Origin of the sequence: Labilibaculum euxinicum, assembly GCF_963678175.1 — a bacterium.
Classification (GTDB): domain Bacteria; phylum Bacteroidota; class Bacteroidia; order Bacteroidales; family Marinifilaceae; genus Labilibaculum; species Labilibaculum euxinus.
Map to the genome: position 1 here is coordinate 3,229,600 of NZ_OY782756.1, position 230,686 is coordinate 3,460,285.

The window sequence follows — 230,686 nt, forward strand, 5'->3', positions numbered from 1 at the left end:
CAGACCATTACCCGATCCTAGTAAAATAATTAACATGAAAATACCCCAGGATACACTGAAACCGGTAAGAATAGTTCGGAGTTTGTTTTTTCGAATGGTTTCAAAAATTTCCTGCCACTTATCCAGATCAAACATGATTTCTAATTTAGAATTTCACAATACTTAAGCATAGACTCGCGAAGCATGCTATACGTTACAATTGTGATGTCCTGAAATTTTGGTGGTATTTAATAACGGAAGGTTTTCTTACTTGCAAGTTATAGAAAGATTTGAAAAAAATCAAAAAAAATAGTAACCCAAGCTATATATTGCGAATTGGCAGATAGGATTCTATAGCGGATACAGTATTCTTTTAATCTTATTTAACGTTCCTTAGCAGCTCTTAACCATGCATTGCCTTATCTTTGTGATGTAGACAAAAGGAAATAAAAATAAGTAGTTTTATCATAGATTGAGATTAAGGTTAAAATTTAGTTTTAAAAGGATCAGTTGGTTGCTGATCCTTTTTTTGTGACAAAATTCCTTTTATCTAAGCCAGATATTCAGAAAACAGTTCGTCGAAAACTTCTCCTTTCGAGAGACGGCCCTTTACCAGACATATTGTATATACTTTCCCCTTTGCACAAAGTTTGTTGTCAGATAAACGATAGATATCTTCATTAAAGACCAACTTCACTCCTTCCCGTTCAATGTTTAAGCGTACTTCGAATTCGTCGCCGCTGGTTAGTGAAGTTTTGTAGTCAATCTCAATTCTCGAAACCATAGCATCTGTTCCCTGTTCATGCAATGCTTTAAAATTAGTTCCTATGGATTCTAAAAACTCATGTCGTGCATGTTCCAAGTAATTCTGATAAACAGAGTTGTTTACAACTCCCTGAATGTCACACTCGTAATCGCGGACTTTAAACTTTAGATTGTATATGTAATTCACCATTAAATTGTTTTTTATTGAAAGGCTAAATCTAGTAATATTTGAAGAAACCGCAATTAAAATAACTGTTTCAACTTCTCATTACAAGTAGGAATGTATAAAAAAAAGAACTGCTGAGCGGGAATCTCAGCAGTTCAAGATTGTAAAGCATATCAATTTATTACTTTACGATTAATTTTTTTGTCCAGCTTTTACCGTCAGCATCTATCTGTACCATATATATTCCGGTACTCAAACTACTCACATCAATTTCTTTTGATCCATCGGTATTGAATGTTCGAATTACATTTCCTGTAAGGCCAACAATCTTTATTTTCATTGTGCTTGAAATGCCGTTTAGTTCTATTTTAAAAGAATCAGTGGTTGGGTTTGGATAGAGGCTGATTGTTACATTGTCAGCAATAGCCCGTTCTCTTTCACTCCTGCTATCCTGTACTTGTACTCCATAATCTTCTATTTCGCCATAGCTTGCATTTCCACAAGCCAAGGGTGTTGCATTATAGGTAACACGAATCCTCATTCGTGTTGTTCCCAAACTTGCATCATCTGGAACCGAAACGGCACCTACTGCCTGGCCTAGTCCACCGCTAATACTAAAACTTAATGCATATTCTTCTTCCGAATCTTCAAAGTCACCATCCCGGTTCCAATCGAACCATGCTGTCACATAATTGTTTGCATCCGGACGACCAATATTAACAGTTACAGCATAAGTCCCGCCTGGCTCAACAGATGCCAATTGCGATGTGTAATCGGAATATTGATTACAGACTGAACTATTATTGATTGTTTCAAATATCACACCCGAAATATATTCATATGAACTGCATCCGTTTGTTGTTGCTTCGCAGTAATCTTGCTGAATTGGAGTACTTACTGTAATCAGATCAGTGACTGTTTTTGTATCTGTACTACCTGTTTTAGACGCAGTTAATGAAACAGAATAGGTTCCCTCTGTATCGTAGCTTACAGTTGGGTTTTGAGAGCTGCTTACAGTTGGAGTTCCTCCTGTAAAAGACCAGTTCCAGGCTGTTGGATTGTTTGATGACAAATCAGTAAAATTAATGCTTTCTCCTTCATAAATGGAGGTTTTGTTTGCCGTAAAATTGGCAATTACATCAGTATCTCCCGATCCTGAAATATTTATGCTTGCCACATAAGGCATTTTATTATAGGCACTTACTGTAATTTTTACTGTTCCGTTTGCAGGTAAGGGACTGAAAGAGACTGTTGCCGTTCCATTGCTGATTTTTGCTGTCCCTAAAATTTCGCCGTTTAAGGTCAAGGAAACCCATGCGTCTTCGGTTGCACAAGTAACTGCTAATTGATTGCTGTTGGGAGCAATGGTGCCTGCATGACTTACTTGCAGACTGCCGGGAGTTTTGGTTCTAACCTGTAAAGATGGATCTCCGAATATGGTCCATGTATCCAACATGGTTTCTCCACCCGATCCGTAAACATCAACCATTTTAAACATTCCATTCAAAGCCAAACCGGCAAAGGTTCTACGAATATTGTTGGCGTAACTCTCCACTAAAATATCATTCATCTCAGTTTGGGCTATCATAGGCGGCACCCACGATTGATTGATGGTAGAAGCACAAATTGCCATAGCTCCTGCAGGCACACCATTGTTTGTGGCTCTTAACCATGCTTCGGCAAAGCAGGTGATTGATTTAAAGTTTCCATTCACACAAGCCACATCGAAAATAAAGGGAAGCTTGTTATTGTTGGTCAGGCTATTTACATTGGTGCTTGTGTATACCATACTCGCAAAACTGGTATTGGAACCATGACCTACATAATTGATTAAACTTTTGCCGGAATTCAGCAAACTGGTCAATTGGCTTGCACTTCCTCCATCCTGATAGCAGCGGGAGATACTATATCCGTACCCTTCCAATTTGTTTTCGATGGTATTCATGTGTTCAGCATCAGAAGGATTGGAACCTTCGTTGGATGCAATTCCTACTCCTGAAGACAGCCATGTGTCGGCTGTTGTTACATCTCTTTCGTAATGAATGGTTCTATCAACCTGAGTTGTTACCTGAGCTGCATTTTCGGCAGAAAACCGACCAACAAAGATGTCGATATAGTGATCATTACCAACGATAAAACCATAGTTGTTGTCAGAATCGCCGGCACTGGTATATGATGTAGGAACCTGCGGAGCATCGCCTACCAATAAAAGATAGGTCAATCCATGAGTGTTGTAGTAGTTGCTTACATAGGTTTTAATTGCCGAAGCATTACCAATTGTACTTACAGCAATCATTTCAACTGATATTCCTTTTTGTTTTTTCCAAGCCACAAAATCAGCCATCTCGTCCATGAAATCATCATAACAGATAATCAACATGTTTCCCGGAGCATCATTAAGAGCCGTGTATTTGGTGCTGTTACTGGTATAATTTAAAAAATGGTTTTGATATACTTTTTCGAAACCATTATCTGCAGTAGTTGATTTTGTACCTGACATTGCATTTTTTGTTGATATTCTTCCGCTTGGACTCACCTTCATCTCAATGTGAGTATAAATCCTGAGCTTTTTTTGAATAGGATTGTAAGCGATTGGCTGAACAACAACTGCCTGGCCACGAACGCTTCGTAATATATACGGTTCATTCACCGAAGCTAATACTGATGGATAAAATGCATCAGTCTGATAAATTTCTCCGTATTGATAGGGAATTGTTTTAGGATCGATATCTCTGGTAAGATTCCCTTTTGAAGGGACAATCTTAATATCGGTCAGTTCTATAAACTCTGAAGAAACGATCTCGACCTGCATATCGGCACTGGCAGGAATCATTATGGACCGGGCGAAACGAGGCAGTGCCGGATTTCCTTTTTCAAGAATATCACCCATACCATTTGCTTCAACCTTATAGGCATTTTCTGCTTCAATCCATTTAAGATCGTAAGAGTTCAACGTGAAATCAAGCACATAATCGTTGCCAACTGATGATTTCAGTGTCACCTCGTTTTTGTCGCTTCGATTATTCGGATCGATCTTAATGTGTTCCCGCTTTTGAGCTAAAGCGTTAAATGTTGAAACCAGGGTAAGAGCAATGGCACATACCCAAAAAGAGTAAAATTTTGTTTTCATAAGTAAATTTTTAAATAGTTATCACTTGATAATAGATTGAATAAATTTTGAATGAATATTTAGTCTTAATACTCACTATTTTCAAAATAACAAATCAATTACCACCCCTTTATTCCCCATAAAGCCAAAAGGTAACCCAAAAAAGCAATAAACTTTATTAGTTATTATCTCTCATCAGCATTTGTATATTCATCAAAGTACTATATTCATTAGCATTGAACTATATTAAATATATTTTTTTTTGATATAAAAATATATGCCTTATAATACAAATGATTGATTCAATTTGCAAAACACAACTACCCTATTATTTAAAATATATATAAGATAAATATCTTACACAGTTATGTTTGTTTTCTATTATCAGTAAGCAATACCAAATACATTTTGAATTGAACTTACTTTATTTCAGCTTCTGTATTGCAATTTCAAAAGGGCATACAAGCGTTTTTGTAATCCATATAAATTAAAATTTAGCATATTAATATTATATAGTTTGTTCATAATGTAATTATAATGTACATTCAAAAGATATTTTAGAAATAAAAACCAATACTTTATTAAGATGATTGAATATTATTTGCACTTAAATGCATTAACAGATGCTCCGGACGACTGCATTGCCAAACCTTCGCCAATTGGTGTGTTAACCCGCGAAGATTTAATTAAAGAATGTTGTGCCGAAGGCACTGGAATTACCCCATACGAAGCTGAAAGTATGTTTAAGCGTATTGAAACTGTGGTAACAGAGAATTTGGAAAAAGGCTATTCCATCAATACGCCGTTACTAAATATTTCACCAAGTATTACCGGAGTGTTCACTAATTGGGATGACAGCTTTGATGGATCCCGTCACAAACTGCGTTTTAAATCATCACCGGGCGTATTGTTAAAAGCAGTTGCTGATTCGAGCAAACTTCACAAAATTGACCGTAAAAAGAGCATCATCGACATCTATAGCTTTACGGATCATTCCATTGGTCAGGAAACAAACAGTCTTCTGCCTAATGGTGTGGGTGAATTAAAGGGAAAACGATTAAAAATGGATACTTCGGACGAAAATCAAGGAATATTCCTGTTTGCTGAAGATGGCACAGAATATCGGGTTGCGGTATATGTAACCAACACCGACAGCACTCAAATTTTTCAAATTCCTGAATTAACTGCCGGCAATTACGAATTACAAGTAAGATGTATTGCCAAGAACAACAAAAAGCTTACTATTGGGTATTACGACAAAACTCTTAGCGTAAAATAGTACATAGAAAGCCGGTTGATCCGGCTTTTATTTTGCTTATTAAACTCCCCTGTATCACCCGGATAATTTCCCTTGCACTGCTCCAAATTTTTCCCTTGTGTTACGCAATACTCTTCCCTTGTACTACTCCAAAGCTTTCCCTTGCACCAGACAGTACCTTTCCCTTGTGCAAGGGAAAGACCTTCCCTATAGGTAGGGAAATTCTTATTTCATTGTAAGGGATGCATCAACACAAAAGCCCCGACAGGTTTTAAAAACTGCCGGGGCTAAAATAATATAAAGTATTACAATGCTATCAGGTTTGCAAATTGCCGAAAAGCAATAAGCTTTTAAAAGAATTGATACCCTCACTTAGAGTGAGAGTACCAAAAGTTATATTTTACCACTCCTGCTTTTGATCTACGTAATCGCTGAAACTGTCAATTCCTAAATCTTCTATTGATTTTTTACAGAATGAATAGATAAAGGCTGAAGCCAAACGCGCGTTGGTGATTAATGGTATGTTTAAGTCGATGGCAGTTCTTCTGATCAGATAATCGTTATTCAACTCCGATTTGCTTAAGTTTTTGGGGATGTTAATCACCAAATCAACTTTGCGTTCTTTTATCAAATTCTGAGCTGTTATTTCAACATCTTCATCGGGCCAACCTACACTTTCGATGGTAATTCCGTTCTCTTCCAGGAATTTTGCGGTACCTCTTGTTCCATACAATTTGTGTCCTTTCTCTTCAAGCATCTTCGCACTTTTTAAAAGTTCCACTTTCGAGCGAATAGGACCACTGCTGATTAGAATTGCACTCTTCGGTATGCGGTAACCAACTGATAACATTGCTTTTAATATTGCATCGTAGTAATCAGCTCCTATACAGCCAACTTCACCGGTTGATGACATATCTACACCCAAAACCGGATCTGCTTTCGACAATCTTGAAAAGGAAAACTGAGAGGCTTTTATCCCAATATGCTCCAATTCGAACATCGAAGGTAAATTGTTTGGAATAGGAACATCTAACATTGCCTGAGTGGCAGTTTCGATAAAATTAAAGTTCATTACCTTCGAAACAAAAGGAAAACTTCTACTTGCACGCAGGTTGCACTCGATAACCTTAATGTCATTATCCTTTGCCAGTAACTGCATATTAAAAGGTCCGGTAATGTTCAGCGATTTTGCAATTTTACCAGCAATTTTACGAATTCTGCGAATGGTTTCGAAATACAGTTTTTGCGGTGGAAATACCAAAGTAGCATCTCCCGAATGCACTCCGGCAAACTCAACATGTTCCGAAATGGCATCAATAATAATTTCACCATTTTTGGCTACTCCGTCAAACTCGATCTCTTTTGCTTCCTGAATAAATTCACTAACAACAACCGGATACTGTTTCGATACCTGCGCAGCTAAATCCAGAAAATGGCCTAATTCATCCTTGTTCGAAACCACATTCATTGCAGCACCGGAAAGCACATAACTTGGTCTGATTAATACAGGAAAACCTACTTCATCAATAAAGTCATTAATCGCTTCCTTGCTGGTTAATTCATTCCATCTAGGCTGATCAATTTTCAATTCATCAAGCATAGCTGAAAATGTCTGGCGGTTTTCGGCTCTGTCAATCGATTCAGGAGATGTTCCCAAGACTTTTACACCTGCCTTGTGCAAACGCATTGATAGGTTCTGAGGAATCTGCCCTCCAACCGATACAATTACACCGCGGGGTGATTCCAAATCGATAATATCCAATACTCTTTCGAAAGAAAGTTCATCAAAGTACAAACGATCACACACATCGTAATCGGTACTTACCGTTTCCGGATTGTAATTGATCATTACTGATCGTAATCCTTCTTTGTTTACCGCGTTCAGCGCATTCACACTACACCAGTCAAACTCTACCGATGATCCAATTCTGTATGCACCTGAACCCAGCACAATAACGGATTGATTATCGTCTGCATAAGTAATGTCATTTTCATCACCACTGTAAGTCAAATAAACGTAGTTGGTTTGTGCAGGGTACTCTGCTGCAAGTGTGTCAATTTGTTTAACAACCGGAACAATTCCTTTTGCTTTACGGTGTTTCCTCACTTCTAAAAGCTCCGATTCCATATCAGTTCTCTCTGGTTTCAAAACAAAGCGTGCTAACTGGAAATCGGAAAAACCGTATACTTTTGCTGCTTTCAGTAAAGTGTCAGGTAATTCCTGTAAGTTATTGTATTTCTGAAGATCCCATTTCAATTTTGTGATGTGTTCCAGTTTGCTTAGGAACCATTTATCAATTTTGGTAAGATCATGTATTTTGTCAATGGAATATCCTTTTTCAAAAGCTTGTGCGATAGAGAAAATACGCATATCAGTTGGATGAGTTAATTCCTGATCAACATCGTCGAACTTCGAATGAACATTCCCAACAAATCCGTGCATTCCCTGTCCAATCATACGCAAACCTTTTTGAACGGCTTCCTCGAAATTACGACCAACGGCCATTACTTCCCCTACACTCTTCATGCTGGAACCAATCTCTTTGGTTACGCCTTCAAACTTATTTAAATCCCAACGTGGAATTTTACAAACTACGTAATCTAATGCAGGTTCGAAACAAGCTGTTGTTGTTTTTGTTACAGCATTTTTAAGTTCGTGCAAGGCATAACCCAAACCAAGTTTAGCAGCAACAAAGGCCAAAGGATAACCGGTAGCTTTCGAAGCCAATGCAGATGATCTTGATAAACGGGCATTTACTTCAATTACACGGTAATCTTCCGAATTAGGATCAAGAGCATACTGAACGTTACATTCTCCCACAACGCCAAAGTGACGAATAATTTTAATAGCTAATGATCTTAGTTTGTGGTACTCCGAATTGGTCAGCGTTTGCGATGGTGCAATAACGATACTCTCACCTGTATGAATTCCCAGCGGATCGAAATTTTCCATATTACAAACTGTAATACAGTTGTCATACGCATCCCTAACCACTTCATATTCTACTTCTTTCCATCCTTTTAGTGATTCCTCAACCAATATCTGACTTGAATAGGACAAAGCATTTTCAGCCAACTTCTCCAATTCAGCCATATTCGAACAGAATCCACTTCCTTGTCCACCTAAAGTAAAGGCTGCGCGAACTATAATCGGAAAACCTAGTTTTTCTGCCGCTTTTAATGCTTCAGGAATGGATTCAACGGCGAAAGACTGTGGGGTTTTCACATCGATTCCTCGAAGCTCGTTGGCAAATATCTCTCTGTCTTCAGTTTTAATAATGGTCTCGATTGGAGTCCCTAAAACCTGAAGATTGTATTTCTTTAGCAATCCGGCATTGAAAAGCTGAATACCACAGTTTAATGCAGTTTGTCCTCCAAAAGCTAAAAGGATTCCATCAGGCTTTTCTTTTAAGATAACCTGTTCTACAAAATAAGGTGTAACCGGCAAAAAATAAATTTGATCGGCAATTCCTTTTGAAGTTTGTACGGTTGCAATATTGGGATTGATAAGTACAGTATGAATACCTTCTTCCTTCATTGCTTTTAATGCCTGTGATCCAGAATAGTCAAACTCCCCTGCTTCACCAATTTTAAGTGCTCCGGAACCTAATACCAGTACTTTCTTTATGTTGTCTTTTATCATTTTTCTTAAGCTGAGAGCCATTAGCTTATCGCTTTTGGCTGTTAATTGATAATTGTTTTTCTTTAAAAATACCCTCCTCTGTTCTTCGGACATCTCCCCTGAAAGGGAGAATAAGAATAATGAGGCTTTTTTTCAACTTTAAACTTTCTCTTTTTAACTTTTACCTTTATGATCTTCCATCATTTTAATGAAATCATCGAACAGAAATTCGGTATCTGTAGGGCCACTGGAAGCTTCGGGGTGAAACTGAGATGCAAAAAATGGTTTGTTTGTGTGCTTTAATCCTTCGCATGTGCCATCATTGGCATTAACAAACAATGGTTCCCACTCTTTTGGTAAGGTATCCATATTAATGGCGTACCCGTGATTTTGAGAGGTAATAAAACAACGCTTGCTTCCTTTTAAAACAACCGGCTGATTGTGACTACGGTGTCCGTACTTCAGCTTATAAGTATCAGCGCCAGCAGCAAGAGCCATTAATTGTGTTCCCAGACAAATACCCATAATTGGTGTATCCTGACCGAAAACTGTTTTTAGATTAGCGATTGCTTTTGTATTTTGTTTTGGATCACCAGGACCATTGGATATGAATAATCCATCGTATTCCTCCTTGGTGAAGTCGTAATCGTGTGGAACTCTGATTACTGTGGTATCTCTTTTTAATAAACAACGGATAATGTTGTTTTTCACACCACAATCCAACAATACTACTTTGTGTTTTCCATTTCCGTAAACAATTTTTTCCGGTGTGCTTACCTGAGCTACAAGATTCTCCAGATTTGGATCTTTCCATTCAGGTTCTTTGCCCTCAAATACAATTTTGGCAAGCATACTGCCTTGCTCGCGAAGCTTTTTGGTTAATGCACGGGTATCAACACCATAAATTCCTGGTATTTTGTGTTGTTTCATCCAGTCTCCAAGGCTTAAACTCGCATTCCAATGACTGAATTCCTCGGTATAATCGGACACAATAAATGCAGACACCTGAATTTTTTCCGACTCATAAAAACGAAACAAATCATCTTCCTGCAATGTTCCCGGCACTCCATAATTTCCAATCAGTGGAAATGTACTAACCAGAATTTGTCCGCGGTACGAAGGATCGGTTAAACTCTCCGGATATCCGGTCATTGCAGTATTAAACACCATTTCTCCGGAAATGGATTCCTGATAACCAAATGATGTACCGATATATTCCGATCCATCCTGTAAAATTAATTTAGCTTTTGTCTCTCCTGACATAAAAGTTCTATAAAATGGTTAAATATAAATTTCTTTTAAACTGGTCTAAATTCTATTCAATAAGTTCATGTAAGCCTCTTTGGTTTTGTTAAAATTAAAACCAATGAAAATATCATTCATCTTATCAACAATTTTATCATTGCATAAATTCCCAATACTGCCTTCGTGAACATGATTCACTTTACCTTCGTATTTGAAAGTACCTTCTTCCACGATTTGTCCTATCTTTTTATAAGCATCCCGGAAAGGAACACCGTTAAGCACCATCTGGTTCACTTCTTCCACTGTAAACATGTACTTATAACGTTCATCCTTTAAAACATCTTTATTGATTTTCACTTCGGAAAGCATGATTCGTGTCATTTCCAGACAAGCAATCATTTTATCGAAAGCAGGCATAAAAAATTCCTTTGTAAGCTGATAGTCTCTATGATATCCGGAAGGAAGGTTTGACGTTACTGCCTGAATTTGTGCCGGCAACATCTGCAATGCATTTGCATGAGCCCGAATCAACTCAAAAACATCAGGATTCTTTTTATGAGGCATGATACTGCTTCCTGTTGTTAATTCATCAGGAAAACTTAAAAAGTTAAAATTCTGACAGTTATACAAACAGGCATCCATAGCTAATTTTCCAATTGTCATGGCCATGTTTGCCAAGGCTGAAAGAACGGTAAATTCCATTTTTCCACGCCCCATTTGTGCATAAACTACATTGTAACTTAAATCTCTAAATCCTAGTAAGTCAGTAGTCATTTGCCGGTTTAACGGAAAAGAAGATCCGTAACCGGCTCCTGATCCTAACGGATTCTGATTAACCACTTTATAAGCAGCCTGCAACACCATCATATCATCTGATAAGCTTTCGGCATAGGCTCCAAACCACAAGCCAAATGAGGATGGCATAGCTACTTGCAGGTGAGTGTAACCAGGAATTAAGACATCCTTATTCTCATTACTCTTTGCAATCAACTCATCAAAAAGCAATCTTCCTTCCCGAACAATTTCTTCCAGTTTATTTCTTGTAAAAAGCTTTAAATCTAAAAGAACCTGATCGTTTCTTGATCGGCCGCTATGAATCTTTTTTCCAATATCACCTAAAGCTAAAGTCAATTGATATTCAATTTGAGAATGAACATCCTCTGTTCCATCATCAATCACAAAATCATTGTTTTTTATCGAGGAATAAATTTTCCGTAATTCTTCCTGAATCAATTTCAATTCTGTTTTTTCCAATAATCCGATGGATTCGAGCATTTCAATGTGTGCAAGCGATCCCAGCACATCAAACGCTGCAAGTTGCAAATCCAATTCCCGGTCCATTCCAACAGTGAATTGTTCAATTTTTTTATCAACTTTTACGCCTTTATCCCAAAGTTTCATAGTAATTCTCTTTAAAGTTAGGTGTTCGTGTTTAATCCGTTTTTTACTTCTTGTTAACTTAGCTGAGGTTATATTTTCAAACCGTTCAACAAGTTATAATATTTTTCAATTCCTTTTTCAATTTCGTCAATGTAGATGAACTCATCAGCGGTATGAGATCTGGCAGAATCTCCGGGCCCCAATTTTAAAGTTGGAAATCCCTTCATAATAGCCTGATCGGATGTGGTTGGAGAACCGTAATATTTCATACCTAAGTTCAATCCTGTCTGAATTAACGGGTGCTCCAATGGTATTCCTGAAGAATTCATTCTAAAGGATCGGGCTGTAACATTACTTTCCAACTTTTCTTTGATGATTGCAAATGCCTTTTCGTTAGAATAATGCTCATTCGTGCGAACATCAACTACAAATTTGCAGGATGATGGAATTACATTGTGCTGTTTCCCTGCATTGATCTGTGTTACTGTCATTTTTACTGCTCCCAGTATCTCAGATTCCAAAGCAAATTTATAAGAATGAAGCCATTCTATATCTCTCATTGCAATAGTTATTGAGTTAACACCCTCGTTACGGGCCGCATGTCCGGGAACACCAATTGCATCGCAATCCAGCACCATCAAGCCTTTTTCGGCAATGGCCATTTCCATCAATGTTGGTTCGCCAACAATTCCAACATCAATTCGTCCTATTTCTTCCTGCACCAGCTCAAAACCTCCGGTTCCTGATATTTCCTCTTCTGCAGATGCTACAAAAACACGGTTATAAGCCTGATTTGTTCCCTCTAATGCCAGAAAGCTTGCGAAAAGAGAAACCAGACAGCCACCCGCATCATTGCTCCCCAGTCCGTACAATTTGCCGTCGGACACCTCCGGATTGAAAGGATCTTTGGTATACTTTTCAGAAGGTTTTACGGTGTCTAAATGAGAATTTAGTAGCAAAACCGGCTTTTTATCATCAAAATCCTTATTGAAAGCCCATACATTATTTCCTTTACGGTGTACCTGATATCCAAAATCAGTTAGTTTCTGCTCCATTACATCTGCAACTTGATTTTCTTCTTTGCTGTATGATTGAATAGAAATCAATTGCTTAAGTGTGGTCAAGGCTATTTCAGTATACTTTTTTAAATCCATATGCATAAGCTAAGAATTAATAATTTGTGTTCCTGAGGAATGATTTGTCTCCATCGAAACAAAATTCCCGATTACCACCTCTTCCACTCCTTTTGATAAGGCATAAAATGCATTTTGTGTTTTGGGCAGCATTCCTGTATTTATCTTGCCCAATTTCACCATTTCGGAGCATTTTACGTTAGAAAGAACAGGCATTACACTGCTGTCATCCTCCGCATTCATCAATACACCAAGTTTTTCGAAACTATAAATCAATTTCACCTTATAGAAACGACTTAAAGCAACGGCTACTTCTGTTGCCACTGTATCGGCATTGGTGTTGAATAATTGCCCCTTGCCATCATGAGTAATCGGAGCAATAACCAAAACCGAATTGCATTCAATCTGCTTGCATAAAGCCAGGGTATTCACTGCTGTAACATCACCAACAAAACCAAAATCGACCTTTGTATTGCTTCTTTTCTCAGCTCTTATAAGATCCAAATCGGCACCACACATCCCCATTGCATTTACTCCACGAGCTTGTAACGCAGCAACAATGTTCTTATTAATTAGTCCGGCATAAACCATAGTAACCAACTTCAGGTTTTCGGCATCAGTTATGCGTCTTCCATCCACCATTTTGGTTTGAACTCCAAGTTTGCCTGCTAAATCGGATGCTAGTTTTCCACCTCCGTGAACCAATACAATCTTGCCGTTTAAATTTGAAAATGCATCGAGAAAATCATTTAGTTTTTCGGTATCGTCAATTACGTTACCACCAATTTTTACAACAGTTAAATCTATCATGTCAATACAATTTGGGTTAGTTTTTGAAATGCTTGAATGAATTGATCCACCTCTTTTTTGGTAATTGAAAGTGGTGGCAGTAAACGAAGCGTTGTACTACCTGATGATCCTGTAAAAATTCCATATTCCTCAAGAAGTTGTTTCCTGATTTTAGGCATATCCTCAAGATCAATACCAATCATTAATCCTCTCCCCCTTATTGCTTTTATTGCTTTATTATTTTTTAATTCAGAGATCAGATACTCTCCTAATCTGTTTGCATTATCGATTAACTGTTCTTCTTCGATAGCCTCTAAAACAGCCATTCCTGCAGCACATGCCAAATGATTTCCCCCAAAGGTTGTTCCTAACATTCCGCTCCATGCTTTTATTGCAGGTGAGATAATTACTCCGGCAATTGGAAATCCATTGCCCATTCCTTTCGCAGTAGTTATAATATCTGCCTTAATACCAGCATGCTGATGTGCGAAAAATTTCCCTGTTCTTCCATAGCCTGACTGAATCTCATCCAAAATAAGCATTGCTTTGTGAGTTTTACACAAACTTTCGACAGATTTTAAGAATTCAACCGATGGTTCAACAACACCGTTCACACCTTGTATTCCTTCAATAATCACTGCTGCAATGTCATTTTTCCCAAGAGCCTTTTCAAGTGCAGGGATGTCATTCATCTCTATAAAAACAACATCGTGTTTTGCATTAAATTCTGATGATAATGCGGGATTATCTGTTATTGCTAAAACACCACTGCTTCTTCCGTGAAAAGCTCCTTTAATTGCAACAATTTTCGATTTACCTGTGTGAAAAGATGCCACTTTCAAAGCATTTTCATTGGCTTCGGCTCCTGAGTTACACAAGAACAGATTGTAATCATCGTATCCTGAAAGTGTCCCCAATTTATTAGCCAATTTCTCCTGCATATCATTTCTTACTGCATTCGAATAAAAGCCTAAACAATGAAGTTGGTGCTCCATTCTGAAAATATAGTGTGGATGACTGTGACCAATTGAAATCACACCATGTCCACCATAAAAATCTAAATATTTATTTCCTTTATCGTCAGATATGCTTGATCCTTTCCCATTAACCAGGTTTATATCGTAACAATTATATACGTTAAATAATTCCATTTCTTTCTTTTTTAAAATCCAACCGGCTTTAAGCCCAGTCCTAATATTTCGGGCATTCCAAATAATAAATTCATATTCTGAACTGCCTGACCAGAAGCCCCTTTCAATAAATTATCAATCACTGAAATAATCATCAGTTTACTACCGTGCTTTTCAAGATACAACACACATTTGTTTGTATTTACAACCTGCTTTACATCGGGCGATATATTTGATATTGAAACGAATGGATGATTTTTATAATATGTTTTGTACTTCTCAACGGCCTCTTCAGCAGACCAATCACAATCGGTATAGATTGTGGCCATTATTCCTCGGCTAAAGTTTCCTCTAACGGGAATAAAATTGATTTCTTTATCGAAATTGGGTTGAAGTTGCAAAACCGTTTCTGTTATCTCAGCCAAATGCTGATGAGTAAATGCTTTGTATACGGAAACATTGTTGTTTTTCCAGCTAAAATGTGAAGTTGATGTTGGATTCTGTCCTGCACCAGTTGATCCTGTTATTGCAGTAACATGAACCTCCTCCTTCAATTTACTTTCATTAGCTAAAGGCAATAATCCCAATTCAATACACGTAGCAAAACATCCCGGATTGGCTATTTTATCAGCATTTGCAATTTTGGCTTTATTAATTTCGGGCAATCCGTAAACAAAACCTTTTTCATTTGCTTTTGGTCTGAAATCAGTACTTAAATCGATAATTTTGACCGTCTCAGGTAAATTATTCTCTTTCAAAAACAATTTGGTTTTCCCATGTCCCGAACAGATAAATAAAACATCAATTGCCTTATAATCCGCTTCGGAAAATGACAAATCAGTATCTCCTAACAAATCCCTATGGACATCCGATACCGGATGTCCCATATGGCTTGTACTTTGCACGAAACTGATATTTGCCTGTGGATGCCAAATTAAAATCCTCAACAATTCTCCCGCCGTATATCCTGCTCCACCTATAATTCCTACATTCACCATAACTACTGTTTATTTACGGTGTAATAGATCTTCAATGAATTAGCCAGAATATTGGTAAATCCTTTTGCATCATCTGCTGTCCATCCTTTACTGCTTTCGCCGTACTGACCAAATAAATCAGTCATTAAGTCGTTAGGTGAAGTAATACCTTCTACAAAGAAATATTTTGGATTTAAATTTAAAATAACTGTTCCTGTTACCTTTTTTTGAGTGTCAAGAAGAAAAGTCTCCATGTTTCTCATTACCGGCTCTAAGTACTGAGCTTCGTGCAACAACATTCCATAAAAATTGGCAATTTGCTCTTTCCAATGCATTTGCCATTTGGTAAGCGTGTGTTTTTCAAGAGTTTGATGAGCCTTAATAATCATTAAAGGCGCAGCAGCTTCAAATGCAACCCTTCCTTTTGTTCCAATAATTGTGTCGCCAATGTGCATGTCTCTTCCAATGCCAAATTGAGAACCAATTGCTTCAATTTTTTTAATTGCATCCAAAGGATGTTGTACTTTTTCTCCATTCACACTAACCAATTCTCCCTTTTCGAATCCTATGGTCAGTTTCTCCGATTCGGTTTTAACAACCTGTTTTGGATAGGCATCTTCAGGAAGAGGTTGATCTGAAGTAAGTGTTTCTTTTCCACCGATACTTGTACCCCAGATTCCTGCATTAATGGAATATTTCATTTTTTCGAAATTGGCCGAAATGCCATTTTCTTTCAAATAATTAATTTCTGTTTCCCTGCTTAATTGCATATCTCTGGTTGGAGTAATGATTTCGGCATTGGGAGCCATTATTTTAAAAATAAGATCAAATCTTATCTGATCGTTACCAGCTCCGGTACTACCGTGAGCGATATAATCAGCATCAATGGAATGGGCATATTGAGCAATTGCCATGGCTTGAAATGCTCTTTCAGAGCTTACAGACAATGGATATGTATTGTTTTTTAAAACATTTCCCATTATCATGTATTTAATGCATTTATCGTAGTATTCTTCGGTAATATCAAGTGAGGCATGCTGAACAACTCCCAGTTGTTTTGTCCTGTTCTCTATTTCAGCTAATTCTTCATTGCTGAAACCACCTGTATTCCCCAATACTGTGTACACATCCATGTTTAACTCCTTAGACAAATAAAGTGCACAGTATGTTGTATCTAAACCTCCGCTATATGCTAATACTACTTTTTTCTTAGTTGATGTCATTATATTGTTATTTGTAGATTTTCAAAATCTTGTTGATAAATTGATTAAATTGCTTTCCTTTCAGAATAATTACTTTTTATCCTTTTTATTGGGATCAAACAGCATACCTGTACACAAACACATTTTCCGATTGGTTCGCTGCAATATGTCGTAATTCACACAACCACTGCATCCTTTCCAAAATGTATCATCTGTAGTCAGCTCCGAAAAGGTAACTGGTCTGTATCCTAATTCTGAATTGATTTTCATTACAGGAAGACTGGTGGTGAGTCCAAATATTTTGGCCTCAGGATAACGTTTTCTGGATAACTCGAATGCTTTAGCTTTAATCATTTTAGCTAAACCTACAGCTCTGTAATCAGGATCAACAATTAGTCCCGAATTAGCTACATACTTGCCGTGTTCCCAAGTTTCTATATAACAGAAACCAATCACTTTATCCTGATCAAAGGCAATAATTGCCTTTCCTTCCTGAATTTTTTGTACGATGTACAAAGCTTCTCTTTTAGCAATTCCGGTACCGCGGATTTTCGCAGCACTCTCAATCATATCACAAATTTTCTGGGCATATTCGTAATGCCTTAAACCTGCTATAATGACACTTAATTTTTGCTCAATTTCCATTGAAGTATCTATCATTTTATTCTAAATAATCTAAATTTCCCAAAAAAGTGCGACTGCTGTTAAGCACAACCACCTGTTATTTAATTCTACAAAAAAATCCGCTCTTGCGGTCTGGTTGTTTTGTTCCCGAAAACAGCGTCTTCGAAAGTCTAAGGAGTTGAAAAAATTCATTTTTTTTAGTTTTTAGTTTATACAAAAAAAGCTTACCGTCCGAAAACAGTAAGCTTGTTAATTATGATATTTCAATAACAGAAATAGCAAGCTCATCCGTTCCCCCTGGGTAACAGTTACTACGCAAATGGCGTCGGCTTTGTGTATAGATAATTTGCTCCATTTCTATTTGTGATTATATAGTTTCAAAAAAAAGGCTTACCGATAAAAACGGTAAGCCTTTTAAATATTGCTGCTAATCATTGATTACAAGACAATACGACACCAACCGCTTTTCCTAAAGGAGCGCTCTGTCTTCGTCGTTGTATGTTGTAAAATAAAATCATTTGATGTTTTTTTCTGTTGTTTCAAATTCAAAAAAAAGGCTTCCCGATATGGAAAGCTTGGAAAATTAAATATGCCAGAGCTTACACCTTATCGTTTGGATAAAGATCTAATAAAGCGTCGTCGAATAATTTGTAAATTTTCCATACCTGTTCTTATTTGTTGTCTACAAAGATAAATGCAAAAAACAGTAATATCCTAATAAAACCATCTTTTTTTTAGTTCATCCTTATTTAAAACCTTTGCGTATAAATTTCATTGTGTTTTTAATGAAATTCCATCAATAATCAGCACTCATCTTTCTGAAATTTCATGTTTTTTAGTAAAGATGACGGATGGAATTCAATCAAACAATTTAGATGAAATAATATCTTTTAGTCTAAATAATAGTGTATTATAGTTTTTTAACAGTTCTAAATTCATTTTTTTAGCAACCATTTATAAATTGCGCCGTAGAATTGCTTTAGTATCTAAATTTAAAAAGATTTGAAATTATCATGGAGTTAAAAAAAATTGTTGGATTTGTGTTGTTGGGCTTAGCTGTTGTTACTTTCTTCCTTTATCTCTCCTTACCTTTTATTCTATCGGGTTCTAATAAAATCATTCTGTTAACGGCATCCGTTTACCTTCTGAATAAAGTTTTCTTTTATTCTTCAATTTATATTTTAGGGAAACAATTCATTTCCAAGTTTGGAAAATATTTACCCAAATGGATTGAAAGACGATTGTTAAAATTATTAAAAGTTCAACCTGTTGTTGAAACAAACAATAAGTAATCTTCTTTTCAGTACTAAACATAAATTTCAAAAGACAATTCCTTCGCTTTCTTTTCAGACAAATGTCTCTTATTTTTATAAATGCCTGAATATCATGCAAACCTTTGCAATGATAATTATCATGTTTTTTTTACTTTTCAAACGTTTCCGCCCATATATTTAACAATAATAATTGCATATATAGATTTAATTGTGTTATATTTGCTCAACGGATTAGACAAGCAAAAAATTGATCACCTCCATCTTTGGGTGTTTCTTGAATTAAGGCAACGACTCTCGGATTTATAAAAGTCGTTACTAAATGATATGGAATGGGGATTTCTATTCATTTCTTAAGGTCCTTAAGTTTAAAAGATAAAATCATTTCCTGGCTTCGCACTAAAAATTGCCTATGCGAAACCTTAGACCAAAACAGCAGGGTCTTTACGACCCTCAGAACGAACATGACAATTGTGGGATTGGCTTTGTAGCCAACATTAAAGGAAAAAAATCTTTCGAGATTATTACCCGTGGACTGGAGGTGCTTTGCAATATGGAACACCGGGGAGCACGTGGTGCTGATAATGTAAGTGGTGATGGTGCCGGTATTTTAATGCAACTACCTCACAGTTTCTACAAAAAAATTGGAATCAAGCTTCCTTTAGCAGGAAGATATGGTACCGGTTTAATTTTCTTACCAAAAGACGAAACCGAAGAAAAGTTCTGTCTTGAAGTTCTTATTCAGATTCTGGAAGAAGAAGGATTGGAATTTCTTCAATTACGTGATGTCCCAACGGACACCAATGCAATTGGTGAAATTGCAAGACAATCAGAACCAGTGATCAAACAAATCTTTGTTGGTGGAAATTACGAACAGGATGAATTGGAACGACGACTCTATTTAGCTAGAAAACAAGCTGAAAGTTATATTCGCGCAACTAAAATGAAGGAAAAGGAGATGTTTTACATTCCTAGTCTTTCGTCTAAAGTTTTGGTATATAAGGGAATGTTTGCAAGCGACCAACTGGGGAAATATTATAGTGATCTTCAGGATTCCCGTATGGAAAGCGCTATTGCAATGGTTCACTCACGTTTTAGTACCAACACATTCCCTTCCTGGGATTTAGCTCAGCCATTTCGTATTGTAGCTCACAATGGTGAAATCAATACAATAAAAGGAAACCGTTTGTGGATGCAAGCCCGTGAATCTCTTTTAAAATCGGAGATGTTTGGTGATGACATCAAAAAACTATTCCCGGTTGTTGAACCAAACAAGAGTGATTCTGCCTCTTTCGATAATGTGCTTGAATTTTTATTCTTAACTGGAAGAAGTCTGCCGCATGCCTTGAGTATGATGGTGCCGGAATCGTGGAATGAAAAAAATCCTATCCCTGATAGTTTAAAAGCATTTTACGAATATCATTCCACTTTTATGGAGCCTTGGGATGGACCAGCTTCGTTGGTATTTTCTGATGGCCGTTATATTGGCGGCACATTGGATAGAAATGGATTGCGCCCTTCCCGTTATGTGATTACTCAGGATGACATGATTGTAATGGGTTCTGAAGTGGGTATTCAACAATTTAAAGCCGAAGAAATTAAAGAAAAGGGTCGTCTAAGACCAGGTAAGCTATTGCTTGTTGATACTCAGTTAGGAATCATCATTCCTGACCAGGAGGTAAAATCACAACTGACTTATCGTAATCCTTATCAAAACTGGCTAAAAGAGAATCGTTTGGATTTAAAGGCTATTCCTGTTGAAAAAAGGGTTCCTTCAGATATTGGAGATCATTTTAACATTTGCCAGAAGACCTTTAACTATTGCAAAGAAGATTTTGAAAGAGTTCTTCTTCCAATGGCAACGGGTGCACAAGAGCCTGTCGGATCGATGGGTAACGATGCTCCGATACCGGTATTGTCGCCAAAACCTCAATTATTTTTCAATTACTTCCGTCAATTATTTGCTCAGGTAACCAATCCTCCAATTGATTCAATTCGGGAGAATCTGGTGATGGATCTGACCAATTATATAGGATCAGTTCAGAAAAATTTATTGGATGAAACAGCTCAGCATTGTAAGTTAATTCGATTCAAAAGTCCGTTAATTACTAATACTGATCTTGGCAAGATAAAGAAACTTAAGCATGAAGAATTCAGACATCAATCCATTGATATACTGTTTAAAGCGTCTCAAAATGGTGCTGGCTTGGAAAGTGCTTTGGATTCTATTTGTCTGTTAGCTGAAAAGGCTGTTGACGAACAGAAAAATTACATTATTCTTACGGATCGGAATATGTCCGAATCAATGGCTCCAATTCCTGTTCTTTTAGCTGTAGCAGCGGTTCATCATCATCTTATAAAGAAGAGAAAGAGGATGCAGATTGGTCTCGTTGTGGAAACGGGTGAGGCTCGTGAAGTAAATCATATTGCCTTACTGATTGCATACGGGGCTAGTGTTATTAATCCATACATGAGTTATGCGGTTATTGACAAATTGGTGAAAGATGGAAGAACCAATCTTGAGTATAAAACGGCTCGTAAAAACTATATAAAAGCCGTTGATAAGGGATTGCTAAAAGTGATGTCTAAAATGGGAATATCAACCATTGGCAGTTATCTTGGTGCCCAAATTTACGAGGCTTTAGGTGTGAGTAAAGATGTTATTGACAAATACTTCACAGGTACAATTTCCAGAATTGAGGGAATTGGATTAAAAGAGATTTCAGAAGAAATTCTTTGTCATCACAAGAAAGCTTATTCAGAAGAGAATCCTTTCGATAATCAGGATTTACTTACGAATAATGGAAATATTCACTACAGAAAAAATGGTGAGCCTCATAGCTGGAACCCTGAAACAATAGGATTACTGCAATGGGCAACCAGAACAAATGATTTCAAAAAATTTAAGGAATACAGCACAATTGTAAATAAAGAAACTGCTTCTCCCAATTTTTTAAGAGGCTTCTTTGATTATAAAAAGAATCCTATTGATATCAGTGAAGTAGAACCGGTTGAAAACATCATGAAAAGATTTTGTACTGGTGCCATGTCTTATGGTTCCATTTCAAAAGAGGCTCATGAAGCTCTGGCTATTGCAATGAATAAAATTGGCGGCAGAAGTAATACCGGTGAAGGAGGAGAAAGTTCAAAACGATTTTATTCAAGTGCAAGAAGTTCAATTAAGCAAATTGCTTCAGGTCGATTTGGTGTAAATGCTGAATATCTTGTAAATGCTGATGAATTGCAAATTAAGGTAGCTCAAGGTGCAAAACCGGGAGAAGGAGGTCAATTACCTGGATTTAAAGTTGATAACATCATAGCTAAGCTTAGGAATTCAACTCCGGGGATTACACTGATCTCTCCGCCTCCACATCATGACATTTATTCAATTGAAGATTTAGCACAATTAATTTTCGATCTGAAAAATATAAATCCAACAGCTTGTGTAAGTGTGAAACTGGTTTCAGAAAATGGTGTTGGAACTGTTGCTGCGGGTGTTGCCAAAGCAAACGCTGATCTTATTGTGATTGCAGGCTGCGAAGGTGGAACAGGCGCAAGTCCGTTGAGTTCAATTAAACATACAGGATTACCTGTTGAACTTGGATTAGCTGAGGCGCAGCAAACACTTGTAATGAACGATTTGCGTGGTCGTATCAAATTACAAACCGATGGACAATTAAAAACCGGAAGGGATATTATTTCAATGGCCCTGCTTGGAGCTGAGGAGTTTGGATTTGCTACAAGCGCCTTGGTGGTGTTGGGTTGCGTAATGATGCGTAAATGTCACCTAAACACATGTCCTGTTGGAATCGCAACTCAAAACAAGGAGCTTAGAGAAAAATTCCTTGGTCGTTCAGAATGGCTGATTAACTATTTTACTTTCTTAGGAGAAGAGTGTCGTGAATTGATGGCGGAACTTGGAATTCGAAAATTTGATGATTTGGTTGGTCGATCTGATTTACTGGAAAAACGCAAAAACATCGAAAATTGGAAAGCAAAAACAGTTAGTATAGACAACTTAATTCATCTTCCAAACACTGATGGACACACCATATGTGGTGCAAACGCTAAAATAAAATCCATTGGTGAGGTTCTTGATCATGAGCTGATTAAACAATCTGCGAAAGCGTTGCATGATGGAGAAAAAGTTTGGATTGATCAGAAAATCAACAATACTGACAGAACCACAGGAGCTATGCTTTCGGGTAAAGTTGCTTTACTAAAACCAAAAAGAGTTTTAGACGAGGATACAATTCATTGCATATTTAGAGGATCTGCAGGACAAAGTTTTGGAGCTTTTCTTGAACAAGGAATTACTTTCCGTTTGATTGGTGACTCTAATGACTATTTTGGAAAGGGCTTATCGGGAGGAAAGCTGGTTGTTTATCCTTCGGAGAAAAGCAAATTTAAACCTGAAGAACAAATTATTATTGGAAATACCGCGCTTTATGGTGCAACCAGCGGATCGGCATATATAAGAGGAATGGCGGGAGAACGTTTTTGTGTTCGTAATTCCGGTGGAATCGCTGTTGTTGAAGGTGTTGGTGATCATGGTTGCGAATACATGACCGGAGGTAGAGTTGTAATTCTAGGTAAAACAGGTAGAAACTTTGCGGCTGGTATGAGTGGTGGAATTGCTTACGTTCTTAATATGGAAGGACGATTGGATTATTTTTGCAACAAAAGTCTTGTTTCCCTTGAACCCGTTGAAAATATGCAGGATATTCATGAGCTTCAGGGAATGATCCACGAACATTTGTTATTAACACAGAGTAGTGTGGCTTCTAAAGTACTTACTCATTGGGAAGAATATCTACCACATTTTGTGAAAGTTATTCCTTATGAGTATAAAAAAGTTCTTGAGGAGAAAAAACTGAAGAAGATTCACCGAAAGTTAAAAGCGGCTCAATCACAAACAGAAGTTCATGAGTAATTAAATTTTAAGGAAGGGTGAAAACAGGATTCGATCCTTTCCTTTAATTACTGCACTATTCATTAACAAACAGAACGATTATGGGAAATCCGAAAGGTTTTTTAGAGATAAAAAGAAAAGAAGCCGGCTACCGTCCGGTAAGAGATAGAATTGGGGATTTTGGAGAAGTTGAACAGACTTTGAATCTTGATGACAGAATAGATCAAGCAGCCAGATGTATGGATTGCGGTGTACCTTTCTGTCACTGGGCCTGTCCTACAGCCAGCAAAATTCCCGAATGGCAGGATGCTGTTTACAGAGAAAATTGGGAGGAGGCAAGCCAAATTTTACATTCAACGAACAGCTTTCCCGAATTTACAGGAAGAATTTGTCCGGCTCCATGCGAGAAATCTTGTGTGCTGGCGTTGCAGAAATCGCCTGTAACCATACGCGAAAATGAGGCTGCTGTTATCGAAAAAGCTTTTGAGTACGGCTATATCAAGGCTCGGCCTCCTAAAAAGCGAACTGGTAAAAAGATCGCTGTAATTGGGTCAGGACCAGCAGGATTATCTGTTGCAGATCTGCTAAACAGAGCTGGTCATAATGTGACTGTATTTGAAAAAGATGATGCGATTGGCGGATTACTTCGTTACGGAATACCTGATTTTAAATTGGATAAAGGCGTTATTGATCGACGTTTGGAACTTTTTGTTGAGGAAGGTATCGAATTTAAAACCAATCAGGATGTAGGTGGAAATGTTTCATTTACTGAATTGGAAGCGGAATATGATGCCATTTGCCTCGCAATTGGTGCAATGAAACCACGCGATTTGCCAATTAAAGGCCGTGAACTGGAAGGTGTACATTTTGCTATGGATTTTCTCAAGCAACAAAATAAACTGATACGTGGCGACGAATTCACCAAGCAGGAAAGAATATCTGCTAAAGGTAAAAACGTTGTTGTTATTGGAGGTGGCGATACTGGTTCCGATTGTGTTGGGACTTCAATTCGTCAAAAGGCAAAATCTGTTTTGCAGATAGAATTGCTGCCAAAACCACCTGAAGAAAGAAAAGAGACCAATCCTTGGCCTTACTGGCCGGAAACTTTAAGAACTTCCAGTTCTCACCTTGAGGGTTGTGAGAGAAGATGGTCTCTTAGTTCTAAAGAGATTTTAGGTGAAGATGGCAGCGTGAAAAAACTTACTATCACACAAATTGAATGGACTAAGGATGAAAAGGGACAATTCAAAATGAATGAAGTTCCAGGAACTGAAGAAACCATTGATGCTGATTTAATATTATTAGCTATGGGATTTGTTCATCCCGTGCATGAAGGATTAGTTAATGAATTAGGACTTGAATTGGATGGCAGAGGAAATATTAAAACTGATGCGAAAGGTCAAACTTCAAATTCGAAAATTTTCTGCTCAGGTGATGCAACATCCGGTGCAAGCCTGGTTGTTCGCGCATTGGATCATGGACGCAAAACAGCTCACGCAATTCACAAATACTTAGGGGCTTAAAAAATGCAATAAGTTACACTAAACATAGGCAGTTAAGTGGTTAGAACCGATAGTTTAATCTCGACAAAGATAGCTGTCGGTTCTTTGTATATAAACAAATAAGGAATGCTCAAAATGAACATTCCTTATCTTGCTCTTAATAAAATCTAATTCACTTCCGCAATTTACAACCACACAAATTACGAATACTTTTCAGATTTTATCATTATTAAAGTTGACTCAACCTTTAAAACAAAATCAACTTAAAATTTTTAGAAGTAGCTGTCTTTAGAAATATAAAGACAGCTAAAATATTTTAATTATGGATTTAAACTGGAATTAGTTTGATCTACTGTTGCACTATTTCCATTACCATACTGCATTACTACACTTGAATGTCCAAAACCTGACTGATATACATCAGCAGCATTGTCGGATCCATCCTGTGAAATTCCAGAATAATTGTAATCTCCAACCTGAGTAACTATTGCAAAATTATTGTCCCCGTTGTATTGAAGAACAACAGATTCGTTTAATTCACCATCCTGAAAAATATCAGCAACAGAATTTGTTACATTTTCTTGTAGGATACCTGAATAGTTACCATAACCAGATTGCTCTATAATTGCAAGGTTCTCACCACCACCAAACTGATAAGTCTCGGTATAATTCATTGCTCCATCCTGCAATACAGAAATAGTATTGTTCTCACCACCAACCTGTTTTGTATAGGAAAAGTTATCATCACCAATCTGGTAAACTTCTGCCAAATTTCCTTCGCCGCGAATTTGTTTCATCATTACAGTATTTCCATCACCTGCCTGCTCTGCGTACGCTTCGTTATCAATACCTTTTCTTTGAATAGCAGTGGCTTTATTGAAATCACCATTTTGAACCAAACCGGCCCAATTAGATTCTCCCTTAATTTGCTTAATAGAAGCATCATTAGCATAACCAATCTGTGCGATACCTGCATAGTTATCCTCTCCTTTTACTTGTGTAATTTTACCGAAGTTCCAGTCTCCTAACTGACCAACATAAGCACGATTCATAACACCGCCATACTGATTTACTACTGCAGTATTACTATTCTCATATTGTTCAACTTCGATAGAATTGCCTTCGCCACCCATTTGAGTTGCAAATGCCCAATTATCTTCACCTTCTTGTGTAACGTAAGAAGAATTACCAATTCCATTGGCCTGATATACATCGGCTAAATTGAACGATCCTGTTTGAATAACACCTGCCCAATTGCTATCATTACCATATTGACGTATTCTTGCTTGATTTGCAAAACCATCCTGAATAATGCCGGCAAAATCACGATAACCATCAGCCTGATCAACTTTAGCCCAATTAGAATCTCCAAATTGATTTATTAAAGCTTCTGACCAGAAATTGTTCACTTGCTCAACATACGAAATATTAAAATTACCATCTTGAAGTACATTTGCAATATCCCAATCACTACTTTGATATACAGAAGAGAAATTCAAGAATCCGTATTGCTCAACGTAAGCTTCTACCCAAACACTATTAATCTGATTAATAAAAGAAGAATTTAAATCGCCTAACTGAGTAGCTGAAGCAACATTTAATTCTCCGGATTGATTTATTTGACTGTAATTCCAAACACCTACCTGATCAACTGTAGCTTCTTGATCTGTTCCAAGTTGTTGAATTTCGGAAACATTTTGTTGAGCAAAAGATGCTGCTGCAGTAACAACTACAGCGACCATAATTAACATTACTTTTTTCATTGTTGAATTTTTTAAGGTTTAAATGAATATTTCGATGAAGTTAACTATTGAATAAATATGGTTGTGGTTTGAAAATATCCAGAACTTCATCAGGTTTATATAGTTTACTTTTAGTCAATTAACACAAAAAATAAATAATTCGTTCTTGCTTCCAATTACACACATTCCAATTAATAGATGGTATTTTTGCACCTAATAAGTTTTTTACTGACATAGTGGAAATACGATGAACAGCAGTTGCAAAAGAAAAAAATGAAGGACACGCTGTTTTGTCTCTTTGAATTAGAGATGGCATTATATGATATAGATGAATACCACAATTGACAAGGAATAATATCAAAAAATTATGTACGTGATTCACAGTCAAATTTTAAGGTTCATTTAAAATTGTTAAATAGAAACGAGAGCTTCTTACTGGTATTGGGACAAATCAAAATTTTAAAACAATAAAATCATAATTATATATCTATCTCCTCCATCTAATCAACAAAATAAATTTACTGAAGTCATATTACATGATCTAAAGCTTTTACACAAAACGCATTAAAATAACCACAAACATGCCAAAATTGAAGATTAAAATATAAATGACACTATAATTAGCTTGCTATTATTAATTTTAATTAAACAAATAATTACAATTTTAAATATTCATCATAAGCCGAAAATAAAATTCACTAAAACAATTAGTCTGTTTTGGAAAGCAATAAAACTTCTGTACCACTTATAAAAAGGATAATTTTATTAGTAAATTTGCATCTAAGCAATAACTTTTAATTTTTAGTAAAATACATGAGCAAAAAAGACTTAAAAGAATACCTGCAGCAACTGAACAAAAAGCAGCTTCAGGAACAAATTACCGATCTTTATACCAGATTTAAAGATGTTAAGGAGTTTTACGATTTCGCATTTAATCCTCAGGAGAATAAATTGCTGGAAGAATGTAAATTCAAAATTTCGAAAGAATACTTTCCTGTATCGGGCCGTAAAGCGAAAATGAGACGTTCTGTAGCTCAAAAATTTATTCGCCATTTTAAAAAGCTTGGTGTGGAACCAAACTTGATTGCAGATGTAATGCTTTATCAGATTGAAATAGCAATTACATACACTTCTGAAAAATACATTAAGCAGGAAGCCTTTTATAAGAGCATGCTTAAATCGTTTGCCGAAGCGGTTACATATTTCAATGAAAATGCGATAAGAAATGATTTTAACGATCGGCTAATTCGAATTGCAGATGATGTGGCAGAGCAAAATTGGATTGGTTGGCGGGGATTCGAAAAACTTACAAAATGATCTGTTTTGATCATGAAGAAATAAATTGCCTACTCTATTAAGGATTTTCGGCAACCTCCTTTCGTTAGAATTTCTGATTAGACGTTCATGCCAATTATGGCTGCTAAGCTTGCAGCAACTACAAGTAACACCACAATGCCAATTAAGCTAATAACTAAACCTGCAATGGCCAGTCCTTTACCAACTCCAACTTTATTAGCTTTACTTAATCCAAGAGCACTAAAAATAAGCCCTAACAGCCAAGTAACCCATCCAACAAAAGGAATCCAACCAAAAAATACGGTAATAAGGGCCAAAACGAAACCCGCAGTTGCCATTCCGTTGCTTTTCTTCTCGACTATTTGAATAACTTGTTCACTCATTGTTATTTTGTTTTTTTACTACCTACTTCTATTTTAAGGTTAATTCGGCTTATTCCACCTTTAGTTTTATTATTGAAGCAATAAAAAATGCACTCATGTAATTATTACATAATAAAAGTAGTATTTCATATTGATTAATTAAAACAATTAGGTAATAATAATTATTATTACTGATATTTTTTGAATAAAGCGGAATACTGTGCACTAGATAATTCTTTACCTGCAACCATGAAAAGGTTAATTATCAGCTTGGATTAAGCCAGATAAAACATCTTTGACAGAGCGAATGCTTTTTACACTTTCAATGCTTGGACCTGCGCACCACACATTGTGATAACTTGCTTTAAATGCAGATTTTTTTACTTTACTCATTCCTTGCCAGGCTAAAATCAGCTTTGCATATTTTTTAAGAATGGAACTATTATTAATTAACCACTCCCAAAAGTTTGCCTTAGTTCCAATTCTCTTTACATATGCTGTGTTGATTACTGTGAGTGCTGAGCCGGTTAATTTTGTTGATTTTATGATATCTTTTGAGCCGTATTGAATCATTGCCTGCTTGTACTCCTTTGAAACATCGGATTCGTAAGTGGCAATAAAAATAGTACCAACAGAAACACCGGATGCTCCCCACTCCATCATTTGCTTCACATCCAAATTATTACGAATTCCGCCTGCAGATACAATTGGTAAGTTTGTAAACTGAAGTAATTTAGAAATTAATTCCTTTGCAGGTAAATGGCCGCAGTGTCCGCCAGCCTGCGAGTTGACAGCAATAATTGCATCCGCACCCAATTGCTCCACTTTTTGAGCATATCGCACATCTGTAACATCACAAAAAACTTTAATGCCCAAAGGTTGACACGATGCAATAACATCTTTAGGATTCCCCAGGGAGGTAATTATAAAATCCACTTTAAGATCAAGCAAAGTCTTTAATTGAGACTTATATTTAAGATTGGATTTATTCACAATTAGATTAAAACCAAATGGTTTTGATATCGCCCTCCTGATTTCCAATATGGCCTCGTGCAATTCCTTTTCTGATCGGTAATTAAGAGCAGGAATGGCTGCAGTACAGCCACAGCTCAGAGCCTCAATAACCATTTTGGTGTTGGATATTAAAAACATAGGAGCCAGCAGTATTGAATGTTCAATTCCCAGAAGTTGACTTAAAGTGCATCGTTGCTTCATAATAAAATAATTGGTTTGAAGAAGATACAAAGAAAATCCAGAATTGAACATTTAGATTTGGAGCAAAAAAAAAGACCGACACTTTCGTATCGATCTTTTTGTGCGGATGAAGGGACTCGAACCCCCACGCCTCTCGGCACTAGATCCTAAGTCTAGCGCGGCTACCAATTACGCCACATCCGCGTTTCATTTGATTGCGATGCAAAGATGGGGATTTTTTCTTATCCTCCAAATCTTTTTGCAATAAAAAAATCACTACACCTCTTTATTAATAGGCATTACAGGACTAAACGTTCTGAATTACAAGTTTATCGCATCATTAAAAAAAATAAAAAATTTATGAATAATTCATTGACTAAATAAAAAGAGAAGACCGAAACATATGCTTCGGCCCTCAAAAAATTAACTAAACTATGAAAACATTTATTTCGTTGATTGATTACCGAATAATTTTAAGATGAAAAAACCTATCAAACCCGACATAATTGAAGCTATTAGCACAGCAATTTTTGCCTGATTTAAAATTAACAAATCAGAAAAGGCAAGTTGCGAGACAAAGAAAGACATGGTAAAACCAATTCCTCCCAAAAAGCCAATTCCAATAATTTGTGACCAACATATTTTTTGAGGTTTTTGAGCAATGCCCATTTTTACTCCTAAATGGGAAAACAGAAAAATGCCCAATGGTTTCCCTATAAACAGACCTAAAATTATACCAAGGGAGATTGGATCAAAAGCTTTGCTCATTAAATCACCATTTACAATTACACCTGCATTGGAAAAAGCAAATAAGGGAACTATTAAATAGGCTACCCATGGATGAAATAAATGTTCTAACCTTTGCAATGGTGATATAACCTCAACACAATTAGCTGCTATGGAAGTGATTGAGGCTTGTACGTTTTTCTCCTTTGACTTTTTATCTTTAGCAAGAGTAGTTCCCAATTGTTTTAATAGTATGGTATTGGATCGAATGAATTCGAAAACATTTCGGTTTGCTCTGGCCGGTATTGTGAAGGCTAATAGAATACCTGCAAGTGTTGCATGTATGCCCGATTTTAACAAAGCAAACCAAAGTAAAACACCAAGAAATAAAAAAACAGGAATATTTCTGATTTTTAATAAATTGAGACACCATAAAACAGCATATATACCACCGCCGTAAAGAAGATAAACCCAATCTATTTCACTGGTATAATAAAGAGCAATTACAATTACAGCGCCTATATCATCAACAATTGCAATTGATGTTAACAAGAGCTTAAGTGAAGTCGGTATTCTTTTGCCCAAAAGAAGTAATATTCCTAAGGCGAAAGCAATATCTGTTGCCATTGGGATTCCCCAGCCATGTGTTCCTGATCCTGTTTGATTTAGACCAAAATATATTAATGCAGGCACCAACATACCTCCAATAGCCGCAAAAATTGGTAAACTCGCCTTTTTAACTGATGACAGACCTCCTGTAAGCAATTCCCTTTTTATTTCCAATCCAACTACGAAGAAGAAAACTGCCATTAAGCCGTCATTAATCCAGTGTAAAAGACTCTTGTTTAGCTCCCAATCACCAAAATTAATGCCTAAATATTGTTTCCAGTAAGATAAAAAGGATTCTCCAAATGTGGAATTGGTTAACCCAATGGCTAGAATAGTAAAAAACATCAATACAATTCCTCCAAATGATTCTAACCTTACAAATTCAATTAGAGGATTCTTATTTTTATCAAATATTCTTTTTTCCTTCAAAAACTGTATCATCATTTATTTTTTATTCTCACTCAGCATCAATCCTTACACTACAAATAATAATTAATTAAACACCAAGCATTTATTTGGTTTAATATCCTGCGAAAATAAGCCTGAAAAGAGAATTGAACAATAGGGAAATCCCTACTTCGGAATAAGAACTATAATTAAACAAGACACGTAGATTTATACGATGTTCATTATCTTCATAAATATTTATTGAAACAGATGCACTTCCGGAAAAACAGATTAGAAATTCACAATTTGATGTTTGAAGCTAAAAATCACCAAATTTACAGTATTTAAAACACCTGTCTTTTGAAAAAGGCTGCTCTTGTGTTTCTCCACTGTTTTAGGACTAATAAAGATTTTTTCTGCAATTTCTTTATTCCCAAATCCTTTACAAATTAATTCAAGGATTTCTTTCTCCCGATCGGTAAATACCGGCAATTCCATTTGTTGAACTTTGCGGCTGCGAAGGATATTTAATTTGTCAGAAAGTAATGCGACAATTTCTGCTGAGAAATAGTTTCCTCCTGAATATACTTTCAAAATTGCTTTTTCGAACTCCTCAATATCTGCATTCTTCAACATATAAGCTTCCACACCTGCCATTAACATTTGTTCCAGGTAATCATCATCCAGAAAGGTAGTAAGTGCTATAATTTTAAGATCCGGATATTTTTCGAGAGCTCTTTTACTTGCTTCTACACCATCAACATGAGGCATATTTATATCCATGAAAATAATATCAGGAATATTAACCTCAAGTACTTTTAATAATTCTAAACCATTTGAGGCTTCACAGATCACATCAACATATGGAAAACTCTGCAGCAAAAGACGAAACCCATCTCTAAATATCTTATGATCGTCGACCAAAATAACTTTAATTGTTTCCATATAATTTACTTATCAATTCTTAGTTCAATTGTAATTGCGAATCCATTCCCCGGGGTAGTATCAATTAAAGAATCACCTCCTATGGATTCAATCCGGTCAATTATATTTAACAAACCCATGCCGTTCTTTTCATGCAATGATAACTTTCTGCTATCAAAACCCGAACCGTTATCCTGATAATGAAGAATAATTTTGGTGTTCCCTTTTAGAGTAATGAAGGCTTCTGTTGCATTTGCATGCTTTATGGTGTTATTGATTAACTCACTAATAATACGATAAATAATTACTTCGGTACTCTTATTCATTTCTCCAATAAACTTCTTCGATTCCAGATGGAGTTTAACATTTCCGATACTGTTGACTCGTGCACACAGTCTGTCCAATGATTCAACAAGACCATAACGATTTAAAATTGATGGATTCAGATTATTAATTACTTCAGAAACGGTTTGCAAGGCCTGATTTGACAACAAGGTAATTTGATTTAGTTGACCATGTATCTTTGGATCATCCTTAAATTTTTTCTCCAAAATCTTACTGTAGAGACCCACACTCGATAGCATGGCACCTAAGCCATCATGAAGATCCATCGCTATTCTCCTGCGCTCACTCTGCTCCACTTTCATCGTGTTGTGAAGAAGTACGCGGTTGGTTCTAATGAGTGAATTCATTAATCGAACAATTAAAACCAAACTAATAATCAGTATCGTAAATATGCTGGTAAGGAGAATAAACAGCTCACGTTTTAAACGATAATTATTTTCGCTGATAAAAGCGTGCAAAGTTTTACCATATTCATCAAACTTTAGCATAAATTCGAGATATGATCCGGCCAAATTTGAATCGACACTATTCACATCCTTGTTTATCTTAGTACGTACAATTTCTTTAATCTGATGAATTAAAAGTCTTAGTTCTGAAAGTTGATACAGAAAATGATTTTCCTTATCTAATTTGATTTTTTTAGTTTTCGAAATTATTTGTTCGATATCTGATATATATTTTTCGGCTCTATCAAAACGTTCAAAAACAGAACTGTTTGTAATGGTTTTATTACCACTTAAAAGTTCATCCATTTTAATTCTCCCATTGAAAACTTCAATTTCTACTTTTTCCGAGAATTCAACCAGTCGGATATGCTGAGAATCGAGCACAGCACTATTACTAAAGGTGTAGATGATTCCTCCAAAAGCAAATAAACTAAAGAGTAATAAAACAAATATTACTTTTTGTTTAATGAACAGACTCTTTTTTATTTTCATGTGAGTATAATTTGTTTTCATTTGCCATATGGAACTCCCAAATTACACTTATCATCCTGCATGTAACACTATTGTATAGGGGCGTTTCATTCCAAAAACGTTTCAGGTACCATTCTGCAAAGTGGAACAAATTTACAAATAATTGCAAAGCTTTTACTTCCGGGGTTTAGTTGACTGAGTTTTGCCAAATAGAATTTCAAAAATTACAATCCATACCAACGAAAACATCATACACCAACTGTTTTTAATTCTTATTGCGAATATTCTAAAACCATTAATTTATAAGGCTAAGTTCTATAAAGATATTTCATCGCAAATTGTATTGCGTCCCAATTCCCGTCAGAAAAATCTGCAAGAATTAAAATATTCTCTCTGGTTCGGTATGTTTCGCTCACTAATTGCATGTTTCTAATTTTTATAACAAAAATATAGATGATGGCAATGATGTGAAACAGGGCTGTTCCTACTTCGTGTAGGGGAATACCCTACTTTTAAATGCATAAAAAGAAACAGTACTGCTTTGCGTTGGATTTTTTATACATTTGCGTAACAAATATAAAATCATGAAAAATCTATCAGTTTTACTGATATTCTTATCGCTGCTATTGCTTGTGATACCGATCATACAACAAATGATTAAGGTAAATCAAGAAAATAAACCTGCGTTGGCAGCCGGTTTGATAAGCGGAACAGATGTAACTTCTTCGGAATATGATGATACTGATATAGAAGATCTGAATGTGTGTTTTTACAGCAAAACAGAGTTATATTTGTATGATAATGACAGTTCTAAGAATTCAAATACAGCAATAAGTAATTCTAGCAGACTAGAACTGGAATCTCCGCCTCCCAAAGCCTAAGTCTTCTTTTCTTTAGTAAATCTCTGCAATTACAAATTTGCTTCAAAAAATATTTAACCATCGATATTGAGCTGATTTGTAAAACACGCATCACTATTACATTCATGTTTCATAGTTTATCTATCCAACAGATACAAATATGTAATCAGATTCAAAATCATTCCCAGAGATGCTTTTCAAAATTCAATTTCCTGATTAAACAGATTAATACTTAATGAAAACAAATATTGTGCGAAAAAATCGCAAACCAAAAATTCAACTTCTGCATCAATATTACTCATATACAGGATTCTACCAATTTATTGGGGCAACTCTAAAGAAGGTTGCTGTCCCTTTTGCTGTGCTTGTTGGTCTCATTCTTTTTCTGGAATATTATGTACTTGATTTTCATAGTTTGTTTCATGAAACCACAAAAGATTATTCACCAATCAGTGTTTTTATGATCTTTTTTACTTCAGAATCCATATTAGGCTTAATTCCCCCCGAACTATTTATTGCCTGGGTAAAAACACTGCCCGATCCAATGCTTCAGCTTTCTTTACTGGCTCTACTCTCGTATCTGGGAGGTTGTGTATCCTATTTTATTGGGAAAACGATACTTAGCATTCCTTCTGTTAAAAAGACGGTAGAAAACAAGATGAAAAAACACATTACAAACCTAAAAAAATGGGGTGGCTTACTTATTGTTGTAGGAGCACTGCTGCCATTGCCATTTTCTATGGTGAGCATGGCATCGGGGATTATCAATTTTAGTTTTAAAAGATATCTATTGTTTGGATTGTTTCGTTTTTTGCGATTTTATCTGTTCGCCCTGGCTATTTTTAACATCATGAATTAAAGAGTGTTACAAAAACCAAAGCGTTTCAACAAAATAAAAAAGATCGGCGCACGAGCATCGATCTTTTTTATGCAAATCATTGAAATAAATCCTATTGCAACTCAATAAATTCCATTACAAACACACCAAAACAATCATGGTCATCGTAACTGTGACCTACTATTTGATTATTAGCGTTTAAAATTCCTTCCCAGGTATCCAAATGGTATTCAAACTGATTTTCAACATCCAGCAATTCAACTTTTGTTCCAGTCACTTTAAAATTAACACCATCAAAATTCCCTTCAACCTCCTGCTGAACTCTGAATGGAGTTTCATCATCAATTCTTTCGGTATAAACCACCACTCCTGTTATTGAATCACCTTCCTGAGTAAATTCTGCAAAGCCTTCGTCCTTGCCAAAGCCAAAATCTTCGTTAAATGTCCAACGACCCGTTATATTTTTCATATGATTATAATTGTGTGTTTTTGCCAATGGAACTCCCAAATTACGCTTATTCTCCTTTGTGCAGCATTTTTACCAGAGGCGTTTCATAGTATCAGATTTATTTGCAGACAAAAATAGCAAAAGAAAAAAGCTGACGTGTTGAAAAGCTAAAAAAATAGTGCCGGCGGCAAAGATCCGGATTAAGTTCATTTCAACATTTATAATTAGCAATTCTCTTCTATCTTTGTAGTTCATTATTTACAATTGGAACAACTATGATTGATCAATCTACTATATGTGCAATTTCAACAGCTCCTGGCAATGGAGCCATTGCAATTGTGCGCCTTTCGGGAGCTGATGCTCTTACAATCTGCGATAAAGTATTTACAGCAGCAAGCAAAAAACTCATTGCTGATCAAAAAGCAAACACGGTTCATTTTGGAACAATTCAGGATGGCGAAGAAATTATCGACGAGGTTTTAGTGAGTGTTTTTAAAGCTCCTCACTCTTACACGGGCGAAAACAGCATTGAAATTGCTTGTCATGGTGCTCCCTTTATTCAATATCGAATTCTTCAGGTTCTGCTAAAAAATGGTGCCCGAAGCGCCAATCCCGGTGAATATACACAACGTGCCTTTTTAAACGGCAAAATGGATCTTTCACAAGCCGAAGCTGTCGCCGATTTAATCGCATCGAGTTCGGCAGCTGCTCATAAAGTAGCATTGCAGCAAATGCGTGGTGGTTTTTCGAACGAAATTGCCAACTTACGCGGACGATTATTGAATTTTATATCGCTGATTGAATTGGAACTCGATTTTGGTGAAGAAGATGTTGAATTTGCCGATCGTACACAGCTAACTAATTTGGTAAACGAAATACAAAGTCTGATTCAGAAACTGGTCAACTCTTTTGAGTTGGGGAATGTGATTAAAAACGGTGTCCCCGTTGCCATTGTGGGAAACACAAATGTGGGTAAATCAACACTGCTGAATGCTCTTTTAAACGAAGATCGTGCTATTGTTTCGGATATTGCGGGTACAACACGTGATGTAATTGAAGACACCATTAACCTTGGCGGAATAACTTTCCGCTTTATCGATACGGCAGGAATCCGAACCACTCTTGACCGAATTGAAAGTATGGGTATTGAACGTACCTACAGCAAAATGAAACAGGCTCAAATCGTTCTTTTACTGATTGATGCCGACCGGGATATGGAAAACATAAATGATTCTATCTCGAAAGTAAATCAGACCATAGACCGCGAGACTCAACACCTAGTGGTTTGCATCAATAAAATTGATTTGATTCCTGATCCTCAGGGGCTGGCAAAACGATTAACCGGACTGGATGTAGAAGACAAAATCATTTTTATCTCGGCCAAACAAAAGCAAAACATCGACTCCTTAACCAACGAACTGCTGAAAACAGTAAACATGGGTGCTGTTAACGAGCAAGATGTAATTGTAACCAACATCCGCCATTTCGAAGCTCTTAAAAACGCATTGGGAAGTATTGACAGGGTTAATAGCGGTCTGGAAGCAAATATCCCTACAGATTTTTTAGCTCAGGACATTCGCGAATGTCTTCATTTCCTTGGCGAGATAACCGGAGACATTTCAACTGATGAAGTTTTGGGAAATATCTTTAAGAATTTCTGTATCGGGAAGTAATTTAAAAATGGACTTATTTCAATAATGAAAGCGCATAATAGCCGGCAGATCTTCCGGGATATTTTCAATTTGATTTTCCATTAAATTCAGCTCGGTGAGTTGATGGCTTTTAAGCAGATGAAAGGGAAATGACTTTATGCAATTGTTTTCCAAATAAATGTTGGTGATGGATGCTGAGCGCAAAAGCTGTTCCAGTCCTTCAGAAATTTCATTGTTCGTAAAATCAATTAGTTCCAGTTTAGGACAGGTACTAAGAGCCGAAGGCACAACAGTAAAGCTATTGTTACCCAAATATAATTTTTGAAGATTTGGTATTTCTGCAATTGATTGAGGCAGTGAACTGATCTGGTTCCGACGAATATCCATACATCGTAAACTCTTTAAATTGGCTGTTTCCTCCGGGATCAATTCAAGCCCATTTTCCTGAATGTCTAAAAATTCCAGGTGTTTCAATTTAAAAAGTGCAGCAGGCCACTTGCCTTTCAAATTCTTTTTCGAAATATTTAAACGGGTAACCTGAGCCAATTCATTCAACTGATAGCCTTTTATCAACCAAGTAACTTTCTCTACTTGTTTTATTTTCCACTTTAGCTGAGCATTCAACTCTTCAATTATAAGTAAGTCTCCCATCGATAATATTTCTTACTGTTTATTTGTGCTGCACAAGCAACGTAAACTTACTATTTATACCAAACAAAAAGAAATGCGCCAATGTCTTGTTTCACCAGCTCCCAACACTTTTTTCCTGCAATAAAAAAAATCCCCCAATACATGGAGGATTTGTCTGTTAGATAGATATCGGCTTACAAATTAAATTAAGCTATAATAAATATTTCCAAAAATGATTGTATTTTTAGAAACAAGCCGGGGCCCTCAATTCCCATTTTAAACTTTAGGCGGTTTACGGGAGAATTTAAGGAGCCTCTGCTTTTTTTATTAAGCCTCTGTTACTTCTGCAGCATTCGCATTTTTGGTTTTTCTTGAGCGGGCCACTGTCAGGTATTTTTGATTGCATTCGTTAATGAACTTTGCTATCGCATTGTATTTTTCGTTCGGAGCAATACGATTAAGCACCTCTATGGCCTCAAATAACTCTTCGCAGGCAAGTCGTGCACTTTTATATATTTCCTGCGTGTCGTAATCTATTTCCTCATTTTTTGCAATGCTCTTTTCCTCGCTTTGCTGATTAAAGGCATTGTTGTCCTCCAGCATTTCACTGTACCATGAAGCCGCTTCCAATTGAAGTATCAATGCCTGATTTTCGGCCTGATTCAACTCCTTAAGCAAACTTGCCATTTTTGCAGACTGAATTTTATAACCTCTGCTGTACAAACTCCAATTGTGAGTTCTAATAATTCTGCAGATTTGTTCCGCCGCATTTGCAATGGCTTCGTCCCTGCGATGCGTCGATGCCTCCATAAAATTTCTAAAAGCGACGAATGATTCATCTCTTCTGTTATCCAATTGACGGATGCGTTCGGTAAACCCGCTGGCCGTGGTTCTATTGGCTGCGGCAAGCGCCTCTCCTACCTTGTTGTTCAGCTTTTCTACCGGACTGGTGATTTGCAAACCTTCCAGATCTGCACCTATCAGGTAAGTGATAATTTCGTTGAAATAGCCTAACAATTCGTTAAGCCGCAACAAACTAAAATACATTTTTTTTATCATTTCTTAATTTTTACATGAATAAAACAGCGATATCTATTTAACTGAAGCATAAATATATGCTATTTTATTTTAGTAAGCATAAAAAAAATTACTTTTTAACAAAAATTCACTAAACACCTCTCCTAACTCTCCATTATTTGCCTATCTGCACGAGCCCACACTCCCTTTTAATGACTGAATGACAGGCTGCACAAACTCAGATGCTGTTTTTGCGGCCAAATTGCCACCTGTATGAATGCGGACAGCCTTTTTATGGCTCAAAGGCCAGCTGCAGCGGTTTGCAGCCTTGTTTTACCACTAAAAACGATACTGCAGTTCCGCAGGTACCTGTTTTGCCGCTAAAAGGCTGTCTGCAGCTTTTCAGAAGCCCTCTTTGCACATGAACGGGAGTCTGCACGCATCCTGTTCCTTACGGAACGGCCTGTTTGCAGGGATTTGGAGGTGAGTGCCGGTAAAGTGAGACCTGACAGGTCTGATCAATTGATTGTATTTCGCTTTGGGTTGGGTGGCAAGGAGTCACACACTTACCCTATTATCAAATTTCAATTTAATGAGGCTTTTTTTTACCTTTTTACTCTTCCATTCAAAATCAACAGCGGGATAATAATCTTGAGGTTGCATATTAGGAATGAATTTCTTTGGTAGATTTTTAATCAGATTGTATTCAGAAATCAAACATTTACCATCTTTATTTGAATATTCCCAATCCCGTCCCATGATAGTAAGAGAATTAATGAAGAGTAATGCCTGCTCGTAATTTGACATTTGTGCTCTTAGTGTCTTAATATAATCATACTTCTCATCTTTAGAAAAAAGCCATTTAGGTTGCTTATCAATGAATTTAACAGCTTGAAACAAATGTCTGTAGTAGTGGCCTAATTGATATTGATGTCCACCAAAAAATTTGACAAATCCATTATTTCTATTATTAATTATTGTTGAATTAGAAAGAATTTTAGTTTTAAGAAAGCTATTTATAATTACACTAAAATTTCTGGAACTATCTCCACATTCATATACAGCTGGTATTTTTTTTATGTAGTCAATAATGTCAAAACCTCCAGTATTTCCATTATCAATTAAATCAAACTGACTAGTTAGCCTTTCATTTAGTTCATCGCTGGATCCACGAGAAACTCCCCAGAACATTATTAAATATGCTATTTCATTTTCAATAAGTCGTCTTTTTTGTTGTTCACAAATTGGTTTTGATTTTTTTGGACTCTTGGGAATAAAATGATTTTTATAATGTGGCTTCCTATTTAGTAACTTTTCAAATTTATATTCGGGTACGATCTTGTATTGCTTACAAATACCAAAGGCGACTTTGTATTGATCGAAGATTATTTTCATCACCCTACGACCTTCAACAAATTTTTCTTCGTAGACTCTTCCCTTATCGTCTTTATAATAAAACGGATTTCGAATTCGCATTTCAGAAATATTATCTCGATAATATTTAACCAATTCAAAAAACTTGGACTCAACTTGTTGACGACGCGAAGCCCTAATCTGATAAATAAGTGTTGCAGCTAATAATATAGCCCCAATAAAAGCCCCAAAATAAGACCAAGCTTCAGTTTTCATGTGCCATGTAAATTCTCCGGCTGTAGCTTCAATAAATCTATTAACTAAAAGATAAAGAACGCTTATCGAAATTAAAAAAACGATACATGGATAGAACCATTCAAAAACCCATTTATAGTTTTTTATTCTATTTCTACATTTCCAACTGTATAAGCCAAGCCAAATTGCAACTAATACGATAGCCAAAATACTTATTACTTTCACATTCATAATTCCGAATTTATAATTTTAAACCCCTAGCCCGCAATCCCACTTATAAAGGTCTCAACGAATTTTACAATTTTGCTTGTGATTCTTTCGGCAGTAGAACGACGTTCTTTTAAAGCGGGACGTTTGTTCATCAAGTCAATAACATCATCACGCATTGGTTTTTTCTCAGTGAACAAGTAATTCCCAATTATTTTTTCCAATTTCTCAGCATCCAATCCTTCCTGCTCACTTATGGTACGAATAGCAATCTGGCGTTCTTCGCTTATGAATGATTCGAACTCTGTTGGGATATTGTCTGAATCGTCAATTTCGGGTAGATTCTCATGAATAAACCTTTCAACCAATTCACGTTTGCTGCGCATTTTAGCGTCTCCTGCGATCAGGTCAATGATTGCTTTTTTCTGTTTTTCGTGTTCTTCTGGTGTTGAGTCTTTTAGCTTGGCTAGAAGCTTAAGGATATAAGCCACATTTATTTCATCTCGGTGTATCAGCTCCAGCTCAAAATCAATATCGCCTAGAATGGATACTTTCTCTTTTTGGTGATGTGATTTTGCTTTATCGTAAAGATCCAGATATTTACTTTTGTAATCTTCGAAGTTTTGTTCCGGCATTGACAGATCATCGAAAGAGAATTCGGTAAAGGTTGCCAATACATTTTTTAGACGCATCAATTCCCGGAATGCTTTGATGAACTCAAGCTCTTTTTCTTCGTCCAGTAAGTTGTTTACGCTATTTACTGTTGGTGTAATTTGTAATAGGTCGATAAATGCCTGGTTGAATTTTGCAACGTACTCTTCATAAGGTTGCATGATGATTTCATCTTTGGCATCAATGTTTGAGAATAGTGAAATAGCATCATCGGTTGCGCCTTTTAGGTTCCGGAAACAAACAATATTCCCCTGAGATTTTAATTCGTTTATAATACGATTGGTTCTTGAGTAAGCTTGAATTAAACCGTGGTATTTTAAATTTTTATCAACATAAAGTGTATTCAGTATTTTGCTGTCGAATCCTGTTAAGAACATATTTACAACTAACAAAACATCAATCTGTTTGTGTTTTACACGTTTGGCAACATCGTTGTAATAGTTGTAAAAACTCTGACTGTCTTTGGTTGTGTAATTGGTATTGAATTGTTTGTTGTAATCTTGAATAAATTCTTCGAGATAGTCGCGTGAATGTTTGTGTAATAAATTTTCCGTTGTATTTGCTAAGGCATTGCATGCAAGGTCTCTACCTTGATTATTACCAATGGTTGCATTATATTCCGGATTTGGTTCGGCGGCAATAAGCTGACTCCCCTCTGTCTCATCCATGAACTCATCATCGATAAAGTCACCAACTGCATCTTTATCGTCCTCGTTTGCTTTGTATGAGAAGATCGTTGCAACCTTCAGGTTATGCAGGCCTTGCTCCTTTTTCTGTTGAAACAATTTATAGTATTCAATAACCGGAGTAAAACCGGTTTCCCGATCGACGCCTGATACTGCAAAAATACTGGTAAACTCTCTGCTATGCGTTTTTCTGTTGTGATTCGTTATTATATAATCAACAATATTGTTTAATCGCTGTGGCGCATTCATTACCTCGGTCTTATCAATAGCTTCCACATCGATATCCAGAATGTTGTCTTTCTTTTTGAAGGTTCGAATGTATTCTACTGAAAATTTTAATACATTTTCATCGCGAATGGCATCGGTAATAACATATTTATGAAGTGGCTTTTCACCACCAAATAACATTGCCGTAGTGCGTTTACCAAATTCATTGGTTCCTGCATTTTTCTCAAAAATTGGTGTCCCCGTGAAACCAAACATCTGGCAATCGGTAAAGAAGTTCTTAATATCACCATGTGTCTTACCAAATTGCGAACGGTGGCATTCATCAAAAATGAAAACAATACGTTTGCCTTTTTGGGTCTCCATTCTGGTTAAATACCTTTTTTTGCTTATTGCAACATTTAATTTCTGAATGGTAGTTACAATCAGTTTGTTATCACCAACCAATTGTTTTACAAGCGTATTGGTATTGCTAGTTCCATCAATACTGCCTTTGCTAAAACTGTTAAACTCCTTGGTGGTTTGGTAATCGAGATCTTTACGATCGACCACAAAAACCACTTTATGCACTTTAGGAAAGTTGGTGAGAATTTGTGCCGCTTTAAAGGAGGTTAATGTTTTTCCCGATCCTGTTGTGTGCCATATGTACCCATAATTCCTTGTTGTCTGCACTCTATCAACTATCGCCTCTACCGCATAAAATTGATAAGGACGAAGTACCATTAAAATCTTATCCGATTCGTGAATCACAACATACTTTGTTATCATTTTAGAGATATGGCAAGGCTCTAAAAACAGATCGGAAAAATCGGAAAGTTGGGTAATGAGTTTGTTATTGACATCGCTCCAATAAAAGGTTTGCTTGAACGAACGGGCCTTTATTGGATTGTTGGCATAGTATTTTGTATTGACCCCATTGCTGATTACAAATATCTGAATGAACTGAAACAAACCATGACCTGCCCAATAGGAATGCCGCTCGTACCGATTGGTTTGGTTAAAAGCCTCTTTTAACTCCAAACCTCTGCGTTTTAGCTCAATCTGCACCAAAGGCAAACCGTTTATTAGAATGGTAACATCATATCGGTTTTTATACGAACCTTCCATAGTAACCTGTTGAGTTACCTGAAATTGATTCTGACACCAATGAATTTGATTAATTAGTTCAATGGTTTTGTGCTCGCCCTTATCGTTGGTATATGGAACACGATCTCGTAGAATTTTGGCACGTTCAAAAACATTGCCTTTGTTGATGAAATTTAGAATCTGCTTAAAATCGTTCTCGGAAAGTTCTATTTTATTGTGAACTTCCAATTGCGATTTCAGATTCGTCACGAGATCATTTTCATCATTAATCGCTACAGATTTATAGCCCAGTTTTTGTAACTGGGTTATAAGGTTATTTTCTAATATTTGTTCGGGTTGTGTGGTCATTATTCCTCTTTTAACTTTCTCAAATGATTAGCAAACACAACAATTTTTTCGATTAATGCATCAATAACTTTTGCTCTATTCTTTAAGGAGAGTTTTTCATTCATTGCTTCTGATACTTTATCTCTTAAAGGTTTTTTATCGCTGAATAAATAATTAGTTATTAAATTTTTCAACTCCTCTATTTTAAGATTCTCAATCTCTGCAAATCCATTAGTTTGTTCTTTTATAACATCTATCCAAAAAGTATCTTCATCAAAAGTATTTACCAATGTTTCAATTTCTTTTTCTTGTTGTGGTTCTTCTTTTATTTCAGGTTTTTCTTCTACAACCACTTCTTCTGTTTCATCAGTTTTTAGAAAATCATTGATGTAACTATTCTCATATTCATCAAGGTCGTTTTCATAAAGAAGTTGACTATACTTTGCCTTTTTTATTGGAAAATCAGTATTATCATCAAGCCATTTATTATACTCTTCCATGTCTTCGTAAACCAACTTCCCATTCGAAAAATCAAGTAAAAAATAATGCTCTAACACATATTCAAGAATACTTTCAGTCATATTCTTTACTGTAGAAGCAAGTTTTCGAGAACTAAAAACGGCTTTTGGTGCCATTCTTCCATGCGAAATATCACCTCTCTTATTTCTTATTTCGCCCAAAACTTGGATGATTGCTGAAAAACGAATAACGAAATCACCTTCTATATCTTCACAATTATCAGAAAGCAAATTCATAGATTCTTTAAATAGTTTTGGCAAATTATCATCATCTATATTCTCTGCAGTTCTGGTATTATCGAGATTTACAATTATAGTTTTTGAGATACCTTCAATTAGAGCCTTACAACTCTCAATGCAAATGTCTGGGTTAGCAAACTCATTGGCATGAATAATTTCAATAATTTTAAAATATTCTTCAAAATGGCCGTGCTTTTCAATATTTTCTGAGATAATTTTTCTAGTCTTTTCCATAACTACACGAACATCTTTTGTAATAAACCTTGTTTAAAAACTACGGAATCATCAATTTGATTGCCCAATTTTTCAATGGATTTATCTATAGATGATAGAAAATTGGCGATCTTAAGTTGCTCTTCCTTTTTCGGAAGCAAAAGTTTAAAGTTATTAATGTCTCTCTTTTGAATATTTGGCAAGCCTGAACCAACACGTAATCTCATTATTTGATTTTGATAATATCTCAAAGATTGATACAGGTAATCACCAACAACTTTCTCATCCAATCTCAATAAAGAATAACAATGTCCACCTGACCAAAATTTTGTTCGAATATAATTCACGTAACCACAAGAATTACCACCTTCACTTATTGTGATGGTATTTTCTGAGGAATTCCATTCCTCAGTATAGCCAGATGGTTCAATTCCACCATTTATTGCGGGATAAGTCCCAGTCTCTTCTAATTCTTCTTTGTTTAGCTGTTGTCCCTTTTTTATATCACAGATATCATTCAATTTATTTTCTTCCCAATCAGGGAAGTCATTGCCATTTTCATCTTTAAAGCGAATGGTTTGCGAGACTATTTTTTGCATGATGCCCTTCTTGTAAAGCTCTAATTCTGCTTTCTTTTTTTGCAGTAGGTTTATGCGTTTGTCTACTGTGGTGAGGAAAGAGGCTATTTTGGTTTGTTCGGGAAGGATGGGGATTGATAAATCTATTCCTTCAATTAATTTTACAGATGTATGTCGAACCTTTGTTCCTGCGGCCGATTTTGAAAATTTAAGACTTAAAGAATGAGTTTTCATAAAATGAAACAAAAATTCTTTTTGCACTTCTTCTCCTACTTCAAAAAGACCAAGTCGTTGATTATGCAAAAACAAACCGGACTCTGGCACAATTAATCCACTACCAATCAATCCAACTGCTTGCTCAGTCATAACCGTTAATAAATCACCCTTTTTAAGAATATAATTATCAGAAACGTCAGAACTAGTATAATACTTTTCCTTTGATCCTTGATATCTAAATCCACCTCCAACATCAAAATTACCAGGCGTAAGAATAATATATGGTCCCTTTTCGCCAAAAAACTCTCCTTTAAAAGCAAATCCATTTTTTACCTTACTTATATCTCCAATTTTTTTTCTTTTCCACTTCCCTTCAAACTCAGGAAATCTCAATTCTGGTATCATACTATTCTCCATCTTTATCAATTTTAAAAGGTGGAACAATGCCTAGTTCGTTGCAAAAACTTAGAATATCTGCATTCACATCTGTAAGTTCATCATCTATTTCAACTATACGCTCTGCTACTCGGTTTAAATTAATTTCTTCTTCCTCTTCAAATGTGTCTACATAGCGAGGGATATTCAGGTTGTAGTCGTTCTCGGCTATTTCTGCAATTGTTGCTACATGTGAGTATTTGTCTTTTGTTGCACGTGTTCGGTAGGCATTAATAATTTCCTCGACATCTTCGTCTCGCAACTCATTTTGGTTGCCATTTTTAATGAAATGATCGTCACCACTGGCATCAATAAAAATGACATTGTCATCCACCTCACGACATTTTTTAAAGACCAAGATACAGGTTGGAATGGATGTACCATAAAAGATATTGGCAGGCAAACCAATTACGGCATCCAGATAATTTCTGTCTTCAATTAAATATCTACGGATTATCCCTTCGGCAGCACCTCGGAATAAGACACCATGAGGCAGAACGGTTGCCATTGTACCGTTGTCGGCCAATTGGTGTATCATATGTTGTACAAAAGCAAAATCTGCTTTGGTTTTAGGTGCCAATCTACCATATTGACTAAAACGTTCGTCGGCGCTGTTTAATGGGTTGGTATCACTTTTCCAATGTGCCGAGAAGGGTGGATTAGCCACCACGGCTTCAAATCGTTTATCGAGATGTTGAGGGTTTTCTAAAGTATCCTCTTGCTGTATGTCGAATTCACGAAAATGAACATCGTGTAAAATCATATTCATACGAGCCAAATTGTAAGTGGTACGGTTCAGTTCCTGTCCATAAAATTCACTTACATCTTGAATCTCTTTTGCCACACGCAAAAGCAATGAACCAGAACCACATGTAGGGTCGTAAACGGATTTTAGTTTTGTTTTACCTGTTGTTACAATTTTTGCTAATATTTTAGATACCTGCTGTGGTGTGTAAAACTCACCCGCAGATTTTCCCGCACCTGCAGCAAATTTTCCAATTAAATATTCGTAAGCATCACCTAATACGTCAGAGTCGAGTTCTTCAAGCTTAAAATCTATTTGGTCTAAGTGATTTAAGATTTTTACAATCACTCCATTTCTTGCACCAACCGTTCTACCTATTTTGGTAGAGGTTAAATCCAAGTCTTCAAACAAGGCTGTAAATTCTTCTTCCGACTCTGTCCCCATTGTACTTTGCTCAATATGGGTCATTACTGCTTGTAAATCTTCAATGATGTAATTGCTTTCGCTCTCCGTATCAGAATTTCCTTTTTTAGCAATTTCAGAAAACAACTCTTGAGGTAATAAAAAGTAACCCAATTTTAAAAGAGATTCCTCTTTAATTGCATCCAATGTTTCAGGATCAACAACTTCTTTATAATCTTGAACATCTTCCTCACCTTCAAGTAATCCGTTGGCATATAAATATTGCTTCTCACTTAAATACTTATAAAAGATAAAACCAAGAATGTAATCCCTGTAATCATCTGCACTTATCTTTCCTCTTAACAGGTTTGCTATTCCCCAAAGCTGGGCTTCCAGTTGTTTTTTCTGATCTTCAGACATGTATGTATAGTAAGTTTATGTTTTGCAAAATATGAGCGTTAAAGGTAGGGATTTCCTGCCTTACTTTCGATAGATTATAACAGTTGCATTCTCAATTTTAGTTGAAGAATTACTTTTTACAACTTGTTCTTTTTTCTTTTCTTCCCTCGATTTATCAATCACATAATCAAGAAAAAAAATCGGTATTACTAGCAAAAAAGCGAATGCTACCCAACATACAATAAAACTAATTTTCGTTCTTGAATCATCTTCTATTACTATGCTTTCATCTAACATTTTCTTTTCTAGCAATTTCATATTCGGCTTATGATATTTATTGTACCAAAGCATAAATCCTATAGGAATTAAAATTGATCCTAGAATAAAAAGAACTACAAAAATAAAATTAGATGCATTTTTATAAACAATAGGTTCTGACATCCTATTTTTAATAAACACCAATAACTTTTTATTACTTGACAGTTGACTATTCAGAATTAAGTACTCTTGAAATATTTCTTGCTGATTTGTATTTAAGGCTAATGAATCTAAAGTCCTTAAATTCATTCCTTTCAAATTAAGCATTGTAAATTGTTCAAACTTATAAGATAGCATTTCAACTCTTATCGAATCTTTTTCGATAAGATCACAAGTACTTATATAATCAGAATTATACTTAAACTCAAGATCTCTATTATTTACAAATTGAGTAGCAAGAAAAGTCAACGAGTATAGATAAATTAGAATACCAGAAATGAAAATAAATTTGTAGAGGTTGTCAGTTGGGGGCATATTGTAATTGTTTATTTGTCAATTTACTTTCTCTTCAACTCATCTAATGTTTTTCCGTTCCATACAATGCTTCACGATACTCACTGGTTAAGCTTTCTTGCAACATTAGGGTCTGAAGTTTTTGATTGTTTTTGATTGTTTTTGATTGTTTTCAAAATTAACAAAATAAATCAAGGGAGATTATGATCATAGAATAAAAAAAACAAGATCATGGATTTATTTATATGAGTTCTTCAAAATATTATTTGCTTCCATGTATCCAATTGGAATTCAGCATGCCAAACATATTTCAATCACAAAAAAACTGAATCGCAATGATTCAGCCTTTTTGAAAATTTTATTTTTAAGTCCTGCTCCAAATAAAATAGATTGCAGGAACTTTCAGGTCTTAGCGTATCGATATACTTTCATTTAGCCTACACTTTTCACTTTCACAACTCCCTTTCTGTAAGCATCGAGCAGTCGGTTCAAATCGAGAATTTGCTGGCGCAGATTGGCTCCAATATAGGTATCTCCCACTCTTATTCGTTTGGTTGCATGCTCAATCATGCTTCGGGTTGAAACAATATCAACTTCATCGTGTATGGCTTTGTGTTTCGATTCGAAAGAGGTATGCTCGGCAAGTATTAAACTGTAAGAATCATAAATTAAGGTATATCCGGCAATACCGGTCACCTTTTGATAGGGCTTCGACATTCCTCCGTCAATAACAAAGAGTTTTCCCTCTGCTTTTACCGGACTTTCTCCTTTTCCGACTTTTACCGGCACATGCCCATTAACAATGTGCGATACTTCCGGATCAAGTCCAAATTCTTTTAAAATCCGACAGCAGGAATCTTTATCATCCCTCAACTTGTAATACATATTGCTTTCTTCGCGCTGAACTTCTTTATCGTTCAGAAAATATCGTTCGAAAGTGGCCATCTTCTTTTTGCCAAAAAGCGGCGAATAAGCCCCGCTCCACAGATACCACATGTAATCGCGGTCTTTGTTCCTTGTTTCGGGATGTTCGCGGTTAAAATAAGCCCGTCGGGAAATTAAATCGAACTGATCGCACAAGGCCTTCCCTTTGTATTTTTCACCCAGTAAAGTAAGCTCTTTAAAATCTCCTGTTTCGTCGAGAGGAATGCAGCCATGAAACAGTAAATTTGAATTGTAGGAAAGATAAGTACCTCCTTTTGAGAATAATGTTTTAATGTGTCGCTGCAGTTTGTCGCAATACAAAAAGGAAATTTGAAGTTTTTCGGCCAACTCCTTCTCCTCTTCAGTTAGTTGATAAGGATTTTTGGGATCAATAGTGGGAAATGATTTGTCGTTCAACACCAGTTCCCGTCCGTCAATTATCACAGTACCTTTTTCATAATCGATTTTGTCGAGCAGCAAACGGTCGCCCATTTCCATTTCGGGGTTTCGCTGAATGATCTCTCCTGCCAGTTTCATTTCAATCACCATAATGGCTTTGTGCATTTTACTGGTCAGTTTAATCTGAGTCGATCCAATGTTTTCTACCGGTGTATTCTTAGGAATAAAAGCCTCACATGGATCTCCCTCGTAGGCTTTCATAGCGAAGGTTGCCAGTGGCATCAAATTAATCCCGTAGGCATCTTCCAGCGTGTCCAGATTGTTGTATCGGGCACTCAAACGAATTACGGCAGCTATACTGGCACGTATTCCTGTTGCGGCAGCCATCCATACAATGTCGTGGTTTCCCCACTGAATATCTACCGAATAATGATCCTGTATCACATCCATCACCTTATCGGCATAGGGACCTCTGTCATATATATCACCAATAATGTGCAGCCGGTCAATCAACAAGCGTTGTATAAACTTACTGATCGCGACAATAAACTGGTTGGCCCGATCTACATCAATAATGGATTGTATGATGCATTCGAAATATTTTTCCTTTTTCGCGTTAGGTTCATTCAGCAATTCATCAATTACATAGGCAAAATCAGCCGGCATCGCCTTTCTTACTTTCGATTGTGTATACTTATCGGCCGAAACACGGGCTACGTCAATCAGTCTGCGAAGTGTTACCGCAAACCATTCATTCAGATTATCCTGTTCTTTTGTGATGAGTTTGAGTTTATCCTCAGGGTAATAAATGAGTGTTGACAGCTGATTCTTCTCTTTTTCGCTGATTGTGTTCCCGTAGACTATATCAATTTTCTTTCGTACCATGCCCGATGCATTCCGCAGCACATGACTAAAGGTCTCGTATTCTCCATGAATATCCGTAAGGAAATGCTCCGTGCCTTTGGGCAGATTCATGATTGATTCAAGATTAATGATTTCGGTACAGGCGGCTTGAACTGTGGGAAATTTCTCAGCAAGAAGGTTCAGAAATCTTAATTCGTCTTCGCTGTAATTGTGTTTTAACAATTGATCTTTATTGTAGTTGGGAACCATTTATCTTTGTATCAGTTAATTTGATAGTTACTTTTGCTAACCCGCAAACCCTAAGGACTGCTTATTGTAAGATTATATTTATTATTCTGTACAGACGCGGTGTTTCGTGTCTCATAAATTATTATCCTTTTCTGATGTCATGAATGGTATCCTTTAATTTCATTTGCAATTCAGACGCCAAGCATGGCGTCTTTACCATTCATACATTTCGTCATTTTTCCAGTTGCCTGGATTATTTTGTATGTATTGTTCTATTCTGTGACAGGAATCAAAATCGCGCACAATATGATCGTGAAACCGGGTTTGCCATGCGAAATTGGAATTGATTTTTCGGCCGTTGATGGTCACGGATGATTTGAATCCGCGAATGATTGATGCCAAATTTTTGGATTGTGATCCAAACGTAGAGACGCGATGCATCGCGTCTGAATACAGTTTTGTTTCATTTGAAACGCGATGCATCGCGTCTTTACCCGTATTGTAATTATTTTTGCCAATGGTGATTAGGGCATGAAAATGATTTGGCATGATTACAAATTCGCCCAATTCCAAATTCATATCGGGTCTGATTTCGGGTGTTTTTATCCATTCACATTGCGCCAATTCCCCAATTTCATTCAATATCATTTTTCCATTGGTAATTTCCCCAAAATAATGTTCGCGTTGGTGGGTGCAGATGGTTACAAAATAAATGGCATTCGATCCGTAATCCCAATCTTTTAATCGGGCGGATGGTATGCGGTATTTATTTTGAAATTTATCGGCCATTTTCTAAATTTTATTTATGATGTACAGACGCGGTGTTTCGCGTCTCATAAATTATTTTACATTCTATTTGCAATTTAGACGCCAGGCATGGCGTCTCTACCTTACACAAACATTTTTTTGTAACAATCCTTTTTTGAATCCATTGTATTCCAAATTGGAATCTGAAATTTTTGATTGTTTTCAAAAATAACAAAATATGTAAATATTAACCTTATTAGATTCGATTTTTCAAGTAATTGCTGTAGTTCAGCAAAACGCGAAAAAATACAGGGCTAAAAGAAAAGTGAGGGATACAAAGCGTTCATTCATGAGACAAAAGAAATCTCATTTTCAAGCAATTCTAAACGGGAAGCAAAATTTTAGTTTATTCAGACAGTACGCGTGATTCACTTTGTACCTCAAGCAAACTCTTTGCAGCCAATACGCGATTCACAAAAACTTCAACAGAGTCTTCAGACTGTATGCACTGGTCGTCGACATACAAGGAGAATGGTTTTGGGGCATCTTTATTCACCTCCAGGCGGTTGCAGTCATCCGGATTTGCTTTTACAAGCCTAACTCCTTTTCGGGATAAGGCCCGCCGAAGTAAAACATATTCGAATCCATGACCTTTTACCGCTACCTGTGAGTGTTGCGTGTGCATCACTTTAAACAAACCTGTTTTATTGTCGAACACAATTCCTTTGTGCTGAAACATTTTTTGAAAGGCATTTTTAAGCAGTAAGTCTTCCGGACTACCTGTAATTAAAGGACCTCCATTTTGCAGCAACCACAAGCGATCCGATAGCTGCAAAGCCAAATCCAGATCGTGGGTCGACATTAAAATGGATTTTCCGGATGTATTGGCAATATCCCGTAACAACTGCATGATCTCAACTCTGGCAGGCAAATCTAAAAAAGCAGTTGGTTCGTCCAATATAATCAGCGGCGTATCCTGAGCAAGAGCTTTGGCGATAAAAGCTTTTTGTCTCTCTCCGTCGCTTAAAGAAGTCAACAAGCTGTCTTTTTTGTGTGCAATTCCGCATTGTTCCATGGCACGAGCAACAATAATTTTATCTGCTGCGTTCAATCGTCCCAGCATCCCTGTGTAAGGACTGCGGCCATAACCTACCAATTCCCGCACATTCGCATTCGGAACAACAACTCTATCGGTTAACACCACTGCAATCTGTTTCGACAACTCCTTTTCGTTCAATTGATGAACTTCCTGATTGTCAATCAGAATTAAACCTCCTAAAACAGGCTGAAAGCCACAAATACTTCGCATCAAAGTACTTTTTCCTGTTCCGTTTGATCCCAACAGGCAAATTAATTCTCCTGACGGAATAATGGCTGATAAATTGCCGGCCACAATTTTGCTGCCGTAACCAATCGAAAGATTTCTAATGTGCAGTAGGTTTTTATTCATGCTAAAGGGCTAAAAATTTTCTTTGCGTTTTTTCCAGATTACTGAGATAACAACCGGTGCGCCAATAAAAGCAGTTACCGAATTAATAGGCAATTCACTCTCCATTCCCGGAAGACGGGCCAGCAAATTACAAAGCAATGCTGTTGCAGCTCCTAAAATGCAGGCATTACAAATTAAATATAAATGATTGCTTGTGCGGGATACCAGTTTTGCCAGATGCGGAACGGCCATGCCAATGAATATGATAGGACCGCAAAAGGCAGTTACAATAGCAGTTAATGTTCCTGCACATAAAATGATCAGCAAGCGTGCCCGCTTGATCTTTAAACCTAAATTGCTGGCGTACCGGTCGCCCAAAGCCATTAAATTCAGCGATTTACTTAAAAACAAAGCAAGTAAGGAGGGCACAATGGTAATCATCGCAAACAAATAAGCCCGGTCAACCGACATGCGCGAAAAACTGCCCAATCCCCATATCACATAGTTGTGCACATCTTCTTCCATGCTGTAGAATTTCAATACACCCACCACCGAATTAGACAGATAACCAATCATCACTCCGATGATAAGCACACTCAAAGTGCCTCCAATTTTATGAGAGATGAACAGGATCAAAGCTAAAACAGCAAAAGCACCTCCCAACGAGGCTGTAATTATTGCTAAATCGCCCCAAATGCCCAATCGGGAAAACGAAAATCCCCAAACCTGCCCTGCCACCAAAAGCACAAAGCCAACTCCCAAACTCGATCCCGAAGAAATTCCCAATACCGAAGGTCCTGCCAAAGGATTTCGAAAAAGTGTTTGCATCAGCAGTCCGGCTACTCCAAGAGCCATACCTGCACCTAAGGCAACTATGGTTTGCGGCAACCGGGTTCGCAGCAGAATGTTCTCCCAAATTACATTGGATGATCCTTTTCCTGTTACAATATCAACCACCCCGGCAATAGGAATATTGACCGATCCCATTGCCAGATTTAAGGCAGTCAAAATCAACAAAATACCAAGAGATAAAGGAATAAGAACTGATTTTCTCTGAAAAATAGGTGTCATAGGATTCACTTTAAAACTTCATAAAATTCCGGTTTGTAATCGGGCAGCAAATCGGGATGAAAGAAATGAATGTAATCTGCCAATATCACATCCGGTTTCATGGCATTTTGCTCATAGTAGGGTTTCTCTCTGATGTTGCACATGATTACATTTCCCTTTTTGTAGGCTTTAAAATCGGCATAGCGAACATCTTGTTCAATCAGTGCTTTGCGCCCGAAACCTAAGGGTTCGGGAACCAGAATCCGCCAAAAATCGGCATTGGCAGCTTTGGTGTAAACACTTTCGAAACCCAAAGGATATGCTCCTTGTTTATCGTCCTCAATAATATATTTGGCTCCTGCATCGCGGAAATAATTGGCATAAAAACTTTTGCCTCCCGGCACATACCAGGTTCCCGACTTCATTTTTCCTGAGAATACTGTTGGTCGTATTTTCACTTTTTCAGTGAGGGTTTTAAGGGAATCATAGCGAAAGGCTATTTTCTGAAACAAAGAATCGGCCTGCTTTTCTTTTCCAACAAAAGGTGCAATCATTTTTACCCATTCGGCTCTCCCCAACGGTGATTTTTCATCGTAAGCCGCCATAGGAACCAATGGAATGCCCAGATTTTTCAAGGCATCGTAACCACCCGATTTGTAAGGAGAAACAATAATTAAATCAGGATTTAAACCCGCAATCAATTCGGTATTAAAGTGCCCCTCTTTTCCAACCCGTTTCACACTTCCATCTTCTATTCGCTTGTTGATTCCTTCGTGAAACAAGTGCCGGCTGCTGTTGGTTGCCACAATGCGGTTAATATCTTGTAATGCAAAAAAGTAGGTCAGTTGAGTGGACGATAAACAGATGATTTTTTTACAAGGAACCTGAATGGTATTCGGACTCTTATCTCCTGCCAATTTCTCTCTCACCAATTTAAATTCCTGATAAGTTGAATCATTCGCTTTGCCATTATAAATTCTTAGAACCTGATCCTTATCGGAATTAAAAATCTCAAAGCCTTTAGCATACTCTAAATCTTTCTTCTGATACTTTTGTATAAACCTTGAGTCCACTTTTTTTGAACTTTGATTGCAGGAAGTCAATACAAATAAGAGTACTAATAAATAGCAACAAATGGAATAATATCTTTTCATCGTTCTTCTCATAATACTTCTATTCTATTACAATATATTTTATAAAACCAACTTTTCGTCCATTGGAATCATATTCGTAAATTCGTTTGGAATTGGGCCTTTTCCCTGAATGATAATAAGTGAAACTTGTGCTTCTTTGAGATTCTTTATTGTAATCGTAATGATTCAACTTCACCAACTTCCCATTAGTATCGCGTGTGTACTTCTCACTCAATCTGCCATTCTTATCATACTTGTTTTCAGTGTAAAACAAAGAGGTTTGCTTTCCTTCAGCATTATAAGTTGTGGATTCAATCTGATGACCAAATTCATTAAATGCGTACTTCACCGTTTTTAACAATGTTTTATTAGAATAATATTCTGTTTTAATATTTCTTCCCTTGTCATCGTAAGTATAACGTTTACTGCTTACCTTATTCTTAAGGTGATCTATTTTAGAGCTCTTTGTTTTCTGTTTCTTCTCATTAAATTGATATTCATAGACTGTAATCAATTTATTGGTCACGTTATATTTTTCCGTCTTTATTTTATTTCCTTGCTCATCGTAGAAATAAAGCACTTTCTTTTTCAGTCTTTTTTTGCTGTCGAAACTTAATTTTCCTGAACACAAACCTTCTTCATTATAGGTATATTGCCCACATCCTATAAATTGATATTCTTTCGTTACTGCCTTTTCTTGTATCGAAGTAAAAGACAATAAAAGGATCAAAAAGTTCATCATTCTTATTTTGATTTAAGTTCGATTAGTACTTCTTTCAGGTGTTCAATCCAAATACGGACAACATCATCCTGATCTGCCATTCCTCTCAAAACTGCTTCTGTTTTGTATCCCCTGGCTTCCAATACTGATTTCCAGCTTTCTTCCTCTTCACCCGCCATATCGTTTCGGGCATGATCGCCGGCAATGGTCATAAAAGGAAGCAACCATACTTTGTTTACCTTTCGGGTTTCCAATTTCTCAATCACCTGATTCAATTCAGGATATCCCTCTACTGTAGCCAGAAATACATTGGGATATTTTTGCCATAAATAGTACTGCATGCCCGGATAATATACATTTGCAGGATGATGCGTGCCATGCCCCATGAAAACAACAACATCGCCTTCCACCATTCCTTCCGGTAAGTTTTGCAGCAAAACATCGCCTAGATTTTCAATGTCATTTTGATGATACAGCAAAGGTTTGCCCAGTTGAACCTGATCAATTCCTTTTGGCATCCCCGAAAATGCTTCCACCGTTGTTTTCAAATTTTCATATTCTTCTCCGGGAATTACATGCAGAGACTGAACCGCGACATTTGTGAAACCTTCCTCTCCCATTTTGGACAAAGCTTCGGCAGGCGAATCAATAGTTTCGCCGCGTGAGCGAAGTTTATTGCGAATTATTTTTGATGTAAAAGCCCAATGTATTTCCAAATCTGGAAACGTGGCTTTCACTTCCGCTTCGATGTGTTGAAAGGTTGCCCGGGTTTCGGGATAACTGGAGCCAAAGGAGACCAATAGAATTCCTGTTTTATTCGCTTTTTTTGTGTGTGCAGCAGCCATAAATGAAAATGTTATTAGGAGCAGGAACAAGCCTGTCTTTAAAAATTTACTGAACTGATATTTTTTAATCATTGGATTTTATTTTAATCGGTTTCAATCTTGCCGGCAGTGATTTTTTAGCTTTTCTCCTGATCCATTTTATTCCCAACACAAAGCCTGATACACTTACCACGGTTCCTCCCAACGAAAGGAATAACAGCAAGAACTTTCTTAACCATTCGTGTTGTTTTAAAAATGGGAAATCCAAAGTGTGCAGAGATTTGTACAACCAACGGCGTCCTCTGTCGTTGCTGTTGTAGCTTTTGATGACTTCTCCCGTTTTCGGATGAATATACATGCAGGTATGATCGGCATCGTGCAAATTCAATTGCCATACCGGCAAAGGGCGTTTCCACATCCCGGATTTTTGATAGTAGGCATCAAATTCGTTCAACTCTTTTAGATCGTAATTGGTGCCTGCAAATGCACTTTTGCACCAACTGCTGATTTCCTTTTCTGAATAGTCCGGTTTTGCAAAAACACCATCAGCTGCGACAACATACACATCCGGTAATTCAAACTGATCCCGATACACCCAAAAGCAAGCTTGATTCATAACGGTTTTCCAAACTACTTTCCGGATCGGTTTTTCACCTTTAACAGCATTCCATAAATCAGACATAGATATTGCTGCATGCTGTTTCACATCAGTTTTCTGATTCCATACTTTTTTAGCAGAAACTTTTGCATGTACCGGCACCAGGCTTTTGGGAATGTCTACAACAGAGAAAAAACCACTCAAAATAAACGTGAATACAAAAAAGCCAAACAGAAAACCTGTAATGTGATGCCACTTGTACCAAAACTTTTTATACGGACTAAATTCTGTCCACTGTGAATTTTTCTTTCGCTTCTTCAAACGAATAAAGCCTGCCACTAAACCCGTAATACTTACCAAAATACCCAGAAAAGAAATCCAGGCCACCACCTTCAACCAAAGTCCTTTTTGCAGACGCAGCGATTTAAAGTAAATCCAATGAGGAATGGCTCCCAATCGTGCGGCCCAACGGCTTTTTCTTGTTGTTTCCTGAATGATACTTCCTGTTTTTTCTGAAATATAAATCCGTGTATGATCCTTATCGTTTAAATAACACTTGTAGATAGGAAGTAAGGGATTGTAGTAGTCCCAAGGAATCCATTGATCTAATTCTTCAATCTTTTCAACTGATTGAAGCTTAGCACCCGTAAAATTCTCCGCTAAATTTACTGCCTCTTTCTTTGTTGTTTTTTCACTTTCGTTCAAAGAAACAGCATTGTATACTTTCTGCGATTTTCTTCCGGAATAAACTCTGTAAACCGGATTTCCATTCATTTTCTCTAATTCTACTTCGCCTGTAAAACTCTCCGAAGGAGCTTGAATGGAATCAAAATCAGACTTCGTTAAAAAAGACAAATGCAGAAACCTTTCCTCTTTTGAAGCATGAGGAAAACCTGCGAAAATCAGGACAAAACCTGATAAAAACCAAATCACAAACATCAGGCTGAGTACACTTCCCGATAGATTGTGAATTTGGAGGATAATATTTTTAAATCTGCTCATGATAGGGTATCAAAATTGGCAAAGAGCAAATCCCCTGATCAGGAATTTCTAATTTTTAAACAGTTCAGGGAATTTGCCTTATGCAGATAAATGTGTATTCTATTTTGCAAACTTGATGTTACAGCCAATAAATACGGTTCGTCCCGGATTTAATGTACCATGATGAGATCCGTACGGACTGTCATCTACGTAGTCGAAAATATTATCAACTCCGGCAGTTATTTCAAGAGATGTTCCTGCACTTGTAAAACGATGTGAGGTTGTCAGTTTCCATAAATTATACCCGTCGGCATTTTTTTCACCTTCATAAAATTTCTCATCCTGAATTCTGCCAATCAAGCTTACATTTAAGGCATAATCTTTCCAGTTTCTGTCATACAGCAAACGGAAATTGGCATAATTTTGAGCTGCATTCTCCAAACGAATGTCATCTGTCTCATTCATGGCATCTACATAGGAGTATCCTCCGCCAAGGGTAAAGCCTCCGCCAACTTTCACATTAAAAAGAAAATCGATTCCTTGTGATTTTGTTTCTCCAATGTTGTAATGCTGACGTGTTTTTTTAATTCCATCGGCTTTATCTGCAGCACTCGTTTCAACTGTTTGGTAAGCAATCATATCATCAATACTATTTTGATAGGCCGATAAACTAAGCGATAATTTGGAAACAATGTATTCTGCCGAAAAAGAATAATAATCCGATTTTTGCGCATCAAGATCGGTATTTCCCAAGTAGAGATTCCCTGCTTTTTCGTAATGATAATACAACTCTTTTAATGTTGGAGCCTTAAAACCTTTTGCATAAGTGGCTCTAAAATTAAAATTGTTGAATTTGTAAAGTGTGGATAATTTTGGCGTAAAATCATTCCCAAATTCTTTGTGCTTTACGTAACGAACACCAGCTACCAAAGAGAGGTTCTTAATTAGTTTGATCTCATCCTGAGCAAATGCAGAAAGGGTATAAGCATCTTCTTTGGCATTTACCAACCTACCTTCCGATTTCAGGCTTTCGTTTACGTATTCTCCTCCCAATGTAAATTGATGTGCCTTTTTTAGACTAAAAACATATTTTAGATTTACATCTTCGCGTTTTTGATCCGTATTAAGAACTTTTTCTCTTATTGAATGAAGGGTTTTCCCTGATTTTGAAGATATGTCATTCTGATTGTATTTGTAATAGTATTTAAATTGATCAGAATTAAAATCTAAAGTGATGTAGTCCTTCTTATTAATTAGGTATTTGGCTCCTGCCGAATAAGAAAAATCGTTGTAGTAATAACCATATTTTTTTACTGTTATTGGCTGCAGTACATCTTTCTCGTATTTCGATCCCATTGCATATACGCTTAATTTATTGGTTGCGGCAAAATCAAAGCGCTGACTGATGGTGTAATCTTCGAACGCATTCACTTGTTTAGCGTCTGTAACAACAAGTACATCATCCGATGGATCATCATTACCCATATCATCGTCAATTTCGAACTTGCTTAGCTGCCACCCGTCCGATTCCTTTCTGGAATAAGTTGTAAGAGATGAAAAACGCCCTAAATTCAAACCTACTTTATTGAAGTACTGCCTGTTTCCATGTTCGCTTAAACGGGAATTGCTTTCCGCGTAGATTTTTCGTTTCGATTTTTTGGTTATCACATTAATTACACCAGCAATGGCTTCCGATCCGTACAATGATGAAGATGCACCTTTAACCACTTCAATTCGTTCAATATCATCAGGATTAATGCGGTTGATGTCATTCTGACCTCCAACATCTCCGTATATTCTTTTTCCATCAACAAGTACCAAAATGTAATCGTTCCCCAAACCGTTTAGCTGCATAAAAGCTCCCATGCTGCCCGGAGTAAAATCAAATGATGGACTGATTCCAGTCATTAAATCATCAAACCCGGATGCGGAAACAGCCTTCACCATCTTGCTGCTGATTAGTTCGGTTTGAACAGGAGCACTTTTTAAATGATGCGGTGTACCGGTACCTGTAACAACCACTTCGCCCAATTCTCTCTCGGATTTATTCAACTGAAAATCAATAGTATTTGCTCCTTCCTTAATTTCGATGATTTCTTTTTTTCTTCCATATCCCGAATAGGAAACAACAATTTCGTACTCTCCCACCTTTAAGTTTCTAAACGAATAAAACCCAACGCTGTTGGTCGCTGCTCCAATGGTTGTTCCATGAAAATAAACATTGGCACCAATTAAAGGATTTGTCCCGTCCTTTTCTGTAACTGCTCCGGACAATGTCCCCACCTGAGCAACTAAACTCTGACTTACCAATATAAAAAGGCCAATCAAAATGTAATTTTTAAACTGCATGATCGTTTTGTTTTTTAAATTTTAAAACATCACATCTTGCTGCCAAATGTTTACACAAACAAAGAAATTGGAATAATAAATACTGAACACGCGCGTAAGTTCAATACATATACTTCGATTCCCGGAAGCAAAATGTTCTTTAGTTACGACTTGGCAGGTCTCCTGACTTATCTCAGTTTTTACAGCCTTCCCCCCATTTCTGAGAGTGGCTTGCGGTGTAAAAACCATATTTTGCACATGACAAAATGAGATTTACAGTAGCGGGTACTGTTCCGGATTCTCACCGGATTCCCTTTTCATTCCCTCAGACGATAGCCTGAGCAGAACACCAAAATCGATACAAATGTATTATATATATTTTTAACAACGGTCTAAACAGCTCTTCTAATAAATGTTTTTAAGCACATATTGTAATAACACATTATTTGAATAGCAGTGCCGTGAAAATTTTGCCTGAAAATCTGTTTCTTTCTAACCTACCCTCTTTGGCAAATTCTTATGTTTTTTTAAGGAGCTGTTGAAGTATATATTAAACATACTTTAACAGCCTCACTATTACTACAACTTAAATCCAACTGTAAGCATAACATTCCGTTCTTGTCCAGGAATGTACTGATTAGAATAAACCGAACTTGAATAATATTTTCTATTTAAAACATTATTGATTTTCAAATGCAGATAAGTTCTGTCTAATCCATAACCCAATACAGTATTAAACAGCCAATATTCAGGTAAACTATACTCATTAGACGAATTGGTATATAACTTATCAGTATAGTCAATACCAGCACCTACACTACAATTTTTTAACGCTCCTTTAAGCACCTGATAATGTGCCCATACAAACACATGGTTTTTAGGATTGTTCCGAATGCAATTCCCCTGTTTTGAGTCATGATATGCATTCGCTGAATACTTCCTGTATTTTGCCGTATTATAAGCATAACCTGCTTTTATACTTATCGAATTTACTGGTTTAAAAGTAGTTTCAACATCAAATCCTTTGGAATCAACAACGCCGATTTGTCCGTAAATTTTATTTCCCTCATCGGTTTTTCCAAGGTATTCTACAATGTTGTTCTTTTTAATGTAGTAGGCACTGGCATTTACAAACAGTTTCGAATTATAATTGTATTTCACACCTAACTCGGCTTGATAACCATTTTCGGGCTCGTATACTTCTTTACCATCATTTGGATAAAATTGATTCCCATCTTTATTTAAATACACATAGCTCTCATCGTAAACAGAACGTTTTGGTTTAAAGAAACTTGAATAAGATGCATACAATGCCAATGGCTCAATAGGTTCATAAACCACTCCGGCCCGATATGAAAAAGATTTATTTACAATCTCATTTTCTTTTGATTTGGATGTAATATTTCTTCCATTACTTACTATTCCAGACTGATACCTCATGTTAAAATAATCGAAACGCATCCCCAGCATGAATTTAAACTGTTTTGAAATCTCAATTAAATCCTGTGCATACAAAGCATTCACCATTTCGTGATAAATACTTGCACCTGAAAACTTTGTTGTTAAACCTCCTTGATTTAGTACAGGGTTACGAACAGCAATTTTTGCAAACAAACCTGCTCCTGCTACATCTCCTCCGTCAAAATCATACCCTTTGTAAGAAATTCGATCGATATACATAAAAAAACAGCCCATTGTAAGATTGTGCTGTAACAAACCTGTTTTTATCTGAGTTGAATAATACAAATCATTTTGAAAAGTTTTTGTATGATGAGAAAATCGTAAAGGATAAGTACGTTGCAAAGTATCTAAACTAATATGTATTTTTTCTCCTCCTTGTAAAAAATAGGTATCGTATATTGGATTTTCCGAATGCAAATAACTCAGCTCTTCTGTTGAAAAATAATCAATCAAATCGTCAGAATAGGAAGCTTGCATTTTCAATTTGGAATTTCCGGAGGTTTTCCGGGTGTATTTTATTGATGCGTTAACATTTTCATGATCCAAAAAATCAGCAGGATCGTTATAACGTTGTTTACGGTCGAAAGAAGTTGGTAAATCACCTTTTTTGTACAATAATTTGCCTTCTTTCGTATAAATATCATTTGTTACAGCTGGTAATCCTGTTTCGGTTCCGTAAAAATCGTCATTTACTCCCACCCTAAGTTCAAACTGATTTTTGTCATCCAAATCATAATTCAAAGCAAGGTAAGCATTGGATGTTTTATCACCTGCGTTTCGCCATCCCTTCTGATCGGACAATGCGGCATCAAAGCGATAGCTCAGCTTATTACTAATTCGGTTTCCGACACCAACATTAACTCTTTTGCTTTCCCAACTTCCGTAACTTGTCGAAAAATTAGCCCGTAAATCTTTCGACGGTTGCTTACGAACAATGTTAATGATACCTCCAACTGCTGAGTGCCCGTAAAGCACTGATGCCGGGCCCTTTAAGAATTCGATTCGTTCTACTGCTGCCAAAGATGTTACAGGAGCACTGTTCGAAAAATTCATTCGTTCATCCCTTGCTCCATCCTGCATAATTACAGGAGCTCCAAAACCTCTCATCGTAAATGTCTGAAAACCGCCATAATTAAGCATCGGTTTTATTCCTGTAGAGTAATTTAAAGCTTCGTTGATGCTATTTACCTGAGTTTGCTCTATCAATTCAGCACCAACACTTGATGTTGTTAACGGGATATCTTTAAGTGGAACCGGTAGTTTTAAGGCTGCTTCCGTTTTTCGAATACATTCAGCAGAAATTTCGACACCATCAAGCAAAGTTGCTGTTTTTTCCAATTCAAACTCAAGCATTGGCATATCAGGTTTTACTTCAATTTTACTGATTTTTTTTTGGTAGCCAACAAAAGTAATCTCGACAATATGTTCACCTGGAGTAATGCCAAAAATTTGAAATATTCCTGAAGGATTTGTAACTGAACCATGATCAATATCTTTCACATACACATTTGCGCCGACAATTGGGACTCCATTTTCTTTAATAATTCCTTTTACATTCACATTTTGTGCTTTGGCCACAAATAGACTAAGCAAAACACAAAGCAGTAAGGACAACATCTTTTTTTGCATGATTGAGTTGTTTTTGATTTTAAACATCACATCTTGCCTCCAAATGTTTACACAAACAAAGAAAGAAATTAGAAAAATAAATACCGAACACGCGCGTAAGTTCAATACATATACTTCGATTCCCGGAAGCAAAATGTTCTTTAGTTACGACTTGGCAGGTCTCCTGACTTATCTCAGCTTTTACAGCCTTCCCCCCATTTCTGAGAGTGGCTTGCGGTGTAAAAACCATATTTTGCACATGACAAAATGAGATTTACAGTAGCGGGTACTGTTCCGGATTCTCACCGGATTCCCTTTTCATTCCCTCAGACGATAGCCTGAGCAGAACACCAAAATCGATGCAAATGTATCATATATATTTTAAGATATCGTATTCACATCAAACAAACCAAAAGTGTTTTATAGCATAAATATTCTGGTTTCCGAAAATCAGCACATAATTTATAATTCTCATTACAAGCAAATTAAGATTCTGTTATTTTAATCAACATCCCAGAAAATCAAATTAGCTTCAGCAATAGATTACTTGTAAAATCCATACCTCTGTAAACGATCAGTTTCTTTACTTCTCCTTTTTTAATTGCCATGAAATCAAATTGATTCAACTTAAAGGAAATTTAAATTTGTTTTTTAGATACTTTTTTTGATAACTTTGCTTCCGAAAATAATTAAGATACCCCGTAAAAAGGGTTTAATAGGGAATCACGTTAAAATCGTGAGCTGACGCGCAACTGTAATTCCAAAACAGTTTGCAACATCAAGCCACTGTTCCAACATATGGAATGGGAAGGCGTTGTAAATGGAAAAGCCAGGAGACCTGTCTTATTTAATTAGATTGATGCTTTCGCGACATAAAGCTAAAAATCAGGACTCGCTAGTGAATTAAAAGTTCCTTTTTAATTCTATTATTCCTGTTTTTTTATTGATTAACGCAAAGCATACAGTTTTACCATTTAAAATGTATTGTTATGCAAAAAGTAAGCAGCACTCCTCGCGAAATGGAGAAAACAGTTAAGACTAAATACGACATGTATTTTGGCTTTAAAACTAATCATTCCGAAAAAAATATTTTATTCCCCTTTCAACAAGTTTATAACATTCCTTATTGATTCCTGACCAGCCTCTGGATCAATTAAGTTGAGCCGGCACTTTCATTTGCCAATTCATAATATCCTGACTTCGTATCAAGGTAGATGGGAGTTCCGGCTCTTTTCATATCCCTTTATTTCTCACTAAAAAATGATCTTCTTTTGAGATCATATCGTTTAAAACACCAATAATTCAACATGAACATTATAGAACTATTAACTACACCAGGAACAGCATCTACAATTGTCATCATTTGTCTGGCCGCTGTTTTAGGTATTCTATTTGGAAAACTAAGGTTTTTCAAAATTAAATTGGGCATTGCAGGCATACTGTTTTCCGGTCTGTTAATTGGTCATTTGGGAGCTGCTACCGATGCACACGTATTGCACTTTATTAAAGAATTTGGCTTGATATTATTTGTTTATTCCATTGGTTTAGAGGTGGGGCCACGCTTTATCACTTCACTTAAAAATAATGGATTAAAGATTAACCTGCTCGCTTCAGGAATTGTTATTTCAGGTTTCTTTATTGCAGTTGCCATAAAATTTATTTTCGATGTTCCCACTTCCGTGATCACCGGAATTATGTGCGGAGCTGTTACCAATACTCCTAGTTTAGGTGCTGCTCAGCAAACCATTGGCGATGTTATGGGCGCAAGCGAAAATATCGAAATTGCGGGCATGGGCTATGCTGTTGCTTATCCGTTCGGAATTTTTGGAATCATTATCAGCATGATATTACTGCGTGTAATTTTCAAAATCAATGTAAAACAGGAAGAAGAACGATACAATAAAGAAATTACCGGCCTCGATGGAAAACCAATTGCCATAAATGTTGAGGTTACCAACCAAAACCTTTTTGGCAAAAGCATACTTTTTCTGAAAGATACCTGCAGTAGTAATTTTGTTCTCTCAAGAATTAAACGAAACGATGATTTTATGGCTGCCGATTCCGAAACAGTTCTTGAAAAAGGAGATGTTCTTTATGGAGTATCGGTAGAAGCAAATTTTAAATTCATTCAACTTAATTTGGGCAAAATAAATACAACCAAAGATGTTGAGGTGTCTGGTAAACTTGGAATGAAACAAGTGATGATCACCAATAAAAAGCTGGCGGGAAAAAGTATAAAGCAAATTGGAATCTCACGCCAATTCCCTGTAAACATTACCAGAATCTACAGAAATGGTATTGAGTTAATGCCGAAGGAAGAAGATAGTATTGAATTTGGTGACACCGTACGTATTGTAGGAGAAAAAAAAGCTCTGATTAAAGTTGCCTCTCTGCTTGGCAACTCTGTAAAAGAACTATCACACCCTAATATCCTCCCCATTTTTCTGGGAATATTACTAGGTGTTATTATTGGCTTGCTTCCGATAAATATTCACGGCCTTCCTGCACCTGCCAAGCTTGGTTTGGCAGGCGGACCACTATTAATTGCTCTAATACTTGGGCACAAAGGCAGAATTGGTAAACTTGATTTTTACATGACTCCAAGTGCCAATCTGTTTATCAGGGAACTGGGCATTGTTCTCTTTCTGGCATGTGTAGGAATTTCGTCGGGGAAATATTTTGTACAAACGCTTCTAAACGAAGGTTACATCTGGATGCTTTATGGCTTTGCCATCACCTTTATTCCTCTCCTTATCGTTGCCGTTATTGCTCATACCCTAAAAATCAATTACCTCACTATTTGTGGTTTACTGGCCGGATCCATGACCGATCCTCCAGCTTTAGAATTTGCCAATTCAATCGCTCCGATTCAGGCACAATCGACTGCTTACGCCACTGTATACCCTTTGGTCATGTTCTTACGGGTTTTACTCGCACAAGTACTGGTATTACTTTTTACCTAAATTCTATTTAATTGGAAAATATGCTCACAATGAATTCATTTAAATTTTACAACTAAAAATAATGAAAGACAACAGAATACCATTTCAAAAATATACAAGCCGACAAGAACAGTTAGCAGCACAATACAATTGGGAATATTTCTCGAAACAACACAAAAAGGGAAAACTAACTGCCAAAGAAAGAATTGAATTGCTGTTCGACGAAAACAGTTTTGAGGAAATAGACGCATTTGTTAAACCTTCAGGCAACATAGAAACGAACATATATGGAGACGGTGTAATTTGCGGACATGGCAAAATAAACGGTCGCAAAGTATTTGCCTTCGCTCAGGATTTTACATTTATGGGAGGTTCACTGGGATCTGTTCATGCCGCCAAAATCATGAAAGTTCAAGACATGGCCTTAAGTATGGGGCATCCAATAATCGGACTAATTGATTCCGGCGGAGCAAGAATACAGGAAGGTGTGGCAAGTTTAGCAGGATATGCCGGAATTTTCCACCGCAATGTAAAAGCATCAGGTGTAATTCCTCAAATTTCAGTCATACTTGGACCTGCTGCCGGTGGTGCCGTTTATTCTCCGGCTCTTACCGATTTTATTTTTATGACCAGACAAACTGCATACATGTTTGTAACCGGTCCGGAGATCGTAAAAGAAGTCTTAAATGAAGAAATAAATTCAGAAGATTTAGGAGGTGCGGATATACATGGTTCCAAAAGTGGGGTTGCTCATTTTGTTTACGATGATGAAGAACATACTCTTTTGGGGGTCCGAAAATTATTGCAGTATTTACCCTCTAACAATGTAGACTTTCCTCCTGTATCGGCTCAAGAAGCTTTAGCTCCTAATAATCCCCAAAAACTTGGTGTAATTATCCCTGAAGAGGCCAACATTCCTTACGATATGCTGGATATTATCAACAATATTACAGATAAGAACAGTTTTTTCGAAATATCTGAAAATTTTGCCGGTAATATCATCATAGGATTTGCACGCCTTCAAAACAAAGTAATAGGATTGGTTGCCAATCAGCCTAAGGTTTTAGCCGGAGTTCTGGACATTAATTCGGCAGAGAAAGCCGCCCGTTTTGTTCGTTTCTGCGATGCTTTCAATATTCCTATTTTGGTTCTGGAAGATGTCCCCGGCTTTTTACCTGGCAGCAATCAGGAACATTCCGGAATTATCCGGCACGGTGCAAAATTATTGTATGCATTTAGCGAATCTTCTGTTCCTAAAATAACAGTAATAGTAAGAAAAGCTTACGGCGGAGCTTATATTGTGATGAACAGTAAAAATATGGGAGGAGATTTTAATTTTGCCTGGCCTACTGCCGAAATTGCCGTTATGGGTCCCGAAGGTGCAGTAAAAATCCTTCATCGAAAAGAACTAATCCAATCGAAAAATACCGATGAACTAAAAGCAAAATTAATTGCTGACTACAAGGAAAATATTGCCAATCCATACATTGCTGATGAAAAAGGATATGTTGACGAAGTAATTGAACCCGCCAACACACGTAAAAAATTAATTTCCGCTTTCGAAGCTCTGGAAAACAAATACATGGAGAAAATTGCTAAAAAGCACGGAAATATTCCTCTTTAAATACAAACAAATTTGAACTGATATCTTAAAAATGATCAAATCAATATTAATCGCAAACCGTGGTGAAATTGCAATTAGAATTGCAAAAACAGCCACAAAAATGGGGATTTTAGTGTATTGTATTCAGACAAACAGAGAGGCAAATGCTTTGTATCTCGACTTTGCCGATGAAATTATTACTCTTGAAGAAAATCCAAACGGATCCATTTTCTTAAATGCCGAAGAACTAATTCGTCTGGCAAAAGAACACCAAATCGAAGCCATTCATCCGGGCTACGGTTTTCTTTCCGAATCGCCTTATTTGGCAAGCAGATGCAAAGATGAAGGAATTCTGTTTATCGGCCCAAGCGAAAAAGCCATCTATACGATGGGAAACAAAGGGATGGCCCGCAATATTGCTCAAAAAAGCGGAATCCCCGTTTTGGCTGGCAGCACTACAAACATTACTAATTTTTACGATGCAAAAGCCTGGGTGGAACAAATTGGCTATCCGGTGATTATGAAAGCCGTTGCCGGAGGTGGCGGCAAAGGAATGCGCATTGTCCGTTCGGCTGATGAATTGGAACTGATGTACAAATTGGTTACAAACGAAGCTAAATCAGCTTTTAACGACGACTCTTTGTTAATCGAAAAGTACATTGAAAGTCCTAAACACATCGAAATACAGGTATTGGCCGACCAGCATGGAAATGCCATTCATTTATTCGAACGTGAATGTTCCATTCAGCGCAAACATCAGAAATTAATGGAGGAAGCTCCCTCAGTTGCTGTTTCCGATGATTTGAGAAATAAAATGGGAGAAATGGCTCTTTATCTTTGTCGGAAAATTAATTACCACACACTAGGTACGGTAGAATTCTTATTGGACAAAGATAATCGTTTCTATTTTCTGGAAATGAATACCAGAGTGCAGGTAGAGCATCCAATTACCGAGGCAATAACCGGAATCGACTTGATTGAGCAACAGATTAAAACAGCAGTTGGTGAAAAACTGGAACTTCAACAAGGCGATATTCAAAGAAAAGGCTGGGCAATTGAATTGCGTATTAATGCCGAAGATGTGCAAGCCGATTTTTCTCCTAATCCGGGAATTATTGATAGAATGGAATTTCCTGAATGCAGTTTCCTGCGTGTTGATACAGGTTTTGAAAACGGCAAATTAATTCCTCCCAGTTACGATTCTATGATTACTAAATTGATCATTACGGGAGATAACAGACAAGAAGCCATTAAGCATGCTTTAGCGGTAATTGAAAACACGGTAATAAAAGGTGTAAAAACAACAATTCCATTTTTTAAACTGGTGCTCAATCATCCCGATTTTATCAATGGATCATACAACACATCGTTTATATCAGAAAAACTTGATAAACCTTTCTTTCAGGAACAGGATGAAGAAAAAGCTGCAGCCATAATGGCTCTTCAGGCTTATTTAAACGAGAAACAAAAAATCGAAAGTAATTTGACTCACAAGGAGGATTCCGCGTGGGCTACTAAAATGAGAAATAAACTTTTTTAGCCATGATTACACTTAAAAAAAACAAGAACTTTGTGCTTTCCGGAGATCAATCGTACAGCTTAAAAACACAAAACTATCAGGTACTTTCTTCCCGGTCAAAAAACGAAAGATTTACAATAAAAGAAAAAGACAATGAATTTATCATTCAATACAAAGACAAAAATTTCATTGGTGAAATCGTTGAATTAAAACAGAATAAATGTACTGTATTAGTAAATGGAAACACCTATAACTTTACAATTGATACCGAAGCTACTTTTCAAAGAAAAGAGAAACTTCGTAAAAATAATCTCATCAAACCCAATTGTAATTTACTTGCTCCTATGCCGGGCAAAATTACAGAGGTATTAACATCTGAAGGATGTATAGTTGAAAAAGGAAGTCCTCTGGTGTTGCTAGAAGCAATGAAAATGCAGAATCAGATATTGGCCGCGCAAGATGGTACAATATCAAAAATCCTGGTTAAAGACGGCGATAGTGTAATGTCCAATCAGGTTTTAATCGAAATAGACTAGCTTTGGCAATTAGTTAAATCCCCTGCCGTAAAGGTATGTCCTTTGGCAGGGGATTAACCACAAACTAAAAAAACTTATATCAATTAACCAATCTGGCTGATATTGCCATTTAAATCTTGGTTAGATTTAATGATCTCTTCTACCTCCAAATGAGTATAGCCTGAATAATTTGCAAAAGATAAATCCAATACTTTTACGGGTGAAAACGACTGTAAAGTGTATTTGTAATCTCCTTTAAGCACTTCGCACATTTTACGAATATCGGCTTCGGAATGACACTCACGAATTAGTGTTGTTCTAAACTCAACATCAATCGGCGAATCTTTGAGAATAGCAATCGACTTTTTCACATTCATCAGTTGAATTTCTGTAAACTGATTTCCAACAATTCCTTTATATGCAGATAATTCAGGCACAGTCTTCAAATCCATTGCCACATAATCAATCAGATTCTGCTGCATCAGGATTCTTAAAAGCTTGGGATTGGTTCCATTCGTATCTAATTTTACAAATAGTCCCAATTCCTTCACTTTACGTATAAATGCGACCAAATCTGACTGAACAGTTGGTTCACCTCCGGTAATAACAAGGGCATCAATAAATCCCTTCGCTTTTTTTAAATAATTCAACACCTCAGTTTCACCAACTGAATCTCCCATGGGGTGATATTTCGAAATCAGCTCCCAATTGTGACAAAACCTACATGCCATATTACAAGCTTGAGTGAAAATCACCGAAGATACCTTTCCAGGATAATCAATTAAGCTGTTCTTTATAAATCCTGATATTTGCATTGAAATAAATTAAGATGGTGAAAAATCAGCTAGCAAACGACCTGTTCTTCTTCCTCAACATGAGCCTTTTTGTCAAATAATTTTCTCTCTTTAAATTCCTGTCTCTTACCATCATTCCACTGATGTATAGGACGCAGATAACCAACAATTCTTGAGAACACTTCACATTCCGTCCGTTGACCGGAATTAGCACATTTAGGACACAATTCATGTTCTCCGTAAATGTATCCGTGCTCGTGGCAAATACTAAATGTAGGTGATAAGGTAATATATGGGAGATGATAATTATTGGTTATTTTTTGCAACAACAACTTTACGGCATCAACAGAAAGCTGTTTTTCTCCAATAAATGTATGAAACACAGTTCCTCCGGTATATTGCGTCTGCAACTTGTCCTGCAATGTTAAAGCTTCGAATAAATCATCGGTATATGCAACCGGAAGCTGCGAAGAGTTGGTATAATAAGGTGCTGCTCCGTTTCGGAAGTTTTCCTGATTGGCAACAATTATATCATCGTAAGTTTTGGTGTCAAGCTGAGCCAAACGATAGGTTGTTCCTTCGGCCGGAGTCGCTTCCAAATTATAGATGTTACCAGTTTCCTCTTGAAAACTAACCAGTTTTTGCTTCATAAAATCAAAAATCCGAAGTGCAAAAGCATTTCCTTCTTCCGAGACCAAATCACTTCCAATAAAATTCAGGCAACACTCATTCATTCCAACAATACCTATTGTTGAAAAATGATTTTGCCAAAATTTGCCATTCCTGTTTTTCAAATGACGCAAATAAAATTTTGAATAAGGGAACAATCCTTTTTCCGTTAAATTTTCAATCATTTTTCGTTTGATCTCCAGACTATTTTTCGCCAAATTCATCAGATGCTCCAACCGCTTAAAGAATTCAGCTTCGTTACTTGCTTCGTAGCCCAAACGAGGTAAATTTACAGTTACCACTCCAACCGAACCGGTTAACGGATTTGCACCAAACAGACCTCCTCCACGTCGTGCCAGTTCACGTTTATCCAAACGCAGCCTGCAACACATACTTCGCACATCATCAGGCGACAAATCAGAATTTACAAAATTAGAAAAGTACGGAATTCCATATTTAGCAGTAATTCTCCAAATGTTTTCATACGCTGGTTTATCCCATTCAAAATCGGATGTGATATTATAAGTTGGTATTGGGAAAGAAAAAACACTTCCATTGGCATCTCCTTCTTCAATCACCTGTGCAAAAATTTTATTAAAAAGATCCATCTCAACCTGAAAATCCCCGTAAACTTCGTTCATCAATTTGCCGCCAATAATTACCGGCTGATCACTCATAAATTTTGGAACATTTAAATCCATGGTCACATTGGTAAATGGTGTTTGGAAACCTACCCGGGTAGGAACATTCATATTATAAAGAAATTCCTGAAGAGCCTGTTTAATCTGATTTTCATCCAATTGATCGTACCTTATGAAGGGAGCCAATAAGGTATCGAAATTCGAAAATGCCTGGGCTCCGGCGGCTTCTCCCTGCATGGTATAAAAGAAATTGACCACTTGTCCGAGAATGGTACGAAAATGTTTGGCCGGCCGGCTAACCAATTTGCCCGATGCGCCTTTAAAACCTGTTAATAAAAGATCTTCCAGATCCCACCCTACACAATACACACTTAAGAATCCAAGGTCGTGAATGTGAAACGCTCCTTTCTTGTGAGCATCTCCAATTTCCTGCGGGTAAATCTTATTCAGCCAATATTGTGAACTTACAATGGTCGAAATATGTTGATTCAATCCCTGCAGAGAATATGACGAATTCGCGCTTTCTTTTATTCTCCAGTCCTGAAGATTCAAATAATCGTCAACCAAGTTTAAATTGGAAAATAATTCCTTGGTGTCGCGAGCCAACTCATGTTGTTTCCGGTATAAAATAAATGCCTTCGCAACTTCAAACAAGTCATATCTGAATAGTGTTTTCTCTACCAAATCCTGAATTTCTTCCACATTGGGAATTCCCGAAAAATCAATCTCTTTCATGATCTGACTGACACAAAATTCGATTAGTTCAACGCGCTCTTCACCTACTGCCTGAAATGCTTTATTGATTGCATTTTTAATTTTATCAGACTTGAATTTAACAACCTGACCATTTCTTTTCCGAATTTGAGATTCGGATACACTACCATTCATTTTCATTTTATTGTTTTTTGATTTTGAAAAAAATGATAGCTTCTGAGGAAAATATAGAATAGGAAGATACATCGAATAGTGTATCCTCATTCTCTGCCTTTCTCCCGAAAGCTACGAATAATCATTACAGGCAGGTCTTCTGGCTTGTCCTCTTTTGGTTTGCCTTCCCATTTTAGTTGAGATAAAACAGTGGCTTCAGAAACCAAAAATATGAGGACTTACAGCTGCGGGGACAGCTCACGAATTAAACGTGATTCCCTATTATTCCTTTCGGAACCTATAAATCAACACAATAGTAAGAAGAAAAAATATGATAATCAATCTGAGTTATTAACAGTTATTGGTCAATAAGCTATGAAAGAGGAAGAAACACGGTTCAATTCTTTTTCAGGAAAGAATATCCTCAATAAAGAAAACTTAGTAAATTGAATTTATCTACTACTATGCAAGAAAGTATTTGAGAATTCATCTTAAAAATGGGATTTAAAGCGAACCAATTTGTATCCTACTTTTTGAATTTACCTTAAAGAAAAACTTCAAATACGAATTTGTCTAAGTACAAACTAAGTGAAAAAATACAAAAGTACAGGTATAATAAAACCAATCATCATTAACCAAATGCCTCTTTTCTTAAATCCATTTTTCCCTTTCACCATAACAGCTCCGGAAATGGCAAAAAATATTAATACAATTGCGTAAATAATGGCTATTGATGAAAACCTTTTGCCTGAATTGTAGTGAATATCATTCACAAACTTATACACCGGCACCTTTTTATATGTTGTTAGTAAAACCTTACCGCTACTAGGGTAATACTCTCCCAACCCACCTTTAATATAGATATTATAAATTCCATTTGCCGGAATTACCTGTGTTAACTTTGGCAAGTCTTTAAAATGGTTTTGAAAGTATAACTTAAATTCCTTTGGACTTAAATTTGGTTTAGCTTTTTTCTCCAAAACTATTTCCTGATACGAAGGATCTTTCTCATTTTTTTTCAAGATTAATAAGACTCCCGACACAGCATAAATCAAGGTTAATCCTATAAATAAATAGCCAAGATCTCTATGCAGAGACCTTATGCTTTTATTCAACTTTTTACTATTCCACAATTTCATACGAAGTTCCGTTTACAAAATAAACTAAATAAAAATTTCTATTTGCCTTTTTCATCCATTCGCGCATTTGATTAATATTTGTCATTTCTGAGGCACAATGTTCTCCCCCTTCTTCGGCATCTTCTTTAGCCTTTACTTTTGCTTCCCAATCGTTAATAAACTTTTCAGATAAACGGTTCTCTTGAAGCGTTCCTTTAACCGCAATCGTAGAACCTGATAATTCCCGGTTAAAACCCTTGATATCTCCCGTAGCTTCAACTCTTAACGACAGTTTACCTGTTTCATCCAGTAATATCGCTCTACGACCCGAATGAGCACATACATGTTTTACCATTCCTTCAAAATAAACCTCTTTCCCTACATTCTGCTCTGCTGTTTCCATTATCTGAGCAATGGTTTTAGCGACATGTTCCTTCCCATTTTCTTTTTTTATTGCCTGTTTTTTATTGATTTGATTACACGAGACCAATACATTTAAAGCAACAAATGCTGTAAATATTAACTTTTTCATTTCTAAATTGTTTAACGATTAAATATAATGTTTGCGATAAAACCATAAATACCTGTAATTGCAATCCAAACCACTGAAAACAATTGTATTTTTTGTTTCCGATATCTCGTAATGAAAACAAATACCAATGTCAATAGTAAATTGGTTAGTAATACCCAATAAGATCCAAAATAAACCATAGGTTTGATGTATTTGGTATTGGCATTTGTAAATCCAACTGCGAATGGTAAAATAAATTTACTATAAGCAGATTCTGTAATATCCTGCTTAAATGTTACTTCATCAACCACCTGTTTTGTATCTGCATTAAGAGCTAAAACTGTTTTCCCTTTCGATGATATTACATTGACATTCCAGAACAAAGGATTTGCCATAATCAACAATTGATTTTTATTGATATCGAAAGCTGATGTTGGAATTTCCTGTAGTTTGTAAGCATCAGTTGTGATAATGTAGAGCCTTTTATTTGTATCAAATACAAAGGCATAAAAGCTTCTGTCGTCTGGTTCCATTGTTGCAATGTATTCCGGAACTACACCTGCAGGTAAAGAAACTTTCCTCAAAAAAGGCATTGCATTCACCATTTTTAAGTGGAAAATCTGATCGTCATTATCGATAATAAAATAGCCTTCATCGTAGGCTTTTCTGGTTGATGGATTACCCGCTGCCATTTTAGCAGGAAATCGAAAACCCCTTTTCTCAAAAATCTTATTAAAACATTGACTTTTTTCTTCATTTACCCGATTGGTTTCGGGATTGATAAACTCAATTTTAGAATTTAAACGAAAAACATCACCAGGCATTTCAATTCTAACTCGTCCCGACATGGACTCAAACAAAGTATAAAGACCTATGTGCGGCTTATTTTTATCAGTAGGATTTACTTTAAAAAAGAATTTCTTAGAATTCACTTCCCTTGGATTAATAAGCTTGCCATGAATACTTTTGGGCATTCTTCCGTCTGCCATTAATTGTCTGGAATAAAACATTGGTAGTATACTGTCGAATTCTAATTCAGAATACACTCTATTGGTATTCATGTTTTTGCGAATCAAACGTTCTTCCTTATCATCAAAATCGATGGTGCAGAAAGCTTTGTCAACAGAACTATAATAAGTAAATATATTTTTTGAAGCTATATCGGTAACCAGATGATAAGATTTAGGCAACAACCATGCTAATAGCAGGGTGCCTAAAATAACTATTAAATAATTTATTGAATATCTATTTTTCATGCGTTTCTATTTTCTCAGTTGCAGCATACTACTCTCATGAATATTTAATCACTCTCTTGTGTGAATAATTGAATCATTAAATTTCGCATGCTTTTTTCATATCTATTAAAAGCGAACATATTAATCCTGAATTCCAACTTTAAAACGTTGAACCGAGAAGTAGCCAAACGGTAAGACATAAAATGGAATAATAACAACACTTACCACTACAAAACTGTATGCTCCGGGGAAATCGGTCAGATAAAACAATTGAAGGCTTGCAAACATGATTAAAGTATTGAAGATCCTTCGTTTCCAACTTGGCTCCAAACAAATCCATGACATCATTGCATAAGCCGCTAATCCGGCAATATACCATGGCAGTAAAGTATATATCATGCTCGCGGTTATTTCCACAGGAAAATAAATTCCAGAGAATGTCAGAAGTATTAGTAAGTGCATCGCAAAAATTATCATCAGCAATGTCATTCCAAATCCTAACATTGTGAAAACAATTTTACGATTGGACAATGGCAGATGCAAACTTAACTTGATTCGCTTTTGAACCATTTCAGGAACAAACTGTGCTAAAGCCAAACAAAATCCGACCGCAGGAGGAAAGAATTTTAAATCTCGGAATAGAAACTGATCTCTGTTTACAATTACATCCCAAAGATGTTCTAAACCTACCATTCGAAACGACCTGCCTAGTTTTAAAAACAGATATGTCAAAAGAATTACTCCGGCAATAAATGCACCTATGGCAAACCATTTGGTTTTTTTCCATTCTTTAAATAATAATGCTCTTATCATCTCTTAATATTTTCCGGTTAATCCAATAAATGCCTCTTCTAAACTCAAACTTTCTTCCTGTATAGAATTGGTTACCTTAACATTACCGCTTAGTAATTTTTCCAATTCATTTTTCGACAGTAATGAATAAAGTTCTGTTTTCCCTTTAATGCTTACTGAATTATAAATGTGATTGCTATTGTCCAACAATTCGGGCTTTTCGCATGTAAATCTGTATCGCTTAAATGACTCAAGAAGTTCACTAACTGGCTTTTGCATCACAATACGACCATAATCCATAATCAAACAATCATCAATCAATCGTTCCATGTCCTGAATAATATGAGAGGTGACAAAAACGGTTTTATTTTCCGCTTTAGCATATTCACTTAAATAGTCAACAAACAACATGCGGTAACCAGGATCCAAGCCCATCGAAAAATCATCGAGAATTAAAAGCTCTGGATCTTGTGCCAGGATTAACCCCAAGGCTACCTGCGATCTTTGTCCGCACGACATTCGGGATATTTTCTGTTTGGGATCAATTTTCAGCAGTTTCATTAACTCATAGTAAGCATCCTTTCTCCATTTGGGATAAAAGGCAGAATAAAACTTCTCAATCTCCGAAATGTTCATGAAAGAATATTGAACATGCCCTTCAATTAATAAACCAACTTTTTGTTTGGTTTCTGGTGAAAGGTTTGCCGAGCTTTCGCCAAACATTAAGCATTCTCCGCTTCGTGGTTGTAAATAGCCGTTTAAAATGTTAATTGTTGTGGTTTTACCTGTTCCATTTTTTCCTAATAATCCTAAAATTCGTCCTTTCGGGATTTCAAAATTCAAATTCTCATAAATACAGCGTTTGCCGTAATAGTGAGTTAGGTTTTTGCATTCAACAATAGCTTGTTGCATAAAATATATGTTTAAAGTGTTAATCCAATTGCAAAATTGAAACTGTATTGTGATTTAGAATTTTCTATTATCATGTATTGATAAGCTAGTTTGGTATAAATACCATAAGTATTTTTTGTGTCGAAATCGTATCGAATATTCGAAGCCAAGCTCAGCCAATCACTTTTTAAATACTCATAGTTTGGAACAATCAAACTTTCATTTGCCTTTCCTTTTGCCAAAGATGAAGTTGTTAAATCACTATTAATGCAGTATTGGGCTAATGCCTCGAGTTTTATATTCAAGCTAGATTTACTAAACTGTAAGTTTCTTCCTGTATTTAGCCTAAGCGTTACATGTTCTACTTCTTGTTTGGGATTTTTAGAATTAGCTATCTTATATTCTGACTCATCAGAAGAGTATTTAATTTCCATTTGATACAAAGAACTGTGCTTAATACCCCTTACCAATAAAATACTTGTAAAACCTCCATCTAGATACTTGGCTGAATATTTTTCGATGACACTTAAAAGTTGTCTATTATAATTATAGTTGTAATCAGACCCTGTTTTACTTTGATAAGATGCGAAAGAATTTATTTTGAATATTTTATTAGTGAACTGATACTGCTTTCCTAAAGTGAATTGAAACTCCTTAGCATCTAAATCATTCACAATATCATAGCCTGTCCCAACTATTTTTAATAATTCCAGTTTCGACTTTTTGTATGAGAATGACTGATACCATCCTGTTTGGCCAATGGGAATCAATTGTGTACCCAGTGAATACCCTTTCTTTTCATAAATATTACCAACACCTCCACTATTGGTTACAACCGTTGAGAAATTCTCATCGCTAATACCTAATCCTCTCAGATAAAAAACTTTAATCCCTGTACCAGGTCGCAACGCATCTACTTCATGATCTTGCTGATAATCATGATATCCTGCATACAGACCAATCATATATTTTGAATTGATTTCTCTTGTACCTCCTAATTTTATTTCTAAATCAGAAACGGTAGATTTTGGTCGTGGATCTAATTTTCTGTAATCTTCTGAGGATCTATATTTGGCCTGAAGGGCATAAGTACTTTTCTTTTGAATCAGACTGTATATTCCTTCGAATGAATAATTTTCGCCGTACGTTTTTCCACCAATAGTATCCGCCACGATATATGGAGCCAATTCACTGTAATCGCTTACTGTATTCCATTTAATATTATCCATATTGTTTTTGCTGTAACTTGCTCTTCCAAACACAAAGTTTTTCTCACGTCTTTTAAACGAATAAGCATCAAAATCAATTGAGGATGTTTTGTTTCCAGTTTCAATTCTGTACAAGCCATTTGCTTTCCTCTGTTTCCAAGCCAAAGAAACATCGGTAAAAGATTTATTGTATTGATGACCTAGCATAGCAGGATTATCCCAAATCCCACTTTGTATTTGAATTAATTCCTTTTCAAAATCAACGGCATTCGCATTTCTATCTTGAGCAAATGCTGATGCTGTTAAATTTAAGAGAATGACAATTCCAAGAATGGATTTTAACTTTTGTGTTAGCATGTAAACAATAAAATTAAAGAAGACCCTCAGAGACAAGTCCAAGGGATCTTCTTTAAGGTTAATATTGGATTATTCCTCTTCGATTATACCTGGTGTAGGATCAGCAGTAGGAATAAAGTCGAATTCTGAGTTGTTGGTATCCAATAAAACAATACGATTACCTTCTTTGTGACTTACCTTACGCTTCACACATTTTCCGTAACGAGCATCATCCCCGTCACCAGCATGAGTCCAGGTAAGGTCTAATGATGGATCGAGAGCTTTCCATTCGTAATCAGAAACAGTAGAACATTCTACTGCATCGATAATTATATTATTTGGAACTTTCCAAGCATCAAAATCCATAACTTTCACAAAGTCACCCCATACAAAAGTATATTGATAGTGGTAAGCGTTATCAGTATTAAATTTCTCTGGTGTCATATCATCCATCTTAAAGATCACATAAGAAGTAAATCCACGATTGTGAAGTCCCCAAACAGAAGCTGAAGTAGAAACCATTTTCTCCATATTAGGAACTTCCGGTACGTCTACATCAACATCAGCACCATCGAACCATTCAAAATCTGCAATCGATAAATCAAATGAATTCGCATTCTCAGCAGAGTGATCAATGGCTACGTCACATACAATAATAGATTTTCCAGGTTCAACAGGATAATCATCTCCGTCTCCAGGAATTCTATAAACTGAACTAACAGGTGTATATTCTTTTCGTACATCAGGAGTATATTCATTCAATGACTGAGCTGTATTTAGTTCAGATTCCGCAATACATAAACCATCAGCATATAAGATTTTATCCGTATTGTTATAGATTTCAAAGTATTTATCATCATTATACTGTTTTCCTTCTGGTGTTTTTGTTCCACTGAAGAAGATTTCTGAAATCACAAAACTGGTATTCTTTCTGTACTCAAATAAGTCGATAGTAAGATCGAAAGATCCTCCTGTAACTTCAACATTCTCGCTAAAGCCTCTAATCCCCGTGGTAGCATAAATTATTTTATCATCAACATCTCTAGTAAAATAATCCACTTCGGCTTCTACAGTAAAATTGTAAAGACCATCTTCCAGGTTCAATGTTGGAAGCATGAATCCATATAAATCCTTGGAAATTTCTTCTCCGGAATTAACATTAGTAACAGTTACCGTACCATTCTTAAATGTTGGTGCCTTTAGTTTTGCAGGTGGATTCAACACCAAATTCAAATCTGATTGCAATATTGGATCATCATCATCGCTGCAAGAGAACAAGGATACTACCATTAAAAGGCTTAAACCGAATATCAGTTTTTTCATTTTTTATTATTATTTAAAGATTAATATTAAGTTCCATTCCAAAGTATGGAGATACTTTTCGAGTTACTTTAGTGCCATCACTACGCGTATAATCCGGATGATAATCTAAAATTCTATTTACATAAAAGGATAGTTCCATCTGATCACCTATGCTCTTTGATACGGTAAGATTCACATCAATACCAATAGGAGTTTTATACAAGTCAAAGTCATTTGGACTTGGTTTGTGATATAAGAATCGCAATAACGGATCTGTTGTGTGTGATTCATTGTATTCAAACTGATTTCCATCCATATCAAAATAATACTCAGGCATACCATCATGAGGATTATATCTAAATTGATGATACCACATACACTGTATGGCTGTTGAGAACATTAAACCAAATTTTTCAATATGAGTATCCGCTCTAAAATTGGTATTGAACTGTTCATATTCTTTCCCTCTGTCCCAGTTGTAATATCCTATGTATGGATAATCCTTTCCATCGATTACTGTACTTGGGTGTTTGTAAGTTGCATCGCTTAAATCGTATTTAGCTCTCATCCAAGCACCATTAATTGAGACCCTTGAGTGTATGGCATCAATTTGTCCCAAATCAATTTGATACTCAACACCTACTTTCTCTTCTCGTGCGCCGTTTGCTCTTTTACTATAGTAGATAAATTCTTTTCTTGATTCATAATCGAATTGTTCGACTGTTGGTGGTCCACTTAATTCATCGGGATGAGGTCCTGATGATACATCGTATAATTTAAAACCCATTGTTTCGTAATATCCCAATCGCTTAAATCCATTCTTAAGCAATTCGTGATATGCTGTTACATAAGCTCTGGCCTTTCCCAATTTTAAATTAAATCCAAATTCAAACTTTTCATTTCTATTGGGTTTCAACTGATAATTGATTGGATCAATCATTTTGGTTTTATACTGTACTTGTCTTAAATCTTTATTTTGAGAAAAATAATTTAGCTGAACGATATCGAGATAAAGCATATCTGGATATAGGTGTGTCAGCCCTGGGAATTTGGTATGCATCCCATATCCACCAGTTAACTCAACATATCCACTTCTATTAAATAAATTGAACTTAGGAAAGCGCCATCTCATGTTAGCTCTGGGATCGAAATAGAGTTTCCCTGAGAGAGCATAATCCGATGCCATATTCAAGGCCTGTGTTGCTCTTACACCCCCTTGTAGATTTAACCTGTGATTCGCAATAGGAATACTTAACTTATCTTCCATATAGAATGACAGTCGTTGAATAGAAGGAATATCTTTTGAAACCCTTGATCTGCCATTTCCTGGATACAATGGACGGTTTACGTCATACACCTCTCCATCTCCAAAGTTTTTGTTGTATCTCCATTCTGCTCCGATTAGAATGTTTTGCTTTACATTGAAAATATCCAATTGGAAATCCGATGAAACATCTGCAAACAAATAGATAGGTTTGCCATCAACCACAAGGTGAGACAAATAGGATGACGGCAAATACTCACTGTAAAATTCTCCTTCCTCTCTATTGGTCATGATGGGTGTATTATTTCCCAGTACCGACTTATCTATGACCTTTTGATTGTGTGTGTAACTACCATTAACTCTAGCCTCAATTCCTTTAAAGAATGAAGATTTATAAGACTGCCATGAAAGAGTGGTACCTGCACTCACTTTATTGTATTTACTGTTATACTTATCAGTTTCTGGTAGGTCTATCTCCGGGTCTTTCTTAGTTTCATCAAACGATCCGGTATAATCAATATTTGTATTAAAAGTAAATAAGCCATTTTCGGATTCTGATCTGCTTCCATAACGCACTGATCCAGTTATTCTAGTGTAATTTACCTTCGGATTTCTGGGATCGGATTTATAATCCAAATAATCAATATCGGCATTCAAGCTTTTACTTCCTCCCAAATTCACACCTTTTCCTATCGAGAACAATTTAGAACCTGGATCTGCTTTAATTCTTGCAGTCAAGGGCTTTGCTTTATAAGCCCGTGTGATATTGACCAAACCACTGGTGAGGTCCCCATATTTTACAGAAGGAATTCCTCGAACAATTTCTACAGATTCAATATTATCTGTAGAAATCAATCTCATATCAATACCTTTACCAGTCGTATTTCGTCGCCTTATGTAACGATCTGAACTATAAGATCCGGTTACATTTTGCAATTCTGCATCATTGGAAATTGCCTGTCCGTCAATCACAAATGATGTTCCAAAGGATGAATTATAATCATATGAATCATTACTAAAGCTAGAGGCACTACCAGGCTCTCTCAATGAAATCAATTTCATCGTGGTCATCGAATTCTTTTGGCTTACACCTCCGGGAAGCAATTCCAAAATATCGGCAAAACTGGAAGGCTGCAAGTGTTTTAAAGCCTCTTTCTTAATGGTGGAAGATGTTCCGTTTTCTCTCGATTCTTCCGCAATTACAATTACCTCTGATAAATCCTGCGATTCTACACTCATTTGCAATGTGAATGGCTTTCTTTGTGCTGTAAGTGAAATGGTATCTTGTATTTTTTGGTACCCCAAGCACGAAACCATAATGGTATATTCTCCATTAGGTACATTGTCAATGCTAAACTCTCCATTTAAATTGGTGGTTGACCATTTTAATGATTCTTTCAGCACAACCGTTGCAAAAGCAATGGGTTTGCCCGATTCTTTTGCCACAAGCCTGCCCTTTACAGCTGGGTGTGTTTGAGAAATAGCTTGTGAAGGTATAAATGTTATGCCAAGCACAAACAATACAATAAGAGAACTTAATTTCATGTCAATCCAACATTTTTTGCCATTAGTTAGCCCTTTATTCATGGGCTTTCATCTTCTTATTAAGATTTACTCTTAATAAGTGGGACAAAGGTATATTGGATTACAAGTCTGCACAATCCTCATAAATAATGATATTACCTGAGGTTACTCATTGTTTATGATGATTTAATAAAACAAGCTCCCTATCAATTGTCTTGATAGGGAGCTTAAAGTATAGATTTGCTTTTATAAAGCCACAATAATATAATCATCCAAATGTTGTTCGGTTAATTGGATTGTTGGCATATTTTTTACCCATTCTCTTATGCCGTAAGTATCCAAGATATAATCATCATTAATCGAGTATGCAAATTTTACTGCCGGATTTTGAGATATTAAATAAGTTCTATTATTGTGAACAAACTTCTTCATCTTATCACCTACAAGATCTGTTGGATCTTGATCAGGATAAAACTCAGGAACATATCCTGCATAATAAGCTGTAAGTGTTAAATATGGATCATCTGGCACGGGAGATTCATAAGATAACCATTCACTCCTATCCACTGTTTTAATTTTATACTTAGAGGTATATTTATTAATAGTGCTAGCTGTGTAATTTGCATCCTGATACTTATCGTAATGCAATATTACAGCATCTTCATATCTTGTAACCAAGAATATTAATTCATAGTCATTTTCTTCATCATGTGCATAAACAAGTACCGGTTCTCTAAAGTTAGCAACGAGATTATTATTACCCCTGATTGCCCTCACAATACGCTCTTTCAGATTTTCTTCTCTAATTAATTCAGTGATTGGTAATAACCCATTATCTGAAAATTCAATAATACTATGGTTATTTTTGTTATTTAATGAAGCCAGCCAACTTGTTAAATCAACATTAATACTACTTATTTTTTCAGGAGTCGTAAAAGCGGCAATTGCTCCTATTCCTCCAAGAGTTTTCACTGATGTTCTTAAATCAGTAAATTTATTCGTAAGCTCTTTGCCATTTGTATAACCTCTTCCAATACCGAAATCACCTGATGCCGTTTTGCCATAAGATGCCCCGATATCCGAATTCATATCCTTCCCACGTGCTTCTAAAGACTCATTGCCTTTATAAACACCTGAATAAAAAGCAGTAGCTTTTCCGCCAACAATGAAATCACACATTACAAAACCGCCATAGGTTTCAAAGAATTCAGATGGAGTATTATTGTATAAATGATTCAAGAAACTTTTAGATAAACAATATCTCATTTCTTTTAAATCATAGCTATTTGTTGTGAGCCAATACCTGGAATCTTGATACAAATAATGCAACTCCCCAAAAACGCGGTTACTTTCTTCCACGGTCGTTTTACTGAAAGTACGTTCCATACTTTTTCTAGCGCCAATTGAAAACAAACCCAAGTTCAATTTGAAACCTCCTTTCACTTTCTTTTTGACTGTTGATTTTTCCAAATACTTGCTAAATCTAGAATATGCAAACGAATAGTTATCGGTATAGCCTATTCTGTCGGTATCTGTACCATCAGGATTATTTATAAGGTACTTTTCTAAATCAATTACCCTTGGTCCAAAGTTCTTATAATCCGTTAGAGGAAGCGTATTCATTTTAAATGATCTTCCCAAATACTTTTGAAAAGGTTCGTTACCAGATTTCAATTTTCTTTCTGGTTCTTCAGCCACCTTTTTCGACAAAATAAGTGGCGAATTGGGATCTCGTTCCTTTAATATGATTGCCTTGCTTTTAATTTGATCTTGTGAGTTTTCTATAAATTCTTCCTGAGTATCATTATCACAGGATGCAAGTATAAACATACAAAAGGTAAAAAATAACAGTAAGTTTTTCATTTGTTAAAACATTTAAGTAGTTAATAAAATACAACTGCAAGCAGTTGCGCGTTTAATTATTGATTTGAAGTCATACTAAAGCTTCTGTTAAGCCATCTATACCTTTCCCAAAAATTGCTTATATCGTTTGGGGAAATCGTATATATCGTTTTAGTAAAAGGCATAGAGTGTTTCATGGACTAGTTTTTAGCAATCCTGTTTATGCTAGTCTGTTTTCGTATATTTTAGGGTGAGCAACATATCTTTCAGGTCGTTGCCGGGGCGAAAGTTGATTTTTGATTTTATTATCTGCCCTGCGTGGAATTTCTTTTCTGTTTCGGCACCAGTACTTTTTACCGATACCTGAAAAGAACCAAAATCTCCGAAACGCACAATTTCTCCTGCTGCAAGATGTCGGCTCAAGAGTTTGGTGAGATCATTTAGCACTGCCAATACATCGGTATCGCTTACGGTGGTAGAGCCTTCTGCAATTTCATTGCTCAAATCTTTAAAACTAATTTCACCACTCGATTTAGCTGTGGCATACCATTTTTTAGGTTCAGTAGGCTTACTTGGATTCCCCTTTTCTCTTACTACAAATTTTACTGACATAATAATTAAAATTTTAAATGATTGAAAAAGATTCTCTTTTATTTAGACAAATAAAACTAAGTATAAATAAAACATAAATAAATCATTAAAAATGATGATATTTAATAGAGATCCTTTTTACCTGTAAAAAATGTTGTTAAATTAACAAAGGTTTGAAATCAGTATTATTTCGCATTTTAGTTTATGTGAAAATGCCGGAACTGATGATTTCTTTCATGCTAATCATTATTAATGATAACAAATCAATCAGTACTCTAGTTCATAAAAAAAATACTCACTAAAGAATAATCGGATTATCTAAAGTGAGTATTGAATTAGCAGCAAAAGAAAATCTTTTAACCTACTTGTCTGGAGTTTGTAATTGGTGTGACAATCCCTTTTCGTTTCATGTATCTTTCATATTGCAGAGTTCTGTCGTAGCCAAGCATAATACCAAGAATAAAATCCTCCTCATCAGAAAAATGAGATAAAGATTTTTCACCAAATGACAAAATAATCTGAATACACTCCTCTTTACCAAAAAAAACATTAATCTTATTTTCGTTAACCGTATGCAAAAAATAATTAATCCCCTTTCGAATTAACAACTCTTCTGTTTTATCTTTTTCTTTACTATTCATCGTGTGTAAAACGAGGCTTCTTAATCCTTTTTTGTACTCGTATACATGATGAAGCAGTATCTGCATGTCAGCAGTTTTATAATCCAAGCAAGTAATTTTCATTTTCTTCAATTGAATTGAGAGCCAATTTGTTCAACCCAGGATTTTATTCTTTTACTTGTTAATTCGCTTTGATTATCCTCATCTATAATTAATCCAACAAATTGACCTTCTTTTTCTGCTTTTGAAGCATCATATTCGTATCCTTCAATTGATGTTTTACCAATTAATTCAGAATTTTTATCTTCCAGAAGTTCATAAATTTCCCCCAATCCATCAACAAATGAATCGGAGTAAGAACACTGATCACCCAGTCCAAACAGAGCAATTTTCTTTCCTGCTAAATTCGAATTCAACAACTCAGCTAAAAAGCATTCAAAATCATCCTGTAAATCGCCGGTTCCCCAGGTTGACGTGCCAAAAATAAGATTATTAAATTGCTCAACATCACTAGACTTGGCTTCTGAAACATCAAAAATCACCGCTTTATCTTCTCCTAATTCTTTCTGAATTAATTTTGCTGCTGATTCTGTATTACCGGTTGATGAACCGTAAAAAATTCCAACATTCTGCATCTTTTATTTTTATTTAGATTTATTATTAATATATATTTCTGGAAAACCTCTTGCAATAGCTATTAATTATGATTTTAACGAAAATCCGAAAATATTATACAAGGCTAATTATCTAACACTTACAATATCGCCATCAACATTTCTTGCTAATAAGTTCTAATCACCTTACTTCCTCAGCTTTAATAATATGATTCATTAAGGCATAGACTGTTAATCCTGAAATAGTTTTTATTCCTAATTTTTGGGTAATATTTTTCCGATGAGTAATCACCGTGTTGATGGAAATAAACAATTGATCAGCAATTTCTTTATTTGAATAACCTAAAGCTACTGCCTTTAAAACATCAATCTCCCGATCACTTAAAGTACAAGAATCATGATTCCCAAAAGTGGAGTCCGACTCTTGAAAGAAGAGTTGTAATTTTTCAACCACCTGTTTTCTGTTATAAGAATGGAGAATAAAATGCTCAAATACGCAATTTGGTATTTTTTGCTGACCAATTATTATTGCCTTACAAAAACTACAAGAACCTTTAATACCTTTTAAACAATCTTGCTTTTGTTTGGGTAAAAGATCTTCACTAAGAATTAAATAATTTAAATCCGGAACATCATTCACAAGTCGTTCCAACTCCTCAAAACTATCTGCTTCGTATAAATCCGATTCTATTCCAATCACATTTAAAAGTGTTTTAACTCCTAGTCTAACCAAGTATTGGTCGGAAGCAATTACTGTTTGTTTTTTTTTATCCTCAAACTCCATAATACTCCAGTACTTTATGTTCTAACATTTTAACTTTAGGAATTAATACTTTCTCTTCCATTCTTGTGTGATTCTCAATATCACATTCCAGTTGAAATAATTCTGTAAGCAAATGTTCACAATCGTCTTCACAATGTAAAGGTGGCAAAAACCTTATGATTAGATTTTTCATATCTGCCAGTTTCACTTCAAGACTTTCGTGGTTACGTTCATATATCTCTATTGGTTCACGTTTTATTTTTTCTATTAATTGCGGTGAACAATTATTTGATTTTAAGGCTTTTTCTAAAGCGAGTACATAAGGAAATACATTTTTTTCTTCTTCACTAAAATGATGTTCGATATCAATTTTATACTCATTAAAAAACTGTTTTAACAAAGCAACATTTCTACTATTCTCAAATTGAGCTGTCTGATCCATCCGATCAATGAATAGCTCTATATGCGGTACTTTTGAATTTAAATAGTAAGAATGAGTATTGGTTAAATAGGAAACCATAACATCGGCTTTAAAATCGCACAAATGATTTTCCGGGAAATAATCAATACTGTGATAAGAATTTAATATTTCTAAAAAGAATGGAAGATCTACATTCCGATCTGTACAAATCTCTTCAATGCTCTTATTACCGAATCCTAATTTTATTCCAAATCGAGATATAATGGGTAGCAACTGATAATCTCTTAAGATCACCTCTGCCATTTTACTGTTTTTTGTAAAAGCAACCATCTACTTCTTTTTTATACGTTTTTATTGAGTTTTGTGAATAGCATAATCACGATCTAAATTATTATACATCCTTCTTGACAAAAATAGCTCATCTAAATGTTATGTGAAATCCCCATTTATAATGATTTTTTTGCAGATAAAATCAAAAGAAAATACCTGACAAAATAAACTCTATCCTTTCGACATGTATTAGAAGTAGTGTCTTTTCTATAAAAAGAAGAGATAAAAAAAATCCCCCTATTTCAAGGAGGATTAACAATTCAACTCATTTTATCTTTTACTAACAAAAACCTTTCAATGCTTTTTGCACTATTTTCAGATCGTTTTCTTCGTTGCGGATAATTTTATTTTTATCGTCGTACTCAAAATCAGAATAAGAAATTACGACCAAAGAGATATCATTCTCTGGAAGAACTTTAGCTCTTCGTTCATCGTATATTCTTCGTTGCTCCTCTCTCGACACAGTCTTTGTTCTTTCTTCTTCTTCCTCGTCCTCGTCGTTGTTTTTGTCAAAGCCGGCAACAGGTCTAAAATTCTGTATTTCTTTGTATTCAACCACCAATTGCAATTCTTCATAATAAGCATCTACAGGCAACATGGTTTGTTTTTTCCCATTTTTATGCAGATCTCCCAAAAGGAAATCAAATCGTTTTTGACGATCCGATGTTAACGATAAAACTTTATCGCATAAAGCAATAACATAGGTTTCATCACTGTTTAAACGAATGGCTATCGGATCATTTTCCGGCTTCTTTTTTTCCTGCTTGTAGGGTGCATCCGGAGCAGGTGCATTGGCCGGAACAAAATACCAATAAGTATGTTCTCCATGTCTTTCGGCATGAACAAAAGGTATTAAAGCTAACTGATCTTCGGCATCAAGTTCCCTAAGGATTAGGCGAATTGGCAATCCTTTTTTCACATCTTTTGCAAAAATTCCGGCTTTTATAAAGGCTGGCATCAAATCTTTTACCGGTGTTATTGTTAGCGAAGCATTTGCGTTAAAATATTCTTCAACTACTTTGTTTATCTTTTCTATTTTGGAAAGATCTTTCATCTGTTTATAATTTGTTTTTTAGTTGTCATATCAAACTCCCAAATTACACTCATTATCCTGCGTGTAACACTTTTTACAGGGGCGTTTCATATTCATGTAACTAAGTTGTATATCTACTATTTGTGCTTATCACTAAAAATGGGTAATAATTCTCTATTACCAAAACAATTGCCTGCAGGAAACACTTTTCTTGTCCGTTTCTTAATGGGGTACAAAGATAGATTTAAATTCCCTGATAAAGACTATTCCCTTTTCGGTTGCCTTGATTGTTTTGTACGTATTTCTATTCAATGGTAAGAATCAAGATCACGAAAGTGGCCTTGTAATGCAAAACAAGATTAGAATTATCTATTTTTGTACTCACCAAATTTTCAAAAAAAGATGACGAAACGCAATTTCCGGCATAAAAACGACGAAGAAATTACAGCCTATCTTGCTGACAATAAACTGGAAGCCCAAAAAAGCGATTCCGGCATATATTACCACATATCCAAAGAAGGAGAAGGCGAGCATCCCACCTGCACTTCAAACATTACGATCAGCTACATTGGCTATTTTACCGATGGCAATACCTTCGATCAAAATGAAAGACTGGAAATTAATATGGCAGATGTTATTGCAGGCTGGACAGAAGGAATCCAATATTTTAAAGAAGGAGGTGAAGGAATCTTATTCATCCCTTCGCATTTAGCATACGGAAATACCGATTTTGGATTCATCCCCGCCGGAACGGTTCTTATCTTCGATATTCAATTGATTGGAGTTGACGCAGTCTAAAAAAAAACGAAATATTCCTCAACAAAAAACCTGACAGATTTTTGAAAATCTGTCAGGTCTAATTATATCATTTGCAATCGAATCATTCCAAAATCTGAGTAAAGAAAAACTTAGATGCGTTTCAGCATGCCTTCTATTTCTCTGATTTGTGCCGTCAACATTTTTTGCTTGTCCAGTTTTTTGGCATCCTGTAAATAATATGTTGCCAGTTTCTTGTTTCGTTTCGAGAGAGCTATTCCTGACAAATTTAATTTAGCAACTGCCTGATCAGTTTTCAAACGAAGACCAGTTTCCAAGGCTTTCTTAAAATGTTTTTCAGCCTGTGCATTTTTTTGCTTTTGTGCTTCAACCAAACCGGAAAGATAATAGTAATATGCTTCCTGACTTTCAATCATCCTTTCGGGATGCTTTACCTTTGCTAATACCTTACCTGCAGACTCAAACTTATTTTTTCGAACAAAATAAAATGCAAGAAGGTTCATTTCATTTTTAAAATAGCTTAATACAAACAATCCGGAAAGTAAAAGAATCCATATTCCCGAAGACACTAAACTATTAATAAAAAGAGCGATAGATCCTAAAAATAAGATTCCAGCAATTATAAGACGTAGATATTTTCTAATCATGATTATTATTTTTTAGTTCAAGGCTACAAAACAAAGCATTTTTTGATAAAAAACCAGCATTATCGAACTTAGTTTTTCCTATTTAATAAAGTATATTTTTTTATTCTGCTTTATGAAGAAGAATAAACTCGCTGTATCAGATTCAACTCAATTTACAAGCTAATAATTTATTCAAAAAAAAATCCAGACCTGTTTTCAACCAGTCTGGATTCTTTTATATTTTGTATGATAAACCATATAGCTTATCGTTTATTATTTTATTCTCCTATTGCTTTACGAAATGAATTTGCTCTTTCAACAAAATCTTCAAATTCTCCGTATTCAATAAAGCGGCTTACATAACCTTCGCACTTTTTACAAACCCCTTTGATTAAAATATCATTCATATCATTAAGAATATTTTCCCTCACCTCAACTCCTTCAACGCATACAGCCTTACAATGAACACAGTAAGTACCTTCCTGCACAATATAGCGATAGGCTTCTTTCTCTTCTTCGTCCAATAATATATTTAACTGAAACTGATTTAAATGTATTTCTTTTAATAAATTCATAGTGTGTTTGCCTATTAATAACTTAACCAAAGTGAAAACAAAAAAACTAAACTAGTTACGAATTTTCCTTCAATAATTTTCTGCCGGATTCAATATGCCTATCCCAAAAATAGTAAAATTCAGCAATATGCTTTCTACTGCTCCTAAGCATCTTCATTATCCATAAACTTAGTAATGAAAACAAGGTAGAAAGCCATAGCAGCAAATTAAATAAACCCGGACTTTTGGTGACAATTTCCTGAATGCTTTCCATCCCTAAATCCTTTCCTATCACCTGACCAATATTTATAAAATTCCCGCTTAGCAATACTAGTATACAACATATAGCAATCAGTACGAATAAAGCACGTAATACATTAAGAAAATTCTTCATTCTTTCTGTGGAATGACCTTTCGTGTAGATCACTACAAATTTACCCGCGGATGATTTCAACCAGCTTTCAAAATCATTTTTAATCATCATACTTCTGTAATTTCTTATTGTTTTTAGCTTAATTAACTCCCAATTACAGGAGGTATTTTCAAAACGACTACGAAAGTATAAAAATAATCATTAAAAAAAAAGTTATGTTGACTAATTATCATACTGTTATTTGCCAGGTAATTTCTCATCATAAATAAACAAACAATTAAGACTTAAAACTCTTTTTCTATTCATATTCCTTACTATCTTTGTTTAAAATTAATATTTAGATGAGTTTATACCGATTATTGATACGCCCCTTTTTAATTCAGTTCAATCCTGAAACAATTCACAGATTTACATTTACCTGTTTTAAGGCTTTCCAGAAATCGAAAATTATCCGTTCTATTGTTTCTGCGCAGTTTAGAGTTGAAAGCTCATCCCTTGAAAGGGAGCTTTTTGGCTTAAAATTTCCAAACCCCGTTGGTTTGGCCGCAGGATTGGATAAAAATGCAGAAGCTTTCGATTTTTTAGGAAATATGGGCTTTGGATTTGTTGAAATTGGAACACTTACTCCAAAAGCACAGCCAGGAAATCCAAAACCTCGTTTGTTTCGTTTTGTTAATGATAAAGCATTGGTAAACCGTATGGGATTTAACAATGAAGGTGTTGAAGAGGCTGTTGAACGCTTGCGAAAAAAAAGAACCAATATAATAATTGGTGGAAATATTGGCAAAAATAAAAATACACCTAACGAGGAAGCTACTGATGATTACTTAAAGTGTTTTGATGCCTTATATCCTTATGTAGATTACTTTGTAGTAAACGTAAGTTCTCCCAACACTCCTAATCTGAGAGAACTGCAGGGAAAGGAACCTTTAAAGAGGCTTTTGAATGAAATTATGGAGGTAAACAGAAACAAAGAAAAAACGAAGCCTGTCCTTTTAAAAATTGCACCGGATATTAACAACTCACAATTGGATGATATCATCGAAATTGTTCAGGAAACTAAAATTGATGGCATTGTTGCGACAAACACAACCATTTCACGGGAAGGATTGTCGTATCCGGAAAGCAGAATAAAACAAGTTGGTGCCGGCGGATTAAGCGGACAACCACTTCGTGAAAGATCTACGCAAGTGATTCGATACATACATGAAAAATCCGGCGGGAAAATTCCTGTTATTGGTGTTGGAGGTATCCTAACAAAAGAGGATGCTTTGGAAAAATTAGAAGCTGGAGCTTCGCTTGTGCAAATTTACACCGGCTTTATTTACGAAGGGCCTGCTTTGGTGAAAGCAATTAATAAGGAGTTGATAAGAAACAAAGTCTAGAAAGGTCTTGAACAGTCGAAAAGTCAAACAGTCGCATGGTCTAAAAGTCATAAAACAACAGTAATCGAATGTTTTGCCGTGTGGCCTTGGCCCAGGGTTAAAATAAACCTCTTCCTTTTTAATTACTAATTCATAATTACTTTGTCACATCGTCTAAACTCAAATTTGGCATCCGTTCCATTTTGCTCACTTCAATGCTTAAAAATCCATATTCCACAGTTACTTTTCCTTCTATGCAATAGCAACCGGGCCCGCGAAATGGATACTCTTTGGCAACTGGTGGAAAATGAACAGTATCGATCCAATGTCCATCCAAATCAATCCAGGTTCCAAAAAACATGATTTTTCCATTGCTGGCCTTGGTTGGTTTTCGAGTAATCAAAAAGCCAACAATGCGAACATACCGATTAATAAGCTGAGGTAAATGACATGCTTTTAAATCGGAAGGAAGCTCATCTTTCAGCAATTCGAAAGGCGACTGTATGGATAAACCCAGCAATTCAATTTCATCAAAGGCATCTTCCAATTGATGTTTCCATAGATCCGGAAGCTTGAACTCTTTCACCTCAGTCTGGAACAAGGTTTTTTCGGACTTGATCTTTTTACTATGCCCCAATAGGAAATGAGCATCCCAAAGCAATTCTTTTTTGCCTTTTCCGGTAAAACGGAAGGCTCCCACCCGTATCAAAACAATTAATTGCTCCAAACTAACAGGAAATCGATTCACAAAATCGCGCAAGCTTGTAAATATGCCATTCTCATTGCGCTCATTAATCAGATTTTTTCCGATTGTTCTTTCCAAATCATGCAAAAGATAGAAACCCAACCATATTGTTCTTCCCTGAATTCGATTCTCCCAAGAACTTCGATTTACACAAGGTGCTTCAACCGTGGCTCCATGCATTACCGCTTCATGCAAGTAGAGTTGTGCAGAATAAAAACCACCGCCATTGTTCAGCGTTGCCACCATATATTCTAATGGATAATATGCTTTTAAATACAGCGCCTGAAAACTCTCCACCGCATAACTGGCCGAATGTCCTTTTGCAAAGGCGTAATTGGCAAAGCTTTCAATCTGCCGCCAAATATCCTGAACAATTGCATCTGCATAGCCTTTTTGCCTGCAATTAGAGAAGAATTTGTCCCGAACTTTCGCAAACTCGTTTCGCTGCTTAAATTTCCAGGACATTCCTCTGCGCAAAACATCTGCTTCGTCGAGCGATAAACCGGCAAAATAATGCGCTACTTTAATCACATCTTCCTGATACACCATCACACCGTAAGTTTCCTCCAATATGCGGTATAGGTCGGGAATTTCACGTCTGGCCTCTTCCCTTCTGTCTTCATCCTGAAAGCGGAGAATGTACTCGCGCATCATTCCACTCTTAGCCACTCCCGGTCTGATAATGGAACTTGCAGCAACCAACCGCTTGTAATCTTCGGCCTTTAATTTGGTTAAAAGCATACGCATGGCCGGCGATTCCACATAAAAACAGCCGATAGCTTCACCTCTTTTTAACATGCGCTTTATCCGCACATCTTCCATAAACAATTTGGTATTGTGAATGTCGATATCAATGCCATGATTTTGCTTGATAATAGCAAGAGTGTCTTTAATTTTACCCAATCCCCGCTGACTCAGAATATCGAACTTGTGCAAACCCAAGTCTTCAGCAATGTACATGTCGAATTGAGTGGACGGGAAACCTTTTGGCAAAAGTTCGGTTGCTGAATAGTTGTTTATTGGTTCATCTGCAATTAAAATCCCACTGGAGTGGATGCTTCCATGACTCGGAAAACCTGCAATATACCGGCTGTAACGAATTACCCATTTTCCATATTCATCGGCCTGATCGGGATTGGGATTTTTTTGCAGGCGGGTAATCTCTTCATCGGGCAAACCAAATACCTTACCAATTTCACGAAAGGCTGATTTATGATTGAAAGTGATAAAAGTACCAAGCAAAGCAACTCTGTCCCAACCATATTTATCAAACAAATAGTGAGTCACATCATCACGATCGGTCCAGGAAAAGTCGATATCAAAATCGGGTGGCGATGTTCGGAAGGGATTAATAAACCGCTCAAAGTAAAGATCTAAATCAACCGGGTCAACATTAGTGATTCTCAGAAGGTAAGCAACCAGACTATTGGCACCGCTTCCCCGCCCTACATGGTAATATCCTTTACTCATAGCATATTTTACCAGATCCCAATTAATCAGAAAATAGGAACAAAAGCTCAACTCCCGAATTACCTTCAATTCCTTGTTCAGGCGATCCAAAATCTCATCGGTTACCTGATCGTAACGATATTTTAATCCTTCGCAAGCCTCGCACTTCAACAGTTCAAAATCTTCCTCCTCCGAAGAGGTAAAGTGCTTTTTGTTTTTGTTGCTTCCAAACTCAAACTCCATATTGCAGGAATTCAATAGATTTTCTGTATTCTCAATAATTTTTGGATACTCCCTGTAAATCTCTAAAAGTTCACTTCTACTTCGGTATCGATCCTCAAAATCAGCCTGTTCAGACTTGGGCAGTTTGCTTAACAAAGTATTCTTATCGATGGCCCGCAACAAACGGTGAATGTTGTAATCGCGTTTGTTTCGAAAGCTCGCTGTTTGCAAAACCACCAACTTATGCTGATGGTTTTTCCACTCAGTAAACGGCAAACGAAGTAAATCCTGAGGGCTCACACCTACATATTCATATTCTTTTAAATCACAAAGCTCTGACGTAAAAGGATAAACGACACAGGCATGTTTAAAGCTGGGTGCATTCGGTAAAAACGCTCTCTTTTCGTGCAGATGAAGTGTTAAGAACGCATTCAGTTCACGAAATCCATCTGTGTTTTTAGCAATTGCAACATACTGTTGCTGAGTTCCATTCCGAAAATCGATTCCCACCACAGGGCGAACACCAAACGCCGCACATTGCCTTACAAAATCAAGACTTGCTGCGGTATTATTGATATCCGTTAAGGCAATAGTCGTAAATCCTCCTGCAGTAACCTCTTTTAAAAGATCTTCAACAGAAAGTGTTCCGTATTTAAAACTGTAGTAGCTATGGCAATTTAAAAGCATGGTTGTAAAGTCTAAAAAGTCTGGAAGGGTTTAAGAGTCTGGAAAGGTCGAACAGTCAAACAGTCGAATGATATAAAAGTCTTGAAACAACAATAATATAATGCATTGCCCTGTGGCTTTAGCCCAGGGATAATGAGAATATCTTCTTTCACCCTGTTAATTCTTAATTCATCATTACTAATTCATAATTCTCATTCATCGTCTTTAGTGTGCCGGAATAATTGGTGTCTTACCATTGAAAGGGTTCATCCCTCCAATTGTTGTTGAGCCCATTCCAATGGCGCGCTTCACGGCACTTTGTCCGTAACGGTTGCGCACAAGATCCATGGCCTGATACAATTTAATCAGCTTCTCCGAATCCTCGAACAAACGAATTTGATACGTTCCGCCCACCAAATAGCTAAAACAAACACCAATCAAACGAATCAATACTCTGCGCTCATACATCTTCTCAAACAAATCAAGCACTACAGCGATGAGTGTATGATCTAAAGATGTGTAGGGAATTCGCTTCTGTTTTGTATACGTCTGAAAATCGGAATATCGGATCTTAACCGTCACACAAGCAGTTAGTTTGTTTCCATTTCGCAGTTGATAACACAGATTTTCGGCCATAGCCACCAACAAACTGCGTAATTTGGTCACATCGGTGGTATCTTTCTCGAAAGTCCGCTCGCTGGATATGGATTTTCTCTCGTTCCAGGCCACTACAGGAGTATTGTCAATTCCTTGTGCCTTTTTCCAGATTACCGTGCCGTTTTTACCCAATACGCGTTCCATCAATTCCATGGGCATTTCCTGTACGGTTCGAATTTTTTCTACCCCCATACTTCGTAACTTGTGATAGGTTTTATCGCCCACCATGGGTATTTTCTTTATGGAAAGAGGCGCCAAAAAAGGCATTTCGTTTCCTTCCGGAATTTCGATGTGATTATTGGGTTTGGCCTCTCCTGTTCCCACCTTCGAAACCGTTTTGCTCGTAGAAAGACCAAAAGAAATGGGTAAATTTGTCTCTTTTAAAATCTTCTCCCGTAATTCCCTCGACCACAAATAACTGGTCTGTACAAAACGATCCATTCCGGTAATGTCCACGTAAAACTCATCAATCGATGATTTTTCGAAAACAGGTGCACGTTCCTTTACAATTTCAGTCACCATGTCGGAAAACTTACTGTAAGTCCCGCTATCTCCTCTTATCACAACAGCACCCGGACATAATAGCCTGGCCATTTTCATAGGCATGGCAGAATGAATGCCATACACACGCGCTTCGTAGCTACAGGCAGCCACAACACCTCTGTCTGATGTTCCTCCAATCAGTACCGGACGATTATTCAACCTGTTGTCTAAAAGCCGTTCACAGGACACAAAAAAAGTATCCAAATCCATATGCAATATTGTCTTTCTCACTAATTGTCGATATTTTCGTCATTATTTTGACTATAATTTAGTCATTAATTGCTATCTTTGAAAAAAAGAAGCTATGTTTTTTGCAGAAAATATTAAGTTCCTGCGTCAGCGGAGAAAGAAATCTCAACTTAGTTTAGCTGAACAACTGGACATTACAAGAACTACTTTGGCAGGATATGAAAAAAATGTTCAGCCACCGTTTAAGGTATTGATTAAATTCGCTGAATACTTTGGTGTATCAATAGATGCATTGCTGCGCTACAATTTAGCAAAGCTGTCGGAATTTCAGCTTTCGCAGATAGAAGATGGATTCGATATTGATGTTACCGGAAAAAAATTACGCCTGCTCACCATATCCGTAAACAAAGATGGAGAAGAGAACATTGAAATGGTTCCGCTAAAAGCACAGGCAGGCTATACAAACAGCTACGGCGATTTGGAGTTTATCGGCTCACTGCCAAAATTCTCATTGCCCTTTCTTCCTAAAGATAAAACCTACCGAACGTTTCAAATTGCAGGAGATTCGATGCTGCCAATTCCCGAAGGTGCATGGGTAACTGCTTCCTTTATTCAAAACTGGGAGCAAATTAAAGATGGCACTCCCTGTATTATAGTAACACTTGAAGATGGGATTGTTTTTAAAGTAGTTTACAAACAGTTGGAGAAAAACCAAACACTCCTTTTGGTATCCTCGAACCGAAACTACAAGCCTTACGAATTGCCTATTAAGAACGTAATTGAGATCTGGAAATTTGAGACTTTTAACGGGTTTGAAATTGAATAACAAACAGAAGAACAAAAGCTTCAAGTCTAAAAATTCAGATTATAAAAACAATAATTTAACTTTACTACGAATAAAAAATAAAGTAAGACTAAAAACCAACGTTATTTAATAGAAATATCATGATCATCGTAAATGTAAAAATAAGACCTAAGGCCGGCTGTAAGCAGGATTTCATTAATGCATTCAATAATGTGGCCGAGCTGGTGAGACAAGAAGACGGATGTTTGGAGTACGAACTTCACCAAAAGCTGACTTCTGATTCGGAACTTTTTCTATTCGAACGATGGGAATCTAGAACTGCTCTCGACAAGCATTTAAATGCTGAGCACATGACTAAATACATCGCTGAAGTGAAAGGTTTTCTTGAAGCAAAAAACGAACTGAATATTTACGAGGCTGAGAAACTGAATTAAATAATAAAAAAGACGATACCGTACTTAATGATTGATTAAGGCCTTTAAACACAGTTTCGTGAACAGTCTCTTTTTCTTTGTTGATATCAGCACTCGAAATACTACTTAACATCTTATTATTGAAAGTTTTCAGATTATACAGGACTTACAGAGTACACGAGAAGGGCATTTCCGAAACTCCGAGGCATGTGTGTGTTACAAAAATGGGCATCCACGAAAAAATATGAGTATTGTGTGTGACTAAAACCGGCATTCTTGAAACTCCGAAAGACTTGTGTGGCTCTAAAATGGGCATCCACGAAAAAATATGAGCATTGTGCATCACTAAAACCGGCATTTTTAAAACTCCGAAGGGTTTGTGTTTTGCTTCAATCAACATTCCTGAAACTCCGAGAGCATTGTTTGCCGCTAAAACCGGCATCCACGAAAGTGAGAGGGCTTTGTATTTTGCTAAAATGGGCATCCACGCAAGCAGATGCCCATTTATATAAAGTAAAACAGCCATTTTCAAAACTGATCCTGCAAAGGGAATAATGCTCATTTAAATAATCAGAAGCCAAACAACACGATAAATGTAATATATACATGTCCATCAATGCTTTCAACCACTCGAAGTATAGTTTAACAGTCTATTATTGAAAGTTTTTATATTACACAGGACTTGCAGATTAGACTCTCCCGTCGAATTGAATTCAAACAAAAAAAACCGCCTCAGTTTCCCGAGACGGTTTGTATTTTTATACATCAAGTAAATCAGTATGATTACTATTTACTTTGTACTAATTTCCAACCTTACCAAATTTTAGCTCTTTGCTCTTCGGTACGGTACAAAGGAGCTTCAGGACCAATATTAAAAGTAGTGTAGAATTCTGGAATATTGAATAATCCGCCATTCACACGATATTTTCCTGGTGAGTGAACATCTTCTTTAATCAATTTTCTTAGATAAGTATCTCTTACATTTCCTCTCCACACTTTTGAATAAGAAAGGAAGAAACGCTGCATGTTATTAAAACCATCCACATCAGCAGGTGTTTTTCCATTCAACGACATTTTGTAGGCCTCCAATGCAATTGTTAATCCTCCATAATCGGCAATGTTTTCACCCAATGTTAATTTACCGTCAACATGAACATCATCAAATGGCTTAAACCCATCAAACTGGTCGACTAATTTCTGTGCTTTTGCATTGAATTTATCTGTGTCTTCTTCTGTCCACCAGTCTCTCATGTTTCCTTCCTTATCGAAACGGCGACCCGAATCATCAAAACCGTGAGTCATTTCGTGACCAATTACCACACCAATTGCTCCGTAGTTTACAGCATCGTCGCCATCCTTATAAAAGAAAGGAGGTTGAAGTATTGCTGCCGGAAATACTACTTCGTTCAACATCGGATGATAGTAGGCATTTACAGTTTGCGGAGTCATGCCCCATTTCTTGGTATCAACAGGCTCGCCTAATTTTTTAATATTTTTCTCGTACTCAAATTCGGAAGCTCTCCACATGTTCTGCACATACGAATCGGTACTTACTTCCAGTTTCGAATAATCTTCCCATTTATCAGGATAACCAATTTTCACACCAAAAGCATCCAATTTTGCCAATGCCTCTTTTTTGGTGTCTTCACTCATCCAATCCAACTTCTCAATTCTTCCACGCAAAACAGTTTTCAGATTGTCAACCAATTTAATCATTCTCTCTTTTGCCTCGGCAGGAAAATATTTCTCAACATACAATTGACCAATAGCTTCGCCCAATACTGCACCTGTTGCTGATGACATACGTCTCCATCGTGGCAGCTGCTCTTTTGTTCCCGAAAGAACTGTTCCAAAAAAGGCAAAGTTTTGCTTCTCAAGCTCAGTGTTTAAATAACCGGCCGATTCATCAAGAACTCTCCATTTCAAGTACAATTTAATGTCTTCCAGTTTTTCATCTGCCAACATCTTATTTAACTCTGCTGTGTATTTTGGATGAGTAACAATTACATACTCTTTAATATCAGCACCAATTTCTTTGAAATAGGCAGCCCAGTCGAAATTTGGATATTCTGCAGCCAATTCTTCAACTGTTTTAGGGTTGTACATGGCTGGATAATTTCTGTTTTCCAGATTAGTATTGAATTTGGTCGCCATGCGGGTCTCAAATTTCATAATTGTTTCCGCTTTTGCTTTTGCTGTATCCGCATTTTCACCAATCAATTCAAGCATCTTAGCAACGTGCTTCACAAACTCAACACGAATGTTCGCGCTCGTTTCGTTATCTGCTGTGTAATAATCACGATCCGGTAAGGAAATACCATCTTCAGACAAATACATCCGATTAACAGTTGTGTTTTTCATGTCCTGCTCAACACCGGCACCAAACAAAGTACTTATGCCCATTTTATGCAGATGAACCAATGTGTGACGCAAATCAACAGGATTCGAAACAGCCGCAATTCTTTCAAATTCGGGCAGCAATGGTTTGATTCCAACAGAATTAATTTTTTCAACATCCATACCTGTTGCGTAGAAATCCTGAATCTTTTTCAGATTGCTTCCCGCTTCGGCATTTTCTGTTTTTGCTGCTTCTTCCAACAAATCATGTACAGCACCATTGGCACTTTCCCCTAAAATATCGAAAGCACCGTATCGACTTCTATCTTCAGGAATTGGAGTATTTTTCATCCAGGTTCCATTGGCATATTCAAAAAAGTCATCTCCTGGATTTACTGCAAGGTTCATGTCTTCTTTTTTAAGTACTCCTGTACCTTTTGGTGCCTTTTCTGCACATCCTACCATAATGGAAAGAGCCAAACCTGCGCTCAGAATTCCACCTGACAATCTTTTAATGTTCATTTTATGCGATTTGTTGTTAATACTTATTTTATTAAGCCCAAAAATAGGAAAAAGCCACAAAATCCTCTTATTTTTTCGATAATCATTATGATTCGCCCGACAAGACTTATTTTGTTATCAGCTTTTAAAGAGATATTTTTGCATCGGATTACAAAATGGAGAATTATATGAACGAGGAGATGGACAAAAAAGCCAGAGTAGTGTTGGGAATGAGCGGAGGAACCGATTCGTCGGTAACAGCCATGATTCTAAAGGAACAAGGTTACCATGTTATTGGTGTTTCTCTTTGGTTTTTTAGTACCGATAATTCCTTTAATCCTGATGATCCACTGCCCGATTTTATTGTTGATGCTCAAAAGCTGGCACAGCAATTAGGTCTCGAACATCATGTGATTGATGCACGCAGAGAATTTCGTGATACCATTATTCAATTCTTTTTGGATGAATATATGGCAGGCCGAACACCCAGTCCTTGTATTCAGTGCAATCCCCAGTTAAAATGGAAATTGCTTTTGGAAAAAGCCAATGAATTAAACTGCGAATTTATTGCTACCGGTCATTACATTCAGATTTGCAAAGAGTCCAACGGTTACTATATCTGCAAAGGCAAAGATCCGGCAAAAGACCAATCGTATTTCCTATGGAATTTAGGACAGGATATTTTGTCGAGAACTCTTACTCCGCTTGGAAAATATACCAAAACTGAGGTTCGGGAAATAGCCGGGGATTTTGGTTTTGAAGAAGTGGCAAAAAAGAAGGAAAGCATGGGCATCTGTTTTATGGATCGTATGGATTACCGCGATTTTTTACAGGAGATGATTCCTGATTTGGATCAAAAAATAGGCCGTGGAAAAGTAACCGACACAAAAGGCAATCATTTGGGTTGGCACGATGGATATCCATACTACACAATCGGTCAGAAACGGGGGCTGGAACTGAAAGAAAAATCAGGTTTGATGGTAAGCCGGATTGATGCCGGTAGCAATACGCTTATTCTGGAAAAGAAAGATGATTTGAATCGAATGAACTTAAAAATTTCCAATTATTATTTTAATGATATTGAGGATAGTAAATTACCGAACATCAGCACCATTGTGCGGGGCTTGGGCCGAAATCCACAAAAATACAGCAGTCTTCAAATTAACAACGATACAGAACTGGAAGTGAAACTGGAAGATCCGGCATGGGCCATTGCACCCGGACAACCCGTAGCATTCTATATTGGCGATAAATTGATAGGTGGTGGTTTTGCCGAATAGTTCCGGTTAAGAAATTGAAGAATTCCGAATGATATTATTCTGCTCATCAATAACCAAATCCGATTCGATACTTTCCTTGAAATGATCGACCAATTTATGATCCAAATCATCAAATTCTCTGCATTCCTTATTCAACACACAGAGCGTTCCGAATAATTCCTCATTCGGATAACAAATTGGCATTCCAAGATAGCAGGACATTCCACTGTTATACGTCATTTTATCTTTCCATAAATCATCTTCAGCAGCATCCTTAATGTGAACCTTAGTTTTGCCGGCCACAACCGAATCGCAGTAGGAACCAATACTTAACTCTCCTCTATCTCCTATCAAGTATGGGTTGTTCTCGTTTTGGGAACTAACTAATACTTCCAGCTCGTGAGGATGCAGTTTCATAATCAGAATCGCTGACACCTTCAACAAATCCTCCAGCAGATCAATTTTTTCCTGCCATTTCAACAAAATATTCAGATCTATATATTGTTTTTCTATTGCATTCATCTCTATCCGTTTAAAAATCATTAGTAAATGATTAGTAAAGTTATGGAAAAAATAAACAGAATGTCAATAGTAAATTTGCTGCATAATTTTCTTATTATAATAAATTCTAAAATATCTTTGTGCAAAACAATCTACAAAAAGATATGGACAATATAGATGGGGATTTAATGAACGAAGAGTTAATCAAATTAATTCGAATGAGAATGCCCTATGGAAAATACAAAGGAAGATATCTGATTGATATTCCTGAGCCTTATTTGGTTTGGTACAGGCAAAAAGGTTTTCCTCCCGGAAAATTAGGAGAAATGCTTGCATCCATGTACGAAATAAAACTAAACGGATTAGAGGGAATGCTGCGTCCGCTTTGCAAAAAATACCAGTGAGTAATGAGTCTAAATTAAATTTTTCAATTCTTAATTTCTAATTAATTTAGGCATTTGTTTGCAAGGCCATCGATTTAAACAAACACCAAACTTTTTTCCCTTCGGAAAGTTCCATTTTTAAAAGGGAAGCGTGAGTTATCGAAATCAATAATTTAAAGCCAACATCAACAAGACAATAGTTGCGATTCTCTTTTTGAATCACTTTTAGGATCGTTCCTGGCAATTGATTTCGAATTGAAATATTCGGGATTTTCTCCAATGTTAAAGCAATATCCTCAGGACGAAGCGACACGTTCATTTCATCACCAATCTGACAACAATCCAAAACCATTTCCCTCTCAATGCTTATTTCTTCACTGGCATCTTTGTTCGATAAAATAGTTAATCCGTTTTTCTTATCGTGAGCTTCAACCTTAAATTGGATTACATTCATTAAACCGGCACCCCGCATTACATCAAGCATATTCTCCTGCTCAATCAAATCAAGATAGTTTCCTTGTCCAAGAACGCGTCCGTTTTTGAGCAAAAATAACTCCCGCGTCAAACTTAGTAAATCAGGCAAATCATGACTTACTACAAGCATGGGGATGTTAAATTTTCGATTGATCTTAATCAGGTAAGGAATAATCTGCCGGCGCAGCTTCACATCCAGCGATGAAAAAGGTTCATCCATCAGCAAAAGCTTGGGAGAACTAAGTAAAGCACGCCCTATGGCTACCCGTTGCTTCTCTCCTCCTGATAATTGTTTGGGTCTTTTTTCAAGCAAATTGTTTAGTTCCAGCAAATTAACCAATTCCTCAAATTCTATTACTTGTTTCCCTTTCGGGATGTACTTTGCTGCAAAAAGTAAATTTTTCCGAACATTCATGTGCGGAAACAATCTTCCTTCCTGAAACACATATCCAACTTTACGATTTCGGGCCGGTTCATAAATGTTTTTAAAAGTATCTACCATAGTAGTTTCTTCAATTTTCAGAAAACCTTCATCGGGCTTCTCTAAACCAACCAATAAGTGCATTAAAGTTGTTTTTCCTGCCCCCGACGGCCCAAAAATCCCTGTAATTCCTTGAATAAAATCCACTTCAATATCCAGAGAAAAATCGCCCTTACTACGTTTTAAATGTGCCGACAAAGCGTGCATAAACAATTGATTATTAAATTAGAACTAATTCTCACAACCGGATTCTCAAACTTAGTTTCGCTTGTGTAATTTTTTCACTAAATATTCAGAAAAAGCCATAGCCAAAAAGGAAAAAAGCACTGCAACCAAAAGCAATCTAAATGCCGAACTTTCCATACCAGGCATTTGAATCTGGTTGAACAAAGCCAATGGAATGGTTTGAGTTTCACCGGAAATATTTCCTGCAAATATAATGGTGGCACCAAATTCGCCCAATGATCTTGCAAATGAGAGCACAAAACCACTGATAATACCTGGCAATGCCAATGGTAAAGTCACTCTAACAAAACTTTGAAAAGTACTGGCTCCCAAAGTTTTCGCGGCTTCTTCAAATCCAGGATCAACCATTTCAATGGAAAGCCGAATGGCACGCACAGCCAATGGAAAAGAAACAATCATTGAAGCAATTACTGCAGCATAATAAGTAAAGGCGATTCTGATTCCGAGGAGCTCGTTCAACCAGTGACCAATCAGTCCTTTTGTTCCTAATAAAAGCAACAGAATAAAACCTGTAGCAACAGGCGGTAAAACCAAGGGTAAATTTATAAATCCTTCAATTAAAGATTTTCCCCGGAAAGTTTTACGAGCCAACCACCAGCCCATCAAAACAGCAATGGGTAAAACCAAAACAGCACACCACAAAGCCACTTTAAAAGAAAGACCGATTGCACTCATTTCTGTTTCCGAAAATACGAACCAATGCTCCATAATTAGTCTATTTTAAAACCATTTTTTTCCCAAATAGATTTGGCTTTATCCTCATTTAAAAAGACAACGAATGCCTCCTGTTTTTTATCTGAATTCATTTTGCCTGCACCGTAATACTGTATTGGATCACAATCTGTCACAGCAAATTCATAAACTGTTCTCACTTTTTTAGATTTCTTTGCATCTGATAAATATACCATCCCCATTTCAACCTCTCCCATCTCAACCATAAAGAGTGCATCTCTAACATCCTTAGCAGGTAATATTCGTTTGGCAAATTTATTTTCCCATGAATTATTTATCATGATTTGCCTGGCATACTTACCTGCTGGAACATGAGCCGGATCGCCAATGGAGATTCGACCTTTGAATAAATCGGGGAAATTAACTATCGAAACAGAATCCAGATACAAATCTGTATTCTCGATGGGTACAATAGCCACCATTCTATTTTCAACCAGACTTCGAATCGAATTTCGATCCACCAATTGCAACGAATCCAAATAATCCATCCAGTCTTTACTCGCCGAAACATAGTAATCGAACGCAGCACCGCTTTCAATTTGTCTGGCCAATATACCCGATGACGCAAAATTCAGACGAACACTTATTCCTGTCTCCTTCTTAAACTCCTGAGCAATTTCATTCATCACATCAATAACGCTTGCTGCCGCAAAAACACTAATCGAGTTAGTGGATTTATTGTGAGATGAGCACGATAATAAAAAAACAAATGGGAGCAAAAAGAGATACTGTTTCTTCGATTTCAACAATAATTTCATAGGGCATTATTAGATTAGTTGGGGTTTGAAGACATGAAAATAGCAATTTTTCCTAAGACTAAAGCTTTCCATGATTAGAAGAGCATGGAATTAAAATTGAAGATGAACGTGAAATCCGGTTAAACCTAAGGCATCAAGAAATTCTTGTACGAAAACCAGAGGAATTGCTGCAGGCTTTTTACAGACTAAACATTCAAAAATAAACCTAAAGCCCGTTAGCTTTTTTCATTCGTAATTCTTCCAAACGCGAACGTATTGGTTTATATCTGATTATAAAACCCAGCCCCAATAAACAAACATAAACAAGCCAGTCTTCTTCCAGCAGTATTACATGCAAAACGACCAAACCTGCTGCCACATAAGCCAATTTGTGAAGTTTTTTCCAAGCCTTTTTCAATAACTTCATAGACCTTTTATTGGATGTAATCATTAGAGCAAATACAATAATTCCAGCCAAGAATCCGGCTACAAGTTTTACTTCACTAAAAATGGCTGAAAATCCTTCGTACTTAATAAAAAACGAAAAATGCAAAAGGGCATAAACTCCTGTTGTTATACCAATTGCCTGACGGGTACGCAAATTGCTTGTCCATCCAAAAAGAATACGTACAGGTGTACACATTAAAATGGCTATCAGAAAACGAATGCCCCATTTTCCTGTAGTATGAATCGCATATTTAATACCCGGTATTGCATCAACATCCATTTTCGCAGCTAGTTCGGGAGATAATTCGTAATCATCAAAAATGAGAAAATCATAATTGTTATTCTCAAAATTAAAATTTGCCAATTCATACAAGCTCAACAAAGGAACAAACGCAATGATGCAAACTAAAATCCATCCCCTGTTTTTCTTCAGCCAATTCATATAAAACTCAAAATTAATAATACAGAATCTCTTTCCAGAGGTAAAATAAAGCCAGAAACATCATGTTAGGCTCTTTCAATAAGTAAAGATGGGGAAAAAACAAGAGATGATAAATACCAACATTTAGGTATTAAAAAACAAATGAATTACCCTACACGGCTAATTTGTTTTAGTTTATCCATATCCAGTATTGAAATACAACGGCCATTTACTTTTATGATCTTATCGGATTCAAAACCGCAAATCTGCTTCGACACACTTTCCCGACTGGTTCCAATCATGCAAGCAATTTCTTTACGGCTAAGTGGCAAAATAAAATTCGGAGAATTAAAAATCACACATGAAAAATACAAAAGGGCATCGGCAACTTTGCCAAAAATCTTTTTTTGATGCTGATCGATAAAACGATGATAATTCCTCACACTATCATTACATACCGAAGACAATATTTCATAACCAAACCTTCCATTTTCTTTAATAAATGTTGAAAAAACAGGAAGCTTGATATAACAAACAGTTACATTGTTTAAAGCCATGTAAGAATAGTGAGTTATATTGTCACTAAAGATAGAATGTAAGCCCAAATAAGAATGAGGCTTAATAACCTGCAGAATATATTCCTGATGCCGATCACCTTTTCCATATTCTTTCACAAGACCACTCCGCAGGTATACAACATGATCGGCCCAAGCACCTTCCAACAATATTATTTCTCCCCTTTCAAATGAAACTTCATGGCAGTTATCACTCAACAAAGACAAGTCATTACCAGAAAGCATTTGAACTGCACAGGATTTGTCTGTACAAGTTTCACAATTCGAAAAAATAGAGGCATTAGACTTTAGCAACATAATGATGTAATATATCTCACAAATATATGATAAAACATTCACAATAAGCAATTATTACACCCATAACTTCGTCTATTACTTTACAGTAAGCGAAAAAATTATAAAAAAAGCAATCCTCCTTCGCTCAATATTGTTTATTGATTATGTGATACTTTTCCTTTGAATGGTCAGCTTTTGAGTTGGGAGCTCAGGATAAATTTTACTGCGGATTCTATTGCAAATTTGCGCTGTATCTTGAGATTTTCTTTTGTTGTGTGTTGCTCTTTTCAAAAGGTTTTTTCACAAAAACAGCTCCAAACATTTAGGATTATGTTGTCTTTACTAATAAAAAAAAGATCGACTGTTCAGTCGATCCTCTATTACTTTTGTGAAATTAGATTATTACAAACCTAAATTCTTATTCTTTATCACTTCATCCTGAAGTTTTCTTGCCAATTTTTGCTCACGCACAAGAGCATTCTTACGATGAGTATCGAATTCCTCACGTACATCTTCTAAAGTTTCTTTGGTTTCTATTGTTACAACATTACTTCTTTTAAACAAAAAGAAACACAAACCAGCAATCGCAAGCGATCCAAAAATTAAAATCCACATAATGGTATTGTAAGTCGATTTTGGCAATTGCATTCCCAACAGACTCATACTATCTTTTGAATTAATAGTTTCTTCCAATTGATTTTTTACTGTTTGCAATTCTTTTTTTAGAGAACCAATTTCTGTATTTTGATTTTCAAGCAAAGATTTTGTATCCGACAAGTTCTTTTTTACAAAATTCAACGAATCTGTAACATTAGACTGAAACTTTTCTAAAGAGCTAATTTTAACAACTTTATAATCCTCATACCGATTGGATTTTGTCATCATATAATCAAACTGCTCTTTAATGGTTCCTTCATCAAGATAAGCTTTTACACGCTTTCTTACGACAGGTTTCACAACAGCTGGAGTAGTAACCTCCTGCTTAGTTGTCTCTTGCTTCTTCACTTCTGTTTTTACTTCGTTAGAAGTTTCTGTTGTCTGCGCAAATATTGCAGATGAAAACAAGATGAAAAGGACGGTTGAAAATAATGTTTTGTACAACTTCATTGGGATTCTTTTTGTTTTAATTCGTTTCTCAATTACAAAGAAAACGATATTCGACTTAGAAAATTGTTAGTAGTGAGTAAAATTTCTTAAACTTATTTAGGCTGAATTTCTACTGGCATTAATATTACCATAAAGTGATCGAATAACCAAGTTTTGCAGTATATTATATTTGTTTTGATCAGTATTTCCAGATAAATCCATCTCACGGATTTTCATCAGCGCAAATTGCTGAATACATATTAAAGGCAATACAATCTCTTCCCTTAAATGAATCGAATCCTTTAACTCCAGTGATAATTGCATAATCTCCTCCTGTCCGGATACTTCCAATAACATATCAATACTCAATTGATATTCCTTATAAATCCAATTCCAAAATTCACCAAATTCTTCATCTTTTTGCATGTATTGTGTTAATGAAAAATATGATTTGCTTATTGACTGCATACTGTTCTCAACCAAAGTTCTAAAAAACAGAGAATTCTGATACAGACTCTTACACCCTTCCATTCGTCCTTCTTCTTTCAGTCTCTTTATAGATGCTCCTACACCAAAAAAACCAGGTACATTTTGCTTCATCTGACTCCAGGCTCCTACAAAAGGAATTGCCCGCAAATCTTCAAAATTTAATTTCGCTGATGCATTTCGTTTACTGGGACGACTTCCAATTTTTGCTTCTCCGTAGTATTTCAAAGCACTCATTTTCTCTAAATAAGGCACAAACTTATCCGATGATTTAAATCGCTGATATTCTTCCAAACTGTATTGCGAAAGAGCCTCCATTATTTCTCTGTCTTCTGTGCTGAATTGTTTACTTTGATCCTCGAACAGACGATTTCCCAATCCGGCGGTAATCAGTAATTCCTGATAATATTTAGCCGACGCCTTGGTTCCAAACTTCGAACTAATCGTCTGCCCTTGAATGGTTACCTGTATTTCCTGATTTTCGATATTATTCCCAAGAGAAGAATAGAATTTGTGTGTGTTTCCTCCTCCCCGTGCCGGAGGTCCCCCGCGTCCATCAAAAAAGACAACTACAATTCCCTTTTCGCGCGCCAATCGGGTAATATTTTCTTTTGCTTTGTAAATGCTCCAATTTGCTGAAAAGTAACCCCCATCTTTGGTTCCGTCCGAAAAGCCAAGCATAATGGTTTGCTTCTTTCCTCTCGAAACCAAATGCTGATAGTATACCTTATTTTCAAACAATTCCCTCATTGTTTCATCAGCTTTCGACAAATCATCAATCGTTTCGAATAACGGCACAATATCTAATGGCAAAGAATCCTCCCAGGCACAAAGCTTAGCCATAGCATAAACCCGGGCTACATCAACAGAAGACTGACAATTACTGATAATAAATCGATTACAGGCCAACTCCCCATTTCTTTCCTGAATCTCTTTTATGGTGGAAAAAACACTTATTGTATCTCTGCTCACCTTATCTTCAGTTTTAAAATAGCTAACTGATCCTTTTACTTCAAATAAACTTTCAATAGAAACATCGCCAATTTGATTCGTTAAAAAGGTAGAAGATTTACACAAAACATCAAAAGCTTTACCAATAATCCGACTATCCTGCCGGATGTCAATATTAGCAAAATGAGAACCAAACAGTTTCACTTTATTCTGAAACTTTCTCAATAAATCGAGAAAGAAACCATCGTGTTGCTCCACTAATATTTTCTCAATTTTATTTAAACAATCAGTAATCTCAGCAAGAGAGATTCCTGCACTTTTATCACTATCATTCAAAGCAGTAAGAACCCTTTCTTCCAAGTTCACAATTAACTCATACACACCTTTAAAGCTTAAGCGCCTGCGCAAAAGTCTCAAATCTTTGTAATAATTCAAAAACAAAATATATCGAAGTCTTTCTGCAACTTTCAGTGTTGTTTCAGTATTTACATAAGGATTTCCATCACGGTCGCCTCCCGGCCAAAAACCAAATGAGATTACAGAACCAACCTTTTCATTAGAAAAGTCTTCGCTTTTTAACAATTCTGAATACAAATCGGAAGCCGACTGATAAAATATATTCTCAAGATACCAGCTCAAACTTTTTGCTTCATCATATGGTGTAGGACGTTCCTTCTTAAAAAACGGTGTTTTCCCCAACTGGGTAAGCAATAACTTAATTTGAAGCAAATCGCTTTTTTGAATGGCTTTTATCAAATCATTGATAATGGCAAGAACAGTGCTGGGATAAAATTGCGTAGGATGAGCAGTTAACACAACCCGCACAGCAAAATGTTCTAAATCATTTTTTAAATCCTCCCATTTGCCGGTTTGTTTGATCTTCGACTTTAATGCTTTCAAACTGCCGGCACCATCTAAATCATTCATTTTGCCAAAGACTGCATCCTCCACTGCATCCAGCAAAACCACCTGTCTTTCGATGTAATGAATTACCCGAAACATGAAATCAAATTCTTCCTCCTCTGTTTTAAAGGAGGTTTGCTTCTCAAAAAAATCCTCGAATATTTCAACCGGTGATTTTCCTGTCTCCAATCCCTTCGAGCATTCTTCTTTTAAAATGGGAATTAATATTCCCGTTTTATGAATACCATCCAATGGCAATGTCAAAAATATACTGTTGTACAATTTGTACTTTAAATCAACTTCATTTTGAAATTTCTCTGATCTCATATAATTATATTTCTCCCCCGTACATATACATATATCAATTGATCCGATTAAGATAAGAAAACAGATTGAAATTAACGAGGAGATAAACTATTTTCAGAAATATTTGCTGTTGGACAAAGACTGCTGCATTCACACAACTCAACCTCTTTATCAGCAAGGAAAAAATCTCAAAAACTTCACTCCTTTTTAAAATAATTACATCAGATAAATTGTATCTTTAAACTTGTTGCACCAACAACTTACTTCCTAATCCGGAACTCTTATACCGCTTATGATTAAACATCTTAAAATAGTTGACTCGGATCCCATGTTGTACAATTATCAATATGTGATTCAAAAAAGATTAAATGCAGCTTTCCAAAAGGAAAAGGAACTAACAGAAACTACGCTTTCAGCCTTTGCCAATGGACATCATTATTATGGTCTCCATCAAGATTCTGAAAACTGGATTATTCGGGAATGGGCTCCAAATGCCGATAAAATGTATCTTATTGGTGAATTTTCGAACTGGCAAGAGCAAACGAACTATCAATTCGAAAGAATTGCCAATGGTAATTTTGAGTTGAAACTAGCGTTAGCTTCATTAAAACAAGCTGATTTATATAAATTACTGATTTATTGGCCGGGAGGAAAAGGAGAACGTATTCCTGTTTGGTGCACACGAGTGGTACAAGATCCTGATACACTTATTTATTCAGCTCAAGTGTGGCAAAACGAAAAGCCTTTTGAATGGAAATTTGATACCAATAGAGTCAAATACAAATCGCCTCTTATTTATGAAGCCCATATTGGAATGGCTACAGAAAAAGAAAGCGTTGGCACTTATAAGGAATTTCGTGAACTCGTATTGCCCAGAATTCACCGCGCCGGTTACAATACCATACAATTAATGGCCATTCAGGAACATCCGTACTATGGCTCTTTTGGATATCATGTTTCCAGCTTATTCGCAGCCTCTTCCCGCTTCGGAACGCCCGAAGAATTGAAACAACTAATTGATGCAGCACATTCCTTAGGCATTATGGTGATTATGGATATCGTTCACTCGCATGCGGTAAAAAATGAACTGGAAGGCATTGGTAATTTCGATGGTTCGCCACATCAATTTTTTCATGCAGATGAACGAAGAGAACACATAGCATGGGATTCTTTGTGTTACAATTATGGGAAAAATGAAGTTCTTCATCTTCTTTTATCCAATATTAAATACTGGTTGGAAGAATATCATTTCGATGGATATCGTTTTGATGGAGTGACAAGTATGCTTTACTACGATCATGGCTTATCGAGAGATTTTACAAGCTATGAAATGTATTTTGACGGCGGACAAGATGAGGATGCAATTTGCTACCTAAGCTTAGCCAACAAGTTGATTCACGAATACAATCCCAATGCGATTAGTGTTGCAGAAGAAATGAGCGGATATCCCGGCTTAGCATCTTCTTTGGAGGATGGTGGATTGGGTTTTGATTTTAGATTAGCCATGGGAATTCCCGATTACTGGATCAAGCTGATTAAGGAAACACATGATGAAGACTGGAATGTAGGCAATATCTTTTACGAATTATCCAACAAACGAGCCGAAGAAAAAACCATTAGCTATGCAGAATCTCACGATCAGGCTTTGGTTGGCGACCAAACGCTTATTTTCCGTTTAATTGAAAAGTCAATGTATGACAGCATGGACAAATCAAGCGTAAACTTGGTGGTCGACCGTGGAATTGCTCTTCATAAATTGATTCGATTGCTGACACTTTCCTGTTCTGGAAACGGCTACCTAAATTTTATGGGAAATGAATTCGGACATCCCGAATGGATTGATTTTCCCCGTTTAGGTAACAATTGGTCCTACAAACATGCGCGGCGACAATGGAGTTTGGTCGACAATCATCTCTTGCGCTTCGAAGATTTAAATGAGTTTGATAAAGATATGATTGCTCTGCAAAACAGAGAGGAATTCATTAACGAACCCTATATCAATTGTGTTCAATCCGATCAGCAAAATCAAATTTTGGCTGTTCTGAGAAAAGATTTACTTTTCGTTTTCAACCTCAATCCAAGCGAATCATTTACCTATTATGGAATTCCTGCAAAATCAGGTAAATATCAGCTTGTGCTTAATTCAGACGAGAAAAAATATGGTGGCTTCGATCGTGTGGATGGCAGCCTGCTTTACTATTCCAAACCTGAAGCTTCAATGTCGAAAAACCACAGGGTATATCTTTATTTACCAAGCAGAACAGCTTTAGTATTCAAGTATATTCCTTCAAAAAGTATCTTTTAAATATGAGCATTCCCAAACCAATTATATATCAATTGCTTCCCCGTTTATTTGGAAATAAAAACACGAAGCCTGTTGTTGATGGTTCCCGAAGCGAAAATGGAACCGGAAAGTTCAATGACATCATCAATACTGCACTCCAGGAAATAAAAAAACTTGGAATTACTCATGTTTGGTATACCGGAATCATCGAGCATGCGATTGTTGAGGCTTATCCTGATGCTGGAATCCCTCATGGAAATCCATTAGTGATTAAAGGAAAAGCAGGATCTCCATATGCAATTAAAGATTACTACGATGTAAATCCTGATCTGGCCGAGGATGTAGATGAAAGAATGCAGGAGTTTCAAAATCTTGTTGCGAGAACCCATCAGAACGATATGAAGGTGATTATCGATTTTGTTCCCAATCATTTGGCCCGGGAATATCATTCGGATGCAAAACCGAAAGGTATTTCTGATTTCGGTGACCAAGATGATGGAAGCAAAGCATTTTCGGCCACTAACAACTTCTACTATCTACCGCACCAACAATTGCATCTGTCTGATGAAATAAGAAATCGGTTTCCGAATACAGATTATCAGGAATATCCTGCAAAGGCAACCGGAAATGATCAATTTACTGCCCATCCGCAACTAAACGATTGGTACGAAACCGTTAAGCTAAATTATGGTGTCGATTATCAGAATGGGCACTCCGCTCATTTTGATCCAATTCCAGATACTTGGTTGAAAATGAAAGACATTTTGCTCTATTGGGCAAAAAAAGAAATTGATGGTTTCCGTTGTGATATGGCAGAAATGGTACCCGTAGAATTTTGGCAGTGGGTAATTGGGGAAATAAAATCAGCATTTCCTGATATCCTTTTTATTGCCGAAGTATACAATCCTTATTTATACGAAACCTATATTAAAAACGGAAAATTCGATTACCTGTACGACAAAGTAGGTTTGTATGACACTCTTAAAGGAGTAATTCGCGGAGAACGTGCAGCCAGAGATATTTCACAATGCTGGCAATCCTTAAACAATCTGGACGAATACATGCTTCGGTTTCTGGAAAATCATGATGAACAAAGAATTGCTTCGCCCTATTTTGCTTCCGATCCTATTAAAGCCCTTCCGGGGATGATGCTGTCGCTTTGCATGCATCGTGGACCTTTACTAATTTATTCGGGACAGGAATTTGCTGAAACAGGAATGGAAATATCCGGTTATAGTGGTTCTGACGGACGATCTACCATATTCGATTACTGGAATTTGCCAGAACACCAAAAATGGATGAATGATGGCAGGTTTGATGGTGAATTATTATCTGATCGGCAAAAAAAACTGCAAACAGCCTATCATGACATTCTAAAATATGCACAACTGCCCGCTATCGTCTTTGGTGAATTTTATGATATAATGTGGCAAAACACGGATTCAAACATCTTTAATTCGGATAAAGTTTACGCTTTTTTGCGGCATACCGTAAATCAAAAACTATTAGTGATTTGCAATTTCGATGATCATACACAGCATTTGCAAGTAAAGATACCAACACACGCCTTGGAAACAATGAAGATTCAACGTCCGGTAGAATTGTGTTTTGTTAATAAACAATCAAATACTGAGCATAGGCTTACCTGCGAAGAAGCATCTGAAAAAGGATTGTCTCTAAATGTTTCAGGCTATCAATATCTTCTGTTCGAAATTAGAAACTAAAAAAATCACTGATTTATATACTGTTATTGCAATTAATTGAGTGAATAGATCGTATTATCATCAGTAATTGTACTACGTTTACACAATTTTTAAAAATCAACTGCGAAATAAACATTGCTTAGGAGTTTGACCTTGGTTTTGCGAAACGCGAAAAACAAATAAGGAATGTTAAAAAACGAATTAGAGCTGATCATATCAGGTCAAAAAATATCAGTAAACAGACCAGAACCAATTGTTGCAGATATCGATGTGGTTCCCTACAAAAGACGTATGGATCCTATGGATGCCGTAGATGCACTTATTGAAGGCTATTCGGTTTTAATTGTTGATTACTATAGCAGCGGACTTGCTGTACTCAGCGAATTAAAAAAACATCTGGAGAAAAAATATACGGATCAATCGTTTAAGGGACAACGTGAATTGCGCAAAACTTATCGCGAGCTTTCTCATAAATTACTTCTGCATATAACAAACAACAAACTCACGGTTAGAAAAGCTCCGGAAATTGGCTGGCTGGAAACACTATATCCTGATTTCACTGAATTTCTGCTGCCATTTTCTCAGGTTCAAGGATTAAACAGTTCGTGGCAGTGGTACAACAAAGGTATTTTCATTCCTGTTATCGACAGAAAAATACATCCGTTTTATGGCACTTACTTCCCAACCCGATTTGAACATTTAAAACTATTCGACAAGTGGTTGGAACGTTACAAGGGAGAAAAAAAATCTGCTATTGATGTTGGAATTGGATCCGGTATTTTAAGTTTTCAACTGTTGAAGCATGGTTTTCAGAAGGTTTGTGGTACCGATAACAATCCAAATGCAATTATTGGCTTAACACAAAGTCTCAAGAAAAGTAAATTGAACTCGAAAATAGAACTTCTATTCGGAGATTTATTTGCCCAAAACGACAGCAAATCAGATTTAATTGTATTTAATCCGCCTTGGTTGCCGGCATCAAACAAATCGGAAGGAATCGACAATGCAATCTACTATGAAAAGGATTTGTTTCCACGCTTTTTTGCAGAAGCAAAAAAACACACCAGACTTAATGGCCGTGTTGTAATTCTGTTTTCAAATCTGGCACAAATTACCAATCAGAAGGAAAGTCATCCTATCGAAAAGGAATTGGCTGAAGGCGGTCGTTTTGAAAAAGAATTACTTTTGCATAAAAAAGTAAGATCAGCTTCGAAGAACACAAAAAGAAATCAAAATTGGCGCCACGAAGAAATGATTGAACTATGGGTATTAAAATTGCTTTAACCAAACACAAAAAAAATATTAAATGCCAATTTATTTCGTAAATTTGAAATAACACTTTATAAGTAATAAAATAGAAACTTAATTTTAATATAAATATCATGGCTAAGTCACAAGACGCTAAGAAAAACGTGAAAAAGGAATCGACAAAAACGGCGAAAGAAAAAAAAGAAGAAAAAAGAGAGAAAAAAGCTAATAAAAAATAATTTCATTTATTCTAAATACAAAAAAAGGCTGTTTCAAAATTGGAACAGCCTTTTTTCATAATATTTTATTCTAAATCCATTTCACATAGTTAAAATCCTGACGATGAGGAAGGTTGCAATTACACGCATACATTCTCAATCCAAAATCGAAGATCCCCGGATCATTCAACACCAAATCCAAACGATAGAAGGCCAGTGAATCCACCTTCCGGTCAAGAATTAACGGTTCTGTACGAATTGGGCCAGGTTTTTGAGCATCTATGGTAGCTCTTAGTACCAATTCAACGCAAATATCTTCATCGATCAAATCCTTTAAATCAAGTGCTGCTTCCACATGATAATTTTCACCTGACAAGTATTTGTGCTTAGGAGTACTTGGTGCATCCACAGAAACCACTTCAATTTTATCCCATGAAGCAAGAATTTTCTTTTTCCAATTGGCAGTATCTTTTGCCATTTCATAGTCTCCCTCCTTCAATTTTAGAACACGTTGATGCATTTTACTGTAAAAACGATCTTTATAATCGTCAATCATACGCTTGGTTGTATATTCCGGTGCAATTTCAGCAATACATTTTTTAACGTACTGAATCCAATCAACCGGAATGTTGTTCTCATCACGCTTATAGTATAGAGGTATTATTTCATTTTCGAACATTGAATAAATTGTCTGCGCATCCAATTCATCCTGAAACGATTGATTTTCATAGGTTCTGTCATCGGTCAGTGCCCAACCTGCTCCTTCACAATAGCCTTCCAGCCACCATCCGTCAAGTACACTAAAATTAAGAACTCCATTCATCACCGCTTTTTCACCCGATGTTCCGGAAGCTTCCAGCGGACGGGTTGGCGTGTTCATCCAGATATCAACACCTTTAACCAAGCGCTGTCCCAATTCCATGTCATAATTCTCAAGGAATAAAATTTTCCCTTCAAATTCAGGACGACGAGACACATCAACAATGCGTTTAATTAAATCCTGACCTGCTTTATCTGCAGGATGAGCTTTTCCCGCGAAAATAAATTGCACCGGTTTTTCAGGATTATTTAAGAGTTCGGCCAATCGGTCTATATCACTAAATAATAAATGCGCACGCTTATAAGTAGCGAATCGGCGGGCAAATCCAATGGTAAGGGCATTCTCATCTATCGAATCCATTATCTCAACTAAAGAACGGGGATCCTCATATCTTTTGATCCAGTTCTTTTGGAAACGATCTTTCGCGAAATCAATCAATTTTTTACGCAATACATTTTTAATGCTCCAAATTTTTTCATCAGCAACATCGTATATTTTTTTCCAATATTCTTTGTTCGACAAATCATTTAAGAATCCTTCATCGAATTCCTGTTCGTGCAAAGTTCTCCATTCTTTTGCAGTCCAGCTAGGATAATGCACTCCATTTGTTACGTACCCAATATGCAATTCCTCAGGAAAATATCCCTGATAAAGATTATTGAACATTTCCTGAGAAATCTTGCCGTGAAGCATACTTACTCCGTTCATGGCAACCGATGTATTGGCTGCCAAGTTACTCATCGAAAACCTCTCGTTATAATCCAAAGGATTTACTCTTCCCAAAGCAAGGAATTGATCCCATCCTAATTTCAGTTTCTCAGGAACATAAGACAGATAATGTCTGATCATATCAGGAGAAAAAGTATCATGTCCGGCTGGTACCGGCGTATGTGTAGTAAAAAGGGAGGAAGCTCTTACAATTTCCAAAGCCACTTCGTATTGATAACCATCAGAAATCAGATTGATCAATCTCTCTACATTTATTAATGCGGCATGTCCCTCGTTGCAATGATACAAGTCAGGTTGAATATCAATAGCATCGAGAGTTTTGATACCTCCCATTCCCAAAAGAATTTCCTGCTTAATCCGGTGATCCCAGTCGCCGCCATATAATTGATGAGTTAAAGAACGATCTCTCTCATCATTCATTTCGGTTTCGGTATCCAAAAGATATAAGGAAATTCTACCCACTTCAACCTTCCATATTTTTGCTGTAACAGTTCTTCCTTCCAAAGAAAGGGAAATGGTTTTTGCAAATCCTGAACTATCTCTCACCCTTACAATTGGCAACTGAGAAAATTTTTGTTCGTCCAGTTCAACCAACTGCTCGCCATTTAAAGATAAACGCTGGGTAAAGTATCCAAACCGATACATAAAACCAACCGCAACCATATCCACATTAGAGTCACTGGCTTCTTTTAAATAATCGCCCGCCAATATTCCCAATCCTCCAGAATAAATCTTCAGGTTATTATTTAAACCGTACTCCATGCTGAAATAGGCAATCTTAGGTTGTCCTTCGGCCGGTTTTACGGCCATATAGTTTTTGAATTCCTGAATTACAGCATTATAACTCTGCATAAAAGACTCATTAGCCGCCAATTCCTTCATTCGTGCACTTGACACTTGCTTAAGCAGTAGAATTGGATTCTTTTTGCAATTATGCCACAACTTAGGATCCACCGATTCGTAAAGGTCGATGGCTTTATAATTCCAGCACCACCATAAATTTTTAGATAATTCCTCTAAACCAAGTAATTCCTTTGGAAGATTGGTCTCAATAATTAATTTCCGCCAACTTATCTGATTACTTTTTGGTACGTTCAAATGATTTTCAACCAAAACCTGCACAGGTGATTCGTTTTCCTTTTTCATATTATTTTTGATTGCTAATTCGTAAGCCTTGTAATAATTTCCAATAAAATTCTTCCATAATGTCTTTTTAGCAATGCTGGCTGCATTTTCCCTGCACCGAATTACATTATCCTCTGATTTTGTTGCAAAATTAAATATCTGAGAAGAAATATTTCCTACAACTTCTTTTCGATTGGAATCATTTCGTTCCACAACTGCAACGCCGCCTTTGTCTGCCTCTCCAATCATTTGAACCCATTGTCCAAATCCGGATAATGAAGTTGTTATGGTAGGAACACTAAAGGCAACACTCTCCATTGGAGTATATCCCCAAGGTTCATAATAAGATGGGAAAACTGACAGATCCAATCCCATCAAAAGCTCATAATAAGACTTATTAAATATGCCATCCTTTCCATCCAGATAGGTTGGCACAAAAATAACTTTAACTCTCTCATCTTCGCCATTACTAAAACCCAAAGACTTGATCTTTTTTAAGATCTCATCCCTGTCTTCATTGCCCAGGTTATGGGTTAAATAAGGTTTTGTCAGGAACTTTTTTTCCGGATATTCCGCCAAATTCTCCTGTAAATCCTTTCGGGGACCCCGCTGATCTCCCGGAATCAAAAAGAAAGCTATAATATCACGATCCATATATTTATTTGCATTCAATTGGGCCAAAGCTTCCAAAAACACATCAAGGCCTTTGTTTTTGAACTCGTAACGACCACCTGTTCCTACAAACAATGTATTCTCCTTTATTTCATAACCCAAAAGCGATTCGGCTACTTTCTTGAATTCTTTTTTTGATTTCTGTCTGGTAATTTCGAGCTGTTCGGAATTCGGTACAAAGTCGTCTTCAAAACCATTTGGCATCACCACATCTACAGCGCGCCCATGAAATTGCCTGCACTCACGTGCTGTGATATCACTCACTGTTGAAGAACAATCTGCTGCCAGAGCAACACATTTTTCCATTGAACATTTGGCCGTAACATTGTACTGTCTTGGCTTTTCAATTGGATTAAAATGAAGCAGATTATCGTACAAGTTTTCATAATTACTGGCCAATACCCGTCCAAGCATACTTGCATGAGTCGTGAAAATTGTTGAAATACAAGGCGCCTGATCTTTCAAATACAATAGTCCGGCACCAGTCATCCACTCATGAAACTGGGCAACTATTTTATTTTTCGACAAATCCTTAAACTGTACAAAGCTCTCAATTACTTTACCACTTGCATAACCAAACATCGCAGCATCATGATAATCATCCTGTCCATATAATGATTCCAACCGGTAAATTTCCCACAATTGACTGTAAATTGCGTCTTTCTTCGCCAGAAAATCCGAAAAATCAATCAAAATCACAATTGGATTTCCCGGTATTTTCCAATATCCAATCCGAACCGACAAACCATCAGCTTTTAATTTTGCTCTCCACTGCGGAAACAATTTTTCATCTTCCTGAAACTCTTTTTCCCGGTGTTCAGTCTTATTAAAATCCGGTCCTATATAAATGATCCGTTCGTTAAATACTGGTTTAAGCGATAAGGCCTTTGTAGAAATAACCGTATGAATTCCACCAACCTTATTGCAAACTTCCCAACTAACTTCAAATATAAAATCCGGAGTTATATCCCTATTATTCATACCCATATGCTTACTAATTACTTTTAGCTGTTTTTTTACCAACTAAAGTGCTGACTACTTTAAAATTCAATAAAATACTTTCCTTTAATTACTATACAGAAAGTATTTTATTCCTAATTAATTGATTCTGTTTATCGTTTAATTTTAAACGATTAGTTTTTAAGTTCGCTCAGTTCTCTTTCATATCTGGCAATTAACTCATCCTTTTGTAAAATCTGATATTGCAATTCTTCAGGATCAAGAGCTAAACCGTCTTTTAGAATTTTCAAACGAATCTGAAAATCACTTAACACATTCATGTAATTGATAAAAGCATCGTAAGGTGAGCTGTATGGATTAAAATAAGAATGAACATCACCATCTGAAGCAAACTTGGTGCACATGTAGTAAAAATGATCGCTTGCCTGTAAGTATTTCCAATCCTTATTGATTCGATCATCATTTACAGCTGCAACATCGTCACGTAATGCATATAATTTTCGAAAAGCTTCATCCTGAAGTTTGTTGCCCAGCCATGCCGACAAATCACGCTCTTCATCTGCCCATGAAATTGCATTAGGCACATGCGCTTGGGCAATTGGATGAAATTCAGAAGCAAGCTCAGAAGGCGTTGCAAATTTATATTTCGATTTCGAAATAACCTCCTGAGGAAGGTGAGCTAAGAATTCAAAAATTCCAGATTTCTTCTTCTGATGTTCACCGAAGGTTTCATAATCCATAAATATATTTACAAAATCTTCTTTATCATCCATTTCATTCAACCAACCAACAAATTTAGTTGTTGTTAACGGCCATTCCTTCCATCCTTCAGATGAAAACCGGAATGAAATATCATCACTTAGTTTATAATTACGCATTAAAACTTTTAACTTGGGATTGATTGCGTTGCAGTACAAATAATTTGGACTCTTCCAACCCAGAATGTGCTTGGCTCCTTCTGTTAGAATTGCCTTATACCCCATTTTAGAAACCATTTCTCCAATTTCGTCCGAATAAATCATTTCTGTGTTTCTAAATACAGATGGCCGAACTCCAAAAAGAGCTTCTATTTTATTGCTGTGACTTGTAACTTGCTGAACAAACTCCTCTTTATTGATTAATGAAGCAAGAGAATGAGAATAAGTTTCTGCTAAAAACTCAACATCTCCCGTTTTGGCCAGATCTTTAAAAGTATCAATAACTTCCGGTGCATATTGCTCGAGTTGATCCAAGGCAATACCCGTGATAGAAAATGATATTTTAAACTTGCCTTTATTGTTTTTTAATAATTCCAAAACAATTTTATTTGCAGGCAAATAACACTCATCTGCAATTTTTCTCATGATCGACTCATTGGTATAATCATCGTAATAGTAGTGATCATTGCCAATATCAAAAAACCGATATCTTTTTAAACGTAAGGGTTGATGAATCTGAAAATATAAACAAAGTGCCTTCATAATCTTATTTTTTTTCTAATGGTTCGAATAATTTGATTGCGGAAACATAGACATCATGAACATTGACAGCCGCTTTGGCCCACTTCAAATTATCCACTTCCTCTTTACCCTCTTCCTTAAAAACTTTCGAAAGAGCTTCATATTTAATAATTCCGTAAATGGCATCGGCCATAGCATCAATATCCCAATAATCTACCTTTACAGCATGAGTCAGTATTTCTGAAACTCCTGATTGCTTCGATATAATAACCGGTACATTTGATTGCATCGCCTCCAAGGGAGATATCCCAAATGGCTCAGATACAGAAGGCATTACATACACATCACTTAAAAGGAACATATTAAACACATCATCTCCCTTTAAAAATCCCGTAAAATGAAACTTATCACTTATTCCCAATTGAGCGGCCCGGTCTACCATTTCCTCTAACATATCCCCACTGCCAGCCATTACGAACCGCACATCATTTGTTCTTTTCAAAACCTGATAAGCTGCTTCAACAAAATATTCCGGCCCTTTCTGCATAGTTATCCGCCCTAAAAAAGTCACTACTTTTTCTTTTACTCCTTTTTTAATTTTAAGCTTTTCTTCCATTGAAACAGGTTCAACAGCATTGTAAACAGTAACCACCTTATTGGGATCCTGTCCATATTTTTCGATCACAATATTGCGGGTCAAATTGCTCACAGCAATAATTTTATCAGCGGCATCCATTCCCTTTTTTTCTATCTCGTAAACCTTTGGATTTACATTTCCTCCACTTCTATCGAAATCGGTGGCATGTACATGAATTACCAATGGTTTTCCCGACACCTCTTTTGCAGCTATCCCTGCAGGGTAACAAAGCCAGTCATGTGCATGAATCACATCATGTTCATGATCTGCAGAAATTGATGAAGCAACAAACGCATACTTATAGATTTCTTCCATAAGGTCGGCACCGTACTTTCCGCTAAATTCCAGTTTCCCCTCCTTATCAACTTTAATCAACTTATTTTTTCCATACAAATCCTGACTCCTAAACGTATAATATTCATCAGGATCATTATAGGGTACCAATTGCGATTCCACCTCCAGATAGGTGTGCTGAGATTTAAATTTTTCGACATGAGACTGAACTTGTCCAATAGTTACCGAATTGGCACCAACCAGGCTCATTGTACTCTGATCTTCGTCACCGTGTGCTTTTGGGACTACAAAAACAATATCTAAATCATCAATTTTTGCCAAGCCTTTAGTTAATCCGTAACAAGCCGTACCCAATCCGCCAGAAATATGAGGTGGAAACTCCCACCCAAACATTAAAACTTTCATAGTAAGACTATTTTAAAAATGATTCATTAAACATTTTATTCACTCTAATAACTTCTGCTACACTCAACGCATAAGAAGTAGCCTCATTTGGCTTGTGGGGCGGATTTCCGCTGTAAATTTCAGATACAGTGCCAACTCCATGCTCGAGCAAACAGTCTTCAAATACAGCCAACCATCTTTGAATCTTAGTCTCACCCCCCAATTTGTAAAGCTTTAAATAAGCTTCAGAAAAATGTCCGATCAACCAAGGAAAAACAGATCCATAGTGGAAAGCCTTATTTCTCTCTTCCTCGTTTCCTGCAATCACACCTACATATTCATGATTTTTAGGCGAAAGCGTTCGCAAGCCTCTTGGTGTTAACAGCTCCTTCTCAATTACATCCAGCACACCTTTCTTCTGATCGTCGGAAAGACAGGAATAGGGCAGCGATACTGCAAATAATTGATTGGGGCGAACAGCCCAACTCTTATGAGTATCGTCTACATAATCGGCCAGATACGTTTTGCTTTCATCACAAAAGGTTTCAATAAATGATTCTTTCAAATTTTCTTTAACACCTGACCATTCCGCGACAAACTCTTTGTCTTTAGCTTCCCCTGCCATTTCCAATGCAAAACAAATGGCATTGTACCAAAGCGCATTAATCTCAACAACATACCCCATGCGTCGATTCAAACAAAGCCCATGATGCTTAATATTCATCCAGGTTACCCCTTGCTCTGTTATCCATAGCATTCCATTTTCATGCATGCTGATGGCCAAGTTCGATCCATATTTATAGTACTGCAATATCTCCTTAATCTTTTTGCTGTGTTTTTTCCAAATCTCCTTCCTGTCTGCACCAGCTTCAATGTATTTTTGCAGCGTCCAAAATGACCATAAAGGAACATCAACCGAAAACCTTCCTCCATTAATAGCCGGATCCATTGAAAAGCGATTGCAAACCCGCTTAAATACCGTATTAAATACATCCAGAAAAGTCTTCTGATCGCCTCGTGCCAAAGTCAATCCCGGCAAGGACAAATAGGTATTTCGTTCGCTGGTACTAAACCAAGGGAAACCATTAATAATTCCTGTTCCCTGACCATTCTTTGAAAAGAACTGTACCGCTGAATTTTCCAGACAATTTTCAAAACTATCACGGATCACCCTCTTCTTTATTTCAGAAGTAAATTGTTTGGATATTGCATCGGGGGAAATCTCTTTTGTACCGGCCGAGAATACTATTGATTCTCCTTTTTTAATATTCATCTCAAAATACCCGGGAACAAACAAATCCTCATGACAATCGTATCCTCTTTTCTTTTCTTCCTTGTACTCCACATTGTAATACCAATCGGGCACATGAACAAACTCTGATTCTACAGAAGTCTGCATGTATAGATATGGGAAATCCTGATACAAACGTATTTTAACTCCATTATTAACGACTTCTGATCTGGTATTGGCATCCAAATTTGCTTTGGTTAAGGAATGAATGTTCCTAAAAGCCAAAAAAGGTTGTAATCGAAGTGTTGTTGGAGAATTAGCCTCGAGCAAAGTATACCGAACCAAAACACGTTGTTCTTTTTCAACCAAAAGAAGTTCCTTTCTTAAAATCACACCCCCTACACGGTAGATTATTGTAGGAGTTGGATCCATGATATATTCACGCACATACTTGTTTCCTTTCGGACTGTATTCGCCTGGAAATTTATGGATTCCCAAATTAAAAGGAGCATCATGCTGAATTATTGTTTCATCCAAGGAAGATAACAACACATGATTATCTCCACCAAAATGATCTATTGGACATATTAACAGTCCGTGATATTTTCGTGTGTTGCAGTTAATAATAGTTGAACTGGCAAAAGAGCCAGCACGATTGGTTCTAATGTATTCTTTTTTTAAAGAATACTCGGTATTTACCAATTGAGCCTTATCAAACTTGAGATAGTCCATACGCAAACGATGTTATGATTGATTTACAAATAATTAGACAACAATCTTATCATAAAAAAAAGTTGGATTTTCATTAAAGTTATCGATTTTATTCCGAATAATAGCGCCTTTCAGTCCTTTTTTATATTATTTTAATATGAATTTTCTGTTCATTCATAATACAATTAACATATTCTTTTTTTCATCATTTTTCATGCAAACGCTGCCGAACAGAAAAAAATATATTTACAACGTTATAAATGCTTTAAATGGTTCAAAATCTGAACTTTTAATGAAAAGTTGTCTCCTTAAATATTTCACAGTAAAAACGTTACCCGCATTACAGATTTTTTTCTTCAATCAATGAAATTGTATCGTTTTTCTTAACCAATCCTTGAGTAAAAACACTCCTCTGTCCTTCAACCCGAAAACTTTCGGGATACTCTTAACAAAGGGAGACAAATTTGAGGCTGCCGGGACGCTGCTTGTAAGAACTCCTTTTTGTTCCTCCTCCCCACTTTCTCACTTGTTGTTTCCGGTTTATCTGTGCGCCATCAGTTTTGGGTTTACCAATGGCGCTCAATTGCAAACTTGCTCCGGAATACTTTAAACTTATGGCGGAACACTTCAGACTTACGCCGGAACGCTTCAAACTTGTGGCGGAACACTTCAGACTTATGCCGGAACACTTCAAACTTATGGCGGAAAGCCTCAGACTTGTACCAACAAAACAGAGGCTTGTTTGGTAACTGTTCAAATTAAAAACAGACAAACATAAATTGCAGAATTTAAATCAATCACACACATTCAACTACCACAAATCCAATATTATTGGGCTCACATCTGTCGGTTTCCATTGTTTAATTCTTAACTGCGAACTACAAGCCTGCATTGGTGTGCGGTATACAAAAAATCCACTCACATTGCCGCAAGTGGGTTGTTGTTTTGCTATTATTTCTTTTTCATTCCGATTCTCTACCCCTAAATCCCCTGAAGAGGACTTTCATAAACACTACCAAAAGCCCCTTTTGGGATTTGGGGTAAATAATTAGGAATGATTGGACTGCTCCGGTGGAGAACAAGTATATTCGTAAATAAAAAAACTTTTTACGGTATTTTTATTCCTGCACAAGCCAATCATTATGTATTCAGTAAGTTGAAGTTGCAGTAAACACTCGCTCTTGCGGATTTTGAAAAACAATTGGAAACAATCAAATTTTATGAGTTAAGTAGTTTTTTATGGGTAAAAAAATAAAAATGCATCTGTAAAAGCTGACTAAAAACACTTTTACAAAGGAAATAAACACGAATACACCTCCCTTTCTGAAAATTATCCTGATCATTATGCAAATCATCTAATTTGAATGGTACGCCTTGCAACAAGTATTTTTTATCGAAAAAATAAATACACATTTCTATTTTATGATTACATTCGGTGGCCAATGAGTAAACACAGCATTTTTTGAGATACAAAAGAGTTTAAGATGTTTTTAGTTGAGAACAAATTGACCTAATAATAAATAATGAAATACGACAAAAGCAAATACAAAATATGGGACTGGAAAAGTCCGGTAATTTTACATTGGATTATTAATCCTGGAGTAGTTATTAGTGATTTATTTTTAGGACAAACAATGCCTAAGGTAATGCTGATAGAACGTGAAGGGAATAAGCCTTTGTTTCAGCGCTCGTTTACTCCATGTCCGCACTGTGGCGAATTGCATTCTGCTGTTAAATATTCAGCTCAAAATAAAACTGCAGCAAAAAATTGGTATGGTTTCTATTGCGACAAGTGTACCGAAATAATTCCGGCACAGCGAAATTTAACATCCTTACTGGTGCTGCTGGTGACTTTCCCTTTGTGGGGTTGGTTTGCGAAAACACTAAAGCAAAAATGGTTGAACAAACAACCGGAAAGATATAAAAACCTGAATCTTGATTTCAGGGAAGAAAAAAACACAACAAAAAACTGGTTGAAGTTTGGCCTTAGCTGGGGACTATTGATGTATATAATTACAATTTTAATAATGCCACTTATTAATCAAGCTGAAATTACTCAAAGGAGTTTATTAACAGGAATTCCATTGTGGTTAATTGGTGGCCTTGCTTGGGGATATACCATGAAGATATGGATGAACAAAAAAGGAAAAGCTAATAAAAAACTCACTAGTACGATAAACTAACAAAAACCATTCAACCCAAATACTAAACTAAAAATTATGAGTAAAAAACAGATTGACAAATTGATGCACAGCCTATTGGCTATTTCTAGTATTTTAATGTTGCTTGGAGCTTTTTTTAAACTACAGCACTACCCATATGGGGACTTAATACTTTCGACTGGCATCTGGTCAAGTCTTGTAATAGGCACTATTGAGATTAGTCACCTAAAAAAGATTAGAAAAAGAAGCTTCAAAATCTAATTAGACAAACAAATATGTGGTAACAAAATCGAAATTATCATGGCCTTTGATCCCGATGCATCGGGAAAAATTTAGCACAAGAAATAAATACCAACAATTCCGATCAACCATTAAAAACCATTTACCCCAAACAGTAGCTTAAAAAAAAACTCAAAAATGAAAAACGACAAAGCACTCCGAATTTTCCTGATGCTATTTTGCATCTTTTTACTTTCTCTTATTTTCACAGTATTCGACATGTCATTTAGCGATGTCAACTCTACTCCTTACAATTTGGGTTATGCTGTTGGTGTTGCTGCTAGAAATATGCTTAAGATTTTGGCAACTCTGGCTATTGTGAAAATGGTGTATGTGAAGATGAAGGCTGTTAGTGAATAAGCGAAAAATTAATTATTGAAATAGACATGGTTGTGTTTATTTATGACTTGCGCTACATGCTAAAAAGGAATTGAGAATATATGATTAAGAGTGGTAATTTAGAAGCCGATGAATTAGGAATAAATATTCTAAAAAATGGAATAATGACTGAACACATTGATTATTCTCAAATTGAACATGCTGAAATTAAAAGAGAATTCAGAATTAAAAATTGGATAATCACACTGCTAATAGGAATTCTACTACTAACTATTTCCAACCTTTGGTTATTTGACTTTTTTTCAGATTTCGAATACAATCCGCAAAACTATACTGAAAGCATCAGACTTCCATGGATGATACTCATATCACCAATAATCATCGGATTTATGAGTATTGGTATAATTGTATCTGCACTAAAACGAACTATGATACTATATCTTTTTATGAATAAAGAACATCGAAGAATTCTTTTAATGGATCTAGATAAAGAGGAAAAGCTTAATGAACTGTATTCTTTTCTTGACGATAGGATTGTGATTTCAAGGTAAGAAGCACAGCGATATAACACAAACTCAATGATCATGGGCATCGATTCCGACACATCGGAAAAAGTAACTCTTGATATGACCGATAAAGGAATAAGGGATAAGATAAAACTGCTGATGACAAAAGTAAAATTCTCATAGGAATTGAGGAGCCATTTGAAAATTTAGCGCAATTAATAAACACAAGAGAACCATGACAAAATTCAGCACTGATAAACAAACTTTAATTGATCTAAATATTTTCCCTCAAGCTAAAGGAGATTTATCAGTCTTTGATTTTTACAATTCAACCAAGACCAAAGGCGGCAGAGATGAGTTAGAAAAAATGATTCGAACTCCCTTGAATGACTTGGAAGAAATAAATGCCAGGATTTCTGCCATAAAATACATTTGCAATAATCCGGTTGAGTGTGAACTTGACAATGAATATCTAGACTTTATTAAGCATTATCTAAATCAAAACACTCTTATATTAAAAGATAATTTTTTGAATTCGATAGAGTCCTGCATTTCCTATCAAATAAATCCAAGCAACGAGTATTATATTATCCTTAAAGGACTTGAGTTTCTTAAGAGTCATTTGAATATTTTATCTGATTATTTAAAAGCTATCGATAAATCTGACATGCCTGAATTCTTTAATCAGCTATTGTTGGAATTTGAAGGGATTACAAAATCAGCAGAATTCAAGCTGTTTATAAATCCCCCGAAAGGGAAATTTACTTTCCGGCAAATCAATCAATTTGATTTCTTAATCAGATCCCAGAAAAAGGAAGAAATAAAAAGGGTTCTGCAACTCTCCTATCAGCTTGATGCATATTTATCAATTGCGAATACATCAAAAATTAAAGAATTAGGGTTTCCCATTCTAACAAAAGCGCCCAAACCCTATTTAAAAATAGATGGCTTTTTTCACCCCTTTATTGCCTCACCAATAAGAAATGATATTGAGCTGGCAGATCATAAAAACCTTTGTTTTGTTTCGGGAGCAAACATGGCAGGAAAATCGACTTCATTAAAGGCTGTTGGCTTATGTGTTTATCTTGCTCACGTTGGATTTCCAGTACCCGCCAGAGAAATGGAAGTATCTTTGTTTAATGGATTGTATTCTACCATTAATATCTCCGATGATATAAATAAAGGCTATAGTCATTATTACAGCGAAGTTAGAAGAGTGAAAGATATTGCCTTACAAATTAAAGAGAAGAAAAAAGTATTGGTGATTTTTGATGAATTATTTAGAGGAACAAATGTTAAAGATGCCTTTGATGCCACATTAATGGTATCCAAAGGCTTCACAAAAATAAAGGATTGTCTCTTTTTTATATCGACTCATATTGTTGAAGTTGCCCAGGAGCTTGAAAAATTAGACAGTGTTGATTTTAAATGTTTTGAATCGCACTTAATGGAGGGAAAGCCAATTTATAATTACAAATTGATTAATGGAATATCAACAGAACGATTGGGTGTAACGATTTTAAAAAATGAGAAGATAATGGAAATAATTGATCAGATCTTAAACGTTTAACCAAATACACAACTACAAAAGAAATCGGCAGGAAGCAATAAAGAATAATCTAATTGTATGCCGCAAACAAATGAAAAATGATTTTACCTGGCAAGATCCTTTTTCGCACTCTACAGCAGTACAATCAAAACTCATCTGATAAAACAGCTCTTTTAGGTTTAAAATCAGGTCATAACCTGACAAGGCCATACCCATCCATACTTAATACAAATTATCACACTTCTGCTGCTTTACTTTATTAATCCAATACGATATTTTGTTTATCTATTTTTCTTTTGATAAATTCGGCCATTAATTTATTTATGCAGAACATAAAATATCATTATTACTGCTAATTAACAAAGGATGCATACAGTGGTTTGCAATTAATAAAATCTGCTCATGCATTCATGACAAATACTGATTGTAATCAAAACTATGCAACTGCACAAACAAAAATGAGATATAAATTTAAGATCAAACAAATAGCATTTTTTGCTCTAATAATTATTTCCTTCGTTAGTGGCTGTAATTATAATTCTGAGAAAAATATTGACAAAGTCAGTAAACTATTACCAAACGGAAAACATTTAATGGTCGAAAAGACCAATGAAGAAACCACAGCCATAGGTATTTTCACAAAACATGATTATGGAACAACCCACCAATTCTCCTATAAATTCTCAATAGACGATGGTGATGTAATTTGGGATGGTGGAAGTGGAGAACCAAAAAATATTCTTTTTTGCGAAGACACAATCTACATCCGTTATCTGGCTAATAAATACATACAGGTGGAATCGACTGATTCCATAAACAACACAAGTAAATATGATTATCATTTTGAAATAAAAGAAGTATTTCAAAAGCATATCGATAAACGCTATTTTTTCAAGCTTTTGGGTGATGATTATTGGGTAGACATTTTACCCGAAGATTATGCCTGCAGAAAGATATCTTGTGATGAATATCCCATCCCAAACAACTGTGAATTATCATTACCACCAGTCACTAAAGAAGCTGGTATCAAGCAATAAAGAATAATCTAATTACAAATCAAACTTAACACCCGAAAAAATGGACGATACACTACTAAGCATTTTACCAAGCCTGTTATTTATTATTCCTCAGATAATAATTGTTGTTGCCTGCATTATAAATCTAAAGAAGAAAAGCGCGAGTGGAATATTGGTGCTAATTGGTGCAGGAATTGGCTTACTGACAACACTGTTTTACAATCTTGCTATTCCCATCTTATTTCAGGTATTTGATACAAATATATATTCAGATAACACAATTATATTCAGCTTAATAACTGGGATATCATTTATTGGTTCAATGCTTTTTGCAATTGGTTTGTTACTTTTAATTCAGGAAAAAGTAAAGCTTCAGCAAAGCCTGTAATTTTCTACAAAACTCACGAACAAAAAGAAAGGATCTTGCCGGGCAAGATCCTTTTTTCGTACGTTACAGCAAATTACAATTCATAGAATCAAGTCAAACCCTGACATGAACAGCTCGCTTACAGTCAGAGCCTGACCAGCCTGAAATTTTAAGCAGTAATCTATTTAAAGTCCTATTGAGCAATCCCGATGGCTCGTACGTTTACAGAATAAAGTTATAGGATTCATTTATACTCTGATCAGAATGACATTAAGTTAGAGCATGACAAGCTTAGAATGACAATGAGATTGAACTTTTCAGACAACACCTTCATTCTCATACTTTACAGCAGTGAGTCTACAAATTCGGAAGCCGTACCGCTGGTTAGCGCCTTTATAAATGCGGTGCCAATAATTGCTCCGTTCGAAAAACCGGAAGCATGCTGAAAGCTTGCCTTGTCGTGAATTCCAAATCCAATGAGGGAAGGAATATCCAGACTTGCCACCTTTTTAAAGTAATCTTCCCTTTCGGTACTTTGCTCCAAAGCGCCGCCTGTTGTCGCCGAGGATGAAACCATATATAAAAATCCTTTGGCAGCTTTTTCTATTTTCGCCATTCGCTGGTCAGTAGTCTGCGGAGTTACCAGCAGAATGTTATACACGCCGTGCGATTCAAACTTTGCTTTGAATTCCTCTTCGTACTCTTCCAAAGGCAAATCGGGCAGAATCACCCCATCAATGCCACAGTTTTGGCAATCTGCCAAAAAAGCATCCACACCATATTTAAAAATAACATTCCAATAGCCCATTAATATCAAAGGCATTGTAATGCTGTGGCGAACATTCTTTAGCTGCTCAAAAAGCAGTTTCAGGCTCATTCCCTGATCCAAAGATTGCTTTGCTGCAATCTGAATGACAGGTCCGTCGGCCAATGGATCGGAAAATGGGATTCCAATTTCTACCAAATCAACCCCTTTGTCCTGCAAAAGCTGCAGGTTGGGTACGGTGTCGTTCAAGTTTGGATATCCGGCAGGAAAATAGATGGATAAGATATCCTTTCCTTTATTTTGAAATAATTGATCTATACGGTTCATATGTTTTCAAGTTATGAATTATGAGTTATAAATGATAAGTGAACTGTATTCATCCACAAATCTTTCCCTTGCTCACTTACTTCCTAATTAATAATTTTTAATTCATCATTATTAAATGTTTTTTATATAGGTTTCCATGTCCTTATCGCCTCTTCCTGAAAGATTCACGACTACCACATCGTCTTTATCAAAGGTCATTTGCTCCAAGGCAGCTAAAGCGTGAGCCGATTCCAGAGCGGGAATAATTCCTTCGGATTGTGCCAGTATCATAGCGGCATCCAAAGCTTCCTGATCGGTTACGGATAGAAATTGTGCCCTGCCCGTTTCGGCCAAATGTGCGTGCAAAGGTCCAACACCCGGATAATCCAAACCTGCCGAAATAGAGTAAGGTTCCGTAATCTGACCATCTTCATCCTGCATCAGCATGGTTTTACTGCCGTGAATAAAACCAATATCGCCAATGGTTATGGTTGCTGCTGTTTCGCCACTGCTAACACCCAAACCGGAAGCCTCTACAGCTACCAATTTTACATCCTCTTCATCCAGATAATGATAAAAAGCACCGGCGGCATTGCTGCCACCACCTACACAGGCAATCACGTAATCAGGATTCGGGTTACCGGTCTCTTTAGTCAACTGCTCGCGAATTTCTTCGGATATGATCGACTGCAAGCGGGTTACCATGTCTGGATAAGGATGCGGCCCAACCACCGAACCAATCAAATAGAATGAATTCGGGTTGGCAATCCAGTCGCGGATGGCCTCGTTGGTGGCATCCTTCAAGGTCTGATTGCCCGAAATGGCAGGAACAACCTTCGCGCCCAGCATTTTCATACGAGCCACATTTGGTGCCTGACGTTCGATATCCAAGGCGCCCATATATACAATGCATTCCAATCCAAACAAAGCACAAACGGTAGCCGTTGCCACACCATGCTGCCCTGCTCCTGTCTCAGCAATGATCCGGGTTTTACCCATGTATTTGGCAATTAGAATCTGCCCAATGGTATTGTTGATTTTATGTGCGCCGGTATGCGTTAAATCTTCCCGCTTCAAGTAAATATTGGTGCCGTAACGCTTCGATAAATTCCCTACTTTAGTCAGTGGTGTTGGCCGTCCAACATAGTTATCCAACAATCGCTTATAATCCTTCTGAAACTGCTCCGAATTGATAATCTTCAGGTAGTTTTCGCGTAATTCATCAACATTTGCACGTAACAATTCAGGAATATAAGCACCTCCAAATCGCCCGTAGTAACCACGCTTATTTACTGCATATTTATTTTTGCTCATCATTAGTTTGTCTTACTGATTTTAAAAACTCTTCTACTAACACCACATTCTTTACTGCAGGACTTTGTTCAAATCCTGAATTTATATCCAAGCCAAATAGTTTGGAATGTTGAAAGGCTTTTACTGCCTCAAGGTCATCCATTCCAATTCCTCCGCTCAGAAAAAAAGGAGTTTCACCTTTGTATTTTTTTAAGATTTGCCAATTGAACTTTTTACCGCTTCCGCCATAAGAATCTGATTTTGTATCAAACAGGAAATAATCACAAGTTTTATGATAGGCCTCCAACAATTCAAACTGGAAGGCCTCATTCAACTGGAAGGCTTTAAACACCTCAAATCCAGATCCTTTTACCAACTGACATTCTTCAGGACTTTCGTCTCCATGCAACTGAATTACATCGAGTTGGTATCTCTTCGCCAAAGTCAGAATCTTTTCGGAAGCTTCGTTTACGAAAACGCCGGCTTTACGGATTTGCAAAGGAATCATCTTCGTAATTTCGGCATCAAAATCGTCTCCAACGTAACGAGCAGATTTTGAATAAAAGATAAAGCCCATATAGTCTAATGGCAATACCATCAACTCCTTAACATTACTTTTATCACGAAGACCGCAGACTTTAATTTTCATTGTTTTTTATTTAATTGCCGTAATGTACAAACAGGTCATGTTGTTCAACGCATCATTCGAATGCACCATTCGGACACACCATGGCGTGTCCCTACAGATTCGATATAAATTGACGACAGGTTAAACCCGGTTGTTCTGTTTTCATGAAATGTTCTCCCATTAAAAATGCCTGAAAACCATTTTCCCTCATCTTCTGCACAACCTCAGGGCTGTCCAAACCGCTTTCGGCTACGCGAATCATGTCTTCGGGTAATTTGGCCGCCAATTGAATTGATCGATCGGTATCTACCGAAAAATCTTTCAGGTTCCGGTTGTTGATCCCCACCAAATCGACAAAGCGGTTCACATGCTTCAATTCTGATTCATCGTGCAGTTCAAGCAATACTTCCATACCCAGATCCTTTGCAATAAAGGCAAAATCCTTGCATCGCTGCGGACTCAATATAGCAGCAATCAATAAGATTACATCTGCTCCCATTGCTTTCGATTGGTAAATCTGATAAGCATCGACTATGAATTCTTTCCGAAGCAATGGAATACTTAACGTCTTGCGGGCCGTACTAAAATCATCTGCCTTTGCACCAAAAAACACCTCATCAGTTAGTACCGAAACCATCGAAGCACCCGCTACCTGATACGATTTGACCACATCCTGGGGTTTTGCTGTTCCGTTAATCACTCCCTTCGAAGGCGATTGACGTTTGAATTCTGCAATCACACCCGAAGCACCTTTCCTGGTGATTGACTCTTTGGCTGAGAAACAAGTACGTTTGAAATTCTCCTGCTCCATCAATTGAAAAATGGGCATCTGTTCTTTCGCAACAGCTACTTCAGCCAATTTTTGCTGCACAATCTTGTCTAATATATTTTGCTTTGCATTCATGCCTAATTTCCTTTTGTCAGTTTCTTCAATACCTCATACGAATTTCCCGAAAGCAAAGCTTCTTCTGCTCTTGCAACGGCATCAGCCCTGCTGATTTCAGGATGCAGACAATGAATTGCCAGACCTGCATTGATCGTAACTACCGAGTTTTGAGCGTAAGTTCCTTTTCCTTTAAGGATATCGACAAAGATTTTCCCTGCTTCCTCTACGGTTTCGCCGCCATACAATTCTTCCGGATTCAATTTCCTTTTTCCAAATGCTTCCGGCTCCAACAGCTCTTCCATCTGGTTGCCAATCAATTTCACTTTTCCGGTCAGGGAAACCTCATCGTACCCATCAATTCCATGAATGATTGTATAACTGGAATCTGTTTCCTGCAATAAATACTGATACAAACGGGCCAGTTCCAAATCGAAAACCCCGACAATCTGATTCTTTGGCCGAGATGGATTTACCAAAGGTCCTAACATGTTGAAAAAGGTACGAACCCCTAAATCGCGACGAATTGGCGCTATATTTTTCATGGCCGGATTGAATAAAGGAGCGTGTAGAAAGCAAATTCCTGCTTTATCCAGATCCCGTTTCAAATCCTCTTCCTTATTTTTAAACTGATAACCCAAGTGCTCAATCACGTTAGACGATCCGCAAAAAGAAGAAACACCGTAATTTCCGTGTTTGGTTACTTTTTCTCCCGCCCCGGCCACAACAAATGAAGCTAAGGTTGAAATGTTAAAGGTGTTTTTTCCATCGCCTCCGGTTCCGCACAAATCAACGCCGTTGTATTCCGACAGATCAACAGGAATACACAATTCAAGAAGAGCTTCTCTAAATCCTGTTAATTCTTCAACAGTAATGCTTCGCATCATAAATACCGTTAAGAAGGACGTAATTTGAAATTCGTTAAAATTCCCTTTTGTAATCTGAATTAAAACCTCTTTCGCTTCCTTTCTTTTTAAGGTTTTGTGTTCAAATAAGTGGTGAAGTATATTTTTCATTGTTTTTATAGATTTGAGATGTGAAAATTGAGATATTAGATTTAAGAATTTAACCAGTTTTCAATCATTTTCAGTCCATTAGGAGTCAAAACCGACTCTGGATGAAACTGAACACCCTGCACATCATATTCCTTGTGGCGGATTCCCATGATCTGTCCTTCTGCATCTTCGCAGGTAACCAGTAGGCAATCCGGCAAATTCTCTTTGGTTACATTCCATGAATGATATCTTCCTGCCGTAAACTCATGATCGATTCCCTGTAAAACACCTTTGTTATCATCTGTTCGGAAAACCGAAGTAGCCACACCATGATATACTTTATCCAAATTCTCAATGCTCCCGCCAAAAACCTCAGCAATTGCCTGTTCTCCCAAACAAATGCCTAATATCGATTTAGTGGCAGCGTATTCGCGGATCACATCTTTTAAAATGCCTGCTTCATCAGGAATCCCTGGTCCAGGCGACAATAGTATCTTATCAAACTTAGCTACCTCTTTCAAATCGATTTCCCGGTTTCTGTGCACCTCAATATCCTTTGCGCCTAAGTTTCGCAAATATTCCACCAAATTATAGGTGAAGGAATCGTAATTATCTAAAACTAAAATCTTCATATCCTATATATTTTGTGCCAGTTCCATTGCTTTTCGCAAGGCTGCCAATTTGTTACCCACTTCGTTTAACTCGTTCTCCTCTTTCGATTTTTCAACCACTCCGGCTCCGGCCTGAAAATACAGCTGATTGTCCTTGCTCATAAAACTTCTGATCATGATTGCCTGGTTGACTTCCCCGTTAAATCCCAGAGAACCAATACAACCGCCGTAAAAACCTCTTGCCGTTGGTTCGTATTCATCAATCAACTGCATAGCGCGGTATTTTGGTGCTCCCGATAAGGTTCCCGCAGGAAATGTATCTCCCATTAACTGAAAGGGATTGTAGTCATCGGGAAGTTCACCGGAAACCTTGGATACCAAGTGAATTACATGCGAAAAGTACTGCACCTCGCAAAAGGTTTCTACTTTTATATTTTGTGCATCGTGGCTCAAATCATTTCTGGCCAAATCGACCAACATCACATGTTCTGCCTGCTCTTTTTCGTCTTTCAACAACTCCTTAGCCAATTCAGCGTCTTTCAGGGCATCACCGGTTCTTCTGAATGTTCCGGCAATCGGGTGAATGTACGCCTTCTTGTTTTTAATTTCAATCTGCGCCTCGGGCGATGATCCCATAATCCGGAACGATCCGTAATCGAAATAAAACAAGTAAGGCGATGGATTAACTGACCGCAGAGCACGGTACAAATTAAAATCATCACCTTTGTAAGCTTGTGAAAACTGACGGGAAAGAACAATCTGAAAAACATCACCTCTTTTGCAGTGCTTCTTACCCAAAGTCACCATTTTTTTATAGGTTTCATCGTCCATATTCGATTGCTCCTCACCTTCCAGCGAAAAAGTAAAAGCCGGCAGATTTCTATTTCTCAATAAATCAGAAACTTCACGTATTCTGGAGTCATCTCCGTTTTTCACCAATTCAATAATCTTTAATGTATTGTTGAAATGATTTACCTCAATGATGAATCGATAAAGAGAATAGCACATTTGCGGAATACCCGACTGTTTTTTGTCCAAATTAAAATCCAAATCCTCGAAATAAGGAACTGCATCGTAAGTTGTGTAACCAAAAAGTGCATTTGCCTTGGGTACATTTTCCTTTCCTTCCAGATCAAATTGATTCACAAAGTTTTTTAACTTGCCCGAAACAAAGCGTTTGCCTTTGCCTCTGGCATCAAAAATTTCCTTTTTGCCTTCCATCTCTTCAATCAACTGCCCATCTTTTAAAGTGATGCTGGCAATTGGTTCCAAAGCAATGAAAGAACTGGCATTTTCAGGACTGTGGTAATCCGAACTCTCCAACAATATTGCACCCGGAAACCGATCTCTCAATTTCAGATACATACTCACCGGAGTAATTACGTCGGCAAGTAATTCTTTTTTTAGGTATTTAAACTTTATCATTTGGTTGTTAGTTAAATTCGATTCAAAAAAAAACGGCCTACTGAGTATCAGTAGGCCGTTTGCTATGTTCTTAACTATATTTTAGGAACTAAATTTTGCACATACGGGGGTCACCTCTGCTCTGGTTTTGAGAGTTTGTAAATGTGCCACCACCAATATTTGCTATTCATTCCAATCATATTTCTTTTTTTTCTTCCTACAAATCTAATTAATAATTTATTCAAATTCCAAATCTAAATTCACAATTTATCCAGCTCTCAAGAGAGATCAGTTAAACTTTTCCTTTAAAACAAAGACTTACAGCCAATATTATTTTTTTTATTTAAATTTTACCAACCCAATCCAAACGCCATCATCACTCAACACCACCCCAATTCACAATAGGGTGTTGCATGCAAAAAGCTCAAATTATCTTACACACCCCCTATTTTACCTCAATTAATCAAATTATAATATTTTTCTAATTATTTATCAAAAAAGCTCAAATTGCCTGATTTCACTATACCTCCAAACAAATACACCAATAGAATTCAAACGTTAGCATTTCCTTAATTCTAAAAAATAGATTTGCAGGATAAGAAATAATTCCTACATTTGGTGCAGACAATAATGAAACAATTGATTATTACTATGAAATCATTCAGTACTTTCTTTTATTATTTTTGGTATTTCTATTATCCACAACGATAAGGGCAAGAATTGATATGTAACAACTCGAACAGATACATTTAAAGGTCTTGCCCAACAGGTAAGACCTTTTTCATATAAAAATTACAATGAACAATTCAGGATTGGCATTTCGATATTATTATTTTTATTTCTGGCACAACAACAACCGGGCGGGATGCCTTATACCTAATTTTAAATAAAAAGTATAACAAAAATCCTGTTCAAAGCGAGCAGGATTTTTTTTTGAAACAGAACCAAAATTTTAACCACAAGAATAATGATTCAACCAGCAAATAGAACCCAAGGAGTTAAAGAGTACTATTTCTCAGTAAAACTGAAAGAGATAGCTAAGCTAAACGAAGGTGAAGTAAAAGTTCTCAATCTGGGAATAGGTGATCCGGACATGTCTCCTTCGGAAGATACCTGGGGAATGCTTAAGGAAGCCTGTTCTCATACAAAAAGTCACGGTTACCAATCGTATCAGGGAATACCGGCTTTGCGAGAAGGATTCGCAAAATGGTACAAAAACTTTTTCGATGTAGATTTAAATCCGGCTAACGAGATATTGCCCTTAATGGGATCGAAAGAAGGAATCATGATTACTTCACTGGCTTATTTGAATGAAGGCGACGAAGTTTTAATTCCAAATCCGTCCTATCCTACTTACACATCGGTAACCAACCTGCTGGGCGGAAAAATTGTTTCTTATCCATTGGTTGAAGAGAATAATTATCATCCTGATTTCGATGCTCTTGAAAAAAGAGATTTAAGCAAGGTGAAAATCATGTGGATCAACTATCCTCATATGCCAACCGGAGCAAGGGCAAGCAAAGAATTACTCGAAAAAGTGGTTGCTTTTGGCAGAAAATACAAAATATTGATTGTTAATGACAATCCTTACAGCTTTATTCTTAACGATTCTCCGATGAGTATTATGAGCATTGAAGGAGCAAAAGATTGCTGCATCGAGTTAAACTCTCTAAGTAAGTCGCACAATATGCCGGGCTGGAGAGTTGGAATGATTTGCGGAAAAGCAAAAATGCTGGAACCTGTATTGAAAGTAAAAACCAATATGGATTCCGGGATGTTTTATCCGGTTCAGCAAGCTGCTGTTAAAGCCTTGGCTCAGGATCAAAGCTGGTACGACTCCATCAATAAAGTATACAAAACCAGACGGGATTTGGTTTTTAAGCTGATGAATCTGATTGAGTGTTCTCCTAGAGAAGATCAGGGCGGAATGTTTGTTTGGGCTGCAATTCCTGAAAAATACAAGGATGGCTACGAACTAAGTGATAAAGTGCTTAAGGAATCAAAAGTATTTATCACTCCTGGTGGAATTTTTGGAGATCAGGGAGATAAATACATTCGTATTTCATTGTGCAGCAATGAGGCAGTAATTGAAGAAGCCATTAATAGAATTAAAGAAAATTAGAACAGAAAAATTCGAAGCAATGATACTATCAGTAATAGGATTGGGATTAATTGGAGGATCGATAGCTCTTGATTTGAAAAAAAGAGATTTTGTCAGCAAAGTGATTGGAGTTGATAACAACACTCTTAATGCTCATGCTGCTAAAAAATTAGGCCTCGTTGATGAAATTCAGGATTTAAAAAGTGCAGTACAATCATCAGATCTGGTTGTTTTAGCGATTCCTGTTGATGCTTGCTTACGAGCATTACCAAACATTATGAATCTAATAGATCATCAGATTGTTACTGATTTAGGATCAACAAAAGAACAGTTGATAGAGTCGGTTGCAAATCATCCGAAAAGAAATCAGTTTGTACCTGCTCACCCTATGGCGGGAACTGAATTCTCAGGACCACAGGCAGCTCATTCAGGATTGTTCGATGGAAAATGTGCCATTATATGTAACCCCGAAGATTCCGATAAAAAAGCAGTAAAGCTGATCACAGAAATGTTCCATTGCCTAAGAATGAGGTGTGTATTTATGGATGCTGAAGTGCATGACAGACAAACGGCTTACGTTTCTCATTTATCACACATTAGTGCTTTCGCTTTATCGTTAACGGTGTTGCACAAAGAAAAATCGGAAAAACACATTTTTGAATTGGCGAGTGGTGGATTTGATTCTACTGTTCGATTGGCAAAGAGTTCGGCCGAAATGTGGACACCAATTTTTCAACAGAACAAGAAAAACATTGGAAAAGTGCTTCAAAAATACATCAATACCCTTCAACAGTTTAAAGATTTAATTGAGGAAGACGATTTGAATGGTGTTAATGATTTAATATTTGAAGCAAACGACATCAGAAGGGTTCTTGATCAGAAAGAAAAGAACGAAAAAGAAACGATAGAGAACACAGAGAAGATTAAGCACAGAGCTTAAACAAGGAAAAAGTGACAAGGAAAAAGAAAAAGGAAGAAAGGTGAAATTAAAGCTTATTCCTTATAAAAGAGTTTTAGGCTAAAAACCAAAAACACATAGTTCAGAATATCATTTAAGTAAAAAACCATATTTTTAATCACTCAGAAAAGAGTAAAAAAAACAGTATACAATGAAGAATTTGGAAATTAAGGATCTAAGCAGCTGGCCGGTTGACGTTAGTACCCGCCCAATGGTTATTGCAGGACCTTGCAGCGCAGAGACCGAGGAACAAGTGATGGATGCAGCAAGAGGAATTAAAGCTGCAGGTATTCCAATTTTCCGCGCAGGAATCTGGAAACCACGTACCCGTCCAAACAGCTTTGAAGGAATTGGCGCAAAAGGATTAATCTGGCTGCAAAAAGTAAAAGAAGAATTCGGATTGATTACAGCTACAGAGGTAGCCAACGCCCGTCACGTTGAATTGGCTTTGGGTGCAGGGGTTGACATTTTATGGATTGGCGCAAGAACCACAGTTAATCCATTTGCTGTTCAGGAAATTGCTGATGCATTGCGCGGTCATGACATTCCTGTTTTGGTGAAAAATCCAATCAATCCTGATTTGGAGCTTTGGATGGGTGCAATTGAGAGACTGCATGCTGTTGGATTAACCAGATTAGCTGCGATTCACCGTGGATTTTCGACCTACCAAAAATTGAAATACAGAAATGATCCTCAATGGCAAATTCCTATCGAATTGAAAAGAAGAATGCCACAGCTTCCTATCTTTTGCGACCCTAGTCACATTACAGGAGATCGTGACCTACTTGAAGAAATCGCTCAAAAATCGATGGATTTGAACTACGAGGGATTAATAATTGAATCGCATTGCAAACCCGAAGAAGCATGGAGTGATGCCAAGCAACAATTAACCCCTGTCGCTCTTCAGGAACTTTTAGCTAACTTGGTACTTCGTGATCCTGAGGCACCAAATGAATTGGTTGACAATACTCTTGGCGAATTAAGACATTTAATTGATGATTTCGATCAAAAATTACTGGAGTTATTAGAGAACCGCATGCAGGTAGCCAAAACAATTGGTCACTACAAGAAAGAAAACAACATCACCGTTTTACAAAACAAACGTTGGGGAAGTATTCTGGAAAAAAGCATGGAAAATGGTAAGAAAAAAGGCTTTAGCGAACAATTCATTAACAGCTTATTCAAAGCGATCCATCAGGAATCGATCAACCAACAGGAAGAAATAATGAACTCGTAACAAGAGACAATAAGATTTTAGATATGAGAAGTGAGATTTTTTCTTTCTCATATCTATTATCTCATTTCTCACATCTCTTTTGACAAATGAAGACCATACACATCGAAAAGCAAAACAGCAGTATTTTTGTAGGAGAATCTTATCTAAATATTAAGAACTACCTGCCGGAAAAAAAATGCTTTCTAATTTGCGATGAGAACATTTACCGGCACTACTCCGAATTCATCAATCAATTCGATTATATCGTAATGGGTTGTGGCGAAGGAAACAAAAACTGGCAAACTGCAGAAAAGATCATTGATCAGCTACTTGAAAGAGGTGCTGACAGAAATAGTTTTCTGTTGGGAATGGGCGGTGGTTTGGTTTCTGATGTAACAGGTTTTGTGGCTTCTATTTTTATGCGGGGGCTTGAATTTGGTTTCATCAGTACATCCCTGCTGTCTCAGGTTGATGCCAGTGTTGGCGGAAAAAACGGAATCAATTTTGGCAAACTGAAGAACATGATTGGCATTTTCAATCCTCCAAAGTTTGTGATTTGCGATCCGGTATTGCTTAAAACCTTGCCCAAACGTGAAGTAAGAAGTGGGTTTGGTGAAGTAATTAAGCATGCTTTTATTAAAGATGAAGACCTTTATAACTTCCTGAATGATAACTGTGAGGCACTTCTGAATTTAGATCCGAATTTGATGGAAAACTTGGTTTACAGAGCAGTTTCAATTAAGACTGAGGTTGTTGAAGGTGATCCTTTTGAAAAAGGCGAACGCAAAAAGTTGAATTTCGGTCACACCATTGGTCATGCTATTGAGAATAATTCAGATTTAACTCATGGCGAAGCGGTATCAGTTGGTATGAATTTAGCCTGCCAATTGTCTCAGGAATTGTGTGAACTAAGCGATGTTGATGCGAAAAGAGCCAATGACTTATTGCGAAAATTTGAATTGCCTCTGGATCATGACGTTTCCGCAGATATGATTAATCAATATCTGATCAAGGACAAAAAGAAAAACCGATCGGCCATTGATTTTATTCTACTCAAAAAAATAGGAGAAGCCACAATTGTCACCCTTCCTATTGAAGAACTTAAAACCAAGGTGATTGCACTTTGTGCCAATCCTAATTAACCACATTAATACCCAAAATTATGAGAGTTCGAATTCAATCCTCAACCATTAAAGGAAGATTAACGCCTCCTTCCTCGAAAAGCATGATGCAAAGAGCTTTAGCCGCTGCAATGTTGGCGAACGGAAACTCTGTAATTCACAATCCCTGCAAATGTGAAGATGCTGATGCAGCAACAGATATCATTCAGCGGATGGGTTCGGTAGTCACCAAAAAGGAAAATTCGGTAGAAATCACTTCCAAAGTAAGCGAAGCTCCCAAAAGCATTCATGTTGGAGAATCCGGACTTTCGTTACGAATGTTCTCTCCCATTGTTGCACTGAAGCCGGAAGAAATGGAAATTACGGGAACAGGCAGCATCCTAAAAAGACCCGTTCATAATATTATAGAAGGATTAGAAAATTTGGGGATTGAATGTGAAAATCCCGGCAAGGGATTCTTGCCCATCCGCATAAAAGGCGGCTACAAAAGTAACTTTGCGAAAATTGACGGATCGCTTGGATCTCAATTCCTCACGGGTCTTTTAATGGCTCTGCCCTTGCGAAAAGAAGATACAACACTGAAAGTGAAAGATCTAAAAAGCATTCCTTATATCAATATGACTCTCGATTTAATAAAGCATTTTGGTATTGAAATAGAACATGAGAATTACGAGAACTTTCAAATAAAAGGAAATCAAATTTATCAACCAACAGAATACACAATTGAAGCCGATTGGAGTTCTGCAGCTCCTCTTTTAGTTGCCGGAGCATTGAAAGGAATTGTAACACTGGAACACATGAATCCGGATTCTTATCAGGCCGATAAGGCAATTTTGGATGCCTTGCAAAAATGCGGCGCTTCCATTGCATGGGAAGGAAACAATTTAACGGTTGAGAAAAAAGCTTTAAATGCCTTTGATTTTGATGCCACACATAGTCCTGATCTTTTCCCTCCTTTGGTGGCTTTGGCCTGTCACTGTGAGGGAGAAAGCAGAATTAAGGGAGTTCACCGATTAGAGTACAAAGAAAGTAATCGTGGCTTAGTGCTGAAGAAAGAATTTTTAAAGCTTGGAGTCCCGATTCGCATCGAAGGTGATGAAATGATCATTCCTGGTGGCAGAGTAAAAGGAGGACTGGCAAAAAGTAATAATGATCACCGCATTGCCATGGCTCTGGCCGTAACAGCATTGGCATCACCAAGTCCTATTGAAATAGGTCAGCATGAGTGTGTTGCCAAATCATATCCTGAATTCTTTACGGATTTACGAAAAATTGGTGGCGGCGTAGCGCAGTTTTATTTCGATAGTCAGTTTGTATAAAACAAAGATAGGGTGTCCGAAAAGTAAAGTTAACTTGAAAACATTATATTGAGCAATCCCGATGGCTATCGGGACGAAACATCTGCTATTCAAACACAAAGATTCTTCGACAAGCTCAGAATGACAATCAATTCAAACTTTTCATCCCCCTTATTCTTACTTAACAGTAAAAAAATGATAATAGTCAGTGCCTGTTTGTCCGGTTGCGAATGCAGATACGATGGAAAAAGCAACGAAGTTCCTGAAATTAAAAAACTGGTTCTCGAAAACAAAGCCATCGCCCTGTGTCCGGAAAATTTAGGAGGCCTTAGTACGCCACGTATCCCTTGCGAAATAGTGAGAATCAATAACGAATTAAAGGTAATTGGCCGGGATCAAAATGATTATACAGCCCAATTTACCAAGGGTGCCGAAATCGCCGCGAATGTGGCAAAAGCCTTACATTGTAAAACGGTAATTTTAAAGGCCAACAGTCCGTCGTGCGGATATGGAAAAATTTATGACGGCAGTTTCACCGGCAAATACAAAGAAGGGAACGGATTTACTGCTGAAATCCTGGCAAAAAATGGAGTACAAATACTGAATGAAGAAAATTTTCATTCGATACTTACCAATGAAAAATAAACATTAGCTATTTTTACTAAATACTAATGACTGGTTACTAATAACGATAATAAATGAACAATTTCGGAAGAATATTTAGACTTAGCATATTTGGAGAATCTCACGGTAAAGGAGTTGGTATCACAATTGATGGATGTCCATCAGGAATTGACCTGACCGATGAAGATCTTTTGCACGATATAAGCCGCAGAAAGTCTGGCGCAAGAGGTACAACCCCAAGAATTGAAGCCGATACGCCCAGCATATTGAGTGGAACCTTCGAAGGAAAAACTACTGGTGCTCCGCTAATCATCCTGTTCCATAACAAAAATACCAAATCGAAAGACTACAGCAATCTGCTGGACAGTCCGCGTCCCGGACATGCTGATTTTGTAGCTCAGCATAAATTTGGCCGACACAACGATTATACCGGAGGTGGTCATTTTTCGGGAAGAATTACTCTTGGGATAGTAGCTGCCGGCGTTGTTGCCAAGAAAATATTAGGCGATGTGCAAATCGATGCCAAACTAACCGAAGTTGGCGGACAAAGCGATTTTGATGCTGCAATTGAAGATGCTTTGCTACAGCACGATTCTGTAGGAGGAATTGTTGAATGCAGAGCCAATAACCTTCCTACCGGATACGGCGAACCCTTCTTCGATTCAGTAGAATCGATGATTTCGCATCTTATTTTTGCGATACCTGCAACCAAAGGAATTGAATTCGGTTCCGGATTCGGCGCAGCAAAAATGAAAGGATCAGAACACAACGATAATTTTATTGATGCCTCTGGAAAAACGGAGACCAATAATGCCGGAGGAATCAACGGAGGAATTACCAACGGAAACGAGCTGGTATTTCGAGTAGCCATAAAGCCAACCTCATCGATTGGCAGAAATCAGAAAACCATGAATTTTGCCAAAGGCGAAGTGGAAGATTTACTGATTGAAGGCCGGCACGATGCCTGCATTGCTTTACGGGTTCCGGTAATTATTGAAGCCGCAACCGCAATTGCATTGGCTGATTTAAAATTGTTAGATAAGGCCAGAAGGTAAACAGCTCTTTACTAAAAATACATGCCCTGCAAGGATCATTTCTTTTTCTTTGTGGGGTTTTTATTTCCTCATCATACAGGCGATGAAGCTTTCGCTCGAGGGCGATGCCTGCTTTTTAATGCCAAAATCCCCGTCGCTCCAGGCAGATTGCTCCATTCTTATGCCAATAAAGCTTTCGCTCGAAAGCGAAGCTATTTTTTTTATACCGCAACCCTATCCTCGCGAGAACGATGACGATTTTCTGATGCCGGAACTCTCATCGCATCAGACAGATGGTTCTATTTTTATGGCTAAAGTCCCTTCGCATTACTGCGAGACTACTTTTCTGATAAAAAAAGGGTCTTCGCACAGGTGAAAACCTCCTTTTTGATACCAATAAGACCTCCGCTCCAAAACAATCAGGCTTTTGCCATCAAAAAACAGCCTTCCCTCCTTGCAAATGACACTATTGCAATGCCGAAAAGACCTCCGCTCAAAAGCGAAACAAATACAAGCATCATGAAAAGCCTATAAACATTGACATTTTCCAATTCAGACAAAAATACAGCCCCTTTGCTGATGATGGGTGCCTCTTTCTCCACCACCAATTCTTCTACATCTTATTTTGATGAAACTAAATTGCAACCGCACCTATACGAACACCTCTAAAACAAAGACAATCACAGCCCATGAAATTTATCTTTTGCGCTTCGTTTTATATCTTTTCAATCAAAAATAGGTTGAAGATTACGGTTTTTATATAATTCATACATTTTCAAAATCTGATCTTTTGTTACCCGACGTACTGATAATTCCGGCAAATCATTAATGTCGAAGAAACCTACATCACTTGTCTCTAAACCTATTTTCGCTTCTCCTCCAACAATCTCGCATTCCATAAATATTTGGTATATATCAAAAGGGAATGGTCTATTCTGATGCTTATTATAATCGATTAACCCAAGTATTCTAATCGGTTTAACATCAAAACCAGATTCTTCTTTGACTTCATTAATTGCTATTTCACTTGGTAGCATTCCATTATCTGCATATCCTCCAGGTGGACTCCATTTGTTATCCATTATTTCTTTGACTAATAATATCTTATCATTTTTAAAGATCATTGCCCGTACGCCAACTTTTGGAGTTTGATATCCAACATCCCGGTTAAAAACAAATTCCAGTTTTTCTGAATCAATTTCTGTGATATTATTAAAAATTTGAATACTCAAATCTCGTAATTCTTCGTATCGTTCCTTATCATATTTGTCTTTGGTAAAAGCCAAGCCAGACTGTGCAATAGAATTGATCTTTTTAGCAATTGTCAACCAATGGTCAGGAGTTTTTTTAGCCATTTTTTAAAATTTATATTATATGTATGGTTATTTTCTAAATCCCAACTAAGGTATTCTTTTTATCAGATATTATGAAAGATGAAAGCGAAAAGTAAACTATGAATTGTTTCACCACAAGTTTTGCTGTGGCAGCATGTGTTTTGAGTGAAGCACTTTACCCCAAACCCCTAAAGGGGCTAAAAGAGTAGTCGGTTTGGAAAGTCCCCTTTAGGGGATTTAGGGGTGGTAAGAATAACAGAAGATATATAGATTTCCTATTTGTCATTCCTTCGGAATTTTACTCACTAACACAAATACAGTATTTCAAAAGAACACCACTGAGTACACAAAGTGACACAGAGAAAGAAAAACAAGAAAACTCTGTGAACCTCAGTGCACTCCGTGGTAATATTTTTTTTCCCACCATTCACCAGATGAAAAGTAAACTATGAATTGTTTCACCACAAGTTTTGCTGTGGCAACATGTGTTTTGAGTGGAGCACTTTACCCCAATCCCCTAGCAGTCGGTTTGAAAAGTCCCCTTTAGGGGATTTAGGGATGGTAAGAATATCAGAAGATATGTGGATTTCCTATTTGTCATTCCTTCGGAATTTTACACGCTAACACAAATACAATATTTCAAGAATGCCACTGAGATTGCATCGGCATTGAACCGATGTTTTTTCGTTCGTTTAAAACAGACCAGCCTATCTTTCTGTCTTTTACAAGCTTATTTCTTTCACGAAAAATTAATTTTATTGCTATATTTAGGTTTGTACGGTCAATAGTAAAATGTACTGAAACAATCGCCCATGCATCAAAAAGATGACAGACTGCATACAGAGACCATTTACATTAAGAATATGGTTTGCAATTGTTGTGTTCGGATTTTGAGCATGTCGTTAAAGGAAAATTCAATTCAAGTCGATAAAATTCGATTAGGAATGGCTACAATTACCTACGATACTGATGAACTCGACATGGAAAAGATTAATTCCATCATTCAGGAAAATGGTATGGAATTAGTAGTTGGTCATGAACAAAAAATTGTAGAACGAATTAAAACAGCCGTTATCGAATTGATTCACCAAATGAATAATGCCGACTCTATTGTTCAAAAATCGGAATATTTGGTTGGCAAACTTGGGTTAAGCTACCAGCAGTTATCCAAAATATTTTCGCGCCACGAATCGATTACCTTGGAGCGATTCATTATTCTAAATAAAATAGAACGAATTAAAGAACTAATTGATCAGGAAGAATACACGCTCAGTGAGATTGCTTTCCTGATGGATTACAGCAGTGTTCAATATCTATCCAACCAATTTCATAAAATTACCGGCCTTTCTGTAAGTGAATACAAAAAAAATAAAGAGGATAATAAAAAGCCCTTACACTCCTTGTATTAAACACTCCGGATACTATTCCCTGCTTAGTAAAACCAAATATTATAACTTATTTACAAAATATTGTAATATTTATTCCCTGATACTTCCCTACCTTTTCAATGATATTTAAAGACTTAGCGTGCTTTGTTTTAATAAAGGCCCGAAAAGCACATACATCTTTAAAAAGTATGCATTAATTCCGAAATCATGAAGTTAAAAAGAAACGTAGCCGTCAGTGAAAACGGATTCTTATTCAATCCTGAAACGGGAGACTCCTTTATCGTAAATCCTATTGCAAAAGAAATATTAAACTATTTAAAAGAAGGATACGATATCGAAAAGATTAACCAATTAATACTCGATCGATATGAAGTAGATCTGGTGACTCTTGAAAAAAACATGGAAGATTTCCTAAAAATGCTCCAGCACAACGAATTGCTTGACAGGTAATACCGATTGAATAAATAAGTGGGCTGCATTTATTCACGGATAATTACATAGGGGGTTCATTAGCTTACTTTGTTCGGTACGCCATGCTCAACATAGCTTCCTATTTATTCCATCGGCATTAGACCGGGTTGTTTTCGCTCGCCATAGCTCACTAATTATTCAAAATGGTATAAAATGGAGAAACCAAAATTTAATATCGCAGTCACAGGATTAAACAATACCGATAATCCGGGACCGGGAATACCTGTTATTAGAGGTTTAAAAGAAAGCAAAGACTTTGATGTAAGAATAATAGGTCTGGCTTACGAAAATCTGGAACCAGGCATTTACATGCGCGATTTGGTAGATAAAACCTATCAAATCCCCTATCCTTCGTCAGGAAAAGAGGCTGTACTTGAACGAATTGAGTACATCAATTCCAAAGAAAATCTTGATTTTATCATTCCCAATCTGGATGCTGAATTATACACCTTTATTCAATCGAAGGAAAAACTTGAGAAAATTGGCATTCGAACCTTTCTGCCTACTATGCAGCAGTTCGAGGAACGACACAAGGCGAATCTTAACGAATATGGCGAAAAGTACGGCATTAAAGTTCCGCTAAGTAAATCAATTACCAGCAGAAGAGACATTGATGAACTAAAAGAGGATTTTGAATATCCCTTACTTGTTAAAGGCAAATTTTACGATGCTTATTTGGCATATACTCCTGAACAGGTAAATACTCATTTCAATAAAATATCAGCAAAATGGGGTCTGCCTGTTATCATTCAGGAATTTATCCGGGGCACTGAGGTAAACGTTATCGCTTTAGGCGACGGACATGGAAATACCGTTTGTGCAGTACCCATGCGAAAACAATACATTACTGATAAAGGAAAAGCCTGGGGAGGAATCACCATTAAGGATGAAAAAATGCTTGAATTAACCAGAAATTTAATCAGGCAAACCAAATGGCGCGGAGGAATGGAATTGGAGCTGATAAAAACCAATCAGAATGAATATTTCCTGATCGAAATCAATCCTCGAATTCCGGCATGGGTTTATTTGGCTGTCGCAGCCGGACAAAATCTTCCTGAAGCACTCATAAAACTAGCGTTTGGAATAGATGTTCCAAACTATTCGGAATATGAAGTCGGAAAAATGTTTATCAGATATTCCTTTGATTTAATTGGAGATATCGCACAATTCGGAAGCTTATCGGTTACCGGAGAAATGTAAAAGAAACAATCCGAAACAAACAGCTATCAAAAAATTGAAAAAACTTAACATACTGTCACATGAAGAAATTGGATTACGAAAGGCCTATACTCAATAAAGTAAACGCCGGCATGCCCGATAAATTCGGAATGAAGACTAAAACAGCAACTTTAAGTCATATAGAAGAACATTCAGTACACGACATTTTAAAGGAATTTGGTTCTCCGGTATATGTAATCTCGGAGCCTTGCATCCGGAAAACCTACAGAACCGCTTACAAAGCATTTTCAACGCGATACCCGCGCGTACAATTTGCATGGTCCTACAAAACCAATTACATGAATGCTGTTTGCAAAATATTTCACTCAGAGGGAGCATGGGCCGAAGTTGTTTCCGGTTTTGAATACTCCAAAGCAATCGAAAACGGTATCTCAGGTGATCAGATCATATTTAATGGCCCCGAAAAATCAAAAGAAGATTTAGAAAGAGCTATTACCGATGGAGCCATGATTCATTTGGACAGTTTGGATGAATTTTATTTTCTGGGGGAATTGGCTCAAAAGCTGGATAAAAAGGCAAATGTAGCATTGCGCATCAATTTGGATGCAGGTATTTATCCTCAATGGGATCGTTTTGGATTTAATCTTGAAAACGGAGAAGCATGGCATGCACTAAACCGTATTATGCTGCATGAACACATGGAATTAGTTGGCTTGCATACACACATGGGCACATACATTACAGCTGTTAGTGCTTACGCAGTTGCTGCAAGTAAACTGGCAGATATGGCCGTTCGCTTGTTTCGAAAATTTAACCATAGTATAAAATACCTTGATTTGGGTGGAGGGTTTGCAACAAAGAACACGCTGAAAGGTGCCTATCTTCCGGGAGCAGATACATGTCCTTCCTTCGATGATTATGCTGAAGCTCTAACCTCTGCTCTTCTGGGAAGTGAATTGCCTCCTGACAAACTGCCTCTGTTACTGCTGGAAACAGGTAGGGCTTTGATTGATGAAGCCGGTTATGCATTAGGAAGTGTATTGGCAAACAAGCGTTTGGTTGATGGGCGCAGAGCTACGGTTATTGATATTGGAGTAAATATGCTATTCACCGCCTTTTGGTACGAACATGAGGTTTTGCCTACTAAATTAAATTCGGAGCAAACCGAAAATACAACGATTTATGGGCCTTTGTGTATGAATATTGATATAATTCGTGAGGCCATTCAATTTCCTTTGCTTCAAAAGGGCGATGCCATTGTAATTCCACGAATTGGAGCCTATAACATGACTCAATGGATGCAATTCATAAAGCTTCGTCCACCTGTATTGTTAATTGATGAAGACAGAAAAATACACGTGATCCGAAAAAAAGAAAGCTTTCAGGAATTTAATGCCCATGAAAATGTTCCGAAACATCTTAAATAATAATGAAAGAGCTTAAACAGAACATACTATTTTTAGGTGAAGCGACACTAAACAGCTACGCTCAGGTATTTTTCTCACGAAACAAAGCCTTTGCAGTGCTGCTTTTGGTGGTTAGTTTTTTCGATCCATGGGCCGGAACAGCAGGTCTGATTTCCATTTTAACAGCAAATTTAGTTGCCGGTAAAATGGGTTTCTCTAGCTACTACATTAAAGATGGAAGCTATGGATTTAATAGTCTGCTGGTAGGACTAGGCATCGGCTTATATTTTCAGCCGGGACTCGAAATTACTGTTTTGGTGATTCTGTCATCCATTCTCACCTTATTCATCTGTTTATTTTTGCAGGGTGTGCTCGCCAAATACGCTCTGCCCTTTTTAAGTGTTCCTTTTTTGCTGGGAATCTGGATGATTATGCTGGCAAGCAGTGATTTAACCTCATTGGGAATTAGTGAGCGGGGCATTTATCAGGCCAATGAAATATTCAGCCTTGGCGGTCAAAAACTGGTGAATGTCTATCATTTTATTCAAAATTGGGAAATACATGAATCAGTATCCATATTTCTAAAATCGCTGGGAGCTATTTTCTTTCAAAGCAATTGGCTGGCTGGTTTACTGATCCTGATTGGATTGCTTTTTTATTCCCGAATTGCCTTTACATTCGCCATTTTAGGATTCTATATCGCCTACTTTTTTTATATTCTTATTGATGTAAATATTAGCGGATTGGGCTATACTTTTATCGGCTTTAACTTTATTCTTACTTCAATTGCTCTGGGTGCTTTCTACCTCATCCCATCCCCTTATTCTTATCTCTGGATTATTCTATTACTGCCAATAGTTGTTTTAACAACACTCAGCAGTGTGCATTGGTTTGCTCCTTATCGATTATCGGTTTATGCACTGCCATTTAATGCGGTGACTCTTCTTTTCCTGTACATTCTAAAATTACGTTATCAGCCAAGTGAAAAATTGCAGGAAGTACAAGTGCAGCACAACTCTCCTGAGAAGAATTTGTACTATTTCAAAAGCAATGCCCAACGTTTATCGGCAAATGTATTTACTGATTTTCAACTTCCGTTTATTGGAAAATGGTCGGTAAGCCAAGCCCATGAAGGTGAATACACACATAAGAATGAATGGCGCCATGCCTGGGATTTCGTAATACTTAATGATGAGGATGAGCAATACAAAAACGACGGCGATTTTGTTGAAGATTACTACTGCTACAACAAAACTATACTATGTCCGGCAGATGGTGAGATTGTAAATATTCTGGATGGTATTCCCGATAATAAAATTGGACAGGTGAATTTAAATCAGAATTGGGGAAACTCTTTGGTGATTCGTCACAACCACAGTCTTTTCTCGCAATTGAGTCATTTTAAAGAAAACAGTTTTAAAGTAAAAAAGGGAGATCTTGTTAAAAAAGGAGAAGTTTTAGGATTGTGCGGTAATTCAGGAAGATCACCCTACCCTCATCTTCACTTTCAATTTCAGGCTACACCCTATATTGGATCTGCAACATTGGATGTAACTCTTTCGCATTATATAGAACGGTTGGGCAAAGATGTAATTCTAAAATCGTATACGAAACCGACAACAAATACAAAGCTATTACGGGGAGAAATCCATCCGTTATTGTCGCAGGCATTGGGATTTCAGACCGGACAGAAATTTACGTTAACCGTTGAATCCGGTCTCGATTCAAAACTGATAATTTTGGAAAAAAACTGGGATTTTAAAGTCAAGTCCGATGCTATTGGAAACACTTACATTCAATGTTTGCAAACCAACTCAAAAGCATTTTTCAGTGTAGAGGCAAATGTTTTACAATTCCATAACTATCTGGGCAATAAACGCTCTCTACTCTACTATCTCTATCTGTCTTGTTATAAAGTTTATTTGGGATATTATCAAGATCTGAATGTAACAGCTGAAATTCCTCCGAATCAGGTTTTCAGTGCAAGAAAGCTTTTCCTGCAGGATTTCATCGCTCCCTTTTACATTTATCTGCAGTCCAACTATCAATTAAAATATCAAAACAAAAAGGAAGGAATCAACTCCGAAAAAATTGAACTCTCATCTAAAATAGAGTGTGGATATTCGACCAAAAGAGAACATTTAACAAGTGAAATAAAGATTGAAGATGGTGCTTCTCTTCAGATAAAAATTATTAGAAATGGTAAACTAATCGAAATAAAATGTGGAAACATGCAAGCATATTAATCTTGGCAATTTTTCTTGGTCTATCGGCAAACTCACAGAAAAAGCTTAGTGTTGCACAGGTAGATAAGGAAAGCTTTGCTCTGTTTCAAAAAGGGCAATGGAAACAATTGATTACTGAAGGTGAAAAAGCCAACAAGCAGGGAATTGATTTTTATTATCTGCAGTACCGTATAGCTATCGCTTACTATGAACTAAAAAAATACAGAAAATCAGCGGGTCTTTTTCATCAGTTATACCTGCAAAATGGCGAAGATGCCATTATAAAAGAATATCTGTACTTCTCATATCTTTTAGGAGGACAGGAAAAAGATGCAATCCGATTGCAGAACAAATTAGCCCAGTCTACATCGGAGAAATATAACATCGGTAAAACAAAAATTATTTCGGCTATCTATTCAGAAATTAAACATGAAATATTGGATGATTATGCAATTGTTTCAGATCAATTGCAGGAACAGACTGTTCGCAAAGACTTTCTGCACTATAGTATTGGACTGAATCATCAGTTGGGCGATAGAGTTTCACTATTTCAGGCATTTAGTCATGTAGATGTAAAGAATTCCATTGTAAGCGAAACCTACTTTTTCGATGAAGATCTTACCCAAAATCAGTATTACTTAAAAAGTTCTGTTCAATTGAATTGGGGAAGTCAATTGATACTTGCCGGACATTGGTTAACAACAAAAATAGACGGCAATCCCCTAAGTGTACAAAATGAAGTCGCAGCAATTGAACCTCAGGTAAAAGCTGGAAACGGGAACGGCCCCGGGGGCAGCGGCAATCAATCTGATCCGGTAATTACTGATGAAGGCACGGAACTTTATCCCTACTCTTTCAAACAAAACAGTTTTATTGCCTACCTCGGTCTGCAGCAAAAAATATCGAATTTGCAACTTGAGTTAGGTGTACTGTACTCTTCAATGAATAATGAAACACGCTGGCAAGAAGAAATTGAACTCCGATATTATCCATTGGGAAACACGAATTTATACTTAACCGGTAGTTTTACCAATCAAATGGAAAAAGAACAAACAAGTACCTGGCACAACAGAAAATACTGGAAAACAGGAACAGGCTTTCGAATTGCAAAAAATACCTGGGCAAGTGCAGGATATACTTTTGGCGATTTGTATAAACAGATCGAAAATCAGGGATATTCTGTTTTCAACGGCGTTAATCTTATAAAAAACAGAAAAGAGCTTTCGATTTATCAGTATCTATTCAAAGGGAAACTTAATCTGTTCCTGATCTGGCAAAATCAGAAAGAAAAAAATAATTATACCATAAATGATGAGTTGAATAGTCAGAACATCAATGTCCAATCAATAATCGGAGGAATCAAATGGAACTTCTAGAAAATTCAAAACGCAGTATATTTTCTTTACTATTCGTCATCCTGCTATTTAACAGCGCAACAGGTCAGGATTTTAAGACTACAGGCATGGCATTCGAAGAGAGTTATAAATATGAGAAGGAAGGAGATTTTTCTCATGCCATAGATCAGCTAAAAGCAGTATATGATGAGAATTCGTATGAAATTAATTTGCGTTTAGGCTGGCTCAATTATCAGGCTGGTGTATTTAATGAATCCATTTCTCATTATCAACGGGCAGTAAATTTAAAACCATATGCCGAAGAAGCAAAATTTGGATTGGTATTACCCAAAGCAGCCATTGGAAAATGGGACGAAGTTGTAAATATTTACAAAGAAATTCTTAAAATATCCCCCAACCAAACCGTTGCCAATTACCGCCTAGGTCTTATTTTCTATGGTCGGGAAGACTATGAAAAAGCTCTTCAGCACTTTAAAAAGGTAGTTGACCTGTATCCTTTTGGTTACGATGCACTCATTATGCTTGCATGGACCAATTATAGAATGGGCAAAAGCCGGGAGGCTCTCATCTTATTTCAAAAAAGTCTTTGGTATTTCCCAAGTGATCCTTCTGCTTTAGAAGGTCTTAAACTCTTAGGACAATCACAGGAAAAACTTTCTGAATAAGACGTAAATGTGATTTAAATCCAAATTATTGTATTTCATTATTACTATCAAATATGTATTTTTAGACTCGCGAGCACAAACACCTAACAATCAAAAATAATGTCGGCAAATGTAATGATCGTTGAAATGGAAATAGGCATTAAGGCCTATGATATTGACGCAATGGGAATTGTAAGTAATATTGTATACATCAGATGGTTTGAAGATTTAAGACATTTGTTTCTGGAGAAGCACTTTCCATATAATGAAATGATAGCCACCAATATTTCCCCTATTTTAATTAAAACAGAAGTACATTACAAAGTTCCGTTAACCATTCAGGATCATCCAAGGGGAACGTGCAGAATTAAAAATCTGGGATCCAGCAAATGGGAAATGGATTTTGAGATTTTTTCCGGTGATATAATTTATTGCAAAGGAAAACAAACTGGTTGCTTTTACAATCTTGAAAAACAGAGACCTTCATTGGTTCCGGAACGCCTTTTGGAAGCTTACAAAAAAGCTAAATTACAAATGCATGACGAATAACACAATGATCAAGTTGTCTTCTATAAAAGCCTGAAGCCCTATGAGTAAAAGAGTAAAGTACATTTCTGTTTTAAGAGGAATAAATGTGGGTGGCAAACGTAAAATTCTGATGGCAGATCTTAAAGAATTGTATTCTGAATTGGGGTTTGAAAATTGTATCAGCTACATTCAAAGCGGAAATATAATTTTTGAATATCAAAACGTCTCCAATTCTATACTTGAAGCAAAATTAGAAGATGCCATTTTGGAGAAATACGGTTTCGAAGTGCCTGTAATAGTGAGGAGACAAAACGAATGGGAACAATCAGCTCTGTCAGATCCGTATACTGATTCTTATGAAAATAAGTGTCTTTACCTCACCTTCCTAAGTGAAATTCCAAAAATAGAATTAAGCGAAGCTATCAGTGAATTAAGCTTTGAACCGGATCGTTTTCAAATTATCGATAAAGATGTATTTATCTACTGCCCGGGGCAGTATCACAAAACGAAACTCAGCAATCAGTTTTTCGAATCGAAGCTAAAAGTGAAAGCCACAACACGAAACTGGAATACAGTTCTTAAACTTCTGGAACTAATAAAGCAGAGATAATACAAAAATATCTAAAGAACCAATACGTGTAGTAAAGCAAATAGATGTCTTAAATGTATATTAAAACAGATTAGACAAGATCATGAACAGAAAAGCTTTATCACATTTAGAATCTGTAGTAATTTCAATTATCATCCTTACCATAAGTTCCTGTAGTTTTCCCTCCTATCAGTATGTATTTGAAACTCCGCCAGTATTAAATTTCGAAAATGGAACCTGGCTGGTAAATAGAATACAAGCTGATATTCCGTGGACTGCAAAAAATGCTCTGGATAGAAACATGACGAAAGAACTTCAGAAACTTGGCGGTGATTCGGTACAATTTATTGATGGTGTAAATTTCACCTACCTAACTCCAGATCAATTTAAGTTTGCACCATCCGAAAACACATTTACTCTTCTACAAAGCACCAGTGGTTTTGATTTCCTGATCAATACAAAAGCAATTAAACTAAGAGATGAACTGAATTCCTTCCGTACCAAGGGTACAAATCGATTTCAAAAAAGCAAATCAGAATTAATTATTGTAATCTATGAAATCAAGACAGGACAGAAAATATATTCTCAAAGGGTAATTGCCAGTGAATCGTTAGATGAAAATGATGATCGTTTTACCTTTTCGGACTCCGCTCTTTCTTTAATTTTCAAAGCCCAAAAGAAAGCACTAAAAAATATCAAGAAGCGCGCAGTAAGAAATAGATAAAAGCCCCTGCTATCTCTTTAATTTCAAAGCTCCTTTTAGTGACAAATTTTAATCGTCTTTTAAGCAAAATACAAAGAGCCCGCTGATACATCCCGAAAATCACCCTTCTTATCGAAAAGTGTAAAAAAATAAGTCTTCTTATTGTACCTATTTCTATTTTAGTTGCCTTAAAACAACACAAGCATAACTCAACAACATGAAAAGAAATTTATTGACCCTCCTATTATTATCAATAGGAATAGGATTATTTGCGCAGGAAATTCCTGCCCAAAAAGCAAATTATGAATTGGCAGCAAAATTCTCACCTAACCGACTAAAAAAATTAGTATTCTCGACCAGTGTCAATCCTCATTGGTTAAAGAACGGTGAAAAATTCTGGTACAACTACAAAACCCCGGAAGGAAACTTCTACTATTTGGTTGATCCGGTAAGCAGTACAAAATCAGAGCTGTTTAATACAGTAAAAATGGCCGCTGACATGAGCCGTTTAACGGCAGATCCTTTCGATGCAGAGCATTTGGACATCAGCAAATTGAAATTCATCAACAATGAAAAAACGATTCAGTTTGAAGTGAAAAGTAAGCTGGTGGAAGAGGAAGAAAAAGACGACGAAAACGGCGATAAGCAGGAAGAGGAAAAAGAAGGCGGAAAAAAGCAAAAAGCCAAAAAGAAAATGGTTGCCAAAGTTTGGCATTTCGAATATCAAATTGCTTCTAAACAGCTAAATCTACTGGATGAATTCGAAAAGCCTTTGGAGCAAAAAGATTGGGCTTCGGTATCTCCAAATCAGGAATACGTAATTTTTGCAAAACATCACAATTTGTACTGGATGGATGCAGAAAACTATAAAAAAGCTCAAAAGAATGAAAAAGATTCTACTATTATTGAACATGAGTTAACTACAGATGGTGTAGAATATTACAGCTATGGCAGTGGCACTTATGGTAAAACCAATAAAGAAATAGAAGAAGAAAAAGACAAACGCAAAGCTGCTTATGTAACTTTCTCGGCAGACTCAAAAAAGTTTGCGCTAACCAGAGAAGATGAGCGCGAAGTAAAAGATCTTTGGGTGATCAACTCCGTGGCTTCTCCACGACCTACCTTAGAAAGTTACAAATATCATATGCCGGGGGAAAAAGAAGCTCCTCAATATGAAATTTTAGTTTTCGACTGGGAAAGTAAAAAATCCGTAAAAGTAAAAGCTTCGGCATTTAAAGATCAGACTCTTTCCATTCTAAGAGCTCCAGAGAAAAAAATGGATGCAGATGATGATCTGCAATTTTCAAAATGGTTATCTGCCGGCAGTGATCTATTGTATTTCAAGCGTCAGAGCCGTGATATGAAACGTGTTGATATCTGCACCGCCAACACCTCAACCGGTGAAGTGAAAATCTTGATTGAAGAGCGTTTAAATACCTATGTAGAAACCAGACCATTAGGATTTGTAAATAACGGCGGCGAACTGATTCATTGGTCTGAACGCGACGGATGGGCACATTTTTACCTTTACGACGGGGAAGGAAATCTAAAAAATCAAATTACATCAGGCCCTTGGCATTGCGATAGAATTCAGGGAATTGATGAAAAAAACAGAGTTCTTTACTTTACTGGAAATGCCCGGGAAAATGGCGAAGATCCATATTACACTCACCTTTACAGTGTAAACTTTGATGGTACAGGATTGAGACTTTTGAACAAGGGAAATTTCTCGCACGATGTAAGTCTGAATGATCAAAACCACTACTTTGTAAACAACTCATCAAGAGTAAATACAGCTCCGGTTTCGGCACTGTACAATTCGAAAGGAAGCAAATTAATCGATTTGGAAACCACTGATCTTTCCCGACTATTTGAAACCGGTTATCAGTTCCCCGAGCTGTTTAAAGTAAAAGCAGGTGATGGTGTAACTGATATTTATGGAGTGATGTACAAGCCATTCGATTTTGACCCGAATAAAAAATATCCAATTTTAACCTATGTGTATCCGGGACCGCAAACCGAAGCCGTTTACAAAAGCTTCTCGACCCGCATGGACAGAGCCGATCGTATGGCTCAGTTAGGATTTATTGTAGTAACTCTCGGCAATCGGGGTGGTCACCCTGCCCGTTCGAAATGGTACCACAACTATGGTTATGGCAACCTAAGAGATTATGGTTTGGAAGATAAGAAAGTTGGTTTGGAACAATTGGCCGACAGATTTGACTTTATTGATATTACTAAAGTGGGAATTTTCGGTCACTCCGGAGGTGGATTCATGTCTACAGCGGCCATGTTGGTTTATCCTGATTTCTTTAAAGCAGCAGTTTCTGCTGCCGGAAACCACGACAATAACATCTACAATCGCTGGTGGAGTGAAACTCATCACGGTGTAAAAGAGGAAATATCTGAAAAAGGAGATACTACTTTCACCTATAAAATTGATGATAATCCAAGCTTGGCTAAAAACCTGAAAGGAAAACTGATGATCGTTACCGGTGATATCGATAACAATGTACATCCTGGCAATACAATTCGAATGGCCAATGCTTTGATAAAAGCGAACAAACGATTCGATTTCTTCATTTATCCCGGTCAACGCCACGGATTTGGTGACATGAGCGAATACTCGTTCTGGTTACGCGGGGAATATTTTTGTAAGTATTTACTTGGCGATTTTAGAAACAGTGCCGATTATATCGAAATGCAAAATGATAAACCTAAAAAGTAAGACTCTCTTAGCCTAAAATATTTAAAACCCCGATCTGCAATTACAGATCGGGATTTTTATTTTCTTGAAGTATATTATTTTATCTTCGCACAAAAATCCCGCAAAATTTGCTCTGTAGATTCAAAATCAAGGCATTCATCGGTCACCGAAACACCATACTTAAGTTTTGATTTGTCTTCCAGAATATTTTGCTTGCCAAACATCAGGTTACTCTCTACCATAAATCCCATGATAGATTTATTTCCCCCTGCTATTTGCCCGGCCAGACTGGCTAAAACAATTTCCTGTTTTTGGGCTTTTTTAGAAGAGTTCGCATGACTGCAATCAACCATTATTCTTGGCACAATTTGCAGGTCAGACAGTTTTTTTTCAATCGCAGCAATGTGTTCTGCTCCAAAATTAGGCTTCTTACCTCCTCGAAGTATGATATGTGTGTTTGGATTTCCTAAGGTACGAATCACAGCCACTTTTCCCTCAGGATTTATACTCACAAAATTATGTGGAGAGGCAACAGCCTGCATTGCGTTTATAGCTATATCAATATTCCCATCGGTACCGTTTTTAAAGCCAACAACCGAGGACAAGCCGCTTGACATGTTTCGGTGACTTTGCGATTCGGTAGTTCGGGCACCAATTGCTGTCCACGAAAACAGATCCTGAATATACTGTGGAGTTACAATATCCAAAGCCTCTCCGGCAGCCGGCAGTCCAAGTTCTGCAATATAAGCCAAAAGCCCGCGAGCCTGCTTTAAGCCATCCTGAATTTTGCACGAATTATCCATGTAAGGATCATTTATTAGGCCTTTCCATCCCACTGTAGTTCTGGGTTTTTCAAAATAAACCCGCATCACAACAAACAAATCCTCTTTTAAATCATCAGCCAGTACTTTTAATTTTTGAGCGTACTCTTTTGCCGATTTAATATCATGAATAGAGCAAGGTCCAACAATAGCAAGTATTCTCTTATCACTGCCATTTAGTATATTTTTAATCGTAGTCTGTCCGTTATTAACGGTTTCGATGTGTTTTTCGCTAAGCGGATATAATTCTTTAAGTTCTATTGGAGTAATAATAGACTGCTCTGCACCTACATTTAAATTCTCTATTCTGGGGTCCATCATGTTCTTTGCTCTTTTAACAGTAATCGTAAAATTATCTTACAGCTTGTGAAAATAAGCTTTATTTCTTTGAATTGGAATTTTCCCTATAGCAATACATATAAGCGGCAAGCATTTTATTAATCTTCCGTTTGTTATTTTCTTCAGCCAATCATAAGTTTATAAAGATTCTAAACAAATAAAATTTTCCTTCAAAAGCCCAATATTTTCAAGCTCAAAGCTCTAATTCGTAATCTGCAAAAAATCAAAATCAGCAATAAAACACGAATATCTCAAACCATACATCTAGATATCTGAATATTATTCTTTAAATTAGATAATTAACAAAAGAAAAATAAATTATGGCCAAAATCGTTGTTTTAGGAGCAGGAATTTCAGGACATACTGCTGCTGCATTTATCAAGAAAAAATTAGGAAAACAGCATGATGTTGTTGTTGTTTCTCCAAACAGTTACTACCAGTGGATTCCTTCCAACATTTGGGTTGGAGTAGGCCGCATGAATGTTGATCAGGTTCGGTTCAAGCTAAAAAAAGTATACGATAAATGGAAAATCGACTTTAAGCAAGCCAAAGCTGTATCAATCCATCCGGAAGGCAATCAGGAAATTACCAAAGGGTTCGTAAGTATTGAATACACCGATCCTGAAAGAAAAGGTGAAACAGAGCAAATTGATTACGACTATCTGGTAAATGCAACCGGACCAAAACTTAATTTTGAAGGCACTCCGGGATTAGGTCCCGGTAAAAATACAGAGTCGGTTTGCTCCTGCGATCATGCCATTCACGCATGGGAAAAACTACAGGCTTGCTTCAAAAAAATGGAGGCCGGCGAAAAACAAACCTTTCTTATTGGAACAGGCCATTCGATGGCAACCTGTCAAGGAGCAGCTTTCGAGTACATTTTAAATGTTTCCTACGAAATAAGAAAACGGAAACTGGAACATTTGGCTGAGTTGATTTGGATCACCAACGAATACGAATTGGGCGATTTTGGAATGGGTGGCGCCTTTATTAAACGTGGCGGTTATATCACTTCAACCAAAGTATTTGCTGAATCCTTCTTAATTGAAAACGGAATTAAATGGATTAAACGTGCAGGCGTATTTGAAATTGAACCCGGAAAAGCAAATTACGAAACTCTCGATGGTGAAAAGAATTCCGTTGCATTCGATTTCTCGATGCTGATTCCCGGCTTTTCGGGGGTTGGCTTAAAAGCCTTTGGGAAAAATAACGAGGACATCACCTCTACTGTTTTTGCCCCCAACGGATTCACTAAGGTGGATGCGGATTACACAACAAAAGATTTTGAGGAATGGAAAGCTGCCGATTGGCCTGAAACATACCGAAATCCTACTTATCCAAACATATTTGCCCCGGGAATTGCTTTTGCTCCTCCACATTCCATTTCGAAACCAATGAAGAGCAAAAACGGAACGGCAATTTTCCCTGCTCCACCGCGCACCGGAATGCCGTCGGGCGTATCAGGTAAAGTGGTTGCCTTAAACATTGTGAATTTGGTAAAAAAAGGCGAACACAAATTAAAACACAGAGCTTCGATGGCTAAAATGGGAGCTGCTTGTATTGTATCGGCAGGATTTGGCATGACCAAAGGTTCGGCTGCTACCATGACCGTTTATCCAATTGTGCAGGATTGGGACAAATATCCTGAATGGGGACGAAGCATTAAATATACCATGGGAGAACCCGGCTTAGCAGGTCATTGGCTTAAGTGGACCATGCATTATATGTTTCTGCACAAAGCAAAAGGATACCCATTTTGGTGGTTGTTACCTGAGTAAAATAAAGTCGGATTTGTTAAAACAGATATATCATGAATACTACAAAAAGAAGGGGTTATTACGAAGAAGCCTATCCCCCAATGCCAACCAAAACCACTAAATTTTGGCGCAAAGAAATCTTCTATCAAACCTATCGGTTCCTTGTTCTTAATATGAAGATCATTAGAATTGTTGTAATGGGGCATTCATAATAAGAAAAAATAAAACGGAAAACTTACAGCTTGTAAATTTTCCGTTTTTATATTCCTCATAATTCTGCATTCTCTCACAATTCGATCTCTAAAAAATTTAAGTACAATAAATCACCCGGCCGAAACCCAAATTTTCAAGATTATTTCGAACTTTGAAAAAAATTGAAAAAATGATAATCGATAAAATTGAAAACTCACAGCTTTACGCTGGAGTAAGTGAGCGAATTGCCAAAGCATTTGCATACATCAACAGCACAGACCTGCTAAATACCGAGGTGGGGAAATATGAAATTGACGGAGAAAATGTTTTTGCTCTTGTTCAGGAATACAACACAAAAAATCTGGAAGATTGCAAACTGGAAAGTCATTTCGAACACATCGACATTCAGTATCTAATTTCGGGAACAGAAAATATGGGTATTAGTATTTTAAGTAAGCAAATTCCTCATACTGTAAACAATGAGAAAGATGTTGCATTCTATAAAAATGATTCAACTCTTTTCGAACTAACAGAAGGAATGTTTGCTATCTTTTTTCCAGATGATCTTCATTGCCCTTGTATTAAAAATGGTGAAAATTCGAAAGTAAAAAAACTGGTTGTAAAAATCCGCATCTAAATTTCTTACTCCAGATACAAACAGCAAAGCTGAGATATTTTCTCAGCTTGTTTCCACTTCTTTATCTACGCTTTTCAAGCTGCATCTATTTTGCTCCTTACATCCCTGCGATCAGTGCCTTTCTCTATCGAACAGTCTGCAAATACCCAAGTTGCAAATCATTTTTATTGTGTCAGACACAAATAATATTCTTAAATTTAGTTTGGCAACTAAAATAACTGAACTAATATAAGTTTTAGAACACTAACTAAAAAAGGAATTTGTGCTCATTGTGCTCTATTCCTTTCTGCCTCGAGATAGTTATTATTTAATTAAACCCCTAAGTATTATGAAAAAATTAAGTTTACTTGTTGTACTCTTCTCTTTCCTATTTGTGGCCTGTGCCGATAAAAAGCCCAAAACCGAAAAAGTTGAAACAACAACCGAAATGGAAATTCAGGAAGTTGATACAATGCTTATTGATTCTCTTGCGACTGAATTGGAACAAACAAAAGATGATATTGAAGAAGCCGCTAAAGAGATGGATCAATTATTAGAAGAATTATAACCGTAAAAAAACAGCTATGAAAAAATTTATTATAAGCTTACTTTCCATTTGTCTTGTGATGTGGACCAGTCAGGCACTATTGGCTCAAAAAGGAAAAGAAAAAAAAGGAAAAGAAAGAATCGAAAAAGTCCATAAATCTCAAAAAGATTCCATCCAAAAAGGAATGAAAGACAAAAAGACTAAATTGAAAGAAAAGGATCAATTCAAATATAAGGTGGAGTAAGTTTTTTTTATGCATATATTTTAGCTACCCTAAAAAGGAAGAAGTTAATATCTCTCACCCCTCTAAGTGATGCCCTGAATGCTTTCAGTTTTGCATTGAAAGATTCCGCCGAAGCATTCGTACTGCGATTATCAAAGTAGTTTAAAATACCTTGATAATGATCTTGGATAGTGTTTTTAATACTTCTGAATGATTTAAATCCAGTCTCTTCAACCTTTCTAAACCAATGAGCTAATTTTGTATAAGCAATACCCTTTTCTTTGGTTTGTGTAAATATCAATCTCAGGTTATGAGTTAACATGTATGCTTCTTTCATATCAGGATATTGGGCAAATAAAATTTTTGCACGTTTTTTCTGACTTCTTGTCCAATTGTTTGCAGATTTAAAAAGTAAATACCTGCTTCTTGCCAAAAGTTGCTTTTTAGAATCCCCATTATCAAATACGGCCGGCTGATATTTCTCTTCCCTGTAATTAGCTTCTCTGATCGCTTTAGATTCTTCATTTAGAGCATCCCAATGATGAGCTATCCGCATTTGCTGTAAACCGTCATAAGCCAATTTCTGAACATGAAAACGATCAATTACCCTGCTTGCTTTGGGAAAACTGCTTTGTACGATTTTATTCATGCTTCCCGCCATATCCAGAGTTACTTCTTCGACTAAACCTCTAATACTCTTAGGAGTCTTCTTTAAGATGGAGATGATATTTTCAGATTGAGTCCCTTGAATCATGGCAACCAATGCTCCTTTTCGGCCTTTTGCTGCTTTATTGGTAATTATTGTATAAAGCTCTCCATTGGTTAAGGCTGTTTCATCAATACTTAGCTTAGTACCAATATTTTCAGGAAAAACCATCCACTTGTGAGCATGAGATTTCTGATCCCATTGATTAAAATCACTTAAGTGTTCTTTGTATTGCTGAGAAAATTGATTCCCATTGATATGATAATGTTTTTCAAGGCTTTTACTGCTGATCGGGTATTTGTCCAAATAATTCTTTTAAAAAAGAAGCGAACCCTTTTGTATATCGAGCTCCCTTTGCTATCAAATCCCAATCTCTGCTTACAATCTGACCCGTAGAACAAACGAGCCACTTCCTTTTGCGAACATGCAGGTAAACCATGCGTTCCCGAATAGGGTAATCTTGAATCACCACTGCTGACTGAAAACCTTTTGAAGTCAGCTTTTCTGATGAAAATTCTTCTGGGAATTGATGTAATTCATCCAGATGAACATCCAATCGATTTTCATCAATAATAACTTGAGTGATCTCAAAATAGGAAAATATCTCTTCTGGTAAAATTGCTTGAAGTAAGAGGGTGTAGTGATCTTTTGTTGAATCCATCGTCTAAATTTTAGACAACAAAATTAAATTATTCCTTTTGATCCACCTACTTTTTGAATTGATCCAAAGAAAAGGGTGAATCACATATGGACAGCATAAAAGTTCACAAGGAAAAACACAAGGATGCCAAGGAATCAATGGAAGAAAAAAAAGATTCCATGAAATCTGAAATGAAAGACAAAGGGCATGCTTATGGCAAAAATAAAGAACTGGAAGGAAAGGAATTTGGTCAAAAAAGAGCCGAACAAGCAAAAATGCAACGCGAAAAATACCGCAAAGAATTAAACGAAACGGTAAACCAATCGGATGAGAAAATAAAAATGGCTAAAGAAAAAATCAAGAAGGCAAAGGCAAAGCTGGAGAAAGAAAAAAGCGAAGGCAAAACTTCTGACGAAATGTATCAGGAAAAATCAGAAAAAATTAAGAAAGCTGAAAACAGTATAAAAGCTTTGGAAGAAAAAGTTAAAAAAGCGAAAATGAAAGAAGAATAAAGAGAGTCTAAATTGATATAACCTCTGCTAAAAATACAAAAGTACTTAGCAGAGGTTCTTTATGTCTATAAAAATCTTCGAATATCAACCTCTTTGGCAAGAGGATAATCGTTCACCGAAAGAAAACGAACCATTTCGCGGGCAAAATAAGGTGCCAGCATCACTCCTTTTGTACCCAATCCATTAAAAATAGCCACATGTTTGTGAAAAGGATGTGTTCCTAAAACCGGACGGCGATCGATTACTGTCGGACGTATCCCAGCCCAATGATTTACGACAGTGTAGGGCAATGAAATTAAATTATCCAAACGGCCCAGCAAGTCTTTTCTGGCTTCGAGTGTAAGCTCCTCGTTCCGGTTTTTCCAATCATAGGTTGCTCCTATTTTAAACCGATTTTTCCCAAGTGGCATAACAAATAGGTTTTTATTAAAAATATAATCTTCGGATAAACCTTCACACTCAATTTCCAGCAATTCTCCTTTTGTCGGATTAAAACCAACCCCCTTAAAATAAGGATTTTCAGCAGCATGATGTCCTTCACAAAAAACAATTGTCTCGGCAGAAATTCCATGCCAGGTAATCCCCCCATCAATAAACCCGATATCTTTGTACTTAAAATTTGCCTCTACTAATAGTCCTTTCGATTTAAAAAACTTACGCAGTTTTTTCAGCAATTTGTCCAAAAGAAGATAACCTGAGTTGGTTACCTGCCCATAAAAATCAAAATCCTTAAAGCCTTTCCCAATCGAATTGCTTTCCATCCCCACAATATAATCTGAGAAGCTGGCATCTTCCATCCGCTCGTCCCACATTTTCTTTTCATTATCCGCTAAAGGCTTTATAATATCCATCGGGAACAAGAACCGGCACCCAAGGTCATTCTCCAAATCCTGATATATTTTTGTCATAACAGGCAAAACATCATCCACCATCCAGCTCTTGGTAAGCCGCTTAAAAACAATTGGATTATACATTCCTGCAGCAACATTGGAAGCCGCTCTTTCATCGGGACTCGCAACAATCGTAAAGTTAAGTCCAGCCCTGTACATATCATATGCAAGTAAAGATCCTGCTATTCCCTGTCCTACAATCAGAAATTTCTTTTCCATAAATTCTTGTTAAAATGATTCTGCAAACATAGTAATTTAAGACCAACATGTCCTATTTATACTCTGCAGTCTTTTTCATGCTTGTTTGAATGTAAAAAACCATTACTTTTGCAATGTTTATTAATTCTAAATTAGAATAACAAAATGCTGCTTCACAATAAACTTAGCAAAGAAGAACTAAAGAAACAACTTGAGAACGAAAACTTTAGCCGAAAAACGTTTTCATTTTACCGATATGTGATTATTGAAAATCCACAAGAGTTTCGTGATAAACTGTATAAGAAATGGTTTGAATTAAAGGGCAAGGGTAGAATATACATTGCCCGCGAAGGGATTAATGCTCAAATGAGCATGCCCGAACACCATTTGGAAGAGTTCTTTTCTCACTTAAACAGCTTGCCCGAATTGCAGGATATGCCCATAAAATGGGCTGTTGAAGATGATGGTAAATCGTTTTACAAACTAATTGTAAAACTGCGTCCTAAAATTGTTGCCGACGGATTAAACGACAACGCATTTGATGTTACCAATGTGGGAAATCACCTCTCTCCGCTTGAGTTTCACGAGCAGGTAAGTCATCCCGGTACTATCGTGGTAGATATGCGCAACCATTACGAAAGTGAAGTTGGGCATTTCGAAAATGCGATTTGCCCCGATGCCGATACTTTTCGCGAAGAAATAGACATTGTGGTTGATGATTTAAAGGACAAGAAGGATCAGAAAGTTTTGCTTTACTGCACCGGAGGAATTCGCTGCGAAAAAGCCAGTGCCTACTTAAAACATCACGGTTTCGAAGATGTAAACCAATTGCATGGCGGTATAATAGCCTATGCGCAGGAAATAAAACAGCTCGGACTGGAATCTAAATTCAGAGGAAAGAATTTTGTGTTTGATGAGCGATTGGGCGAAAGCATCAACAAAGAAGTAATTGCCAAGTGTCACCAATGCGGAAAAGCCTGCGACACACACACCAATTGTGCCAACAACGATTGCCATTTGCTCTTTATTCAGTGCGACGAATGCCGCGATCATTATAACGGGTGCTGCACCGATGAGTGTGCTGAAATTATTCAATTGCCCTTGGAAGAACGCATCCTTTTGCGGTCGAAATTCCACGATAAATACAGCAAAAGTCAGATTTACAGACAGAGGATCAGACCGAAGCTAAATCAATTATAAATTAGGAATGATAAGTTATGAATTACCCCTAAAGGGATACAATTTTCAAGCTTCAGGAAAAATAAGGTACAAGGAAGAAGTAGAAAGGAACAAGAAAAAAGTAAGGAACACAAACCATCATCTGCACCGTGCTTTAGACCGGTGAGCAAAGGATAAAACACAATGCTTTTTCTCTGTGTAGCTTTGTGACCCCTGTGGTTAAACAATTTTCACAACAGAGAACTGAGGTTCACTGAGTTTTTTAACGCGATACAATCGCGCACCAGCACAAGGAAGCTAAATAAATTAGGAATGATAAGTTATGAATTACCCCTAAAGGGATACAATTTTCAAGCTCCAGGAAAAATAAGGTACAAGGAAGAAGTAGAAAGGAACAAGAAAAAAGTAAGGAACACAAACCATCATTTGCACCGTGCTTTAGACCGGTGAGCAAAGGATAAAACACAATGCTTTTTCTCTGTGTAGCTTTGTGGCCTCTGTGGTTAAACAATTTTCACAACAGAGAACTGAGGTTCAATGAGTTTTTTAACGCGATACAATCGCGCACCAGCACAAGAAAAATTAATAATGAGAAATCTATAAATAACAATAAATCTTTTTCATTAATAATTGATAATTCTTAATTTATAATTAAACATGAGCAATTTTTGGCACAACATACCAACTCCCAGCTTCTCACTCGCTCCTATGGAGGACGTAACCGACACCTCGTTTCGCGAGATCGTTTTACAAACCATGCAGGAAGGGAAACTGAACATTCTATTCTCAGAATTTACTTCGGTTGACGGCATGTGCCATCCCGTAGGACACGAGAAAGTAAAGCACCGCCTGCGGATTAACGATTCGGAGAAAGCATTGCTGAAGCAGAAAAACGTGAAGATAATTGCACAGATTTGGGGAAAAGATCCGGAGAAATACTACAAAACTGCTCAATACATTGCCCGCGAAACCGACTTTGACGGCATAGACATCAACATGGGCTGTCCGGTTAAAAATGTAGTGAAAAACGGTTGCTGTTCGGCACTTATTGCACAGCCCGATTTAGCCAAGGAAATTATATTGGCCACCAAAGAAGCCACCAATCTGCCTTTGAGCGTAAAAACCCGCATTGGCTTTAAGCAGGTGGTTACCGAATCGTGGATTTCCCACTTGCTGGGCACACCTATTGATGCGCTGGCAATTCACGGCCGCATACAAAAACAACTGTCAAACGGAATGGCCGACTGGAACGAAATCGCGAAAGCGGTGCAATTAAGAAACGAACTCGCTCCACAGATAAAAATTATTGGCAATGGCGATGTAGACAGTTACGAAGAAGGACTCCAGAAAACAAAGCAATATGGTGTTGATGGCGTGATGGTAGGTCGTGGCATTTTTAAAAATCCCTGGTTCTTTTATCCCGGTAAGGGAGAAGTGAGCATGAACGAAAAGCTGGCACTTTTAAAAGAACACACCCGTGTATTCGATACAACCTGGGGAAATGAGAAGAATTTTGCCATTCTGCGGCGCTTTTTCAAAATTTACACCAGCGGATTTACCGGTGCCTCGGCCCTGCGCAATGTATTAATGAATACACACAATGCAGAAGAAGTTTACAATGCACTTGAACAGTTTACAATGAACAGTAATCAAGGAACAATTTATTAAAAAGTTTAACCACTAAGTACTCAAAAGGATAACCCGAAGTAACACAAAAAAAATTATTTCCATCAATCCTTTTTCGCTCTGTGACCTCTGTGGTTATATAAATAACCATTAACACAGACATTATCAAACAAAATTCACCACAGAGAACACAGAGTATTAAAAAATAATATTTATTTACAATAGTCAAGCATTTACGTTTTTACTTTGTGCTACTTCGTGAAGAAACTTGGTGTACTTTGTGGTTAAATAAAAATTACCGCAATAAGCAGTAAACAATCGCAATCATCTTTAGACTTTGGACCTTTCCAGACTTTTCCAGCCCCATGGTATAATTTTTGTGCTTATTTAAAGCAACCAACAGCTCTTTTTTCATCTACCAATTAAGAAGTAACCAAAAGCATAAATCTAAATTGCCATGAAAACAAAAGAAACACTTTTAGCCATCTTATTTATTTTCGTAACCATAGTTTCGTGTGACAAGGATTCTAATTCTGATAAAATACCAACATGTTTTAACGATTACTTCCCACTGCATATTGGCGATACATGGGAATATAAAAATTACATCCGGAAAGCAAGCGTAAGCAGTACGATCAATAATAAGGAATATACATTAATCACTAGTGAAATATTTAGGGCAGATACTCTATACGATACCAGAGAGGATTTTTACAGAGTAAAAAACGGGAAGGTTTATAAACTCTACACCAATCAATCGGATGAATTTCTTTTTGCTGATTTTACCCTTGCCGAAGGAGAATCCTGGAAATACACAGGAGAAAATATGAATGGCGACCAATGGAATGTTACGGTACAAGAAAAAATCGACTTTGATTTTGGCAACACCGTTCTTCACAATTGCAAGCCCTTCTACTACGATGTTCCTGGCTGGGCCGATGAAGAGCAAGTTTATGTGTTTGCACCCGGAATAGGTATAATCAGTATCTATTCGCCGGCTTGGGGCGCTGGTGACACCATTCAAAAAGCAAAGATTAACGGCATAACATATCAATTTTAAAGTTCGTAAGCTGGCATAATTATTGTTCTATACGCAACCAATTGCTCATTACTGCATCAAGTATAGAGATGAAGTAATTTGCTTTAAAACTTACCCGTATTATGAAAACATTTACATCAGTAATGATCATTATTCTATTAAGTCTGTGTCACTATGTCGACAGATTGAGCCAAAAACAAGAAAAAAGCTTACCTCCACAAAGCAATAACAAATTATTATCCCCTGTTGAGTACCAAGAAAACGAAATTGACAATTTAAGAAAAGATTCCATTTACTACACCCATCAAAACAATAAGGAAATAGACATATACAGTGCTGTGAACTAATAAATTTGCAGATCCTCCCGGGATGACAATAGAACTGATTATAAGACTGGAAAAATAAAAGTGCCGAGCTCGAATACCAGTCATACCCTAACAGGAACGGCTTGCTTATAGTCAGAGCATGACCTAATACCGATTCGTATTAAAAATAGCTGCGCTGCGTTGCTCCTTTTTTTAAATTCACAATACCAAATTTCCCATAATCAGCGAAAGAAAAGATTCTATTGCTGATAGAAATAAACGAACGAATTCTCCCATTTTAAGGGGCAATACCGAAGGCAGAGGGGTAAAAATGAACTTGCAAAAGTGGACAAAGAGTTAAGTCATGTAGCCATTTTATGTTTGTTTAATAGTTTTCCATATTTTATTGGTGAAAGATAATTTAAATAAGAATGCCTTCTTTTAGTATTGTACCATGTTTCAATATATTCAAATATTGAATTTGAAGCTTGCCTCCTTGATACATATTTGTAACGATATACCCACTCTGTTTTTAATGTTGTAAAGAAACTTTCAGCCACAGCATTGTCCCAACAATTACCTTTACGACTCATGCTCTGAGAAACCAATGAATTTTGATAGATCAAATTCTTAAAATCGGTACATACCTACTGGACACCACTATCTGAGCGGAAAATCAGTTTTGTGTGAATGGGTCGATTGCGTATTGCCATTAACCATGCAGGGGCTACTGTTTCACATGCTCTCATTGAACGGCTGATAGCGCATCCAATTATTTTCCTGTCTGCTAAACCGATTATAACGGTTAAATACAGCTCCCCCTCCAATGTGCAGATGTAGGTAATATCCAAAACCCAAACTTTACCTTGTTGTGCCACTTTAAACTCCCTCCTAAATGTTCTTCTCTCTTGTTTCATAATTCTATGATATAATTTTTAAATAATCATATCTTAACTCTGTGTCCATATAAATGCAGCAACTTCACAAAATCTTTTCATCTTAAAGGGAACACTTCGCCCCTATACTATCTGGTTCTAGAATCAACACTGAAAGAACCCGAAAGAGTCTTTTTTTTGTATTGTATTTTTGAATTCCCTGTTCGATTGCCGGACTACTACTAGTCCAGGTATCGGACTAGTACTTGTACAGGTATCGGACCACTACTTGTACAGGCATCGGACAAGTACTGGTCTTATTCTAAAAACAGGTATAAGTGGTAATATCCTGACAAAATAAAAGCCAATTCGTAAAAAATTGGCTTTTATAACAATCAATAAAACAATTAACTAACAGGTACAAGATCAATTAGCAAACGACCTGCTTTAATATTTTTACGATTCTTTTTTGCCGTTCTCACCTCTACCTGAAAAACTTCCTGTTTTTAAGGCTTCAGGCAGAAAAAACAACAATTCAGAGGGCTTGTTTTTCACCACATTCACTACTTTAGTTGCCACACCATCACCGGCAACAAGAATATTTTCGCCAATGCACTCACCCAAACCATTCAAACCCCAAACATCTGCAAACAAATATTTTCCTTATTATTCATATTGATAACAAATAAGCAAATCTGCTTTCCTGTTTTTATTTTATGCTTACTTTTAAAGGGCGATTGTAAAAAACAAATAGGATTTACTCCTGGGAGTAAAAGATCTCTTGCAAAAATCAAGAGTTCTTTAGATACAATTTCAGACAATAAAGAGAAGAATAACAATAACTTACAAAAAGAAACAGATAAGTGATGTAAAGTACATTGTACTTTGCACATACGTTGTGTGCCATAAAAGAAAACTGCATATGAGTAGAAAAATTGAAGACCTTGATATTGAAGAAGTCAGAGAGCTTATTGATAGAATTACCTTGAACAATAAGCAACTTGATATAAAGAAAGTCGAATTAAGAAAGCAAAGAGATAGAAAATTGGATGAGAAAAAGAAGCTACGAGAATCGAAATCAAAGAAGATGAAATCTTTGCAGGAAAGTATTAATAAAACAAAAAATAAAATTTCTAAGGATAGTAAAAGAAAATCGAAACAGCGTGAATCTGATTCTTTTGATAATAGAATAAAATCAAAGGAAAATGAAATCCAACGAATTAGAGACTCAATAACAAAGATTGATGGACAAAAGGCTCATAACAACAAAGTAAAAGCTTTAGCTAAAATTCATTTGAAAAAACTTAAAGATAACTAATATGGCAGTTTACGGTGTTGGTGCATATTATGACAGAGATGTAAGTCAGGAATTTATTCAAAATGGAATTGTTGGTGTTGGTTGGAATGAAATCGATGCACCTGAATTAGAAGAGTATTTTAAAAGTCTTAAAGCAGGAGATATTGTATATATCAAAGCTGCATTCGGAGGAAACGATATAACAGTAAAGGCTATTGGTATTATTATAGATAACCTTGTATTAAAGAACACACAATTAGTCACGACTGGTCGTAATGTAAAGTGGTTAGATACGAATAAGTTTGTGATTAAAAGACCTCAAGAAAAAAATAATGTTCGTTCAAATACTGTGTATGAGGAATTTCACCCTAAAGTGTTGGAAGAAATAATTTCACGAATAAATTAGATGCCTTGCAAAATTAATGAGAGATGATTTTTCAAATAAGACAAAAGATACATTAGCAAAAAGAGTTGCTTGGCGATGTTCTTTTCCTGGTTGTGGTAGATTAACAATTGGCCCAGGACATAAAGACTCTAGTGATACTGTTAATTTAGGAGAAGCTGCTCATATTAACGCAGCATCTTCAAATGGACCTAGGTTTGACGAAACAATGACTTCGGAGCAAAGGAAGTCTATTGATAATGGAATTTGGATGTGTCGTCATCATGCACGAATGATTGATAGTGATTATTTCAATTATTCATCTGCGACACTAAAGCAATGGAAAAGACTTGCTGAAGATGAAACCTATAGACTATTGAAAGAACTAGAAAGAGGTGAAATTAAACAGCCAACAACATTAATTGCTATTGGACAAGAAATCGTATTTGAAGGAATATGGAAAGCTGTTAATAATGGTAACTGGATTTTTGAAGTAGAACAGTTTATTCTTGGAAATGAAAACAAACTTATTGATTTTAATAATTCGCATAATAATAACTTAGAAAGATACATTGTCATTGAAACGCAGGGGGATGGCAGGGTAATTAAAGGGGAATTAAACTGGGAATTTGTTGACGGAAAATATCAGATTTCATTAAAAGTTGAAGATAAGTCACCTAGGACAACACCTTATGGAATGAAAGATTTATCTCATAAGTTTGAGATAGAAAATGGAGACTTAAAACTTGTAGAAGGTGAAGAATGTGCTAAACAAACAATTATGCTTACTTTGAGCACAGATTTCGGAGATATGTGGTACTCTCCATCTTTTGGTTCATTCTTTTCAGCCTACTATTGGGCTTTTAAAGATAATCAAGAATTATTGTTAAGACTTTTTAAACTAGAAATAACTAGATTGATTTCAATTCCACATCAAGATTCTTTTGACAAAGAAAAAAGACCTCCATTGGATTTTATTAATAGAGTTATTGACATCAAAATTGCGAATATTGAAATTGCGAATTATCAAATACCTATTCAATTAAGACTTGAATGGGGAGATGGAAAATTATGGGAGGATGTAATAGGGGTTTACATAAAACCAAAGGAAGAAATTACGGCACACAACAATGTATATAAAACATTGGCAAGATTTGTAAAAGATGGAACGATATAGCCCGCTTCAAATTTATTGCGGATTGATAAACAATTGCAACGCAATGCCAACGTTTCATATACGTCAACGTTGTGCATCATACCAAAAAAACTGAACTGCAAGTAAATGAAAGAACATAAAAACCTATTGTCTTGTTGGCATAAATTAGAACATTTCAGTCCAGCCTCGACACCCAAAGCATCTGAAAAAAATGTTGATTTACTTGGAGAAATAGAACCTTGGAAAATACCATTAAAACCGCGGGAATCAAGTAAAACTTTTGAATACACTGTCTATTTAGGTGTTTTTGATTCATCTGAAGTCAATGATTTTGTGAAAGAGTTTTTTAAAGATGAAACGAAAGATGAAAATTCTAGGAATTCAAGAATCTGCTTTGCTTCTCTTAAACTTGACATTGAAGGGAAATATATAAATGAATCATTTGGCATATCAACTTTACCTTGGGCATTAAGTCAATTAGAAAATAATAAAATTAAAAACAATAATTGGGAACTTGCTTTTGAAAAAGTTAAAGATAACTTATTTGAATACCTTGAATTAAATTTTAAGGAAACAATAACCAATTCAGAAAATGAAATTGTTAAAGTTTCAACTATTGTCAATACCGCACAATTATTAAAACTGCAAAATGAAATAGAATCTCTCAGTGGTTGGAGTATAAAACCTTCCAAGGAAATTTATATTAAGAGAATTGAAAAATTCAAACCTTCACATGATAAGGAAAATAAATCGAATGCAGATATCCTTAATAGTTTTTATATAAAAGACTTAGAGAAAGTAATATCAACTTATGACAAGGAAAAAGCATCTAAAGCCTTTCAGCAATACTTAGATGGTAGTTTAGGCAAGCAATCTAACAGATTAGATATTTCTAAAAGTATTGAAGAATTAAAAAGTAATTTGACCCCTAACAACTATCCTGATGGTTGTTGGCCTTCTGATTACACATTGAGTTTAATGCAGCAATATGCTGTAAATAGTATATTCAACAAACTTTCAGAAAACACCAGTGCTGGAATGTTTTCTGTTAATGGCCCTCCAGGCACTGGGAAAACAACTCTTCTTCGAGATATCATTGCCCCAATACTTGTTAAACGAGCTAAAGAACTTATTAAAATAGAGAACCCATCTGATGCTTTTAATAAAGTAGGTTCTTTAAAAATTAATGAAAAATATTCTCCTTGGCTGTATGAACCTATTGATTCAATTACAAATGCTGGAATTGTAATAGCTTCATCAAATAATGGTGCTGTCGAAAACATTTCTAAAGAATTACCATTAAAAAAGGAAGTTTCAAAGCAATATAATTCAGAGATATCGTACTTTAAAACAGTTGCCGAACAATGTATAAACAAGGCGAATTGGGGGATTATCTCTGCTGTTTTAGGAAATAAACAAAATAGAAACTCTTTAGTTAGTGATTTGTGGTTTAACAAGGATTTTAAAGACTTACAAAATACTCTAAAAGAGGATAAAATACTTGATAATTTCGAATGGGAATCAGTAAAAATTAGATTTCAAAAAAAGCTAGATGAAATTTCTGTTGAAAAAGAAAGATTGAGTATTATAAGAAAAGAATATGTTGCCTTTATTAATGCCCAACAATCACTTTCTGCGCTTAAGCAAGAATTTAAACGTACTGAAAAAGATTATAAATATTCAAAACAGGAGTATTTATCTCAAAAGGCTATAAACCTAGAATTAACCAATAGCAAAAAAGAGATTCTTAATGAACTTTCTATTGTAAAAAGTAGCAAACCAAATCTTTTTACTTTTTTGTTTAATAGAAACAAACGCAATACATACAAGAAAGCATTAGGAACAGCATTAATTATATACAACCAGATTAACGATAAGATAAATATAGAATCCCCAATCTTATCAAAAAAAGAAGCTACTTTTAATAGTATTGAAGCCTTGTCGAATAAACAAGAAAACGAAATAAGTGATTTAACATCTAAGCTAAAGGATTTAACCATTAAGACAGATAAAGCAAGATTAGATTTAAAAAGCAATTATGCAGACAACAAATATTGGGAAGAAATAGAATCTAAAAAGTCACAAGAGTCCTGCCCTTGGTATTCAGATAAACTGAAGAGATTACAATCTGAATTGTTTATCATATCTTTAAAGCTAAATGAAGTTTTTATATTAACAGCAAATGCAACATCAAGTAGAATTTCAACTACTCTTGCAGGTTTTTTCGAATATTTAAAAGGAGAATCAACTCCTTCTAAAAAGGAAATAAAAGCTATGTGGGACACTTTTTTTCTTGTTATACCAGTAGTTTCTTCAACATTTGCTTCAATTCAAACAATGTTTAAAGATTTAGGTAAAGAGGATATTCCTTGGTTATTCATTGATGAAGCAGGACAAGCTATTCCGCAGGCTGCTGTGGGTTCAATATGGCGTTCAAAACGTGTTAGTATTGTTGGAGACCCTTTTCAAATAGAACCAGTTGTTACAATTCCAAATATAATCACTGATAACATTAGTAAGTATTTTGATTTAAATAACAGTCAAATAAGTTCAGAATTATCAGTCCAATCAATGGCCGATAGAATTAACCCATTGGGCTCTTACTTAACAATCAACAGTAAAAAGGAATGGATTGGAATACCGTTAAGAGTGCATAGAAGATGTATTAGTCCCATGTTCGAAATATCGAACAATATTGCATATGATAATACAATGTATTGCTCTACAGCAAATCCGAAAAATGTTAATGTAGAGTTCCAAACATCATTTATTCACTGCACTGGGAATGTAAAAGGTAGACACTTTGTACAAGAGCAAGCCGATAAAATCAAAGATTTATTAATAAAAGAGATTAACAATTCTAAAGGCTTGCCTGATATCTTTGTCATTACTCCTTTTAGTGAAATTAGCTATTCACTTAATTCGTTTCTTTTCAAGTATTTAATCAATGAAGTGAAGAAATATAAAGAAATAGATAGTGCCTCTATGGGAGTCTGGCTAAAAAGTCATATTGGAACTGTCCACACCTTTCAAGGCAAACAAGCTGAAGGTGTAATTTTATGTCTTGGATTGGACAATACGACCAAAGGTGCTGCAAGTTGGGCATCACAAAAACCAAATTTATTAAATGTAGCAATAACAAGAGCTAAATATAGATTTATAGCTATCGGGGATGAATCGATATGGTTAAAACAAGCATACTTTAATCAACTAAATAAACTAAAAGAAGAAGTACGAATGCACAATCGAATAGCCCGCCCCGCTAGTAATCACTAGCAGGGAGAGGCTTTCACACCCCTCCTGTCAATTTACAATCCAAATTAATCCCAAAACTCCCAAATACTTTTGTAAATTTGATCTTCGAATATAAAATGCAGAACAAATGGATCGAAAATTAAAAGCCTTTGAGCGCTTACTAAATATTATGGATCAGCTTCGCGAAGGCTGTCCGTGGGATAAAAAGCAGACCTTTGAGAGTCTGAGAACGTTGACCATTGAAGAAACCTACGAGCTGGCCGATGCCATTTTAAAGGGTGAAAATCAGGAAATAAAGAAAGAATTGGGCGATATTCTGCTCCACATTGTGTTCTATGCCAAAATAGGTTCTGAAACCAACGATTTCGACATTGCTGATGTTTGCGATGGCATCAGCGAAAAACTCATCTATCGTCATCCTCATATTTTTAGCGATACCAAAGTTGCCAATGCCAGAGAGGTAGAAGAAAACTGGGAACAACTGAAGCTAAAGGAAAAAGACGGCAACAAATCGGTTTTGGAAGGTGTTCCGCAAAGTCTGCCAGCTTTGGTAAAAGCCAACCGAATTCAGGATAAGGTGCGAGGTGTAGGCTTCGACTGGGACGAAAAAGAGCAGGTTTGGGAGAAGGTGAAAGAAGAAATGATGGAATTGCAGGAAGAAATTATCAATGGCGATCAGAACAAAATGGAAGCCGAATTTGGCGATATGTTCTTCTCCTTGATTAATGCGGCACGTTTGTATGGTGTAAATCCTGAAAATGCACTGGAACGCACCAACCAGAAATTCACCCGACGATTCAATTATCTGGAAAGTAAAACCATGAAATTAGGACGAAACCTAAAAGACATGAATCTGGAAGAAATGGATGAAATTTGGGAAGAGGCCAAGCAGTTTGACAAGTAGAACTAAAGCTACAAGGAACAAATTTCAAAGAAAAAGCAAAAAGACCTTACAGCGTCTAACAATTAAAATTAAAAAGTGCCTTAAGTTGTCATTGATTTCGACTTAAGGCACTTTCTGTTTGAAGTACTTTTAACTGATTTTGCTATCTTGTGTGTTCCATAAAAATAAGAAAAATGAACATTCTTCAAATCATACCCGGTTCGGGAGGCAGTTTTTACTGCGGCAATTGTTTGCGCGACGATAAATTTCATCTTGCCATGAAAAAGCAGGGACATGAGGTAACAAAAATACCCATGTATCTCCCCTTATTTTCCGATGAGCATGATTTGAATGATATTCCCGTTTTTTATGGAGCCATCAGCATTTATCTAAAGCAATTGTATCCTGTTTTCAGACATGCACCTGCCTGGTTGGATCGTTTGTTGAACTCTGGCCCAATGTTAAAATTAGCAGCAAGCATGGCAGGATCAACCAATGCAAAAGGCCTGGAAGAAATGACCGTTTCGATGTTGATGGGAGAAGAAGGAAAGCAGAAAGAGGAGCTCAACCGCATGGTAAGCTGGATGGCAGAATATCTTACCCCCGATGTAATTCATTTGTCGAATGCGCTGCTTTTGGGACTGGCTCCTAAATTAAAAAAGGAATTTCCGAATGCCATACTGGTTTGCTCTCTGCAGGATGAAGATGTGTGGGTTGATGCCATGAAAGACTCATTTAGAGATAAAATTTGGGCGCTGATGAGTACCAAAGCCGAATATTTGGATGCATTTATTGCTGTGAGTGATTTTTACGCGGGAGTTTCTCTGGAAAAAATGAACATTCCCAAAGAGAAAGTATTTATCAACCATTTGGGTGTTGATCCGGACGAATACAAGTTTGCCAAACCAGAGTCAAAAGCACGAAACATCGGTTACATTTCCCGAATGTGCGAAGGAAATGGTTTCGATATTATCGTTGATGCCTTTATCGAACTGAAAAAAGATACTGCCTGCCAAGATGTGAAATTGATCGTAACCGGCGGATCAACCGGTGACGACAAACCTTTACTAAAACAAGTCCGGCAAAAATTGAAAGAAGAAAGACTTTTGGAACAGGTTGAATTTCATGAAGATTTTAACGGGGAAGGAAGGCACGAGTTCTTCAAAAAGGTGAAACTAATTTCGGTTCCTGTGCGGAATGGTGAAGCCTTTGGCTTGTATTTATTGGAAAGTATGGCTTCGGGCGTACCGGTTGTGCAACCCAATCTGGGTGCATTTGCCGAGATTATTAATAAATCAAAGGGTGGGATCATCTACGAAAACAATACTGCAGAAGAACTGGCCGTGACTTTAAAAAAATTATTGAACAATGAAAACAAGATACAGGAGCTTTCTGTTACAGGTCGAAAAGCTGTTGAAAAGGAGTTCAATATCTACACAAAAACAGATCATCTTATCCATATTTACAAGCAGTTGATGGAGAAGAATTAATTAAATTTCCTTCAATAGAGATTGAATCGATCGGGAATGGTTATTCATTCCCACTTTTTTTTCGAACTGCACCACCAAAGGCAATTCCATGCCAATTTCCTGCATCAAGACTCTATTGCTCATTATTTTTTCAGGTGACCCGGCAGCAATGATTCTCCCTTCTTTCATCAGAATTACCTGATCGGCCCATTCGTAAGCAAAATCCGGATTATGTGTGGAAATCAGTACCGTTTTAGCTTGTTTGTTCAAATCATCAATAATCTCATTCATAATTTGCTTGTGCCGGTTATCGAGCCAGGCAAAAGGCTCATCAAACAAAATAATTTCAGGCTCCATAGCTAAAACTCCTGCCACAGCAACCTGCTTTTTCTGTCCGTAACTCAGCTGATGCGGGGCTTTGTCTTTCAATTCCTGAATACCCAGCAAATTTAGATACTTTTCTACCCTGATTTCAATATCCTTTCTATCCAAGTCCAAATTAAAGGGACCAAATGCCACATCTTCGTACACACTTGCGGCAAACAACTGCACTTCCGGATCCTGAAACACATAACCTACTTTGTGTGCCATTTGCTTTCTTTCTTTGGTCGAAAAGCCAAATTGTTTTCCATCCAGAACATACTTTCCTTTCTGAGGTTTGTGAATTCCATTCAAAACCAAAAACAAACTTGATTTTCCGGCACCGTTCTCTCCCAGAAAAGCCACCCTGCTTCCCTGCTCAATCTGCAAAGAAACAGCTTCCAGTCCTTTTGTGCCTTCGGGATATGTGTATTCTATGTTTTGAAGTTGAATCATTTCGTTAAGATATGAGATTTTAGATGTGAGAAATCAGATCGAACAAGTTTGAATAATTATCAAGAAAAAGTAACAGGATTCCAAATACCAACATCGATAAAACCTGTTTTAATCTCAAGACTTCCTTTTGCTGCCGAAAATAAAATTCGCCGTGATAACCTCTTGACTGAAGCGCTTCCAGACTCCGATCCGAAAATAGAAGACTTTTGATAAAAACAGAGGAAAACAACATCCCTACCGATGAAATGGATTGTTTTCGCCTGGCATAACCCAGACGATTTCGCTGCGCAATGTGAACCTGACCTGTAAAAGTAAAAAGCAATGAAATGTAACGATAGGTTAAGACAAATAATTCGCGCAAAATCAAAGGGATTTTCAATTTTCGTCCTATATCGTTAAGTTCTGACAGGGAACAGGAAAGAATTAGGTAATTTAGAGCCATTACAGCCGCCATTGCCTTAAAAAACAAATCCAAAGCCTTGTGCAATCCTGCTGTTTCCAAACCAATACACAATCCCATGCTATCGAAGTAAAACAGACTGTTTTCGGGATCGGCATGCAGAGAAAAAGCGATTGAAATACTTCCCAATACAATAAATCCAAAAGGCAAGGCAATTAAACGAAGCAGTTTTATCAGGTCAATTCCATGAGTTAAAAAGCCAATTGAAATCAATGATATCAGAAACAAATGCATATACAAATTCCCGGAAAGCAAAGCACAATTAAGAAGCACCATAAAAAGAATAAACTTTTCCATGCTGTACAATCCGAATATCGGTTTTCTTAGTATGTATTGTTCGCTTATAAACACTTATTTGGATTAAAAATTAGTAATGAGTAATTAGTAAAAAATCCATCCCTTCGCTTATTGGCAATTCCTTGCACTAACAATAATTATTAATTTCTAATTGTTATCTGAGCCTTTTAACTGCCTTCTTCCCTCTATAATATCCTAATACATAACAAACAATCCCAGCTCCAAAAGCCGCCTGCAGCGCAAATAGTAAACTTTCAATTTCGGCTCCCGGTGGCTCCCAAATATTCGAAAACCACGGTTTGTAATCAGGATTGGCTTCTGTAATATATTCTTCGGCATGTCCGTCGGCACCTCCAAATTCAGAATCACCAACGTAAACAAAAACACCAATTAGAATGGCAATTATTGCCAAAAACAGGAATTTATTTTGATTCTTAAGAACAAATTTCAACATATGCTTACAATTTAGGAGCTTGAAAATTCAGTTTTATTCCTTCCCAATCCGGTACATTTTTAATCAGAATATTCATCACCAAAACAGTGATTAATCCTTCAACAACAGCAATTGGAATTTGCGTTAAGCTAAAAATAGATGCAAATTTCACAAAAGCTCCGGCTACACCGGTATGCGTATCGGGATGGGCCAGGGCTAACTGCAAGGCCGTAACTGTATAGGTAGTTAAATCGCCCAGACATGCAGCTAAAAAAATGGAAACAGAGCGGTTGCATTTCAATTTGGCGCACAATTTATAAATACCAAATGTTACCACCGGACCGGCCAATGCCATCGAAAATGCATTAGCACCCAAAGTGGTAATACCGCCATGCGCCAACAGCAACACCTGAAAAATAAGAACCAAAACACCCAACACACTCATTACAATCGGGCCAAACAACAATGCGCCCAAACCAACACCGGTAGGATGCGAACTGCTGCCGGTAACCGATGGCAATTTTAATGCCGACAATACAAAGGCAAAAGCCGCCGCCAATGCCAAAAGCATTTTTAGTTCAGGATGTTTTATTACTATTTTCTGAATCACCTTTACACCCCAAACAAAAAATGGCAAATAAACCACGGTCCAAAAAACAGACCAGCCTGCCGGTAGATAGCCTTCCATTATATGCATGCTAAATCCCTGAAAAGGAAGTAAAAACGCAAGTAGTACAAATAGTTTTTTTCTCATATTTAATTTAGTATGTAGTAGTTATTACAGAATCTTAAATACTGTTTCCTGCCTATTCCTGTTTTAATCATTCTTTTTGAAATTCATAAGTCTAAATAATAACTCCATTGTTGCTGATTAAAAGAAGCTCGAAACTGCAGTCTGTAATAACTTTCTTACAAACTTCTTCACATTTAAATTTTACAGCTTTAAAAAATGGTTCATCTCCCATAAATGGAACTAATTCTTCCAGTTCCCGCGCCATTTTAATTTCTCCAATTTGTTGAATAATCTCTTCGGAATAACTGCAATCTCTTGCCAATCCCATCAAAAAATCATGATCTAAAACAACCTTACTGCTGTGTGTATCCAGATGTCCGGTAGCCAGTTTCACTGCTTTGCCAGTCATGATTCCCATGCTTACTTTTTCGGCACCCGAAGCATTAATTGTTTGCAGCATTTCGCCAATAAAATTCCCATATTGCAGGAAAGCCAAATCAGCCAAATCAGGAAACTTCTCTTTCAGATATCGTTCGCTTCTTCCTCCCGAATTTACCACAATGTGCTTGTTCCCGTTCAGCACAGCCAAGTTCAACTGTTTTTGAATGGTTTGCACATAAGCTTCCAAAGAATAAGGCTTAATTCTTCCGGTAGTTCCGATGATGGAAATGCCATCAACAATTCCCAGCTTGGGATTAAAAGTCTTCGCTCCCAGTTTTTTACCTACGGGCACAAATACCGAAACATCAATACCTCTATTAATATCATACTCTTCCAGAATTTGTTCCAATTCGAATGCAATCATCTTTCGGGGAACAGGATTTACTGCCGGTTCGCCCAAGGGAATTCCCAAACCATTTAAAGTAACCGTTCCCACTCCTTCCCCTTTCACAAAACGAATGCAATTCGCATCATTCCACCTCAGGCAGGCGCCAATTTCCATTCCGTCAGTAATATCCGGATCGTCGCCGGAGTTTTTCACCACCGAACACAAAGCAAAATCTTCCATGAATCTGTTCTGATGCAATTGCATTTCACAAATTCCACCATCGGGCAAAGCAATGCGCTCTTTTAGCTGCAATTCTTCTCCTAAGAGTAATTTTAAGGCTGCTTTCGCAGCTATTGCAGCACAAGTCCCCGAAGTAAAACCATGAGCCAATTCTTTTCGCTCCAATCCAAACCGATTCTTCAAATATTTCTGCAGCCTTTCCCGATTACTTATCGTCTCATCGTAGTTGGGTAAGTCGGGTCGGGCAATCACGTACAATGGAATTTGATGTTTTACCGCCAAATCCATTTTCTGATCCAACAAACCCGAGTAGCCACTCTCTTTCGTAATCATGGCTTCAATTCCCTCATCAACCAATAAATTTTCAATGGATTCCATTCCATCAAATGCATCCGAAACAATAACCTTTTCCATTTCAACACCTGCCTTTTGGGCAATTTCCAGTGAAGAAGGAAAATCAAGAATCCGATACCAAATATTGGCATTTGGCACGATTTTATGAATCACCGGTAAGGCTTTTACGCCAACCATGGAAAGTATTTTTGCATACTTTTGTGACTGTAAATCCATTAAGACGGATACAAGACTGTGGTGATATCGTATCCATTTGCTGTCAATTCGGGGTACTGCATCGCGCTCTACTCTAACAACAGGCAAAGCCGCTTGATTTGCTGCATCCACAATACTGTGATGCAAGACTTCTGCAAAAGGATGTGCTGCATCTATCAGTAAATCAATTTCATTTTCCAAACAAAAGGTACAAATCTCTTCCACATTCATCGCACCACAAATTCTCTGTCCGAATCTGGATTCATAATTTCCAGAACTCGTTTTTGTCGAATAGAAATGCGAAATTTCCAAATCATCCAACCAATTAGATGTTGCTTTCCCCTCTGTTGTTCCCCCGAATAATAATATTTTCATTGCAATTTATTTTCTCTCTTTCGCCCTTTCAGGGCTAAACTTATAATTTGCCTTTTTTACACAAGGCGTTGCCCTGTGCTAACTTCTTCCGCCCTTTCAGGGCAAATAATTCCCATATCGTAATCTGAATTGATACTGCTTATTAATTATCAATTCCCTTTCTGCAGCCGTGTGTAAATTTAGGATCGTATAATAATGATCTGTTTTTGCGGTTTCCAATGGCTTCACCAACCACAATCATCACCGTTAAGGATAGTTTGTTTTCCTTCACAATTTTTGCCAGATCTTTCAACTCACCTCTCCAAATCTTCTCCTCTTTCCAGGTTAGTTTGTGACAGATAGCCACCGGTGTGTTTTCCGGATATCCTACCAGTAAATCAGCCTGCAGTTTATCCACCAATGTCACACTTAAAAACAGACAGATCGTGCTTTGGAATTTTGCGAACTCGGCCAATTGTTCTCTTGGCGGCATCGGTGTCCGGCCTTCTCCGCGGGTCAGAATAATTGATTGAACCTTTTCTGGAATTGTAAATTGAGATTTTAAACGTGCAGCGGCAGCCTGAAAGGATGAAATACCCGGAACAATTTCATAATCCATTTTGTGCTGATCAAAAAAGTTCATTTGCTCCTGAATGGCACCATAAATACATGGATCACCTGTATGCAAACGCACAACCAATCCTCCTCCGTCGTAATGTTCCTTCATCACATCAAACTGCTCTTCGAGAGTTAAATCTGCGGAGTTCCGTATCACACAGGAAGCTTTTCCGTAATCGGTTAATTCCCTTGGCACCAAACTTCCGGCATATAAAATCAAATCAGCTCTTTTCAAAAGACTCTTGCCTCGAACGGAAATTAAATCGGGTGCCCCAGGCCCCGCACCAACAATAAAAATCTCCCCTTTCCGCTCCTGTTTTGCATCCATTGCCAGAGCCAAAGTAAAATGCTTTCCATTTGCATCAACATGCTTGCTTTTGGTTTGGATCAAGGCTTTCGCACCACTCGCAATTAGTGCCGATGCCTCGGATACATTTACAGCTCCCACTTCACGATGCGCTGCCGCAGAATAGGAAACTTCACCTTCCTTCTCATTTAATTCTTCGGAAGAATAAGTAATGAAGGATAAATTAGTTGTTTCGCTGAATTGTTTATAAGCCTCTTCGTTGGCCTTTACAGTGATACTGTGAATGCTTTTTAAGGATGCAAAAGCCAAGCGGTTTGCCTCAAACCGGGATCTTAATTCATTTTCAAAAGCTTCTACTCCAATTCCTTTTTGTGCACCGGTACCAACCACGATGCACTTAGGGCGGAAAAACAAACTTGGAATATTTGTTTCGTACAAAGCGGGAGTCACAGCTATCAGCAAATCAAAATCTTCCTGTTTAATCTGATCAAATTGATAGAAAACCTCCACAAAATCAGGACAGGAATCCTGCAAGCTTTGCGTCCCCCCGTTTTTCACCTCTAAAAGTAATGCTGTTTTCTTCTGATTTACAAAGGCAGCAATCAAATCGTTCTCAGAAACATTCTGATATTCATTCGTCCAGTTATATTTTTTGCCGAATATATCCAATGGCCATACCTCCAATGTATCACTTGCTGTTGTAATTATCGCCGTTCCATTGGTGATTTCAGCAATTTGCTGAGCGTACTCATTCGCACCACCTTTGTGTCCCGACAAAACCGACTGCACATATTTCCCGTGCAAATCCATATTGATTACTGCCGGATCTATCGCTTTATTCTGTATAAAAGGAGCAATACTTCTTACGCAAATGCCCATAGCTCCAATAAAAATCAGCAAATCGGCAACCTGAAAAGATTCTGAAAGAAAATCCGGTAAAGAAGAAATTTTATTGCTGCCCGGATATCCGGCAACAGAAACAATCGTACTTCCTTCCATTTTTGCAGCAATGCGTTCGGCAGTTGCTATAGCAAAACTGTTATTGATAATGATGAATGTATTGCTCATGTATTTTTTCTTTTAGCTATTAGCCTGTCGCCAATAGCTTTTTCTTAATTATTTTCTTTGTGTTACTTCGTGCTATCCTTCGTTTCCCTTTGTGGTAAATTCCTTTTTTTAGCCTGAAATATTACAATCGGGTTATGATCATCCTGCTGTATAATCATCTGATCGGTAATCTCCATTTGAAGCTCTTTTGCTGCCCTCAGAAAATCCAGCTTTGTTGCTTCGCTAACCGCATTAAAAACAATGATCCCATCATCGTGCAAAACAGCACACAACCGATTCATCATTTCGTTTAATTTACCTCCGTGCCCGCCAATAAAGATCCGATCCGGACTTTGAATTGCAGACAAATCAATATTGAAAAAATCACCGTGAATGCCATCTATTCCAGGCACGCAAAATTTTCGTTGATTCAGCTTCAAAAGCTCTTTCGATTCTTCTCTGCGTTCAAAAGCAGTCACCTGCAAATGCGGGGCAAACTGCTTGGCTTCAATAGAAACCGAACCCGTGCAATATCCTACATCCCAAAGGTGTTTTGCATTATTCAATTCCAAAAATGAAATGGAATTCAATCGGATGCTTCGCTTGGTTATCATCTTTGGCCTGCCTTCCAGAATGTGAAAATCAGCCTCGTGAATGCCCAATGTCCGTTTGATCTCCCTCTCCTGAATTAGAATCAAACAATTTGGATGAGCAAAGTCCTTACCAACAACCTCATGAAATGAAATTTCTGTACAATATTGTTCTTCTCCTCCCAGTTTTGAACCTACAATCATCTTGTAATTGTCGAAACCGGCATCCAGCATTCTTGCGGCAATTGTGGCCGGTGTTTTTCTCTTATCGGTAAGAACACCAATGCATTTTTTACCGCGAATCAACTCCTGATCCAAATTCACCCAATTTCTTCCGGTCAGGGTGCAAATTGTCATTTCGCCATATGCCAATTGAAACTCATGTGCCAGCAACTGCAAACTGTTGAAATAAGGGTAAACCTTTATTTTTGTATCCGGAAAACGGCACTTGATCGTGTTACCGATACCAAAAAATAGTGGATCTCCGGATGCAATCACCACAATGGGTTCATCTATCTGCTCGTAAACCAGAAAGGTTCCCTCCAATGGAATAACAACATCAATCCATTTGGAATTTTCAGGCAAATAAGAAGCAACCAAATTTCTGTGGCGCTTTCCTCCCGAGAAATAGTGATGATTTTGCAGCACCTCCTTCACCTCATCAGATAGACTTACTTCCATTCGGTCTGGTATGCCAATGATGTAAAAATTAAACATCTCTTCCGGGTTTTAAATCGTAAGCATCTTCCAAGCTTAAAATGGCATTCACAATGGTTGCAGCCAAGGTAGAACCACCTTTTCGTCCTTCAATAATAACAGCGGGTAAATCTGTAAAACTCTTCACTCTGTGTTTTGATTCTTTTACATTCACAAATCCAACCGGAGCCGCTATAATCCCGGCTGGCTGAATGTTTTTACTTCTCATTAAGTCAGTTAATTCAATCAATGCTGTTGGCGCATTTCCAAATACATACAAAGCGTCGGGATGCTCCTCTACTGCCAAACGAATTCCCGCCTGAGTGCGGGTGATACCATGTTTTACGGACAATTCCATGGTGCGGGGATCGTGCAAATAACATTTGATCTCAACGCCCATTCTCTCGCAGGCTTTTTTGCGAATTCCCGACTGAACCATAGTAACATCAGTAATAATTACACCTCCTTTTTGGAGGTATTCATTCAATTTTGGAGCTGCATTGTTCTGTACTTTCAAAATCTCAGGCAATTCAAAGTCTGCCGAAGTATGAATGCAATGCAAAAGAATCCATTTTGTTTCCAAGGGTAAATCCATTTCTTTCAATTCTGCAGCAATTGTTCGAAAGCTTTCCTGCATAATCAAAGGACCCGGTCTTCCCTCCTGTTCTTCTTTACTGTAGTATCCACGTGGTGTAATAAACCGATCACCTGAAATATAGCTTTGCGAATTCCCAACAATCACCAGCGAAAACATGTCTACCATTTCAGGATCAAAATCGCGTAGGTTTGTCAAAGTAATTTGTTCCTCGGCACGAGCCACCTGGCGCACAATGGCAACTGGTGTTGTTTCTTCTCGTTCTTCCAAAAACAGTTCCCGTAAGCGATACAATTGCCAATATCTTTTATTGCTTTTCGGATTGTAAATTGCAGTTACGAAATCGCCCATCGCAGCTGCCTTTATTCTCTTCTCGATCAAAGCATAACTGGTGAGTAAATCCGACAAGGAAAGAATGACTAAATCGTGACTTAACGGTGCACCCAATTTTGCAGCCACAGCCTGAAAAGCAGAAATCCCGGGTATAACTTTTAGCTCTACTTTCGATTGTGTTTTCTCAGCCATCTCGAAAACAAGCGATGCCATTCCGTAAATGCCGGCATCGCCAGAGCTGATCACAACAACATCTTTCCCTGTTTCAGCCAATTCAAATGCCTTTTCGGCGCGCTGCACTTCCTGACGCATTCCCGTATCCATGCATTCTGTTCCTTTTTTCAGGAATGATTCTATGAACTGAAAATAATATTTGTATCCGATCACCACATCGGCTTCTCTTATTGCATCTATTGCCGGATTTAAAAACAGATCCGGACTTCCTGGTCCAAGGCCTGCAACGGTTATTTTTCCTAATCTATTTGGCATGATATATTATTTATTTCCGTAAAAAATTAAAATGGCGAAGTATGGAATTTTCCTGTCCTTCAGACTTTCCATATCGGTGCAGGTAAACTGCTTTTGAGTTCCTAAATATTCACCGTAAAAGAACTTCAGATCACTATTTTGAATGAATACTTTAATCCAATCACGAACCATTGATAACTTCATCAAAACGACAGTTTGGTTCTGCTCCAGCAGAGATTTCAGTTCCTCTTCATCCTCTATGTCTGGAGCGATTAATAATTTATCGTTCTGAGTTGCCAATGCCAGTTTTCCTGCTGATCCTCCCAAAATAAAAGCCGGAACTCCCGGAATCATCTCAAAATCGACACTATTCTTCCTGAAATCTTCAAGTAAATAGGAAAAAGTACTGAAAAATGAAATATCTCCTTCGCTCACCACTACTACCTGTTTGCCCTCTCCAACATCCTTCTGCACTTTCAGAAACAAATCTGCATATGCTTTTTCTGCCGCCGATCGATCCTTGCTCATCGGTACTGTAATCGGAACAAACTTGTTCTCTTCTACACCCAGTTGTTTCAAAATCACCAATGAAAAACTATCCTGATTCCCTTTTGATGATTGCGTTGCCGGATAGTAAATCTTCTCTGATTTCTTCAAACAGTTCAAAGCTTTCACCGTAATTAACTCAGGATCTCCAGGGCCTAAGGCCACTCCAAACACTTTTCCGCTCATATCTTTTATCTCGTATTAGAATTAATGATGATGATGATGTCCTTGATCATGACTTTGTCCGTGACAATGCCCGTGATCGTGTCCGTGATGATGATGTGGTTTTACTCCAGTTAAATCAGTACTCATTATTAGATCAACTTTTCCATCCAACACTTCCTGTAATCTTGCATTTAATACCTCAAACAATCCATTTGCATCACCTAACAGAGGTGCAATTTCGATGTTCTTATCCGGGTTTTCTTTTGCAAAATGTTCCATTATCTCGTATGCTTTATCCATATAAACTCCTGGAAAGAATACAAATGGTAACATCATAATATTTTTGAACGGCAAAACCTTCAACCAATCCAATACCACAGGCAATGCCGGATAAGTCATGCTGCTTGTGTAAGCATTAATGGCAAATGGATACTTGTATTTTTCCTGAATTAATCGGGTCATTTTCGCCAAATCTCCATTAGCCTCAGCTTTGGAAGCTCCAATACCTAATCCAAGGAATGCAGTCTCGTCGCTCTTCCAATCCTTAGCTTCAAGAGTTTCATTTATTAGCTGCACTCCATACTCAACCATTTCATTGCATGTTCCGATGTAATTGGCCAACTGAATTTTCACCTTATATTTTTCCTGAAAGCTTTTTAGAGCGTAAGGAATATCTCTTTCCATATGTACTCCGGTAAAAAGAAATACTGGAACAGCAATAATCTCTGTCACACCTTTTTCAACCAATCGTTTTACTCCTGTTTCAAAATCCGGCTCCGAAAGCTCCAAAAATCCAAATTCAACCTCATAATGCGTAGTTTGAGATGCAAATCGCTCCGCAAACTCTTGAAATGCTTTCGCTCCCCTTTCTTTGCGGGTTCCATGCCCACATAATAAAATTCCTTTTCTGTTCATAGCTATCAAATTTCTGTTTTGGCCATTTGATTAATCAATGGTGATAATTGTTCTGAATAAGCAACTACCTCCCCAACAATAAAAATTGCCGGTGGCTTAAAGTCGTGCTGTTCCATCTTTGCCACAATATTTTCTAAAGTTCCTTTCATTACTTCCTGTTCCGGCAAAGTTCCCCAACGAATCATTGCAACCGGTGTTTCCGGTTTCCTGCCATTTGCCATCAGATTACGAACAATTCGTGGAGCCTGAGTCACCCCCATATAGAAAACCAGAGTATCAATTCCCGCCGCAATCTTATCCCACTGAATTTCTGTTTTGTGATTTTCGCACTGATGTCCTGTGAAAAAAGCTACTGAAGAAGCCACATTTCTTAATGTGACAGGAATACCTGCTGCTCCGGGAACCGCAACCCCAGCTGTAATTCCCGGAATCACCTCAAATTCAATGTCATGCTCCTGCAAACCAAGTATTTCTTCAGCTCCCCGTCCGAAAACGAATGGGTCACCACCTTTTAAACGAGCAATTTTTTTTCCCGATAAGCCAAACTCAATCAGCATTTTATTAATTTCCTCCTGAGGATAGGTGTGTTGTTTGTTCTTTTTACCAACGTAAACAATCTGACAATCAGGTTTGCAATATCCTAGCAATTCCTTGTTTACCAAATAATCGTATAAAACAACTTCTGCATTTTCAATGGCTCTGATTGCCTTCAGTGTAATTAATTCCGGATCACCTGGCCCAGCTCCAACAATGCTTACTTTACCTCTTTCGCGTATCATATTATATTGATTTTAAAGGATTCAAACCTATGTTTGCCTTTAATTATGAGCACATCAATTCTAACCTGTTGTGAAAAACAAGTTGAATTATCAAATTGTATTAATTGGGAATAGAAATTGACTCCAAAAATTAAAATTTTGCAAATGACGTTTTTCAGTCTTTACTTCTTTAATTAATATGATCATCAACCTGTTTGCTTTAGCAACAAACGAGATGAACAGAGAGTCATCTGTAACTGATCTGAATTTGAAAATTTGGTTCCGAAATAATGAACCAAGCATAATATGCCCCGCAGGCATAGATTTAGTAATTTTCTTCATAATCTTACTTTTAGTCCCGAAAGTGTCGATTAAACAAAATTGCTTTTTGGCAGGTTTTCTGACTTTCTCCCTCTTGTTGCGCCTTCCCATATCTTCCATAAGATACAGTGACATCATGCAACAGAGTTTGGGATAGAGATTACAGCTGCGGGTACAGTTCCGGACTCAAACCGGATTCCCTCTTTAATATCAGATCAAGGGATATGATATTGCCAAATCGCGAAACAAATGTATCAATATTAATTCAAGATACTAACAATCTATTTTATGAATGTAAAAACCAAAGCAAACCACCCACTACTAAACGCTGATTATCATGCAAATAACAAACACAGTAAGATCTTATTTCTGTCTAAAAACATAAAGAACAAGAAATTTTCAGATATAAAAAAACACCCCAAATGTTAGGTATAACATTTGGGGTGAAGTTTAGTCTTTTTTGTTTCTAATGGTATAGAAACCGCTTTATTTTATGCGTTGCCGTTTTTTGAAATGGATCAATTTGGGCGATCACTAACTGAACCTGCGAAAATTTATTTACACGTGAATTCACATAAACCTGTAATTCCTGCATTAACTCATCAACAGTGTCATCGACATAATTTCCCACCTCTTTTTTAAGATGTTGATATTGTTGTTCCAATTCCTCATAATTAAAATGAACCATTGCAACCAATTTTCCTTTCTGTTCAATAACTACAGACTCTATTACATGTTTAAAGTTATTGATTACCGATTCTATTTCTTCCGGATAAATGTTTTCTCCACTTGATCCAACAATCATATTTTTCAATCGACCTTCGATATATAAATAATTGTCTTTATCCATTTTTGCTAAGTCGCCGGTTTTAAACCAACCATCTTCGGTTAAAACCTCCTTGGTTTTTTCGGGCTCTTTATAGTAACCCATCATCACATTATCACCCTTTGCCCATACTTCTCCAATTTGAGTAACAGGGTCTGGATTATTGATTTTCAGCTCAACTCCGACTAAAGCAGGCCCTGTAGATTGAAATTTAGTAATTGCCGGACCACATCCTGCAATTAATGGTGCTGTTTCTGTTAATCCATAACCAATTGCATAGGGAAATTTTGCTTCACGCAAAAATAGTTCAACCTTAGAATTCAATTTAGCTCCGCCAATACCAAAAAAGGTTAATTTACCACCAAAGGTTTCCATTAATTTTTTTCCGGCAATTGCATTCAGCTTCTTGCGGAAAAACGGAATTTTATATAAATATTTGGTAACGGCTTTCCCATTAATCGACGGTAAAATTTTACTCCTGTAAATCTTCTCGATAATCAGTGGAACCGAAAACATGATGGTTGGCCGTACTTCTTTAAATGCTGACAATAATAATGAAGGCACGGGAGCTTTTCCTAAATAATAGATACAGGAACCGGCAATCATCGGAATCACATATCCCAAAGTATTTTCATAGGTGTGCGACAAAGGTAAAATTGAAAGAAAACGGTCCGTTTCATCTATAGGATGGATTGTTTTTGACAGAATAGCATTGGAGCAGATATTTTTATGAGACAACATAACACCCTTAGAGTTGCCTGTTGTTCCAGACGTATAAATAATTGCCGCCATATCATCCTCACAAACCTGATAATCCTGCTTTGGTTTTTCAGAAAGATCAAATTTCGGTGAAGATTCATTTGTATGAATTAAATTGAAATCTTCAATTGCAATAATCGATTGTAAGGTTTCAATTTTAAGGTTTTTAATTTTAGAACGCAAACCTGTCGAAACAAAAACAGCTTTTGCTTCAGAATGGCTTAAAATATTTTCAATCTCAAACTGACTAAAATCAGGTAACATTGGAACAACAACTGCACCCATAAAAGTTGTTGCATAGTAGGCCATTCCCCAATTAGGCATGTTCGTGCTCAACAGAGCAATTTTATCACCCGGTTTAATTCCCAACTTCTCAAAAAATGCAAGTAAGGCTTGAATATTTGCATAAACCTCGTTATAAGTAAAGGGAGTTTGCCCAACAAGGGCCATTGCATTACAGTTGCCGAATTTCGCTGCAGTTTCCGAAAAAAGCGCAGGAAAAGTTAAACTTTTATACTGTTTCATCATGGTTTTATTTGTCCGTTGTAGCTCAATATTAAGGTTGAATTAATACAAACTACATATGCAAGTTATAAAAAAAACAACATTGGTATTCAATTTTCACCAAATAGCTTAATCGATTGTATTTACATCAAACAGATAGTATCCCACCCAGACACTTGTAAATAAGCATCTTGACACATACTATACTTCACTGCAACACTAAAATAATTCCACTTCATAAATCCTGAAATAATTCTTTTTTTAATACATTTAAGGCTCCAAACCTTAACCTGTATCCATGAAGCCTCGTCAGTTTCTCTCTTTATCTGCTATTGGTACAATTGGCTTACGAGTCAGCCACAAAACATAGAAATGTAGTAAAAAATAGAATCGGGAGATAAGAAAGAAATATTTAATCATGAATGATTCTTTCTTTTAACCAGGAAACTCTATTTCGAAAGTACTTCCCTTTCCCAATTCGCTTTTGACTTTAATTGTTCCCTTGTGAATTCGAATTAATTCGGAACAAATACTTAAGCCCAAACCTGTACCCTGTTCTTTGTGCAGACCTTGAGTACTATTTGTTGTTTTTAAATTATCAAACAATCCATCCATAATTTCCTGCGACATCCCAGTGCCATTGTCTTTTACTTTAATGTTAACATGAGATTTTGTTCTGGCCGCATCCAATCTAATCAAACCTCCTTCATTTGTGTATTTAATGGCGTTTGAAATTAAATTATTTAAAATTGTTCGGAGAATATCAGGATCGGCCATAACCTCTTCTTCAATTAAATTATCGAATTCAATCTTTATCTTATACTGTTGCAGTTTTGATTCAAAAAAACTGTTTAACTCATCAAACAGGCGATCAAATGATATTGGTGTTGGGCAATACGAAATAGCCCCTGTTTGTGATCTCGACCAATCCAATAGATTGGTTAACAACTTCATTCCTTCCACTGATGATTGATGAATATAATCGGCAAACATCTCCGTATTTTGATAATCACCTTCTCTGCTTTCTTCCACCAATAATTCACTAAATCCAATTAAAGAATTAAAAGGATTTTTCAAGTCATGAGAAATTACTGAGAATAATTTATCCTTTGTCTGATTAATTTCGGCTAACTGAAGGTTCAATTTCCGCTGTGACTGATAGCGCCAATAAAGAACAACAGCAATTATCAACATCAGAATGATAATGATTACTAAATATGATTCTTGAAATTTTCGGGATTCCAATTCCTGCTCTGTTTCTGATAAAGCTTGCCGAATCATAAATCTATTTTGCATCTCTTCAACAATCTCAAACTGCTGAATAGAAAGAATGGAATCATATGTTAATGAAAAATGATTATAACTCTCAATCGCTTTTGATTGATCATCAACAATTTGATAAAGCTCAGCAAATGCTTTATGTGTTTTTAAGATTTTGTTATTTAAGCCTAATTTATTGGCTATATCTAATGCCTTATGAAGAGCAATTTCTGCTTTATTCCGCTCCTTTTTATGAGCATAAATGAAAGCTAAACCAATATAATCATCAACCAAACCAAAATTATGCCTGCGCTCCTGATTTAATTTTAATGCTTTCTGATAATATTCAAATGCTTTATCGTACTCCTTTTTCAGATAGAATATATTAGCCATTCCAGACAGACAAAACGCAACATATCTTACATTATTTGAACCCAGACTTTTTTGATAAGACTGCTGATAATATTTCATTGCAACATCAAGATCTCCTTTTGCTTCGTAAGTCCGTGCAATTTCCAAGGTAACCGACCCCATCCCCAATTCATTTCCTAACTCCTTCCACAATAATTTTGCCTTTTCAAAATATTCCAATGCCAAATCAAAATCTTTCTTCTCACGATGTACCAGACCCATATTCACGTAGGCATATGATTTTCCCGCAGAATGATTAAGAATATTGAATATCTGCAATGAATATTCGGAAAATTTTAAGGCCAACGGTATATTTCCAGTTAAAAAATATAAATCCCCTAAATTGTTATACGAATAAGCCAGCTGCACTGAGTCTTTTTGCTGCAGACTATACTCCAAAGCCCGATGTAAGTATGGAATTGATTCTTTCGTTTTGTATAAGTAGTGCAATTGAACGACTCCAATAAACCCATAGAGTCTTGGCAATTCTTTTTTTATATCATATTGAATAGCTAATTGCAAAGCCTGTTGCCCAAGAATAATGGCAGAATCAGAATTAATTTCCCGTAAACTCCAGCATCTATCTCCCAGCAATTTTACCTTTTTCGTAATTTCTACCTCCGAGAAAAGTTCAGAAACAGTTTTTCCTCCCGACAGGGCAAACGTGACTGTGGTAGCAAATATAAATATGATAAAAATAAGAAAGCGCCGGAATCGTATCATCAAGTGTCCAATTAAGAAAACTAAATATAAAACAAATTCCATCGAGAAAATTGATTTACCAAAATTATGAATAACCTTTTTGAGTAAGGATATTTATATGGATGTAGAACAACTAAAATAGTTGAGAACCTACAATAATTAACACAATTGCAATCACAATCAGATACGCATATGGATTTGCAAAATTAAAAGTCCACCCCAACATCGGATTGTATTTTGGAACAATTAATCGTGGATCTTTTCGGTTGCAATAAAATGGTCCATGCCAATTTCCCAGATTCTTACTCATTGAATCCAGTAAATGTTGATCAAGTTTTCTTCTCATGATTAAATATTTTTACTTCTTGATTTAACCTTTCATAAAGATAAATAAAACAGATACCAACAAAAAAATGGCCTCAAATCAGAAAACTAATTTGAGGCCGCAATATTCTTTCGAACTTGAAATTCTTTAGCAAGACTATTAAATTAATTCCCGTCATTTAAAAAGTAAAGTGAATGAAAAGCAGATCCAAGGACACTTTACTTAGCCAACAGTCATTAATTATATTGCCCTGTTAAAACAATTTTAATTAAGATATCGAAAGGCTTTTTAATTTCTCAAAATACATAGCAAACGAACGATATAAAAAATGTGTCCACTTCCCAAATGGCACTATAATAATGGCCCACTGTACAAGAACTGTTAAATGAATTAAATACATCCAAATATTAGTCTCCAAAATATCTAAATCGATAAATAAACGGACAACAAAAGCACTCAATCCCATTAGAAATAGCCAGATTACAAAAAACCAGTCGCTTGGATGTGAATTTTTACTCACCTGCGTTTTTTTGTTAAGGCGTCCAATCATGAAAATAAATGTTACTGAAAAAATAACTGCACTTTCGAGATAACCCAAAACCAGAATGAAACTGCTGTCGGTTGCAAACCAATCCAAAAACACTGTTGTGAAAAGCAATGATAAATAACCAATTACAAGGATTAAGTGCTGAAACCAACGGGTTTGACTATCATCACAACCCAATGTTCTTTTTTGGGTAAACATATGAACAATCAGTTCGCTAAATGATTTTAAATAAGCAGAGAATGACACATTCACCTTTGGTTTTCGGATTACCATATTCCACATACGAATAAGATTCGGAAGTAAAATCAGTAGAAAAACACTACCAATTGCCGACATCTCAAAATAATGACCGTAATGCAATAATAATTCAGGTTCAAAATTAAGACTTGATGCAAACCAAATTACTCCTACTGCCAACAAAACAAATGCAATAACAGATGTACTTAGAGATTTATACAGCATCCCTGAAAGCCCTGTCCAATCATATTTTGAAGTCAGGTATCTGCGAAGTGACATCATTAATTCACCTGGCTCTGCTTCACGTGGGCACGTTGCACTGCAATCACCACAATAATAGCACAACCAAGGTTCCAATGAAGTTTGAATTTCATTTTCCAAACCAAGTACACTATATCTTACCATTTTCCGTGGAAACGAGTTGTCTTCGTCTGACAAAGAGCAAACAGCTGTACAATTCCCGCAATTATAACATGCGTTTGTATCAAAAGCGCCATAGCTTTGCAACTCAGTTGTGAATTTAGGATTTATCCTTGCCATTGTCTTTTATTTTGTAATAAAAATATTCGTCCATATCATCAAGGTCGCCTGTTTCAACAAAACCGTATTTCATCAAGCTCATCAACTGATACAACACCTCATCTCCAGGTATATTTAGTGCTTTGGATAGTTGAGGAACGGTTTTATCCCCTTCTTTCAAAGCATCCATCAGTATTTTTTTTGTTTTTGTAAAATATTTAAGGTTCTCCATAACCTCTTTGGCTACAGGGTTCTTTTCTTTCCGATATTTTGCGGTTTTACCTTTTTCAACTTCCATATTAATAGTTTTAATCGGTTGATACTAAAGCGTCAATCATACTTTCAATTTGATTGTCAGTATATCCAATCAATTCAATTGCATTGGACGGACAAACAGGCATACACATTCCACACCCTTTACAAACAGATTCATTTACAGCTGCAACCAGCTTACCATTAACATCTGTTTTTGTTAAAGCACTAAATGGACATGCATCATCACATTTACCACACCACCCGCAGTTATCCACATCAATTTTGGCAATAGTAGGTGATAGAGAAAGTTCTCCCGAAGCAATTAATGAAAAAGACTTGGTTGCAGCAGCCAAAGATGAATTCATTGATTCCATAATATTCTTTGGCCCTTGAGAAGCACCAGCAATGGTTACACCATCAATTACTGTTTCAACTGGTCGCAGCTTCATGTGAATTTCATTAAAGAAATTATCTCTTCCTCTGGGAATTTTCAGAAGACTGCCAATTGAATTGTCCTGGCGGGGTACCATACCAGTTACCAAAACCACCAAATCAGCTTCCACTTCCAAAGTTTTATCGGCAGTTAAAATATCGTTAATAGTAACAATAGTCTTGTCACCTTCCTTAGACACAACCGGTGGATGATTTTCAAATGACTGCAAATAAATATCCCCCAAACGAGAAGATTCATCGTATAAAACTTCCTGTTTCCCATAGGTTCTAATTCCTCTGTTAAAATGGAAATTATACAGATCTTTGTATTTCTTTTTAGCAGTGATTGCTGCATGTATGGTAGCTGTGCAGCAATACCTTGAGCAATATTTATTATCCCCGTCAACCTGACGACTGCCTACACAATAGATATAGGCGACATTCTTAACCTCTTTTCCTTTATAAACAAGCTTATCATCGCAATAATGAACCAAACGTTTAAATTGAGGAAGAGTAACAACATTATCAATCGTTTTATAACCAAATTCGTCATTTTTTGGCTCGTATGGATCAAAACCTGTTGCAAGAAGTACAGAACCAACTTTAATATTTAGAAATTCATCCTTCTGACTAAAATCAACATTTTCGCAAACTTTTTCACACTCTCCACAGTGGGTACAATTCTCTATGTCGATTACCGGAAGTTGAGGATATTCACCGGGAAAATTGTGATAGATAGCCTTACGTGTAGTAATATTAAAGTTAAATTTATCGGGAACAACTACAGGACAAACTTCAATGGCTTTCCCTAAATTACCCTCGTTGCAATCCAATTTCATATGACGAGGAGCAATTTTCACCTTCAATGAGATATTTCCAACACTCCCGCTATTCTCAATAATTTCAGCTCCTGTAAACAATGTAATATTTTTGTGATTCATTGCTTTGTCGTAAAGACGGGTAATTAACTCCTTACCGGTTTCTTTTGACACAAACAAATCATCCCATTGAGCAACTCTACCCCCTACAAAAAATTCACGTTCTATTAAATATACCTGAGCTCCAGATTCGGCTAATTGGATTGCTGAACGAAGACCTGCAATACCGGCACCAACAACAGCTACAGTATTAGTCGCAGCTACCCGAAATGGTTCAAGGGCATTCGACCTCTTCACTTTCGCAACAGCCGCTTTTACAATCTGAATTGCTTTCTCGGTTGCCCCAACTTTATCATCAGAATGAGCCCAGGAAGCTTGTTCTCTGATATTTGCATGAATATAATTGTATTTATTCAACCCGGCTCTTTCAGCAACAGCGCTAAATGTAAGTAAATGTAATGTGGGAGAACAAGAAGCAACAACGGCACCATCCAATTGCTTTTCTGCAATATCTGTAACCATATCCTTCTGGTTGGAATCTGCACAGGCAAACATAGTTGTTTTCGATAAAAATACGCTTTCATCCTTCTCAATCTCGGCCCGAACCTTTTCCACGTCAACGTAATCTGAAATATTCCCTCCGCAATGACATACGTAAACACCTATTTTCTTTTTCATATGATTATAATTTGCTTTGTTAATTGCCATATGGAACTTTCCATGCTGGAATAATCATCCTCCTGTATGTCAAAATATCCTTGGCATGGACGTTTCATAACGATGCCCTCCTTAAATAGCTTGTAGTTTCTGCAGAAGCAGCACCTGCTGACAATATTGAATCAGGAATATCCATTGGACCCGTAGCTGTACCCGCAACAAATACGCCATCAATGCTGGTTTCAGCTGGACTGGCCAGAATATCATTTTGATTGATAAATCCATAATCATCTAATCGTAACGATTCACCTTGGAAAGAATCAGAAATTTCAGAATTAGACATCACACCTACTGAAAGTACAACCATATCGTGTTCTGCTTCCTTCACCTTACCTTCTTCAATATCTTCGTATCTTAGAATTAAGTTTCCGTTTTCCTTCTCTGTGATATTACCAATTTTACCTTTAATAAATTCTACTCCCATGTCTTTGGACTGATCGTAAAACTCATTAAAACCTTTTCCAAATGCTCTGATATGCAAGTAATAAATGGTCACATCAGCCATTGGCAGCGATCCCATTAACAATTGACCTTGCTTTATGGAATACATACAACATACCTGGGAACAAATTGGGTTACCTACCGATTTATCGCGTGAACCTGTACACAGTACATATGCGATATTATCCGGCATTTTTCCATCTCCAGGTCTCAAAATGCTATTAAAGGGTCTGGTTGGAGCAAGTTGTCGTTCCATTTGCATGGAAGTAATTACATTTTTATATTTTCCGTAACCGTAACGTGGAATTTTAAGCGGATCAAACAAGTTAAAACCGGTAGCCACAACTACGGCTTTGGTTTTAACAATAAAGTCATTGTCTGTTTGTGTAAAATCAATACATCCTGTCGGGCACACTCTTTCACATGCTCCGCACAAAGTGCAATTTATGATATCGATAGCTGCAGCACGAGGACTCGCAATACTAAATGGAATAAAGGCAGCTTTACGCCCCACCAAACCTTGTTGATATTCGTCTATTACACTAACCGGACATGCTTTCTCACACAATTGACATGCTGTACAGTCCTCGATATTTACGTATCTTGGTTTTTGATGCACATGAGCCTCAAAATTATGTTCTCCAATCTTATCAATCTTCTTAGCCTCAGCACTAAACATGATCGTAATATTGGGATGTCTGGATATTTCAGATACTTTAGGAGTAGTGATACAAGCCGCACAATCCAGAGTTGGGAATACCTTGCTAAGTGCAATCATCTTTCCTCCCAGAGATAAGTCTTTCTCAACCACCAAAACCTTATAATTAAGATTTGCGAGATTCAGAGCCGCTTCTCCGCCAGAAATACCACCGCCTACAACAAGAACATCATATTCTAATATTTTCTTTTCCGACATTCTGCTTAATTTGAAGAATTCATTAAATAATTAGTAAAACTCTTTACATGTTTTACGAATGGCTCACTGCACACAGAACATATGGCCGCCATTTTAAGACGAGCTGGATCCATTCCTTTTTGCTTTAAAAGTTCTTGAGTTGCACCTACAAGCTGACCGGTTTTATCGACACAAGATTCACCATATGGACAGTCGGTTCCATCAGCAGCTATAAATACACCATCAAACCCTTGCTCAAGGGCATGCAAAATCCACTTTGATTTGATTCCACTTGAGCAAGGAACTGTGATGGTATAGACAGTAGGCGGATAATGTAATTTCAATAAGCCCGCCATATCAATGGCCGGATCGGAGATTTTTTCTGTTGAAAAAACCAAAATCTTCGGGCTTTTATTTACTTTTTCCGCTCCCATCTTTATTTTTTTAGATAAATTTTATAAAATCCTGATTCTTCCAGTGTTCCTAAACATTCGAACCCTTTTTTGTTACACCATTTTGGAATATCATTTCTTGTACCTTCATCGGCAGAAAGAATCTCCATAATTTGACCTTTATCAATAGTTCCAATTGCTTTTTTAGCTGCTAATAGTGGTCCGGGACATGAAGTTCCACGTGCATCTACAGATGTATCTGCTTTTATTTCCAATAATTCTTCTTGTGTCATGATCTTAAATTTTAATAATTAAAAAAATTCTCTTTATATAAATAACTGTGATGTGCTCTCACCCATATCTCCGGCAAATGTTACAGCACCTGCAAAACGCATATTTGGATAATCAATCAATTCTTCTTTTTTTATTCCCATCAAATCCATCGACATCTCGCAAATAGTAATTTCAATACCAAAGTCACCAGCTTGTTTAAACATTTCTTCCAAAGAAAGAACACCATGCTTTTTCATAATCGATTTGATCATTCGTGGTCCCATTCCGCACATATTCATATTCGATAATTTCAATTTCTCCTTTCCTTTAGGAAGCATAACGCCAAACATTTTAGAAATAAAATTCTTTCCCGAAACTGTTTTTTTAGGATCACGTAAAGCGGCAAGGGCCCAAAATGAAAAGAATAATTTCACTTCTGTATCCATTGCAGCAGCTCCGAGAGAAATAACCATAGCAGCCAAAATTTTATCAAAATCACCTGATACAACCGCGATTGATAATTGATCTTGATTCATACCTTCCAGCATGGAAACCTTTGCAGTAAGGGTGTCAATTTGTTTTTGAAAATCAACAGCCTGAATTTCTGTTACTTGTTGCATTTTAGTTTTGAATTATATTAATAAACTTATATCTGAGTTTTGAGCAAATGTTTGGTCTTGACTTTTTCTGCACACCAATTATCAAATCACATATATCCAGAACAATTGCCCCACCAAGAAGAACAGTTCTGACAATCAATTTTTAATTTGTCATTTGATTTTCAATTCGTGTTGATTGCAAATATATAGAGAGGAAAAATGCCTTCTGGTTTTTAAGGCGTGATGTGAAATATATTTTAGTGTGATTCATATCACATTATAGAAATATTTATATATTTACATCTAGTTTTATTACTATAACATAGTAAAAACATATTTAATACACATATTTGACTCAAAATCAGAACAATTAATAAATAATTATTTCTTTAATCCTGATAAGAATAATTTATGAATGAAAAATCATGTAAATTTTGCAGCAACAGGTCGTCCGCTTCAAATTTTTTAAACGATAAAGAACTAAAAATGCTTGAGGAAAGCTGCGTAGATGTACAATTCCAAAAAGGTGACGTTATTTTCAGACAAAATGCTCTTTCTTCAAATATTATCTTTGTAAAAAGTGGATTGGTGAAAATACATATTACCGGCCCTGAGAGAGAACAGATTTTAAAGATTATTAAAGGACCTATTTATCTTGGAATCCCTACAACCCTAGGAGATAAGGTGAATCATTATTCTGCCACAGCATTAATGGAAACAAGAGTTTGCTTTATTAGTTTAGACTCTTTTAAAGATTTTATTGCATCAAACAGCGATTTTGCCTACGAAATAATTACCGAATTATGCAAGAATGAATTAGGGCATTTTGATCATTGTGTAAATCAAGTGCAAAAGCAAAGCCAGGGAAGAATTGCCGAAGCTCTTTGCTTTTTTGCTGAAGATATTTTTGACGAGCCAAATTTTTCACTACCTCTCTCCCGACAGGAATTTGGTGACTTAACCGGTAATTCAAGAGAAAGCGTTTCCCGGATACTTGCCAATTTAAATAGTGATGGTGTAATATCATTAAATGGGAAAAACATACAAATTCTGAATATGGAACGCCTGAAAAGCATCAGGAAAAATGGTTGAATCTCTATAAAATACCATTCTTAAATACTCTTTTACCTGCTCTAATAATTCATTCAGATTATTTATTATTCCAAAAGATAAATTCTCCTTACATCATTCTTTACGTCTTTTAAATTCGATATCTGGCAAGCAAACAATTTCGATTTTAATTACATTTGCCCAACAAAAACCGATGCTCACTCAAATTTCTATGGAAGATTCAAAGAATGCCACAATAGGATATGTATATGCCCTTCAAGCCTTTTTAACCTGGGGAATACTGCCTATATTCTGGAAATTACTTTCCAATGTTTCTGCGATAGAAATTTTAGCTCATCGTATTTTTTGGTCGTTTGTATTTCTAATAATCCTTTTACTACTGACCCGGAAAAAAAATGTATGGAATTTATTACGACAAAAGAAAACGCGTAAGAGTTTAATCATATCATCTCTGCTTATCGGCTTAAATTGGGGATTATTCATTTATGCCGTAAATGCAAAACAAATTGTTGAGGCTAGTCTGGGCTATTACATCAATCCTATTGTAAACGTAATACTTGGAATGATTATTCTTAACGAAAAATTGGATAAGCTAAAATACATTGCGGTATTAATAGCATCGACTGCAGTTATTTACCTAACAATTGATTATGGAAAATTCCCTTGGATCTCAATTGTTTTAGCCTGTTCTTTTGGTTTATATGGTCTTACAAAAAAGACTGCTGGAATTGAAGCGATATCTGCTCTGGCTGTTGAAACGCTAATTCTGGCACCATTTGCATTGGGATATATCCTATATAAAATGTGGATTGGAAACGGAGCTTTATTTACCAGCAGTATATCAACCTCAGGCTATTTAATGCTAACAGGAATTGTTACCACTCTGCCTTTATATTGGTTTGCAAAAGGAGCACAACGAATTCCGCTATCAGCTTTAGGATTTATGCAATACATCGCGCCTACCCTAATGTTGTTAATTGGCGTATTAATCTATAACGAACCATTTAGACACGAACAACTTATTGCCTTTGGTTTAATCTGGATTGCATTAGCTCTTTACACAACATCTATAATCAGAAATACAAGAAATAAAATTAAATCGGCAAAACCCTGATCCTATTTTCCCAAGCCCTGATTTCCAGAATCAAGTACGTATTTCCAATCACCATTTTCATCTTTTTTCCAAACTGAGACATAGGTTCCCTGATACAGGGAATCAACAGTTTGATAAGAATAAGTTCCGTAGGTGTAACCCAATTCTCCCGATTTTGAAACATCAGCATCCAATGGGCTCCAGGTAAATGTAATTTGAGTATCATCTCCTGAAAATTGTTTCTTAATATTTTCTTTTCCTACAAGCGGATAATTATTATCCTTAAGCATAACTGCCTCCTCCGACGCATATTTAAAAAAGGCTTTGTTCATACCATTCTCCAAACAATAATCAGAAAAAGCCACATCGGTTTCCATTAGTAATTTTTGGTTTTCTTCGTATTCTGCAGATAAATGACAAGAGCTGAAAGTAAAAAGTAAAGCAATCACAATGAGCATACTACTGTTATAATTTTTCATATTTTCCATTTATTAAATACGTTCTAAAAATAAAAGATATCCCAAAAATTATCATTTCTAAAATACAACAGAAACAAATTTATTCAAGCGATAAATTTCAAGCCCTCTTGAATAGAAAAAAAGCTTGCTCAGAGATCCTGAACAAGCTTTTTTCTGAATTGATGTATGCAATGCCTTTATTAAGGCATTCTAATTGATAATCCTAAACTAATAAAAAAATCCGGAGAAACCTTACTTAATCCAATCCCAGTTGCAAAATCGAGTTGTAAATCCTCATTTACAGAATAAGTCATTCCGGCATCCCAACGATGGTCATTTTTTCCTTCTTTAGGAAGAAAACCATATAATTCTGCGAAAGCTCCTAATTTTTCCGATAAACTCATCCCGATTACAGCAGTATAAATTCCTACGACAGTATTGCCTCCCTCAGCACCACTCCAAGCTACCCCTAAATTACCACCCAACGACATTGCTTCATTCAGTGAATATTCTCCGTTAACACGAAAATCAGCACCTAAGTATTTATTTTCATAAATGCTTGCTCCTGTTTTTGGAAGCGTAAAAGTGGTCATAATGGCTAGTTTTGGCAACCCTTCGCTTTCCTCCTGCAATTGAAATTTTGCACCAACAACTATTGGAGCAAAACCACTTTCATCAAAACTACCACCATCTGATGAAACACTCTTTCCCAAATAAGCAAGTCCTAAACGAAGCTCTATTTTCTCTAAAAGACCATATCGAACCAATGTTGAATTGTACGTTGTGTTGTTGATTTCTGAATTATATCTTTCAAACGAAAACCCGGATTCTATTTGAAATCCCTTCAAAGATACAATAGAAGCGGATTCAGTCTGGTCGGGACGATCTGTTACCATAGCTGCCTTCTCCTGAGCAGTTAACCACCCAGATAACAACACGGCAACAGCTAATAATGATATTTTTTTCATCATGTTTGCATGTTTTGCATGTAATAATTATTCTTTTTGCAATGCTTCAATACACATCCTTGCCTTTTCAGCATCCGCATCTGCAACCAATAATTCAACAGAATCGGGCACACCGCCTATTCCAACAATAGTACCTGAACTAAAATCATCTTTCAATAAAGAAGCAATTCCAGCTTCCTCCAATCTTTCCTTATAATACTGCACGTCAATAATCGATCCTATAAATACGCAGGTTAATTCGCTTCCGTCTGTCATGATAAGTAATGTTTTAAAGATTTATGTTTCCTAAACCGAAGATATAGAAAACTTTCCAAATTCCTAATTTCTATTTATTATAAATAGATGACGCATCCATTCTCTACCATCCAAAATATTGATTTTATGAATCTTACAAAAGCAGCCTATTGCAGTATATTTTATAACCCGGCAAAATAAAATTCATTCTTTGTAACAATTGGTCTGCTTTTCTAAGGACATCCTACAATATTTTGTCACAATTCATCCTAAATGATTGTAACCGCAGAAGGATAGGAATTAAAAGAAACAAAAAAACATTTAATTTTTGCTATTTTAATCACTTTGAAGATTTTAACGATTTCCATATTCAGACAAAAAATTCCATCGAATTGGTAAAAAGAAGGAAGTATTAGTTCCTGAACCTATGCTGGATTTAATCTGTTTCAGGAGTTCTCCGGCGTAATTTTACATGTATAAAGCATCCTCGCGTATTTAATGGTTCCGACTCCACCTCTAAAACAGTATTTGGAAAAATTATTAATGATGAAATAATTCATAATTGGATTTTAATTAGGTAAATTGATGCTATTCAATTTTTGGCAACAAAAATAAACGACTAAAAGAATTTTAATTTAAAACCAATACTTATAAGGCACAACAGATTAATTATCAACAATTTTAGAAATAGAACTAAATTATAAACACAAAATTTATTCTTTTCTTTTTTCCTAAAATTAAAATTGATTTAGATAGTTCGAAAAGATACTTTACATTTGATATAATAAATAATTATCTATATGAATAAGGAACAAAATAAACTCATCCTGGTTGTTGAAGATGAAGAGTTCAACAGAATATATTTTGAAGAATTACTAAATCAGATCAACTGTAACGTGTTGGTTGCTAATAATGGCCTTGAGGCTGTTGATATTTGCATAAAAAACGATAAGATTGATTTAGTGCTTATGGATATTAAAATGCCATTAATGGATGGATATGAGGCGACTAAAAAGATTAAAAAAATCAGACCCAACCTTCCGATTATAGCGCAAACCGCATTCGCTCTGCTTGGCGATAAAAAAAAATCATTGGAAAACGGCTGTGACGATTACATTGCAAAACCTGTAAAAAAGGATATTCTCATTCAATTAATAAGAAAGCACCTGACTTAAAGGAACTAATCCTTTTTATTCTTATTTTCTTGTTCATGATATTTCATGAAGTTAATATTGAATCCATACTAAATTTCGCCCACCTCTTATTAAAATATCACCTTATAAATTAAGAATTTATAACATTTCTACTCTTGCAATTCAGACTAAAAAGTATTTTATTACATTTCTGTAGAATTTAAAGAATAAGGAAGATGAGGAGAAGGATTAAAAAGCTGTTGTATGTTTCCGGATTTGCAATTTTATTACTGGTTACTATCGGGTTTGTAATCTTTCAAAAATTCAAAGCTGAATTCGATGATCAGAAAATAATAAATGAATTTCATGCTCAAAATATTTTTCCTCATAGTGAAATGATTCCTTATAAAGGAAATGAAATTCATACTATCTATATTGGTGATTTATCAAAACCTAAAGTTTTATTAATTCACGGTTCTCCCGGATATTGGTTCGATTTCAAGTATATTTTTGCAGATAAAACACTTCAAAAAGAATATTGTATAATTTCCTATGATCGACCTGGTTATGGGAAAACCACTGTTCCTGCACAAAAACACCTTAGCAATCAGGCAAAAGTTGCTGCCGCTGTTCTTAACCATTATGGAAAATCAAATGAAAAATTTATAATAGTAGGACATTCTTATGGTGGAGCCGTATTGGAACAAACAATTCTTGATTTTCGAACCAAAATAAGTCACGCCATATACGTTGCACCATGCTTATCTCCGGAATTCCAGAAAGCGAAATGGTACAATATTATGATATCAGGTGGTTTAACAAATAAAATGTTACCTCTCGAATTGAAAAACAGCAATCTGGAAATGATGGCTTTGGAAAATGATTTAAGCCTAAACGAAGGAAGATTACACGAAATTAATATCCCTACAAGCTATATACAAGGCAAAAAGGATGTTTTAGTGCCTTACCAAACACAAGCCTACTACCTTAAATTTCATAAAAATGCAGATCATAAATTGCTTGAAGATTTGAATCATTTTATTCCATGGTCGAATCCGGAACTTATTGTTCAGGCAATTAAAGAAGCAAATTCGCTGAATAAGTACAGTAAATTTTGAACTGAATCATTTTTCAATTAACTTTAGAATCATTAAAAATAAGGAGGCGAATTATGAAAAGATATATCATTTTACTTGGACTTATCCTTTTTGTTAGTAACAATCTATTAGCACAAAAAGCAATGACAAAAGATAAATACAACACACTTAGCGAAGATGAAAAAAGAGTAATTATTGATAAAGGAACCGAATATCCGGGAACCGGAAAGTATTTACACAATAAAGCAAAAGGTGTTTATACCTGCAAGCAATGCAATGCTGAACTTTATCGATCGGACAGTAAGTTCGAATCAAATTGTGGATGGCCTAGCTTCGATGATGAGATTGATGGTGCTGTGAAACACATTCCTGATGCAGATGGAAGACGTACAGAAATTGTTTGTGCTAATTGCAATGGACACCTTGGTCATGTATTCACTGGAGAGGGATTCACAAAAAAAAATACCCGGCATTGCGTCAACAGCATCTCCCTAAATTTCATACCATCGGAGGAGATCAAGAAGAAATAACAGAACATATAATTGTAAAAAAGACTTACCTGAGGTAAGTCTTTTTTTGCATAAACTACTAATACCTCCACTTCCTCCTTAAAATATTTCAGCTAAGTTTAGAGGCAAATTCAAAAAAAGATATATCTTCGCGAAAGTTTAAAATTTTAACATCATTATTGTTCTTCTGTTTTATTTTAAACATGCACATCAATTTTACAATTATTTTTCACAACAACAGCTTGCTAAAGTAAGAAGTTAGAAAGTCTGAACTTACTCATTCGATTAAAAAATTTGTAAGTTTATCCGAGAATCAATAGCTACACTTACAAGTCCAAAATTTTATTGTCATGAATTTCAATTTTATTCAAATCATCACCTCTTCAATGGTTCTTTTCGCAGTAATAGATATTATTGGATCCATTCCAATCATTGTAGATTTACAGAAAAAAGGAGGTAAAATTGAAGCCCTAAAAGCAACTCTTGTTGCACTTGGTGTTCTAATAGCCTTTTCTTTTTTAGGAGAAAAACTTCTTGGCCTTTTTGGTGTTGATATTTCAAGCTTTGCAATTGCAGGTTCATTTATTCTATTTATTATGGGTGTAGAAATGGCTTTGGGAATCGAGATTATTAAGTATGATGGTCCCAGTGGTGTTTCAATTGTTCCTATTGCCTTTCCTTTGGTTGCCGGAGCAGGTTCATTTACAACTGTTCTTGCATTGCGTGCCGAATATGCAATGGAAAACCTAATTGCTGCCATTGTATTAAATATGATATTTGTTTACATCGTACTGCGATCAACCAATCTTGTTGAGCGCATTATTGGCGAAGGTGGAATTCATATTTTGCGTAAAGTTTTTGGAATTATTTTACTGGCCATTTCGGTAAAGCTGTTTATGACTAATGTAGCCATACAAATTCATTCTTTATTCCCTTTCCTCAAGGAAGCTTTATAACATTTCTCAGAAAGGAATTTTAAGCATATTTAACGCTCAACATATTGTTGAATCCACTAACTTTGTATCATTCAACTACAAATTATTAATTGGTTTTCTAATGCATGACATTACCATAATTCAGATCATTCTTTGCACTATCGTTATCCTTTCAGCAGCATTTATAAAAGGGATGACTGGTTTTGGATTTGCATTACTGGCAATCCCATTTCTTTCTTTCATTTTCCCCATGCAGGTATTGGTTCCTGCCATGAGTTTATTCAATTTAATTACCAGTCTGGTGATCCTGTTTAAACTTCAGGAAAAAATAAGGGCATACTATTTTATTCCCATGTTTATTGCTAGTTTAGGAGGAATTCCTTTAGGTATTTATGCTCTTGAATATGTTAGCAGCGATACTTTACGACTCATAACCGGAATTCTAATTATCCTATTTTCGATACAAATGTTAGGCAAGGTGAAATTGGCCAAACGCTTTTTAAATTTGCCAATTGTTTTTGCTGGTTTCATAAGCGGTCTTTTGGGCAGCGCCATATCTGTAGGTGGTCCTCCATTGGTTATTGCAATGAATCGTAAAGGCTATTCAAAAGAAAGGTTCCGGGGTGTATTTGCCTGGTTCAGTACTTTCTCAGCCTTTTTCACAACAGCAGCCTTTTTAATGAAAGGCATGATTGAAATGGAATCTGTAAATCTTGCTCTTTTCTGCCTGCCCATTTTATTTTTCGGATCGCATTTTGGAGCTAAGTTTTCCGGGAAAATTGAGCCTGAAAAATTCCGGAAAATAGTGATTGGGATCAACATCATTACAGGATCCTTCATTGTAATTTCAGCTCTTATCAAATAACAGTCAGTTAATTAACAATCAAATGTTTCCCATAAAAAAACTCACGAAATTAATTCCGTGAGTTTCTTCAATATTTCGTTAATCGCTTTTACATTTCAAATTCTTCCACATCAACCCCGCCTTCTGATCCTCGTTCACGCTTCATTTTATAATTGTTAATTTTAAAACTTAATTTCAAATTAAATGTTGGTGATTTATGACTAAACCGGCTAAAGTTGTAAAAATTATCCCCTTCGTATAAGGTTTCATGTTTTGCTGTTCCAAAAATATCGCGAACCTGAAAAGTAGCAGACAGCCTGCGTTTCATGAAATCGCGTTTTAAAGCTGCTGATGTTGTAAAGAACCCCTTGCGTTTCCCTTGAGCCCAGTTCGTTTCTGATTGATAGTTCGCAGTAAACTGAACCCGTGTTTTCGGATCAAAAATAATGGTTGAATTATTCCTAAGACTCCAATTGTAACTTTTCGTTGAGAAATCCTTATAAATATCCTCATCGGATGAATTGGTTAGCGTAAAATCACCTTCTTCTTTGTAGTGATAGAAATTCCCTATTAAATCGTTCTTAAACCATTTGCCAAAAGATAAATTTATGGTTGCTTCCATACCTAAAGAATAATCATTACCTACATTAACAGAAGTACTCTTCATTACGTTCCCCTGCTCTTCCCAAGGATATCTAACACTTTCTATTTTATTGTGAGTGACTTTATAATAAGTTTCAAAAGTCACCGACTGATCTCCAAAACGTTTCGAATAAGCCAACTCGTAAGAGTCAATATATTCCGGGTTTAAATCAGGATTTCCTTGTCGCACATTGTAGGCATCTGTCCAGGTAACAAAAGGCTCCAACCAATAACCTCTCGGACGTTGAATTCGTCTGGTATAACTTGCCATTAGCTGATTGTCTGATCCCAAATCCATTTGTGTATGAATGGTTGGAAAGAAATCCCACCGTTTAATAGTGAAAATCTCAGATTCATCTTTAAAATCGATTTCCCGATTTGTATATTCAGATCTGAAGCCCAGTTGGTAACCAAACTTTCCAATTTTTGAAGCATAAGTTGTATACAAACCATGCACCTGCTGATCGTAAGTTACATCATGACTGTATAATGGCTGAGGCTCATATTGTTTGCTTACAACATTATAATCCTCTTGCTTCGTATCTGCCTCACTGGAGCGAATCTGACCTTGGTATCCGAGTTCAAACTTTGCATCCTTTCCCAGTGGCAAAGTATAATCGGAACGAATCTCCCATCTGGTTCCAGGCCCATCCTCAGTTGCAATTTTCCCGGATGTTTGATTGCCATTAGCATCAAACAATTCGTTGGTTGACTGCTCATCACCACTTCCGCGATGCGAATAAGTCACCTGAGAAGCCAACTGATGACCTTTACCACTAAATTTTCTGGTGTACGAAAAGTTTGAATTCACGAAAGTCATTTCTTTCTCCCAAAGATCTTCACTATCGTATAAAATTCTTTCCGGATCATTACTGTCAAACTCCTGATAATCCAAAACAGACCCCCGTTCCATGTCTCTGTTTCCGTACCGGAAGCCAAACGAAATTTGATTTTTAGAATCTATATCAAAATCGAAACCAGTACGAATGCCATAACCCAAACGCTTCATTTTAGCTTCACCATCCGATAACACAGAACTTGTAACACCCTCATAAATGGTTCTGTTTTCGGTTTTAGTTGTCCCTTCGAACTGACGGTTGCTGTAATCCAATCCTAAATTCCAATTCCATTTCTTCTTGCGGTAATTAATTAAAATATCACCGCTTCTGTTTTCCTGACTACCCATTGATAAGTTAGCCACTCCATTCAATCCCTTCTCTGTATTCTTTTTTGTGATAATATTGATAATTCCAGCCGTTCCTTCCGGATCGTATTTCGCTGAAGGGTTGGTAATAATTTCGATATTCTCGATTACACTTGCGGGCATTTGCTGCAAAATATCCGATGCATCCAAAATAGAAGGTTTTCCATCCACCAAAACAGTAAAATTTGAATTACCCCGAAGGCTTACATTCCCTTCAATATCCACACTAACAGATGGAACATTCTCCAAAACATCAACAGCCGTTCCGCTGGCAGCAGTAATTTGCCGGCTAACAGGAATTACCTTTTTATCGATTTGATACTGCACGGGAGCGCGTTCAGAAGTTACAACAACTTCGTTTAATGCTTCGCTTGCCTGTCGTAAGTTCACAATCTTTAAATCAGCCAGATTTCTGTTTCTATCGATAGGAATATTTCGAACGATGGCTTTGTTATAACCAATAAAAGTAATTTCAACGAAGTATTTTCCAGGCTTCATCTTTGCAAGCTCGAAAGCCCCTTTTTCATCTGTAATGGTTCCGTCAATAAGGCTTGAGTCGGCCATATTGTAAACAGAAACCGTTGCGTATTCAACAGGAATATCCATAGCATTGTCCATCACAATACCTTTTATTACTCCGCCTTTCATTTCCGGTTTTAAAACCGGTTCCTCTGCCTTAGCTGATATTACTATAAAGCTTAAGCAGATCAGAAGAATTAATCGATTCATTTAAATTGAATTATGAGTTTTATAAATTGTCCAGACAAACTTACCATTCAAAAGCCAAAAACATCCACGAAATTTTATTTTTAGATTTTCGTTAACATTTGGGCGATCAAAAAGCCTATTAGCCGGACTATCATTCCTCTCTATAGACAATAAAAAAGGCAAAAGGTTTAAAAAGAAAATTATTTTTCCGATCAGAGGATCAAATTACAGAAGATTCCATTTTTCAATTGCAATTCGCCCCATTTCCCGTCCCAGTTCGTAATCTGTTACCAGTGTGGCATAATCTTGAGTGAATCGCTTTGTTTTGAAACTTTCGGGGGGACAAATATCTAAAATCTGAAGGTTTTGCGGTGGATTTTGAATAAAATCGATTGATGAATTGTAATTGTCCGGACGATTCAACAATGCTTTCACCAAACCCGGATGTTTTCGAAAGAGCAAACGTCCCAATTTCGATTCCATTCCTTTTTTCATCCGAAAAGAATTTGGACGGGAACGAATCACCATAATTTTAACAGCTCCCTTTTCCACTGCTCTTTGAATTGGAATGGGTGCAGAAACGCCTCCATCTGAAACTATTTGGCCGTCTATTTTCAAAAAATTGCGATAAAAAAGAGGAACTGTACAGCTGGCCTTCATCACATGACTAAGGCTTTCTGCATCAGGTTTGATAAAAACCGAACGACCATCTGAGTTCATGGTAACTCCAATTTCAAAATCAGGATTGTTGGCAAACATCACATCCAGATCAATAGGCAGTTCGCGGGTAGTGATATCCCATGACCAATCTAGATCCATTAAATGTCCACCTGCCAAAAACTTCTTCCAACTGATGTATTCAGGTCGTAAAGAATAATCTGTAAACATCTTAAAATTTCTCTTTCTCTGCCTGGAAAGATATGTGGCCGCATTAACTGCTCCGGCGGAAACACCCAATACAGAGTGAAAAGGATAGAATTCCATCTCTATAAACTGATCCAAAACACCCGCAGCAAAAATACCGCGCATTGCACCACCTTCCACTACCAATGCTGTTTTGTTGTTTTGGTTCATCATTGAGCTTTTCCTTAGTATTTATTGATTCAATTCTTTCTTAATCAAAGCTTCAACCATTTTGGTTAGTTCAATTGCAGTGTAAGCTGCAGGCTCAATAGGGTCTAAAACCTTATATCTAACCTTAGCTCCCAAACACAAGGGGAACATTCCTTTTTCTTCAATTTTATAATTTCCATCAACCACAAAAGGAACAACTAACGCATTTGGTGCGGCCTGAAGTAAAGCTTCTATTCCACCAGCTTTAAAAGGTTTCATCACTCCTGTTTTACTTCTGGTTCCCTCGGGAAAAATACTGGCTGCATAATTGTTTTCTGCGATTAACTGACCCAACTTATAAATTTCAGGTATTGCCTGAGCTCTGTTCTTTCTATCGATTAAGGCGGCTCCCGAATGGCGAAGATTATAAGACACACTCGGAATGTTTTTAGCCAATTCCTTTTTTGAAATGAACTTTGGATGGTGTTTTCTGAAAATCCAGACAATTGGCGGTATGTCGTATACTCCCTGATGATTGGAAACAATGATTAACGGCCGGTCGGTTGGTAAATTAACTTTTGGCAATGATGTAATACGAACGCCTAAAAACACAACCACGCGCATTAAAAAAAAGTTTAAAACATCAACCGAACTCTTGTGAGCCTGATAGCCAAACAACTTGTGACAAATTACCTGTATTGGATGAAAAATTACCAACAACAACAAGAAAAGAATGTAAAATATAAAGCTGAGAATATAAGACAGGATCTTAATCATTTATTTTCGATTTTGTATTTCTCCACAAAAGAACAAAAAAAACATTTATAGATAAAGTGTTGCGGGAAAAATTGATGAATTGCCACTATAAATATCACAATCCAATCGATAACTGAAATGAAAATATTAACCACAAAGAACTCGAAACACTGCACAAAGTATCACAAAGCGTCTGTTTCTTTTCCCTTGTGTGTATTTGTGATTGCCACATTTTTCCTACACGACAAATGCCTTTTCTGAAACATAAAAAAAGATCCCTGTATTCATAGGGATCTTACTGTTTCTTTCCGGTTAATTCTATTCCAAAGCAAAGCTGATCATCACTGAATATTCCAATTTAATTTTCTGAAAATCAAGATCAGGAACACCCTTAGCCGATTCAAAGTTTTCACTTTTCACCCGCATCATTGTATTTACCATTTGTCGGCCATAGGGCGAAGAAACTTCATTGATGTAAATGGCTTTCCCCACTTTTTGTCCGATTGCCTCGGCCAGAGCTACAGCTTTTTCTTTACCTGCTATAACAGCATTTATTTTAACCTGCTTGCGATACTTCTCAATTTCGGAATGATCCACTCTCAAAATACTGATATTTGATATCTTGATTTTATCCAACTCAACAAACACCTTTCCTAGTGTTTTAGAATCGTGTACCAACAGCTCAAAATCTTTCGATTTCTTCATATCGGCACGTTGAAAAAAGTGATTCTGCAAATTACTGGCAAAATCAGATACCGAAAGCTGCTCCTCCAAATTGATACCGGCCTTTTTTAAAGCCACAAACATTTGCTTTTCCAATACTTCAATGCTTTCCTTGTTCTTGGTGTCCTCCTCATCCAAATGAATGTTTAAATAAATTTCATCGGGAACGACCTCTAATTCTGCCAATCCTTTTACTTCAATGTAGTTTTGATCGATAAAGTTTTTCTGAGCTTGTGCCATTGCACTCCAGCTAAGGAAAACAGCCAATAGTAGTATTACATTTCTTTTCATCTGTTTATAATTTTAAGTTTTTGTCAGATGGAACTTACCACATAATCATCTCCCTGTGTGCAGAAAGCTTTATACGTGGACGTTTCATGCGCTTATAATTTTTTGTATGAATGTTATTTTTTACAAGGTTTTAGTAAACAAATACCGTGCTAAGAAGTATTCTTTATTCAAAATAAGATGAATTATATGCAGTTTAGTTGCGTCCAGACTTTACTAAAAAACAATATTCTAACAAATCTCACTACTTCTTCCATCTTTCCAAACGTCCCATACCTCGGGTAAACAACCAGGAAATAAGCTTCGAATGTCCGCCTTCCATCATCTTTTGTTTGCAGAAATTCTGAAAGTCGTGAAGCGTTCCGGTATAAAGAAACTCTCCGTTCGCGTAACAGTAGCTGCAGTATTTCAAATTTTTACTTCCATCGGCATTGGTGCCGCCAGCCTGTGGGTCTTTTTTCATGGGCATTCCACAACTCTGACACATTTTATATACTTTATCCATATTTTATAATTTACAAATTATTTATTAGTTACAGTTTTTTTCATATTCTCAGTCAAAACGCTTTTTGCAATAGTTCGATTTTTTAAACTGTTTATCAATTTCATCGGATATAACTACCGGATTAGTTAGGGGCATACTCTTGTCTCTTACATCATATTCCAACAGTTTCGATTTTTTTATTTTTTCAAATTTAGGTAATTTCGTTCTGTTTGTTGTTTCAATATGCCTCCCATTGTTATCTACAACTATTAGTTTGGGAACAAACACGCCCTTTTTTCCAATAAAATTGTCCATAATTCGAACCCCATTCTCAAACTCCTCATATGTTGTTCTGCCAAGAGCTTCGTATTTTGAGAGTTCTTTCCCATCCCATGTATGCACCATGGCGTAACTTTCCGAGATTTTATCGTCAATATCGAACTCTTTATGAAAAGTATCATGACCGGAAGGCATTAATATCACCTTTCCGCCCCCGCCTTCAATATTACCTGCATATTTTGGCATAGTAATACCAGATATCCATCCTTGCAGATGTTTCATGTATATTTTACCAATTTGAATTGGGGTAATGAAATGAACAATTCCTTTTTCTTTGTGGCATTGCAACAAATAATAGGGATGAATGCCAATCCAAAACATTCGAGTAAAAGTTAGAGCCAGTGTTTTATAATAGTCGTTTACATGGTTCAATAAAACGGTTTGATTTCGGATTGTAAATCCATGATTACGGATTTTCTTTGCTGCAATTGCCAAATCCTTTGTTATTTCATGATAATGATTGATATGAGTCATGAAATATACATACTTATCGGGGCCATCATTAAATTTGTTTGCTGAAAACTTAATTAATTCCAACAATTCATCGGTTATTCCCATGGGCATCACAACAGGAACTCTGGTAGCTATTCTTATCACACGAATATGCGGTATCCTGCTTAATTCTTCCAATACATACTGCAATCTGCCTCTGCTTATCATCAGTGCATCGCCACCGGTTACAAGTACCTCGTCTATGTTTTTATTATATCCTATATAAAACAAACCCTTATTTATTTCGGTATGACTCACATTAGCACAACTATTTAAGGATTTTGCTCTTTGGCAATGCACACAATACGAAGCACAACTTGTATTTGCAGCAACAAAAAGGGCTAATCTGTTTGGATACCGTTGATAAGCGGCACCGTAACTGCGCGATTTCTCATCCATAGCTCCTTCGAGTCCGGTATCGGGGAATAATAAATTGGCAGGAGTAGGCACGGACTGCCAAAAAACAGGATCGAGCCGTTTTTTCGATTTTTCGCCCGGCAGCATCTTCGGATTAAACGGATCGGCCTGCATCAGTGAAGCATAGTAAGGTGTAATCCGCAAAGCTTCTTTTCCTTCTTTATTTAATACCGTTAAGGTTCTTCTAATTTCACTTTCCTGAAGAGAGTTTAATTTGATTACCCTTTTCAGCTGCTCAACACTGCGTATTGTATTTTTTATCTGCCAGTCGGCATCATACCACTGTTCCCCCGTCACATTTTTCCACAATTCAATGGTGTTAAACTTTCTTGCTTCGTAAAATATGTCTTCTTTTGGATGCATTGTTTCAACTCGTTTTGTGTTTGTTTCTTCTTATAATTACCGGAGGGCCGACGATATACTATAAGTTACACAAAAACTTAGATCGTTACAATATTAACCGATCAATACAACAACTATATTCCTGTAAATGATGATGGAGGCTTCTTATTTGGCTTTCAATTTTAGATCGATCAGCTTTTCACATTTTCTAAATCATTGGAGTCTGCCATAGTGAAGTAGAAACATCCTTAAAACAAATTAATTTACGATTCACAACAAATATTAAGCTCTGGTTTGAAGCACTCAACAGCCTTTAATTTAGGAAAAACAGCAATTACCCCTATGCTTTACTACCTGCAACTCACACAAAAAAACAGGAATTTACCACCGATGATCAAATTTAAATTCTGGAATTTATCCAATCGGTAAAATCACCGGTACTATAAAATAATTCTTCCGGATTCAGCTCTGCAAGTTTCTCCGGTTCGGCTGAAAGTGCCCATGCTGCAGCTGCAATTGGAATGCCGGCATTTTTACAAACAACAATATCACTTGGAGCATCGCCAACATAAATTACTTCATTCTTGTTTACATCCTTAAAGTAATTTAAAACAGCAGTGATTCCTTCCGGCTTTCGCGGCCCAAATGAATGACCGGTTTCAATTGTTTCAAATAAATGAGCAATACCAAATTTCTGTAATGAAATAATTGTACTGTGTTTTCCTTTGCCGGTAACCATGGCAAGCCTTATTTTTCTATCTTTTAAATCGGCCAACAGGTTTGTTATTCCATTAAAAGGTGTTGGACACATTTCGTGCAGTTGCTCATAATAACGCAAGTAACGCGAAATGCCTTCCTCGTAATTGTTGGGAGCCAATGCCATTATCGTTCCTTCCTCCGAAGGACCGAAGGTTGCAATTATTTCTTCATCAGAAATTGATCTGCCAATAAGCGGTTCTATTGATTTTTTGAAAGCTTTAATACACAATGGCAAAGTATCGCCGATGGTTCCGTCGAGGTCAAAAATTACAGCTTTAATCTTCTCCATGCGATCTGTTTTGCTCATTTATTTTTCGGATTACTTTACATGGATTTCCAACCGCCACACAATTTTCGGGAATCGATTTGATCACAACACTTCCTGCTCCTATCACCGAATTTTTTCCGATTGTTACTCCTGGCAAAATAATCACACCTCCGCCGATCCATACATTGTCCTCAATTTTTACGGGCAGTGCATAGGTTCTAAAGAATGGAAGTTCTGAACCTGGATTCCAATCAGTTACCAGACGCTCGTTTACATCTGTTGAATGAGTTGCCGTATATATCTGCACATTGGAGGCAATCAACACATTGTTTCCAATTTCAATTTTATTACAATCAACAAATGTGCAGTTGATATTGATAATTACGTTGCTGCCAACAAAAATATGCTTGCCGTAATCGCAGTAAAATGGCGTATCAATATTTACATTATCACCTAGCTCCCCAAACAATTCGCACAAAATATTCTTTCGGTTTTCGGCATCGGTACTTTCTGTCGAATTATAGCTTTTGGTTAATTTCCGCGCCTTGTGTATCAGACTTTGATTTTCCTCGTTGGATGTGTTAAAGACTTCACCATCCAAACATTTTTGCATTTCAGTTTTCATTTCATTTGTTTTTGGAATTCAAAAATAGAGAAGAACAGCCAATTAATTTTTCATCTATCTTAAAATCATCCATTCGCCCGTATGGTACTTAAATGTTGTTGGGTCATCCCCAAATAGGAAGCAATAAATGTATTTCATGGCGTTGTCACAATTCAATTTTCATTTGTAATAACTGAATGCCTGTATTGTACAGGAAAAACGACAAGATACTAAAGCAAAGTTTTGTTGTGCCTTTTTTATATGATCATCCTTAACTCAAAACCATACTTTTTAAAAGTGTTATGAAAAACCATCTGGTTTTCAAACTTTTCCTCTATTGTCCCCAAGGCATAGCTTCGAAGTATTCTCTTCAAATAAAAAAAGCTACAACTCAATGCTGCAGCTCTTCCTTATTAAGTTTTCTAATTCTAATTTTCTGTTAGAATATTATTATCGTATTCCACTTCAAAACGAAGTTTGTGTTTTGCTTCTTCCTGAGCAAGCATAAGGAATAATTTTTTCGACGGTTCATCTGTAGCTGCTGAAGCAAGATCATTATACAATCTAAAAGCGATTTTCTCCTTTTTCATGGCAAGAATCAAAGCTTCCTGATAAGTAATATTCGATTTATCAACATCTACATCCAGTAAATAATCCGCAATTTTTAAATCGGCAATTTTAGCCTCCGAAACCTGATATTTTTTTCCATTCTTAATTGCCTCCAATTTAGCTCGATGACCAAGTTCTTCCAAAGCATATTGCTCAAAAGTATCCTTCATCTCCTGATGTTTCATTTTACCAGCAAGTTCGGTATAAAAATCAGCAGCCATTTGCTCTTCATTAATGGCAAAATCTAAAATATCTTCAAGTGAATTAAACTCTTTCATTTTTTCTAATTTTTAGTGTTCCACTTTATTGGATAAATATTTTTCCTGCAAATAGATATTCATGTTTTTAGCCGCTTTTCTGCCATCTCCCATTGCAAGAATAACTGTAGCACCGCCGCGAACAATATCTCCACCTGCAAATACTTCAGGAATTGACGATTGCATTTTATCTTTAACAACTTCAATCGTTCCCCATTTCGAAACCTCCAAGCCTTCCACCGAATTTGGAATCAATGGATTTGGAGAAACTCCTACGGCAACCACAACTACTGTTGCATCAATCGTATATTCAGAACCTTCCATAGGAATTGGTCTTCTTCTACCCGATGCATCAGGTTCGCCTAATTCCATTTTCTGAACCTTGATTTGCTTCACACGACTATTTTCGTCAGCAATGTATTCAATTGGGTTCGTTAAGGTAAGAAATTCGATTCCCTCCTGTTTGGCATGATGAACTTCCTCAACACGGGCAGGCATTTCTTCTTCAGAACGACGGTAAACAATAATTGCTCTTTCAGCACCTAATCGTTTTGCAGTACGAACCGAATCCATAGCAGTATTACCACCGCCAACAACCACAACATTTTTACCACGCAATATTGGCGTATCCGATTCTTCCGAATCAGCTCCCATCAAATTTACACGGGTTAAATACTCATTTGATGACATAATTCCGTTCGAATTTTCACCAGGAATATTCATGAAACGAGGCAAGCCAGCACCGCTACCTACATAAAATGCTTTATATCCTTCTTCTCTTAAATCATCTAAACTTGCGGTTTGGCCTACAATATAGTTGGTGATGAATTTCACACCCATCCGGCGTAAATTTTCAATTTCTACATCAACAACAGCATTTGGCAAACGGAATTCAGGAATACCATATTTTAAAACACCACCAATTTCGTGAAGTGCTTCGAAAACAGTTACATCGTAACCCAATTTAGCCATATCGCCGGCAAAAGACAAACCTGATGGTCCGGAACCGATAACAGCTACTTTAACACCATTTGATTCTGCCAATTCAGGAACAGAAATTACACCGGATTCTCTTTCAAAATCAGCGGCAAAACGCTCCAAATGACCAATTGCTACAGAAGGCAGATTCAATTTTTCAACATAAAAGCATCTCTGTTCACATTGAACTTCCTGCGGACAAACACGACCACAAACAGCTGGTAACGCACTGGTTTCTTTTAAAACCGAGGCGGCTTCCAAAATATTCCCGCGCTCAATATTTTTAATAAATTTGGGAATATTGATGCTTACCGGGCATCCTTCCATACAAGTTGGATTTACGCAATCCATACAACGTGTTGCCTCTAACATTGCCTGCTCTTTAGTCAGACCTACATTCACCTCAACGCGCTGAGATTTAATTCGCTCTTCAGGAGCCATTTCTGTCATCTCCACCCTTTCAATCGCCATACGATCTTTGGCTTTTGTCAGTTTTTGAAGTTCGACTCTCCACTCTTGTTTACGCTCGTTTTTTATATATTCTTCAGACCTTTCCATTGTCCTGTTTTGTCTTTAGTTGATTAATTTTGAAAATGATCCATTTTGTCATTTTCTTCTTCCTTGTAACCGCCTAATCTCGACATCATTTCGTCAAAATCAATTTTATGCGCATCAAACTCAGGTCCATCTACGCAAGTAAATTTAGTTTTACCATCAACGGTAACTCTGCATGCTCCGCACATACCGGTTCCGTCAACCATAATACTATTCAAACTCGCCATAGTAGGAATTTCATATTTCTTGGTCAGCAAGGAACAGAATTTCATCATTACAGCAGGACCAATGGTGATACACTCATCCACTTTTTCACGCTTAATAACCTCTTCCATACCTTCAGTAACCAAACCTTTTCTTCCATATGAACCATCATCTGTCATAACGATAAGTTCATCAGAATGTTTGCGCATTTCTTCCTCCAGAATCAACAGATCTTTCGATCTTGCAGCAATAACTGTAACAACACGATTACCAGCTTTCTTATATCCTTCAACAATTGGAAGCAGTGGTGCAACACCAACACCGCCACCGCAGCAAAGCACAGTGCCAACATTATGAATTTCAGTTGGTTTTCCCAACGGGCCAACCAAATCGGTTACATAATCACCAACTTCAAGATTACACAACTTGGTAGACGACACACCCATTTTTTGAACGATAATGGTAATGGTTCCCCTGGAAACATCAGCACCAGCAATGGTTAAAGGGATACGTTCCCCTTTTTCACCTACCCGTACAATTACAAAATTACCTGGTTTGCGGGCCTTAGCAATTAAAGGTGCCTCAACCACAATTTTCACTACTTTTTCTGAAAAATTCTCTTTTTCAACTATCTTGTTCATTACTTTTCATTAAATAAATGACTGAATAAAATGCTAAATAACTGCAATACCACAACTCAAACAATCTGATTCGCAATCGATTCCATTCTGGTACTACAGCACATATTTATAATTCAAAAGTATAAAGAACTAGGATTCCAGCCTAGCCAAATACATATAAATTAGCTTGGCAAAACACTTTAGATTCAATATAAATAGGTAATATGTTCACTTGTTCGATGTTCATATCATTACCAATAAATCTCCTTTTCGATTCGTTAATTTGAGAATCTACCCGTATTGTAAATTTTCACCTAATCACATGTTAGATAGACATTTTCAATGTATTTCCTTAAAAAATAAAAAATACCCGGGACACTTAGGTGAACATATTTTCGGATACTGAGACAAAGCCCGATGCAGTAAACCGGAAAATGAATAAATATTATTTATTTAACAAATAATTATATTTTTTACATAACTTCAACACTTATTCATTAGTTGATGGCTAATAAATGATCATTTTACATTGATTAGGATGTAGAAAATTAATAAAGATAAACGTGAAGAGAGATTTGTGATGTAAGATTTATAAACACTTTAAAATCCAGACTTATGTCAGATCAAAAAGACTTATTAGATCTCTTACCAGAGATAAAAGCTGTTCCTAAAGAACAGATTAAACAATGCGATATGCCGGTGGGGATTTATTTGCATGAATGTGAAAAACTGCATACACGTGCAAGTGCCGATTTGCCGCAACTAACTGCTGTAGGCATGACTGCCGAACTGCTGGCAAAATTATTGCCTTACACGGGTGCTTTGCGAACTGCTGAAAGTAACTGGGCAGAGCTAAACACCATACGCGAAGAAAACAAGGAAGCCTGGAAGGCTGAATGGCCAGCTTTTCTTGAATTCCGTACCGATTTAATCGAGAATATGGATTTTGCTTACCGTAACAACGAGGCTTTATTAAAAAAATTGGCGGTAATTAAACAAGGTGACTCTCATGCTGATGCTATTCAGGATATGGCGAACCTTTCGGTATTAGGAAAAGCAAATCTAGCGCCGCTTGAGGCTATTTATTATGATATAACCTTAATTGATAAGGCCGCCGAAGACGCTGACAGAATGAGTGGTCTGCTTGGAGCCGTTAACGGTCATATGTATGTGGATGATGAAATTAAAGTGATTCGCGATCAGGCTTTTACATTAACAAAGCAAGTAGTGGATGAAATTCGTAAGTACGGTCGTTTTGTATTTCGTAAAGATCCCGATCACGCAAAATCTTATTCGAGCAAATACAGCAGAGATAAAAGCAGTGCTTACAGAAAAAAGCTGGCTGAACAAGCTCAGGAATAAAACCTGATAGTACAATCAAGAAAAGAGAAGCTCATCACTTCTCTTTTTTTTGTGCCCTGATCTCAAATTCTTTGTGCCGATTGTCTCTTTAGCTGTTCAGTTCGCTGTTTGATTGATTCCGTTTACGGCCCTCCCCTTCAGTTCACTGCCTGGCCTCATCCGTGCGTTGTTTCACCTGCTCCGTTCGCAACTTGAGTTGCTCCGTTACCGAACGGAAGGGTATCCACACCGAACGGAGCACCTCGCTATGCGAACGGAGCAACTCAAGTTGCGAACTGAAAGGGTCAAGTGGCGAACGGTAAACTATCCATGCCGAACGGAGATGGTCAAGTGGCGAACTGGTGGGGTGCGGTGCGTAATTTTATTGCTTTTTCCTCCTTTTTTGGGAGAAGAGGTCGTTTACATATTCTTAATTGTCATGAAGAAAATACCCCAAACCCCTAAAGGGGCTTATTGGCAGCGTTTCTGAAAGTCCCCTTCAGGGGATTTAGGGGTAGTTTACTATTAATTCTTATATTTTCTAAAAGCAGTAATGGTTTGATAGATACCATAGGCAATAGCTATTTTTCCGAGAATGAAAATTGAACTACTAAGCCAACTTGTTGTTTTACTATCGTTAAAAAGATCTTTAAGACCACTCGGTAACCACAGGTAATTAATAAATCCTTCTCTATTTGTTTCGATGCTTAGGAAAAAGACATCGCCAATACCATCACGACTCATAATGAATAATCCATAAAACAATATCCAAGCAACAAGAGTAAAGGTCAATCCTCTAAACCAACTTAATCCGTTTTTGTTTGATATGGTGTTTAGGTTTAATAGTAATAATTCTCCTATTGGGTATGATTTGAAAATAGAACGATTGACAAACCATTTAGAAAGAGATGTGCATGTAAGTGCTGATAATATTAAATACGAGATTATAACACTATAAAAATGACGAGTGATATATATTATCAATACAGCCACGATTGTAAGAAATATTAATCGTAAAATTTCTCTAAAATAATTACCATCTGTTAATTCGTTACGGTACAAAGCCATTTCTTTAGCCTTATAATTCAATCCATCTATATTATTGCCGCTTTTAAATGCTGAATCTTTTAATAATCGTGCAGTTTTTCTATCTAAAATCGTTTTTGCATTGGTATTTTCAACCTCTATTAATCCCGTGTTTAGAGCACTTTTAAATGTTATTTCTTCAATATCATCTTGATTATCTTCAAGCATTATGGCACCGTCATTATATACCGATGTGAAATCCAATCGTTTAATTTTTGATTCGTAAATTCTAAATAAAGCACCTTTTTGAATATGGGCAAAACAAGCTTCCAGTATATCAATTTCACAGTTTTCAAAGTCTATTCTGCCAGATATTTTAGCTCCTCTGAAAGTGATTGTTTTAATAATATTTGGAGTCCCGTCCAAAGAATCACCCTCTTTAGAATGAGCAGTGAATAGGATATTACCACCTATCACAGTATCATAAAAACAGATTGATACTTCAAAGTGCGTTTTACGGAAGAGAATATTACCATGAAACTTCGCATCACCAAAATAACAAGCTCTATTAAATTTACTGTAAGATAAATCAACATCTTTGTGAAATTCAGAATATCTAAAATCTATAAATGGAGTATCTCTTCTAGGATCAGTTTTAAATTCTATGCTCTGTCCATGAAAATTACCTTTAAAGATGGAATTATCAAAAGAGACTTCATGTGTATCGAATATTACTTTATTAAAATATACATCTTCATTAAATATACACCTATCAAAATTTGAGTTGCGAATAAATTTAACGTTTTGGAAGTTTGCATATTTTGTAAATAAACAGTTACTAAATGAGGCATATCCATCAAATGTAGAGTCTTCAAAATTGACAGATTCATGAAATTTTGTATTCTGAAAAAATCCAGAATGTATCAGACTATTTCGACAATCTATTTTTACTTTAACCTCATGATTGTATTTGTTCCCAAAGCCATTATTAATAAAACAATCCAATTTTTCACCTTTATCATTTGCCTTTAATATATCAGATAAATTTTTAAGAGAGGGCTTACCTCCAATTGATGAAGTATTAATAATACAGTTTGAAAGATCAATACGTTTAGAAAAAGGCCTATATTCTTTATTGTAATCAATCTCTTGCTGTTCAAACTGATATTTTATCCAGACTATAATTTTTGTAGGTGTGTTCAATTCGTGTCTACTAACGCCATCTTCACCTTTAATTTCTTTAATGTCAGAAATACTAGTTCTCTCAATCAGAAGATCCTTT

195 protein-coding genes, 1 tRNA gene and 5 riboswitches (2 of these 201 running past the window's edge) are annotated in these 230,686 nt (G+C 36.6%); of the genes, 70 read left to right on the forward strand and 126 right to left on the reverse strand.

Features of this window, described 5'->3' with window-relative positions:
• The 3 genes from ACY0M5_RS12855 to ACY0M5_RS12865 form a co-directional block, all read right to left on the reverse strand.
• Nucleotides 1–135, reverse strand: partial view of an ABC transporter permease gene (locus ACY0M5_RS12855; protein ID WP_461629412.1) — the 5' end (the start) only. Its footprint begins 1,092 nt before the window's first position; 135 of the gene's 1,227 nt are visible here — the first part of the coding sequence; its start codon is at nucleotides 133–135; its stop codon lies beyond the left edge, outside the window.
• A gap of 394 nt (nucleotides 136–529) precedes the next feature.
• Nucleotides 530–934, reverse strand: coding sequence for an acyl-CoA thioesterase (locus ACY0M5_RS12860; RefSeq protein ID WP_461629413.1), 405 nt, complete (start codon nucleotides 932–934; stop codon nucleotides 530–532).
• A gap of 157 nt (nucleotides 935–1,091) precedes the next feature.
• On the reverse strand, nucleotides 1,092–4,040 hold the full coding sequence (locus ACY0M5_RS12865; protein WP_461629414.1) for a C25 family cysteine peptidase: 2,949 nt from the start codon (nucleotides 4,038–4,040) through the stop codon (nucleotides 1,092–1,094).
• A 565-nt stretch (nucleotides 4,041–4,605) separates the two neighbouring features.
• Between ACY0M5_RS12865 and ACY0M5_RS12870 the strand changes: the two genes are divergently transcribed.
• The gene (locus ACY0M5_RS12870) at nucleotides 4,606–5,298 is read left to right on the forward strand and encodes a DNA-binding domain-containing protein (protein ID WP_461629415.1); all 693 of its coding nucleotides are present in this window, start codon (nucleotides 4,606–4,608) and stop codon (nucleotides 5,296–5,298) included.
• A gap of 379 nt (nucleotides 5,299–5,677) precedes the next feature.
• On the opposite strand, the gene carB is transcribed toward ACY0M5_RS12870, so the two are convergent.
• From carB to ACY0M5_RS12915, 9 genes are all read right to left on the reverse strand, one after another.
• Complete coding sequence (carB, locus tag ACY0M5_RS12875) at nucleotides 5,678–8,920, reverse strand: carbamoyl-phosphate synthase (glutamine-hydrolyzing) large subunit (RefSeq protein ID WP_191991627.1); 3,243 nt, start codon at nucleotides 8,918–8,920, stop codon at nucleotides 5,678–5,680.
• A gap of 153 nt (nucleotides 8,921–9,073) precedes the next feature.
• Complete coding sequence (gene carA, locus ACY0M5_RS12880) at nucleotides 9,074–10,162, reverse strand: glutamine-hydrolyzing carbamoyl-phosphate synthase small subunit (RefSeq protein ID WP_461629416.1); 1,089 nt, start codon at nucleotides 10,160–10,162, stop codon at nucleotides 9,074–9,076.
• A 45-nt stretch (nucleotides 10,163–10,207) separates the two neighbouring features.
• Complete coding sequence (gene argH, locus ACY0M5_RS12885) at nucleotides 10,208–11,545, reverse strand: argininosuccinate lyase (RefSeq protein WP_461629417.1); 1,338 nt, start codon at nucleotides 11,543–11,545, stop codon at nucleotides 10,208–10,210.
• Between the two features lie 68 nt (nucleotides 11,546–11,613).
• Complete coding sequence (locus tag ACY0M5_RS12890; RefSeq protein ID WP_124993732.1) at nucleotides 11,614–12,678, reverse strand: M20 family metallo-hydrolase; 1,065 nt, start codon at nucleotides 12,676–12,678, stop codon at nucleotides 11,614–11,616.
• 9 nt (nucleotides 12,679–12,687) lie between these two features.
• Complete coding sequence (gene argB / locus ACY0M5_RS12895) at nucleotides 12,688–13,467, reverse strand: acetylglutamate kinase (protein ID WP_461629418.1); 780 nt, start codon at nucleotides 13,465–13,467, stop codon at nucleotides 12,688–12,690.
• Entirely contained in the window at nucleotides 13,464–14,597 is a 1,134-nt protein-coding gene (locus ACY0M5_RS12900; RefSeq protein ID WP_461629419.1) for an aspartate aminotransferase family protein, read from the reverse strand. Before ACY0M5_RS12900 ends, argB begins: the two co-directional genes overlap by 4 nt.
• An 11-nt stretch (nucleotides 14,598–14,608) precedes the next feature.
• Nucleotides 14,609–15,574, reverse strand: a complete 966-nt coding sequence (gene argC / locus ACY0M5_RS12905; RefSeq protein ID WP_461629420.1) for an N-acetyl-gamma-glutamyl-phosphate reductase — start codon at nucleotides 15,572–15,574, stop codon at nucleotides 14,609–14,611.
• A gap of 2 nt (nucleotides 15,575–15,576) precedes the next feature.
• Entirely contained in the window at nucleotides 15,577–16,776 is a 1,200-nt protein-coding gene (locus tag ACY0M5_RS12910; protein ID WP_156195333.1) for an argininosuccinate synthase, read from the reverse strand.
• 69 nt (nucleotides 16,777–16,845) lie between these two features.
• Nucleotides 16,846–17,415, reverse strand: a complete 570-nt coding sequence (locus ACY0M5_RS12915) for a GNAT family N-acetyltransferase (RefSeq protein WP_461629421.1) — start codon at nucleotides 17,413–17,415, stop codon at nucleotides 16,846–16,848.
• A gap of 977 nt (nucleotides 17,416–18,392) precedes the next feature.
• Between ACY0M5_RS12915 and ACY0M5_RS12920 the strand changes: the two genes are divergently transcribed.
• The 3 genes from ACY0M5_RS12920 to ACY0M5_RS12930 all read left to right on the forward strand — a co-directional run bounded on the left by ACY0M5_RS12920 (nucleotide 18,393) and on the right by ACY0M5_RS12930 (nucleotide 25,085).
• A complete protein-coding gene (locus ACY0M5_RS12920) occupies nucleotides 18,393–18,671 on the forward strand; it encodes a hypothetical protein (protein WP_124993613.1) in 279 nt (92 codons plus the stop codon).
• Between the two features lie 391 nt (nucleotides 18,672–19,062).
• Entirely contained in the window at nucleotides 19,063–23,583 is a 4,521-nt protein-coding gene (gltB, locus tag ACY0M5_RS12925; protein ID WP_461629422.1) for a glutamate synthase large subunit, read from the forward strand.
• An 80-nt stretch (nucleotides 23,584–23,663) separates the two neighbouring features.
• Nucleotides 23,664–25,085, forward strand: coding sequence for a glutamate synthase subunit beta (locus tag ACY0M5_RS12930; protein ID WP_124993615.1), 1,422 nt, complete (start codon nucleotides 23,664–23,666; stop codon nucleotides 25,083–25,085).
• Between the two features lie 299 nt (nucleotides 25,086–25,384).
• Here ACY0M5_RS12930 and ACY0M5_RS12935 read toward each other — a convergent pair whose 3' ends face one another.
• On the reverse strand, nucleotides 25,385–26,827 hold the full coding sequence (locus tag ACY0M5_RS12935; protein WP_461629423.1) for a hypothetical protein: 1,443 nt from the start codon (nucleotides 26,825–26,827) through the stop codon (nucleotides 25,385–25,387).
• Between the two features lie 792 nt (nucleotides 26,828–27,619).
• On the opposite strand from ACY0M5_RS12935, the gene ACY0M5_RS12940 reads away from it, so the two are divergent.
• On the forward strand, nucleotides 27,620–28,123 hold the full coding sequence (locus tag ACY0M5_RS12940) for a DUF6155 family protein (RefSeq protein ID WP_461629424.1): 504 nt from the start codon (nucleotides 27,620–27,622) through the stop codon (nucleotides 28,121–28,123).
• Between the two features lie 77 nt (nucleotides 28,124–28,200).
• Here the strand turns inward: ACY0M5_RS12940 and ACY0M5_RS12945 are convergent, their stop codons facing one another.
• The 6 genes from ACY0M5_RS12945 to ACY0M5_RS12970 all read right to left on the reverse strand — a co-directional run bounded on the left by ACY0M5_RS12945 (nucleotide 28,201) and on the right by ACY0M5_RS12970 (nucleotide 33,587).
• Complete coding sequence (locus tag ACY0M5_RS12945; protein WP_124993618.1) at nucleotides 28,201–28,485, reverse strand: hypothetical protein; 285 nt, start codon at nucleotides 28,483–28,485, stop codon at nucleotides 28,201–28,203.
• 237 nt (nucleotides 28,486–28,722) lie between these two features.
• Nucleotides 28,723–29,679: an NAD(P)H-dependent flavin oxidoreductase gene (locus ACY0M5_RS12950; RefSeq protein WP_461629425.1), complete on the reverse strand. Its 957-nt coding sequence runs from the start codon at nucleotides 29,677–29,679 to the stop codon at nucleotides 28,723–28,725.
• A 101-nt stretch (nucleotides 29,680–29,780) separates the two neighbouring features.
• Nucleotides 29,781–29,862, reverse strand: a tRNA-Leu gene (locus tag ACY0M5_RS12955).
• 240 nt (nucleotides 29,863–30,102) lie between these two features.
• Nucleotides 30,103–31,434 carry a Na+/H+ antiporter NhaA gene (nhaA, locus tag ACY0M5_RS12960; RefSeq protein WP_461629426.1) on the reverse strand — a complete coding sequence of 444 codons (1,332 nt, stop codon included), beginning with the start codon at nucleotides 31,432–31,434 and terminating at the stop codon, nucleotides 30,103–30,105.
• A gap of 237 nt (nucleotides 31,435–31,671) precedes the next feature.
• A complete protein-coding gene (locus ACY0M5_RS12965; protein WP_461629427.1) occupies nucleotides 31,672–32,325 on the reverse strand; it encodes a response regulator transcription factor in 654 nt (217 codons plus the stop codon).
• 5 nt (nucleotides 32,326–32,330) lie between these two features.
• A complete protein-coding gene (locus ACY0M5_RS12970; RefSeq protein WP_461629428.1) occupies nucleotides 32,331–33,587 on the reverse strand; it encodes a sensor histidine kinase in 1,257 nt (418 codons plus the stop codon).
• Between the two features lie 563 nt (nucleotides 33,588–34,150).
• On the opposite strand from ACY0M5_RS12970, the gene ACY0M5_RS12975 reads away from it, so the two are divergent.
• Both ACY0M5_RS12975 and ACY0M5_RS12980 read left to right on the forward strand, forming a co-directional pair.
• On the forward strand, nucleotides 34,151–34,447 hold the full coding sequence (locus ACY0M5_RS12975) for a hypothetical protein (protein ID WP_461629429.1): 297 nt from the start codon (nucleotides 34,151–34,153) through the stop codon (nucleotides 34,445–34,447).
• A 214-nt stretch (nucleotides 34,448–34,661) separates the two neighbouring features.
• Nucleotides 34,662–35,285, forward strand: coding sequence for a YqaA family protein (locus ACY0M5_RS12980; RefSeq protein WP_124993624.1), 624 nt, complete (start codon nucleotides 34,662–34,664; stop codon nucleotides 35,283–35,285).
• A 91-nt stretch (nucleotides 35,286–35,376) separates the two neighbouring features.
• On the opposite strand, the gene ACY0M5_RS12985 is transcribed toward ACY0M5_RS12980, so the two are convergent.
• On the reverse strand, nucleotides 35,377–35,733 hold the full coding sequence (locus ACY0M5_RS12985; RefSeq protein ID WP_124993625.1) for a hypothetical protein: 357 nt from the start codon (nucleotides 35,731–35,733) through the stop codon (nucleotides 35,377–35,379).
• Nucleotides 35,734–35,987: 254 nt separating this feature from the next.
• Here ACY0M5_RS12985 and mnmE point away from each other — a divergent pair, with 254 nt between their 5' ends.
• Nucleotides 35,988–37,385, forward strand: a complete 1,398-nt coding sequence (gene mnmE / locus ACY0M5_RS12990; protein WP_124993626.1) for a tRNA uridine-5-carboxymethylaminomethyl(34) synthesis GTPase MnmE — start codon at nucleotides 35,988–35,990, stop codon at nucleotides 37,383–37,385.
• Nucleotides 37,386–37,403: 18 nt separating this feature from the next.
• Here the strand turns inward: mnmE and ACY0M5_RS12995 are convergent, their stop codons facing one another.
• From ACY0M5_RS12995 to ACY0M5_RS13080, 18 genes are all read right to left on the reverse strand, one after another.
• Nucleotides 37,404–38,015 carry a leucine-rich repeat domain-containing protein gene (locus ACY0M5_RS12995; protein WP_461629430.1) on the reverse strand — a complete coding sequence of 204 codons (612 nt, stop codon included), beginning with the start codon at nucleotides 38,013–38,015 and terminating at the stop codon, nucleotides 37,404–37,406.
• 306 nt (nucleotides 38,016–38,321) lie between these two features.
• The gene (locus tag ACY0M5_RS13000; protein WP_156195309.1) at nucleotides 38,322–39,053 is read right to left on the reverse strand and encodes a DUF6261 family protein; all 732 of its coding nucleotides are present in this window, start codon (nucleotides 39,051–39,053) and stop codon (nucleotides 38,322–38,324) included.
• 516 nt (nucleotides 39,054–39,569) lie between these two features.
• Nucleotides 39,570–40,850: a putative phage abortive infection protein gene (locus ACY0M5_RS13005; RefSeq protein ID WP_461629431.1), complete on the reverse strand. Its 1,281-nt coding sequence runs from the start codon at nucleotides 40,848–40,850 to the stop codon at nucleotides 39,570–39,572.
• Between the two features lie 26 nt (nucleotides 40,851–40,876).
• A complete protein-coding gene (locus tag ACY0M5_RS13010) occupies nucleotides 40,877–43,843 on the reverse strand; it encodes a type I restriction endonuclease subunit R (protein WP_461629432.1) in 2,967 nt (988 codons plus the stop codon).
• Entirely contained in the window at nucleotides 43,843–44,814 is a 972-nt protein-coding gene (locus ACY0M5_RS13015) for a hypothetical protein (protein WP_461629433.1), read from the reverse strand. Before ACY0M5_RS13015 ends, ACY0M5_RS13010 begins: the two co-directional genes overlap by 1 nt.
• A 2-nt stretch (nucleotides 44,815–44,816) precedes the next feature.
• Nucleotides 44,817–46,004, reverse strand: coding sequence for a restriction endonuclease subunit S (locus tag ACY0M5_RS13020; protein ID WP_461629434.1), 1,188 nt, complete (start codon nucleotides 46,002–46,004; stop codon nucleotides 44,817–44,819).
• Nucleotides 45,994–47,589 (reverse strand): type I restriction-modification system subunit M, encoded by a 1,596-nt coding sequence (locus ACY0M5_RS13025; protein WP_461629435.1) that lies wholly within the window; start codon nucleotides 47,587–47,589, stop codon nucleotides 45,994–45,996. Before ACY0M5_RS13025 ends, ACY0M5_RS13020 begins: the two co-directional genes overlap by 11 nt.
• Before the next feature lie 60 nt (nucleotides 47,590–47,649).
• Nucleotides 47,650–48,360: a hypothetical protein gene (locus ACY0M5_RS13030; protein ID WP_461629436.1), complete on the reverse strand. Its 711-nt coding sequence runs from the start codon at nucleotides 48,358–48,360 to the stop codon at nucleotides 47,650–47,652.
• Nucleotides 48,361–48,771: 411 nt separating this feature from the next.
• Nucleotides 48,772–50,775 carry a fructose-1,6-bisphosphatase gene (locus ACY0M5_RS13035; protein WP_461629437.1) on the reverse strand — a complete coding sequence of 668 codons (2,004 nt, stop codon included), beginning with the start codon at nucleotides 50,773–50,775 and terminating at the stop codon, nucleotides 48,772–48,774.
• A 192-nt stretch (nucleotides 50,776–50,967) separates the two neighbouring features.
• The gene (locus ACY0M5_RS13040; RefSeq protein WP_461629438.1) at nucleotides 50,968–51,543 is read right to left on the reverse strand and encodes a transposase; all 576 of its coding nucleotides are present in this window, start codon (nucleotides 51,541–51,543) and stop codon (nucleotides 50,968–50,970) included.
• 364 nt (nucleotides 51,544–51,907) lie between these two features.
• The gene (locus ACY0M5_RS13045) at nucleotides 51,908–52,951 is read right to left on the reverse strand and encodes an ABC transporter ATP-binding protein (protein ID WP_461629439.1); all 1,044 of its coding nucleotides are present in this window, start codon (nucleotides 52,949–52,951) and stop codon (nucleotides 51,908–51,910) included.
• A gap of 9 nt (nucleotides 52,952–52,960) precedes the next feature.
• A complete protein-coding gene (locus ACY0M5_RS13050) occupies nucleotides 52,961–54,001 on the reverse strand; it encodes a FecCD family ABC transporter permease (RefSeq protein ID WP_461629440.1) in 1,041 nt (346 codons plus the stop codon).
• A gap of 5 nt (nucleotides 54,002–54,006) precedes the next feature.
• The gene (locus ACY0M5_RS13055) at nucleotides 54,007–55,053 is read right to left on the reverse strand and encodes an ABC transporter substrate-binding protein (RefSeq protein WP_461629441.1); all 1,047 of its coding nucleotides are present in this window, start codon (nucleotides 55,051–55,053) and stop codon (nucleotides 54,007–54,009) included.
• 100 nt (nucleotides 55,054–55,153) lie between these two features.
• Nucleotides 55,154–55,855, reverse strand: a complete 702-nt coding sequence (locus ACY0M5_RS13060) for a hypothetical protein (protein ID WP_321316414.1) — start codon at nucleotides 55,853–55,855, stop codon at nucleotides 55,154–55,156.
• Nucleotides 55,856–55,857: 2 nt separating this feature from the next.
• Nucleotides 55,858–56,751: a sirohydrochlorin cobaltochelatase gene (locus tag ACY0M5_RS13065; protein WP_461629442.1), complete on the reverse strand. Its 894-nt coding sequence runs from the start codon at nucleotides 56,749–56,751 to the stop codon at nucleotides 55,858–55,860.
• Nucleotides 56,744–58,258 (reverse strand): PepSY domain-containing protein, encoded by a 1,515-nt coding sequence (locus ACY0M5_RS13070; protein WP_461629443.1) that lies wholly within the window; start codon nucleotides 58,256–58,258, stop codon nucleotides 56,744–56,746. The genes ACY0M5_RS13065 and ACY0M5_RS13070 overlap by 8 nt, the downstream gene beginning before the upstream one ends.
• A gap of 99 nt (nucleotides 58,259–58,357) precedes the next feature.
• Nucleotides 58,358–60,586, reverse strand: a complete 2,229-nt coding sequence (locus tag ACY0M5_RS13075) for a TonB-dependent receptor (RefSeq protein WP_461629444.1) — start codon at nucleotides 60,584–60,586, stop codon at nucleotides 58,358–58,360.
• A 135-nt stretch (nucleotides 60,587–60,721) separates the two neighbouring features.
• Nucleotides 60,722–60,934: riboswitch (cobalamin riboswitch) on the reverse strand.
• Between the two features lie 210 nt (nucleotides 60,935–61,144).
• The gene (locus tag ACY0M5_RS13080; RefSeq protein WP_461629445.1) at nucleotides 61,145–63,655 is read right to left on the reverse strand and encodes a TonB-dependent receptor domain-containing protein; all 2,511 of its coding nucleotides are present in this window, start codon (nucleotides 63,653–63,655) and stop codon (nucleotides 61,145–61,147) included.
• A 136-nt stretch (nucleotides 63,656–63,791) separates the two neighbouring features.
• Nucleotides 63,792–64,004, reverse strand: a riboswitch (cobalamin riboswitch).
• A gap of 305 nt (nucleotides 64,005–64,309) precedes the next feature.
• Nucleotides 64,310–64,494, forward strand: a riboswitch (cobalamin riboswitch).
• A gap of 447 nt (nucleotides 64,495–64,941) precedes the next feature.
• On the opposite strand from ACY0M5_RS13080, the gene ACY0M5_RS13085 reads away from it, so the two are divergent.
• From ACY0M5_RS13085 to ACY0M5_RS13100, 4 genes are all read left to right on the forward strand, one after another.
• Nucleotides 64,942–66,597: a putative transporter gene (locus ACY0M5_RS13085; protein WP_461629446.1), complete on the forward strand. Its 1,656-nt coding sequence runs from the start codon at nucleotides 64,942–64,944 to the stop codon at nucleotides 66,595–66,597.
• A gap of 61 nt (nucleotides 66,598–66,658) precedes the next feature.
• Nucleotides 66,659–68,200, forward strand: coding sequence for an acyl-CoA carboxylase subunit beta (locus ACY0M5_RS13090; RefSeq protein WP_124993647.1), 1,542 nt, complete (start codon nucleotides 66,659–66,661; stop codon nucleotides 68,198–68,200).
• Nucleotides 68,201–68,231: 31 nt separating this feature from the next.
• Complete coding sequence (locus tag ACY0M5_RS13095; RefSeq protein ID WP_461629447.1) at nucleotides 68,232–69,719, forward strand: acetyl-CoA carboxylase biotin carboxylase subunit; 1,488 nt, start codon at nucleotides 68,232–68,234, stop codon at nucleotides 69,717–69,719.
• A gap of 2 nt (nucleotides 69,720–69,721) precedes the next feature.
• Nucleotides 69,722–70,234, forward strand: coding sequence for an acyl-CoA carboxylase biotin carboxyl carrier protein subunit (locus tag ACY0M5_RS13100; RefSeq protein WP_156195298.1), 513 nt, complete (start codon nucleotides 69,722–69,724; stop codon nucleotides 70,232–70,234).
• Nucleotides 70,235–70,317: 83 nt separating this feature from the next.
• Here the strand turns inward: ACY0M5_RS13100 and ACY0M5_RS13105 are convergent, their stop codons facing one another.
• The 17 genes from ACY0M5_RS13105 to ACY0M5_RS13185 all read right to left on the reverse strand — a co-directional run bounded on the left by ACY0M5_RS13105 (nucleotide 70,318) and on the right by ACY0M5_RS13185 (nucleotide 89,600).
• A complete protein-coding gene (locus tag ACY0M5_RS13105; protein ID WP_461629448.1) occupies nucleotides 70,318–71,028 on the reverse strand; it encodes an anaerobic ribonucleoside-triphosphate reductase activating protein in 711 nt (236 codons plus the stop codon).
• A 29-nt stretch (nucleotides 71,029–71,057) separates the two neighbouring features.
• Nucleotides 71,058–73,211, reverse strand: a complete 2,154-nt coding sequence (locus tag ACY0M5_RS13110) for a ribonucleoside triphosphate reductase (protein ID WP_197092689.1) — start codon at nucleotides 73,209–73,211, stop codon at nucleotides 71,058–71,060.
• 106 nt (nucleotides 73,212–73,317) lie between these two features.
• Nucleotides 73,318–73,501, reverse strand: a riboswitch (cobalamin riboswitch).
• Between the two features lie 267 nt (nucleotides 73,502–73,768).
• Nucleotides 73,769–74,323, reverse strand: a complete 555-nt coding sequence (locus ACY0M5_RS13115; RefSeq protein ID WP_461629449.1) for a PepSY-associated TM helix domain-containing protein — start codon at nucleotides 74,321–74,323, stop codon at nucleotides 73,769–73,771.
• Complete coding sequence (locus ACY0M5_RS13120) at nucleotides 74,307–74,834, reverse strand: hypothetical protein (protein WP_461629450.1); 528 nt, start codon at nucleotides 74,832–74,834, stop codon at nucleotides 74,307–74,309. The genes ACY0M5_RS13115 and ACY0M5_RS13120 overlap by 17 nt, the downstream gene beginning before the upstream one ends.
• A gap of 11 nt (nucleotides 74,835–74,845) precedes the next feature.
• Entirely contained in the window at nucleotides 74,846–76,069 is a 1,224-nt protein-coding gene (locus ACY0M5_RS13125) for a DUF4857 domain-containing protein (RefSeq protein WP_461629451.1), read from the reverse strand.
• A gap of 120 nt (nucleotides 76,070–76,189) precedes the next feature.
• Nucleotides 76,190–76,861 (reverse strand): hypothetical protein, encoded by a 672-nt coding sequence (locus ACY0M5_RS13130; protein WP_124993654.1) that lies wholly within the window; start codon nucleotides 76,859–76,861, stop codon nucleotides 76,190–76,192.
• Between the two features lie 3 nt (nucleotides 76,862–76,864).
• A complete protein-coding gene (locus ACY0M5_RS13135; RefSeq protein ID WP_101308524.1) occupies nucleotides 76,865–77,752 on the reverse strand; it encodes an ABC transporter ATP-binding protein in 888 nt (295 codons plus the stop codon).
• An 11-nt stretch (nucleotides 77,753–77,763) separates the two neighbouring features.
• Nucleotides 77,764–79,296 carry a DUF6850 family outer membrane beta-barrel protein gene (locus ACY0M5_RS13140; protein ID WP_101308525.1) on the reverse strand — a complete coding sequence of 511 codons (1,533 nt, stop codon included), beginning with the start codon at nucleotides 79,294–79,296 and terminating at the stop codon, nucleotides 77,764–77,766.
• Nucleotides 79,297–79,365: 69 nt separating this feature from the next.
• Nucleotides 79,366–80,598 carry a DUF4876 domain-containing protein gene (locus tag ACY0M5_RS13145; RefSeq protein WP_461629452.1) on the reverse strand — a complete coding sequence of 411 codons (1,233 nt, stop codon included), beginning with the start codon at nucleotides 80,596–80,598 and terminating at the stop codon, nucleotides 79,366–79,368.
• A gap of 13 nt (nucleotides 80,599–80,611) precedes the next feature.
• A complete protein-coding gene (locus ACY0M5_RS13150; protein ID WP_461629453.1) occupies nucleotides 80,612–83,428 on the reverse strand; it encodes a TonB-dependent receptor in 2,817 nt (938 codons plus the stop codon).
• A gap of 183 nt (nucleotides 83,429–83,611) precedes the next feature.
• Complete coding sequence (locus tag ACY0M5_RS13155) at nucleotides 83,612–85,228, reverse strand: MAC/perforin domain-containing protein (protein ID WP_461629454.1); 1,617 nt, start codon at nucleotides 85,226–85,228, stop codon at nucleotides 83,612–83,614.
• A 204-nt stretch (nucleotides 85,229–85,432) separates the two neighbouring features.
• Entirely contained in the window at nucleotides 85,433–85,819 is a 387-nt protein-coding gene (locus ACY0M5_RS13160; protein ID WP_461629455.1) for an HU family DNA-binding protein, read from the reverse strand.
• Nucleotides 85,820–86,154: 335 nt separating this feature from the next.
• On the reverse strand, nucleotides 86,155–86,541 hold the full coding sequence (locus tag ACY0M5_RS13165) for a DUF2023 family protein (RefSeq protein ID WP_225441430.1): 387 nt from the start codon (nucleotides 86,539–86,541) through the stop codon (nucleotides 86,155–86,157).
• A 5-nt stretch (nucleotides 86,542–86,546) separates the two neighbouring features.
• A complete protein-coding gene (locus ACY0M5_RS13170; RefSeq protein ID WP_124993661.1) occupies nucleotides 86,547–87,053 on the reverse strand; it encodes a flavodoxin in 507 nt (168 codons plus the stop codon).
• 160 nt (nucleotides 87,054–87,213) lie between these two features.
• Nucleotides 87,214–87,816: a response regulator transcription factor gene (locus ACY0M5_RS13175; protein ID WP_321316426.1), complete on the reverse strand. Its 603-nt coding sequence runs from the start codon at nucleotides 87,814–87,816 to the stop codon at nucleotides 87,214–87,216.
• The gene (locus ACY0M5_RS13180; protein WP_321316427.1) at nucleotides 87,806–88,546 is read right to left on the reverse strand and encodes a hemerythrin domain-containing protein; all 741 of its coding nucleotides are present in this window, start codon (nucleotides 88,544–88,546) and stop codon (nucleotides 87,806–87,808) included. The genes ACY0M5_RS13175 and ACY0M5_RS13180 overlap by 11 nt, the downstream gene beginning before the upstream one ends.
• Nucleotides 88,547–88,826: 280 nt before the next feature.
• Entirely contained in the window at nucleotides 88,827–89,600 is a 774-nt protein-coding gene (locus tag ACY0M5_RS13185; RefSeq protein ID WP_461629456.1) for a hypothetical protein, read from the reverse strand.
• A gap of 381 nt (nucleotides 89,601–89,981) precedes the next feature.
• Between ACY0M5_RS13185 and ACY0M5_RS13190 the strand changes: the two genes are divergently transcribed.
• Nucleotides 89,982–90,377, forward strand: a complete 396-nt coding sequence (locus ACY0M5_RS13190; protein ID WP_124993664.1) for an FKBP-type peptidyl-prolyl cis-trans isomerase — start codon at nucleotides 89,982–89,984, stop codon at nucleotides 90,375–90,377.
• Between the two features lie 110 nt (nucleotides 90,378–90,487).
• Here the strand turns inward: ACY0M5_RS13190 and ACY0M5_RS13195 are convergent, their stop codons facing one another.
• From ACY0M5_RS13195 to ACY0M5_RS13205, 3 genes are all read right to left on the reverse strand, one after another.
• Nucleotides 90,488–91,003 (reverse strand): DUF2892 domain-containing protein, encoded by a 516-nt coding sequence (locus tag ACY0M5_RS13195; protein ID WP_124993665.1) that lies wholly within the window; start codon nucleotides 91,001–91,003, stop codon nucleotides 90,488–90,490.
• A 257-nt stretch (nucleotides 91,004–91,260) separates the two neighbouring features.
• Nucleotides 91,261–91,557, reverse strand: a complete 297-nt coding sequence (locus tag ACY0M5_RS13200; protein ID WP_124993666.1) for a hypothetical protein — start codon at nucleotides 91,555–91,557, stop codon at nucleotides 91,261–91,263.
• Between the two features lie 55 nt (nucleotides 91,558–91,612).
• The gene (locus tag ACY0M5_RS13205; RefSeq protein WP_124993667.1) at nucleotides 91,613–92,020 is read right to left on the reverse strand and encodes a hypothetical protein; all 408 of its coding nucleotides are present in this window, start codon (nucleotides 92,018–92,020) and stop codon (nucleotides 91,613–91,615) included.
• Nucleotides 92,021–92,250: 230 nt separating this feature from the next.
• Here ACY0M5_RS13205 and ACY0M5_RS13210 point away from each other — a divergent pair, with 230 nt between their 5' ends.
• A complete protein-coding gene (locus ACY0M5_RS13210; RefSeq protein WP_461629457.1) occupies nucleotides 92,251–93,294 on the forward strand; it encodes a quinone-dependent dihydroorotate dehydrogenase in 1,044 nt (347 codons plus the stop codon).
• A 136-nt stretch (nucleotides 93,295–93,430) separates the two neighbouring features.
• Here ACY0M5_RS13210 and ACY0M5_RS13215 read toward each other — a convergent pair whose 3' ends face one another.
• Entirely contained in the window at nucleotides 93,431–96,376 is a 2,946-nt protein-coding gene (locus ACY0M5_RS13215) for a DNA polymerase III subunit alpha (RefSeq protein WP_461629458.1), read from the reverse strand.
• A gap of 204 nt (nucleotides 96,377–96,580) precedes the next feature.
• Nucleotides 96,581–97,786: a DNA polymerase IV gene (gene dinB / locus ACY0M5_RS13220; protein ID WP_124993670.1), complete on the reverse strand. Its 1,206-nt coding sequence runs from the start codon at nucleotides 97,784–97,786 to the stop codon at nucleotides 96,581–96,583.
• A 73-nt stretch (nucleotides 97,787–97,859) separates the two neighbouring features.
• Here dinB and ACY0M5_RS13225 point away from each other — a divergent pair, with 73 nt between their 5' ends.
• Both ACY0M5_RS13225 and ACY0M5_RS13230 read left to right on the forward strand, forming a co-directional pair.
• Nucleotides 97,860–98,570 (forward strand): XRE family transcriptional regulator, encoded by a 711-nt coding sequence (locus tag ACY0M5_RS13225; protein ID WP_461629459.1) that lies wholly within the window; start codon nucleotides 97,860–97,862, stop codon nucleotides 98,568–98,570.
• A gap of 119 nt (nucleotides 98,571–98,689) precedes the next feature.
• Nucleotides 98,690–98,983, forward strand: a complete 294-nt coding sequence (locus tag ACY0M5_RS13230; protein ID WP_461629460.1) for a putative quinol monooxygenase — start codon at nucleotides 98,690–98,692, stop codon at nucleotides 98,981–98,983.
• Nucleotides 98,984–99,128: 145 nt separating this feature from the next.
• Here ACY0M5_RS13230 and ACY0M5_RS13235 read toward each other — a convergent pair whose 3' ends face one another.
• Together ACY0M5_RS13235 and ACY0M5_RS13240 are read right to left on the reverse strand one after the other, a co-directional pair.
• Complete coding sequence (locus ACY0M5_RS13235) at nucleotides 99,129–99,488, reverse strand: hypothetical protein (protein WP_461629461.1); 360 nt, start codon at nucleotides 99,486–99,488, stop codon at nucleotides 99,129–99,131.
• A gap of 287 nt (nucleotides 99,489–99,775) precedes the next feature.
• Nucleotides 99,776–101,821 (reverse strand): M13 family metallopeptidase, encoded by a 2,046-nt coding sequence (locus ACY0M5_RS13240; RefSeq protein WP_461629462.1) that lies wholly within the window; start codon nucleotides 101,819–101,821, stop codon nucleotides 99,776–99,778.
• A gap of 167 nt (nucleotides 101,822–101,988) precedes the next feature.
• Between ACY0M5_RS13240 and mnmA the strand changes: the two genes are divergently transcribed.
• Complete coding sequence (mnmA, locus tag ACY0M5_RS13245) at nucleotides 101,989–103,080, forward strand: tRNA 2-thiouridine(34) synthase MnmA (protein WP_461629463.1); 1,092 nt, start codon at nucleotides 101,989–101,991, stop codon at nucleotides 103,078–103,080.
• Nucleotides 103,081–103,086: 6 nt separating this feature from the next.
• Here mnmA and ACY0M5_RS13250 read toward each other — a convergent pair whose 3' ends face one another.
• On the reverse strand, nucleotides 103,087–103,581 hold the full coding sequence (locus ACY0M5_RS13250; RefSeq protein WP_160463495.1) for a GAF domain-containing protein: 495 nt from the start codon (nucleotides 103,579–103,581) through the stop codon (nucleotides 103,087–103,089).
• A gap of 143 nt (nucleotides 103,582–103,724) precedes the next feature.
• On the opposite strand from ACY0M5_RS13250, the gene ACY0M5_RS13255 reads away from it, so the two are divergent.
• The gene (locus ACY0M5_RS13255) at nucleotides 103,725–103,964 is read left to right on the forward strand and encodes a DUF3820 family protein (RefSeq protein ID WP_197092796.1); all 240 of its coding nucleotides are present in this window, start codon (nucleotides 103,725–103,727) and stop codon (nucleotides 103,962–103,964) included.
• A 46-nt stretch (nucleotides 103,965–104,010) separates the two neighbouring features.
• Here ACY0M5_RS13255 and modC read toward each other — a convergent pair whose 3' ends face one another.
• From modC to ACY0M5_RS13290, 7 genes are all read right to left on the reverse strand, one after another.
• Nucleotides 104,011–105,105, reverse strand: coding sequence for a molybdenum ABC transporter ATP-binding protein (modC, locus tag ACY0M5_RS13260; protein ID WP_461629464.1), 1,095 nt, complete (start codon nucleotides 105,103–105,105; stop codon nucleotides 104,011–104,013).
• Nucleotides 105,106–105,156: 51 nt separating this feature from the next.
• Nucleotides 105,157–105,852, reverse strand: a complete 696-nt coding sequence (gene modB, locus ACY0M5_RS13265; RefSeq protein ID WP_101308546.1) for a molybdate ABC transporter permease subunit — start codon at nucleotides 105,850–105,852, stop codon at nucleotides 105,157–105,159.
• A gap of 2 nt (nucleotides 105,853–105,854) precedes the next feature.
• Nucleotides 105,855–106,634 carry a molybdate ABC transporter substrate-binding protein gene (gene modA / locus ACY0M5_RS13270; protein ID WP_461629465.1) on the reverse strand — a complete coding sequence of 260 codons (780 nt, stop codon included), beginning with the start codon at nucleotides 106,632–106,634 and terminating at the stop codon, nucleotides 105,855–105,857.
• 205 nt (nucleotides 106,635–106,839) lie between these two features.
• On the reverse strand, nucleotides 106,840–107,502 hold the full coding sequence (locus ACY0M5_RS13275) for a ferric reductase-like transmembrane domain-containing protein (RefSeq protein WP_156196479.1): 663 nt from the start codon (nucleotides 107,500–107,502) through the stop codon (nucleotides 106,840–106,842).
• Between the two features lie 146 nt (nucleotides 107,503–107,648).
• Nucleotides 107,649–108,353: a Crp/Fnr family transcriptional regulator gene (locus tag ACY0M5_RS13280; RefSeq protein WP_461629466.1), complete on the reverse strand. Its 705-nt coding sequence runs from the start codon at nucleotides 108,351–108,353 to the stop codon at nucleotides 107,649–107,651.
• A 381-nt stretch (nucleotides 108,354–108,734) separates the two neighbouring features.
• Nucleotides 108,735–109,439 (reverse strand): hypothetical protein, encoded by a 705-nt coding sequence (locus ACY0M5_RS13285; protein WP_124993681.1) that lies wholly within the window; start codon nucleotides 109,437–109,439, stop codon nucleotides 108,735–108,737.
• 96 nt (nucleotides 109,440–109,535) lie between these two features.
• A complete protein-coding gene (locus ACY0M5_RS13290; RefSeq protein WP_461629467.1) occupies nucleotides 109,536–112,085 on the reverse strand; it encodes a phosphoenolpyruvate carboxylase in 2,550 nt (849 codons plus the stop codon).
• A 271-nt stretch (nucleotides 112,086–112,356) separates the two neighbouring features.
• Here ACY0M5_RS13290 and ACY0M5_RS13295 point away from each other — a divergent pair, with 271 nt between their 5' ends.
• The 3 genes from ACY0M5_RS13295 (at nucleotide 112,357) to ACY0M5_RS13305 (ending at nucleotide 117,335) form a co-directional block, all read left to right on the forward strand.
• The gene (locus ACY0M5_RS13295; protein ID WP_461629468.1) at nucleotides 112,357–114,369 is read left to right on the forward strand and encodes an alpha amylase C-terminal domain-containing protein; all 2,013 of its coding nucleotides are present in this window, start codon (nucleotides 112,357–112,359) and stop codon (nucleotides 114,367–114,369) included.
• A 2-nt stretch (nucleotides 114,370–114,371) separates the two neighbouring features.
• A complete protein-coding gene (locus ACY0M5_RS13300) occupies nucleotides 114,372–116,072 on the forward strand; it encodes an alpha-amylase family glycosyl hydrolase (protein WP_461629469.1) in 1,701 nt (566 codons plus the stop codon).
• A gap of 165 nt (nucleotides 116,073–116,237) precedes the next feature.
• Nucleotides 116,238–117,335 (forward strand): methyltransferase, encoded by a 1,098-nt coding sequence (locus ACY0M5_RS13305; RefSeq protein WP_320018993.1) that lies wholly within the window; start codon nucleotides 116,238–116,240, stop codon nucleotides 117,333–117,335.
• 273 nt (nucleotides 117,336–117,608) lie between these two features.
• Here ACY0M5_RS13305 and glgP read toward each other — a convergent pair whose 3' ends face one another.
• The 4 genes from glgP to ACY0M5_RS13325 all read right to left on the reverse strand — a co-directional run bounded on the left by glgP (nucleotide 117,609) and on the right by ACY0M5_RS13325 (nucleotide 126,540).
• Nucleotides 117,609–121,844 (reverse strand): alpha-glucan family phosphorylase, encoded by a 4,236-nt coding sequence (glgP, locus tag ACY0M5_RS13310; RefSeq protein WP_461629470.1) that lies wholly within the window; start codon nucleotides 121,842–121,844, stop codon nucleotides 117,609–117,611.
• Nucleotides 121,845–121,996: 152 nt separating this feature from the next.
• Entirely contained in the window at nucleotides 121,997–123,283 is a 1,287-nt protein-coding gene (locus ACY0M5_RS13315; RefSeq protein WP_461629471.1) for a glycoside hydrolase family 57 protein, read from the reverse strand.
• Between the two features lie 4 nt (nucleotides 123,284–123,287).
• A complete protein-coding gene (locus tag ACY0M5_RS13320; RefSeq protein WP_124993689.1) occupies nucleotides 123,288–124,598 on the reverse strand; it encodes a glycosyltransferase in 1,311 nt (436 codons plus the stop codon).
• A gap of 7 nt (nucleotides 124,599–124,605) precedes the next feature.
• On the reverse strand, nucleotides 124,606–126,540 hold the full coding sequence (locus ACY0M5_RS13325; RefSeq protein WP_124993690.1) for a glycogen debranching enzyme N-terminal domain-containing protein: 1,935 nt from the start codon (nucleotides 126,538–126,540) through the stop codon (nucleotides 124,606–124,608).
• A 1,502-nt stretch (nucleotides 126,541–128,042) separates the two neighbouring features.
• Between ACY0M5_RS13325 and ACY0M5_RS13330 the strand changes: the two genes are divergently transcribed.
• From ACY0M5_RS13330 to ACY0M5_RS13355, 6 genes are all read left to right on the forward strand, one after another.
• Complete coding sequence (locus ACY0M5_RS13330) at nucleotides 128,043–128,702, forward strand: hypothetical protein (protein WP_124993691.1); 660 nt, start codon at nucleotides 128,043–128,045, stop codon at nucleotides 128,700–128,702.
• Nucleotides 128,703–129,098: 396 nt separating this feature from the next.
• The gene (locus ACY0M5_RS13335; protein WP_461629472.1) at nucleotides 129,099–129,320 is read left to right on the forward strand and encodes a hypothetical protein; all 222 of its coding nucleotides are present in this window, start codon (nucleotides 129,099–129,101) and stop codon (nucleotides 129,318–129,320) included.
• A gap of 80 nt (nucleotides 129,321–129,400) precedes the next feature.
• The gene (locus ACY0M5_RS13340; protein ID WP_156196469.1) at nucleotides 129,401–129,850 is read left to right on the forward strand and encodes a hypothetical protein; all 450 of its coding nucleotides are present in this window, start codon (nucleotides 129,401–129,403) and stop codon (nucleotides 129,848–129,850) included.
• A gap of 190 nt (nucleotides 129,851–130,040) precedes the next feature.
• Nucleotides 130,041–131,375 (forward strand): MutS-related protein, encoded by a 1,335-nt coding sequence (locus ACY0M5_RS13345; protein WP_461629473.1) that lies wholly within the window; start codon nucleotides 130,041–130,043, stop codon nucleotides 131,373–131,375.
• Between the two features lie 389 nt (nucleotides 131,376–131,764).
• Nucleotides 131,765–132,391 (forward strand): hypothetical protein, encoded by a 627-nt coding sequence (locus tag ACY0M5_RS13350; protein WP_461629474.1) that lies wholly within the window; start codon nucleotides 131,765–131,767, stop codon nucleotides 132,389–132,391.
• 40 nt (nucleotides 132,392–132,431) lie between these two features.
• Complete coding sequence (locus tag ACY0M5_RS13355; protein ID WP_101308565.1) at nucleotides 132,432–132,758, forward strand: hypothetical protein; 327 nt, start codon at nucleotides 132,432–132,434, stop codon at nucleotides 132,756–132,758.
• A gap of 322 nt (nucleotides 132,759–133,080) precedes the next feature.
• On the opposite strand, the gene trpA is transcribed toward ACY0M5_RS13355, so the two are convergent.
• The 7 genes from trpA to ACY0M5_RS13390 all read right to left on the reverse strand — a co-directional run bounded on the left by trpA (nucleotide 133,081) and on the right by ACY0M5_RS13390 (nucleotide 139,644).
• Nucleotides 133,081–133,830 (reverse strand): tryptophan synthase subunit alpha, encoded by a 750-nt coding sequence (gene trpA, locus ACY0M5_RS13360; RefSeq protein WP_461629475.1) that lies wholly within the window; start codon nucleotides 133,828–133,830, stop codon nucleotides 133,081–133,083.
• Nucleotides 133,831–133,941: 111 nt separating this feature from the next.
• On the reverse strand, nucleotides 133,942–135,123 hold the full coding sequence (gene trpB / locus ACY0M5_RS13365) for a tryptophan synthase subunit beta (RefSeq protein ID WP_461629476.1): 1,182 nt from the start codon (nucleotides 135,121–135,123) through the stop codon (nucleotides 133,942–133,944).
• Entirely contained in the window at nucleotides 135,110–135,751 is a 642-nt protein-coding gene (locus ACY0M5_RS13370) for a phosphoribosylanthranilate isomerase (protein ID WP_461629477.1), read from the reverse strand. Before ACY0M5_RS13370 ends, trpB begins: the two co-directional genes overlap by 14 nt.
• Before the next feature lie 91 nt (nucleotides 135,752–135,842).
• On the reverse strand, nucleotides 135,843–136,634 hold the full coding sequence (gene trpC / locus ACY0M5_RS13375) for an indole-3-glycerol phosphate synthase TrpC (RefSeq protein ID WP_461629478.1): 792 nt from the start codon (nucleotides 136,632–136,634) through the stop codon (nucleotides 135,843–135,845).
• A 2-nt stretch (nucleotides 136,635–136,636) separates the two neighbouring features.
• The gene (trpD, locus tag ACY0M5_RS13380) at nucleotides 136,637–137,629 is read right to left on the reverse strand and encodes an anthranilate phosphoribosyltransferase (protein ID WP_461629479.1); all 993 of its coding nucleotides are present in this window, start codon (nucleotides 137,627–137,629) and stop codon (nucleotides 136,637–136,639) included.
• A gap of 41 nt (nucleotides 137,630–137,670) precedes the next feature.
• Nucleotides 137,671–138,240 (reverse strand): anthranilate synthase component II, encoded by a 570-nt coding sequence (locus ACY0M5_RS13385; RefSeq protein WP_461629480.1) that lies wholly within the window; start codon nucleotides 138,238–138,240, stop codon nucleotides 137,671–137,673.
• A gap of 3 nt (nucleotides 138,241–138,243) precedes the next feature.
• On the reverse strand, nucleotides 138,244–139,644 hold the full coding sequence (locus ACY0M5_RS13390) for an anthranilate synthase component I family protein (protein ID WP_461629481.1): 1,401 nt from the start codon (nucleotides 139,642–139,644) through the stop codon (nucleotides 138,244–138,246).
• Between the two features lie 946 nt (nucleotides 139,645–140,590).
• Here ACY0M5_RS13390 and ACY0M5_RS13395 point away from each other — a divergent pair.
• The 8 genes from ACY0M5_RS13395 to ACY0M5_RS13430 all read left to right on the forward strand — a co-directional run bounded on the left by ACY0M5_RS13395 (nucleotide 140,591) and on the right by ACY0M5_RS13430 (nucleotide 148,351).
• Nucleotides 140,591–141,745: a pyridoxal phosphate-dependent aminotransferase gene (locus ACY0M5_RS13395; RefSeq protein ID WP_461629482.1), complete on the forward strand. Its 1,155-nt coding sequence runs from the start codon at nucleotides 140,591–140,593 to the stop codon at nucleotides 141,743–141,745.
• Between the two features lie 19 nt (nucleotides 141,746–141,764).
• Nucleotides 141,765–142,664, forward strand: coding sequence for a prephenate dehydrogenase (locus ACY0M5_RS13400; RefSeq protein WP_461629483.1), 900 nt, complete (start codon nucleotides 141,765–141,767; stop codon nucleotides 142,662–142,664).
• A gap of 169 nt (nucleotides 142,665–142,833) precedes the next feature.
• Nucleotides 142,834–143,919 (forward strand): bifunctional 3-deoxy-7-phosphoheptulonate synthase/chorismate mutase type II, encoded by a 1,086-nt coding sequence (locus ACY0M5_RS13405; protein ID WP_124993706.1) that lies wholly within the window; start codon nucleotides 142,834–142,836, stop codon nucleotides 143,917–143,919.
• Nucleotides 143,920–144,005: 86 nt separating this feature from the next.
• Nucleotides 144,006–145,040: a 3-dehydroquinate synthase gene (gene aroB, locus ACY0M5_RS13410; RefSeq protein ID WP_461629484.1), complete on the forward strand. Its 1,035-nt coding sequence runs from the start codon at nucleotides 144,006–144,008 to the stop codon at nucleotides 145,038–145,040.
• A gap of 20 nt (nucleotides 145,041–145,060) precedes the next feature.
• Nucleotides 145,061–146,338, forward strand: coding sequence for a 3-phosphoshikimate 1-carboxyvinyltransferase (aroA, locus tag ACY0M5_RS13415; RefSeq protein ID WP_124993708.1), 1,278 nt, complete (start codon nucleotides 145,061–145,063; stop codon nucleotides 146,336–146,338).
• A 174-nt stretch (nucleotides 146,339–146,512) separates the two neighbouring features.
• Nucleotides 146,513–146,962: a 2-thiouracil desulfurase family protein gene (locus ACY0M5_RS13420; RefSeq protein ID WP_461629485.1), complete on the forward strand. Its 450-nt coding sequence runs from the start codon at nucleotides 146,513–146,515 to the stop codon at nucleotides 146,960–146,962.
• A gap of 53 nt (nucleotides 146,963–147,015) precedes the next feature.
• Entirely contained in the window at nucleotides 147,016–147,996 is a 981-nt protein-coding gene (locus tag ACY0M5_RS13425) for a chorismate synthase (RefSeq protein WP_461629486.1), read from the forward strand.
• An 82-nt stretch (nucleotides 147,997–148,078) separates the two neighbouring features.
• On the forward strand, nucleotides 148,079–148,351 hold the full coding sequence (locus ACY0M5_RS13430) for a hypothetical protein (RefSeq protein ID WP_461629487.1): 273 nt from the start codon (nucleotides 148,079–148,081) through the stop codon (nucleotides 148,349–148,351).
• A 349-nt stretch (nucleotides 148,352–148,700) separates the two neighbouring features.
• On the opposite strand, the gene ACY0M5_RS13435 is transcribed toward ACY0M5_RS13430, so the two are convergent.
• Nucleotides 148,701–149,330 carry an NUDIX hydrolase gene (locus ACY0M5_RS13435; protein ID WP_461629488.1) on the reverse strand — a complete coding sequence of 210 codons (630 nt, stop codon included), beginning with the start codon at nucleotides 149,328–149,330 and terminating at the stop codon, nucleotides 148,701–148,703.
• 791 nt (nucleotides 149,331–150,121) lie between these two features.
• On the opposite strand from ACY0M5_RS13435, the gene ACY0M5_RS13440 reads away from it, so the two are divergent.
• The 11 genes from ACY0M5_RS13440 (at nucleotide 150,122) to ACY0M5_RS13490 (ending at nucleotide 162,525) form a co-directional block, all read left to right on the forward strand.
• Entirely contained in the window at nucleotides 150,122–150,718 is a 597-nt protein-coding gene (locus ACY0M5_RS13440; protein WP_124993718.1) for an AraC family transcriptional regulator, read from the forward strand.
• A gap of 186 nt (nucleotides 150,719–150,904) precedes the next feature.
• A complete protein-coding gene (locus tag ACY0M5_RS13445) occupies nucleotides 150,905–151,147 on the forward strand; it encodes a PqqD family protein (RefSeq protein ID WP_124993719.1) in 243 nt (80 codons plus the stop codon).
• Nucleotides 151,148–151,321: 174 nt separating this feature from the next.
• Nucleotides 151,322–152,368 (forward strand): ATP-grasp domain-containing protein, encoded by a 1,047-nt coding sequence (locus tag ACY0M5_RS13450; RefSeq protein WP_461629489.1) that lies wholly within the window; start codon nucleotides 151,322–151,324, stop codon nucleotides 152,366–152,368.
• 59 nt (nucleotides 152,369–152,427) lie between these two features.
• Complete coding sequence (locus ACY0M5_RS13455; RefSeq protein ID WP_156197355.1) at nucleotides 152,428–153,774, forward strand: alanine racemase; 1,347 nt, start codon at nucleotides 152,428–152,430, stop codon at nucleotides 153,772–153,774.
• Nucleotides 153,775–153,776: 2 nt separating this feature from the next.
• Complete coding sequence (locus tag ACY0M5_RS13460) at nucleotides 153,777–155,999, forward strand: urea transporter (protein ID WP_461629490.1); 2,223 nt, start codon at nucleotides 153,777–153,779, stop codon at nucleotides 155,997–155,999.
• Nucleotides 155,975–157,354 carry a tetratricopeptide repeat protein gene (locus tag ACY0M5_RS13465; RefSeq protein WP_461629491.1) on the forward strand — a complete coding sequence of 460 codons (1,380 nt, stop codon included), beginning with the start codon at nucleotides 155,975–155,977 and terminating at the stop codon, nucleotides 157,352–157,354. Before ACY0M5_RS13460 ends, ACY0M5_RS13465 begins: the two co-directional genes overlap by 25 nt.
• On the forward strand, nucleotides 157,342–157,998 hold the full coding sequence (locus ACY0M5_RS13470) for a tetratricopeptide repeat protein (RefSeq protein ID WP_197092874.1): 657 nt from the start codon (nucleotides 157,342–157,344) through the stop codon (nucleotides 157,996–157,998). Before ACY0M5_RS13465 ends, ACY0M5_RS13470 begins: the two co-directional genes overlap by 13 nt.
• Before the next feature lie 99 nt (nucleotides 157,999–158,097).
• Nucleotides 158,098–158,526 carry an acyl-CoA thioesterase gene (locus ACY0M5_RS13475; protein ID WP_461629492.1) on the forward strand — a complete coding sequence of 143 codons (429 nt, stop codon included), beginning with the start codon at nucleotides 158,098–158,100 and terminating at the stop codon, nucleotides 158,524–158,526.
• Between the two features lie 40 nt (nucleotides 158,527–158,566).
• Complete coding sequence (locus tag ACY0M5_RS13480) at nucleotides 158,567–159,115, forward strand: DUF1697 domain-containing protein (protein ID WP_461629493.1); 549 nt, start codon at nucleotides 158,567–158,569, stop codon at nucleotides 159,113–159,115.
• A gap of 82 nt (nucleotides 159,116–159,197) precedes the next feature.
• Nucleotides 159,198–159,818, forward strand: a complete 621-nt coding sequence (locus ACY0M5_RS13485) for a hypothetical protein (RefSeq protein ID WP_461629494.1) — start codon at nucleotides 159,198–159,200, stop codon at nucleotides 159,816–159,818.
• A 196-nt stretch (nucleotides 159,819–160,014) separates the two neighbouring features.
• Nucleotides 160,015–162,525, forward strand: a complete 2,511-nt coding sequence (locus ACY0M5_RS13490) for a S9 family peptidase (protein ID WP_461629495.1) — start codon at nucleotides 160,015–160,017, stop codon at nucleotides 162,523–162,525.
• A gap of 74 nt (nucleotides 162,526–162,599) precedes the next feature.
• Here the strand turns inward: ACY0M5_RS13490 and ACY0M5_RS13495 are convergent, their stop codons facing one another.
• Complete coding sequence (locus tag ACY0M5_RS13495) at nucleotides 162,600–163,646, reverse strand: 3-deoxy-7-phosphoheptulonate synthase (protein ID WP_461629496.1); 1,047 nt, start codon at nucleotides 163,644–163,646, stop codon at nucleotides 162,600–162,602.
• 338 nt (nucleotides 163,647–163,984) lie between these two features.
• Between ACY0M5_RS13495 and ACY0M5_RS13500 the strand changes: the two genes are divergently transcribed.
• The 5 genes from ACY0M5_RS13500 to ACY0M5_RS13520 all read left to right on the forward strand — a co-directional run bounded on the left by ACY0M5_RS13500 (nucleotide 163,985) and on the right by ACY0M5_RS13520 (nucleotide 167,020).
• On the forward strand, nucleotides 163,985–165,442 hold the full coding sequence (locus tag ACY0M5_RS13500; RefSeq protein WP_461629497.1) for an NAD(P)/FAD-dependent oxidoreductase: 1,458 nt from the start codon (nucleotides 163,985–163,987) through the stop codon (nucleotides 165,440–165,442).
• 32 nt (nucleotides 165,443–165,474) lie between these two features.
• Nucleotides 165,475–165,633, forward strand: coding sequence for a hypothetical protein (locus ACY0M5_RS13505; RefSeq protein WP_180327202.1), 159 nt, complete (start codon nucleotides 165,475–165,477; stop codon nucleotides 165,631–165,633).
• A gap of 170 nt (nucleotides 165,634–165,803) precedes the next feature.
• Nucleotides 165,804–166,250 carry a NanQ anomerase/TabA/YiaL family protein gene (locus tag ACY0M5_RS13510; RefSeq protein WP_461629498.1) on the forward strand — a complete coding sequence of 149 codons (447 nt, stop codon included), beginning with the start codon at nucleotides 165,804–165,806 and terminating at the stop codon, nucleotides 166,248–166,250.
• 328 nt (nucleotides 166,251–166,578) lie between these two features.
• Nucleotides 166,579–166,797 (forward strand): hypothetical protein, encoded by a 219-nt coding sequence (locus tag ACY0M5_RS13515; RefSeq protein ID WP_461629499.1) that lies wholly within the window; start codon nucleotides 166,579–166,581, stop codon nucleotides 166,795–166,797.
• Nucleotides 166,798–166,813: 16 nt separating this feature from the next.
• A complete protein-coding gene (locus ACY0M5_RS13520; protein WP_461629500.1) occupies nucleotides 166,814–167,020 on the forward strand; it encodes a hypothetical protein in 207 nt (68 codons plus the stop codon).
• 7 nt (nucleotides 167,021–167,027) lie between these two features.
• Here the strand turns inward: ACY0M5_RS13520 and ACY0M5_RS13525 are convergent, their stop codons facing one another.
• Nucleotides 167,028–168,011, reverse strand: coding sequence for an ISAon1 family transposase (locus ACY0M5_RS13525; protein WP_461629501.1), 984 nt, complete (start codon nucleotides 168,009–168,011; stop codon nucleotides 167,028–167,030).
• Nucleotides 167,986–168,366 carry an ISAon1 family transposase N-terminal region protein gene (locus ACY0M5_RS13530; protein ID WP_156197417.1) on the reverse strand — a complete coding sequence of 127 codons (381 nt, stop codon included), beginning with the start codon at nucleotides 168,364–168,366 and terminating at the stop codon, nucleotides 167,986–167,988. Before ACY0M5_RS13530 ends, ACY0M5_RS13525 begins: the two co-directional genes overlap by 26 nt.
• Nucleotides 168,367–168,452: 86 nt before the next feature.
• Between ACY0M5_RS13530 and ACY0M5_RS13535 the strand changes: the two genes are divergently transcribed.
• Nucleotides 168,453–168,857, forward strand: a complete 405-nt coding sequence (locus ACY0M5_RS13535; protein ID WP_461629502.1) for a hypothetical protein — start codon at nucleotides 168,453–168,455, stop codon at nucleotides 168,855–168,857.
• 65 nt (nucleotides 168,858–168,922) lie between these two features.
• Here the strand turns inward: ACY0M5_RS13535 and ACY0M5_RS13540 are convergent, their stop codons facing one another.
• A complete protein-coding gene (locus tag ACY0M5_RS13540) occupies nucleotides 168,923–169,966 on the reverse strand; it encodes an NAD(P)/FAD-dependent oxidoreductase (protein ID WP_461629503.1) in 1,044 nt (347 codons plus the stop codon).
• A gap of 144 nt (nucleotides 169,967–170,110) precedes the next feature.
• On the opposite strand from ACY0M5_RS13540, the gene trhO reads away from it, so the two are divergent.
• The 4 genes from trhO (at nucleotide 170,111) to ACY0M5_RS13560 (ending at nucleotide 174,136) form a co-directional block, all read left to right on the forward strand.
• Nucleotides 170,111–171,145, forward strand: coding sequence for an oxygen-dependent tRNA uridine(34) hydroxylase TrhO (trhO, locus tag ACY0M5_RS13545; protein ID WP_461629504.1), 1,035 nt, complete (start codon nucleotides 170,111–170,113; stop codon nucleotides 171,143–171,145).
• A 687-nt stretch (nucleotides 171,146–171,832) separates the two neighbouring features.
• Complete coding sequence (locus ACY0M5_RS13550) at nucleotides 171,833–172,792, forward strand: tRNA dihydrouridine synthase (protein WP_461629505.1); 960 nt, start codon at nucleotides 171,833–171,835, stop codon at nucleotides 172,790–172,792.
• 415 nt (nucleotides 172,793–173,207) lie between these two features.
• Nucleotides 173,208–173,810 (forward strand): hypothetical protein, encoded by a 603-nt coding sequence (locus ACY0M5_RS13555; RefSeq protein WP_461629506.1) that lies wholly within the window; start codon nucleotides 173,208–173,210, stop codon nucleotides 173,808–173,810.
• A 101-nt stretch (nucleotides 173,811–173,911) separates the two neighbouring features.
• On the forward strand, nucleotides 173,912–174,136 hold the full coding sequence (locus tag ACY0M5_RS13560; RefSeq protein ID WP_461629507.1) for a hypothetical protein: 225 nt from the start codon (nucleotides 173,912–173,914) through the stop codon (nucleotides 174,134–174,136).
• Between the two features lie 320 nt (nucleotides 174,137–174,456).
• Here the strand turns inward: ACY0M5_RS13560 and ACY0M5_RS13565 are convergent, their stop codons facing one another.
• From ACY0M5_RS13565 to ACY0M5_RS13575, 3 genes are all read right to left on the reverse strand, one after another.
• Nucleotides 174,457–174,687 (reverse strand): IS3 family transposase, encoded by a 231-nt coding sequence (locus tag ACY0M5_RS13565; protein WP_461629508.1) that lies wholly within the window; start codon nucleotides 174,685–174,687, stop codon nucleotides 174,457–174,459.
• A gap of 54 nt (nucleotides 174,688–174,741) precedes the next feature.
• Entirely contained in the window at nucleotides 174,742–175,011 is a 270-nt protein-coding gene (locus ACY0M5_RS13570) for a DDE-type integrase/transposase/recombinase (protein WP_461629509.1), read from the reverse strand.
• 414 nt (nucleotides 175,012–175,425) lie between these two features.
• A complete protein-coding gene (locus ACY0M5_RS13575) occupies nucleotides 175,426–175,623 on the reverse strand; it encodes a hypothetical protein (protein ID WP_461629510.1) in 198 nt (65 codons plus the stop codon).
• Between the two features lie 268 nt (nucleotides 175,624–175,891).
• On the opposite strand from ACY0M5_RS13575, the gene ACY0M5_RS13580 reads away from it, so the two are divergent.
• The 6 genes from ACY0M5_RS13580 to ACY0M5_RS13605 all read left to right on the forward strand — a co-directional run bounded on the left by ACY0M5_RS13580 (nucleotide 175,892) and on the right by ACY0M5_RS13605 (nucleotide 183,432).
• On the forward strand, nucleotides 175,892–176,287 hold the full coding sequence (locus ACY0M5_RS13580) for a hypothetical protein (protein WP_461629511.1): 396 nt from the start codon (nucleotides 175,892–175,894) through the stop codon (nucleotides 176,285–176,287).
• A gap of 1 nt (nucleotide 176,288) precedes the next feature.
• On the forward strand, nucleotides 176,289–176,672 hold the full coding sequence (locus ACY0M5_RS13585) for a hypothetical protein (protein ID WP_461629512.1): 384 nt from the start codon (nucleotides 176,289–176,291) through the stop codon (nucleotides 176,670–176,672).
• A 16-nt stretch (nucleotides 176,673–176,688) separates the two neighbouring features.
• Nucleotides 176,689–177,825 carry a hypothetical protein gene (locus tag ACY0M5_RS13590; RefSeq protein ID WP_461629513.1) on the forward strand — a complete coding sequence of 379 codons (1,137 nt, stop codon included), beginning with the start codon at nucleotides 176,689–176,691 and terminating at the stop codon, nucleotides 177,823–177,825.
• Between the two features lie 105 nt (nucleotides 177,826–177,930).
• Nucleotides 177,931–181,080, forward strand: a complete 3,150-nt coding sequence (locus ACY0M5_RS13595; RefSeq protein WP_461629514.1) for a DEAD/DEAH box helicase — start codon at nucleotides 177,931–177,933, stop codon at nucleotides 181,078–181,080.
• A gap of 106 nt (nucleotides 181,081–181,186) precedes the next feature.
• Nucleotides 181,187–181,963 (forward strand): nucleoside triphosphate pyrophosphohydrolase, encoded by a 777-nt coding sequence (gene mazG / locus ACY0M5_RS13600; protein WP_306598980.1) that lies wholly within the window; start codon nucleotides 181,187–181,189, stop codon nucleotides 181,961–181,963.
• A 173-nt stretch (nucleotides 181,964–182,136) separates the two neighbouring features.
• Nucleotides 182,137–183,432 (forward strand): glycosyltransferase family 4 protein, encoded by a 1,296-nt coding sequence (locus tag ACY0M5_RS13605; RefSeq protein WP_461629515.1) that lies wholly within the window; start codon nucleotides 182,137–182,139, stop codon nucleotides 183,430–183,432.
• On the opposite strand, the gene ACY0M5_RS13610 is transcribed toward ACY0M5_RS13605, so the two are convergent.
• From ACY0M5_RS13610 to ACY0M5_RS13715, 22 genes are all read right to left on the reverse strand, one after another.
• Complete coding sequence (locus ACY0M5_RS13610) at nucleotides 183,433–184,227, reverse strand: energy-coupling factor ABC transporter ATP-binding protein (RefSeq protein WP_461629516.1); 795 nt, start codon at nucleotides 184,225–184,227, stop codon at nucleotides 183,433–183,435.
• A 19-nt stretch (nucleotides 184,228–184,246) separates the two neighbouring features.
• Complete coding sequence (gene cbiQ, locus ACY0M5_RS13615) at nucleotides 184,247–184,984, reverse strand: cobalt ECF transporter T component CbiQ (protein ID WP_461629517.1); 738 nt, start codon at nucleotides 184,982–184,984, stop codon at nucleotides 184,247–184,249.
• Nucleotides 184,985–185,138: 154 nt separating this feature from the next.
• Nucleotides 185,139–185,438 carry an energy-coupling factor ABC transporter substrate-binding protein gene (locus ACY0M5_RS13620; RefSeq protein WP_461629518.1) on the reverse strand — a complete coding sequence of 100 codons (300 nt, stop codon included), beginning with the start codon at nucleotides 185,436–185,438 and terminating at the stop codon, nucleotides 185,139–185,141.
• A 4-nt stretch (nucleotides 185,439–185,442) separates the two neighbouring features.
• Nucleotides 185,443–186,171 carry an energy-coupling factor ABC transporter permease gene (locus ACY0M5_RS13625; RefSeq protein ID WP_461629519.1) on the reverse strand — a complete coding sequence of 243 codons (729 nt, stop codon included), beginning with the start codon at nucleotides 186,169–186,171 and terminating at the stop codon, nucleotides 185,443–185,445.
• A gap of 91 nt (nucleotides 186,172–186,262) precedes the next feature.
• Complete coding sequence (gene cbiD, locus ACY0M5_RS13630) at nucleotides 186,263–188,083, reverse strand: cobalt-precorrin-5B (C(1))-methyltransferase CbiD (RefSeq protein ID WP_461629520.1); 1,821 nt, start codon at nucleotides 188,081–188,083, stop codon at nucleotides 186,263–186,265.
• 142 nt (nucleotides 188,084–188,225) lie between these two features.
• Nucleotides 188,226–190,055 (reverse strand): precorrin-4 C(11)-methyltransferase, encoded by a 1,830-nt coding sequence (gene cobM, locus ACY0M5_RS13635; protein WP_461629521.1) that lies wholly within the window; start codon nucleotides 190,053–190,055, stop codon nucleotides 188,226–188,228.
• Between the two features lie 62 nt (nucleotides 190,056–190,117).
• Complete coding sequence (gene cbiE, locus ACY0M5_RS13640) at nucleotides 190,118–191,341, reverse strand: precorrin-6y C5,15-methyltransferase (decarboxylating) subunit CbiE (protein WP_461629522.1); 1,224 nt, start codon at nucleotides 191,339–191,341, stop codon at nucleotides 190,118–190,120.
• The gene (cobJ, locus tag ACY0M5_RS13645; RefSeq protein WP_461629523.1) at nucleotides 191,334–192,737 is read right to left on the reverse strand and encodes a precorrin-3B C(17)-methyltransferase; all 1,404 of its coding nucleotides are present in this window, start codon (nucleotides 192,735–192,737) and stop codon (nucleotides 191,334–191,336) included. Before cobJ ends, cbiE begins: the two co-directional genes overlap by 8 nt.
• A gap of 6 nt (nucleotides 192,738–192,743) precedes the next feature.
• Nucleotides 192,744–193,448 (reverse strand): precorrin-2 C(20)-methyltransferase, encoded by a 705-nt coding sequence (cobI, locus tag ACY0M5_RS13650; protein ID WP_156196434.1) that lies wholly within the window; start codon nucleotides 193,446–193,448, stop codon nucleotides 192,744–192,746.
• Nucleotides 193,449–193,469: 21 nt separating this feature from the next.
• Nucleotides 193,470–194,342 (reverse strand): sirohydrochlorin chelatase, encoded by an 873-nt coding sequence (locus ACY0M5_RS13655; RefSeq protein ID WP_461629524.1) that lies wholly within the window; start codon nucleotides 194,340–194,342, stop codon nucleotides 193,470–193,472.
• 5 nt (nucleotides 194,343–194,347) lie between these two features.
• Nucleotides 194,348–195,121, reverse strand: coding sequence for a uroporphyrinogen-III C-methyltransferase (gene cobA, locus ACY0M5_RS13660; protein ID WP_461629525.1), 774 nt, complete (start codon nucleotides 195,119–195,121; stop codon nucleotides 194,348–194,350).
• Nucleotides 195,122–195,211: 90 nt separating this feature from the next.
• Nucleotides 195,212–195,442 (reverse strand): hypothetical protein, encoded by a 231-nt coding sequence (locus tag ACY0M5_RS13665; protein WP_461629526.1) that lies wholly within the window; start codon nucleotides 195,440–195,442, stop codon nucleotides 195,212–195,214.
• Nucleotides 195,443–195,473: 31 nt separating this feature from the next.
• A riboswitch (cobalamin riboswitch) is annotated at nucleotides 195,474–195,674 on the reverse strand.
• Between the two features lie 213 nt (nucleotides 195,675–195,887).
• Nucleotides 195,888–197,531: an AMP-binding protein gene (locus ACY0M5_RS13670; protein ID WP_191991645.1), complete on the reverse strand. Its 1,644-nt coding sequence runs from the start codon at nucleotides 197,529–197,531 to the stop codon at nucleotides 195,888–195,890.
• 414 nt (nucleotides 197,532–197,945) lie between these two features.
• Nucleotides 197,946–199,904, reverse strand: a complete 1,959-nt coding sequence (locus tag ACY0M5_RS13675; protein WP_461629527.1) for a tetratricopeptide repeat-containing sensor histidine kinase — start codon at nucleotides 199,902–199,904, stop codon at nucleotides 197,946–197,948.
• Nucleotides 199,905–200,016: 112 nt separating this feature from the next.
• Nucleotides 200,017–200,229: a DUF5808 domain-containing protein gene (locus ACY0M5_RS13680; RefSeq protein WP_124994210.1), complete on the reverse strand. Its 213-nt coding sequence runs from the start codon at nucleotides 200,227–200,229 to the stop codon at nucleotides 200,017–200,019.
• 247 nt (nucleotides 200,230–200,476) lie between these two features.
• Nucleotides 200,477–201,532, reverse strand: a complete 1,056-nt coding sequence (locus ACY0M5_RS13685; protein ID WP_156196430.1) for a 4Fe-4S dicluster domain-containing protein — start codon at nucleotides 201,530–201,532, stop codon at nucleotides 200,477–200,479.
• Nucleotides 201,513–201,809, reverse strand: coding sequence for a helix-turn-helix domain-containing protein (locus ACY0M5_RS13690; RefSeq protein WP_124994212.1), 297 nt, complete (start codon nucleotides 201,807–201,809; stop codon nucleotides 201,513–201,515). Before ACY0M5_RS13690 ends, ACY0M5_RS13685 begins: the two co-directional genes overlap by 20 nt.
• A 10-nt stretch (nucleotides 201,810–201,819) precedes the next feature.
• Nucleotides 201,820–203,754, reverse strand: a complete 1,935-nt coding sequence (locus ACY0M5_RS13695; protein ID WP_461629528.1) for a 4Fe-4S binding protein — start codon at nucleotides 203,752–203,754, stop codon at nucleotides 201,820–201,822.
• A 94-nt stretch (nucleotides 203,755–203,848) separates the two neighbouring features.
• Nucleotides 203,849–205,150: an FAD-dependent oxidoreductase gene (locus ACY0M5_RS13700; RefSeq protein ID WP_461629529.1), complete on the reverse strand. Its 1,302-nt coding sequence runs from the start codon at nucleotides 205,148–205,150 to the stop codon at nucleotides 203,849–203,851.
• Nucleotides 205,151–205,155: 5 nt separating this feature from the next.
• Complete coding sequence (locus ACY0M5_RS13705; protein WP_124994215.1) at nucleotides 205,156–205,563, reverse strand: hydrogenase iron-sulfur subunit; 408 nt, start codon at nucleotides 205,561–205,563, stop codon at nucleotides 205,156–205,158.
• Between the two features lie 2 nt (nucleotides 205,564–205,565).
• Nucleotides 205,566–205,814: a sulfurtransferase TusA family protein gene (locus ACY0M5_RS13710; RefSeq protein WP_124994216.1), complete on the reverse strand. Its 249-nt coding sequence runs from the start codon at nucleotides 205,812–205,814 to the stop codon at nucleotides 205,566–205,568.
• A 33-nt stretch (nucleotides 205,815–205,847) separates the two neighbouring features.
• Nucleotides 205,848–206,414: a DsrE/DsrF/DrsH-like family protein gene (locus ACY0M5_RS13715; RefSeq protein ID WP_197092789.1), complete on the reverse strand. Its 567-nt coding sequence runs from the start codon at nucleotides 206,412–206,414 to the stop codon at nucleotides 205,848–205,850.
• Nucleotides 206,415–206,879: 465 nt separating this feature from the next.
• Between ACY0M5_RS13715 and ACY0M5_RS13720 the strand changes: the two genes are divergently transcribed.
• Nucleotides 206,880–207,485 carry a Crp/Fnr family transcriptional regulator gene (locus tag ACY0M5_RS13720; RefSeq protein WP_461629530.1) on the forward strand — a complete coding sequence of 202 codons (606 nt, stop codon included), beginning with the start codon at nucleotides 206,880–206,882 and terminating at the stop codon, nucleotides 207,483–207,485.
• A gap of 190 nt (nucleotides 207,486–207,675) precedes the next feature.
• Nucleotides 207,676–208,578: an EamA family transporter RarD gene (rarD, locus tag ACY0M5_RS13725; protein ID WP_461629531.1), complete on the forward strand. Its 903-nt coding sequence runs from the start codon at nucleotides 207,676–207,678 to the stop codon at nucleotides 208,576–208,578.
• Between the two features lie 2 nt (nucleotides 208,579–208,580).
• Here rarD and ACY0M5_RS13730 read toward each other — a convergent pair whose 3' ends face one another.
• From ACY0M5_RS13730 to ACY0M5_RS13740, 3 genes are all read right to left on the reverse strand, one after another.
• Nucleotides 208,581–209,036 (reverse strand): YybH family protein, encoded by a 456-nt coding sequence (locus tag ACY0M5_RS13730; RefSeq protein ID WP_160463516.1) that lies wholly within the window; start codon nucleotides 209,034–209,036, stop codon nucleotides 208,581–208,583.
• A 179-nt stretch (nucleotides 209,037–209,215) separates the two neighbouring features.
• Nucleotides 209,216–209,986 carry a transporter gene (locus ACY0M5_RS13735; protein WP_461629532.1) on the reverse strand — a complete coding sequence of 257 codons (771 nt, stop codon included), beginning with the start codon at nucleotides 209,984–209,986 and terminating at the stop codon, nucleotides 209,216–209,218.
• A gap of 24 nt (nucleotides 209,987–210,010) precedes the next feature.
• On the reverse strand, nucleotides 210,011–210,238 hold the full coding sequence (locus ACY0M5_RS13740) for a putative signal transducing protein (protein WP_461629533.1): 228 nt from the start codon (nucleotides 210,236–210,238) through the stop codon (nucleotides 210,011–210,013).
• A gap of 779 nt (nucleotides 210,239–211,017) precedes the next feature.
• Here ACY0M5_RS13740 and ACY0M5_RS13745 point away from each other — a divergent pair.
• The 5 genes from ACY0M5_RS13745 (at nucleotide 211,018) to ACY0M5_RS13765 (ending at nucleotide 214,756) form a co-directional block, all read left to right on the forward strand.
• Nucleotides 211,018–211,392, forward strand: a complete 375-nt coding sequence (locus tag ACY0M5_RS13745; protein ID WP_124994221.1) for a response regulator — start codon at nucleotides 211,018–211,020, stop codon at nucleotides 211,390–211,392.
• A gap of 194 nt (nucleotides 211,393–211,586) precedes the next feature.
• Nucleotides 211,587–212,468, forward strand: a complete 882-nt coding sequence (locus ACY0M5_RS13750) for an alpha/beta fold hydrolase (protein ID WP_461629534.1) — start codon at nucleotides 211,587–211,589, stop codon at nucleotides 212,466–212,468.
• A gap of 53 nt (nucleotides 212,469–212,521) precedes the next feature.
• On the forward strand, nucleotides 212,522–212,977 hold the full coding sequence (locus ACY0M5_RS13755; protein WP_461629535.1) for a methionine-R-sulfoxide reductase: 456 nt from the start codon (nucleotides 212,522–212,524) through the stop codon (nucleotides 212,975–212,977).
• A 329-nt stretch (nucleotides 212,978–213,306) separates the two neighbouring features.
• Nucleotides 213,307–213,912, forward strand: a complete 606-nt coding sequence (locus ACY0M5_RS13760) for a MarC family protein (protein WP_124994224.1) — start codon at nucleotides 213,307–213,309, stop codon at nucleotides 213,910–213,912.
• A 100-nt stretch (nucleotides 213,913–214,012) separates the two neighbouring features.
• Nucleotides 214,013–214,756, forward strand: a complete 744-nt coding sequence (locus ACY0M5_RS13765; RefSeq protein ID WP_124994225.1) for a sulfite exporter TauE/SafE family protein — start codon at nucleotides 214,013–214,015, stop codon at nucleotides 214,754–214,756.
• 88 nt (nucleotides 214,757–214,844) lie between these two features.
• On the opposite strand, the gene ACY0M5_RS13770 is transcribed toward ACY0M5_RS13765, so the two are convergent.
• The 11 genes from ACY0M5_RS13770 to ACY0M5_RS13820 form a co-directional block, all read right to left on the reverse strand.
• Entirely contained in the window at nucleotides 214,845–217,310 is a 2,466-nt protein-coding gene (locus ACY0M5_RS13770) for a TonB-dependent receptor (protein WP_461629536.1), read from the reverse strand.
• Between the two features lie 204 nt (nucleotides 217,311–217,514).
• A complete protein-coding gene (locus tag ACY0M5_RS13775; RefSeq protein WP_461629537.1) occupies nucleotides 217,515–218,366 on the reverse strand; it encodes a patatin-like phospholipase family protein in 852 nt (283 codons plus the stop codon).
• A gap of 18 nt (nucleotides 218,367–218,384) precedes the next feature.
• Complete coding sequence (locus ACY0M5_RS13780) at nucleotides 218,385–219,119, reverse strand: lysophospholipid acyltransferase family protein (RefSeq protein ID WP_124994228.1); 735 nt, start codon at nucleotides 219,117–219,119, stop codon at nucleotides 218,385–218,387.
• A gap of 297 nt (nucleotides 219,120–219,416) precedes the next feature.
• Complete coding sequence (locus ACY0M5_RS13785; protein WP_461629538.1) at nucleotides 219,417–220,112, reverse strand: SIMPL domain-containing protein; 696 nt, start codon at nucleotides 220,110–220,112, stop codon at nucleotides 219,417–219,419.
• A gap of 241 nt (nucleotides 220,113–220,353) precedes the next feature.
• Nucleotides 220,354–220,614 carry a zinc ribbon domain-containing protein gene (locus tag ACY0M5_RS13790; RefSeq protein ID WP_156196420.1) on the reverse strand — a complete coding sequence of 87 codons (261 nt, stop codon included), beginning with the start codon at nucleotides 220,612–220,614 and terminating at the stop codon, nucleotides 220,354–220,356.
• 48 nt (nucleotides 220,615–220,662) lie between these two features.
• A complete protein-coding gene (locus ACY0M5_RS13795) occupies nucleotides 220,663–222,204 on the reverse strand; it encodes a KamA family radical SAM protein (RefSeq protein WP_461629539.1) in 1,542 nt (513 codons plus the stop codon).
• Nucleotides 222,205–222,583: 379 nt separating this feature from the next.
• Entirely contained in the window at nucleotides 222,584–223,231 is a 648-nt protein-coding gene (locus ACY0M5_RS13800; RefSeq protein ID WP_461629540.1) for an HAD family hydrolase, read from the reverse strand.
• Entirely contained in the window at nucleotides 223,218–223,835 is a 618-nt protein-coding gene (locus ACY0M5_RS13805; protein WP_461629541.1) for a sugar O-acetyltransferase, read from the reverse strand. The genes ACY0M5_RS13800 and ACY0M5_RS13805 overlap by 14 nt, the downstream gene beginning before the upstream one ends.
• Nucleotides 223,836–224,242: 407 nt before the next feature.
• The gene (locus ACY0M5_RS13810) at nucleotides 224,243–224,701 is read right to left on the reverse strand and encodes a ferritin-like domain-containing protein (protein ID WP_156196416.1); all 459 of its coding nucleotides are present in this window, start codon (nucleotides 224,699–224,701) and stop codon (nucleotides 224,243–224,245) included.
• A 12-nt stretch (nucleotides 224,702–224,713) separates the two neighbouring features.
• Entirely contained in the window at nucleotides 224,714–226,216 is a 1,503-nt protein-coding gene (gene gltA, locus ACY0M5_RS13815; RefSeq protein WP_461629542.1) for an NADPH-dependent glutamate synthase, read from the reverse strand.
• A 23-nt stretch (nucleotides 226,217–226,239) separates the two neighbouring features.
• Nucleotides 226,240–227,058, reverse strand: coding sequence for a sulfide/dihydroorotate dehydrogenase-like FAD/NAD-binding protein (locus tag ACY0M5_RS13820; RefSeq protein WP_124994235.1), 819 nt, complete (start codon nucleotides 227,056–227,058; stop codon nucleotides 226,240–226,242).
• Nucleotides 227,059–227,652: 594 nt separating this feature from the next.
• On the opposite strand from ACY0M5_RS13820, the gene ACY0M5_RS13825 reads away from it, so the two are divergent.
• Nucleotides 227,653–228,399, forward strand: a complete 747-nt coding sequence (locus ACY0M5_RS13825; RefSeq protein ID WP_124994236.1) for a hypothetical protein — start codon at nucleotides 227,653–227,655, stop codon at nucleotides 228,397–228,399.
• A gap of 504 nt (nucleotides 228,400–228,903) precedes the next feature.
• Here ACY0M5_RS13825 and ACY0M5_RS13830 read toward each other — a convergent pair.
• Nucleotides 228,904–230,686 carry the 3' portion of a pentapeptide repeat-containing protein gene (locus ACY0M5_RS13830; protein ID WP_461629543.1) on the reverse strand. It continues 8 nt past the right edge of the window, so only the last 1,783 of its 1,791 coding nucleotides appear in the window; its start codon lies beyond the right edge, outside the window; its stop codon occupies nucleotides 228,904–228,906.

Bases quoted from the DNA above. Each gene is read 5' to 3' on its own strand.
- ACY0M5_RS13490 (WP_461629495.1), top strand. From the start codon at position 160,015: ATGAAAAGAAATTTATTGACCCTCCTATTATTATCAATAGGAATAGGA.
- ACY0M5_RS13070 (WP_461629443.1), bottom strand. From the start codon at position 58,258: ATGAGCAGATTTAAAAATATTATCCTCCAAATTCACAATCTATCGGGA.
- ACY0M5_RS13190 (WP_124993664.1), top strand. From the start codon at position 89,982: ATGACGAAACGCAATTTCCGGCATAAAAACGACGAAGAAATTACAGCC.
- ACY0M5_RS13445 (WP_124993719.1), top strand. From the start codon at position 150,905: ATGAAGTTAAAAAGAAACGTAGCCGTCAGTGAAAACGGATTCTTATTC.
- ACY0M5_RS13180 (WP_321316427.1), bottom strand. From the start codon at position 88,546: ATGGTTGCTTTTACAAAAAACAGTAAAATGGCAGAGGTGATCTTAAGA.
- ACY0M5_RS13605 (WP_461629515.1), top strand. From the start codon at position 182,137: ATGAACATTCTTCAAATCATACCCGGTTCGGGAGGCAGTTTTTACTGC.
- ACY0M5_RS13620 (WP_461629518.1), bottom strand. From the start codon at position 185,438: ATGTTGAAATTTGTTCTTAAGAATCAAAATAAATTCCTGTTTTTGGCA.
- ACY0M5_RS12950 (WP_461629425.1), bottom strand. From the start codon at position 29,679: ATGAAGCAACGATGCACTTTAAGTCAACTTCTGGGAATTGAACATTCA.
- ACY0M5_RS13495 (WP_461629496.1), bottom strand. From the start codon at position 163,646: ATGATGGACCCCAGAATAGAGAATTTAAATGTAGGTGCAGAGCAGTCT.
- ACY0M5_RS13700 (WP_461629529.1), bottom strand. From the start codon at position 205,150: ATGTCGGAAAAGAAAATATTAGAATATGATGTTCTTGTTGTAGGCGGT.
- ACY0M5_RS13690 (WP_124994212.1), bottom strand. From the start codon at position 201,809: ATGGAAGTTGAAAAAGGTAAAACCGCAAAATATCGGAAAGAAAAGAAC.
- cobI (WP_156196434.1), bottom strand. From the start codon at position 193,448: ATGAGCGGAAAAGTGTTTGGAGTGGCCTTAGGCCCTGGAGATCCTGAG.
- ACY0M5_RS13550 (WP_461629505.1), top strand. From the start codon at position 171,833: ATGGAGGACGTAACCGACACCTCGTTTCGCGAGATCGTTTTACAAACC.
- ACY0M5_RS13765 (WP_124994225.1), top strand. From the start codon at position 214,013: ATGCATGACATTACCATAATTCAGATCATTCTTTGCACTATCGTTATC.
- ACY0M5_RS13090 (WP_124993647.1), top strand. From the start codon at position 66,659: ATGAAAGACAACAGAATACCATTTCAAAAATATACAAGCCGACAAGAA.
- ACY0M5_RS13085 (WP_461629446.1), top strand. From the start codon at position 64,942: ATGAACATTATAGAACTATTAACTACACCAGGAACAGCATCTACAATT.
- trpD (WP_461629479.1), bottom strand. From the start codon at position 137,629: ATGAAAAATATACTTCACCACTTATTTGAACACAAAACCTTAAAAAGA.
- ACY0M5_RS13335 (WP_461629472.1), top strand. From the start codon at position 129,099: ATGAAAAACGACAAAGCACTCCGAATTTTCCTGATGCTATTTTGCATC.
- ACY0M5_RS13625 (WP_461629519.1), bottom strand. From the start codon at position 186,171: ATGAGAAAAAAACTATTTGTACTACTTGCGTTTTTACTTCCTTTTCAG.
- ACY0M5_RS13710 (WP_124994216.1), bottom strand. From the start codon at position 205,814: ATGACACAAGAAGAATTATTGGAAATAAAAGCAGATACATCTGTAGAT.
- ACY0M5_RS13255 (WP_197092796.1), top strand. From the start codon at position 103,725: ATGGACAATATAGATGGGGATTTAATGAACGAAGAGTTAATCAAATTA.
- ACY0M5_RS13580 (WP_461629511.1), top strand. From the start codon at position 175,892: ATGAGTAGAAAAATTGAAGACCTTGATATTGAAGAAGTCAGAGAGCTT.
- ACY0M5_RS13760 (WP_124994224.1), top strand. From the start codon at position 213,307: ATGAATTTCAATTTTATTCAAATCATCACCTCTTCAATGGTTCTTTTC.
- ACY0M5_RS13250 (WP_160463495.1), bottom strand. From the start codon at position 103,581: ATGAATGCAATAGAAAAACAATATATAGATCTGAATATTTTGTTGAAA.
- ACY0M5_RS12860 (WP_461629413.1), bottom strand. From the start codon at position 934: ATGGTGAATTACATATACAATCTAAAGTTTAAAGTCCGCGATTACGAG.
- ACY0M5_RS13790 (WP_156196420.1), bottom strand. From the start codon at position 220,614: ATGGATAAAGTATATAAAATGTGTCAGAGTTGTGGAATGCCCATGAAA.
- ACY0M5_RS13110 (WP_197092689.1), bottom strand. From the start codon at position 73,211: ATGAAAATGAATGGTAGTGTATCCGAATCTCAAATTCGGAAAAGAAAT.
- ACY0M5_RS12920 (WP_124993613.1), top strand. From the start codon at position 18,393: ATGGAGTTAAAAAAAATTGTTGGATTTGTGTTGTTGGGCTTAGCTGTT.
- argB (WP_461629418.1), bottom strand. From the start codon at position 13,467: ATGATAGATTTAACTGTTGTAAAAATTGGTGGTAACGTAATTGACGAT.
- ACY0M5_RS13785 (WP_461629538.1), bottom strand. From the start codon at position 220,112: ATGAAAAGAAATGTAATACTACTATTGGCTGTTTTCCTTAGCTGGAGT.
- ACY0M5_RS13010 (WP_461629432.1), bottom strand. From the start codon at position 43,843: ATGACCACACAACCCGAACAAATATTAGAAAATAACCTTATAACCCAG.
- ACY0M5_RS12910 (WP_156195333.1), bottom strand. From the start codon at position 16,776: ATGACATCAACTAAGAAAAAAGTAGTATTAGCATATAGCGGAGGTTTA.
- ACY0M5_RS13755 (WP_461629535.1), top strand. From the start codon at position 212,522: ATGAAAAGATATATCATTTTACTTGGACTTATCCTTTTTGTTAGTAAC.
- ACY0M5_RS13590 (WP_461629513.1), top strand. From the start codon at position 176,689: ATGAGAGATGATTTTTCAAATAAGACAAAAGATACATTAGCAAAAAGA.
- mnmA (WP_461629463.1), top strand. From the start codon at position 101,989: ATGAACGAGGAGATGGACAAAAAAGCCAGAGTAGTGTTGGGAATGAGC.
- ACY0M5_RS13330 (WP_124993691.1), top strand. From the start codon at position 128,043: ATGAAATACGACAAAAGCAAATACAAAATATGGGACTGGAAAAGTCCG.
- ACY0M5_RS13810 (WP_156196416.1), bottom strand. From the start codon at position 224,701: ATGAAAGAGTTTAATTCACTTGAAGATATTTTAGATTTTGCCATTAAT.
- ACY0M5_RS12900 (WP_461629419.1), bottom strand. From the start codon at position 14,597: ATGGAATTATTTAACGTATATAATTGTTACGATATAAACCTGGTTAAT.
- ACY0M5_RS12915 (WP_461629421.1), bottom strand. From the start codon at position 17,415: ATGATAGATACTTCAATGGAAATTGAGCAAAAATTAAGTGTCATTATA.
- ACY0M5_RS13510 (WP_461629498.1), top strand. From the start codon at position 165,804: ATGATAATCGATAAAATTGAAAACTCACAGCTTTACGCTGGAGTAAGT.
- ACY0M5_RS13770 (WP_461629536.1), bottom strand. From the start codon at position 217,310: ATGAATCGATTAATTCTTCTGATCTGCTTAAGCTTTATAGTAATATCA.
- ACY0M5_RS13125 (WP_461629451.1), bottom strand. From the start codon at position 76,069: ATGAAAAATAGATATTCAATAAATTATTTAATAGTTATTTTAGGCACC.
- ACY0M5_RS13290 (WP_461629467.1), bottom strand. From the start codon at position 112,085: ATGAGATCAGAGAAATTTCAAAATGAAGTTGATTTAAAGTACAAATTG.
- ACY0M5_RS13115 (WP_461629449.1), bottom strand. From the start codon at position 74,323: ATGAAATTGTGGAATAGTAAAAAGTTGAATAAAAGCATAAGGTCTCTG.
- ACY0M5_RS13470 (WP_197092874.1), top strand. From the start codon at position 157,342: ATGGAACTTCTAGAAAATTCAAAACGCAGTATATTTTCTTTACTATTC.
- ACY0M5_RS13610 (WP_461629516.1), bottom strand. From the start codon at position 184,227: ATGATTCAACTTCAAAACATAGAATACACATATCCCGAAGGCACAAAA.
- ACY0M5_RS12890 (WP_124993732.1), bottom strand. From the start codon at position 12,678: ATGGATTTAAAAAAGTATACTGAAATAGCCTTGACCACACTTAAGCAA.
- ACY0M5_RS13045 (WP_461629439.1), bottom strand. From the start codon at position 52,951: ATGAATAAAAACCTACTGCACATTAGAAATCTTTCGATTGGTTACGGC.
- ACY0M5_RS13020 (WP_461629434.1), bottom strand. From the start codon at position 46,004: ATGGAGAATAGTATGATACCAGAATTGAGATTTCCTGAGTTTGAAGGG.
- ACY0M5_RS13695 (WP_461629528.1), bottom strand. From the start codon at position 203,754: ATGAAAAAGAAAATAGGTGTTTACGTATGTCATTGCGGAGGGAATATT.
- ACY0M5_RS13305 (WP_320018993.1), top strand. From the start codon at position 116,238: ATGTTAAAAAACGAATTAGAGCTGATCATATCAGGTCAAAAAATATCA.
- ACY0M5_RS13120 (WP_461629450.1), bottom strand. From the start codon at position 74,834: ATGAAAAAGTTAATATTTACAGCATTTGTTGCTTTAAATGTATTGGTC.
- ACY0M5_RS13455 (WP_156197355.1), top strand. From the start codon at position 152,428: ATGAAGAAATTGGATTACGAAAGGCCTATACTCAATAAAGTAAACGCC.
- ACY0M5_RS13075 (WP_461629444.1), bottom strand. From the start codon at position 60,586: ATGCAGTTTAAAAATTACATTTTGATTGGCCTTTTTATATTGGTAAGT.
- ACY0M5_RS13205 (WP_124993667.1), bottom strand. From the start codon at position 92,020: ATGATGATTAAAAATGATTTTGAAAGCTGGTTGAAATCATCCGCGGGT.
- ACY0M5_RS13485 (WP_461629494.1), top strand. From the start codon at position 159,198: ATGAACAGAAAAGCTTTATCACATTTAGAATCTGTAGTAATTTCAATT.
- ACY0M5_RS13780 (WP_124994228.1), bottom strand. From the start codon at position 219,119: ATGATTAAGATCCTGTCTTATATTCTCAGCTTTATATTTTACATTCTT.
- trhO (WP_461629504.1), top strand. From the start codon at position 170,111: ATGCTGCTTCACAATAAACTTAGCAAAGAAGAACTAAAGAAACAACTT.
- ACY0M5_RS13685 (WP_156196430.1), bottom strand. From the start codon at position 201,532: ATGGCAAGGATAAATCCTAAATTCACAACTGAGTTGCAAAGCTATGGC.
- ACY0M5_RS13195 (WP_124993665.1), bottom strand. From the start codon at position 91,003: ATGATTAGAAAATATCTACGTCTTATAATTGCTGGAATCTTATTTTTA.
- ACY0M5_RS13035 (WP_461629437.1), bottom strand. From the start codon at position 50,775: ATGGTTCCCAACTACAATAAAGATCAATTGTTAAAACACAATTACAGC.
- ACY0M5_RS13145 (WP_461629452.1), bottom strand. From the start codon at position 80,598: ATGAAAAAACTGATATTCGGTTTAAGCCTTTTAATGGTAGTATCCTTG.
- modB (WP_101308546.1), bottom strand. From the start codon at position 105,852: ATGGAGCATTGGTTCGTATTTTCGGAAACAGAAATGAGTGCAATCGGT.
- aroB (WP_461629484.1), top strand. From the start codon at position 144,006: ATGAAGACCATACACATCGAAAAGCAAAACAGCAGTATTTTTGTAGGA.
- ACY0M5_RS13740 (WP_461629533.1), bottom strand. From the start codon at position 210,238: ATGACAGACGGAAGCGAATTAACCTGCGTATTTATAGGATCGATTATT.
- ACY0M5_RS13565 (WP_461629508.1), bottom strand. From the start codon at position 174,687: ATGAGTCGTAAAGGTAATTGTTGGGACAATGCTGTGGCTGAAAGTTTC.
- ACY0M5_RS12870 (WP_461629415.1), top strand. From the start codon at position 4,606: ATGATTGAATATTATTTGCACTTAAATGCATTAACAGATGCTCCGGAC.
- ACY0M5_RS13345 (WP_461629473.1), top strand. From the start codon at position 130,041: ATGACAAAATTCAGCACTGATAAACAAACTTTAATTGATCTAAATATT.
- ACY0M5_RS13405 (WP_124993706.1), top strand. From the start codon at position 142,834: ATGAAGAATTTGGAAATTAAGGATCTAAGCAGCTGGCCGGTTGACGTT.
- trpC (WP_461629478.1), bottom strand. From the start codon at position 136,634: ATGAATGCAAAGCAAAATATATTAGACAAGATTGTGCAGCAAAAATTG.
- ACY0M5_RS12975 (WP_461629429.1), top strand. From the start codon at position 34,151: ATGAAAAATCTATCAGTTTTACTGATATTCTTATCGCTGCTATTGCTT.
- ACY0M5_RS13170 (WP_124993661.1), bottom strand. From the start codon at position 87,053: ATGCAGAATGTTGGAATTTTTTACGGTTCATCAACCGGTAATACAGAA.
- ACY0M5_RS13430 (WP_461629487.1), top strand. From the start codon at position 148,079: ATGAAGCTTTCGCTCGAGGGCGATGCCTGCTTTTTAATGCCAAAATCC.
- carA (WP_461629416.1), bottom strand. From the start codon at position 10,162: ATGTCAGGAGAGACAAAAGCTAAATTAATTTTACAGGATGGATCGGAA.
- ACY0M5_RS13540 (WP_461629503.1), bottom strand. From the start codon at position 169,966: ATGGAAAAGAAATTTCTGATTGTAGGACAGGGAATAGCAGGATCTTTA.
- cobA (WP_461629525.1), bottom strand. From the start codon at position 195,121: ATGATACGCGAAAGAGGTAAAGTAAGCATTGTTGGAGCTGGGCCAGGT.
- gltA (WP_461629542.1), bottom strand. From the start codon at position 226,216: ATGGAAAGGTCTGAAGAATATATAAAAAACGAGCGTAAACAAGAGTGG.
- ACY0M5_RS12980 (WP_124993624.1), top strand. From the start codon at position 34,662: ATGAAAACAAATATTGTGCGAAAAAATCGCAAACCAAAAATTCAACTT.
- ACY0M5_RS13210 (WP_461629457.1), top strand. From the start codon at position 92,251: ATGAGTTTATACCGATTATTGATACGCCCCTTTTTAATTCAGTTCAAT.
- cbiD (WP_461629520.1), bottom strand. From the start codon at position 188,083: ATGAAAATATTATTATTCGGGGGAACAACAGAGGGGAAAGCAACATCT.
- ACY0M5_RS12970 (WP_461629428.1), bottom strand. From the start codon at position 33,587: ATGAAAATAAAAAAGAGTCTGTTCATTAAACAAAAAGTAATATTTGTT.
- ACY0M5_RS13825 (WP_124994236.1), top strand. From the start codon at position 227,653: ATGTCAGATCAAAAAGACTTATTAGATCTCTTACCAGAGATAAAAGCT.
- cobJ (WP_461629523.1), bottom strand. From the start codon at position 192,737: ATGCCAAATAGATTAGGAAAAATAACCGTTGCAGGCCTTGGACCAGGA.
- ACY0M5_RS13320 (WP_124993689.1), bottom strand. From the start codon at position 124,598: ATGAAAGTTTTAATGTTTGGGTGGGAGTTTCCACCTCATATTTCTGGC.
- nhaA (WP_461629426.1), bottom strand. From the start codon at position 31,434: ATGATACAGTTTTTGAAGGAAAAAAGAATATTTGATAAAAATAAGAAT.
- ACY0M5_RS13015 (WP_461629433.1), bottom strand. From the start codon at position 44,814: ATGGAAAAGACTAGAAAAATTATCTCAGAAAATATTGAAAAGCACGGC.
- ACY0M5_RS13390 (WP_461629481.1), bottom strand. From the start codon at position 139,644: ATGATAAAGTTTAAATACCTAAAAAAAGAATTACTTGCCGACGTAATT.
- ACY0M5_RS13160 (WP_461629455.1), bottom strand. From the start codon at position 85,819: ATGTCAGTAAAATTTGTAGTAAGAGAAAAGGGGAATCCAAGTAAGCCT.
- ACY0M5_RS13480 (WP_461629493.1), top strand. From the start codon at position 158,567: ATGAGTAAAAGAGTAAAGTACATTTCTGTTTTAAGAGGAATAAATGTG.
- ACY0M5_RS13000 (WP_156195309.1), bottom strand. From the start codon at position 39,053: ATGATAAAAAAAATGTATTTTAGTTTGTTGCGGCTTAACGAATTGTTA.
- ACY0M5_RS13500 (WP_461629497.1), top strand. From the start codon at position 163,985: ATGGCCAAAATCGTTGTTTTAGGAGCAGGAATTTCAGGACATACTGCT.
- ACY0M5_RS13095 (WP_461629447.1), top strand. From the start codon at position 68,232: ATGATCAAATCAATATTAATCGCAAACCGTGGTGAAATTGCAATTAGA.
- ACY0M5_RS13530 (WP_156197417.1), bottom strand. From the start codon at position 168,366: ATGGATTCAACAAAAGATCACTACACCCTCTTACTTCAAGCAATTTTA.
- cbiE (WP_461629522.1), bottom strand. From the start codon at position 191,341: ATGTTTAATTTTTACATCATTGGCATACCAGACCGAATGGAAGTAAGT.
- ACY0M5_RS13465 (WP_461629491.1), top strand. From the start codon at position 155,975: ATGTGGAAACATGCAAGCATATTAATCTTGGCAATTTTTCTTGGTCTA.
- ACY0M5_RS13440 (WP_124993718.1), top strand. From the start codon at position 150,122: ATGCATCAAAAAGATGACAGACTGCATACAGAGACCATTTACATTAAG.
- ACY0M5_RS13005 (WP_461629431.1), bottom strand. From the start codon at position 40,850: ATGAATGTGAAAGTAATAAGTATTTTGGCTATCGTATTAGTTGCAATT.
- ACY0M5_RS13325 (WP_124993690.1), bottom strand. From the start codon at position 126,540: ATGGACTATCTCAAGTTTGATAAGGCTCAATTGGTAAATACCGAGTAT.
- ACY0M5_RS13175 (WP_321316426.1), bottom strand. From the start codon at position 87,816: ATGGAGTTTGAGGATAAAAAAAAACAAACAGTAATTGCTTCCGACCAA.
- argH (WP_461629417.1), bottom strand. From the start codon at position 11,545: ATGAAACTTTGGGATAAAGGCGTAAAAGTTGATAAAAAAATTGAACAA.
- ACY0M5_RS13240 (WP_461629462.1), bottom strand. From the start codon at position 101,821: ATGAACATTAAAAGATTGTCAGGTGGAATTCTGAGCGCAGGTTTGGCT.
- ACY0M5_RS13395 (WP_461629482.1), top strand. From the start codon at position 140,591: ATGATTCAACCAGCAAATAGAACCCAAGGAGTTAAAGAGTACTATTTC.
- ACY0M5_RS13050 (WP_461629440.1), bottom strand. From the start codon at position 54,001: ATGACACCTATTTTTCAGAGAAAATCAGTTCTTATTCCTTTATCTCTT.
- gltB (WP_461629422.1), top strand. From the start codon at position 19,063: ATGCGAAACCTTAGACCAAAACAGCAGGGTCTTTACGACCCTCAGAAC.
- ACY0M5_RS13460 (WP_461629490.1), top strand. From the start codon at position 153,777: ATGAAAGAGCTTAAACAGAACATACTATTTTTAGGTGAAGCGACACTA.
- ACY0M5_RS13680 (WP_124994210.1), bottom strand. From the start codon at position 200,229: ATGAGAAGAAAACTTGATCAACATTTACTGGATTCAATGAGTAAGAAT.
- ACY0M5_RS13235 (WP_461629461.1), bottom strand. From the start codon at position 99,488: ATGGCTGTTTTACTTTATATAAATGGGCATCTGCTTGCGTGGATGCCC.
- ACY0M5_RS13080 (WP_461629445.1), bottom strand. From the start codon at position 63,655: ATGCAAAAAAAGATGTTGTCCTTACTGCTTTGTGTTTTGCTTAGTCTA.
- ACY0M5_RS13520 (WP_461629500.1), top strand. From the start codon at position 166,814: ATGAAAAAATTTATTATAAGCTTACTTTCCATTTGTCTTGTGATGTGG.
- ACY0M5_RS13820 (WP_124994235.1), bottom strand. From the start codon at position 227,058: ATGAACAAGATAGTTGAAAAAGAGAATTTTTCAGAAAAAGTAGTGAAA.
- ACY0M5_RS13420 (WP_461629485.1), top strand. From the start codon at position 146,513: ATGATAATAGTCAGTGCCTGTTTGTCCGGTTGCGAATGCAGATACGAT.
- ACY0M5_RS13655 (WP_461629524.1), bottom strand. From the start codon at position 194,342: ATGAACAGAAAAGGAATTTTATTATGTGGGCATGGAACCCGCAAAGAA.
- ACY0M5_RS13805 (WP_461629541.1), bottom strand. From the start codon at position 223,835: ATGAAAACTGAAATGCAAAAATGTTTGGATGGTGAAGTCTTTAACACA.
- ACY0M5_RS13370 (WP_461629477.1), bottom strand. From the start codon at position 135,751: ATGAAAATTAAAGTCTGCGGTCTTCGTGATAAAAGTAATGTTAAGGAG.
- ACY0M5_RS12985 (WP_124993625.1), bottom strand. From the start codon at position 35,733: ATGAAAAATATAACGGGTCGTTGGACATTTAACGAAGATTTTGGCTTT.
- ACY0M5_RS13450 (WP_461629489.1), top strand. From the start codon at position 151,322: ATGGAGAAACCAAAATTTAATATCGCAGTCACAGGATTAAACAATACC.
- ACY0M5_RS13040 (WP_461629438.1), bottom strand. From the start codon at position 51,543: ATGGCCGATAAATTTCAAAATAAATACCGCATACCATCCGCCCGATTA.
- aroA (WP_124993708.1), top strand. From the start codon at position 145,061: ATGAGAGTTCGAATTCAATCCTCAACCATTAAAGGAAGATTAACGCCT.
- ACY0M5_RS13100 (WP_156195298.1), top strand. From the start codon at position 69,722: ATGATTACACTTAAAAAAAACAAGAACTTTGTGCTTTCCGGAGATCAA.
- modA (WP_461629465.1), bottom strand. From the start codon at position 106,634: ATGAAATTATTGTTGAAATCGAAGAAACAGTATCTCTTTTTGCTCCCA.
- ACY0M5_RS12865 (WP_461629414.1), bottom strand. From the start codon at position 4,040: ATGAAAACAAAATTTTACTCTTTTTGGGTATGTGCCATTGCTCTTACC.
- ACY0M5_RS13385 (WP_461629480.1), bottom strand. From the start codon at position 138,240: ATGAAGATTTTAGTTTTAGATAATTACGATTCCTTCACCTATAATTTG.
- ACY0M5_RS13665 (WP_461629526.1), bottom strand. From the start codon at position 195,442: ATGAAGAAAATTACTAAATCTATGCCTGCGGGGCATATTATGCTTGGT.
- ACY0M5_RS13340 (WP_156196469.1), top strand. From the start codon at position 129,401: ATGATTAAGAGTGGTAATTTAGAAGCCGATGAATTAGGAATAAATATT.
- ACY0M5_RS13750 (WP_461629534.1), top strand. From the start codon at position 211,587: ATGAGGAGAAGGATTAAAAAGCTGTTGTATGTTTCCGGATTTGCAATT.
- ACY0M5_RS13560 (WP_461629507.1), top strand. From the start codon at position 173,912: ATGAAAACATTTACATCAGTAATGATCATTATTCTATTAAGTCTGTGT.
- ACY0M5_RS13135 (WP_101308524.1), bottom strand. From the start codon at position 77,752: ATGCAACAAGCTATTGTTGAATGCAAAAACCTAACTCACTATTACGGC.
- ACY0M5_RS13285 (WP_124993681.1), bottom strand. From the start codon at position 109,439: ATGAAGTTGTACAAAACATTATTTTCAACCGTCCTTTTCATCTTGTTT.
- ACY0M5_RS13555 (WP_461629506.1), top strand. From the start codon at position 173,208: ATGAAAACAAAAGAAACACTTTTAGCCATCTTATTTATTTTCGTAACC.
- glgP (WP_461629470.1), bottom strand. From the start codon at position 121,844: ATGAATAATAGGGATATAACTCCGGATTTTATATTTGAAGTTAGTTGG.
- ACY0M5_RS13200 (WP_124993666.1), bottom strand. From the start codon at position 91,557: ATGAATTTATTAAAAGAAATACATTTAAATCAGTTTCAGTTAAATATA.
- ACY0M5_RS13280 (WP_461629466.1), bottom strand. From the start codon at position 108,353: ATGTTGCTAAAGTCTAATGCCTCTATTTTTTCGAATTGTGAAACTTGT.
- carB (WP_191991627.1), bottom strand. From the start codon at position 8,920: ATGATAAAAGACAACATAAAGAAAGTACTGGTATTAGGTTCCGGAGCA.
- ACY0M5_RS13675 (WP_461629527.1), bottom strand. From the start codon at position 199,904: ATGATACGATTCCGGCGCTTTCTTATTTTTATCATATTTATATTTGCT.
- ACY0M5_RS13505 (WP_180327202.1), top strand. From the start codon at position 165,475: ATGAATACTACAAAAAGAAGGGGTTATTACGAAGAAGCCTATCCCCCA.
- cbiQ (WP_461629517.1), bottom strand. From the start codon at position 184,984: ATGGAAAAGTTTATTCTTTTTATGGTGCTTCTTAATTGTGCTTTGCTT.
- ACY0M5_RS13705 (WP_124994215.1), bottom strand. From the start codon at position 205,563: ATGGGAGCGGAAAAAGTAAATAAAAGCCCGAAGATTTTGGTTTTTTCA.
- ACY0M5_RS13275 (WP_156196479.1), bottom strand. From the start codon at position 107,502: ATGAATTGGCTGAAGAAAAACAGGGGATGGATTTTAGTTTGCATCATT.
- trpB (WP_461629476.1), bottom strand. From the start codon at position 135,123: ATGAGCAAAAATAAATATGCAGTAAATAAGCGTGGTTACTACGGGCGA.
- ACY0M5_RS12945 (WP_124993618.1), bottom strand. From the start codon at position 28,485: ATGAGTGAACAAGTTATTCAAATAGTCGAGAAGAAAAGCAACGGAATG.
- ACY0M5_RS13730 (WP_160463516.1), bottom strand. From the start codon at position 209,036: ATGAAAAATTATAACAGTAGTATGCTCATTGTGATTGCTTTACTTTTT.
- ACY0M5_RS13030 (WP_461629436.1), bottom strand. From the start codon at position 48,360: ATGCCCCCAACTGACAACCTCTACAAATTTATTTTCATTTCTGGTATT.
- ACY0M5_RS13400 (WP_461629483.1), top strand. From the start codon at position 141,765: ATGATACTATCAGTAATAGGATTGGGATTAATTGGAGGATCGATAGCT.
- ACY0M5_RS13185 (WP_461629456.1), bottom strand. From the start codon at position 89,600: ATGAAAGATCTTTCCAAAATAGAAAAGATAAACAAAGTAGTTGAAGAA.
- ACY0M5_RS13475 (WP_461629492.1), top strand. From the start codon at position 158,098: ATGTCGGCAAATGTAATGATCGTTGAAATGGAAATAGGCATTAAGGCC.
- ACY0M5_RS12995 (WP_461629430.1), bottom strand. From the start codon at position 38,015: ATGGGAGACTTACTTATAATTGAAGAGTTGAATGCTCAGCTAAAGTGG.
- ACY0M5_RS13300 (WP_461629469.1), top strand. From the start codon at position 114,372: ATGAGCATTCCCAAACCAATTATATATCAATTGCTTCCCCGTTTATTT.
- ACY0M5_RS13800 (WP_461629540.1), bottom strand. From the start codon at position 223,231: ATGGAGAAGATTAAAGCTGTAATTTTTGACCTCGACGGAACCATCGGC.
- ACY0M5_RS13585 (WP_461629512.1), top strand. From the start codon at position 176,289: ATGGCAGTTTACGGTGTTGGTGCATATTATGACAGAGATGTAAGTCAG.
- ACY0M5_RS13105 (WP_461629448.1), bottom strand. From the start codon at position 71,028: ATGCAAATATCAGGATTTATAAAGAACAGCTTAATTGATTATCCTGGA.
- ACY0M5_RS13295 (WP_461629468.1), top strand. From the start codon at position 112,357: ATGATTAAACATCTTAAAATAGTTGACTCGGATCCCATGTTGTACAAT.
- ACY0M5_RS13775 (WP_461629537.1), bottom strand. From the start codon at position 218,366: ATGATGAACCAAAACAACAAAACAGCATTGGTAGTGGAAGGTGGTGCA.
- ACY0M5_RS13745 (WP_124994221.1), top strand. From the start codon at position 211,018: ATGAATAAGGAACAAAATAAACTCATCCTGGTTGTTGAAGATGAAGAG.
- argC (WP_461629420.1), bottom strand. From the start codon at position 15,574: ATGGTGAATGTAGGAATTATAGGTGGAGCAGGATATACGGCGGGAGAA.
- ACY0M5_RS13515 (WP_461629499.1), top strand. From the start codon at position 166,579: ATGAAAAAATTAAGTTTACTTGTTGTACTCTTCTCTTTCCTATTTGTG.
- ACY0M5_RS13025 (WP_461629435.1), bottom strand. From the start codon at position 47,589: ATGTCTGAAGATCAGAAAAAACAACTGGAAGCCCAGCTTTGGGGAATA.
- ACY0M5_RS13435 (WP_461629488.1), bottom strand. From the start codon at position 149,330: ATGGCTAAAAAAACTCCTGACCATTGGTTGACAATTGCTAAAAAGATC.
- ACY0M5_RS13595 (WP_461629514.1), top strand. From the start codon at position 177,931: ATGAAAGAACATAAAAACCTATTGTCTTGTTGGCATAAATTAGAACAT.
- mazG (WP_306598980.1), top strand. From the start codon at position 181,187: ATGGATCGAAAATTAAAAGCCTTTGAGCGCTTACTAAATATTATGGAT.
- ACY0M5_RS13215 (WP_461629458.1), bottom strand. From the start codon at position 96,376: ATGCTTTTAAATTGCCATAGCTACTACAGTTTTAAATACGGAACACTT.
- ACY0M5_RS13150 (WP_461629453.1), bottom strand. From the start codon at position 83,428: ATGAATAAAGGGCTAACTAATGGCAAAAAATGTTGGATTGACATGAAA.
- ACY0M5_RS13065 (WP_461629442.1), bottom strand. From the start codon at position 56,751: ATGATTAAAAAATATCAGTTCAGTAAATTTTTAAAGACAGGCTTGTTC.
- ACY0M5_RS13720 (WP_461629530.1), top strand. From the start codon at position 206,880: ATGCTTGAGGAAAGCTGCGTAGATGTACAATTCCAAAAAGGTGACGTT.
- ACY0M5_RS13350 (WP_461629474.1), top strand. From the start codon at position 131,765: ATGACAAATACTGATTGTAATCAAAACTATGCAACTGCACAAACAAAA.
- ACY0M5_RS13165 (WP_225441430.1), bottom strand. From the start codon at position 86,541: ATGAAAATTACTTGCTTGGATTATAAAACTGCTGACATGCAGATACTG.
- ACY0M5_RS13060 (WP_321316414.1), bottom strand. From the start codon at position 55,855: ATGATGAACTTTTTGATCCTTTTATTGTCTTTTACTTCGATACAAGAA.
- ACY0M5_RS13735 (WP_461629532.1), bottom strand. From the start codon at position 209,986: ATGATGAAAAAAATATCATTATTAGCTGTTGCCGTGTTGTTATCTGGG.
- ACY0M5_RS13155 (WP_461629454.1), bottom strand. From the start codon at position 85,228: ATGAAAAACTTACTGTTATTTTTTACCTTTTGTATGTTTATACTTGCA.
- ACY0M5_RS13130 (WP_124993654.1), bottom strand. From the start codon at position 76,861: ATGATAAGAGCATTATTATTTAAAGAATGGAAAAAAACCAAATGGTTT.
- trpA (WP_461629475.1), bottom strand. From the start codon at position 133,830: ATGAACCGTATAGATCAATTATTTCAAAATAAAGGAAAGGATATCTTA.
- ACY0M5_RS13715 (WP_197092789.1), bottom strand. From the start codon at position 206,414: ATGCAACAAGTAACAGAAATTCAGGCTGTTGATTTTCAAAAACAAATT.
- ACY0M5_RS13425 (WP_461629486.1), top strand. From the start codon at position 147,016: ATGAACAATTTCGGAAGAATATTTAGACTTAGCATATTTGGAGAATCT.
- ACY0M5_RS13315 (WP_461629471.1), bottom strand. From the start codon at position 123,283: ATGAAGGCACTTTGTTTATATTTTCAGATTCATCAACCCTTACGTTTA.
- ACY0M5_RS13670 (WP_191991645.1), bottom strand. From the start codon at position 197,531: ATGAAACAGTATAAAAGTTTAACTTTTCCTGCGCTTTTTTCGGAAACT.
- ACY0M5_RS13355 (WP_101308565.1), top strand. From the start codon at position 132,432: ATGGACGATACACTACTAAGCATTTTACCAAGCCTGTTATTTATTATT.
- ACY0M5_RS12930 (WP_124993615.1), top strand. From the start codon at position 23,664: ATGGGAAATCCGAAAGGTTTTTTAGAGATAAAAAGAAAAGAAGCCGGC.
- ACY0M5_RS13230 (WP_461629460.1), top strand. From the start codon at position 98,690: ATGATCATCGTAAATGTAAAAATAAGACCTAAGGCCGGCTGTAAGCAG.
- cobM (WP_461629521.1), bottom strand. From the start codon at position 190,055: ATGAGCAATACATTCATCATTATCAATAACAGTTTTGCTATAGCAACT.
- rarD (WP_461629531.1), top strand. From the start codon at position 207,676: ATGGAAGATTCAAAGAATGCCACAATAGGATATGTATATGCCCTTCAA.
- ACY0M5_RS12935 (WP_461629423.1), bottom strand. From the start codon at position 26,827: ATGAAAAAAGTAATGTTAATTATGGTCGCTGTAGTTGTTACTGCAGCA.
- ACY0M5_RS13535 (WP_461629502.1), top strand. From the start codon at position 168,453: ATGGACAGCATAAAAGTTCACAAGGAAAAACACAAGGATGCCAAGGAA.
- ACY0M5_RS12940 (WP_461629424.1), top strand. From the start codon at position 27,620: ATGAGCAAAAAAGACTTAAAAGAATACCTGCAGCAACTGAACAAAAAG.
- ACY0M5_RS13570 (WP_461629509.1), bottom strand. From the start codon at position 175,011: ATGAAACAAGAGAGAAGAACATTTAGGAGGGAGTTTAAAGTGGCACAA.
- ACY0M5_RS13140 (WP_101308525.1), bottom strand. From the start codon at position 79,296: ATGCTAACACAAAAGTTAAAATCCATTCTTGGAATTGTCATTCTCTTA.
- ACY0M5_RS12965 (WP_461629427.1), bottom strand. From the start codon at position 32,325: ATGGAAACAATTAAAGTTATTTTGGTCGACGATCATAAGATATTTAGA.
- ACY0M5_RS13225 (WP_461629459.1), top strand. From the start codon at position 97,860: ATGTTTTTTGCAGAAAATATTAAGTTCCTGCGTCAGCGGAGAAAGAAA.
- mnmE (WP_124993626.1), top strand. From the start codon at position 35,988: ATGATTGATCAATCTACTATATGTGCAATTTCAACAGCTCCTGGCAAT.
- modC (WP_461629464.1), bottom strand. From the start codon at position 105,105: ATGCACGCTTTGTCGGCACATTTAAAACGTAGTAAGGGCGATTTTTCT.
- ACY0M5_RS13795 (WP_461629539.1), bottom strand. From the start codon at position 222,204: ATGCATCCAAAAGAAGACATATTTTACGAAGCAAGAAAGTTTAACACC.